General features: G+C 68.4%; 207 protein-coding genes and 1 other RNA gene (1 of these 208 running past the window's edge). 120 read left to right on the top strand and 88 right to left on the bottom strand.

Annotation, left to right across the window (positions count from 1 at the left end; translation table 11 throughout):
• Window positions 1–524 precede the first annotated feature (524 nt).
• Both BM345_RS05155 and BM345_RS05160 read right to left on the bottom strand, forming a co-directional pair.
• Window positions 525–1,046, bottom strand: a complete 522-nt coding sequence (locus BM345_RS05155; RefSeq protein ID WP_093376266.1) for a hypothetical protein — start codon at window positions 1,044–1,046, stop codon at window positions 525–527.
• A gap of 22 nt (window positions 1,047–1,068) precedes the next feature.
• Window positions 1,069–2,232: an ATP-binding protein gene (locus BM345_RS05160; protein ID WP_093376268.1), complete on the bottom strand. Its 1,164-nt coding sequence runs from the start codon at window positions 2,230–2,232 to the stop codon at window positions 1,069–1,071.
• Between the two features lie 671 nt (window positions 2,233–2,903).
• On the opposite strand from BM345_RS05160, the gene BM345_RS29625 reads away from it, so the two are divergent.
• Together BM345_RS29625 and BM345_RS05170 are read left to right on the top strand one after the other, a co-directional pair.
• Window positions 2,904–3,383, top strand: a complete 480-nt coding sequence (locus BM345_RS29625) for a lysozyme inhibitor LprI family protein (RefSeq protein ID WP_139237466.1) — start codon at window positions 2,904–2,906, stop codon at window positions 3,381–3,383.
• Window positions 3,384–3,894: 511 nt separating this feature from the next.
• Complete coding sequence (locus BM345_RS05170) at window positions 3,895–4,251, top strand: hypothetical protein (protein ID WP_093376272.1); 357 nt, start codon at window positions 3,895–3,897, stop codon at window positions 4,249–4,251.
• 40 nt (window positions 4,252–4,291) lie between these two features.
• Here BM345_RS05170 and BM345_RS05175 read toward each other — a convergent pair whose 3' ends face one another.
• From BM345_RS05175 to BM345_RS05200, 6 genes are all read right to left on the bottom strand, one after another.
• Complete coding sequence (locus BM345_RS05175; protein ID WP_093376274.1) at window positions 4,292–5,131, bottom strand: ProQ/FINO family protein; 840 nt, start codon at window positions 5,129–5,131, stop codon at window positions 4,292–4,294.
• 37 nt (window positions 5,132–5,168) lie between these two features.
• Entirely contained in the window at window positions 5,169–5,732 is a 564-nt protein-coding gene (locus tag BM345_RS05180; RefSeq protein WP_175544910.1) for a VUT family protein, read from the bottom strand.
• An 8-nt stretch (window positions 5,733–5,740) separates the two neighbouring features.
• Window positions 5,741–7,435, bottom strand: coding sequence for an NAD(P)/FAD-dependent oxidoreductase (locus BM345_RS05185; RefSeq protein WP_093376278.1), 1,695 nt, complete (start codon window positions 7,433–7,435; stop codon window positions 5,741–5,743).
• Window positions 7,436–7,509: 74 nt separating this feature from the next.
• On the bottom strand, window positions 7,510–8,430 hold the full coding sequence (gene cysK / locus BM345_RS05190) for a cysteine synthase A (RefSeq protein WP_093376280.1): 921 nt from the start codon (window positions 8,428–8,430) through the stop codon (window positions 7,510–7,512).
• An 89-nt stretch (window positions 8,431–8,519) separates the two neighbouring features.
• Complete coding sequence (locus BM345_RS05195; protein WP_093376283.1) at window positions 8,520–9,623, bottom strand: M48 family metallopeptidase; 1,104 nt, start codon at window positions 9,621–9,623, stop codon at window positions 8,520–8,522.
• A 5-nt stretch (window positions 9,624–9,628) separates the two neighbouring features.
• Window positions 9,629–10,783: a YjgN family protein gene (locus BM345_RS05200; RefSeq protein ID WP_175544911.1), complete on the bottom strand. Its 1,155-nt coding sequence runs from the start codon at window positions 10,781–10,783 to the stop codon at window positions 9,629–9,631.
• 129 nt (window positions 10,784–10,912) lie between these two features.
• Between BM345_RS05200 and rnpB the strand changes: the two genes are divergently transcribed.
• Window positions 10,913–11,242, top strand: an RNA gene (gene rnpB, locus BM345_RS05205) — RNase P RNA component class A.
• A 52-nt stretch (window positions 11,243–11,294) separates the two neighbouring features.
• On the opposite strand, the gene BM345_RS05210 is transcribed toward rnpB, so the two are convergent.
• From BM345_RS05210 to BM345_RS05230, 5 genes are all read right to left on the bottom strand, one after another.
• Window positions 11,295–12,449: a serine hydrolase domain-containing protein gene (locus BM345_RS05210; RefSeq protein WP_139237467.1), complete on the bottom strand. Its 1,155-nt coding sequence runs from the start codon at window positions 12,447–12,449 to the stop codon at window positions 11,295–11,297.
• 64 nt (window positions 12,450–12,513) lie between these two features.
• Window positions 12,514–13,452, bottom strand: a complete 939-nt coding sequence (locus tag BM345_RS05215) for a hypothetical protein (RefSeq protein ID WP_093376289.1) — start codon at window positions 13,450–13,452, stop codon at window positions 12,514–12,516.
• A gap of 32 nt (window positions 13,453–13,484) precedes the next feature.
• A complete protein-coding gene (locus BM345_RS05220; protein ID WP_139237468.1) occupies window positions 13,485–13,706 on the bottom strand; it encodes a hypothetical protein in 222 nt (73 codons plus the stop codon).
• Window positions 13,703–14,203 carry a hypothetical protein gene (locus BM345_RS05225; protein ID WP_139237469.1) on the bottom strand — a complete coding sequence of 167 codons (501 nt, stop codon included), beginning with the start codon at window positions 14,201–14,203 and terminating at the stop codon, window positions 13,703–13,705. The genes BM345_RS05220 and BM345_RS05225 overlap by 4 nt, the downstream gene beginning before the upstream one ends.
• 19 nt (window positions 14,204–14,222) lie before the next feature.
• Window positions 14,223–16,694 (bottom strand): CHAT domain-containing tetratricopeptide repeat protein, encoded by a 2,472-nt coding sequence (locus BM345_RS05230; RefSeq protein WP_175544912.1) that lies wholly within the window; start codon window positions 16,692–16,694, stop codon window positions 14,223–14,225.
• Window positions 16,695–16,926: 232 nt separating this feature from the next.
• On the opposite strand from BM345_RS05230, the gene BM345_RS05235 reads away from it, so the two are divergent.
• Genes BM345_RS05235 through BM345_RS05245 form a run of 3 tightly spaced genes read left to right on the top strand, consistent with a single transcriptional unit; the run spans window position 16,927 to window position 19,781 of the window.
• Window positions 16,927–17,919: a substrate-binding domain-containing protein gene (locus tag BM345_RS05235; RefSeq protein WP_093376297.1), complete on the top strand. Its 993-nt coding sequence runs from the start codon at window positions 16,927–16,929 to the stop codon at window positions 17,917–17,919.
• A gap of 36 nt (window positions 17,920–17,955) precedes the next feature.
• Window positions 17,956–18,696: an ATP-binding cassette domain-containing protein gene (locus BM345_RS05240; protein ID WP_093376299.1), complete on the top strand. Its 741-nt coding sequence runs from the start codon at window positions 17,956–17,958 to the stop codon at window positions 18,694–18,696.
• A complete protein-coding gene (locus BM345_RS05245) occupies window positions 18,693–19,781 on the top strand; it encodes an ABC transporter permease (RefSeq protein ID WP_254789572.1) in 1,089 nt (362 codons plus the stop codon). The genes BM345_RS05240 and BM345_RS05245 overlap by 4 nt, the downstream gene beginning before the upstream one ends.
• Before the next feature lie 27 nt (window positions 19,782–19,808).
• Here the strand turns inward: BM345_RS05245 and BM345_RS05250 are convergent, their stop codons facing one another.
• The 3 genes from BM345_RS05250 to BM345_RS05260 form a co-directional block, all read right to left on the bottom strand.
• Window positions 19,809–20,522 carry an RNA pseudouridine synthase gene (locus tag BM345_RS05250; RefSeq protein WP_093376303.1) on the bottom strand — a complete coding sequence of 238 codons (714 nt, stop codon included), beginning with the start codon at window positions 20,520–20,522 and terminating at the stop codon, window positions 19,809–19,811.
• 67 nt (window positions 20,523–20,589) lie between these two features.
• Window positions 20,590–22,284, bottom strand: a complete 1,695-nt coding sequence (locus tag BM345_RS05255) for an MBL fold metallo-hydrolase (RefSeq protein WP_093376305.1) — start codon at window positions 22,282–22,284, stop codon at window positions 20,590–20,592.
• 172 nt (window positions 22,285–22,456) lie between these two features.
• Window positions 22,457–22,888, bottom strand: a complete 432-nt coding sequence (locus BM345_RS05260) for a VOC family protein (RefSeq protein ID WP_093376307.1) — start codon at window positions 22,886–22,888, stop codon at window positions 22,457–22,459.
• A 110-nt stretch (window positions 22,889–22,998) separates the two neighbouring features.
• Between BM345_RS05260 and BM345_RS05265 the strand changes: the two genes are divergently transcribed.
• The 28 genes from BM345_RS05265 to BM345_RS30040 all read left to right on the top strand — a co-directional run bounded on the left by BM345_RS05265 (window position 22,999) and on the right by BM345_RS30040 (window position 53,574).
• Window positions 22,999–23,658, top strand: coding sequence for a TetR/AcrR family transcriptional regulator (locus BM345_RS05265; RefSeq protein WP_093376309.1), 660 nt, complete (start codon window positions 22,999–23,001; stop codon window positions 23,656–23,658).
• A gap of 37 nt (window positions 23,659–23,695) precedes the next feature.
• Complete coding sequence (dapF, locus tag BM345_RS05270) at window positions 23,696–24,571, top strand: diaminopimelate epimerase (RefSeq protein ID WP_093376310.1); 876 nt, start codon at window positions 23,696–23,698, stop codon at window positions 24,569–24,571.
• 50 nt (window positions 24,572–24,621) lie between these two features.
• A complete protein-coding gene (locus tag BM345_RS05275; RefSeq protein ID WP_254789574.1) occupies window positions 24,622–25,287 on the top strand; it encodes a DUF484 family protein in 666 nt (221 codons plus the stop codon).
• Window positions 25,287–25,898 (top strand): YdcF family protein, encoded by a 612-nt coding sequence (locus BM345_RS05280; protein ID WP_093376314.1) that lies wholly within the window; start codon window positions 25,287–25,289, stop codon window positions 25,896–25,898. The genes BM345_RS05275 and BM345_RS05280 overlap by 1 nt, the downstream gene beginning before the upstream one ends.
• Window positions 25,885–26,892 carry a tyrosine recombinase XerC gene (locus BM345_RS05285; RefSeq protein ID WP_093376316.1) on the top strand — a complete coding sequence of 336 codons (1,008 nt, stop codon included), beginning with the start codon at window positions 25,885–25,887 and terminating at the stop codon, window positions 26,890–26,892. Before BM345_RS05280 ends, BM345_RS05285 begins: the two co-directional genes overlap by 14 nt.
• Entirely contained in the window at window positions 26,889–28,100 is a 1,212-nt protein-coding gene (locus BM345_RS05290; protein ID WP_093376318.1) for a class I SAM-dependent rRNA methyltransferase, read from the top strand. Before BM345_RS05285 ends, BM345_RS05290 begins: the two co-directional genes overlap by 4 nt.
• Before the next feature lie 239 nt (window positions 28,101–28,339).
• On the top strand, window positions 28,340–29,392 hold the full coding sequence (locus BM345_RS05295; protein ID WP_093376320.1) for a CobW family GTP-binding protein: 1,053 nt from the start codon (window positions 28,340–28,342) through the stop codon (window positions 29,390–29,392).
• Window positions 29,393–29,672: 280 nt separating this feature from the next.
• A complete protein-coding gene (gene dksA, locus BM345_RS05300; protein WP_254789576.1) occupies window positions 29,673–30,455 on the top strand; it encodes an RNA polymerase-binding protein DksA in 783 nt (260 codons plus the stop codon).
• Between the two features lie 42 nt (window positions 30,456–30,497).
• Entirely contained in the window at window positions 30,498–32,057 is a 1,560-nt protein-coding gene (locus BM345_RS05305) for an STAS domain-containing protein (protein ID WP_093376322.1), read from the top strand.
• 64 nt (window positions 32,058–32,121) lie between these two features.
• A complete protein-coding gene (hslV, locus tag BM345_RS05310; protein WP_093376324.1) occupies window positions 32,122–32,667 on the top strand; it encodes an ATP-dependent protease subunit HslV in 546 nt (181 codons plus the stop codon).
• Window positions 32,668–32,752: 85 nt separating this feature from the next.
• Window positions 32,753–34,081, top strand: coding sequence for an ATP-dependent protease ATPase subunit HslU (gene hslU, locus BM345_RS05315; protein WP_093376325.1), 1,329 nt, complete (start codon window positions 32,753–32,755; stop codon window positions 34,079–34,081).
• 382 nt (window positions 34,082–34,463) lie between these two features.
• The gene (mraZ, locus tag BM345_RS05320) at window positions 34,464–34,895 is read left to right on the top strand and encodes a division/cell wall cluster transcriptional repressor MraZ (RefSeq protein ID WP_093376327.1); all 432 of its coding nucleotides are present in this window, start codon (window positions 34,464–34,466) and stop codon (window positions 34,893–34,895) included.
• A 14-nt stretch (window positions 34,896–34,909) separates the two neighbouring features.
• A complete protein-coding gene (rsmH, locus tag BM345_RS05325; protein WP_093376329.1) occupies window positions 34,910–35,830 on the top strand; it encodes a 16S rRNA (cytosine(1402)-N(4))-methyltransferase RsmH in 921 nt (306 codons plus the stop codon).
• 49 nt (window positions 35,831–35,879) lie between these two features.
• The gene (ftsL, locus tag BM345_RS05330; protein ID WP_093377263.1) at window positions 35,880–36,236 is read left to right on the top strand and encodes a cell division protein FtsL; all 357 of its coding nucleotides are present in this window, start codon (window positions 35,880–35,882) and stop codon (window positions 36,234–36,236) included.
• Window positions 36,233–37,981, top strand: coding sequence for a peptidoglycan D,D-transpeptidase FtsI family protein (locus tag BM345_RS05335; RefSeq protein ID WP_093376331.1), 1,749 nt, complete (start codon window positions 36,233–36,235; stop codon window positions 37,979–37,981). Before ftsL ends, BM345_RS05335 begins: the two co-directional genes overlap by 4 nt.
• Window positions 37,982–37,984: 3 nt before the next feature.
• Window positions 37,985–39,490 (top strand): UDP-N-acetylmuramoyl-L-alanyl-D-glutamate--2,6-diaminopimelate ligase, encoded by a 1,506-nt coding sequence (locus BM345_RS05340; RefSeq protein ID WP_093376333.1) that lies wholly within the window; start codon window positions 37,985–37,987, stop codon window positions 39,488–39,490.
• Window positions 39,487–40,941 (top strand): UDP-N-acetylmuramoyl-tripeptide--D-alanyl-D-alanine ligase, encoded by a 1,455-nt coding sequence (gene murF, locus BM345_RS05345; RefSeq protein ID WP_254789578.1) that lies wholly within the window; start codon window positions 39,487–39,489, stop codon window positions 40,939–40,941. Before BM345_RS05340 ends, murF begins: the two co-directional genes overlap by 4 nt.
• Before the next feature lie 18 nt (window positions 40,942–40,959).
• A complete protein-coding gene (gene mraY / locus BM345_RS05350) occupies window positions 40,960–42,138 on the top strand; it encodes a phospho-N-acetylmuramoyl-pentapeptide-transferase (protein ID WP_093376335.1) in 1,179 nt (392 codons plus the stop codon).
• Between the two features lie 13 nt (window positions 42,139–42,151).
• A complete protein-coding gene (murD, locus tag BM345_RS05355) occupies window positions 42,152–44,005 on the top strand; it encodes a UDP-N-acetylmuramoyl-L-alanine--D-glutamate ligase (protein WP_254789580.1) in 1,854 nt (617 codons plus the stop codon).
• Window positions 44,002–45,309, top strand: coding sequence for a putative lipid II flippase FtsW (gene ftsW / locus BM345_RS05360; RefSeq protein WP_093376336.1), 1,308 nt, complete (start codon window positions 44,002–44,004; stop codon window positions 45,307–45,309). Before murD ends, ftsW begins: the two co-directional genes overlap by 4 nt.
• Window positions 45,306–46,364 (top strand): undecaprenyldiphospho-muramoylpentapeptide beta-N-acetylglucosaminyltransferase, encoded by a 1,059-nt coding sequence (gene murG, locus BM345_RS05365; protein ID WP_093376338.1) that lies wholly within the window; start codon window positions 45,306–45,308, stop codon window positions 46,362–46,364. The genes ftsW and murG overlap by 4 nt, the downstream gene beginning before the upstream one ends.
• Window positions 46,361–47,800, top strand: a complete 1,440-nt coding sequence (murC, locus tag BM345_RS05370) for a UDP-N-acetylmuramate--L-alanine ligase (RefSeq protein WP_093376340.1) — start codon at window positions 46,361–46,363, stop codon at window positions 47,798–47,800. Before murG ends, murC begins: the two co-directional genes overlap by 4 nt.
• Complete coding sequence (locus BM345_RS05375; RefSeq protein ID WP_093376342.1) at window positions 47,797–48,780, top strand: D-alanine--D-alanine ligase; 984 nt, start codon at window positions 47,797–47,799, stop codon at window positions 48,778–48,780. The genes murC and BM345_RS05375 overlap by 4 nt, the downstream gene beginning before the upstream one ends.
• A 1-nt stretch (window position 48,781) precedes the next feature.
• On the top strand, window positions 48,782–49,576 hold the full coding sequence (locus tag BM345_RS05380) for a cell division protein FtsQ/DivIB (RefSeq protein WP_093376344.1): 795 nt from the start codon (window positions 48,782–48,784) through the stop codon (window positions 49,574–49,576).
• A gap of 26 nt (window positions 49,577–49,602) precedes the next feature.
• Window positions 49,603–50,832, top strand: coding sequence for a cell division protein FtsA (ftsA, locus tag BM345_RS05385; protein ID WP_093376346.1), 1,230 nt, complete (start codon window positions 49,603–49,605; stop codon window positions 50,830–50,832).
• A gap of 176 nt (window positions 50,833–51,008) precedes the next feature.
• A complete protein-coding gene (gene ftsZ, locus BM345_RS05390; protein WP_093376347.1) occupies window positions 51,009–52,223 on the top strand; it encodes a cell division protein FtsZ in 1,215 nt (404 codons plus the stop codon).
• Between the two features lie 235 nt (window positions 52,224–52,458).
• Window positions 52,459–53,382 carry a UDP-3-O-acyl-N-acetylglucosamine deacetylase gene (lpxC, locus tag BM345_RS05395; protein WP_093376349.1) on the top strand — a complete coding sequence of 308 codons (924 nt, stop codon included), beginning with the start codon at window positions 52,459–52,461 and terminating at the stop codon, window positions 53,380–53,382.
• Between the two features lie 15 nt (window positions 53,383–53,397).
• A complete protein-coding gene (locus BM345_RS30040) occupies window positions 53,398–53,574 on the top strand; it encodes a hypothetical protein (RefSeq protein ID WP_175544913.1) in 177 nt (58 codons plus the stop codon).
• On the opposite strand, the gene BM345_RS05400 is transcribed toward BM345_RS30040, so the two are convergent.
• The 12 genes from BM345_RS05400 to BM345_RS05455 form a co-directional block, all read right to left on the bottom strand.
• Complete coding sequence (locus BM345_RS05400; RefSeq protein ID WP_093376351.1) at window positions 53,571–54,470, bottom strand: LysR family transcriptional regulator; 900 nt, start codon at window positions 54,468–54,470, stop codon at window positions 53,571–53,573. The genes BM345_RS30040 and BM345_RS05400 overlap by 4 nt on opposite strands.
• 90 nt (window positions 54,471–54,560) lie before the next feature.
• Window positions 54,561–55,631: an NAD/NADP-dependent octopine/nopaline dehydrogenase family protein gene (locus BM345_RS05405; RefSeq protein ID WP_093376353.1), complete on the bottom strand. Its 1,071-nt coding sequence runs from the start codon at window positions 55,629–55,631 to the stop codon at window positions 54,561–54,563.
• Window positions 55,632–55,639: 8 nt separating this feature from the next.
• Entirely contained in the window at window positions 55,640–56,641 is a 1,002-nt protein-coding gene (locus tag BM345_RS05410) for a Bug family tripartite tricarboxylate transporter substrate binding protein (RefSeq protein ID WP_254789582.1), read from the bottom strand.
• 153 nt (window positions 56,642–56,794) lie between these two features.
• Window positions 56,795–57,064 carry a hypothetical protein gene (locus tag BM345_RS05415; protein ID WP_093376355.1) on the bottom strand — a complete coding sequence of 90 codons (270 nt, stop codon included), beginning with the start codon at window positions 57,062–57,064 and terminating at the stop codon, window positions 56,795–56,797.
• Between the two features lie 34 nt (window positions 57,065–57,098).
• On the bottom strand, window positions 57,099–57,641 hold the full coding sequence (ruvC, locus tag BM345_RS05420; protein ID WP_093376357.1) for a crossover junction endodeoxyribonuclease RuvC: 543 nt from the start codon (window positions 57,639–57,641) through the stop codon (window positions 57,099–57,101).
• A gap of 16 nt (window positions 57,642–57,657) precedes the next feature.
• A complete protein-coding gene (locus BM345_RS05425; protein ID WP_093376359.1) occupies window positions 57,658–58,647 on the bottom strand; it encodes a phosphatidate cytidylyltransferase in 990 nt (329 codons plus the stop codon).
• Between the two features lie 4 nt (window positions 58,648–58,651).
• Window positions 58,652–59,509, bottom strand: coding sequence for a lysophospholipid acyltransferase family protein (locus tag BM345_RS05430; RefSeq protein ID WP_093377275.1), 858 nt, complete (start codon window positions 59,507–59,509; stop codon window positions 58,652–58,654).
• A 24-nt stretch (window positions 59,510–59,533) separates the two neighbouring features.
• Window positions 59,534–60,283, bottom strand: a complete 750-nt coding sequence (gene mtgA, locus BM345_RS05435; RefSeq protein ID WP_093376361.1) for a monofunctional biosynthetic peptidoglycan transglycosylase — start codon at window positions 60,281–60,283, stop codon at window positions 59,534–59,536.
• A gap of 3 nt (window positions 60,284–60,286) precedes the next feature.
• Complete coding sequence (gene aroE, locus BM345_RS05440) at window positions 60,287–61,123, bottom strand: shikimate dehydrogenase (RefSeq protein WP_093376363.1); 837 nt, start codon at window positions 61,121–61,123, stop codon at window positions 60,287–60,289.
• Between the two features lie 27 nt (window positions 61,124–61,150).
• The gene (locus tag BM345_RS05445) at window positions 61,151–62,026 is read right to left on the bottom strand and encodes an energy transducer TonB (protein ID WP_093376364.1); all 876 of its coding nucleotides are present in this window, start codon (window positions 62,024–62,026) and stop codon (window positions 61,151–61,153) included.
• Complete coding sequence (locus BM345_RS05450) at window positions 62,023–64,092, bottom strand: ribonuclease catalytic domain-containing protein (RefSeq protein ID WP_093376366.1); 2,070 nt, start codon at window positions 64,090–64,092, stop codon at window positions 62,023–62,025. The genes BM345_RS05445 and BM345_RS05450 overlap by 4 nt, the downstream gene beginning before the upstream one ends.
• A gap of 14 nt (window positions 64,093–64,106) precedes the next feature.
• Complete coding sequence (locus BM345_RS05455) at window positions 64,107–64,703, bottom strand: YqiA/YcfP family alpha/beta fold hydrolase (protein WP_254789584.1); 597 nt, start codon at window positions 64,701–64,703, stop codon at window positions 64,107–64,109.
• A gap of 61 nt (window positions 64,704–64,764) precedes the next feature.
• On the opposite strand from BM345_RS05455, the gene rodA reads away from it, so the two are divergent.
• Complete coding sequence (gene rodA / locus BM345_RS05460; protein ID WP_093376368.1) at window positions 64,765–65,943, top strand: rod shape-determining protein RodA; 1,179 nt, start codon at window positions 64,765–64,767, stop codon at window positions 65,941–65,943.
• Between the two features lie 31 nt (window positions 65,944–65,974).
• On the opposite strand, the gene BM345_RS05465 is transcribed toward rodA, so the two are convergent.
• Window positions 65,975–66,640, bottom strand: a complete 666-nt coding sequence (locus BM345_RS05465) for an NAD(P)H-binding protein (protein WP_093376369.1) — start codon at window positions 66,638–66,640, stop codon at window positions 65,975–65,977.
• Window positions 66,630–67,412, bottom strand: coding sequence for an SDR family NAD(P)-dependent oxidoreductase (locus BM345_RS05470; RefSeq protein ID WP_093376371.1), 783 nt, complete (start codon window positions 67,410–67,412; stop codon window positions 66,630–66,632). The genes BM345_RS05465 and BM345_RS05470 overlap by 11 nt, the downstream gene beginning before the upstream one ends.
• A gap of 234 nt (window positions 67,413–67,646) precedes the next feature.
• Here BM345_RS05470 and tldD point away from each other — a divergent pair, with 234 nt between their 5' ends.
• On the top strand, window positions 67,647–69,107 hold the full coding sequence (gene tldD, locus BM345_RS05475; RefSeq protein WP_093377280.1) for a metalloprotease TldD: 1,461 nt from the start codon (window positions 67,647–67,649) through the stop codon (window positions 69,105–69,107).
• Between the two features lie 219 nt (window positions 69,108–69,326).
• Window positions 69,327–70,445, top strand: coding sequence for a 3-deoxy-7-phosphoheptulonate synthase (locus BM345_RS05480; protein ID WP_093376373.1), 1,119 nt, complete (start codon window positions 69,327–69,329; stop codon window positions 70,443–70,445).
• 3 nt (window positions 70,446–70,448) lie between these two features.
• Here BM345_RS05480 and BM345_RS05485 read toward each other — a convergent pair whose 3' ends face one another.
• The 3 genes from BM345_RS05485 to BM345_RS05495 are packed head-to-tail and all read right to left on the bottom strand — an operon-like array spanning window position 70,449 to window position 73,198.
• The gene (locus BM345_RS05485) at window positions 70,449–70,949 is read right to left on the bottom strand and encodes a cupin domain-containing protein (RefSeq protein ID WP_368086476.1); all 501 of its coding nucleotides are present in this window, start codon (window positions 70,947–70,949) and stop codon (window positions 70,449–70,451) included.
• Window positions 70,950–70,959: 10 nt separating this feature from the next.
• A complete protein-coding gene (gene mpl, locus BM345_RS05490) occupies window positions 70,960–72,360 on the bottom strand; it encodes a UDP-N-acetylmuramate:L-alanyl-gamma-D-glutamyl-meso-diaminopimelate ligase (RefSeq protein ID WP_093376376.1) in 1,401 nt (466 codons plus the stop codon).
• Window positions 72,361–72,403: 43 nt separating this feature from the next.
• The gene (locus BM345_RS05495; RefSeq protein ID WP_093376378.1) at window positions 72,404–73,198 is read right to left on the bottom strand and encodes an IclR family transcriptional regulator; all 795 of its coding nucleotides are present in this window, start codon (window positions 73,196–73,198) and stop codon (window positions 72,404–72,406) included.
• A 92-nt stretch (window positions 73,199–73,290) separates the two neighbouring features.
• Between BM345_RS05495 and BM345_RS05500 the strand changes: the two genes are divergently transcribed.
• The 11 genes from BM345_RS05500 (at window position 73,291) to BM345_RS05550 (ending at window position 83,972) form a co-directional block, all read left to right on the top strand.
• Entirely contained in the window at window positions 73,291–74,157 is an 867-nt protein-coding gene (locus BM345_RS05500; RefSeq protein WP_093376380.1) for an SDR family oxidoreductase, read from the top strand.
• Between the two features lie 40 nt (window positions 74,158–74,197).
• Complete coding sequence (locus BM345_RS05505; protein ID WP_217653961.1) at window positions 74,198–75,529, top strand: flavin-containing monooxygenase; 1,332 nt, start codon at window positions 74,198–74,200, stop codon at window positions 75,527–75,529.
• Window positions 75,530–75,569: 40 nt separating this feature from the next.
• Window positions 75,570–76,508: a bile acid:sodium symporter family protein gene (locus BM345_RS05510; protein ID WP_093376386.1), complete on the top strand. Its 939-nt coding sequence runs from the start codon at window positions 75,570–75,572 to the stop codon at window positions 76,506–76,508.
• A gap of 25 nt (window positions 76,509–76,533) precedes the next feature.
• Complete coding sequence (locus BM345_RS05515; RefSeq protein WP_093377283.1) at window positions 76,534–77,532, top strand: SDR family oxidoreductase; 999 nt, start codon at window positions 76,534–76,536, stop codon at window positions 77,530–77,532.
• Between the two features lie 85 nt (window positions 77,533–77,617).
• Entirely contained in the window at window positions 77,618–78,229 is a 612-nt protein-coding gene (locus tag BM345_RS05520; RefSeq protein ID WP_093376390.1) for a hypothetical protein, read from the top strand.
• Window positions 78,226–78,789, top strand: a complete 564-nt coding sequence (locus BM345_RS05525) for a TlpA family protein disulfide reductase (RefSeq protein ID WP_093376394.1) — start codon at window positions 78,226–78,228, stop codon at window positions 78,787–78,789. The genes BM345_RS05520 and BM345_RS05525 overlap by 4 nt, the downstream gene beginning before the upstream one ends.
• Window positions 78,790–78,895: 106 nt before the next feature.
• Complete coding sequence (gene accB / locus BM345_RS05530) at window positions 78,896–79,357, top strand: acetyl-CoA carboxylase biotin carboxyl carrier protein (protein WP_093376397.1); 462 nt, start codon at window positions 78,896–78,898, stop codon at window positions 79,355–79,357.
• Window positions 79,358–79,362: 5 nt separating this feature from the next.
• Window positions 79,363–80,712 carry an acetyl-CoA carboxylase biotin carboxylase subunit gene (accC, locus tag BM345_RS05535; protein WP_093376402.1) on the top strand — a complete coding sequence of 450 codons (1,350 nt, stop codon included), beginning with the start codon at window positions 79,363–79,365 and terminating at the stop codon, window positions 80,710–80,712.
• 10 nt (window positions 80,713–80,722) lie between these two features.
• A complete protein-coding gene (gene prmA / locus BM345_RS05540) occupies window positions 80,723–81,607 on the top strand; it encodes a 50S ribosomal protein L11 methyltransferase (protein WP_093376405.1) in 885 nt (294 codons plus the stop codon).
• A 58-nt stretch (window positions 81,608–81,665) separates the two neighbouring features.
• Window positions 81,666–83,006, top strand: coding sequence for a zinc-ribbon and DUF3426 domain-containing protein (locus BM345_RS05545; RefSeq protein ID WP_093376409.1), 1,341 nt, complete (start codon window positions 81,666–81,668; stop codon window positions 83,004–83,006).
• Window positions 83,007–83,069: 63 nt separating this feature from the next.
• Complete coding sequence (locus tag BM345_RS05550; RefSeq protein ID WP_093376412.1) at window positions 83,070–83,972, top strand: carbohydrate kinase family protein; 903 nt, start codon at window positions 83,070–83,072, stop codon at window positions 83,970–83,972.
• 79 nt (window positions 83,973–84,051) lie between these two features.
• Here the strand turns inward: BM345_RS05550 and BM345_RS05555 are convergent, their stop codons facing one another.
• The 8 genes from BM345_RS05555 to ccsA form a co-directional block, all read right to left on the bottom strand.
• On the bottom strand, window positions 84,052–84,552 hold the full coding sequence (locus BM345_RS05555; RefSeq protein WP_093376416.1) for a histone H1-like DNA-binding protein: 501 nt from the start codon (window positions 84,550–84,552) through the stop codon (window positions 84,052–84,054).
• 198 nt (window positions 84,553–84,750) lie between these two features.
• Window positions 84,751–85,974 (bottom strand): ribonucleotide-diphosphate reductase subunit beta, encoded by a 1,224-nt coding sequence (locus tag BM345_RS05560; protein WP_093376419.1) that lies wholly within the window; start codon window positions 85,972–85,974, stop codon window positions 84,751–84,753.
• 139 nt (window positions 85,975–86,113) lie between these two features.
• On the bottom strand, window positions 86,114–89,026 hold the full coding sequence (locus BM345_RS05565; protein WP_093376422.1) for a ribonucleoside-diphosphate reductase subunit alpha: 2,913 nt from the start codon (window positions 89,024–89,026) through the stop codon (window positions 86,114–86,116).
• Window positions 89,027–89,386: 360 nt separating this feature from the next.
• The gene (gene ampD / locus BM345_RS05570) at window positions 89,387–89,992 is read right to left on the bottom strand and encodes a 1,6-anhydro-N-acetylmuramyl-L-alanine amidase AmpD (protein WP_093376426.1); all 606 of its coding nucleotides are present in this window, start codon (window positions 89,990–89,992) and stop codon (window positions 89,387–89,389) included.
• Window positions 89,985–91,529 (bottom strand): sigma-54-dependent transcriptional regulator, encoded by a 1,545-nt coding sequence (locus BM345_RS05575; RefSeq protein WP_093376430.1) that lies wholly within the window; start codon window positions 91,527–91,529, stop codon window positions 89,985–89,987. The genes ampD and BM345_RS05575 overlap by 8 nt, the downstream gene beginning before the upstream one ends.
• Before the next feature lie 10 nt (window positions 91,530–91,539).
• A complete protein-coding gene (locus BM345_RS05580) occupies window positions 91,540–93,234 on the bottom strand; it encodes a two-component system sensor histidine kinase NtrB (protein WP_093376434.1) in 1,695 nt (564 codons plus the stop codon).
• A complete protein-coding gene (locus BM345_RS05585) occupies window positions 93,231–93,470 on the bottom strand; it encodes a PP0621 family protein (RefSeq protein ID WP_093377286.1) in 240 nt (79 codons plus the stop codon). Before BM345_RS05585 ends, BM345_RS05580 begins: the two co-directional genes overlap by 4 nt.
• 2 nt (window positions 93,471–93,472) lie before the next feature.
• Window positions 93,473–94,282: a cytochrome C assembly family protein gene (gene ccsA, locus BM345_RS05590; protein ID WP_093376437.1), complete on the bottom strand. Its 810-nt coding sequence runs from the start codon at window positions 94,280–94,282 to the stop codon at window positions 93,473–93,475.
• A gap of 91 nt (window positions 94,283–94,373) precedes the next feature.
• Between ccsA and ffh the strand changes: the two genes are divergently transcribed.
• Window positions 94,374–95,759, top strand: a complete 1,386-nt coding sequence (gene ffh / locus BM345_RS05595; RefSeq protein ID WP_093377288.1) for a signal recognition particle protein — start codon at window positions 94,374–94,376, stop codon at window positions 95,757–95,759.
• 73 nt (window positions 95,760–95,832) lie between these two features.
• Here the strand turns inward: ffh and rpoH are convergent, their stop codons facing one another.
• The 3 genes from rpoH to ftsY all read right to left on the bottom strand — a co-directional run bounded on the left by rpoH (window position 95,833) and on the right by ftsY (window position 98,833).
• Window positions 95,833–96,774: an RNA polymerase sigma factor RpoH gene (gene rpoH / locus BM345_RS05600; RefSeq protein WP_093376439.1), complete on the bottom strand. Its 942-nt coding sequence runs from the start codon at window positions 96,772–96,774 to the stop codon at window positions 95,833–95,835.
• A 101-nt stretch (window positions 96,775–96,875) separates the two neighbouring features.
• Window positions 96,876–97,343 carry an Mpo1 family 2-hydroxy fatty acid dioxygenase gene (locus tag BM345_RS05605; protein ID WP_093376443.1) on the bottom strand — a complete coding sequence of 156 codons (468 nt, stop codon included), beginning with the start codon at window positions 97,341–97,343 and terminating at the stop codon, window positions 96,876–96,878.
• Between the two features lie 35 nt (window positions 97,344–97,378).
• Window positions 97,379–98,833, bottom strand: a complete 1,455-nt coding sequence (gene ftsY / locus BM345_RS30045) for a signal recognition particle-docking protein FtsY (RefSeq protein ID WP_175544915.1) — start codon at window positions 98,831–98,833, stop codon at window positions 97,379–97,381.
• Window positions 98,834–98,955: 122 nt separating this feature from the next.
• Here ftsY and BM345_RS05615 point away from each other — a divergent pair, with 122 nt between their 5' ends.
• From BM345_RS05615 to BM345_RS05670, 12 genes are all read left to right on the top strand, one after another.
• The gene (locus BM345_RS05615; RefSeq protein ID WP_254789586.1) at window positions 98,956–100,383 is read left to right on the top strand and encodes a M16 family metallopeptidase; all 1,428 of its coding nucleotides are present in this window, start codon (window positions 98,956–98,958) and stop codon (window positions 100,381–100,383) included.
• Window positions 100,384–100,405: 22 nt separating this feature from the next.
• Entirely contained in the window at window positions 100,406–101,740 is a 1,335-nt protein-coding gene (locus BM345_RS05620; protein ID WP_093377295.1) for a M16 family metallopeptidase, read from the top strand.
• A gap of 89 nt (window positions 101,741–101,829) precedes the next feature.
• On the top strand, window positions 101,830–102,489 hold the full coding sequence (locus BM345_RS05625; RefSeq protein WP_093376447.1) for an RsmD family RNA methyltransferase: 660 nt from the start codon (window positions 101,830–101,832) through the stop codon (window positions 102,487–102,489).
• A 41-nt stretch (window positions 102,490–102,530) separates the two neighbouring features.
• The gene (coaD, locus tag BM345_RS05630; protein WP_093376450.1) at window positions 102,531–103,031 is read left to right on the top strand and encodes a pantetheine-phosphate adenylyltransferase; all 501 of its coding nucleotides are present in this window, start codon (window positions 102,531–102,533) and stop codon (window positions 103,029–103,031) included.
• Between the two features lie 10 nt (window positions 103,032–103,041).
• Window positions 103,042–103,701 carry a 5-oxoprolinase subunit PxpB gene (pxpB, locus tag BM345_RS05635; protein ID WP_175544916.1) on the top strand — a complete coding sequence of 220 codons (660 nt, stop codon included), beginning with the start codon at window positions 103,042–103,044 and terminating at the stop codon, window positions 103,699–103,701.
• Between the two features lie 259 nt (window positions 103,702–103,960).
• Window positions 103,961–104,968, top strand: coding sequence for a 5-oxoprolinase subunit C family protein (locus BM345_RS05640; RefSeq protein WP_093376452.1), 1,008 nt, complete (start codon window positions 103,961–103,963; stop codon window positions 104,966–104,968).
• On the top strand, window positions 104,958–105,698 hold the full coding sequence (gene pxpA / locus BM345_RS05645) for a 5-oxoprolinase subunit PxpA (protein ID WP_093376455.1): 741 nt from the start codon (window positions 104,958–104,960) through the stop codon (window positions 105,696–105,698). The genes BM345_RS05640 and pxpA overlap by 11 nt, the downstream gene beginning before the upstream one ends.
• Window positions 105,699–105,703: 5 nt before the next feature.
• Window positions 105,704–106,378, top strand: coding sequence for a pyroglutamyl-peptidase I (gene pcp, locus BM345_RS05650; protein ID WP_093376457.1), 675 nt, complete (start codon window positions 105,704–105,706; stop codon window positions 106,376–106,378).
• A 44-nt stretch (window positions 106,379–106,422) separates the two neighbouring features.
• Window positions 106,423–107,097, top strand: coding sequence for a response regulator (locus BM345_RS05655; protein WP_093376460.1), 675 nt, complete (start codon window positions 106,423–106,425; stop codon window positions 107,095–107,097).
• Entirely contained in the window at window positions 107,084–108,511 is a 1,428-nt protein-coding gene (locus BM345_RS05660) for a sensor histidine kinase (RefSeq protein WP_093376462.1), read from the top strand. The genes BM345_RS05655 and BM345_RS05660 overlap by 14 nt, the downstream gene beginning before the upstream one ends.
• A 124-nt stretch (window positions 108,512–108,635) precedes the next feature.
• Window positions 108,636–109,355 carry a TerC family protein gene (locus BM345_RS05665; protein WP_093376465.1) on the top strand — a complete coding sequence of 240 codons (720 nt, stop codon included), beginning with the start codon at window positions 108,636–108,638 and terminating at the stop codon, window positions 109,353–109,355.
• A gap of 16 nt (window positions 109,356–109,371) precedes the next feature.
• Window positions 109,372–109,809 carry a universal stress protein gene (locus tag BM345_RS05670; protein WP_093376467.1) on the top strand — a complete coding sequence of 146 codons (438 nt, stop codon included), beginning with the start codon at window positions 109,372–109,374 and terminating at the stop codon, window positions 109,807–109,809.
• A gap of 64 nt (window positions 109,810–109,873) precedes the next feature.
• On the opposite strand, the gene BM345_RS05675 is transcribed toward BM345_RS05670, so the two are convergent.
• Window positions 109,874–110,602 (bottom strand): alpha/beta fold hydrolase, encoded by a 729-nt coding sequence (locus BM345_RS05675; protein ID WP_175544917.1) that lies wholly within the window; start codon window positions 110,600–110,602, stop codon window positions 109,874–109,876.
• Window positions 110,603–110,753: 151 nt separating this feature from the next.
• Between BM345_RS05675 and BM345_RS05680 the strand changes: the two genes are divergently transcribed.
• Complete coding sequence (locus BM345_RS05680) at window positions 110,754–114,323, top strand: hypothetical protein (protein WP_093376469.1); 3,570 nt, start codon at window positions 110,754–110,756, stop codon at window positions 114,321–114,323.
• Window positions 114,324–114,332: 9 nt separating this feature from the next.
• Here the strand turns inward: BM345_RS05680 and BM345_RS05685 are convergent, their stop codons facing one another.
• The 5 genes from BM345_RS05685 to BM345_RS05705 form a co-directional block, all read right to left on the bottom strand.
• Window positions 114,333–115,256 (bottom strand): dihydrodipicolinate synthase family protein, encoded by a 924-nt coding sequence (locus tag BM345_RS05685; RefSeq protein WP_093376472.1) that lies wholly within the window; start codon window positions 115,254–115,256, stop codon window positions 114,333–114,335.
• A complete protein-coding gene (locus BM345_RS05690; protein WP_254789588.1) occupies window positions 115,253–116,383 on the bottom strand; it encodes an aldose epimerase family protein in 1,131 nt (376 codons plus the stop codon). Before BM345_RS05690 ends, BM345_RS05685 begins: the two co-directional genes overlap by 4 nt.
• A complete protein-coding gene (locus BM345_RS05695; RefSeq protein WP_093376473.1) occupies window positions 116,380–117,147 on the bottom strand; it encodes an SDR family NAD(P)-dependent oxidoreductase in 768 nt (255 codons plus the stop codon). Before BM345_RS05695 ends, BM345_RS05690 begins: the two co-directional genes overlap by 4 nt.
• A gap of 39 nt (window positions 117,148–117,186) precedes the next feature.
• Window positions 117,187–118,071, bottom strand: coding sequence for an SMP-30/gluconolactonase/LRE family protein (locus BM345_RS05700; protein ID WP_254789590.1), 885 nt, complete (start codon window positions 118,069–118,071; stop codon window positions 117,187–117,189).
• A gap of 148 nt (window positions 118,072–118,219) precedes the next feature.
• Window positions 118,220–119,179, bottom strand: a complete 960-nt coding sequence (locus tag BM345_RS05705; RefSeq protein ID WP_093376478.1) for a LysR family transcriptional regulator — start codon at window positions 119,177–119,179, stop codon at window positions 118,220–118,222.
• Between the two features lie 89 nt (window positions 119,180–119,268).
• Between BM345_RS05705 and BM345_RS05710 the strand changes: the two genes are divergently transcribed.
• The 8 genes from BM345_RS05710 to yjfF all read left to right on the top strand — a co-directional run bounded on the left by BM345_RS05710 (window position 119,269) and on the right by yjfF (window position 129,434).
• Window positions 119,269–120,723, top strand: a complete 1,455-nt coding sequence (locus tag BM345_RS05710; protein WP_093376480.1) for an aldehyde dehydrogenase family protein — start codon at window positions 119,269–119,271, stop codon at window positions 120,721–120,723.
• Between the two features lie 52 nt (window positions 120,724–120,775).
• Window positions 120,776–121,735, top strand: coding sequence for an ABC transporter substrate-binding protein (locus tag BM345_RS05715; protein WP_093376482.1), 960 nt, complete (start codon window positions 120,776–120,778; stop codon window positions 121,733–121,735).
• A gap of 128 nt (window positions 121,736–121,863) precedes the next feature.
• Entirely contained in the window at window positions 121,864–122,940 is a 1,077-nt protein-coding gene (gene chvE, locus BM345_RS05720; RefSeq protein ID WP_093376484.1) for a multiple monosaccharide ABC transporter substrate-binding protein, read from the top strand.
• The gene (gene mmsA, locus BM345_RS05725; protein ID WP_093376487.1) at window positions 122,937–124,499 is read left to right on the top strand and encodes a multiple monosaccharide ABC transporter ATP-binding protein; all 1,563 of its coding nucleotides are present in this window, start codon (window positions 122,937–122,939) and stop codon (window positions 124,497–124,499) included. The genes chvE and mmsA overlap by 4 nt, the downstream gene beginning before the upstream one ends.
• Window positions 124,489–125,718 carry a multiple monosaccharide ABC transporter permease gene (gene mmsB / locus BM345_RS05730; RefSeq protein ID WP_093376488.1) on the top strand — a complete coding sequence of 410 codons (1,230 nt, stop codon included), beginning with the start codon at window positions 124,489–124,491 and terminating at the stop codon, window positions 125,716–125,718. The genes mmsA and mmsB overlap by 11 nt, the downstream gene beginning before the upstream one ends.
• The gene (locus tag BM345_RS05735; protein ID WP_093376491.1) at window positions 125,715–127,271 is read left to right on the top strand and encodes a sugar ABC transporter ATP-binding protein; all 1,557 of its coding nucleotides are present in this window, start codon (window positions 125,715–125,717) and stop codon (window positions 127,269–127,271) included. Before mmsB ends, BM345_RS05735 begins: the two co-directional genes overlap by 4 nt.
• Window positions 127,268–128,335, top strand: a complete 1,068-nt coding sequence (locus BM345_RS05740; RefSeq protein WP_093376493.1) for an ABC transporter permease — start codon at window positions 127,268–127,270, stop codon at window positions 128,333–128,335. Before BM345_RS05735 ends, BM345_RS05740 begins: the two co-directional genes overlap by 4 nt.
• A 61-nt stretch (window positions 128,336–128,396) precedes the next feature.
• Window positions 128,397–129,434, top strand: coding sequence for a galactofuranose ABC transporter, permease protein YjfF (gene yjfF / locus BM345_RS05745; protein WP_093376495.1), 1,038 nt, complete (start codon window positions 128,397–128,399; stop codon window positions 129,432–129,434).
• 46 nt (window positions 129,435–129,480) lie between these two features.
• Here the strand turns inward: yjfF and BM345_RS05750 are convergent, their stop codons facing one another.
• The 3 genes from BM345_RS05750 to cphA (BM345_RS05760) all read right to left on the bottom strand — a co-directional run bounded on the left by BM345_RS05750 (window position 129,481) and on the right by cphA (BM345_RS05760) (window position 134,922).
• A complete protein-coding gene (locus BM345_RS05750) occupies window positions 129,481–129,882 on the bottom strand; it encodes a hypothetical protein (protein ID WP_093376497.1) in 402 nt (133 codons plus the stop codon).
• A gap of 152 nt (window positions 129,883–130,034) precedes the next feature.
• On the bottom strand, window positions 130,035–132,602 hold the full coding sequence (cphA, locus tag BM345_RS05755) for a cyanophycin synthetase (protein ID WP_093376500.1): 2,568 nt from the start codon (window positions 132,600–132,602) through the stop codon (window positions 130,035–130,037).
• Window positions 132,603–132,660: 58 nt separating this feature from the next.
• A complete protein-coding gene (gene cphA, locus BM345_RS05760) occupies window positions 132,661–134,922 on the bottom strand; it encodes a cyanophycin synthetase (protein ID WP_093376504.1) in 2,262 nt (753 codons plus the stop codon).
• Between the two features lie 146 nt (window positions 134,923–135,068).
• Between cphA (BM345_RS05760) and BM345_RS05765 the strand changes: the two genes are divergently transcribed.
• Genes BM345_RS05765 through queC form a run of 3 tightly spaced genes read left to right on the top strand, consistent with a single transcriptional unit; the run spans window position 135,069 to window position 138,516 of the window.
• Window positions 135,069–137,327 (top strand): cyanophycin metabolism-associated ABC transporter, encoded by a 2,259-nt coding sequence (locus BM345_RS05765; protein ID WP_093376505.1) that lies wholly within the window; start codon window positions 135,069–135,071, stop codon window positions 137,325–137,327.
• Window positions 137,327–137,803 carry a cyanophycin metabolism-associated DUF1854 family protein gene (locus BM345_RS05770; RefSeq protein ID WP_093376508.1) on the top strand — a complete coding sequence of 159 codons (477 nt, stop codon included), beginning with the start codon at window positions 137,327–137,329 and terminating at the stop codon, window positions 137,801–137,803. Before BM345_RS05765 ends, BM345_RS05770 begins: the two co-directional genes overlap by 1 nt.
• A 5-nt stretch (window positions 137,804–137,808) precedes the next feature.
• Window positions 137,809–138,516, top strand: coding sequence for a 7-cyano-7-deazaguanine synthase QueC (queC, locus tag BM345_RS05775; protein WP_093376510.1), 708 nt, complete (start codon window positions 137,809–137,811; stop codon window positions 138,514–138,516).
• A 6-nt stretch (window positions 138,517–138,522) separates the two neighbouring features.
• Here the strand turns inward: queC and BM345_RS05780 are convergent, their stop codons facing one another.
• The 3 genes from BM345_RS05780 to gspF all read right to left on the bottom strand — a co-directional run bounded on the left by BM345_RS05780 (window position 138,523) and on the right by gspF (window position 142,559).
• Window positions 138,523–140,310, bottom strand: coding sequence for an ABC transporter ATP-binding protein/permease (locus BM345_RS05780; protein WP_093376513.1), 1,788 nt, complete (start codon window positions 140,308–140,310; stop codon window positions 138,523–138,525).
• Window positions 140,311–140,423: 113 nt separating this feature from the next.
• Window positions 140,424–141,323: a 5'-nucleotidase gene (locus BM345_RS05785; RefSeq protein WP_093376514.1), complete on the bottom strand. Its 900-nt coding sequence runs from the start codon at window positions 141,321–141,323 to the stop codon at window positions 140,424–140,426.
• A gap of 15 nt (window positions 141,324–141,338) precedes the next feature.
• Window positions 141,339–142,559, bottom strand: a complete 1,221-nt coding sequence (gspF, locus tag BM345_RS05790; protein ID WP_093376517.1) for a type II secretion system inner membrane protein GspF — start codon at window positions 142,557–142,559, stop codon at window positions 141,339–141,341.
• Window positions 142,560–142,651: 92 nt separating this feature from the next.
• On the opposite strand from gspF, the gene BM345_RS05795 reads away from it, so the two are divergent.
• The gene (locus BM345_RS05795; RefSeq protein WP_093376520.1) at window positions 142,652–143,554 is read left to right on the top strand and encodes an SDR family oxidoreductase; all 903 of its coding nucleotides are present in this window, start codon (window positions 142,652–142,654) and stop codon (window positions 143,552–143,554) included.
• A gap of 440 nt (window positions 143,555–143,994) precedes the next feature.
• On the top strand, window positions 143,995–146,082 hold the full coding sequence (locus BM345_RS05800; RefSeq protein ID WP_093376522.1) for a beta strand repeat-containing protein: 2,088 nt from the start codon (window positions 143,995–143,997) through the stop codon (window positions 146,080–146,082).
• A gap of 102 nt (window positions 146,083–146,184) precedes the next feature.
• Here the strand turns inward: BM345_RS05800 and BM345_RS05805 are convergent, their stop codons facing one another.
• Window positions 146,185–146,475 carry a hypothetical protein gene (locus BM345_RS05805; protein WP_139237470.1) on the bottom strand — a complete coding sequence of 97 codons (291 nt, stop codon included), beginning with the start codon at window positions 146,473–146,475 and terminating at the stop codon, window positions 146,185–146,187.
• Between BM345_RS05805 and BM345_RS30490 the strand changes: the two genes are divergently transcribed.
• On the top strand, window positions 146,417–146,788 hold the full coding sequence (locus tag BM345_RS30490) for a hypothetical protein (RefSeq protein WP_254789633.1): 372 nt from the start codon (window positions 146,417–146,419) through the stop codon (window positions 146,786–146,788). The two genes, BM345_RS05805 and BM345_RS30490, sit on opposite strands and share 59 nt — an antisense overlap.
• Window positions 146,789–146,793: 5 nt before the next feature.
• The gene (locus BM345_RS05810) at window positions 146,794–149,397 is read left to right on the top strand and encodes a YadA family autotransporter adhesin (RefSeq protein ID WP_254789634.1); all 2,604 of its coding nucleotides are present in this window, start codon (window positions 146,794–146,796) and stop codon (window positions 149,395–149,397) included.
• Window positions 149,398–149,480: 83 nt separating this feature from the next.
• On the opposite strand, the gene BM345_RS05815 is transcribed toward BM345_RS05810, so the two are convergent.
• The 10 genes from BM345_RS05815 to gspG form a co-directional block, all read right to left on the bottom strand.
• The gene (locus tag BM345_RS05815) at window positions 149,481–150,872 is read right to left on the bottom strand and encodes a GspE/PulE family protein (RefSeq protein ID WP_093376533.1); all 1,392 of its coding nucleotides are present in this window, start codon (window positions 150,870–150,872) and stop codon (window positions 149,481–149,483) included.
• Between the two features lie 16 nt (window positions 150,873–150,888).
• The gene (gene gspD / locus BM345_RS05820; protein ID WP_093376535.1) at window positions 150,889–153,273 is read right to left on the bottom strand and encodes a type II secretion system secretin GspD; all 2,385 of its coding nucleotides are present in this window, start codon (window positions 153,271–153,273) and stop codon (window positions 150,889–150,891) included.
• A 3-nt stretch (window positions 153,274–153,276) separates the two neighbouring features.
• The gene (gene gspN / locus BM345_RS05825; RefSeq protein WP_093376539.1) at window positions 153,277–154,092 is read right to left on the bottom strand and encodes a type II secretion system protein N; all 816 of its coding nucleotides are present in this window, start codon (window positions 154,090–154,092) and stop codon (window positions 153,277–153,279) included.
• A gap of 11 nt (window positions 154,093–154,103) precedes the next feature.
• Window positions 154,104–154,661, bottom strand: a complete 558-nt coding sequence (gspM, locus tag BM345_RS05830) for a type II secretion system protein GspM (protein WP_093376544.1) — start codon at window positions 154,659–154,661, stop codon at window positions 154,104–154,106.
• Window positions 154,658–155,875, bottom strand: coding sequence for a type II secretion system protein GspL (gene gspL, locus BM345_RS05835; RefSeq protein WP_093376547.1), 1,218 nt, complete (start codon window positions 155,873–155,875; stop codon window positions 154,658–154,660). The genes gspM and gspL overlap by 4 nt, the downstream gene beginning before the upstream one ends.
• Before the next feature lie 134 nt (window positions 155,876–156,009).
• The gene (gene gspK, locus BM345_RS05840) at window positions 156,010–157,110 is read right to left on the bottom strand and encodes a type II secretion system minor pseudopilin GspK (RefSeq protein ID WP_093376549.1); all 1,101 of its coding nucleotides are present in this window, start codon (window positions 157,108–157,110) and stop codon (window positions 156,010–156,012) included.
• Between the two features lie 8 nt (window positions 157,111–157,118).
• Entirely contained in the window at window positions 157,119–157,811 is a 693-nt protein-coding gene (locus tag BM345_RS05845; RefSeq protein WP_093376553.1) for a PulJ/GspJ family protein, read from the bottom strand.
• Window positions 157,811–158,182, bottom strand: a complete 372-nt coding sequence (gene gspI / locus BM345_RS05850; RefSeq protein ID WP_093376557.1) for a type II secretion system minor pseudopilin GspI — start codon at window positions 158,180–158,182, stop codon at window positions 157,811–157,813. Before gspI ends, BM345_RS05845 begins: the two co-directional genes overlap by 1 nt.
• Window positions 158,179–158,685 carry a pilus assembly FimT family protein gene (locus tag BM345_RS05855; protein ID WP_093376560.1) on the bottom strand — a complete coding sequence of 169 codons (507 nt, stop codon included), beginning with the start codon at window positions 158,683–158,685 and terminating at the stop codon, window positions 158,179–158,181. The genes gspI and BM345_RS05855 overlap by 4 nt, the downstream gene beginning before the upstream one ends.
• Window positions 158,660–159,100, bottom strand: a complete 441-nt coding sequence (gspG, locus tag BM345_RS05860; RefSeq protein WP_093376562.1) for a type II secretion system major pseudopilin GspG — start codon at window positions 159,098–159,100, stop codon at window positions 158,660–158,662. Before gspG ends, BM345_RS05855 begins: the two co-directional genes overlap by 26 nt.
• A 79-nt stretch (window positions 159,101–159,179) precedes the next feature.
• Here gspG and BM345_RS05865 point away from each other — a divergent pair, with 79 nt between their 5' ends.
• Window positions 159,180–159,707 (top strand): general secretion pathway protein C, encoded by a 528-nt coding sequence (locus tag BM345_RS05865; RefSeq protein ID WP_175544918.1) that lies wholly within the window; start codon window positions 159,180–159,182, stop codon window positions 159,705–159,707.
• Window positions 159,708–159,729: 22 nt separating this feature from the next.
• Here BM345_RS05865 and ilvA read toward each other — a convergent pair whose 3' ends face one another.
• Entirely contained in the window at window positions 159,730–161,316 is a 1,587-nt protein-coding gene (ilvA, locus tag BM345_RS05870; RefSeq protein WP_093376564.1) for a threonine ammonia-lyase, biosynthetic, read from the bottom strand.
• Window positions 161,317–161,591: 275 nt separating this feature from the next.
• Here ilvA and BM345_RS05875 point away from each other — a divergent pair, with 275 nt between their 5' ends.
• Window positions 161,592–162,041: an OsmC family protein gene (locus BM345_RS05875; protein WP_093376566.1), complete on the top strand. Its 450-nt coding sequence runs from the start codon at window positions 161,592–161,594 to the stop codon at window positions 162,039–162,041.
• A gap of 16 nt (window positions 162,042–162,057) precedes the next feature.
• Here the strand turns inward: BM345_RS05875 and coq7 are convergent, their stop codons facing one another.
• The gene (gene coq7 / locus BM345_RS05880; RefSeq protein WP_093377306.1) at window positions 162,058–162,687 is read right to left on the bottom strand and encodes a 2-polyprenyl-3-methyl-6-methoxy-1,4-benzoquinone monooxygenase; all 630 of its coding nucleotides are present in this window, start codon (window positions 162,685–162,687) and stop codon (window positions 162,058–162,060) included.
• A 284-nt stretch (window positions 162,688–162,971) separates the two neighbouring features.
• Here coq7 and BM345_RS05885 point away from each other — a divergent pair, with 284 nt between their 5' ends.
• The 8 genes from BM345_RS05885 (at window position 162,972) to BM345_RS05920 (ending at window position 172,573) form a co-directional block, all read left to right on the top strand.
• A complete protein-coding gene (locus BM345_RS05885; RefSeq protein ID WP_093376569.1) occupies window positions 162,972–164,150 on the top strand; it encodes a porin in 1,179 nt (392 codons plus the stop codon).
• Between the two features lie 153 nt (window positions 164,151–164,303).
• Complete coding sequence (locus BM345_RS05890; RefSeq protein ID WP_093376570.1) at window positions 164,304–165,284, top strand: ABC transporter permease; 981 nt, start codon at window positions 164,304–164,306, stop codon at window positions 165,282–165,284.
• A 4-nt stretch (window positions 165,285–165,288) separates the two neighbouring features.
• The gene (locus tag BM345_RS05895) at window positions 165,289–166,563 is read left to right on the top strand and encodes a M20 aminoacylase family protein (RefSeq protein WP_093376573.1); all 1,275 of its coding nucleotides are present in this window, start codon (window positions 165,289–165,291) and stop codon (window positions 166,561–166,563) included.
• Between the two features lie 26 nt (window positions 166,564–166,589).
• Window positions 166,590–168,167, top strand: a complete 1,578-nt coding sequence (locus tag BM345_RS05900; protein ID WP_093376575.1) for an ABC transporter substrate-binding protein — start codon at window positions 166,590–166,592, stop codon at window positions 168,165–168,167.
• Between the two features lie 117 nt (window positions 168,168–168,284).
• Window positions 168,285–169,196 (top strand): ABC transporter permease, encoded by a 912-nt coding sequence (locus BM345_RS05905; RefSeq protein ID WP_093377309.1) that lies wholly within the window; start codon window positions 168,285–168,287, stop codon window positions 169,194–169,196.
• Window positions 169,197–169,201: 5 nt separating this feature from the next.
• The gene (locus tag BM345_RS05910) at window positions 169,202–170,191 is read left to right on the top strand and encodes an ABC transporter ATP-binding protein (protein WP_093376579.1); all 990 of its coding nucleotides are present in this window, start codon (window positions 169,202–169,204) and stop codon (window positions 170,189–170,191) included.
• Window positions 170,188–171,216, top strand: coding sequence for an ABC transporter ATP-binding protein (locus BM345_RS05915; RefSeq protein WP_093376581.1), 1,029 nt, complete (start codon window positions 170,188–170,190; stop codon window positions 171,214–171,216). The genes BM345_RS05910 and BM345_RS05915 overlap by 4 nt, the downstream gene beginning before the upstream one ends.
• Window positions 171,217–171,376: 160 nt before the next feature.
• Complete coding sequence (locus BM345_RS05920; RefSeq protein ID WP_093376583.1) at window positions 171,377–172,573, top strand: ABC transporter substrate-binding protein; 1,197 nt, start codon at window positions 171,377–171,379, stop codon at window positions 172,571–172,573.
• A gap of 126 nt (window positions 172,574–172,699) precedes the next feature.
• Here the strand turns inward: BM345_RS05920 and zwf are convergent, their stop codons facing one another.
• Both zwf and BM345_RS05930 read right to left on the bottom strand, forming a co-directional pair.
• On the bottom strand, window positions 172,700–174,166 hold the full coding sequence (gene zwf / locus BM345_RS05925; protein WP_093376586.1) for a glucose-6-phosphate dehydrogenase: 1,467 nt from the start codon (window positions 174,164–174,166) through the stop codon (window positions 172,700–172,702).
• Between the two features lie 54 nt (window positions 174,167–174,220).
• A complete protein-coding gene (locus BM345_RS05930; protein ID WP_093376589.1) occupies window positions 174,221–175,069 on the bottom strand; it encodes a MurR/RpiR family transcriptional regulator in 849 nt (282 codons plus the stop codon).
• A gap of 160 nt (window positions 175,070–175,229) precedes the next feature.
• Between BM345_RS05930 and BM345_RS05935 the strand changes: the two genes are divergently transcribed.
• Genes BM345_RS05935 through BM345_RS05945 form a run of 3 tightly spaced genes read left to right on the top strand, consistent with a single transcriptional unit; the run spans window position 175,230 to window position 179,564 of the window.
• A complete protein-coding gene (locus tag BM345_RS05935) occupies window positions 175,230–176,246 on the top strand; it encodes an ABC transporter substrate-binding protein (RefSeq protein WP_093376591.1) in 1,017 nt (338 codons plus the stop codon).
• 52 nt (window positions 176,247–176,298) lie between these two features.
• Window positions 176,299–178,518: an ABC transporter permease gene (locus tag BM345_RS05940; protein WP_093376593.1), complete on the top strand. Its 2,220-nt coding sequence runs from the start codon at window positions 176,299–176,301 to the stop codon at window positions 178,516–178,518.
• Window positions 178,515–179,564 (top strand): ABC transporter ATP-binding protein, encoded by a 1,050-nt coding sequence (locus BM345_RS05945; protein ID WP_093376596.1) that lies wholly within the window; start codon window positions 178,515–178,517, stop codon window positions 179,562–179,564. The genes BM345_RS05940 and BM345_RS05945 overlap by 4 nt, the downstream gene beginning before the upstream one ends.
• Window positions 179,565–179,571: 7 nt before the next feature.
• Here the strand turns inward: BM345_RS05945 and BM345_RS05950 are convergent, their stop codons facing one another.
• Entirely contained in the window at window positions 179,572–180,234 is a 663-nt protein-coding gene (locus tag BM345_RS05950; RefSeq protein ID WP_093376597.1) for a lipocalin family protein, read from the bottom strand.
• A gap of 111 nt (window positions 180,235–180,345) precedes the next feature.
• Here BM345_RS05950 and tal point away from each other — a divergent pair, with 111 nt between their 5' ends.
• The 3 genes from tal to BM345_RS05965 all read left to right on the top strand — a co-directional run bounded on the left by tal (window position 180,346) and on the right by BM345_RS05965 (window position 183,280).
• The gene (tal, locus tag BM345_RS05955; protein ID WP_093377311.1) at window positions 180,346–181,311 is read left to right on the top strand and encodes a transaldolase; all 966 of its coding nucleotides are present in this window, start codon (window positions 180,346–180,348) and stop codon (window positions 181,309–181,311) included.
• Window positions 181,308–182,849 (top strand): glucose-6-phosphate isomerase, encoded by a 1,542-nt coding sequence (pgi, locus tag BM345_RS05960; RefSeq protein ID WP_093376600.1) that lies wholly within the window; start codon window positions 181,308–181,310, stop codon window positions 182,847–182,849. Before tal ends, pgi begins: the two co-directional genes overlap by 4 nt.
• Window positions 182,850–182,947: 98 nt before the next feature.
• Window positions 182,948–183,280: a DUF805 domain-containing protein gene (locus tag BM345_RS05965; RefSeq protein WP_093376602.1), complete on the top strand. Its 333-nt coding sequence runs from the start codon at window positions 182,948–182,950 to the stop codon at window positions 183,278–183,280.
• A 258-nt stretch (window positions 183,281–183,538) separates the two neighbouring features.
• Here the strand turns inward: BM345_RS05965 and BM345_RS05970 are convergent, their stop codons facing one another.
• The 3 genes from BM345_RS05970 to BM345_RS29630 form a co-directional block, all read right to left on the bottom strand.
• Window positions 183,539–184,570, bottom strand: coding sequence for a phosphotransferase family protein (locus BM345_RS05970; protein WP_139237471.1), 1,032 nt, complete (start codon window positions 184,568–184,570; stop codon window positions 183,539–183,541).
• A gap of 47 nt (window positions 184,571–184,617) precedes the next feature.
• Window positions 184,618–184,842 carry a hypothetical protein gene (locus BM345_RS05975; protein ID WP_093376607.1) on the bottom strand — a complete coding sequence of 75 codons (225 nt, stop codon included), beginning with the start codon at window positions 184,840–184,842 and terminating at the stop codon, window positions 184,618–184,620.
• A 104-nt stretch (window positions 184,843–184,946) separates the two neighbouring features.
• Window positions 184,947–185,384, bottom strand: a complete 438-nt coding sequence (locus BM345_RS29630) for a hypothetical protein (protein WP_139237472.1) — start codon at window positions 185,382–185,384, stop codon at window positions 184,947–184,949.
• Window positions 185,385–185,828: 444 nt separating this feature from the next.
• On the opposite strand from BM345_RS29630, the gene BM345_RS05980 reads away from it, so the two are divergent.
• From BM345_RS05980 to cynS, 13 genes are all read left to right on the top strand, one after another.
• The gene (locus tag BM345_RS05980; RefSeq protein WP_093376611.1) at window positions 185,829–187,136 is read left to right on the top strand and encodes an ABC transporter substrate-binding protein; all 1,308 of its coding nucleotides are present in this window, start codon (window positions 185,829–185,831) and stop codon (window positions 187,134–187,136) included.
• 36 nt (window positions 187,137–187,172) lie between these two features.
• The gene (locus BM345_RS05985; RefSeq protein WP_093376613.1) at window positions 187,173–188,030 is read left to right on the top strand and encodes a carbohydrate ABC transporter permease; all 858 of its coding nucleotides are present in this window, start codon (window positions 187,173–187,175) and stop codon (window positions 188,028–188,030) included.
• A gap of 10 nt (window positions 188,031–188,040) precedes the next feature.
• The gene (locus BM345_RS05990; protein WP_093376616.1) at window positions 188,041–188,862 is read left to right on the top strand and encodes a carbohydrate ABC transporter permease; all 822 of its coding nucleotides are present in this window, start codon (window positions 188,041–188,043) and stop codon (window positions 188,860–188,862) included.
• A 21-nt stretch (window positions 188,863–188,883) separates the two neighbouring features.
• Window positions 188,884–189,918 (top strand): ABC transporter ATP-binding protein, encoded by a 1,035-nt coding sequence (locus BM345_RS05995; RefSeq protein WP_093376618.1) that lies wholly within the window; start codon window positions 188,884–188,886, stop codon window positions 189,916–189,918.
• Between the two features lie 72 nt (window positions 189,919–189,990).
• Window positions 189,991–191,379, top strand: coding sequence for a D-arabinitol 4-dehydrogenase (dalD, locus tag BM345_RS06000; RefSeq protein ID WP_093377314.1), 1,389 nt, complete (start codon window positions 189,991–189,993; stop codon window positions 191,377–191,379).
• Entirely contained in the window at window positions 191,376–192,167 is a 792-nt protein-coding gene (locus tag BM345_RS06005) for an L-iditol 2-dehydrogenase (RefSeq protein ID WP_093376622.1), read from the top strand. The genes dalD and BM345_RS06005 overlap by 4 nt, the downstream gene beginning before the upstream one ends.
• A gap of 27 nt (window positions 192,168–192,194) precedes the next feature.
• Window positions 192,195–193,148, top strand: coding sequence for an AraC family transcriptional regulator (locus BM345_RS06010; RefSeq protein WP_093376625.1), 954 nt, complete (start codon window positions 192,195–192,197; stop codon window positions 193,146–193,148).
• A gap of 68 nt (window positions 193,149–193,216) precedes the next feature.
• Window positions 193,217–194,416: a sensor histidine kinase gene (locus BM345_RS06015; RefSeq protein WP_093376628.1), complete on the top strand. Its 1,200-nt coding sequence runs from the start codon at window positions 193,217–193,219 to the stop codon at window positions 194,414–194,416.
• A complete protein-coding gene (locus BM345_RS06020; RefSeq protein WP_093376630.1) occupies window positions 194,413–195,066 on the top strand; it encodes a response regulator in 654 nt (217 codons plus the stop codon). Before BM345_RS06015 ends, BM345_RS06020 begins: the two co-directional genes overlap by 4 nt.
• 211 nt (window positions 195,067–195,277) lie before the next feature.
• Entirely contained in the window at window positions 195,278–196,603 is a 1,326-nt protein-coding gene (locus BM345_RS06025; protein ID WP_254789635.1) for a CmpA/NrtA family ABC transporter substrate-binding protein, read from the top strand.
• 10 nt (window positions 196,604–196,613) lie between these two features.
• Window positions 196,614–197,480 carry a nitrate ABC transporter permease gene (gene ntrB / locus BM345_RS06030; RefSeq protein ID WP_093376635.1) on the top strand — a complete coding sequence of 289 codons (867 nt, stop codon included), beginning with the start codon at window positions 196,614–196,616 and terminating at the stop codon, window positions 197,478–197,480.
• A 52-nt stretch (window positions 197,481–197,532) separates the two neighbouring features.
• The gene (locus tag BM345_RS06035) at window positions 197,533–198,330 is read left to right on the top strand and encodes an ABC transporter ATP-binding protein (protein ID WP_254789592.1); all 798 of its coding nucleotides are present in this window, start codon (window positions 197,533–197,535) and stop codon (window positions 198,328–198,330) included.
• 32 nt (window positions 198,331–198,362) lie between these two features.
• Window positions 198,363–198,806, top strand: coding sequence for a cyanase (gene cynS / locus BM345_RS06040; RefSeq protein WP_093376641.1), 444 nt, complete (start codon window positions 198,363–198,365; stop codon window positions 198,804–198,806).
• 7 nt (window positions 198,807–198,813) lie between these two features.
• On the opposite strand, the gene BM345_RS06045 is transcribed toward cynS, so the two are convergent.
• The 4 genes from BM345_RS06045 to BM345_RS06060 all read right to left on the bottom strand — a co-directional run bounded on the left by BM345_RS06045 (window position 198,814) and on the right by BM345_RS06060 (window position 202,515).
• Window positions 198,814–199,212: a GFA family protein gene (locus BM345_RS06045; RefSeq protein WP_093376643.1), complete on the bottom strand. Its 399-nt coding sequence runs from the start codon at window positions 199,210–199,212 to the stop codon at window positions 198,814–198,816.
• 197 nt (window positions 199,213–199,409) lie between these two features.
• Complete coding sequence (gene groL / locus BM345_RS06050) at window positions 199,410–201,062, bottom strand: chaperonin GroEL (RefSeq protein WP_093376646.1); 1,653 nt, start codon at window positions 201,060–201,062, stop codon at window positions 199,410–199,412.
• Window positions 201,063–201,093: 31 nt separating this feature from the next.
• Window positions 201,094–201,384 (bottom strand): co-chaperone GroES, encoded by a 291-nt coding sequence (groES, locus tag BM345_RS06055; protein ID WP_093376648.1) that lies wholly within the window; start codon window positions 201,382–201,384, stop codon window positions 201,094–201,096.
• A gap of 222 nt (window positions 201,385–201,606) precedes the next feature.
• Window positions 201,607–202,515: a LysR family transcriptional regulator gene (locus tag BM345_RS06060; RefSeq protein ID WP_093376650.1), complete on the bottom strand. Its 909-nt coding sequence runs from the start codon at window positions 202,513–202,515 to the stop codon at window positions 201,607–201,609.
• A 120-nt stretch (window positions 202,516–202,635) separates the two neighbouring features.
• Between BM345_RS06060 and BM345_RS06065 the strand changes: the two genes are divergently transcribed.
• The 4 genes from BM345_RS06065 (at window position 202,636) to BM345_RS06080 (ending at window position 206,706) form a co-directional block, all read left to right on the top strand.
• On the top strand, window positions 202,636–203,082 hold the full coding sequence (locus tag BM345_RS06065; protein WP_093376652.1) for a cupin domain-containing protein: 447 nt from the start codon (window positions 202,636–202,638) through the stop codon (window positions 203,080–203,082).
• 235 nt (window positions 203,083–203,317) lie between these two features.
• Window positions 203,318–204,346 (top strand): aromatic ring-hydroxylating dioxygenase subunit alpha, encoded by a 1,029-nt coding sequence (locus tag BM345_RS06070; protein WP_093376655.1) that lies wholly within the window; start codon window positions 203,318–203,320, stop codon window positions 204,344–204,346.
• A 45-nt stretch (window positions 204,347–204,391) separates the two neighbouring features.
• Window positions 204,392–205,603 carry an ABC transporter substrate-binding protein gene (locus BM345_RS06075; RefSeq protein WP_093376657.1) on the top strand — a complete coding sequence of 404 codons (1,212 nt, stop codon included), beginning with the start codon at window positions 204,392–204,394 and terminating at the stop codon, window positions 205,601–205,603.
• Window positions 205,600–206,706: a xylose isomerase gene (locus BM345_RS06080; RefSeq protein ID WP_254789594.1), complete on the top strand. Its 1,107-nt coding sequence runs from the start codon at window positions 205,600–205,602 to the stop codon at window positions 206,704–206,706. Before BM345_RS06075 ends, BM345_RS06080 begins: the two co-directional genes overlap by 4 nt.
• Here the strand turns inward: BM345_RS06080 and BM345_RS06085 are convergent.
• Window positions 206,703–207,470, bottom strand: a complete 768-nt coding sequence (locus BM345_RS06085; RefSeq protein ID WP_093376660.1) for a TetR/AcrR family transcriptional regulator — start codon at window positions 207,468–207,470, stop codon at window positions 206,703–206,705. The two genes, BM345_RS06080 and BM345_RS06085, sit on opposite strands and share 4 nt — an antisense overlap.
• A gap of 299 nt (window positions 207,471–207,769) precedes the next feature.
• On the opposite strand from BM345_RS06085, the gene BM345_RS06090 reads away from it, so the two are divergent.
• The 9 genes from BM345_RS06090 (at window position 207,770) to BM345_RS06130 (ending at window position 217,843) form a co-directional block, all read left to right on the top strand.
• On the top strand, window positions 207,770–209,416 hold the full coding sequence (locus BM345_RS06090; protein ID WP_175544919.1) for a phospholipid carrier-dependent glycosyltransferase: 1,647 nt from the start codon (window positions 207,770–207,772) through the stop codon (window positions 209,414–209,416).
• Window positions 209,417–209,477: 61 nt separating this feature from the next.
• Window positions 209,478–209,867: an SMR family transporter gene (locus BM345_RS06095; RefSeq protein WP_093376665.1), complete on the top strand. Its 390-nt coding sequence runs from the start codon at window positions 209,478–209,480 to the stop codon at window positions 209,865–209,867.
• Complete coding sequence (locus BM345_RS06100; RefSeq protein WP_093376667.1) at window positions 209,864–211,015, top strand: DegT/DnrJ/EryC1/StrS family aminotransferase; 1,152 nt, start codon at window positions 209,864–209,866, stop codon at window positions 211,013–211,015. Before BM345_RS06095 ends, BM345_RS06100 begins: the two co-directional genes overlap by 4 nt.
• A 2-nt stretch (window positions 211,016–211,017) precedes the next feature.
• A complete protein-coding gene (locus tag BM345_RS06105) occupies window positions 211,018–212,010 on the top strand; it encodes a glycosyltransferase (RefSeq protein ID WP_093376670.1) in 993 nt (330 codons plus the stop codon).
• A complete protein-coding gene (locus BM345_RS06110; protein WP_093376671.1) occupies window positions 212,007–212,942 on the top strand; it encodes a formyltransferase in 936 nt (311 codons plus the stop codon). The genes BM345_RS06105 and BM345_RS06110 overlap by 4 nt, the downstream gene beginning before the upstream one ends.
• A gap of 32 nt (window positions 212,943–212,974) precedes the next feature.
• Window positions 212,975–214,018, top strand: a complete 1,044-nt coding sequence (locus BM345_RS06115) for a bifunctional UDP-4-keto-pentose/UDP-xylose synthase (RefSeq protein ID WP_093376674.1) — start codon at window positions 212,975–212,977, stop codon at window positions 214,016–214,018.
• A 5-nt stretch (window positions 214,019–214,023) separates the two neighbouring features.
• On the top strand, window positions 214,024–214,947 hold the full coding sequence (locus tag BM345_RS06120) for a polysaccharide deacetylase family protein (RefSeq protein WP_093376675.1): 924 nt from the start codon (window positions 214,024–214,026) through the stop codon (window positions 214,945–214,947).
• Between the two features lie 351 nt (window positions 214,948–215,298).
• Window positions 215,299–216,291 (top strand): Bug family tripartite tricarboxylate transporter substrate binding protein, encoded by a 993-nt coding sequence (locus BM345_RS06125; RefSeq protein WP_093376677.1) that lies wholly within the window; start codon window positions 215,299–215,301, stop codon window positions 216,289–216,291.
• A gap of 13 nt (window positions 216,292–216,304) precedes the next feature.
• The gene (locus BM345_RS06130) at window positions 216,305–217,843 is read left to right on the top strand and encodes a class I adenylate-forming enzyme family protein (protein WP_093376679.1); all 1,539 of its coding nucleotides are present in this window, start codon (window positions 216,305–216,307) and stop codon (window positions 217,841–217,843) included.
• Window positions 217,844–217,849: 6 nt separating this feature from the next.
• Here BM345_RS06130 and BM345_RS06135 read toward each other — a convergent pair whose 3' ends face one another.
• The 8 genes from BM345_RS06135 to BM345_RS06170 form a co-directional block, all read right to left on the bottom strand.
• Complete coding sequence (locus tag BM345_RS06135) at window positions 217,850–218,923, bottom strand: ABC transporter ATP-binding protein (RefSeq protein WP_093376682.1); 1,074 nt, start codon at window positions 218,921–218,923, stop codon at window positions 217,850–217,852.
• A gap of 17 nt (window positions 218,924–218,940) precedes the next feature.
• Window positions 218,941–219,918, bottom strand: coding sequence for a carbohydrate ABC transporter permease (locus BM345_RS06140; protein ID WP_254789596.1), 978 nt, complete (start codon window positions 219,916–219,918; stop codon window positions 218,941–218,943).
• Entirely contained in the window at window positions 219,905–220,816 is a 912-nt protein-coding gene (locus tag BM345_RS06145) for a carbohydrate ABC transporter permease (RefSeq protein WP_093376684.1), read from the bottom strand. Before BM345_RS06145 ends, BM345_RS06140 begins: the two co-directional genes overlap by 14 nt.
• Window positions 220,817–220,828: 12 nt before the next feature.
• Complete coding sequence (locus BM345_RS06150; RefSeq protein WP_093376687.1) at window positions 220,829–222,169, bottom strand: ABC transporter substrate-binding protein; 1,341 nt, start codon at window positions 222,167–222,169, stop codon at window positions 220,829–220,831.
• Window positions 222,170–222,195: 26 nt separating this feature from the next.
• Window positions 222,196–223,182, bottom strand: coding sequence for a TauD/TfdA dioxygenase family protein (locus BM345_RS06155; RefSeq protein WP_093376690.1), 987 nt, complete (start codon window positions 223,180–223,182; stop codon window positions 222,196–222,198).
• A gap of 174 nt (window positions 223,183–223,356) precedes the next feature.
• A complete protein-coding gene (locus tag BM345_RS30050; RefSeq protein WP_175544920.1) occupies window positions 223,357–223,656 on the bottom strand; it encodes a hypothetical protein in 300 nt (99 codons plus the stop codon).
• A gap of 310 nt (window positions 223,657–223,966) precedes the next feature.
• Window positions 223,967–224,392 carry a DUF6691 family protein gene (locus BM345_RS06165; RefSeq protein WP_093376691.1) on the bottom strand — a complete coding sequence of 142 codons (426 nt, stop codon included), beginning with the start codon at window positions 224,390–224,392 and terminating at the stop codon, window positions 223,967–223,969.
• 11 nt (window positions 224,393–224,403) lie between these two features.
• On the bottom strand, window positions 224,404–224,838 hold the full coding sequence (locus BM345_RS06170) for a YeeE/YedE family protein (protein WP_093376694.1): 435 nt from the start codon (window positions 224,836–224,838) through the stop codon (window positions 224,404–224,406).
• A 155-nt stretch (window positions 224,839–224,993) separates the two neighbouring features.
• On the opposite strand from BM345_RS06170, the gene BM345_RS06175 reads away from it, so the two are divergent.
• On the top strand, window positions 224,994–226,256 hold the 5' portion of the coding sequence (locus BM345_RS06175) for an aldehyde dehydrogenase family protein (protein WP_093376696.1). The gene runs 180 nt beyond the window's last position; the window shows 1,263 of its 1,443 coding nt (coding positions 1–1,263); it begins with the start codon at window positions 224,994–224,996; its stop codon lies off the right edge, out of view.

The raw sequence follows: 226,256 nt of genomic DNA on the forward strand, positions 1-226,256 counted from the left end.
AGTGTTCACGTGTCCGCCAAGAAATAAGTGGAGTAGTGAACACGATGCTCCTAGGCCCGCCGGCGGGAATCAAGATGGGTTGGCCGGACGCTTACCTTTCCTGTCATTTCCGTCGCCCACTCCGGTTGGCAAGGTCAGAAGTCGAGTTAGGGTCCACCGCTGCGTTACGACGAGTCACGACGTATGTATGGTTAGTGGCCCGCGAAACGGCCCTCCACATGGACCATCGAAATGGACCGGCGGAAATCACGCCGTTCACGGGCGGATGTCAGGTGCCGGAATCGTCGGGACGCCCTGGGAACTGGCCGCGCTTTCCTGCACCGCCATGGCGGGTCTGGTAGGCGGGGCGGGCCTGCAGGCGTTCCCAATTTGTCGCCACTGCTGGCGTGAATCGCTTCTTTGGCTGACTCGGCCACGACAACTGCATCGTCATCCCGTAGAGTCCCGCCGTCTTCTACCACCGTCAAGGACCTACTGCATGCAATGCCGCAGCATGACCAAGGGGCGGCGGGTCGCGTAACAGATCACTCGGCGGGCCTGGGCCAGATGATGAAGCCTAGCCGCTCCTCGGGCGCCAAGATCACTGCGGACTTTTGGGCCAGCAACTTAGCGGAGTCCGTGGCGCCGCTTGAGAGCCATGAGCAAAGCACGTGCTCGAAGTCGTCCCCAGGTTGGGCGGGCAAGCCCCTGCTTAGTAGGTCCACCCGCCGGCCCACGAAGGCAGGACGACTCTGCGACTGCCCGAACTTTGCGTCTCCGAAGTCCCGCACAACTTTCCGCTTTGCGTACCACGTTTGCTCTGGGTGCTCGGCGAAGAAGGCGTAGACGTCGAAGTCTTGAATGCCATTTCGCTTGCCGCAGTAGTGATCAGCCGCACCTTGGCAAAGCGCGATCCCTAGCAGCCGGTCCCGATAGAAGTTGCCCCACTTCGCCGGGTATCGGCGGAAGTAGTCCGCAATGTCGTCACGGGCGATCTTGAGAAGACGCGCGAGGTCTTCCGGCGCGATCGACTTAAAGGAGCGGCCCTCCGGACCGATAGTGCTCATGCTCGACTTGCCCTTGCCCTGCCTACCTTGGCGTCCACTTCCCGCTGGCGTTGTACTCGCGGCACCGTTCGACATCGAAGCACTGCCAGAGAACGTCCAGAAGCGGCCGGAGCACCACATCGCAATCCGGCACGTCTTCGACGTTCTCAAGCAGGACATCGGGCAGGTGGAGTTCGGGTCTGTCAGCGACCGCCGCGTGCTGCATGTTGTAGGCGTCGCTCACCATCCAAGTGAAACCGCCTACCCGGTGAAGTGAGACTGCGAACACTGCAGGCCCCGTGGCGCCCTGGTTCTTCGCTGCAGCAATCAGCTTCTGAAACGCTTCTCGGATGTACGCGGTAACGCCGCCCGCCCATATCCATTTCTTGCCGTCCGGGACATTGATCGCCCTGGCGTAGCGCACGCACTCAAATGCTCCATTCCGAAATGCTTGGACATACGTCACACAACGGTCTCCGCCGGGAGCCACAAGGACACCATCGAGGTTCCGCGAAAAGCCCGCGCCTCCCCAGTCACTGAATCTCAGCGTTAGAAAATCCGACTCCATTTGTTGCAGGTTGAGCCCGCCGCGGCCGGTGAAACTCGACAAGGGCACTAGGTGGACCATGGTTGCCGGCTCACCCCGAAGGTCGGCCCGCGTCTGTCCTTGGTTGATCATCTCGCGCCGCTCAGCAATGAACGCCTTCACGCTGGTCTCAATGCTTGCGCGACGCCCGAACGCGCTGCGCAACTGGTCGTATGTTAGGTCCATGATGTGAGTTCCAGTCCGGGCAACAAAGCGCGATCCAAAGCGATGAGGACCATCGAAGGATGCGGGCACACGAATCACCAGTGCGTACCCGCCCGCAGCAATCGCAACCTCCTGCAACTGCAGTCCGTTGATGCGCGGCTCTACGCCGGCCAGAACTTGGCCAAGCCGGCGCTTCGCGCTGTCCGCCCCTTCGGCCGTTATCGGCACAAGAGCATCTGCAGCGCCGTTGTCCTCGGCGATTCCGTACACAATGTCGCCGCCATCGGCATTCGCCATCGCGCTGACGTCCTTGCACAGTTCTCCCTTTTCCTTGTCGCCTGTGCCGGGCAAATCTCGCTTGAATTCGAGCGTGAGCGTCTCCGGCCATCGATCGGCGCACGCTTGCGCGAGCAGTGCTTCGCTAAGGTTCTTGAGTTGCGCAGGCAGCATCGGCATCAACGAGGTTGATATTGTTGTGCGGCATCCTGCCACAGCGGCGCATCGAGGCCGGACGATAGGCAGCGCCACTGGATGAACGCACAGTTATCCATGGACCTCTCGGAATGGATCGCCGCATGTGCAAGAGAGCTATCCTCCGCCACAGAGACCCACAGCAAAATTTCACAATGACAACTCGACAACTCGACAACTCGACAACTCGACAACTTGGCAACGCGCATAACGAGATCGGGGAAATGCGGTCTCGAATCTTATGGGGCCAGTGGCGGCTGGCGCAGTCCGACGCCATGGATCGACTCCGCGTTGTGCGCGGATTCATCGGGAGTGGGAATAACGAGCTCCATAGGCACGCCATCGTTTCGGCCGTTGCAGCGCTTCAGACTTGGTATCGGGGCACCTTGGTCGAATTGGTCGATCACGATGAAGCGCTTAGAGGGCGGGCGGCAGAGTCGATCACAGAGCGGTTCACATTGAAAGAGGCCCTGGGTTGGATCAGTGGTAAGACGGCTACCTTCGGGGAACTCGTGGCTCATGCGGCGCCCTGCAATTCGGTCACAGACCTCATGTCATGGCTTACCAGAATCCTGGGCTTTGACCTAAAGGAGGCTCTCGCTCGCGCTGTCTCTCCATACCAGCGGGACGACCCGGATAACGCCCCACGACTAGTCGTGGACGTTGATGTACTCGCGACAAACATCGGTGAAGCGTTTCGCCTGCGTCACATCCTCGCGCATGAAGCAGCGCCCCGCTTAGTCGTGGACGCCGAGACATGCGCCCGTGCCCTGGACTCGGTACAGCAATGGATTGAAGCGGTGGCGGCCGTCATATGGGCCACCGTGTACAAGGACGTGCCCCTATCGACCTACGAGATGAACATGCACGCTCGGGGCAAGGTGCAATCGGCGAGGACCGAACTCGCGAAGCATCTGCGAAACGCTTTAGAGGCGGAGCGAAAGAACGGGTCTGCCAAATGGCTTCGGGAGAATCACCGCGACTGGCATCGAGTGGTCACTACTTGGGCACAGCAGACCTACGGCCGATTGGAAGGGACCATGTGGCCGTCAGTCGGTGGTTACGATTTGGCTGACGCAATTGCCGCACGCGCAAAGCAGATGGCAGCCTGGGTGAGGAGTACAGATCCCGGATGACGAGCAGCTCCGGGTTACTCTCCCTTCCGTCTGTCAACCCGGAGCCGCTAGCGCCAGTGACACAGTGCGATCTTCCCTGGGAAATCGTCCGAAACCTTGAGGCTCGTCACCTCCCGCGCGACCCGCGTTTTTACCCCAGATGCGCGGGGATGATATTGGCCTACGGGCAGTTTTTGCTCGCTGGTGCACGCAGCTCGCTTGAAATGACCGCCCTACTGCCCGAAGCAGTCTATTGGCTGCACTGCCGCGAACTTCCGCAGCCAGTCTGAAGCGGAGATTGGCTAGAAGGCGGTTAGCGGGTGCCGCGTCCACCATCCATCTGCTTTCATCGGCCTCTCTAGACGCTGGCATACTTCGCCGGTCGCGTCCTCAACGATGCGATCGGGATTGGAAGCCCGTGTGAACTTTGTACGGTGGAAACCTCAGCGATCTGTGGTTTCTTCGATTGCGCCGGTGCCCCTCGCAAGCGAGGTAGCCGGCTTGTGCAAACAGAAACACAGGGAGGCCCTATATGGCCAAGTCTTCTTCCGCGCTCAAGCGCAAGCCCGTCGGTTCAAAGTCCGCCAAACGCCAGGCCGTCGATCGCAGCAAGATGCAAGCAACTACAGCCGAGCCGCCCACGAACGACCGCAAGGCCCGAACCGCCTCCATCAACGCACTCGACAAACTGCAGCACCTGCGCGACACGCTCCTCGCCTTCGAATGCCTGCAAAGCTTCCTGTCGCCGCACTGCATCCACGCGCCCGAAGAGCTTCACGTCGAGCCCGCCGAGCTCCGGGCGCTGGTCACTTGCATCAATGCCGAGACCCAGCGCCGCATGTTGGCCGTGGACGAGGCGCTCGAATCAATGCGACGCGCGTTGCACTGACTGACTCACTCAAGCGACGCGCGTCACTGGCCGAGAAGCGTCAGCGCGCCGCGCGTGCGCGCTTGAGCGTGCGCGCCACCTCGCCAGGGTTCATGCCGTACATGTCGGCAAACTCCTGCTCGGTCTTGCCGCTGGCCTCGAAGGCGCGCAGCAAGGCTTCGGCCTTGGCGGTCTGCGCCGCCAGGCTGGCCAGCGCGTCGTCGACGATGGCGTTGATGTCGGCATCGCGCGAGCGCACCAGCACCGCGTAGTCCTCGCGCGGCAGCTCCGATGCCTCGATGGCGCGGGCGATGCGCGCTACGGTCTGCTCGCGCAGCGCCGGCTGCGCGTCCTCGGGCGTGCGCTGCAGACGGCGGCGGTGCAGTTCCAGGATGGCGTGGTGCACGTGCTCGGGCGCCATCGCCTCCACCACGTTTCCTTCCAGGTCGTGGCGCGGATGGCCGGCGGCCACCGACTCCAAATATCGGGTGGAGCGGGCATGCAGGCCCATGGCCAGCTTCAGTTCCTCGGGCTTGAAAGCGTCAGGGTGACGCTCCACCAGCTCTTCGTACACGCCGCGCTTGAGCGGCAAAAAGCGCGCGCCGAACAAACCGGGGTACAGCTCGAAGAGCTTCTCCAGCGCCGGGTGCGGCGGCTTGCGCTGTTGTTGCTGCTGCTTGTCGCCGCCGCCCTTGTTGGCAGCGGGCGCCTTGCTGTTGTCTTTGCCCTGGGCGGCTTGCGCCTGGCCTTCGGGCCTGCCGCCCCTGTTGTTGTTGTTCCGTCCGCCGCGGCGGCGCGGCTTGCGCGCGGCGCCGCCTTCGTGGGTCGCGGGCTCGGTGGCGGGCGCGGCTTCTTCAGGCGTCGTCGTGGTCACGGCGTTGTCGGTGGCGTCGGTCGTCATCTCGGTCCAGGGGTGTCAGGTCAGGAAATGGAAAGTCTCAGGCTTGCGCCGGATGGTGCTTGCCGGCCGCTGCAGTCGCAGCAGCGCGGCCGATGAAAAGGCGAAAGGGCAGCAGCATGAACACGCCCACGGCCAGCTTCACGCCCAGGTCGCCCAGCGCCCAGGTGATCCACGGGCCCTCGGTGCCCGCGAAGGCAATGCCCCAGAACACGATGCTGTCGAGCACCGCCGCGATCACCGTGGCCACCAGCGGCGCGCGCCACCAGGTGCCGCGGCGCAGGCGGTCGAAGATGCCGATGTCCAGCAGCTGCGAGGCGATGAAAGCCAGGCCGGAGGCAGCCGCGATGCGCGCCGGCGCCAGCGCCAGCGACGCTGCCACCGCGACGGCAAAGCCCAGCCACGCCACGCGGCGCGCCAGGCCGGGGCCGAAGCGCCGGTTGATGAGGTCGCTCACCAGGTAAGCCACCGGGTAGCTGAAGGCGCCCCAGGTGAGCCAGTCGTTGATGGGGAACTGCACCAGGTAGTTGGAAGCCAGCACCACCGCCACCATGGCGGCGATGCCCTGGGCGAACTGCGCCTTCGTGGGGCGCGGAAAGTTCATGGGCGCGTTCATGCCACGGCCTCCGCGCCGATGCCCAGCATCTGCCGCGCGACGGCTTCGGCCACCTTGATGCCGTCCACGCCGGCCGACAAGATGCCGCCCGCGTAGCCACCGCCTTCACCCGCCGGGTACAGGCCCGCGAGGCCGGGGCACTGCAGCGTCTGGCTGTCGCGCGCGATGCGGATGGGCGACGAGGTGCGCGTCTCCACGCCCGTCAGCACCGCGTCGTGCCGGTCGAAGCCGGGGATCTTGCGGCCAAAGGCCGGGAAGGCCTCGCGCATCGCCTCGATGGCGTAAGCGGGCAGGGCGCCGTGCAGGTCGCCCAGCAGCACGCCGGGCTTGTAGCTGGGCTGCACCTCGCCGAACTCCTTCGACGGGGTGCCGGCCACGAAGTCGCCCACCAGTTGGCCCGGCGCGCAGTAATCGCTGCCGCCCAGCACGAAGGCAGCGGATTCCAGCCGGCGCTGCAGCTCGATGCCCGCCAGCGGATGCGGCTTGCCCTGCGCCTGTTCCAGCAGGTCCGGCGGCAGGTCCAGGTGCTGGTATTCGGTCGGATAGTCGCCGACGTCGATGCCCACCACGATGCCGGCGTTGGCATTGCGCTCGTTGCGCGAGTACTGGCTCATGCCGTTGGTCACCACGCGGTTGGGCTCGCTGGTGGCGGCCACCACCGTGCCGCCGGGGCACATGCAGAAGCTGTAGACCGAGCGGCCGTTGCTCGCGTGGTGCACGAGGCGGTACTCGGCCGCGCCCAGCGCCGGATGCCCTGCATGCCGGCCCCAGCGGGCGCGGTCGATCAGGCCCTGCGGATGCTCGGCGCGGAAGCCGATGGAGAAGGGCTTGGCCTCGATGGGCGCGCCGCGCGAATGCAGCATGGTGAAGCTGTCGCGGGCGCTGTGGCCCAGCGCGATCACCGCGTGGTCGCAGCGCAGCTCGTAGGTCTCGCCGCTGGCCTGGTTGTGCACCGACAGGCCGCGCAGGTGGCCGTCCTCGACGTGGATGTCCGTCACCTTGTGCGAGAAGCGGATCTCGCCGCCCAGCGCCTCGATGTCGGCGCGCATGTTCTCCACCATCTTCACCAGGCGGAAGGTGCCGATGTGCGGATGGGCTTCCCAAAGAATCTCTTCGGGCGCGCCGGCCTTGACGAATTCCTCCAGCACCTTGCGGCTGAGGAATCGCGGGTCCTTGATCTGGCTGTAGAGCTTGCCGTCGGAGAATGTGCCGGCGCCGCCCTCGCCGAACTGCACGTTCGATTCGGGGTCCAGCACCTTCTTGCGCCACAGGTCCCAGGTGTCCTTGGTGCGTTCGCGCACCGCCTTGCCGCGCTCCAGCACGATGGGCTTCAGGCCCATCTGCGCCAGCAGCAGCGCGGCGAAGATGCCGCAGGGGCCGAAGCCCACCACCACGGGCCGGGACAGCTCCGCGCCGCCCGCGTGGCCAGGAAAGCGGTAGGCCATGTCGGGTGCGCTCTGCAGATGCGGCTTGTTCGCGGCCAGCACGGCGGCTTCGCGCGTCTCGTCGGCCAGTTGCACGTCGACGATGTAGACCTGCAGCAATTCGGCCTTGCGCGCATCGAAGCTGCGCTTGTAGACCTTGTGCGAGACGATGTCGGATGGGGCGACGCCCAGCTTTCCCGCCAGAGCCTGCAGCAGGGCCTCGGGCGCGTGGTCGAGCGGGAGCTTGAGTTCGGAGACGCGGATCATGGCGAAGCGGCCCGTTTCGATCGGGCAGTTCGTGAAAGAAGAATCCGCGATTTTACTTTTTCGGGCGGCGGGCCTCAGGCCGGCAGGAATCCGTCCACCGAGAGGTAGCGCTCGCCCGTGTCGTAGTTGAAGCCCAGCACCACCGCATCGGCGGGCAGCTCCGACAGTTTTTGCGCGATGGCCTGCAGCGTGGCCCCGGAGGAAATGCCCACCAGCACCCCTTCCTCGCGGGCGCAGCGGCGCGCCATTTCGCGGGCCGCCTCGGCCTCGACCTGGATCACGCCGTCGAGCAGCGCGGTGTCCAGGTTCTTGGGGATGAAGCCGGCGCCGATGCCCTGGATCGGGTGCGGCGAGGGCTGGCCGCCCGAGATCACCGGCGAGGCGGTGGGCTCCACCGCGAACACCTTCAGCCTGGGCCACTTCTTCTTGAGCACCTGCGCGCAGCCGGTGATGTGGCCGCCGGTGCCCACGCCGGTGATGAGCACGTCCACGCCCTCGGGGAAGTCGGCCGCGATTTCCTCGGCCGTGGTGCGCACGTGCACTTCGATGTTGGCCGGGTTGTTGAACTGCTGCGGCATCCAGGCGCCGGGTGTGGAGGCGACGATTTCCTCGGCGCGGGCGATGGAGGCCTTCATGCCCTTCTCGCGCGGCGTCAGCTCGAAGGTGGCGCCGTAGGCCAGCATCAGGCGGCGGCGCTCCACCGACATGCTGTCGGGCATCACCAGGATCAGCTTGTAGCCCTTCACCGCAGCCACCATGGCCAGTCCCACGCCGGTGTTGCCCGAGGTGGGCTCGACGATGGTGCCGCCAGGCTTCAGCGCGCCGCTGCGCTCGGCGTCTTCCACCATCGACAGCGCGATGCGGTCCTTGATGGAGCCGCCCGGGTTGGCCCGCTCGGACTTGATCCAGACCTGCTGCGTGGCGCCCTTGAACAGGCGCTGGTAGCGGATGTGCGGCGTGCCGCCGATGGTGTCGAGAACGTTCTGGGCTTTCATGGCCGGGTGCTCCTTGGGTTGCGCGTCGATTTGGGTCGTCGGAAGCCGGCATTGTGGCCAAGGCGGCGCCGCTTGTGGGCGCCGAATGGCTAGGGGCGCTTGCAGGCCGGTGCCTTGCCGGCCTTCATCGCCTCGGCGCGCACGGCAGTGTCGGGGTGGGTGCTGAGCCAGTCGATGCCCGGTCCGCCGCCCGCGGCCTTGGACTGGCTGCGCTCGGCCGCCAGCAGCAGGTCGGCCATCGGCGCCAGCGGACGGCCCGTGGCCTGCATCAGCGCGATGGCGAAGCAGTCGGCCTCGCGCTCGTGGTCGCGGCTGTAGGCCAGGCCCGCCACCAGCGTGCCGCCGGTGGTGACCACGCCCGAGACGTCGCCCAGCACCAGCGCCATGCCCACGTTGAGCACGCTCAGCTCGATCACCCGCCGGGTGCCGTGCCGGTGCAGCACATGGCCCAGCTCGTGGGCCAGCACGCCGATCAGCGCCTGGTCGTCCAGCCCCTGCTTGCCGGCCAGCGCCACCATGTCGTCGGTGATCACCAGGGTGCCGCCGGGCAGGGCGAAGGCGTTGGCGCCCAGGCCGCCGCGGAACTGCAGGCTGATCGGCGGCGCGTAGCGCGCATCCGGCTGCAGCGTGGGCGGCACCTGCGCCTGCAGGGCCTTGAACGCGGCCTGCAGCTGCGCCTGCCTTTCGCGCGGCAGCTTGCTGGGGCGCAGGGTGCCCTGGCTGTCGAGTTGGGCCAGGGCCTCGCGCGAGATTTGCAGTTCCCATTCCAGCGGCGCGTGGCGCGCCAGCTGGCCGGCGAGCCAGGGCGTGCCCCAGCGGCCGAAGGCCCAGACGATGAGCGCGGTGGCCAGCAGCGCGACCAGAATCAGCCGCCAGCGCCGCTGCAGCCGCTGGGCAATGCTGGCGCGCGTGCCGCAGGCGGCGAGTGCGTCATGCCAGGCGCGGCCTTCCACGTCCAGGCTGCCGTGCGTGCCCAGGTCCACCGTCAGCCGCGGCGAGGCACTGCCGGGCTCCCAGGTGTCGGGCCATTCGAAGCGGCCCGGCCCCAGTTGCAGAGTCGGCGCGCCCGAGACATCGAGCGGGTGCAGCCGGAGGCTGGCGCGTCCGCGGCCGTCGCCGGCCAGGCGAAGCAGCACGGGGCGCGCCTGGCTGCTGCGCCCGTCGAACCAGCGGCCGCGCAGGGTGGCGTCCATGGGCGTCAGGCGCCGACCATGTCCAGGCCCAGGCCGTCGGCCAGCGCGTCGGAGAAGCCGCCTTCGTCCTGCTGGCGCACCAGCTGGCCCACCAGTGCCTCGGTGCCGCCGCGCAGGTGCACCGTGACCGACTCGCACTTCATGCGGTAGACCTTCACCCGCGCAAAGGGCCGGTACAGCCCGAGCGTGACCAGGGTCAGGATGGCGTTGCGCACCCGCAGGCCCACGAAGGAGCCGATTCGCAGGTCGCAGCGAAAGCGCGCCAACTGGCTGATGCCGGTGTTGTTCCACACCAGCTGGAAGGTGCGTGCCTCGCGCCAGGCCATGGCGGGCACGATGCACATCAGCCAGCCCGAAGCGCCAATGGCCAGGCCGAGCATGATCGAGCCGCGCAGGTTGCGCATGCCCAGGGTGTAGCCGGCCAGGATGATCGCGGACACCGCGCCGATCACGCAGCCCAGCAGCACCGCGATGCCGATGGCCTGCAGCGCGATGCCGAGGTAGGGCCCGCGCTCCACCTTCCAGCGGCCGGCTTCGTTGCCGATGCGCGTTTCCAGCACCAGCAGGCGCGAATAGTTGAACTGCAGCAGCGCCAGGCACAAAAAGCCGAGCAGCAGGATGAGCAGCGGCAGCCCGATGACCGCGACGCGCCCGTAGCGCAGCGCGCTGGACGAGCTGAACACCAGGCAGACCGCCAGCACCGCCAGCGCCAGCAGCGGCCAGCTGGCCACGTAGAGCGCGGTGAGGCGCGGCGCGAACACCAGGCGCAGGCCGCGCCAGCGCGTGTGCCTGAACCGGAAGCGCATCGCGCTGGCCCACAGCCATGGGCTGGCCAGCACGATCACCGCCATGGCCAGGTTGCCCACCAGCCGCGCCGTGCGGTCGTCCGAGTGGCCCGCCAACTCCACCGCCAGGTACAGCCCGCCGAAGAGCAGGAAGCCCACCAGCATGCGCCGGATGGGCGCGGCGAACTCGAAGCTGCCCTCCGCCATCTCGGTGTTCTGGAAGAAGTACTGCACCGTGCGCCGCCGGGCCCAAGGGGTGTACAGCCCCAGGGTCAGGATGCTCAGCAGCACATTGACGATCCAGATGCGGAAATACTGGCCTTCCTGGCCATGAAAGCGCACGGGGTGCGCCACGATCTCTTGGCTCGCGTTCAATTTTTGTCCTCGCTCCATGTCGCACACCTCTTGGGTGTTTGCTTTTCTCTTCTCCGGGCGGGAGTGTAGGAGGGCCTTGGCCCCGGGCCAAACCCAGGTCTCCCCTTGATTGGGGATAATCCCTGCCGTGGAGCACGCCGGACCGCCGCTGGTGCAAGTCTCGAAAGAGCGCACTGGAGGAACGTCCGGACTGCATAGGACAGCGCAGGAGCTAACGGCTCTCCACCGTGAGGTGAGGATCAGAGCAACAGAGACGAGTCCCGGGGGCGCAAGCCATCGGGGGTGAAACGGGCAATCTCTGCGCGCAGCAACACCAAGTAGGCCAGTATCGAGGTGGTTCCGCTGAGCTGGCGGGTAGGTGGCATCGAGCCGTCCGGGCGACCGGCGGCCCAGAGTAATGGCGGTCACGCCGGGGGCAACCCCGGTGCACAGAATCCGGCGTACAGGCGCGCTCCACACTTTCTTCCTGCCCTTCCGGCCGACCGGGCCGGCAGGGCGCATGGCGCCGCCTTCAGGGCGCGGCGCGCACCGCCTTCAGCAACTGGTTCGCGACGGCAACTGCGGGGCCGTCGCCAGTCAGCGCGACGGCGACGATGGCGTTGTCGGCGGGCGAATAGGCAAGGACCGCGCTGGCACCCGGCGTCCCGCCCGCATGGCCGAGCCAGAGAAGCTGCCGGTCCTTGTCGGGCACATCGAAGGCCATGACGCCCAGGCCGTAGAAGGTGCCGGGGTCGAACATCGGATAGAGCGTGCCGAACATCGCCTCGACCGTCTTGCGCGGAACGAGGCGCCCCTCCATCAACGCGGCCCAGAAGCGAGCCATGTCGGCCGCGTCGGCAACGATGGCGCCCGCAGCCCCCGTCCAACTGGGATCGATCGGGCGTTCCCGGGCGCTTTGCAGCGGCGCCACGCCGTCTGCATCGCTACCTGGCACCAGGGCGCGCATCGAGCGAAGCGCGAGCGGCTGGATGATCCGCGCGGCAATCGACTGCTCGAACGGCCGGCCATCCAGCCTGGCGATGATCTCTCCGAGCAGGTCGTAGCCCGTGTTGGAGTAGCGCCAGTTGGCGCCCGGGCAGAACATCGCGCCATGCCGTCTGGCGATGGTCAATGTCTCCGATGGCGGGCGATAGCGAGGGTCCGCACGTGCCGGCAGGTCCTCGTTGGCGCTGAAGAGGCCCGAGGTATGGGCCAGCAGGTCGCGAACGGTGGCCACATCCCCATTGGGCACGTCACGGATCCAGCGCGACACCTTGTCGTCGAGCGACAGCTTGCCTTCCTCCGCAAGCTGCAGGACGACGACTGCGGTCATGGTCTTGCCGACGCTTGCCCAGAACCAGACGGGTGGCGTGCCCGCGGGTGCTGCGTTGCGCTGCCACTCGCCCTTGCCCGGAATGGCGACGGCTGCCGTCATCGTGGGCGCGCGTGCGGCGCCCTGGGTCAGCGTGAATGCGTCGTCCAGGCGTCGGGCGGTTCCCGGGTCCAGCGGGCTATCGGGAATGGCGGGCGTGGGAACGTCGATGTCCACCGCGGCCCGCAGTGGACGCCCCGCATAGGCTGCCCGCGCGTCGCATGTGACGGGTGGGTAGTCGCCGGCGAGCACCGGCCCGGTGCAAGCGGATGCCAGGGCGGTCAGCAGAATGGAAAACGCATTGCTTCTCGACAAGGTCGCTCCCGGATCTGCCGCAGTATCGCCGCGCCGGCGTCGCCGTCGGCCAAGCGTTCGCGTCTCACTTGCCCCACTGCACCCAGCGCGTCACGCCGGCCTGCACGTCGGGCAGGCCCAGGGCCAGGACGCCGATGACGGTGCGCATCCTCACGCCCACTTCCTGCAAGGTTTGTCCCTTGTCCCAGTCGCGCTCCTGCGCGGCCTGGTTGAGGAACAGCCGGTACCAGTCGCCCACCAGATGCGGCGGCACGGCCGACAGGTCCTGTCGGAGCATGGGACCGGCAAGGGGCGCACGGGATCCGGCCGGTGCACCCATCGAGACCAGGTAGGGGCCCTGGCGCAGCGAAGCGTCGATGCGGGCGAGGATGCTGCGGGCGCGGGCATGGTCGTAGTGTTCCAGCACCCATTGCGCGCTCGGCCTGGCCGAAGGCGGCGGCGCGTCCACCGGCATGTGGTTGGCGTTCAGCTGGCTGCGCTCGAGCAACTCGTCCAGGCTGGCCAGCGACGGCGACAGGGCCAGGAAGGCTTCGATGGCTGCGAGCACGCGTTCACGCGACTTGCCGTCCGGCGCCGAGCCGAGCAGGAAGTAGCTGTACAGCCCGTAGCCCGCGGGCTCCTGCTGCCCGCGCACCAGCCAGAGCGTGCCGGTTTCGCGCGCGGTGGTTGGCGGCGGGGCCGGGGCAGGCGAGGGCGTGCGCGCAGAGCCCACGACGAAGATGGACAGGGTGCAAGGCGCCTGGCCTGGGGCGGTGACACTGGCGCTCAGCTTTCCCGTGCTGTCTGGAAGATGCCATTGCGCGCGGGGTCCGCTGCCCTCGAGCCTGCCCGCCGACACCTCCCATGCAGGCGCCTTGTCCGAGCCGAACACTCTTAGCTCGACCGATTCGCCGACCTGTGCGACAGGCCGGTCGGCGTTGCACACCAGCGCCTGGGCGTGCGCCTGCGTCGCGGCGCACGCCAGCGCGATGGAGATCAACGGCGACAGCAGCAGCTTGTTCATGCGCAGCCCAATATGCCCTTGCGCCCGGTGCGTCACTTCTTCCGCTTCCGCGCGGGACGGGCCGGCTTCGCGGCGCCGTCCTTGACCTTGTGCAGCCGGCCCCAGGCCGCGCCGGCCAGCCAGGCCAGGAGGGCGCACAGCCCCACGACCACGACCGTCTCCGCAGCATTGAGCGGCGAGCCCGCGAAATAGCAGGCACTCCAGACAACCAGCGACAGCACGACGACCACGGCCAGCATCGGGCTCCAGTTCACTTGCGCGCTCCCGGGGTCGTCAGGCGAAAGCCGGCCTCGATCTTCTCGAGGTCCTGCTTGTACTTCGGGAAGTCGCTGCGGGGCGAGGAGATCATCATGGCGTAGCCCGACTCGCCGTCGACCGTGGCGACCAACTTCAGCACTGCTTCAATGCCGAGTGGATTGGTGCCGGTGAACCAGCCATAGGCGCCCGGCTTGCCGCCGAACTGCGTGTCGCCGGCGCTGCTGCCGGCAAAGCCCTGCCACTGCGACGGGAAGCGCTGGGCCAGTGCCTCGACCAGGCTCTTGGGCGCGCCGCGCCCGCTGACGCGGATGACGCTGGCGTAGGCCGGCCCGTTCACCAGGGACACGCCGCCGCCCTGCGGTTCGACCCGCCAGCCGGCGGGCACCTGCAAGGTGTAGCGCTGCTCCGGGTCGGTGTAGCTGGTCTGCGCATGGAGCGTCGTTGCGCAAGCGCCCAGCAGCGCCGCCGACAGCAACAAGGTGGGAGCTCTCATGCTGCGCCCTCCAGGGCCGTCAGGGGCCCAAAAGTATGAAGGCCGCCCACAGCTGCGGACGGTCGCGGCCCCAGTCCCGGATGACCTGCCGGCGCAGCTCGAGCTGCGCATCGCGCAAGGCCTGATGCTTGTCCACGCCTGCAAGCCACTTGCCGTAGAACAGGGTCATCAGGGAGCGTGTCTGCTCGTCAGGGACCTTCCACATGCTCATCATCACACTCTGGGCGCCCGCCTGCTCGAAGGCGCGCCGCAAGCCGAACACGCCTTCGCCCTGGTAGATCTGGCCGAGGCCGGTCTCGCAGGCGCTCAGCACAACCAGTTCGGTGCCGCGCAGGTCGAGCGCGGAGGCTTCCAGCGCCGTCAGGACGCCGTCCTCGTCCGCGCCGGCCTCGCCCGGGCCGCCATGGGTATTCGCGCCGGCCAGCGCCAGGCCGGAGCGCAGCATCGGGTCTTCGAGCGCGATAGTGCCCGTGCCGCGGCGCTCGAAGAAGCCGTGGCTGGCGACGTGCAGCACGCGCGGATGCCGCACGGCCTTGAGGCGGCGCTCGCTGGCGTGCGCTCCTTCCAGCGTCGTGACCTGCCACGATGCGTCGCCCAGCAGACGCGCCAGTGCCGCGACCTCGTCCCGCGTGCCCGGCAGTGGTGAGAACGCGTCGCGTCCGTCCTTCGAGGAGCCGAAGTCGATGTTGCCCGCCAGCACGGCCGTGCGGGCGGCCGCATCGGGCTGCCGTGGTGCCGCGAGCTCGCGCGTGCTGGAGAGCAGGCGCAGTTCCACTTGTTCGATCAGCAGCGCATCGCCGTCGCTGACCGCCGCCCAGGCAACCTGGTTGAGCACGTCGTCCGCGGCCAGGTAGACGCGCCGCGCGCCGCCCAAGGCCGGCAGCAGCGGCTTCCACATGGCTTCGGCGAAGCCTCGCGTGCTCGCGGCCGGCGGTGGTGGCTGGCGGTCCAGGCCGGCACGGCGGCGATAGTCCTGCAGCGCGGCGGACAGCACCTGCCCATCGCCGAGCTCGACCAGGCGCGGGAGCGTGTCGGCGCGCCGCAGCACCAGCGCCACGACGCTGCGGCTGCCGGCACGCGGCGCGGGCAGATCGAAGACCACGTATTCGACCGCCGCGTCGCCGGGGCCCAGGGCGTCGCGCACGGCCTGCCAGCGGCTTTGCGTGGCTTGCTGGCGCGATGCGAAGCTGGCGGAGCGGCGCGCCAGCTGTCGCTCCAGATCGGCCGACTCCGAGGCCAGGCGCTCGATCGCCTCGCCGGTGATGCCGCGCCGCTGCAGGTTGGACATCAGCGTGCGCCGTTCGCGAAGCTGCCGGGCCAGTTCGAGGGCCTGGGCATCTCCTTCGCGGGCGATGTCCTCCTGCAGGGCTCGGATGCTGATGGCGACCATTCCCTTGCGCAGCAGCACCAGGTCGTACATGGTGCCCACGGCGCCAGGCTGCTGCGGGGCGTTCTTGAGCACGAAGGCGAAGTACGCCGGGAAGGCGTAGCCGACGTCGTCCAGCAGGCGGAGCCGGTCGTCCTCGCTCATGAACCCGAAGTACTGCTGCAGGCGCGCGCGCAGGTTGACGAAGGCGCGCTCGAAATAGGCCTGCGCCTGTTGCGGCTTGCCCACCGCCTGGTAGTGAAGCGCCAGGTCGACCAGGCTCTGCCCGAGCTCCGGGTGATCGGCGGGCAGCCGCTCGCGGATCGCCAGCGCCCGCAGCAGCAGCGGCTCGGCCTGCGCGGGCTCGCCGCCCTTTTCCAGCACCATGCCGAGGTTGTGCAGCGAGGTCGCGGTGACCGGGTGCTGCTCGCCGTAGGCGCGGATGCGGATGTCCAGGGCCCACTGCAGCAGCTTGCGGGCGTCGGCGTACTGGCCCTCGCGCTCGCGCAGCGAGCCCATCAGGCTGAAGGTCTCGGCCACAGCCGGGTCGGCGCTGGTCCGCTCGGGCATGAGCACCAGGCTCTTCTCGGCCAGGGTCCAGGCGTCCTGGTAGCGCTGCTCACGGATGTAGAGCACCGCGAGGTTGTTCAGCCAGGTGGCGACGAACAGGTGCGGCGTGCCGATGCGATCCTCCAGCCCGAGCGCGCGCCGGTAGCTGGCCTCGGCGTCGCGCAGGCGGCCGAGCTTGGCATAGAGCGTTCCCAGGTTGTTGTACAGGGCGCCCAGGTCGGCCGGGCCCATTCCCCAGCTCGACTGGCCGATCTCGATGGCCCGCCGCATGGGCGCCTCGGCCTCGCTGTATTGGCCACCGGCAAGGTAGGCCTGGCCCAGGTTGGTGAGGGCCGCGGCCAGGCCCGGGTGGTCCGGCCCGAGCGTGCGCTCGGCCTGCTGCACCGCCTGCCGGGCGGTGGCGATGGCCTGCTCATAGCGGCCCTGCTCGAGCAGGCCGACCGCTTGGCGGTTGAGTGCGTAGATTTCCTGCAGGCCCGGCTGCTGCGCGCAGGCCAACCCCGCCAACGCGAGCGCCATGGCGAAGGACAGCGTTCGGATGCCCCAGCGGTGCATGTTCCGGATCCTCTCCAGGCCAGGCGACAAGCCCGGACAGCACGGCGAAATTCTAGGCTTGCAACACCGGCAGTTGGCACTTGCATCGGGAAGCGCGGGATCGACAGCGGCGAAGGCGAGCCGTATAGTCCCCGCGCCCTGACCTGTCGCCGAGCCAGGCGGGGCGGCACCGGCGAAGCCTGCGGTGATCGGGTTGCCAGCCCGGCTACTCGTCAATCGAAGGAGACACTCGATGAAAAAGTCACTTCTCGTGGTGGCCGGTGTCGTCATGGCCGCGCTCATGGCGGCCACGCCGGCCCTGGCCCAGAAGAAGACCCTCGCGGTGGTGGTCAAGGGCCTGGACAACCCCTTCTTCACGGTGCTCGGCGATGGCTGCGCGCGCTGGAACAAGGACAACCCGAGCTCCGAGTACACCTGCCTGTACACGGGCCCGGCCTCCAGCGCCGACGAGGCGGGCGAGGTGCAGATGGTCGAGGACCTGATCAACAAGGGCGTGGCCGGCATCGCCATCTCGCCGTCGAACGCGCCGGCCATGGCCAACATGCTCAAGGCCAAGGCGCCGAAGATGCCCATCATGACCATCGACGCCGACCTGGCCTCGGCCGACCGGTCGCTGCGCAAGACCTACCTGGGCACCAACAACTACGACATGGGCGTGCTGATGGCCAAGCACCTCAAGGAACTCAAGCCCAAGGGCGGCACGGTGTGCCTGCAGCTGGGCAACGTGGCGGCCGACAACATCAACGCCCGCGCGGCGGGCTTCCGCGACACCATCGGCGGCAAGAAGGGCGTGGCCAAGCTGGCCGGCGACGGCGGCTGGACCGAGATCGCCGGCTGCCCGCTGTTCACCAACGACCAGATCGACCTTGCCAACCAGCAGATGGCCGACGTGTTCACCAAGAACCCGAAGCTGGACGCCTTCATCCTGGTGGGCGGCTGGGCCCAGTTCGGCCCGCAGGCCTACGCCCAGGTGACCGATCAGGTGATGCCCCGGCTCAAGTCCAAGGACCTGATCATCATTGCAGGCGACACCCTGCCGCCGCAGCTCGATGCGCTCAAGGCCGGGCGCAGCCATGCGCAGATCGGCCAGCGCCCCTACGAGATGGGGCTGCGGGCGCCTGGCGTGCTGATCGACCTGATCGGCGGCAAGGCCGTGACCGACCCGATCTTCACCGGCCTGGACGAATGCACGCCCGCGAACCTGGGCAAGTGCCCGGCGAAGTAGGAAGCCGGCACGGCTGAACGACAAGAAGAAGACCCCGTGCCACTGCTCGAACTCAGCGGGGTCTCCAAGCACTTCGGTGCCATCCAGGCCCTGACCGGCGTCTCGCTCTCGCTCGAGCCCGGCGCCGTGGTCGGGCTCATGGGCGACAACGGCGCCGGCAAGTCGACGCTGGTGAAGATCATCGCGGGCAACTACCCGCAAAGCGCGGGCACGATCGCCATGGAAGGCCGGCCGGTGGCCTTCCACAAGCCCACCGATGCGCGGGCGGCGGGCATCGAGATCGTCTACCAGGACCTGGCGCTGTGCGACAACCTGAGCGCCGCCGACAACGTGTACCTGGGCCGCGAGCTGACGATAGGCCTGGGGCCGCTGCGCATCCTGAACTTCCGCGCCATGTCGCGGCGCGCGGGCGAGCTCTTCGCTGAACTGAAATCCGAGACCCGGCCGCGCGACCTGGTGCGGCACATGTCCGGCGGGCAGCGCCAGGCGGTGGCGATCGCACGCACGCGCCTGTCCGAGCCCCGGATCGTGCTGATGGACGAGCCTACCGCGGCCATCAGCGTGCGGCAGGTGGCCGAAGTGCTTAACCTCATCCGGCGGCTGCGCGAGCACGGCATTGCCGTCGTGCTGATCAGCCACCGCATGCCCGATGTCTTCGCGGTGGCCGACCGCATCGTCGTGCTGCGGCGCGGCACCAAGGTGGCCGACAAGCCCATCGCCCAGAGCTCGCCGCAGGAGGTGACGGGACTGATCACCGGCGCCATCGAGGCCGCATGATGCAGCGCACCGATCCGCCCGAGTTTCCGCCTCCCGCGGATGCCGCCTTGCGCGTGGAGCCGGACGCCGCGCTGCTGGAGTCGATAGCGCGCCGCGAGCACCGCCACTGGCTCGCCTGGCTGATGGGCCAGCAGACCTTCTGGGTGTCGGTCGCGGCGGTGGTGGCCTTCGTCGTCCTCGCCCTTTCCAGCGACGTCTTCGCGACCCAGCAGAACCTGTTCAACGTCACGCGCAACTTCGCCTTCGTGGCCATCATCGCGATCGGCATGACGGCGGTGATCGCCACCGGCGGCATCGACCTGTCGGTGGGCGCGGTGCTGGTGCTGTCGGGCATGGTGATCGGCATGACGATGCATGCCGGCACCTCGATCTGGATCGCGGTGCCGCTGGCGCTGGGCGCGTCGCTGCTGGTGGGGGCGATCAACGGCGTGCTGATCGCCTACCTGGGCGTTCCACCCTTCGTCGTGACGCTGGGCATGCTGTCGGTCGCGCGCAGCCTGGCGATGGTGCTGTCGGGCAACCGCATGGTCTATGAGTTCGGGCCCGACCAGCCGCGCCTGCTGGCGCTGGGCGGCGGCTTCCTCGACCTGCCGCTGCCCTTGCTGGCCGAGGCGGTGCGCATCCCCAACCCGGTGATCGTCCTGCTGGCGCTGCTGGTCTTCGCCGTACTGGCCTTTCGCTGGACCCGCTGGGGCCGCTACCTGTTCGCCATCGGCGGCAACGAGCGCGCGGCCACGCTGACGGGGGTGCCCGTCAACGCGATGAAGCTCAGCGTCTACATGTTCTGCAGCCTGTGCGCGGGCCTGGCCGGCATCCTCGAGGTGGGCTGGCTGGGCACCATCACGACGGGGCTGGGCCAGGGCATGGAACTGACGGTGATCGCCGCCGCCGTGATCGGCGGTGCCAACCTGGCCGGCGGCGCCGGCACTGCCTTCGGCGCGGTGATCGGCTCGGCCCTGATCGAGGTGATCCGCAACAGCCTCACGCTGCTGGGCATCAGCACCTTCTGGCAGGGCAGCTTCGTGGGCGGCTTCATCATCCTGGCCGCGCTGTTCGACCGCCTGCGCACGCGAAGCAGCAACTGAGCGGCCCGGGGCACCGGCCCGTGGCGGCTACACCCGTTCGTTGGGCTGCAGGAAGCGCCAATGGCCGGGAGGCAGTCCCGCCAGCGGCACGCGCCCGACGCGGATGCGCCGCACGGCGTCGATGGCCAGCCCCGCGGGCTCCAGCATGCGGGCGATCTGGCCTGGCAGCAGCCCCTTGACGGCAATGCGCAGGCCGGTGCTGCCGCCGCTCTGGCGGCCGATGCTCACGCGGACCGGCGCGCGATCGATCTGCCTGAGCTGCTGCGGCGTGACCTCGCCGGCCACGTCCACGTTCAGCTCGTGCTCGATGAAGTCGGCGTCTTCGGCGAACTTGCGCTCCACCCGCCACTCCTGCGTGAACACCACCAGGCCACTGGCCTGCGCGTCCAGCGGCGTCATGCAGCGCTGGCCGTTCAGGTGGCGGGGCAGCAGCGGCCGGCCGTGCGGCCCGGCATGCAGGTTGGCCGGCACCAGCAGGGCGGCGGCGTCTTCCATGCGCAGCCCGGCCGGCTTGTGCAGCAGCAGGGTGACGGGCGGCACGGCGACGGGGCGGGCGCCGGGCTCGATGCTCACCTGCTGCGCCGGCAGCACGCGCGACTGCGGTAGCAGCACGATGCCGCCGTCGACGCGCACGGCGCCGTTCTCGATCAGCAGCTCGGCCTCGCGCCGCGAGCAGCTCGCCAGCGCGGCCACGCGCTTGGCCAGGCGGATGCCTTCTTCCTGCGGCTCGTGGGGGGTCATGGGAAACGGGGCTCGTTGTTTCGCAGGCCGGCGCGGTCTCCCTGCGGGGAGGCGGCCGGGCCGCGGCTCATAGCGTGGAGAGGGCGGAGGGCAGGGCGCCCGGCCGCGAGGCCAGCTCGCGGATGCGTTCCACGTGCGCGGCCAGCGAGCGGGCCGCCACCGGCCAAAGCTGCTGGGGCACGTCGTCGTAGGCAATGGCCAGCCAGTCTTCCGGCGTGCCGGCGGGCATCTTGCGCATGGCCCGCGCGATCTTGGATTCGCGCTGCAGGCGGTGCGACTTGAGCTTGGCGATGGCGCCGCGCGCGTCGCCCAGCACGTGGCCGTGCGCGGGCAGGATGAATTCGATGTTGCCTTCGGCGCAGGCGTCGTCCAGCAGGTCCAGGGACTCGAGGTACTCGCTCATGTTGCCGTCCGGCGGATCGACCACCGTGGTGCTGCCATTGAGCACGTGGTCGCCCGAGAACATCAGGCCGTCTTCCTCCAGCACCAGGCACAGGTGGTTGGCGGCGTGGCCGGGCGTGTGGACCACGCGCAGGGTGTGGGTGACGGGCTCGCCGCTGGCGGCATCGGCGCCGAAGAGCACCAGGTGCTCGCCGTGCTCCAGCGCGCGGTCGGGCGTGAAGCGCGCCGGCGGACGGGCGGTGGGCGCCGAGGGCAGGCCCAGGATGGGCGGCTTGTGCGGGCACAGCGCCTGCAGCGGCTGCGCCCCGGGCGAATGATCGGAATGCGAGTGGGTGCACACGATCATGCGGATGTCGCCGTTCGTGGCGCGCCACAGGCGCCCCACGTGGTCGAAGTCGGCCGGGCCGGGGTCGATCACGATGTAGCCGGTGCTGGCATCGCCCACCACGTAGCTGTTGGTGCCCGGGCCGGTCATGGCCGAGGTATTGCCGGCCGTGAGGCGCTGCACGTTCTTCAGCAGGGGCACGGGTTCGGCGTGCTGCCAGTCCAGCGCATGCAGCAGCTGGCCGTCGGGGCTGACCAGGGCCAGCTCGCCGAAGGGCGCCTCGTGCTCCATGTAGCGCACTTCCTCGCCACCCAGGAAGCCGCCGCGCGGGCAGCTGGTCCACAGGGGCTTTTCCTGGGCGCACAGCGAGATCACCGCATCGACGCTGGAGAAAACCGTGAGCCGCTTGAGCGTGCGCAGGGTCGGGAAGATCATGTGGAAGCGGCCCTTGGCATGGCGCGCCAGGGCGTCCGACGGGCGGACCCACACCGGTTCGAACTGCTCGGCGTCGTCGGACACCGGCACCTGGTCGGCCGGCATGCGCGCCACCATGAAGGGCACGTCGAAGCGCTTGGGCAGGTCGCGGTCGGTGATCCAGTGGGCCAGGGTGTAGACCTGGTCGGTGTCCAGGCGCAGGCCGCGGGCGGCGCACTGCTCCACGAAGGAGAAGGCGTTGCCGCCGCTGCGGTCCATGGCCGCCACCTCGGCCGCGCTCACGGGCGTGCCGTCGGCATGGTGGGCGAGCAGCACGCCAAGTTCCTCGAAGGTCTCGCGCACCGCCGTGATGGCCTGGATGAGCTGCACCCGGCTCTGGGTGCGGCGGCGGGTGGAAATGGCGCGGGCATGGGCGTCCGCGTCGTCGATGGCCCCGCCGGGAAACACGTAGGCGCCGGGGGCGAAGCTGGCGCTTTCGGAGCGCCGGGTCATCAGGACCTCGACCCCATCGGGCCCGTCACGAAGCAGCAGTACCGTTGCCGCCGGGCGCGTGGGCGCCGGCTCCCGGAAGGTGTGTAGCTGTTGTGAAGGGCGGACCATGCGTGGATTATCGAACCGCGCAGCTTAAACCGCCGGGCGCCGCGCCCAAAGCGTCGCGTGCGGCGCGTCGCAATTGCCCAACGCGTCGCACGCTGTCATGAAAACGTTGGTTTGCACGGGCAGGCGCGGCGCGTCTTGGATTCCGCGACGCGCTCCATGCCGGTGCGCCTGCTCAGGCCTGGGGCTGGGTGCCCACCATCCAGCCGATGCCGAACTTGTCGGTCAGCATGCCGAAGCTGTCGGAGAAGAAGGTCTTGTCCAGCGGCATCTTCACCTCGCCGCCGTCAGCCGCCAGGGCCGCGAACACCTTGCGGGCAGTGGCTGCGTCGGCCACGTTGAGCGAGAGCGAGAAGCCCTTGAACTGGCCCACCTCGCTGGGGCGGCAGAAGCCGTCCGAGCCCATCAGGGTGGTCTGGCCGACCTTGAACTCGCAGTGCATCACCTTGTTCTCGGTGCCGGGCGGCAGCTGCATCTGGATGGATTCGGACTCGGGGTTGTCCTTGTTGCGCATGAGCAGGGTGACCTCGGCGCCGATGGCCTTCTTGTAGAACTCGAGCGCTTCCTCGCAGCGGCCTTCGAAGAAGAGATAGGGCTGAACCAGCATGGGAACTCCTTGGGTTGGACGAAGTGGAAATCGGGTTGTCACGGGTATTTGTGTACACCGTCCACAAACGATAGCAGCAATAATGGACACTGTCCACAATTGGAGGAACGATGCAGGACCGGAGCCCCGAAGCCGCCGTCCGCGCCCCGGCGCGCGACACCTACCGCCACGGCGACCTGCGCCGGGCGCTGCTCGACGCTGGCATCGAACTGGCCCGCAGCGGCGGCCCGCAGGCGGTGGTGCTGCGCGAGGCCACGCGGCGCGCGGGCGTGGCGCCCAACGCCGCCTACCGGCACTTCGCGAGCCGCCAGGACCTGCTGGAGGCGGTGCGCATGGCAGCGCTCTCGGCCATGGCCCAGGCCATGGAAAAGGAAGTGGCGGCCGTGCGCCGCGCCCGCAACTCGGCCGCCTATGCGCGCGACTGCCTGAGCGCGGTGGGCGTGGCCTACCTGCGCTTCGCCCAGGAGGAGACCGGCCTGTTCCGCGCCGGCTTCGCGCCGGCCGAGCCGGTGGAACTGGTGCGTCCCAATCCCGACAAGGCGGGGCCCGGCGGCCTGAACCCCTTCGAACTGCTGGGAACGGTGCTGGACCGCATGGTGGAGGCCGGCGTGCTCGCGGCATCGAGACGCCCCGGGGCCGAGTACCTCGCCTGGTCGGCGGTGCATGGCCTGGCCCTGCTGGTCATCGACGGGCCGCTGGCCCGCATGCCGCAAAAGGAGTTGCAGGCGATGGGCAAGCGCCTGCTGGACATGGTGGAAAAGGGCTTGTGAGCCTGGGGCCGGCCGGCGCGCACGGATAATCCCGTCCATGCGTGTTCACTTCACCAAGATGCAGGGCGCCGGCAACGATTTCGTCGTGCTGGACGAGACCGGCGCCGAGCTGGGCCTGAGCGTCGGGCAATACCGCTTCCTCGCCAACCGCCACTTCGGCGTGGGCGCCGACCAGGTGCTCAGCGTGCGGCCCTCGCCGGCCGCGGGCGTGGACTTCGAATACGTGATCCACAACGCCGACGGCGGCGAGGTGGAGCAGTGCGGCAACGGCGCGCGCTGCTTCATGCGCTTCGTGCGCGAGCGCGGCCTGACAGCCAAGGATGCGGTCAAGGTCCAGACGCTGTCGGGCGTGATCGAGCCGCGCATGAACGACGACGGCCGGGTCACGGTCGACATGGGCGCGCCCATTTTCGAGAACGAGCGCGTGCCTTTCGACGCGGCTGGCCTGAGTCCGCAGCCCCTGGGCGACTGGCACCAGTGGCACCTGGCCATGGGCACGCAGGCCAACAGCGCCATCGTGTCGGTGGCCGTGCTGTCCATGGGCAATCCGCATGCGGTGCAGCTGGTCGACGACGTCGACAGCGCGCCGGTGGCCGAGCAGGGCCCGCGCATCGAGAACCATCCGCGCTTTCCGCAGCGGGTCAACGCCGGCTTCATGCAGGTGCAGGACCGCAGCCACGTGCGCCTGCGGGTGTTCGAGCGCGGCGCCGGCGAAACGCTGGCATGCGGCACCGGTGCCTGCGCCGCCGTGGTGGCCGGCATCCGCCTGGGCCTGCTGGATTCGCGCGTGGACGTGCAGACCCGCGGCGGCCAGCTGACCATCGAATGGCAGGGCCTGGGCCATCCGGTGCTGATGACCGGCCCCGCCGTCACCGTCTTCGAAGGCGAGATCGAGGTGCCCGCCCAGCCATGAGCACGAACTCCATTCCTCCCCAGCAGCAGCATCCACTACAAAAACACGCCATGAATCCCATCACCGAGGACGACATCGCCAACTACCTGGCGAACACGCCGGACTTCTTCGAGCGCCACGCCCAGCTGCTGGCACAGGTGCAGCTCACCAGCCCGCACGGCAACCGCGCCGTCAGCCTGCAGGAGCGCCAGGCCGAGATGCTGCGCGAGAAGATCAAGGCGCTGGAGCACCGCATCATGGACATGGTCCGCCACGGCACCGAGAACGTGCTGACGGCCGACCGCCTGCAGCGCTGGACCACGGGCCTGTTGACCACCCGCGAGCCGCGCGGCCTGCCCTGGCAGATCGCGGCCGACCTGCAGACGCTGTTCCTGGTGCCGCAGGCGGCCATCAAGGTCTGGAGCGTGAGCCCCGACTACGAGCACGAAGGCTATGCCCAGGGCGTGGCCGACGACGTGAAGGCGCTGGCCACCTCGCTCACCACGCCCTACTGCGGCCTCAACGCCGGCTTCGACGCCGTCAACTGGCTGGGCGATGCGCGCGCCGCGGTGTCGGTGGCCATGATCCCGTTGCGCAACGAGCCCTCCGAGCCGGCCTTCGGCCTCTTGATCCTGGCCTCGCCGGATGCGCAGCGCTTCCATTCGGACATGGGCACGGACTTCCTCGAGCGCATCGCCAGCCTGTCCTCGGCCGCGCTCTCGCGACTGCGCCCCTGATGCGCCAGCTGCGGCGCGGCGCGGCCGCGCTCTTCCTCGTCCTGGCCGTGTCCCTCGCCGCGCTGGCGCTGTATGTGTGGCGCCATGCGCAGGAGCGCCTGGCGCAGCAGAATTTCCAGGCGGCCGATGCCGCCCTGGTGCTGGGCAACCGCGCCTACCTGAACGGCCAGCCCAACCCCTGCCTCACCAACCGGGTCGACCGCGGCCTGGCCCTGTGGCGCGAGGGGCAGGTGCAACTGCTCACCGTCACGGGCGGCGTGGACAAGGAAGACGGCCGCATCGAGGCGGAGGTGATGGCCGTGCATGCGCACGCCGAAGGCTTCGACGGCGTGCTGCTCAAGGAGTCGCTGTCTTCCTCCACGCGCGAGAACCTCGCCATGTCCTGGCCGGTGCTGGAGGCGGCGGGCGTGCACAAGGTGATCGTGGTGTCCGACGCCTACCACCTGTGGCGCGTGGAGCGCCTGGCCAAGGCCAGCGGCTTCGACGGCGCCTTCCAGGTGCAGTACGCCGCCGCGCCCGCCGACTGCGGCCGGCCGGCCTGGCAGGCCATGCGCAGCGCATTGCGCGAGCCCTTGGCCATCGTGAACAATGCGCTCAATGGCTACCTCTAGCGCCGCTTCCTCCAGCGACACGCCGCCCGCGACTTCCCCCTGGATCGACAAGTACCTGGAGTTCGTGCGCGTGGAGCGCCGGCTGGCGGCGCGCACGGTGGAGCTTTACTCGACCCACCTTGCCACCCTGGCCGACCAGGCCGCGGCGGCCGCGCTTCCGGTGGAGCGCGTCAGCACCGCCCACGTCCGCCGCTGGATGGCGCAGATGCATGGCGCTGGCCGCGAGCCCCGCGGCATCGCGCTGGTGCTTTCGTGCTGGCGCAGCTTCTACCGCTGGCTGGGCCAGCAGGGCCAGATCAGCGCCAACCCGGTGCAGGACGTGCACGCCCCCAAGGCCGCCCGCCCGCTGCCCAAGGCCCTGCCGGTGGACGACGCGGTGCGCCTGGCCGACCTGCACGACGCCGACGCCGACCCCTGGACCGAGGCGCGCGACCGCGCCATGGTCGAGTTGCTCTACGGCTGCGGCCTGCGGGTGAGCGAGCTCACCGGGTTGGACCTGCAGCCCGAGAAGGAGTCGCGCGGCTGGATCGACCTGGAAGGCGCCGAGGCCCACGTGCTGGGCAAGGGCGGCAAGCGCCGCAGCGTGCCGGTGGGCGCCAAGGCCATGGAGGCCCTGGGCATCTGGCTGGCGCTGCGCGGCGAGCGTGCGCTGCCGGGCACCGAGGCGGCGCTCTTCATCGGCCGCACCGGCCGGCGCCTGTCCGCGCAGGCCGTGTGGAAGCAGCTGCGCGAGCGCGGCGTCAAGGCCGGGCTGGGGGCGCCGGTGCATCCGCACATGCTGCGCCACTCCTTCGCCAGCCACGTGCTGCAGTCCAGCAGCGACCTGCGCGGCGTGCAGGAACTGCTGGGCCACGCCAGCATCGCCACCACGCAGGTCTACACGCGCCTGGACTTCCAGCACCTGGCGCGCGCCTACGACGCCGCGCATCCGCGCGCCCAGTTGCGCAGCGGCGAACAGGGCAAGCCCGCGCCGCCAGCGAAAATCCGCAAATGAAGACTTTGCGACTGCGCGCCGGCAAGGAGCGATCCCTGCTGCGGCGCCACCCCTGGATATTCGATTCGGCCATCGCCAAGGGCGGTGCCGACGCCGGCGAGACCGTGCGCGTGGAAGGCGAGGACGGCCACTTCCTCTGCTGGGCCGCCTTCAGCCCGGTTTCCAAGATCCGCGCGCGGGCCTGGAGCTTCAAGGAGGAGGATCGCATCGACGCCGCCTTCTTCCGCCAGCGCGTCGCCCTTGCGGTGCGGGCGCGCCAGCTGTTCTCGCTGCCCAGCGACGGCGTGCGCCTCGTCCATGGCGAGGCCGACGGCCTGCCGGGCCTCATCGTCGACCGCTACGGCGAGGTGCTGGTGGCGCAGTTCCTGTCGGCCGGGGTCGAGCGCTGGAAGAAGGTGCTGGTCGATGCCCTGCTGGCCGAAACCGGCCTGGTGCATTTCTACGAGCGCTCCGACGCCAGCGGCCGCGAGCGCGAGGGCCTGGCGCCCGTCACCGGCTGGCTGGCCGGCGGCGACGGGCAGGGCACCGAGCTGACCATCCAGGAGCATGGCTGGCGCCTGAGCCTGGACGTGGCCACCGGCCACAAGACCGGCTTCTACCTGGACCAGCGCGACAGCCGGCGCCGCTTTGCCGAACTGGCGCGCGAGCGGCGCTTCCGGCGCGTGCTCAACTGCTACTGCTACACCGGCGGCTTCACCGTGGCGGCCCTCTGGGGCCTGCGCGAGGCCGGCGCGCTGGAGGGCGCCGAGGTGGTGTCGGTGGATTCCTCCCTGCCGGCGCTGGAGCGCGCCCGGGCCCACGTGGCGCTCAACGGCTTCGAGGGCGCGGACTGCCAGTTCCTGGATGCGGACGTCAATGCCACTCTGCGCCGCTTCATCGACCAGGGCCAGGTCTTCGACGCCATCGTCCTCGATCCGCCGAAGTTTGCGCCCACCGTCGCGCATGCCGAGCGGGCCGCGCGGGCCTACAAGGACATCAACCGCCTGGCGCTCAAGCTGCTGGCCCCGGGCGGCATGCTGCTGACCTTTTCGTGCTCGGGCGGGATCGGCGCCGAGCTCTTCCACAAGATCGTGGCCTCGGCCGGCATCGACGCCGGGGTGGACGGCTACATCAGCGAGCGCCTGGGCGCGGCGCCCGACCACCCGATGACCATCGAGTTCCCGGAAGGCGAGTACCTGAAGGGCCTGGCGGTGGTGCGCAAGCTGTAGTGTGCTGTCGCGCAAATAGCTGCGCGGAAAAGCGCGCCTTTCAGGCCATGGCGGCGTTGCAAATCCTCGCGATACCACCGGGTATCGCTGCGGTTTGCGCCTTGCCCTGACCTGAAACGCATCGCTTTTCTCCGCGCAGCTATTTGCGCGACAGCACACCAAGCAGCCCCGGGAAAGCGGGCGAATGCACCGGAGGCTAGACTTTCGGGTTTTCCCGCTCACAGACCCCGGAGTACGCCATGGCCCTCATTCCCGCCACCATCCTCACCGGCTTCCTCGGCTCGGGCAAGACGACGCTGCTCAAGCGGGTGCTGACCGAGGCCCACGGCCAGAAGATCGCCGTCATCGAGAACGAATTCGGCGAAGAGAACATCGACAGCGACATCCTGGTGACCGAGTCCAAGGAGCAGATCGTGCAGATGAGCAACGGCTGCATCTGCTGCACGATCCGCGAAGACCTGCGCTCGGCCCTCCAATTGCTGGCCGCCAAGAAGCGCCAGGGCCTGCTGGACTTCGACCGCGTGGTGATCGAGACCACCGGCCTGGCCGACCCCGGCCCCGTCGCCCAGACCTTCTTCATGGACGACGAGATCGCCGAGAGCTACCTGCTGGACTCCATCCTGACCCTGGTGGACGCCAAGCACGCCGCCCAGCAGTTCAACGACCGCCAGGAGGCGCGCCGCCAGGTGGGCTTTGCCGACCAGCTCTTCATCAGCAAGACCGACCTGGTCCCGGCGGAAGAGACCGACGCGCTGATGCACCGCCTCAAGCACATGAACCCCCGTGCGCCGCAGCAGAAGGTGCACTTCGGGGAGGTGCCGCTGTCGCAGGTGTTCGACCTGCGCGGCTTCAACCTCAACGCCAAGCTCGACATCGACCCGGACTTCCTGAAGGAAGACGACCACGCGCACCACGACCACGACCACGAACACGGCGAGCACTGCGACCATCCCTCGCATGCCCACGAGGGGCATGGCCATCACCACCACGTGGACGACGACGTGAAGAGCTTCGTCTACAAGGCCGACCGCCCCTTCGACCCGGCCCGGCTCGAGGATTTCCTGGGCGCCATCGTGAACATCTACGGCCCGCGCATGCTGCGCTACAAGGGCGTGCTGCACATGCAAGGCACCGAGCGCAAGGTGATCTTCCAGGGCGTGCACCAGCTGATGGGCAGCGACCTGGGCCCGGCCTGGGCCGAGGGAGAAGCTCGCCAGAGCCGCATGGTGTTCATCGGCATCGACCTGCCGCGCGACATCCTGGAGCAGGGCCTGGAACAGTGCTTGGTGTAAGCCCGCGCTGAAACCGCCGCCCGGGCGTTCCAGTTCTCTATACAATCGCGCCCCGATCCGGAGGTGGACTCTGTCGCAAGTAAGGCAGAGTGTGACTTCCGGCATACACGAAGGCGCGTTTGCGGCCCGCATTCAGGGGTATAACCCCACGGATTGCCACCGGCGAGCACCCTATAACCGTGGGGTCGACGCATCTGCCTCAAAAAGCGTTGCGGAATCCGCGGATACAGGACGCCTGTGGATGCAGAGCGTCGTGAGTTCAACCAAGGAGCCCGTCACCGTGAATAAAGCCGTCGCCAAGGCCAAGCCTGCTGCCAAGCCGGACGTCAAGAAGACCCCGGCCGCCGCCAAGCAGCCTGCGCCCGCCGCGAAAAAGGCGACCGCGACCAAGAGCCCTGCCAAGGCCGCACCGGCCGCGCCTGCACCTGCCCCCGCGCCAGCGCCTGTGGCGCACGCCTCCGTGCCTGCGCGGGCCGGCCGGCCTTCGGCGCGACTGTCCTCCGTGACCGTTCCCTCCATGCCCCAAACGGTGGCCTCCACGGCCGCCAAGTCCAGTTTTACGCAGACCATGTCCACCGTCCTCGTCCCTCCGCCGCCGCTTTCGATCAAGAAAGACCCGAAGCTCGCCAACAACTGGAAGACCAAATCGGTCGAGGAACTCAGCGATGACGAAGTCATCGCCATGCCCGATTCCGAGTACATGAACGACAAGCAGATGGCTTTCTTCCGCCACAAGCTCGTTCTGCTCAAGAAGGGCATCCTCGACAACGCCGGCGAGACCACCGAGCACCTGCGCGAGGACACCGTGGTCGTTCCCGACCCGGCCGACCGCGCCACCATCGAGGAAGAGCACGCCCTGGAACTGCGCACCCGAGACCGCGAGCGCAAGCTGCTCAAGAAGATCGAGCAGTCCATCCAGCGCATCGACGCCGGCGACTACGGCTACTGCGACGAGACCGGCGAGCCCATCGGCGTCGGCCGCCTGCTGGCCCGTCCCACGGCCACGCTCTCGCTCGAGGCGCAGCAGCGCCGCGAGCTCAAGCAGAAGATGTTCGGGGATTGAAGCCCCCAGCCTCTCTTCTCCACGCGAACCGTCGCTGACACCATGGGCAAGGAAGATTCGGGCCGCCTCCTGTCCAAGGTGGCGAAGTTCGTCCGCAATCCGCTGAAGGACTGGTCCGAGCTGGACGCGCCAGAGTCACTGCCGGCGGACAACGGCTACAGCCGCGAGATGCTCAAGGAGATGATCGAGCGGCGCCAGCGCAACGACTTCGTGCGCCGGCGCGAGTTCGACATGCTGCGCAAGCTGCGCCAGCGCGAGGCCGCCGGCGGCACGCCCGAGAGCGCTGCCGCCATCTCGTCCTTCAACATGAGCACCTCGGGCAAGTCCGAGGGCCGCGCGCTCACGCTCAAGAAGATCGACGAGATCGAAGAGCAGATGTCCCAGCAGTGGTGGAAGGGGCGCGCCCCGGGCGGCGGCGACGCACCACCAGTGCCTCCCGCCACGCCCGAGGCAGCACCCAGTACCGAGGAGGCGGCCCGTCGCGCCCAAGCCTACGCCGACACCGAGCCCGGCATGGCGCCGCCCGGCGAGCACGCCGCGGCCGCCATGGCTGCGGGGCGCGAAGGTGCCCATCCCTCCGGGCTGGAAGACGCCGCCATCCGTTTTGCCCAGGGCGACGACGCCGGCGCCGAGGCGGTGCTGCTGCAGATGACGGCGCCCGAGAGCCCGCACGCGGACCAGAACGAGATCTGGCGCGCGCTGCTCGACTTGTACCGAGCTACGGGCGACGCCGAGAAGTTCGGCGCCGCCAGCACCCGCTACGCACAGCGCTTCAAGCGTCCCGGTCCGGAATGGGTGTCGCTGCGCAGCCTGGCGCGGGATGCCCAGGCCGGCATCGATGCCATGCCGGCGCCCGAGGCCCCTCCCGAAGGCCTGGAGCAGGAGGCCGACTGGGCCTGTCCCGAAGTCCTCACGCGTGAAGGCCTGGCCGAGCTCACCCGTGCGCTGGCCGCAGCCGGCCCCGTGTGGCACATGGACTGGCGCCGGTTGTCGGTCGTCGAGCACGATGCCGCGGGCCCGTTGCGCGCCCTGTTCAACCACTGGGCCGATTCCCCGGTCCAGCTGCGCTTTGACGGCGCCCATCAGTTGCTGGCGGTGCTCGAGAAGGCCGCGCCCACGGGCGACCGCAGCGTCGACGTGGTCTGGTGGCAGCTTCGCTTGGCGGTGCTGCGCACCGTCCATGAAGCCGACGCCTACGAGCTGGCGGCGCTCAACTACTGCATCACTTTCGAGGTGTCGCCGCCGCCGTGGATCGATCCGCGCGGCAGCTATACCGCCATGGATGTCGGCGTCGCGCCGGCGCCCGCTGTCTATTCCGCGGAGCCCAGCCGCGCCGTTCTGATGGGCCATCTGGGCGGCGATTGCCAGCAATTGCTGCTGCGCCTGGACGCCGACCTGAAGAACGCCTTGATGCCCACCGTCTCCTGCGCCGCACTGCTGCGCGTGGACCTGGAAGGCGCCCGCGCCCTGATCGACTGGGTTGCGGGGCACGAGGAGCAGGGCCGGCGCATCGAGTTTGTCGACGCGCACCGGCTGGTCGCCTCCTTCTTCCACGTCGTCGGCGTCACCGACCACGCCAGCGTCAGCACTCGCAGCAAATAGTTTCAGCAAGCAAGCTGGAGCAAGTGGCCTTGCAATTCGCGCGGGCCGCCCCCAAATTGTTCCAATGGAACAATTTCACGGAACCACCATCGTCAGCGTGCGGCGCAAGACGCCAACCGGTGACCAGGTTGCCATCGGCGGGGACGGCCAGGTGACGCTGGGCAATGTCGTCATCAAGGGCACCGCGCGCAAGGTCCGGCGCCTGTACAACGGCAAGGTGCTGGCGGGCTTTGCCGGCGCCACGGCGGATGCCTTCACGCTCTTCGAGCGCTTCGAGGGCAAGCTGGAAAAGCACCAGGGCCAGCTCGCCCGCGCGGCCATCGAGCTGACCAAGGACTGGCGCACCGACCGCGTGCTGCGCCGCCTGGAGGCCATGCTGGCGGTGGCCGATTCCAGCGTCTCGCTCATCATCACCGGCAACGGCGACGTGCTGGAGCCCGAGCAGGGCATCGTGGCCATCGGATCGGGCGGCGTGTATGCCCAGTCGGCCGCCAAGGCCCTGCTGGAGAACACCGAGCTGAGCGCCGAGGAGATCGTGCGCAAGTCGCTGGCCATCGCCGGCGAACTGTGCATTTATACGAACATGAACCACACCATCGAGGTCCTGTGATGCCCCCACGCTCAGCACTTCGTGTCTTCGCTGCCCCCCGAGGGGGCGCTGGCCTTTCTAGGGGCGGCCCGTCGAAAGGCCGGACATGACGATGACCCCCCAGGAGATCGTCTCCGAACTCGACAACCACATCGTCGGCCAGTTCGACGCCAAGCGCGCGGTGGCCATCGCCCTGCGCAACCGCTGGCGCCGCCAGCAGGTGGATCCCAAGCTGCGCAGCGAGATCACGCCCAAGAACATCCTCATGATCGGCCCCACTGGCGTGGGCAAGACCGAGATTGCTCGGCGCCTGGCCCGCCTCGCCGACGCGCCCTTCATCAAGGTCGAGGCCACCAAGTTCACCGAGGTGGGTTACGTGGGCAAGGATGTGGATTCCATCATCCGCGACCTCGCCGAAGTGGCCGTCAAGCAGACCCGCGAATCCGAGAGCGCCAAGGTGCGCATGCGCGCCGAGGACGCGGCCGAGGAGCGCATCCTCGACGTGCTGCTGCCGCAGGCCCGCGCGGCCGACGGCACCTCGGCCACGGGCGACAGCAGCAACGCCACCCGCCAGGCCTTCCGCAAGAAGCTGCGCGAGAAGCAGCTGGACGACAAGGAAATCGAGATCGACCTGGCCGAGACCCGCGCGCCCCTGGAGATCATGGGCCCGGCCGGCATGGAAGAGATGGCCGAGCAGCTGCGCGGCATGTTCGGCCAGCTCGGCCAGGCCAAGCGCAAGACGCGCAAGCTTCGCATCGGCGAGGCCATGGGCCTGCTGATCGACGAGGAGGCCGCCAAGCTGGTCAACGAGGACGAGATCCGCGCCCAGGCGATCTCCAACGCCGAGCAGAACGGCATCGTCTTCATCGACGAGATCGACAAGGTGGCCACCCGCAGCGACACGCAGGGTTCCGACGTCTCGCGCCAGGGCGTGCAGCGCGACCTGCTGCCGCTGGTGGAGGGCACGGCCGTCAGCACCAAGTACGGCGTGGTGCGCACCGACCACATCCTGTTCGTGGCCAGCGGCGCCTTCCACCTGAGCAAGCCCAGCGACCTGATCCCCGAACTGCAGGGGCGCTTTCCGATCCGCGTGGAACTTCAGTCGCTCTCGGTGGCGGACTTCGAGAGCATCCTCACCCAGACCCGGGCCTCGCTGGTCAAGCAGTACCAGGCGCTGCTGGCGACCGAGGGCGTCACGCTCGACTTCACCGCCGACGGCATCACCCGCCTGGCGAGCATCGCCTACGAGGTGAACGAGCGCACCGAGAACATCGGGGCACGGCGACTGTCCACCGTGATGGAGCGGCTGCTGGACGAAGCCAGCTTCGACGCCACCCGTTTTTCGGGCCAGACCATCCGCATCGATGCCGCCTACGTGGACGATCGCCTCAAGGCACTCAGCCACGACGAGGACCTGTCCCGCTTCATCTTGTGACAAGGGGGCCGCAGGCCGGCCTGACAATCGAGTGTTGGACTTTCACGCGGCGCCCATGAGGCGCCGCGTGCTTTTTGCGCGCTTTGCGGCGGTAGTTTTCACCTTTGTGGACTGCCTGCGTTGCACCCTGTGCGCGTCAATGTTTCACAAACCACATGCAGTGCCCTTTCTAAGTGCTTACTTCTAAAGGACTTTTCTCGTCGAAACCGATTCTTGAAAACCGCGCTAAGTCCTTGATTCCATTACAAAAAATACAGCTCACCCCTTGTTGTGCGGTAGGTGATTCCTGCTACAGTGCAAAAAAGTGCATTTAAGTGGGAAAAAGTGTCGGTACTTCCCGTTTTGGGGCGTGTTCCGGCAGCAGTCATAGGGTTTCAAGTTCGTGTTTCAGGGCGCTTCATCGCTGAGTCTGGATGCCAAGGGGCGGCTTTCGGTGCCGACCCGGCATCGTGACGTCCTGTCCGCGACCGCGGCGGGCCAGCTCACGGTCACGCGCCATCCCCACGGCTGCCTGATGATCTTCCCGCGCCCTGCCTGGGAACAGTTCCGCGAGCGCATCGCCGCCATGCCGCTGAAGGACCAATGGCTCAAGCGCCTGTTCCTGGGCAACGCCATGGACGTGGACATGGATTCCACTGGCCGCATCCTCATCTCGCCCGAACTGCGCGCCGCGACCGGCATTTCGCGCGAGACGCTGCTGCTGGGCATGGGCAGCCACTTCGAGCTGTGGGACAAGGCCACGCACGACGCCAAGGAGGCCGAGGCCCTGGCGGCCGGCCTGGCGAGCGAGTCCCTCCAGGACCTGGCCTTCTGACACGAGAGACGGCGTTGGACAACCCATGGACCCACACCACTGTCCTCCTGGAAGAAGCGGCCGCCGCTCTCCAGGCGGAAGGCTCGCGCGACACCTTCGTGGACGCGACCTTCGGGCGCGGCGGTCACTCGCGAGCGATCCTGGCCCGGCTGGCGCCCGAGGGGCGGCTCATCGCATACGACAAGGATGCGGAAGCGGTGGCGGAAGCAGCGCGCATCGAGGATGCGCGTTTTTCCATCCGCCACGAAGGATTCAGGCACCTGGGGGAGTTGGCGCCGGCCAGCGTCGCCGGCCTCCTGATGGATCTCGGCATCAGCTCTCCCCAGATCGACAACCCCGCACGGGGTTTTTCTTTTCGTTTCGACGGGCCGCTCGACATGCGCATGGACACCACGCGCGGGGAGAGCGTTGCAGAGTGGCTGGCAACGGCCGAAACCCAACAGATTGCAGAGGTCATCCGTGACTATGGCGAAGAACGGTTTGCTGTTCAGATTGCAAAGGCGATTGCAGCTCGCCGACAGGAACGGGGCCCAATTTCAACCACCACCGAACTGGCCGAGCTCGTGGCTGGCACGGTCAAAACCCGCGAGCCGGGCCAGAACCCTGCAACGCGCACATTTCAGGCTCTTCGGATTTTCATCAACGCCGAGCTTGAAGAGCTGCAACAGGCGCTAGAGGCCAGTCTTTCCGTGCTCAAGCCCCAGGGTCGGCTCGCGGTGATCAGCTTCCATTCGCTGGAAGATCGCATCGTCAAGCAGTTCATCGCCAAGCATTCGCGCGAGGTCTTCGACCGCCGCGCGCCCTTTGCCGAGCCCCGGGAAATGAAGCTTCGCTCCATCGGCCGCATCAAGCCGAGCGAGGCGGAGGTGCGGGGCAACCCGCGCTCGCGCAGCGCCATCCTGCGCGTGGCAGAACGCACGGGGGCGCCGGCGTGAGGCATCTGCTCGTCATCGCCGCAAACCACCAGGCGGGAGGCAGCGCATGCTGACCCGCTTGAACCTGCTCCTGCTGTTTGCCGTGATCGGCTCGGCGCTGTATCTGGTGCACATCGAGTACACCGCGCGCCAGCTCTACACGCAGATGCACAAGGCCGAGCAGGAGACGCGCCGCATCGAGCTGGACTTCGATCGCCTGCAGCTGGAAAAGCGCGCCCAGGCCACGCCGCTGCGCGTGGAAAAGCTCGCGCGCGAGCAGCTCAAGATGCGCACCGCCACGCCGGCCATCACGCAGTACGTGCGCCCCGACGGCACGGTGATTCCCGCGGTGGCACCGCTGCCGCCGACCACGCCGCCCACCGGCAAGCCGGCCCCCGCCGGCGCCGCTGCAAGGAGCCAGCGATGAGCCGGCGCAGCGTCCGCTACACCACCAGCCCCCTGCTGGCCAGCAAGACGCCGGTGTGGCGCAGCAAGTTCATCGTGGCCGGCATCGCGCTGGGCTTCGTGGTGCTGGCCGGCCGCGCGGCCTACGTGCAGGTGTTCGGCAACGCCTTCTTCCAGCGCCAGGGCGAGGTGCGCTATGCGCGCAACCTCGAGCTGCCGGCCAACCGCGGCCGCATCATGGACCGCAACGGGCTGCTGCTGGCCTCCAGCGTGGTGGCGCCCAGCATCTGGGCCATCCCCGAGGACATCGAGCGCAACGACCCGGACACGCGCGCCAGGCTCAAGCAGGTCGCCAAGCTGCTGGAGATGCCGCAGAAGGACTTCGACAAGAAGCTGGAGGACGAGGACAAGAGCTTCGTCTGGATCAAGCGCCAGGTCGACGAACCCATCGCCAAGCAGATCGCCGCGCTCAACGTCAAGGGCATCTACCAGCGCCGCGAGTACAAGCGCGAGTACCCCGAAGGCGAGTCGGCCGCGCACGTGGTGGGGTTCACCAACGTGGAGGACAGCGGCCAGGAAGGCATCGAGCTCTTCTTCGACAAGCAGCTGTCCGGCAAGGCCGGCACCCGCCGCGTCATCAAGGACCGCCTCGGCCGCGTGGTCGAGGGCGTCGGCGAGACGGTGCCCCCGACGGACGGCAAGGACATCCAGCTGTCCATCGACAGCAAGGTGCAGTTCTTCGCCTACCAGAAGCTGCGCGACGCCGTCACCGCCAACAAGGCCAAAGCCGGCAGCGTGGTGGTGCTCGATGCCGTCACCGGCGAGGTGCTGGCGCTGGCCAACTACCCCAGCTACGTGCCCGACAAGCGGCAGAACCTCACGGGCGAGCAGCTGCGCAATCGCGCGCTCACCGACTCCTTCGAGCCCGGCTCGACCATGAAGCCGATCACCGTGGCCGCCGCGCTGGAAGCCGGCCGTATCCAGCCGCAGACCGTGATCGACACCAGCCCCGGGCGCATGAGCCTGGGCGGCTTCACCATCAGCGACACGCACAACTACGGCGCGCTGACGGTGGAAGGCGTGATCCAGAAGTCCAGCAACATCGGCGCGCTCAAGATCTCGCAGCGCATGTCGCCGCAGGAGATGTGGAACACCTACACCGCGCTGGGCTACGGCCACAAGCCGCAGCTGCAGTTCCCCGGCGCGGTCACCGGGCGCCTGCGCCCGTGGAAGAGCTGGAAGCCGGTGGAGCAGGCGACCATGGCCTACGGCTACGGCCTGTCGGCCTCGCTTTTGCAAATGGCGCACTCGTACACCGCACTGGCGCATGACGGCGAGGTGCTGCCGCTGACCATCATCAAGAACAACGAGCCCGCCGTCGGCGTGAAGGTGTTTTCCGCGCAGACGGCCTCGTCGGTGCGCAAGATGCTGCAGATGGCCGCGGGCCCCGGCGGCACCGGCCCGCTGGCGCAGACCATCGGCTACTCGGTGGGCGGCAAGTCGGGCACCGCGCACAAGCAGGTGGGCAAGGGCTACGCGAGCAACAAGTACCGCGCCTGGTTCACCGGCATGGCACCCATCGGCAAGCCGCGCATCATCGTCGCGGTGATGGTGGACGAGCCCAGTGCCGGCAAGTACTTCGGCGGCCTGGTGGCCGCGCCCATCTTCAGCGAAGTGGTGCAGCAGACGCTGCGCATGATGAACGTGCCGCCCGACCTGGCGGTCAAGCCGCTGGTGGTGACCACGGGCGTGGACGAGAGCTTCTAGGCCATGGTCCAGCAACTCCACACCCCCGTCGAAGCTGCGCAGTGGCTGCGTGCGCGCGTGCGCGGCGCCCTGCACGCGGACAGCCGCCGCGTGGGTGCGGGCGACGGCTTCGTGGCCTGGCCCGGCGCCGCCACCGACGGCCGCGGCCATGTGCCCGATGCGCTGGCCAAGGGCGCGAGCGCCTGCCTGGTCGAGCGCGAGGGCGCCGAGGCCTTCGGCTTCAGCGGCGATGCGGTGGGCAGCTACGCCGGCCTGAAGGCCGCCACCGGCCCGATCGCGGCGCACTACTACGGGCATCCGTCCGAACAGATCGAGCTGCTGGCCGTGACAGGCACCAACGGCAAGACCTCCACCGCGTGGTGGCTGGCCGAGGCCATCTCCGGCCTGGGCGGCCGCGGACCCTGCGCCGTGGTCGGCACGCTGGGCATCGGCAAGCCGCCGGAGCTGAGCTACACGGGCCTGACCACGCCCGACCCGGTGAGGCTGCAGCGTGCGCTGCGCGACTTCGTGGACCAGGGCTACTCGGCCTGCGCCATCGAGGCCTCGTCCATCGGCATCGTCGAGCGGCGCCTGGATGGCACGCGCATCGCGGTGGCCGTGTTCACCAACTTCACGCAGGACCACCTGGACTACCACGGCAGCATGGACGCCTACTGGCGGGCCAAGGCGGAACTGTTCAACTGGCCGGGCCTCGAGGCCGCGGTGATCAACATCGATGACGTGCAGGGCGCAAGCCTCGCGGCCGGCATGGCTGCGCGCGGCGCAGGCGCGGGCGTCGATCTCTGGACCCTCTCGACCGCCGGCAAGCCGGCGCGCCTTTCGGCGCGTGACATCGGCTACGACGCGCAGGGTTTGCGTTTCACCGTGGTCGAGAGCGGTGCGACGCCCATTTCCATGGCCACCGGCCTGATCGGCCAGTACAACGTCGCCAACCTACTGGGCGTGCTGGGCACGCTGCGCTCGCTGGGGCTGACGCTGGCCGAGGCGGTGGCCGCCTGCGGCGTGCTCACGCCGGTGCCCGGCCGCATGGAGCGGGTGCCCGGCGAAGCCGGCTCGCCCATGGTGGTGGTCGACTATGCCCACACGCCCGACGCGCTGGACAAGGCGCTGGCCGGCCTCAAGCCGCTGGCGCAGCAGCGCGGCGGCCGGCTGTGGTGCCTGTTCGGCTGCGGCGGCGACCGCGACCCGATCAAGCGCCCCATGATGGGCGCCGTGGCCGAGGCGCAGGCCGACCGCGTGCTGGTCACCAGCGACAACCCGCGCAGCGAGAAGCCCGACGCCATCATCAGCCAGATCCTGCTGGGCCTTTCCAGCCCCGAGCGGGCCGAGGTCGAGGTGGACCGCGCCCGCGCCATCGCGCAGATCGTGGCCCAGGCCGGTGCGAAGGACGTGGTGCTGCTGGCTGGCCGCGGCCACGAGGCCTGGCAGGAAGTGGCGGGCGGCGAGCGCATCGCCTTCTCCGACCGCGCCCATGCCGCCGAGGCACTGGCCGCAAGGAGCGCCGCATGACGACGACGCCCCGCATGATGACGCTCGCCCAGGCCCAGGCCTGGATTCCCGGCGCCCGCCTGGTGGGCAGCGCCGACACCGCCATTTCGCGCGTGCACACCGACACCCGCACGCTCGCGGCCGGCGACCTGTTCGTCGCGCTGAAGGGCGAGCGCTTCGACGCCAACGAATTCCTGGGCCAGGCCAGGGCGGCCGGCGCGGTGGCCGCGCTGGCGCACGGCGGCCTGGAAGCCGCCGGCCTGGCCGGGCTGGAAGTGCCCGACACGCTGGCCGCGCTGGGCGCCCTGGCCAACGGCTGGCGCCGCCAGTTCGACATGCCGCTGATCGCGGTCACCGGCAGCAATGGCAAGACCACGGTCACGCAGATGATCGCGTCCATCCTCGCCGCCGGCGCGGGGCCCGATCACTCGCTGGCCACGCGCGGCAACTTCAACAACGAGGTGGGCCTGCCGCTCACGCTGCTGCGCATGAACGCGCAGCACCAGCTGGGCGTGGTCGAGCTGGGCATGAACCACCCGGGCGAGATCTCGCGCCTGGCGGCCATCGCGCAGCCCACCATCGCGCTGGTCAACAACGCTCAGCGCGAGCACCAGGAATTCATGGCCACGGTGGAAGCCGTGGCGCGCGAGAACGGTGCCGTGTTCGAGGCCCTGCCGGCCGACGGCACCGCGGTGTTCCCGCATGGCGACGCCTTCAGCGCGCTGTGGGAAGAGATGGCGCGCGAAGGCCCCGGCCGCCGCACGATCAGCTTCGGCGAGCAGGCCGATGCCGACGTGTCGCTGGGCGATGCGGTCTGGCGCGGCGAGCATTGGGACGTGCAGATGCGCACGCCGCTGGGCCCGCTGCAGTGCCGCTTGCGCATTGCCGGCCGGCACAACGTGGTCAACGCCATGGCGGCCGCCGCCTGCGCGCTGGCCGCCGGCGTGTCGCTGGAAAAAATCGCGCAGGGCCTGGCCGCCTTCCAGCCGGTGGGCGGGCGCTCGAACGCGCGCGTGCTCATGCGCGCCGGCGGCCAGCCGCTCACGCTGGTGGACGACACCTACAACGCCAACCCCGACTCCATGCGCGCCGCCATCGACGTGCTGGCCGCGCTGCCGGCCCCGCACCTGCTGGTGATCGGCGACATGGGCGAGGTGGGCGACCAGGGGCCGCAGTTCCACGCCGAGATCGGCGCGTGGGCGGCCACCCGCGGCATCGAATGCGTGTACGCGCTGGGCACCGAGTCGGCGCACAGCATCGACGCCTACGATGCCGAGGCCACAGGCGCCGGCGAAAGCCGGCATTTCGACAACCAGTCGATCGAGTCGCTCAACGACGCCGTGAGGGCCAAGCTGCCCCAGGTGTCCAGCGTGCTCGTGAAGGGATCGCGCTTCATGAAGATGGAGCGCGTGGTGCAGGCGATTGCCGCACATGTCCAGACCAACGATTCCCAGGAGGCCGGACATGACTGACGTTCCGGACGCATCCCCATGCTGATGAGCCTGGCCCAATGGCTGCAGACCCTGTCGCCCGAGTTCGGGTTCCTGCGCGTCTTCCAGTACCTGACCTTCCGCGCGCTGATGGCGGCGCTGACCGCGCTGCTGGTCGGCCTCCTCGCCGGCCCGGCCGTGATCCGGCGCCTGACGGCGCTGAAGATCGGCCAGCCGGTGCGCGGCTACGCCATGGAAACCCACCTGGTGAAGAGCGGCACGCCCACCATGGGCGGCGTGCTGGTGCTCTTTGCCATCGCACTGGCCACGCTGCTGTGGTTCGACCTGAGCAACCGCTTCGTCTGGATCGTGCTGTGGGTCACGCTGGGCTTCGGCGCCATCGGCTGGGTGGACGACTGGCGCAAGGTGGTCAAGAAGGACCCGGAGGGCATGCGCTCGCGCGAGAAGTACTTCTGGCAGTCGCTGATCGGCCTGATGGCCGCCTTCTATCTTCTGTTCAGCATCTCCGAAGTGTCGAACTGGCGCGTGCTGGAGCTGTTCTACGCCTGGGTGCGCTCGGGCTTCGACCTGGATTTCCCGCCCAAGACCAACCTGCTGGTGCCCTTCTTCAAGGAGATCAGCTACCCGCTGGGCGGCGTGGGCTTCGTGGTGCTGACCTACCTGGTGATCGTGGGCGCGAGCAACGCGGTGAACCTCACCGACGGCCTGGACGGCCTGGCGATCATGCCGGTGGTGATGGTGGGCTCTGCCCTGGGCGTGTTCGCCTACGTCACCGGCAGCGCGGTGTATTCCAAGTACCTCTTGTTCCCGAACATTCCGGGCTCGGGCGAGCTGCTGGTGTTCTGCTCGGCGATGGCGGGCGCGGGCCTGGCCTTCCTGTGGTTCAACACGCACCCGGCGCAGGTCTTCATGGGCGACGTGGGCGCGCTGGCGCTGGGCGGCGCGCTGGGCACCATCGCGGTGATCGTCCGCCAGGAAATCGTGTTCTTCATCATGGGCGGCATCTTCGTGGTCGAGGCCATCTCGGTGATGGCCCAGGTGAGCTACTTCAAGTACACCAAGCGCCGCTTCGGCGAAGGCCGCCGCGTGTTGAAGATGGCGCCGCTGCACCACCACTTCGAGAAGAGCGGCTGGCGCGAGACGCAGGTCGTGGTGCGCTTCTGGATCATCACGATGCTGCTGTGCCTCGTGGGCCTGTCCACCCTCAAGCTGCGATAGAGGGACGACAGAAGTGAAGCATCTCGACCAACTCCACGTGCTGATCCTGGGCCTGGGCGCCTCGGGTCTGGCCATGGCGCGCTGGTGCGTTCGCCACGGCGCCGTGGTGACCGTGGCCGACACGCGCGAGGCGCCGCCGCAGCTGGCGACGCTGAAGTCGGAGTTGCCGTCTGCGACCTTCGTCGGCGGGCCCTTCAGCGCCGCCCTGGTGGAAGGCACCGCGATCCGCGCGGTCTACTGCTCGCCCGGGCTGTCGCCGCAGGTGATGGCGCCGGTGGTGTCGGTTGCGCGTTCGATCGGGCTGCCGGTGGGCGGCGAGCTCGACCTGTTTGCGCAGGCGCTGGCCGACCTGGCGGTGCCGCCGGTGGTCGAGACGGCTGAAGATGAAGCGACGGAAGGCGAGGCGTCCGAGGCAGCGACGCCTGACGCAGATACGGTCACTGCCCCTGAAGATCAGGCCTCGGAACGGCAGGCGGCGCCGGCCGAAGCGGCCGTCGAAGCCGGCACTGACGCTGTCGCCCGGACCGAGATCGAAGCGGAAGCCGAAGCCGAAGCCGAAGCAACCGAGTCCCCACTTGAAGATGAGCAGCCCGCGCCGCCTGCGAGCGACGAGTCCGTCGCCCCCGCAGATGAGGAAGGCGATGCCCCGGTGCCCGTGGTCGAGCCCCCCAAGCCGCGCGGCTACGAGCCCGCGGTGCTGGCCATCACCGGTACCAACGGCAAGACGACGGTCACCTCGCTCACCGGCCAACTGGTGGAGCGGGCGGGCAAGCGCGTGGCGGTGGCCGGCAACATCGGCCCCACGCTGCTGGACACGCTGGCCGCGCGCATGGACGCGCAGGACCTGCCCGAGGTGTGGGTGCTGGAACTCTCCAGCTTCCAGCTCGACGGCGTGCAGGGCTTCGAGCCCACCGCCGCCGTCGTGCTCAACGTCACGCAGGACCACCTCGACTGGCATGGCGACATGGACGCCTACGCCAAGGCCAAGGCGCGCATCTTCGGCAAGAAGGGCCTGATGGTGCTCAACCGCGACGACGCGATCGTGATGGCCATGCTGCCGCCGCCGGTGAAGGTGAAGCTGCAGCGACCGCAGATCCGCGCGCACATCACCTTCGGCGCCGACCTGCCACGCCGGCCGGGCGACTTCGGCATCGAGCGCGTCAACGGCATGGCCTGGCTGGTGCGGGCCCACGAGGCGGATGAGACCATCAAGCGCAAGCGCGGCGCGGTGGTGGAGGAAGAGATCCACCTGCAGCGCCTGATGCCCGCCGACGCCCTGCGCATCCGCGGCCAGCACAACGCGCTGAACGCGCTGGCTGCGCTGGCGCTGGCGGTGTCCGCCGGCTGCAGCCTGGCACCCATGCTCTACGGCCTGCGCGAGTACAGCGGCGAGCCGCATCGTGTGGAACCAGTGGCGATCATCGACGAGGTCGAGTACTTCGACGACAGCAAGGGCACCAACGTCGGTGCCACCGTGGCCGCGCTCACCGGCCTGGGCGTGGACCGCCGCGTGGTGCTGATCCTGGGCGGCGAAGGCAAGGGGCAGGACTTCTCGCCGCTGGCCGAACCGGTGTCGCGCCATGCGCGAGCCGTGATCCTGATCGGCCGCGACGCACCCATCATCGAAGAGGCGCTGGCCGGCACCGGCGTCAGCCTGCAGCACGCGGCTTCGATGGAAGAGGCGGTGAACGCCGCGTCGCGCCGCGCGAATCCGGGTGATGCGGTACTGCTTTCCCCGGCCTGTGCCAGCTTCGACATGTTCAAGGACTATGCGCACCGAGCCGCCGTGTTCTGCGAGGCGGTGCAGGTGCTGGTCGACTCGCCCCGCACCGCGGGCCTGGACGACGACGAAGGAGCCCCCGCGTGAACAGCGCAGCCGCCGCCGCCAGCCAGAGCACGTCCGCACGCACGGGCGGCTTCCTGCGCCGCCTTTTCGGCCGCGCGCGAGAAGGCATGGACGCGATGCCCATGCACCTGCCGGTGCACCTGGGCGGCGCCGGCGTCACGCAGACGCGCGCCGAGCCGGTGCGGGTGCTGGGCTTCGACCAGGCGCTGCTGTGGGTCACGGTGGCGCTGCTGGCCTGGGGGCTGGTGATGGTCTATTCGGCCTCGATCGCCATCGGCGACAACCCGCGCTTCGCCCGGGCCAACTACCAGGAGACCTACTTCCTGGCGCGCCATGCGGTGTCGCTGGTGGTGGCCATGGTCGCGGCGCTGCTGGCCTTCCAGGTGCCCATGCGCAACTGGGAGCGCGCAGCGCCCTGGCTCTTCATTGCCGCGCTGCTGCTGCTGGTGGCGGTGCTCATTCCGCACGTGGGCCGCAGCGTGAACGGCGCGCGCCGCTGGATCCCGCTGGGCATCACCAATTTCCAGCCCTCCGAACTGGCCAAGCTGGCCATGGTCATGTATGCGGCCAGCTACATGGTGCGCAAGATGGAGATCAAGGAGCGCTTCTTCCGCGCCGTGCTGCCGATGGGCGTCGCGGTGGTGGTGGTGGGCATGCTGCTGCTGGCCGAGCCCGACATGGGCGCCTTCATGGTGATCGCCGTGATCGCCATGGGCATCCTGTTCCTGGGCGGCGTGAATGCGCGCATGTTCTTCGTCATCGCCACGCTGGTGGTGGTGGCCTTCGGGATGATCGTGGCGTCCTCGCCCTGGCGGCGCGAGCGCATCTTTGCCTACCTGGACCCGTGGAGCGAGACCAACGCGCTGGGCAAGGGCTACCAGCTGTCGCACTCGCTCATCGCCATCGGTCGCGGCGAGATCTTCGGCGTGGGCCTGGGCGGCAGCGTCGAGAAGCTGCACTGGTTGCCCGAGGCGCATACCGACTTCCTGATGGCCGTGATCGGCGAGGAGTTCGGCCTGGTGGGCGTGTTGACCGCCATCGTGCTGTTCCTGTGGATGACGCGCCGCATCATGCACATCGGCCGCCAGGCGATCGCGCTGGACCGCGTGTTCTCCGGCCTGGTGGCGCAGGGCGTGGGCGTGTGGATGGGCTTCCAGACCTTCATCAACATGGGCGTGAACCTGGGCGCGCTGCCCACCAAGGGCCTCACGCTGCCGCTGATGAGCTATGGGGGCTCGGCCATCATCATGAACCTCATCGCGCTCGCGGTCGTGCTTCGCATCGACTACGAGAATCGCGTGCTGATGCGAGGGGGCCGCGTATGAGGACGGCGCTGATCATGGCCGGCGGCACCGGTGGCCACATCTTCCCCGGCCTGGCCGTGGCCGAGGCACTGCGCTCGCGCGGCTGGCGCGTGCACTGGCTGGGCGCGCCCACCGGCATGGAGAAGCAGCTGGTGCCGCCGCGCGGCTTCGCCTTCGAGCCGGTGGAGTTCGGCGGCGTGCGCGGCAAGGGCCTGGTCACGCTGGCCTTCCTGCCGCTCAAGCTGCTGCGCGCCTTCTGGCAGAGCATCGGCGTGGTGCGCCGCGTGAAGCCCGACGTGGTCGTCGGCCTGGGCGGCTACATCACCTTCCCGGGCGGCATGATGAGCGTGCTGCTGGGCAAGCCGCTGGTGCTGCACGAGCAGAACTCGGTCGCCGGCATGGCCAACAAGGTGCTGGCCGGCGTGGCCGACCGCATCTTCTCCGCCTTTCCCAACGTGCTGAAGAAGGCCAAGTGGGTGGGCAATCCGCTGCGCGAGGCCTTCCTCGAGCAGCCCGACCCGGCCACGCGCTTCGCCGGGCGCACCGGCCCGCTGAAACTGCTGGTGGTGGGCGGCAGCCTGGGCGCCAAGGCGCTCAACAGCATCGTGCCGCAGGCGCTGGCCCGCATCGCCGAAGTCGAGCGGCCCATCGTGCTGCACCAGAGCGGCGCAAAGCAGATCGACGAACTGCGCGCCAACTACACCGCGGCCGGCGTCGAAGCCGAGCTGACGCCGTTCATCGACGAGACCGCGCAGGCGTACGCCGCGGCCGATCTCGTCATCGCGCGCGCCGGCGCCAGCACCGTGACCGAGATCGCGGCGGTGGGTGCGGCGGCGCTCTTCGTTCCATTTCCTTCGGCGGTGGACGACCACCAGACCACCAACGCGCGCTTCCTTGTCGACGCGGGAGGCGGCTGGCTCGTTCAACAGTCCGAGCTCACACCTGAATTGCTTTCCGATTTGCTGCAGAAAACCACACGCGGCGCGCTGCTCGAGCGCGCCATCAAGGCCAAGAGCCTGCAAAAGACCGAAGCGGTCATCGAAGTCGTCCGTGCCTGCGAGGAGCTCGCCAAATGAAGCACGCGGTTCGTCAAATCCATTTCGTGGGACTGGGCGGCGCGGGCATGAGCGGCATTGCCGAGGTGCTGCTAAACCTGGGCTACCAGATCTCCGGCTCCGACCTGTCCGACAGCGCCACGCTGCGCCGCCTGGCGGACCTGGGCATCCGCACGCACGTCGGCCATGACGCGGCCAACATCGCCGGCGCCGATGCGGTGGTGACCTCCACCGCGGTGAAGGCCGACAACCCCGAGGTGGTGGCCGCCCGCGAGAAGAAGATCCCGGTGGTGCCGCGCGCCCTGATGCTGGCCGAACTGATGCGCCTGAAGCAGGGCATCGCCATCGCCGGCACACACGGCAAGACCACCACCACCAGCCTGGCCGCCAGCGTGCTCGCGGCCGCCGGCCTCGACCCCACCTTCGTGATCGGCGGGCGCCTGAACAGCGCGGGCACCAACGCGCGCCTGGGCAGCGGCGACTACATCGTGGTGGAGGCGGACGAGTCGGATGCGTCCTTCCTCAACCTGCTGCCCGTCATGGCGGTGGTCACCAACATCGACGCCGACCACATGGAGACCTACGGCCACGACTTCAAGCGCCTGAAGGGCGCCTTCGTGGACTTCCTGCACCGCATGCCCTTCTACGGCGTGGCGATCCTGTGCACCGACGATGCGGCGGTGCGTGACATCGTCACGCAGGTGTCCTGCCCCGTGACCAGCTACGGCTTCAACGAGGACGCCCAGGTGCGGGCGGTGGACGTGCGCGCCGACGGCGGCCAGATGCACTTCACCGTGCAGCGCCGCAACGGCGTGACGCTGCCCGACCTGCCCATCACGCTGAACCTGCCGGGCGAACACAACGTGCGCAACGCGCTGTCGGTGATCGCGATGGCGGTGGAACTCAACATTCCCGACGAGGCGGTGCAGCGCGGCCTGGCCGACTTCAAGGGCGTGGGCCGGCGCTTCCAGCGCTATGGCGACGTCGCGGTGCCGACTGGCGCGGGCAGCTTCGCCGTCATCGACGACTATGGCCACCACCCGGTGGAGATGGCCGCGACCATCGCCGCGGCCCGCGGCGCCTTCCCGGGCCGCCGTCTGGTGCTGGCCTTCCAGCCGCACCGCTACACCCGCACGCGCGACTGCTTCGAGGATTTCGTCAAGGTCATCGGCCAGGCCGACGCCGTGCTGCTGGGCGAAGTCTATGCCGCCGGCGAGGCGCCCATCGTGGCGGCCGATGGCCGCTCGCTGACGCGCGCGCTGCGCGTGGCCGGCAAGGTCGAGCCTGTATTCGTCGACGAGATTGCCGATATGCCCCAGGCCATCCTGAACAACGCGCGCGACGGCGACGTGGTGATCTGCATGGGCGCAGGTTCCATCGGTGCCGTGCCCGCCAAGGTGGTCGAGCTGGGCAACGCCCCGGCCACCCCATCCACCGAAAAGGAAACCAAGCAGTGAGCGCCCCGCAAGCCAACAACCTGGGCAAGGTGGCCGTCCTGATGGGCGGCAGTTCCGCCGAGCGCGACGTGTCGATCATGTCGGGCACCGGCGTGCTGGGCGCGCTGCGCTCGCGCGGCGTCGACGCGCACGAGTTCGACCCCGCCCAGCGCCCGCTCACCGACCTGCAGCGCGAAGGCTTCCAGCGCTGCTTCATTGCACTGCACGGCCGCCACGGCGAGGACGGCACGGTGCAGGGCGCGCTCGAGCTGCTTGGCATTCCCTACACCGGCTCGGGCGTGATGGCCTCCAGCGTGGCCATGGACAAGGTCATGACCAAGCGCATCTGGGTGGCCGACGACCTCCCTACGCCGCGCTACGCCCGCCTGGCCTTCGACCAGCAGAGCCTGGAGCAGGTGCGGGCAGTGCCCGACGTGCTGGGCCTGCCGCTCATCGTCAAGCCGCCGCGTGAGGGCTCGTCCATCGGCGTGACCAAGGTGCAGGGCTACTCGGAGATGCAGGAGGCGGTGAAGCTGGCCGCGCGCTACGACGCCGACGTGCTGTGCGAGGAATTCATCGAGGGCATGGAAGTGACCTGCGCGGTGCTCGGCAGCGGCCAGTACGCGCGCGCACTGCCGGTCATCCGCATCGCCGCGCCCGACGGTGCCTACGACTACCAGAACAAGTACTTCACCGACGACGTGAAGTACCACTGTCCGAGCGGCCTGCCGCCCGAGCTGGAAAGCGAGATCCAGCACCTCTCGCTGGCCGCCTACCGCACGCTGGGCTGCCGCGGCTGGGGCCGGGCCGACCTGATGGTGCGTGCCAGCGACGGCAAGCCCTTCCTGCTGGAGATGAATACCTCGCCGGGCATGACCAGCCATTCGCTGGTGCCGATGTCGGCGCGCGCGGCGGGCATCAGCTACGAGGACCTGTGCCTGCAGGTGCTGGCCTCGGCCACGCTGGATTCCGCCAAGCCGGTGGGGGAAGGACAGCCCTGACATGGCCGACAGCATCCCCGTCCCCTTCGACGTCAAGCTCATGAACATCGTCGCATCGCTGATCTTCGCGCTGTGCGGTGTCATGCTGCTGGCCGCGGCCGGGTGGTGGGTGCTGCGCCAACCCTTCTTCCCGCTGTCGGGCATCAAGGTGGATGGCGACCTGACGCACACCAACGCGGTCACGCTGCGTGCCAACGTGACGCCGCAGCTGGCGGGCAACTTCTTCACCGTGGACCTGGCCAAGGCGCGCAGCGCCTTCGAGTCGGTGCCCTGGGTGCGCAAGGCGGTGGTGCGGCGCGAGTTTCCCAACAAGCTGCGCGCCACGCTCGTCGAGCAGGTGCCCGTGGCCTTCTGGGGCACGGACGACGAGTCCAAGCTGATCAACAACTACGGCGAGGTCTTCGATGCCAACGTGGCCGAGGTCGACCAGCCGCTGCCGCGCCTGTCGGGCCCGCTGGACCATGCCGGCCAGGTGCTGGGCATGTACCGGGTGCTGCAGCCGCTGTTCGCGCCCCACGACCTGAGCATCGACGAGCTGACGCTGTCGGCCCGCGGCAGCTGGGAAGCCCGGCTGGACTCCGGCGCCGTCATCGAACTGGGCCGGGGCCAGGCCGAGGAGGTGGCCGCCCGGGCGCAGCGCTTCCTGACCTCGGTGCGGCAGGTGGCCGGCCAGTACGGACGCACGCTGGACTCGCTGGAAAGCGCGGACCTGCGCCACAAGGATGCGTATGCGCTGCGGTTGCGCGGGGTCACGACCGTGACCGACGGCACTGCACTGCCTGCCAAGAAGAAATAGCGACGAAGAGAAGCAACGAGGATTTCATGCCTAAAGACTACAAAGACCTGGTCGTCGGCCTCGACATCGGCACCGCCAAGGTGATGGCGGTGGTGGCCGAGGTGCTGCCCAGCGGAGAACTGAAGCTGGCAGGGCTGGGCGTGGCGCCAAGCAATGGCCTCAAGCGCGGCGTGGTGGTGAACATCGACGCCACGGTGCAGAGCATCCAGCAGGCGCTCAAGGAAGCCGAGCTGATGGCCGACTGCAAGATCAGCCGCGTCTACACCGGCATCACCGGCAGCCACATCCGCGGCATCAACTCCAGCGGCATGGTGGCGGTGAAGGACAAGGAAGTGACGCCCGCCGACGTGGCCCGCGTGGTGGAGACGGCGCGCGCCATCAACATCTCCAGCGACCAGCGCCTCTTGCTGGTGGAGCCGCAGGAATTCGTCATCGACGGCCAGGACGTCAAGGAGCCGATCGGCATGAGCGGGATGCGCCTGGAGGCCAAGGTGCACATCGTGACCGGCGCGCAGAGCGCGGCCGAGAACATCATCAAGTGCGTGCGCCGCTGCGGCCTGGAGGTGGACCAGCTCATGCTGAACCCGCTGGCCTCCAGCCAGGCGGTGCTGACCGAGGACGAGCGCGAGCTGGGCGTGGTGCTGGTGGACATCGGCGCCGGCACCACCGACGTGGCGATCTTCACCAACGGCGCGATCCGCCACACCGCGGTGATCCCGATCGCGGGCGACCTGGTCACCAGCGACATCGCGATGGCCCTGCGCACGCCCACCAAGGACGCCGAGGACATCAAGGTCGAGAACGGCTTTGCCAAGCAGCTTCTGGCCGACCCCGACACGCAGGTGGAAGTGCCGGGCCTGGGCGACCGCGGCCCGCGCCTGTTGAGCAAGCAGGCGCTGGCCGGCGTGATCGAGCCGCGCATCGAGGAAATCTTCTCGCTGGTGCAGCAGGTGGTGCGCGAGTCGGGCTACGAGGAAGTGCTCTCGTCCGGCGTGGTGCTCACCGGCGGCAGCGCGGTGATGCCCGGGATGATCGAGCTGGGCGAGGACATCTTCCTCAAGCCCGTGCGCCGCGGCATCCCCAAGTATTCGAGCGCGTTGTCGGACATGGTGGCGCAGCCTCGTGCCGCCACCGTGATGGGCCTGCTGGAAGAGGCCCGCTTCGCCCGCATGCGCGGCTACAAGGTCGCGCAGAAGAGCGGCTCGGTGAAGACCGCCTTCGGCCGCTTCAAGGACTTCATCGTGGGGAACTTCTGACGATGTTTGCCACCACCTATCGACTTTGGCTGGCACGCGGAAGTCCTCCGCGCCACTTTAATGAGCGATGGCGGCGCACGGGCCCGCCCGCCTGAGTCTCACAGGCAAGAAGCAAGAACAAGCAAACGCGAAACCGAACAAGACAGACGGCAACTGCAATTTCAAGGAGTTAGGACATGAGCATCGAAATGATCGAAGTCGAAGAATTCAACCAGGGCACGCAGATCAAGGTGATCGGTGTCGGCGGCGGCGGCGGCAACGCCGTGGACCACATGATGGAACACGGCGTGCAGGGCGTGCAGTTCGTCTGCGCGAACACCGACGCGCAGGCGCTCACCCGCAGCAGCGCGCACAAGGTGATCCAGCTGGGCACCAGCGGCCTGGGCGCAGGCAGCAAGCCCGCCAAGGGCCGTGACGCGGCCGAGGCGGCCGTGGAAGAGATCCGCGAAGCCATCGACGGCGCGCACATGCTCTTCATCACCGCCGGCATGGGCGGCGGCACCGGCACCGGCGCGGCCCCCGTGATCGCGCGCGTGGCCAAGGAGATGGGCATCCTGACGGTGGGCGTGGTGACCAAGCCCTTCGACTGGGAAGGCGGCCGCCGCATGACCAATGCGGAACAGGGCCTGCAGGAGCTCGAGGCCAATGTCGATTCCCTCATCGTGGTGCTGAACGAGAAGCTGCTCGACGTGCTGGGCGAAGAGGTCACGCAGGAAGAGGCCTTTGCCCATGCCAACGACGTGCTGAAGAACGCCGTGGGCGGCATCTCGGAAATCATCAACGAGTACGGCGGCGTGAACGTCGACTTCGAGGACGTGCGCACCGTGATGGGCGAGCCCGGCAAGGCCATGATGGGCACGGCCGCGGCCAGCGGCCCGGACCGCGCCCGCATCGCCGCCGAGCAGGCCGTGGCCTGCCCGCTGCTGGAAGGCATCGACCTGTCCGGCGCCAAGGGCGTGCTGGTGCTGGTGACGGCATCGAAGCAGTCGCTCAAGCTGTCGGAATCGAAGCTGGCGATGAACACCATCCGCGCCTACGCCTCGCCGGACGCGCACGTCATCTACGGCGCCGCCTACGACGAGCGCCTGGGCGACGAGATGCGCGTGACGGTGGTGGCCACGGGCCTGTCGCGCCAGGCGGTCAAGCCGCAGCTGGAAGTGATCCGCAGCACCGGCACGGACGGCGCCTTCGCGGTGCCCACGCTGAACGCGAACGCGGCCATGTCGGGTGGACTGGGTGGCCAGCCGCAGCAGCACAACTACGACGGCATGACCGTGCCCAGCGTGTGGCGCACCAACCGCACCATGGCCGCGGCCAAGGTGGATGCGCTGTCGTCGGGTGGCATGGACGATTTCGAGATCCCCGCCTTCCTCCGCCGCCAAGCCGACTGATGGCGCATAAGGCTACTGCGCGCCCCGATCTTGCATCTGCGCTTCTCGCCGTACCGGAGTACGGCTGCGATGCTCGATGCAAGCTCGGGGCGCTCGCTACGCCTTCTGCACCATCAGTCGACGCCGTCGGCGATCACTGAACCTCGAAGTTCCCGGGAGGGACGACTTGTCGGCTATCACCCTGATAGCGAGGGGTGCGGGGCGCCTGCGGGCGCGGGCGCCTAAAATCGAGGCTGTGCTACAGCAACGAACCCTCAAATCCATCAGCCGCGCCGTGGGCGTGGGGCTGCATAGCGGGCAACGGGTCGAGCTGACCCTGCGGCCGGCGCCACCGGACACGGGCATCGTGTTCCGGCGCGTGGACCTGCCCGAGCCGGTGGAGATTCCCATGGAGGCGCAGTTCGTCACCGATACGCGCCTGGCTTCGACCATCTCGCGCGGCGGTGCCAAGGTGCAGACGGTGGAGCACATCATGTCGGCCTGCGCGGGATTGGGGCTGGACAACCTGTACATCGACATCACGGCCGACGAGGTGCCCATCCTCGACGGCTCGGCCTCCTCCTTCGTCTTCCTTCTGCAGAGCGCGGGCATCGTGCAGCAGAAGGCGCCGCGCCGCTTCATCCGCGTGACCCGCATGGTCGAGGTGCGCGAGGGCGAAGGCGCCAACGAGAAGTGGGCCCGCCTGGAGCCTTATCACGGCTTCAAGCTGGCCTTCGAGATCGACTTCAGCCACAAGGTGGTGAATTCGACCGGACAACGGGTGGAGTTCGACATGGGCAGCGGCTCCTACAGCCGCGACATTGCGCGCGCCCGCACCTTCGGCTTCACCAAGGAAGTGGAGTACATGCGCTCCAAGGGCCTGGCCCTGGGCGGTGGCCTGGACAACGCCATCGTCATGGACGACACCAAGGTGCTCAACACCGACGGCCTTCGCTACGACGACGAGTTCGTCAAGCACAAGATCCTGGACGCCATCGGCGACCTCTACATCATCGGCAAGCCGCTGCTGGCCGCCTACACCGCCTTCCGCTCGGGGCACGCGCTCAACAACAAGCTGCTGCGTGAACTGCTGACCCAGCGCGACGCCTACGAGATCGTCACCTTCGAGAACGAAGCCCAGGCACCGCGCGGCTTCGCCGAAGTGGCGCGCGCCTGGTAGCGGGGCGCCAGGCGCATGCTGGTCTTCCGCTGGGCGATCCTTCTCCTGCTGCTGGTGGCGGGCGTGTCCTTCGCCTTCTATGCCGGCACCGGACAGATGAAATACCGGCGCTTCGGCTGGATCGTCCTCAAGTGGACGCTGCTGGCGGCACTGGGCTTCTTCGCCGTGCTGATCGCCGAGCGCGTGGCTTAGCCGGCCTCGGCAAAAAGCTGCGCGGACACGGACTTCAGGGTCTGGATGGTGGCCTTCATGGCCGGCGTGACGGGCCGGTTGCGCGCGGTGGCCAGCACCGTCCTCGCCTTCAGTTCTTCTCCCAGGGGGCGTTCCACGAAGGTCCCGTCCGCCAGTTCGCGATAGATCGACAGGCGCGACACGATGGCGGCCGCGCGCCGGGTGGCGATGATTTCCCGGGTCATGTCCGGATCGTCGATCTCGTAGGCCACGTTGAGGTCGACACCGTGCCTGGCTGCCCAGATGTCGATGTGGCGTCGCAAGCCCTGGCCCGGGCTGGGCAGGCGCAGCGGCACGCCTGAGAGACCCGCAGGGGCAGCGCCGACGTCCGGCAGCGCGAAGTCCGGATGCGCCACCAGCACCACCCGCGCCGTGCCCAGTTCCTCCAGCAGCAGTTGTGAGGACATGCCGATGTCGCTGAGCACGCCGATGTCGACCTGCGCGTGAAGCACCCACTCGTAGACATAGCGCGAATTGCCGCTCACCAGCCGCACGCGCACCTCGGGGTAGTCGGCGGCCATCGCGTCGAGCAGACGCAGGCCGGCGGCGCGCATGAAGGCCGGCGACAGCGCCACGTCCACCGGCCCCGCGGGCTTGCGATCCTGGGCGGCAACGTTCGCGAGGGTCTCCTGCAACTGCGCGAGCAGCGGCCGCAACTGCTCGCGCAGCCGCTCCCCCGCCAGCGTCAGGCTCACGCCGCGGCCGTGCCGGTAGAGCAGGGGCGCGCCGCAGCTTTCCTCGAGTTCCTTCACGTGCCGGCTGACCTGCGACTGGGGTACGCCGAGGATGCTTGCCGCACTCGACAGGCCGCCGGATTCGGCCACCAGCAGGAAGGTTTCAAGGATGCGGGTGTCCATCGTGCGAGTAGGGTGCGGGGCGGGCCAGCCGCCGATGCTAACGGCCCGCCCGCAGCGGCGGCCGCTTCCCGGCTGCGCGCAGCCCGAGCACTAGCGCCTGGCGTTCACCCGCATCAGCAGGCCATTGACGGTCTCGGCAGGAAGCCGAAGCGCGAAGATGAAGTGGTTGGCCGCCGCGAAGTCCTCGCCGGCGACCAGCCCGGCCATCGCGGCCGTGGCTTCGGTGGCGGGCACCGGCACCTGGGTCACGTGGCTCAGCGCCAGGGTGAAGATCAGGCCGTAGGGCACGTCCTCGGAGATGAAGCGCGTGTTCACGTCCGTCGGCCCGGGCGGGCCGCCCCGCTTGTCGTGCAGCTCGGCGGCGATGTCGGCCAGGTGCTCGGACCTCGTGTCGAAGGACTGCGCGAAATGCCGCTCGATGGTCCGCAGGCGGCGCAGGCCGAAAGCGCTCGCGACCGCGATACGCTCCGCGTCGAGCTGCTCGATGACCGCGGCCACCCGTGGCGTCATGAAGTGGTACTGCGGCCAGTTCTCGCCGCGCTCGATGCGTGTCCAGTTGAACAAGGCCAGCGGCCCGTGGGCGACCGGGTTGATGTTGGTCAGCGCCGTGGCGAGCGCGTTCTCGTCGCTGGTGAAGCCGGAGCCGAACAGCATCTCGCAGGTCTTCAGCGCCAGTGCCTGCTCGGAGCAGGGCAGGCAGGAAACGCCCAGGGTCGTGCGCCGCGTCATGATGCGCACCTGCGTGGGCCCCAGGCGGCGTGCGGTCAGCACCGTGGTGCCGAAGCTCGCGACCGAGATCGACACGCCGCGCGTCGTCGCCGCCTCGTACAGGTACAGCGCCGAGAGCGACCCCATCGAGCTCACGATCACCATCTGGCCCGTCCGCAGGTGCGGCAGCAGCGCGTCCATGGTGCCTCGGTGGCCGTTGAGGGGAATGGCGAGCAGCAGCACGTCGGCGAAGCGCGCCAGTTCGGCCACGCTGTCTGCCACCTGCAGGCGAACCGTCGACGCCAGCACGCCGGTCGAACTCAGTGCCTCGTGCCGCAGCGCATCCGCACCGCCGCCGCGTGGCGACCAGAGCATGACTTCGTGGTCGCGGTGTGCCATCCAGGCCGCGCTGGCCAGCGCGATGCCGCCAGTGCCGAGAATGCCGACTTTCATGCGTGGCCTCACTCGCCCTTGATGTTGCCGCGCTGGACCACGCGTTCCCAGCGCTTCGAGTCCTCGGCAATCAGCCGGCCGAATTCGGCACTGCCGCCGCAGGTGGACTGCGCGCCGGCAGCCTGCAGCCGCGCACGCGTCTCGGGCAGGCGGCAGATGGCGAGGACCTCCGCGCCCAGCCGCTCCAGGATCGAGGACGGAACCTTGGCAGGCGCCATCAGGCCCACCCACACCGGGACGGCGAGCCCGGACAGGCCCATGGCCTGCTGCACCGTCGGCACGCCGGGCAGGGTGGAGATGGGCGCGGCCGTGAAGGTGGCGAGCACGCGCGCCTTGCCGCCCTCGACCATGGGCTCGATCGAGGCCGCGCTGGTGACGATGGAGGCGACCTGCCCGCCCAGGAGGTCGACCGTCGCGGGTGAAGCGCCGCGGTAGGGCACGTGCGTCAGCTTCACGCCGGCCGCCTGCGCGAACAGCTCGCCGGTCAGGTGCGAGACGGTGCCGTTGCCGGTCGATGCGTAGGAGACCTGGCCCGGCTGTGCGCTCGCGGCCTTCACCAGGTCCGGCAGCGTGCGGTAGCTGCTGTCGCTGCGCACGGCCAGCACCATGGGCGTGTCGGCTACCAACGCGATCGGCGCGAAGTCCTGCTGAACCTTGTAGGGGAGCTTGGCCAGCAGCTGCGGGGCGATCGAAATGGCGCCGCCCGTTGCCAGCAGCAGCGTGCCGCCGTCCGCGGGTGCCTTGGCGACGGCGTCCGCGGCGATCACGCCGCCGGCACCGGCCTTGTTGTCCACCACGACCGGCGTGCCCAGGCGGCTTGCGAGTTGCGATGCCAGGTAGCGGCCGATGACGTCCTGCGCGCCGCCCGGCGCGAAGGGCACCACCAGCTTGATAGTCTTGGGCAGCTCCTGCGCGGCCGCGGCCGCGCCAGACATCAGGGCCGGGGCGACGAGGCCCAGGACGAGGGCGCAGCGGGCAAGTCGGCGGGGAAGGGCGGGAAAGCGATCCATGGACGGCGCGGGTTGGTTGCGGACGAACCCAGTGTTCACCGCCCCGCCATCGCGAGCTAGGCCGAAAACCGGATGACAGCTATCCACGAAAAACCCAAGCGCGATCTCGGTGGCCGGCGCGCGTCGCCCGAAGTCCTGCGCAACGCCCCTGGTTCAGCCGCGTGACAGCTGCCAGGCCGCGATGCCCGCCACGATGGCCGGCACCAGGAAGTTGGCGAAGAAGATGGGCAACTCTTCCTTCGCGCTGTAGCCCGCGTGCGCCACGCCCACCCACATGTTCACGCCAGCCATCACCAGCCAGGCCGGCAGGAAGGCCTTGGCACCCATCGCCATGCCGGCGGCGCTGGCGCCCCAGAGCCAGCCGAAGAGCACGAACACCCCGAGCAGCACCACGCCACCCACCATCACCAGAACGATGTGCATCGCTTCTACCTCCTTGATGTGCGCGAGCGCGCGCTCAGCGCGTGCGCCCCTGCCGGTATGCGGCCCCCGCGCCCTTCTTCACGGCATCGCCCAGGCGCGAAAGCGAGTGTCCGACGTGGGCATGCGTGATGGCGATGCCCAGCGCATCCGCCGCATCGGCACCCGGCAGGCCGGGCAGCTGCAGCAGGCGCTTGACCATCTCCTGCACCTGGGCCTTGGCCGCGTTGCCGTGGCCGGCCACGGCCTGCTTCATCTGCAGCGCGGTGTACTCGGCCACCTCCAGGCGGTTGGTCACCAGCGCCGTCAGGCAGGCCCCGCGGGCCTGGCCCAGCATCAGCGTCGACTGCGGGTTGACGTTGACGAAGATGATCTCGACCGCGGCCGCGTCGGGCTGGTAGCGCTGGCTGATCTCGCCGATGCCGTCGAAAAGCACCTTCAGCCGCAGCGCCAGCGGCTCGCCCACCATGTGCCTGGTGCTGATGGTCCCGCTGGCCACGTAGGCCAGTTGCTGCCCATGCGCATCCACCACGCCGAAGCCGGTGGTCTGCAGGCCGGGGTCGATGCCGAGGATGCGCATGCCGGAAGCTCTTGCCCTAGACGCCGAAGTACCAGCGCACCGAATGGAAGAAGATGGGCGCCGCGAAGCACAGCGCGTCGATGCGGTCCAGCAGGCCGTTGGCGCCGGTCACGCCCACGCCGCGCGGGCCCCAGTTGGGAATGCCGCGGTCGCGCTTGAGCGCCTTCATCACCAGGTGCCCCATGGAGCCGGCCACGCAGGCGATCAGCGCCATGGCCATCGACTGCCCGAACTTGAAGGGCGTGATGAAGGAGAACAGGCCGCCCAGCACCACCGCCGGCGCCAGGCCGATGCCCCAGCTGGCCCAGTTGAAGCTGCGGCTCACGTTGGGCGCGAAGGGCGTGCGCTCCAGGCGGCGGGCGAGCAGGTGCTGCACCAGCATGCAGGTCTGCACCACGCCCACCAGGAAGAAGACCAGGAAGGCGCTCTTGCCGCCGTAGCCCGGAAACTCCAGCAGCAGCAGCGCCGGCACGTGGCTCAGGCCGTAGACGCAGACCATGATGCCCCACTGCAGCTTGGCGTTGCGCTCCAGGAAGTGGCTGGGGTCGTCGGCCAGCGCGCTGGCCACCGGGATGGCCAGGAAAACGTAGACCGGGATGAACACGGTGAAGAGGTCGAACTTGGCCGTGGCCACCAGCCAGAACTGGATGGGCAGCACCACGAAGAAGGCCAGGATCAGGCTGCGGTGGTCGCCGCGCCGCGTCGGCGAAAGCGTGATGAACTCGCGCAGCGCGAAGAAGGACAGCATCGCGAACAGGAAAGTGGCCACCTTCTCGCCCAGCGCCCAGCCGATCCAGAACACCACCACCATGAACCAGCTGGTGCGCAGCAGGCCGCGCCAGTGGTCGAGCTCGCGCTGCCACTGCTCGTCGTGCACCGGATGGCGCTTCTCGCGCATCGAGAGCAGCAAGGTGGTGACGCTCACCAGCGTGAGCACGCCGAAGACGAAGAGAAAGAGCGCCGCGACCTGCTGGGTCGGCGTGAGCTGGCGAAGGAACTGGTTCATGCGGCTACACGTCCCGCAGGGCGATCACGGCTTCGCGGGCGCGGTCGAGGAAGGGGCGGCGCTCCTCGCCTTCCTCCACCTTGATCGGCTCGCCGAAGGTCACCGAGCACAGGATGGGCACCGGCACGACCTCGCCCTTGGGCATGACCCGCTGCACGTTGTCGATCCAGGCGGGCACCAGCACCACGTCGGGGAACATCTGGGCCAGGGTGTACAGGCCCGACTTGAACTTCTGCGGCACGCCGGTGTGGCCGCGCGTGCCTTCGGGGAAGATGATGATCGAGTCGCCGCTTTGCAGGGCTTCGATGAGGGGCTGCAGCGGCAGCAGGGCCTCGGGCGTGCCGGGCGTGAGCTGCTCCGGCGCGGGCTCGGGTTGGGGCACCGGCTCGGCGCCTGCCGCGTCCAGCGCAAGCTGCCCTTGCATCGATTCGGCGGTGTCGAACGCCGATGGCCCGGGAGAGGGTGGCGGCTCGGCCGCATCGAAGGACGGCTCCACGCGCTCCCGTGGCGCCTGCGCCTGCGGCTGCCGGGGCGGCGTCGCCGGCGGCGACGGCGGCACCAGGTCGGCCGGCAGCGGCGCGCTGCCGCCGCGCTCCACGTAGATGGCGTTGAACACCTCGGTGGTGATCCAGCGCTTGAGCGGCGAATTGGTCCAGTAGTCGCGCGCCGCGATCGGTCGGGTAATGGAGCGCAACTCTTCCGGCAACGCGGCCCAGATCATCACCAGGTCGATGTGGCTCTGGTGGTTGGCGAAGTAGATGCGTTGTTCCGCCTTGGGCGGGCAGCCCCACCATCGGGCCTGGGCGCCCGTGAGCAGCCGGACCACGGCCAGCAGCGTCCATCCGGTCAACTTGGCAAGCAGCATGGCGGCGATGATACGGGCCGCTCAGGGAAGTTCTGCTGCGGACATTCGCGCAACGATGGTGGATGTGCGGCTGGCCAGGTAGCCTGAGCCCTGCCGGTCCTCGAAGAACTTGGGGCTGGGCAGCATCACCGCCAGGCGCGCCGCCTCATAGGCCGTGAGGCGCGCGGCCGGCTTCCTGAAGTAATGCTGCGCGGCGGCCTCGGCGCCGAAGATGCCTTCGCCCCATTCGACGTTGTTGAGGTAGATCTCCAGGATGCGACGCTTGCTCAGCAACAGCTCCAGCGTGGTCGCCAGCATCAGCTCCTGGCCCTTGCGCAACAGCGTGCGCTCGCCCGAGAGGAAGAGGTTCTTCGCCAGCTGCTGCGTGATGGTGGAGCCGCCGCGCAGCTTGGGCGGGCGCACCGTCTTGCCGCTGCGCGCGGCCTGCGCGGCGCGGCGCGCGGCGATCTCCTCGGCGCGTTCGTTGCGTTTGCGTGCGGCCTCGATGGCATCCCACTCCACGCCGTTGTGGTGGATGAATTCACCGTCCTCGCTGGCGATCACCGCGCGCTTGAGGTTGTCGGAGATCTGCGAGTAGGGCACCCAGCGGTGCGACCACTCCTTGTTGCCGTTGGCGCGGCCCCGGCTGGCGATCTGCCAGGCCTCGGAGCGCTGGAAGGCGGTGGACTGCGGATCGACCACTGCCATGGCGGCGATGCGCACGATGAAGAAAAGCTGCAGGGCCAGCCCCGCGAGCAGCAGGCACGCCACCAGTCGAAGAAGGGCGCGCATCGCTCAGCCGAGGATGGCGCGCAACTCGGCCAGCACCTGGGCCGAGGGCGGTCGCACGCCGCGCCAGATATGGAAGGCCTCGGCCGCCTGCTCCACCAGCATGCCCAGGCCGTCGCGCGGCGTGGCGCCGTGCTGACGCGCCCATGCGAGGAAACCCGCCGCGGCGGGGCCATACATCATGTCCACCGCCAGGGCGCCTGGCTTGAGCACGCTGGCCGCCACCGGCACCTCGGCACCGGCCAGGCTGGAGGCGCTGGCGTTGACCACCACATCGAAGCTGCCCGTCACCTCCTTCAGTGACCGGGCCTCGACGTCTGCGTGATGCGGCAATGCCACCGCCGCGTGCCGCTGCACCAGCGTGATGGCCTTGGCCAGCGTCCGGTTGGCCACCACCACGCGGTGCGCGCCGGATTCCAGCAGCGGTCCCAGCACGCCGGCCGAGGCGCCGCCGGCGCCGATCAGCAGCACCTCGGCGCCTTCCAGCGAGACGCCGGCGTTGCGCGTGATGTCGTTGACCAGGCCCACGCCGTCGGTGTTGTCGCCGTGGATGCCGTCTTCACGAAAGCTCAGGCAGTTGACGGCCTGCGCCAGCTTGGCCCGTTCGCTGAGGTGGTCGGCCGCCTCGGCCGCGTCGAACTTGAAGGGCACGGTGATGTTGCAGCCGCGCGCGGTGCCCGAAGGCTCGGCGCGGAAAGCGGCCAGGCCCTGGGCGAACTCGCCCAGCGGGACCAGGCGCCGGCCGTAGTCCAGCTGCTGGTCGCACAGTTCGGCAAAGCGGGCGTGGATCCAGGGCGAGCGGCTGTGCTCGACCGGGTTGCCCATCACGCAATAGAGGTCCATGGCCTCTGCTCCCTCGATGTTGGTGCGCTATCTGGCGGCGGCTGCCGCCGCGCCGGTGGACACCTGGGTCTCCAGCGTCTCGTCGCGCGTGAACTTGAAGCGCGAGGGCAGCACGATCTGGTCGGTCTGGCGGCGCATGGCGTCGGAGAACTTGCCGAAGTTGCCGATGCTCCGCACGATGGCCTGGGCGCGCCGGTCCAGCAACTGGTTGCCCGAACTTTCCACCACCTCGGTGCCCAGCACGCTGCCGTCGAAGTTCACCGTGACCAGCATGGTGAGCTCGCCATAGAGCTTCTTGCCGGCGGCGGTGGGGAAGTTCTCGGTGCCGCGCGCCTCGATGCGGCGGCGCAGCGCATCGACGTAGACCGCGTAGGCGGCCTCGCGGGTGGCGGGGCTCACGTAGCGCTTGCGGGGGCGCGCGTTTTCCTCGTTCACGCGGCGTTCGATCTCGGCCAGCAGGTCCACCAGCTGCTTGCGCTTTTCTTCCTGCGCGGGGTTGTCGTTGGGCGCGCCGGCGTTGCGCGGGTCGGGCAAGGGCATGGTCGCCAGCTGCTGCCGGACCTGTGCCAGCAGCAGCATCTGCTGGGCCTGCAAGGCCTCGATCTGGCGCTGCGCGTCGTCCAGCGAGTCGCCCACGGCCGTGAAGGCCGATGGCGGCAGCGGGCTGGTGGCGCGGCCCTTGTCCAGGTCGCCGCCGCCGGCCAGCGAGGTCTGGGCGATGGCGCGCGCCTTGTCGGGCTTCTCGTTGGTCTTGGCATTGACCAGGATGACTTCCAGTGCGTTGTCCTCGAACACCCGGTTGAAGGCTTGCGGATCGACGAATCGAACCGCGAGCAGGGCGGCGTGCGCCAGCACCGAGACGGCGAGGGCGATTTGCAGGGTGTTGAGGTCGCGCAGGTTCATGCGGTAGCCGTGGGGGCAGGGGTGTTGGGTTCGGCGCCCTCGGCATCGTCGAGGTCGACCGCGATGGCGAGCGGCCCGGCGACTTCCTCGTCCTCGCCGCCTTCATCTTCCGGGGCTGCTTCGCCAGGCACGTCGAGGCGCTCGATCACGCTGCCATGCACGTCCAGCGAGATCTCGTCGATGTCGGTGAGGCGCGCGCGCACCCGGGCACCGCGTGGCAGCCCTTGCGTGCCGGTGAGGCCGAAGACCAGCGGCAGGTTGTCGGCGCGGGCCAGGGCGCCGTTGGGCATGTCCTTGATGAGCGTGGCCTCGACCTCGCTGATGCCTTCCTGCTCCAGGTACTTGAGCGTCCAGAAGCGCTCCATGGCGCCCTGGTAGCCGTTGTAGGTGCTGTAGGCAGCATCGAAGCCCGAGAGGATGGAGAACAGGTCGGCGTCCTTGGGCTTGAAGGGCGCGGCCAGCGCGGCGGTCTTGCCGTGCCGGGCCGCGGCGATGATCTGCCACTGGTTGACCAGGTCGGTGTAGCGGCGCAGCGGCGAGGTGCTCCAGGCGTAGCTCTTCACACCCAGGCCCGCGTGCGGCAGCGACCGGGTGCCCATGCGCACCTTCACGCCCGGCGCCAGGCTGGCCTGGCTGCGGTAGAGCGCGGGCACGCCCAGCTCGCCCAGCCAGCCGCCCCAGCTGCTGTTGGCCAGGATCATGGCCTCGGCCACGATCAGGTCCAGCGGCGCGCCGCGCGAGCGCGTGCCGATCTGCACCTGTTCATTGCCCTGGGGCTCGCCTTCGTTGCCGACCAGGCGGAAGGTGTAGTCGGGCCGGTTGAAGCTCTCAGGCTTGCCGCGCGCCACTTCGCGCTGCGCCTTCAGGTGCCTGGCAATGCGGAAGAGAAAGGACAGCGGCTCGCGCAGGCCGGCCGCCGGTTGCGGCACGTCGCCCACGGGCACGGCGGGGTCTTCCAGCCAGGCCTGGGTGATGAAGGCGTCGAGCTTGTCGTGGCGCAGGTTGGCGGTGATCGGCACGCGCTCCAGCCGCGTTTCGGTGCCCTGCAGCTCGAGCGTGGCCTCGTCGAAGCGCGCATAGAGCGACACGGCCGGGCAGTCGCGGCCTTCTTCCAGCGTGTAGGCGGCCACCACCTCGTCGGGCAGCATGGTGATCTTGTGGCCCGGCATGTAGACGGTGGACATGCGCGCACGCGCCACCTGGTCGATGGCGCCGCCGGGCGCCAGCGCCAGGCCCGGGGCGGCAATGTGCACGCCCACCGTGACCATGCCGGTGCCCAGGCCCTGCACCGACAGGGCATCGTCGATCTCGGTGGTGTGCGAGTCGTCGATGGAGAAGGCCTGCACCGCCGCCAGCGGCAGCTCGTCCTCGATGGCCGGCGCCGAGAGCGCCGGAAAGGCCGTGCCCTTGGGGAAGTTCTCGAAGAGGAAGCGCTTCCAGTGGAACTGGTAGGGCGAGTCGATGGCGCCGGCCGATTCCAGCAGCGCCAGCGGCGCCTTCTGCGTGGCGCGCGAAGCCTCGACCACGGCCTTGTATTCGGGTGCGTTCTTGTCGGGCTTGAAAAGGATCTTGTAGAGCTGCTCGCGCACCGGCGCCGGGCAGGTACCCGCCGCCAGCTCGCCGGCCCATTCGGCGATCTGCGCCTGGACCTGCTTCTTCTTCTCGATGCCCGCCAGGGCCTGCTGCACGATCTCGGCCGGCGCCTTCTTGAAGCGGCCCTTGCCGGCGCGGCGGAAATAGTGGGGCGCGTCGAACAGGCCCAGCAGCGCCGCGGCCTGCTGTACCAGCGTGGGCTGAGTACTGAAGTAGTCAGAGGCTAGGTCGGCAAAGCCGAACTCGCCCTCGGGCGCGAATTCCCAGGCCAGGTCCAGGTCCATGCCGGCGGCCATCTCGCGGGCCTCGGCCAGCAGTTGCGCGGGGGTGGGCTTGTCGAAGCGCAGCACGATGTTGGCCGCCTTCACCTTGACACGCTTGCCGGTGTCCAGCTCCACCTGCGCCGAGGCTTCCGCCTCCGACAGCACGCGGCCGCCCAGGTATTTCCCGGCTTCTTCAAACAATACGAACATCCGGCGATTGTCCCTCAGGCGAGCTGCAGGAAATCCAGGACGTCGCGCAGATGCGCCACTTCGAAATCCGACAGCGCATGGTCGCCGCCTTCGAGCAGCTTGATGCGGCTTGCGGGGTAGCGGGCGACCATTTCGGTCCACTTCAGCACCTCGTCGCCCTTGGCGATGACCGCGAAGCAGCGTTCCGGGCGGGGCAGGGCGCCCATTTCCAGAGCGCGCAGCTCGTCGATGTACTCTGCCTTGAAATAGAAGTGCTCTTCAGGCGCGTGCCACTGGGTCTGGTCTCCGATGTACCTGGCCAGGTCGCGGGCCGGGTCCACCGCCGGATTCAGCAGCACCGCGCGGCAGCCGGTCGCGGCGGCGACATGCGTCGCGTAGAAGCCGCCCAGCGAGGAGCCCACCACCGCCATCGCCTCGCGCGGCCAGTCCCGGACGCCCTCCATGACCATCTCCATGGCCTCCCGCGGCGAGGGCGGCAATTGCGGCGCCCACCAGTGCACGGCCGGGTGTTCGGCGGCCACCTGGCGGGCCATGATCCGGGCCTTGGCCGAAAGGGGCGAGGAGCGGAAGCCGTGCAGGTAGAGAAGGTGGGTGGCGGGTGGGGTCGGCATGGCGGCCATGCTATCCGTACGCCGCCCTGCGGCATGCGGCTGCTGGGATAATCGCGCACCCATGTCCGCCGTCTTCAACAAGCCCTCTCTCGCGCGTCGTGTCGCGCCCGTTTTCCAGGGCTATGACGGCTTCCTGGCCTTTGCCGTGTTCCTGCTGGCCTGCGCCGGCATGGTCACCATGTATTCGTCCGGGTACGACCACGGCTCCCGCTTCGTGGACCATGGCCGCAACATGATCCTGGCCGGCTTCATCATGTTCGTGGTGGCGCAGGTACCCCCCCAGCGGCTGATGAGCTTTGCGGTCCCGCTCTACACCCTGGGCGTGGCCCTGCTCATCGCGGTCGCCATGTTCGGCCTGGTGAAGAAGGGGGCCAAGCGCTGGCTCTACGTGGGCGTGGTCATCCAGCCCAGCGAGATCCTGAAGATCGCCATGCCGCTGATGCTGGCCTGGTGGTTCCAGCGCCGCGAGGGGCAGCTGCGCGCGCTCGACTTCGTCATGGCCACGGTGCTGCTGGCGGTGCCGGTGGGCCTGATCATGAAGCAGCCCGACCTGGGCACCTCGCTGCTGGTGCTGGCGGCGGGGCTGTCGGTGATCTTCTTCGCCGGCCTGTCGTGGAAGCTGATCATTCCGCCAGTGATCATCGGGGTGGTGGCGGTGGTGCTGATCGTCAGCTTCGAGCCCACCTTGTGCGCCGACGGCTTCGACTGGCGGGTGCTGCACGACTACCAGAAGCAGCGCGTGTGCACGCTGCTCGACCCCACCAAGGACCCGCTGGGCAAGGGCTTCCACATCATCCAGGGGATGATCGCCATCGGCTCGGGCGGCATCGGCGGCAAGGGCTTCATGCAGGGCACGCAGACGCACCTGGAGTTCATTCCCGAGCGAACCACCGACTTCATCTTCGCCGCCTACTCCGAAGAGTTCGGCCTGGCCGGCAACCTGTTCCTGATCTGCGCCTTCCTGTTCCTGATCGGCCGCGGCCTGATCATCGCCATCGACGCGCCCACCCTGTTCTCGCGCCTCATGGCCGGGGCGGTGACCATGATCTTCTTCACCTATGCCTTCGTGAACATGGGCATGGTCAGCGGCATCCTGCCCGTGGTGGGCGTGCCGCTGCCCTTCATCAGCTACGGCGGCACGGCCATGGTCACGCTGGGGTTGGGGCTGGGCATCCTGATGTCGATCTCGCGGGCCAAGAAGCTCGCCGCCAAGAGCACGGACCGGCTCGAGATCGGCTAGCCGGGGCGGCGCCGGGAACGCCTTTACGCGGTCAGGGCCGGCGGTCGGCCCCCAGCCTGATCAGCTCGTCCGAGGAAAGCACGACCAGTCCCTTGGCTGCGGGCAGCGTCCTTACCAGCGCCTTCGCCACGGCCTCGCCCCGGACCGGGCGGTAGCGCCGGGGCAGCAACGGTGAAATCAGCGTCATGAGCGGCGCCGCGAAACCCTCGCCGAAGCGGGGCGGCTGCTTCAGGGCCTTGCGGTCTCCCAGCAGCAGCGACGGCTGGGCGATCACCAGGGCGTCCAGTTGCAGCGCCTTCAGCGCGTCTTCCAGTTCGCCCTTGACGCGGTTGTAGAACACCGCGGATTTCGCGTCGGCGCCCACTGCGCTCACCAGCGCCATCCGCTTCGCGCCTGCCGCGAGCGCGGCATTGGCCACGGCCAGGTTCGCGTCCAGGTCCACGGCGCGAAAAGCTTCCTGGCTGCCCGCGATCTTGATGGTCGTGCCCAATGCCAGGTAGGCCTCGTCCACCGGCTCCAACGCAGGCAGCTTGCGGAAATCCACGACGTGGACCTGCAGCTTGGGGTGGCTTGTCGCCAGCGGCCGACGGGCCAGAACCTGGACCTTGGCAACGCCCGGGTCCAGGAGCAGGTCCTTCAGGACGAGGTCTCCGATGAGGCCGGTCGCGCCGGCCAGGACGACGGATCTAGAAGGCACTCTTGGTGCACCCGCCATCCACCCGAAGCGCCGCACCCGTCGTGCCGGACGACAGGGGGCTGGCCAGGTAGGCGACCATGGCCGCGATCTCTGCGGGCTCTTCGAAGCGCTTGATGAGCGACGTGGGGCGCACCTTCTCGAAGAACTCTCGCTCGAACTCGTCGAAGGACTTGCCGTCCGACTTGGCCAGTGCGTCCACGAAATCGCCGACCCCGCGGGAGCGCGTGGGCCCCGGCAGCACGCTGTTGACCGTGATCCGGGTGCCGGCCAGGCTTTCCGCCAGGCCCCTGGCGACGGCCAGCTGCGCCGTCTTGGTCATGCCGTAGTGGATCATCTCGGCGGGAATCTGGATCGCGCTTTCGCTCGAGATGAAGATGATGCGCCCCCAGTCCGCGCGCTTCATCGCAGGCAGGCACAGCCGGGCGAGCCGAACGCCGCTCAGCACGTTGACCTCGAAGAAGCGCCGCCAGTCCTCGTCGGGGATGTCCTCGAAGGCCTTCGGCTCGAAGATGCCCAGGTTGTTGACCAGGATCTCGATGCCCGGAAAGCGCTCGACGACGGCCTGTGCCGCCTCGGGCGTGCCCAGGTCCCCCGCGAAGCCCAGCGCCTCGCCCCCCTGGATCTGTGCGACCGCCTTGTCGACCGCCTCCTGCGATCGCCCGTTGACGATGACCCGAGCCCCCTCCGCCGCCAGCTGGCTGGCGATCGCGAAGCCGATACCGGCCGTGCTCCCCGAGACGAGTGCCAGCTTTCCCTTGATCTTCAGGTCCATGCATCCTCCGAAGTGGGCGACGGCCAAACGGCCGCCGAGAATTGTGCAGGGATTCCCCGGCCGTACCAAACCCCAAGCCAGTCCCGCACCGCGGAACCGGCTTCGCCGGGCCGCAGGTGGGGTCCCCTCCTCGGGAGGTGGCGAACTACACGCAGCGAAGCGGAGTGAGAAGCCGGGAGGCTCAATTTCCGCAGCGAAGCGAAGTGAAAAGCCGGGGGGCTGATAATGCTTTTCATGATCTCCCGCGAACCCACCATCGAGCGCCTGGCCACGGCGCAGCAACTCCTGCTCACCCCCTTCGGGCTGGACGAATCGCACCTGTCGCGCGCGCTGGCCGAGATCCGCGCCCACAAGGTCGATGACGCCGACCTGTACTTCCAGTACACCCGCAGCGAAGGCTGGAGCCTGGAAGAGGGCATCGTCAAGACCGGCAGCTTCAGCATCGACCAGGGCGTGGGCGTGCGGGCCGTGAGCGGCGAGAAGACCGCTTTCGCGTACTCCGACGACATCTCCGAGGCCTCGCTGCTGGACGCCGCGCGCACCGTGCGCGCCATCGCGAGCGCCGGCAAGTCGGCCAAGGTGAAGGCCGCCACCCGCAAGGTGGCGCCCAGCCGCGCGCTCTACGGCGGGATCGACCCGATCTCCACCCTGGACAGCACCGCCAAGGTCAAGCTGCTGGAAAAGACGGAAAAGCTGGCCCGCTCGCGCGACCCGCGCATCGTGCAGGTCATGGCCGGCCTGGCCAGCGAATACGACGTGGTGCTGGTGGCGCGCGCCGACGGCACCCTCGCCGCCGACGTGCGACCGCTCGTGCGCCTGTCGGTGACGGTGATCGCCGAGCAGAACGGCCGGCGCGAAGTGGGCTCCGGCGGCGGCGGTGGCCGCTTCGGCCTGGCCTATTTCGACGACGAGCACATCGCCAGCTACGTCGACCAGGCGGTGAGCGCTGCCCTGGTCAACCTCGAGTCGCGTCCCGCCCCGGCCGGCGAGATGACCGTGGTGCTCGGCCCCGGCTGGCCCGGCATCCTGCTGCACGAGGCGGTGGGCCACGGGCTGGAAGGCGACTTCAACCGCAAGGGCTCCAGCGCCTTCTCCGGCCTCATCGGCCAGCGCGTGGCGGCCAAGGGCGTGACGGTGCTGGACGACGGCACCATTTCCGACCGCCGCGGCTCGCTCAACGTGGACGACGAAGGCCACGCCAGCCAGCGCAACGTGCTGATCGAGGACGGCATCCTCAAGGGCTACATCCAGGACTCGCTCAACGCCCGCCTGATGGGCGTGCCGCCCACCGGCAACGGCCGGCGCGAGAGCTACGCCCACGTGCCCATGCCGCGCATGACCAACACCTACATGCTCAGCGGCGACAAGGACCCCAAGGAAATCGTCGCCAGCATCAAGAAGGGCCTGTACGCCACCAATTTCGGCGGCGGCCAGGTCGACATCACCAGCGGCAAGTTCGTGTTCTCGGCCAGCGAGGCCTACTGGGTGGAGAACGGCAAGGTGCTCTACCCGGTGAAGGGCGCGACCATCGTGGGCAACGGCCCGGATGCGCTCAAGCGCGTGGGCCTGATCGGCAACGACATGGCGCTGGACAGCGGCGTGGGCACCTGCGGCAAGGAAGGTCAGAGCGTGCCCGTGGGCGTGGGACAGCCGACGCTTCGCATCGACGGGCTGACCGTCGGCGGCACGGCCTGATACAGGTTGCCGCGAAAAGCTGTGCTAGAGTCGCCGCACATGTCCGCCCTCCGCGCTTACTTTTTTGCCTACTTTTGGTTCCCGGTTTCCGGCGGACGAGAGGCGCGCGCGTAAAGCAGACAGACAAGACCTCCCAAGACCGCCGGTGCCAAAAGCCCCGGCGGTTTTTTTTTGCCCCTCTCAAATCCCACTGCAACAACTCCGAAGAAGGACAGCCCGATGAGCACGAACACCGCCACCGCCAGCGACGCCTGGTATGCGCACGTCGAGAAAACCAGCGAGACCGACGACGAACGCATCAAGGACATCAACGTGCTGCCCCCTCCGGAACACCTGATCCGCTTCTTCCCGATCCGCGGGACGCAGGTGGAAACGCTCATCTCCCACACGCGAAAGTCCATCCACAGGATCATGGGTGGCAAGGACGACCGGCTGCTGGTGGTGATGGGCCCGTGCTCCATCCACGATCCGGCCGCGGCGCTGGACTACGCCCGGCGCCTGAAGGCCGAGCGCGACAAGTACGCCGACACGCTGGAGATCGTGATGCGGGTGTACTTCGAGAAGCCGCGCACCACGGTGGGCTGGAAGGGCCTCATCAACGACCCCTACCTCGACGAGAGCTACCGCATCGACGAGGGCCTGCGCATCGCGCGCCAGCTGCTCATCGACATCAACCGCCTGGGGCTGCCGGCGGGCAGCGAGTTCCTGGACGTGATCTCGCCGCAGTACATCGGCGATCTCATCTCCTGGGGCGCGATCGGAGCGCGCACCACCGAGAGCCAGGTGCACCGCGAGCTGGCCTCGGGCCTGTCGGCGCCCATCGGCTTCAAGAACGGCACCGACGGCAACATCCGCATCGCCACCGACGCCATCCAGGCAGCGGCACGCGGTCACCACTTCCTGTCGGTGCACAAGAACGGCCAGGTCGCCATCGTGCAGACCCAGGGCAACCCCGACTGCCACGTGATCCTGCGCGGTGGCAAGGCGCCCAACTACGATGCCGTGAGCGTGGCCGCGGCCTGCACGGACCTCAGCGCCGCCAAGCTGCCGCCCAAGCTGATGGTGGACTGCAGCCATGCCAATAGCTCCAAGCAGCACCAGAAGCAGATCGAGGTGGTGGCCGACGTGGCGCGCCAGATCGAAGGCGGCGCCACCAGCGTGTTCGGCGTGATGGTGGAAAGCCACCTGCAGGCCGGCGCACAGAAGTTCTCGCCCGGCAAGGACACGGTCGCAGCGCTGGAATACGGCAAGAGCATCACCGATGCCTGCATCGGCTGGGACGATTCGGCCGCGGTGCTGGACACGCTCTCGCGCGCCGTGAAGAAGCGCCGCGGCTGATCTTCAGATCAGCGCCGCCAGCTCCGGCCAGTGGTGGCGCATGGCGGCGGCTTCGTCGCCGTCGGGCGCCATGAACGAGAAGTCGTCGAAGTCGAAGCCCGGGCCGACGGTGCAGGTGACCAGGGTGAAGCCCGCTTCGCCCGGCGCCAGGATCGGCCGCGCCGCCTGCCACTGCCCGGCCGGCACCACGTGCTGCGGATGCGTGCCGCGCAGGCCCACCGGCCCCAGCTTCACGTGGGCGGGGGCGATGCGCAGTTGGGAGTCGCAGGTGTAGAGCGCCAGCGGCACGCCGCCCAGGTGCACCCACACCTCGTCGGACAGCACCCGGTGCCAGCGCGAATGCTGGTGCGACTCCAGCAAAAAGTAGATGGTGGTCAGCGCGTCGCGCGCCGGCCGCCCGTCGGCCGGGGCCACGCTGCTGTTCGAGCGGAACACCTCGCGGTACCAGCCGCCCTCGGGGTGCGGCTTCAGGCCCAGGGTCTCGATGAGTTCGCGCGCCTGCATGGGCGCCACTCTAGGCCCCGGAAGCCAGCGCGTCGAGCAGCTTCTGGTGGATGCCGCCGAAGCCGCCGTTGCTCATGCACACGACGTGGTCGCCTGGCCGTGCAGCTGCCACGACCTGGTTCACCAGCGGCTCGATGCCGTCGGCCACCAGTGCGCGTTCACCCATCGGCGCCAGCGCGGCGGCCGCGTCCCAGCCCAGGCCGGCGCTGTGGCAGAAGGCCAGGTCGGCCGCTTCCAGGCTCCAGGGCAACTGGGCCGCCATGGCGCCCAGCTTCATGGTGTTGCTGCGCGGCTCGAACACGGCCAGGATGCGTTCGGCCTTTTGTCCGGCATCGTCCAGCTTGCGGCGCAGGCCATCGAGCGTGGTGCGGATGGCGGTGGGGTGGTGCGCGAAGTCGTCGTACACGCGGATGGCGCCGCCGGCATGCTCCACCGTGCCGCGCAGTTCCATGCGCCGCCGAACGTTGCGAAAGCTCCCCAGCGCCTGCGCCGCCTCGGCCGGCGAAACACCGACGTGCTCGGCCGCGGCAATGGCGGCCAGCGCGTTCATCTGGTTGTGCAGGCCCGACAGTTCCCACTTCACGCGACCGACGGACGCGCCTTTGCGCAGCACCTCGAAGTCGTCGTGCGTGCCGCGCGCCTGCCAGTCGCCGCGCTCGCCGCCGAAGCCGGCGACCTCGCTCCAGCAGCCCTGGGCCAGCACCCGCTGCAGGCTGTCCTCGGTGGCGTTGACCACCAGCCGGCCGGTGGAGGGCACGGTGCGCACCAGGTGATGGAACTGGCGCTCGATGGCGGCCAGGTCGTCGAAGATGTCCGCGTGGTCGAACTCGAGGTTGTTCAGGATCGCGGTGCGCGGCCGGTAGTGCACGAACTTGCTGCGCTTGTCGAAGAAGGCGGTGTCGTATTCGTCCGCCTCGATCACGAAGGCATCGCCCTGGCCCAGCCGGGCCGACACGCCGAAGTCCAGCGGCACGCCGCCCACCAGGAAGCCCGGCGCGCGCCCGCAGCGTTCCAGGACCCAGGCCAGCATCGAGGTGGTGGTGGTCTTGCCGTGCGTGCCGGCCACCGCCATGACGTGGCGTCCCTGCAGCACGTGCTCGGCCAGCCATTGCGGGCCGCTGGTGTAGCGCGCGCCAGCGTCGAGGATGGCCTCCATCAACGGGAACTTGGGCGCGCCGTCGTCCAGGCGCGCGCGCGAGACCACGTTGCCGATGACGAAGACGTCGGGCGCGAGCGCCATCTGGTCGGCGCCGAAGCCCTCGATGAGTTCGATGCCCAGGGCGCGCAGCTGGTCGCTCATGGGCGGATAGACGCCCGCGTCGCAGCCGGTGACGCGGTGGCCGGCCTCGCGGGCCAGGGCGGCAAGGCCGCCCATGAAGGTGCCGCAGATGCCGAGGATGTGAATATGCATCGGCCGATTCTAGGAGTCGCGCCGGGCCGCCCCCGGCGCGGCCTCAGCCCATGGCCCGGGCGATGTGGCCGGCGGCGCTGCGCAGCTTGTCCAGCTGCTGCAGCGCGGAGGACAGGGGCATGCGGATGGCCGGCGCCTGCAGGGCCACGGCGCAGCGCACCGGGCCGTGCGGCTCGTCGCGCACCGGCACGGCCACGCAGACCATGCCTTCGATGAACTCCTCGGCGTCCACCGAGTGGCCTTCGCGGCGGATGCGGTCCAGCTCGGCTTCCAGGCGGTCGCGCGTGTCCAGCGTGTGGGCGGTGTAGCGCTCCAGCGGCAGGCCGTCGAGCAGGCGGTCGCGCTGCGAGCGGGGCAGGTGCGCCAGGAAGAGCTTGCCGCTGGCCGAGCAGTGCAGGGGAACCCGCGAGCCCGGACGAAGGTCCATCCGCAGCGGGAAGGCAGTTTCCACGCGGTCGATGTAGAAAACTTCCGAGCCCGACAGCGCGGTGAGGTTGCAGGTCTCGCCCACATCCGACACCAGTTGGCGCAGCAGCGCATGGCGGATGCCGGTGCTGCCGCTGGCGCGCAGCACGGTTTCGCCGAAGCGGATCAGCCGGGGCGTGACGGCATAGCGGCGGCCGTCGGAGCCGCGCGCGAGCAGGCCGCCGGCTTCCAGTTGCTGCAGCATGCGGTGGACCGAGGGCTTGGGCTGGCCGCTCAGGCGGACCACGTCTGCGAGCGATTGCGGCTCGCCGGTGGCGGCCACGAGTTCCAGCATCTGAAGAAGGCGCAATCCGGGCGTATGGGCCTGCTCGTTGTCTTCACGAGCTTCGGCGAAAGATTCTGTCATTTCCATGGGGCGTATCGAAAACAGAGACTTATCGTAATTGATTTCGAGATTGTCGCCGATCTTTTGCTAAGATGCGTGACTTCTGAAGCTTTTTACCTATGGATCGAGCACTCCGTCACGTGGTGATTACCGGGGCCTGCGGTGGCCTGGGCCGCGCCATGGCGTCGGCTGCGCTCGCGCGCGGCGCCCGGGTGGCGCTGGTGGGACTCGAGCGTGAAAAGCTCGATTCGCTGGCCGCCACCGCGCCGGACCGTTGCGCGGTGTACACACCCGACGTGAGCGACAGCGAGGCCATGCAGGCCATGGCGCGCGACTGCATGGCGCGCTTCGGCGTGCCCGACGCGGTCATCGCCAATGCCGGCGTGGCTGGCGGCTTCGACACGGCCGAGGCCTCGGACCTGGCCGTGTTCAGGCGCATGCTCGAGATCAACCTGCTGGGCGCCGCCGTCACCTTCCAGCCCTTCCTCAAGCCGATGCGCGAGCGCGGGCAGGGCGTGCTGGCCGGCATCGCCAGCATCGCGGGCCGCCGCGGCATGCCGGGCAACGGCGCTTACTGCGCGAGCAAGGGTGGGCTGATTCGCTACCTGCAGAGCCTGCGCGCCGAGCTGCGCGGCAGCGGCATCGCCGTGTGCACCGTGAGCCCGGGCTACCTGCGCACCCAGCTCACCGCCGGCAACCGCTTCGCGATGCCGGGCCTGATGGAGCCCGAGGTGGCGGCCCGCCTGATCCTGCAGGCGCTGGCCGAAGGCCGCGAGCAGCTGGTGCTGCCGCGCCGCGTCGGCTGGCTTTCAAATCTTCTGGACCTGCTGCCCGACGCATGGCATGACGCCGTGCTATTGAAGCAGCCCCGCAAACCCCGTGCGGGTGAAGCGGGCGCCACGGCCATACCCGGCCTGGGTGCCTCGCCGGTCGGCGGCGCCACCCGCGCCGTGTCCGAACCGCCATCCGAACCCGCCTCGCGCTAGACCAGCGCCTGGCCTGCCAAGTCCTTCCTGGAGTCTGTCCGTGTCCGTTCCTGCGTCCGCACTCGTGCCCACCCACCAGCAGATCGCCCTGATCGGCGCCGGCCCCTCGGGCCTGGCCGGCGCGCGCAACCTTCAGAAGCTGGGCGTTACCTTCCAGGGCTTCGAGGCGCACAGCGACGTCGGCGGGCTGTGGAACATCGGCAATCCGCGCAGCACGGTCTACCAGTCGGCGCACCTCATCTCATCCAAGCGCACCACGGAGTTCAGGGAATTCCCGATGCCCGAGCACGTGGCCGACTACCCCAGCCACACCGAGCTGTCGCGCTACTTCAGCGATTTCGCCGACCACTTCGGCCTGCGCCAGCACTTCCGCTTCAACACCAAGGTGCTGCGCGTGGAGCCGGTGACCGAGTGCGCCTCCACCCTGTGGCGCGTGAGCGTCGACGCAGGCGGCGGCCGCATCGAGACGGCCGACTACAAGGGCGTGGTGATTGCCAACGGCACGCTGTCCGAGCCCTCGATGCCGCGCTTTCCCGGCTTCTTCGACGGCGAACTGCTCCACACCAGTGCCTACAAGAAGGCGAGCCTGTTCACCGACAAGCGCGTGCTGGTGGTGGGCGCCGGCAACAGCGGCTGCGACATTGCGGTGGACGCGGTGCACTACGCGAAGAGCGTGGACATCTCGGTGCGCCGCGGCTACTACTTCGTGCCCAAGTACGTCTTCGGCAAGCCGGCGGACACGCTGGGCGGCAAGCGCCCGCTGCCGGCCTGGATCAAGCAGCGGGTGGACGCGCTGGTGCTCAAGTGGTTCACCGGCGACCCGGTGCGCTTCGGCTTTCCCAAGCCGGCCTACCGCATGTACGAGTCGCATCCGGTGGTCAATTCGCTGATCCTGCACCACATCGGCCACGGCGACATCGGAGTGCGCGCCGACATCGAGCGCATGGAAGGCCACACGGTGCACTTCAAGGACGGCAGCGCGCGCGACTACGACCTGGTGCTGTGCGCTACCGGCTACAAGCTGCACTACCCCTTCATCGACCGCACCTGGCTGAACTGGCAGGGCATGGCGCCCAACCTGTACCTGAACATCTTCGCGCCGGGCTTCGACAACCTGGCGGTGCTGGGGATGATCGAGGCCAGCGGCATCGGCTGGCAGGGCCGCTACGAGCAGGCCGAGCTGCTGGCGCGCTACTTCAAGGCGCAGGCCGACGGCAAGCCGCAGGCGGCGGTGCTGAAGGCGGCCAAGACCGGGCCTGCGCCCGACCTCTCGGGTGGCTACCGATACCTGAAGCTCGAACGCATGGCCTACTACGTCAACAAGGACGCCTACCGCCAGGCCGTGCGCGAAGCCGCTGCCAAGCTGGCCTGAGCGGCGCGGCTTCACTCTCGACCCTCCATCCGGACGCGCCATGCTGCCTGTCGACGAAATACGCCTGAACTTCAACCCGGCCTCGCTGGTGCTGCTGAATGCGGTGCTGGGCTTCCTCATGTTCGGCATCGCGCTGGACACCCGGGTCGCCGACTTCAAGCGCGTGGCACGCATGCCCTTGGCCATGGGCGTGGGCATTGCCGCGCAGTTCATCGTGTTGCCGGCCGTCACCTTCTGCCTGACGCTGCTGCTCAAGCCGGCGCCCAGCATCGCGCTGGGCATGATCCTGGTGGCCTGCTGCCCGCCGGGCAACATCTCCAACATCCTCACGCACCGCGCCGGCGGCAACGTGGCGCTGTCGGTGTCGATGACGGCCATCTCGAACCTGATCGCCATCGTGGTGATGCCGCTGAACTTCGCCTTCTGGGGCGGCATCCATCCCACGGCGTCGGCGCTGCTCAAGACCATCGCGCTGAATCCGGCCGAGATGGTGGTGCACATCATCACCATCATCGGCGCGCCCTTCGTGCTGGGCATCGCGGTGGCGCACTTCTTCCCGCGCTTCACCGAGAAGGCGAAGAAGCCCATCCGCATCCTCAGCTTCCTGTGCCTGATCGGCTTCATCGTCGGCGCCATCGCCGGCAACTGGCGTTATTTCCTGGACTACGTGGGCCTGGTGCTGCTGGCCGTGGCGCTGCACGACGCGCTGGCCTTCGCCACCGGCTACTTCTGCGCCTCGGCCACGCGCCTGTCGGAGTACGACCGGCGTGCCGTGAGCTTCGAGGTCGGCATCCGCAACGCGGGGCTGGGCCTGGTGCTGATCTTCAGTTTCTTCGGCGGCCTGGGCGGCATGGCGGTGGTCGCCGGCGTCTGGGGCTTCTGGGACATCGTCGCCGGCATGCTGCTGGCCAGCTGGTGGGCGCGCCGCCCGCTGTCTTCCTCTTCCACATCCCCCGCGGCCACCCGGCGCTCCGCCTGATTCGTCTTCTTTCTCTCCCATGGTCATGAATACGCCCCAACAGGCGCGGCGGGTGCTGGTCACCGGCGCCGACGGTTTCCTGGGCCGCACCGTCGTGGCCCAGCTGGCGCAACTGCCGGACATCGACAGCGTGGTCGCGCTCGACGTGCGCGATGTGCCCGAGGGCCGGCGCGTGCCCGGCGTCACCTACATCGCGCAGGACATCCGCGCGCCCGAACTGAAGGAAACGCTGGCCGAGCACCTGGTCGATGCCGTGGTGCACCTGGCGGCCATCGTCACGCCTGGCGCCGGCAGCAACCGCGAGTTCGAGTATTCGGTGGACGTGCTGGGCACGAAGAACGTGCTGGAAGCCTGCGTGGCCAGCGGCGTGTCGCACCTGGTGGTGTCCTCCAGCGGCGCGGCCTACGGCTACCACGCCGACAACCCGGCCTGGATCGACGAGGACCAGGCGCTGCGCGGCAACGAGAGCTTTGCCTATTCGCACCACAAGCGCCTGGTGGAGGAGATGCTGGCCGACTACCGCCAGCGCTTTCCCAGGCTGCACCAGACGGTGCTGCGCATCGGCACCATCCTGGGCGAGCAGGTCAACAACCAGATCACGGCCCTGTTCGACAAGCCGCGCATCCTGGCGATCCAGGGCAGCGACAGCCCCTTCGTGTTCATCTGGGACGAGGACGTCACGGCCTGCATCGTGCACGCCATCAAGACCGGCCGCACCGGCTGCTTCAACGTGGCGGGCGATGGCGCGCTCACGCTGCAGCAGATCGCGGCGCTGCTGCGCAAGCCGCTGTTGTCGCTGCCCGCGCCGCTGCTCAAGCTGGCGCTGACGGTGGGCACGCACCTGCGCATCAGCCGCTACGGTCCCGAGCAGCTGGACTTCCTGCGCTACCGGCCGGTGCTGTCGAACTACCGGCTCAAGACCGACTTCGGCTACGTGCCGCGCAAGACCAGCCTGGAGGCTTTCCTGGCGTTCAAGGCGGCGCGGCAGGCGCGCTCGCGCCAGGGCCTGATGATGATCGCCTGATCCGCGCGCGCCAAGCCACGGCTTGCGGCTGGGCATTGCGCGGGCGCGGCTTCTGCCTGACCGGCAGCACGGGCACAATGGGCCGATGGACAGCTCTTCATCGTCTTCCAAACGGGAAATCGCCGCCTTTGCCGCGCGCATGGTGGTCGAAGAAGGGCTGGAGTACGGCCCCGCCAAACGCCGGGCCGTGCGCGAGATGGGCCTGTCTTCACGCACCGCCTTGCCCAACAACGACGAGGTCGAGGCCGAAGTGCGCGACTACATCCAGATCTTCTGCGCCGATACGCAGCCCGCCGAATTGCGCGCGCTGCGCCAGTTGGCGCTGGAATGGATGGAGCACATGGCGGCCTTCAGGCCCTATGTGGGCGGCTCGGTGTGGCACGGCACCGCCACGCGGCTGTCGGACATCTACATCCAGATGTTCTGCGATGACCCCAAATCGGCGGAGATCACCCTCATCGACCACCACGTGGACTACGAGCCGCGCATGGTCACCGGTTTCCATGGCGAGCAGGTGGAGGCGTTGAGCCTGCACGTGTTCAGCAAGGAACTGAACGAGGAGATCGGCGTGCACCTCATGGTCTACGACCTGGACGACCTGCGAGGCGCGCTCAAGCCCGACTCGCAAGGGCGCCCCCCTCGCGGCAACCTGGCAGCGTTGCGCCGCCTGCTGGAAAAGGACAGTTCCCCTTCATGAGCGACACGACTTCCGCCTCTCCTGGCGCTGCTTCCCGGCGTACCTGGCTCTTTGGCGCTGCCGCCGTCCTGGCTGCCAGCGCCGGTGCCGGCGCGGCCTGGTGGAAGCAGCGGCCAGCCAGCGGCCACGAGGCCCTGGGCACGGACTTTTGGGGCCGCAGTTTCGAGCGGCCCGAGGGCGGTGAGCTGACCATGGCTTCCTTGCGCGGCAAGCCGGTGCTGCTCAATTTCTGGGCCACCTGGTGCGCACCCTGCGTCGAAGAGATGCCAATGCTTGACCGCTTCTTCCGTGAACATGCTGCGAACGGTGTGCAAGTGGTCGGGTTGGCCATTGATCAACCCAGCTCCGTGCGCAAGTTCCTGCAGCGCACGGCGGTCACCTACCCCATCGGCCTGGCGGGCCTGGACGGTACCGACCTGATCCGCCAACTGGGCAACACCGCAGGGGGACTGCCCTTCACCCTGGCCGTGACGGCCGAAGGGGCCGTGGCGGAACGTAAAATGGGCAAGCTCGAGCAGACCGACCTCGACGCCTGGCGCCGCGACTTTTTTCGCGGTTAGAATCCGACGCCCCGCACTTCAAACATTTGGCGCAAGTACGCCGAAGTTTGCTGATTTTCCGGCGATTTAATTCAAATAATCGGCACTCTGCCGGCGATGGAGTCCCATGGATCTGCGCAAACTCAAGACACTGATCGACCTGGTGTCTGAATCCAATATTTCCGAACTGGAAATCACCGAAGCCGAAGGCAAGGTCCGTATCGTCAAGGGTGGCACCGCCCCCGCGGCAGTCCAGTACGTGCAGGCCCTGCCTGCCGCCGCCGCCCCTGTCGCGGGCGCCGCGCCAGCCGCTGCAGCCGCCCCGGCCGCCGCCGCGGCGCCGGCGGCGCCTTCGGGCCACGTGGTCAAGTCGCCCATGGTGGGCACCTTCTACCGTTCCTCCAGCCCCGGTGCCGCCCCCTTCGTCGAATTGGGCGCGCAGGTCAAGGAAGGCGACACCATCTGCATCATCGAGGCCATGAAGATCCTCAACGAGATCGAGGCCGACAAGTCCGGCACGATCACCCAGATCCTCGGCGAAAACGGCCAGGCGGTCGAATACGGCCAGCCGCTGTTCATCATCGAGTGAACTAGATGTTCAAGAAGATCCTGGTTGCGAACCGTGGGGAAATCGCCCTGCGGATCCAGCGCGCTTGCAGCGAGCTGGGCATCAAGGCGGTGATGGTCTATTCCGAGGCCGACCGCGACGCCAAGTATGTGAAGCTGGCGCAGGAGGCGGTGTGCATCGGCCCAGCGCCGTCCTCGCAGAGCTACCTCAACATGCCGGCCATCATCTCGGCCGCCGAGGTGACCGATTCCGAGGCCATCCACCCCGGCTACGGCTTCCTGAGCGAGAACGCCAACTTCGCCGAGCGGGTGGAGCAGAGCGGCTTCCAGTTCATCGGCCCGACGCCCGACAACATCCGCACCATGGGCGACAAGGTCTCGGCCAAGCAGGCCATGATCAAGGCCGGCGTGCCCTGCGTGCCGGGCTCAGAAGGTGAGCTGTCGGACGACGCGGCCACCAACAAGCGCATCGCGCGGGCCATCGGCTACCCGGTGATCATCAAGGCCGCCGGCGGCGGCGGTGGCCGCGGCATGCGGGTGGTGCACACCGAGGCTGCGCTGATCAACGCGATCCAGATGACCAAGGCGGAGGCGCAGGCGGCCTTCAACAACGCGGCGGTGTACATGGAGAAGTTCCTCCAGAACCCGCGCCACGTCGAGATCCAGATCCTGGCCGACAAGCACAAGAACGCGGTCTACCTGGGCGAGCGCGACTGCTCCATGCAGCGGCGCCACCAGAAGGTGATCGAGGAATCGCCCGCCCCGGGCATCCCGCGCAAGCTGATCGAGCGCATCGGCGAGCGCTGCGCGAACGCCTGCAAGAAGATCGGCTACCGCGGCGCCGGCACCTTCGAGTTCCTCTATGAAGACGGCGAGTTCTACTTCATCGAGATGAACACGCGGGTGCAGGTGGAGCATCCGGTGACCGAACTGGTCACCGGCATCGACATCGTCAAGACGCAGATCATGGTGGCGGCCGGCGAGAAGCTGCCGTTCACGCAGCGCCAGATCGAGATCCGCGGCCATTCCATCGAATGCCGCGTCAACGCCGAAGACCCGTACAAGTTCACGCCTTCGCCGGGCCGTATCACCATGTGGCATCCGCCGGGCGGTCCTGGCGTGCGGGTGGATTCGCACGTCTACACCAACTACTTCGTGCCGCCGAACTACGACTCGATGATCGGCAAGATCATCGTGCACGGCGACACCCGCGAGCAGGCGCTGGCGCGCATGCGCACGGCGCTGAACGAGACGGTGGTCGAGGGCATCCATACCAACATCCCGCTGCACCGCGAGCTGATGGTGGATTCGAAGTTCATGGCCGGTGGCACCAACATCCACTATCTCGAAGAGTGGCTGGCTGCCCACAAGCGATAGGACGTTTCACGTGTTCGAGCTGCGCCTGCTGGCCCCCGAGGAAAAGATCGAGATCGTCGGCGAGGCGCTGGACGCGCTCGACGCGCTGAGCGTGTCGGTGGAAGACGCCGACGCGCAGACGGACGCCGAGCAGGCCCTGTTCGGCGAGCCGGGCATGCCGCCGCCCAAGGATGGCTGGCAGCGCTCGCGCGTGATTGCGCTCTTTCCGGACGAGGCCGCCGCGCGCGGTGCCGGCCAGGTGCTCTCGGTGCAGGACTTCTTCGACGGATGCGAGTTGATCGGCGTGGCCGAGGTGCCCGAGCAGGACTGGGTGCGCCTCACGCAGTCGCAGTTCGCGCCGGTGTACATCACGCCCGAGTTCTGGATCGTGCCGACCTGGCACGAGCCCCCGGCCGCGGCGAAGCAGGTGATCCGGCTGGATCCGGGCCTGGCCTTCGGCACCGGCACGCATCCCACCACGCGCATGTGCCTGCGCTGGATCGCTCGCCAGGGTTCACTCGCCGGCCAGCGCGTGCTGGACTACGGCTGTGGCTCGGGCATCCTGGCCATCGGTGCCGCCAAGTTCGGTGCCACAGAGATCGATGCGGTGGACATCGATCCGGCCGCGGTCGACTCGACGCGGCTCAATGCGGACGCCAACGGTGTCGTGCTGCAGGCCGGTCTTCCGGAAGCGGCCACGGGCCGCTACGGCGTGGTGCTGGCGAACATCCTGGCCACGCCGCTGAAGGTGCTCGCACCGCTGTTGTGCCAGCACGTGGCACCTGGTGGTGCACTGGTGCTGGCCGGCATCCTGGAGCGGCAGGCGCAGGAACTCAAGGACGCCTACGCGCCCTATGTCCAGCTGGAAGTCAGCGACGCCGAGGACGGCTGGATCCTGATGACGGCCCGGCGTTGAGCCCGGCATCCTTTTCGCAACGCTGGGGGCGCAGACCCGCCTCTACAATTTGCGACACATGAGACTCGTCACCCGCTGTCCCGCCTGCGCGACCACCTTCAAGGTCGTCCGGGACCAGCTTCGCATTTCCGAAGGCTGGGTGCGTTGCGGCCGTTGCAGCGAGGTGTTCGACGCCACGCTGGACCTGCTTGAAACCGACGACGACGGCGTGCTGCTCGAATCTTCCAAGGCGGCACCGCCTGCTCCGGTTGCGGCACCGCAGCCGACGCGAGCTGCGCAGGAGAACCTGCTGCCGGCATCGGCGGGGCTGCCGGCCATCCACTGGCCCGCCGCCGACATGCTCGACCTGGGTGCCAGGACGCCGGCGCCGCAGCCGGCGCCTGAATCTTCTCTGCCATCGCGCACCTCGACGCCGTACGACGCGGCGCAAGACCCGGTGCCCGTCCCTTCGCTGGACGACGACGAAGAAGAATTCAACGACAGCGACGGCGAGCAGAAGGAGCCCTGGCTCGACGAGATGATGGCTTCCACGCAGGCGCTGCAGGAGGCCCTGCAATCGATGCCGGCTTCGCTCGACACCGGGGCTACGCCTCTCGCCGAGACGCAGCGCCGCGAGCCCGAGTTCACGCCCTCGCTCACCGCCGCCTCGCCGATCGAGGAGGCCGTCAACGCACAGGTGCAGAAGGCACTGCGGCGCGAGCGGCTCAAGGCGTTGCGCAAGGAGCGGGCCGAGCAGAAGGAGCGCGAGCGCGCCGCGCGCATCGAGCCGCTCGGCGAGGACTTCGTCGCAGCACGCGCAGCTGCGCCCGCGGCGGTGTCCGAATCCCCGGACCTCGCCGAGACCGTGCTGCTCGAAGCGCCATCGGCAAGCTCCGGCATGGCGGTCGACGTGGACATCACGCAGCCGGAACGGCCTGGCCTCGCGCGCCGCATGCTCTGGGCGCTGGCCTGCGTGCTGGCGCTGGCCGTGCTCGTGCTGCAGGTGGCGTATCAGGAGCGCGACACCCTGGTGGCGCGCGAGCCGCGGCTGCGCCCCGCCTTACAGGCCCTGTGCGATGTGACCGGCTGCCAGTTGTCGGCCTTGCGCCAGATCGGCTCCATCACCATCGACGGCGCTTCCTTCTCACGCGAGAAGGAGGGCGAGGGCTATCGCCTGGTCTTTGCCTTGCGCAATGGCGCGCGCATGCCGCTGGCCATGCCCTCCATCGAGCTCACGCTGCTGGACACACAGGAGCGTGCGCTGGTGCGGCGCGTGATGTCCCCTGCCCAGTTCGGCGCCGGCACGGTGCTGGGCGCCGGCGCAGAGCACAATGCCTCCTTGCCGCTACAGTTGGCAGGCAGCGACGCCGTGGGTCTCCCGCCGGTGGCCGGCTACCGCCTGATCGCCTTCTACCCCTGAGCGCCTGGACGCACCGTCGCTCGATTTCGTCGCCATCGCGACCTATCCAAACATCTTTCATTCATGGCAACCGTCATCTGCGGCTCCCTCGCCTTCGACACCATCATGACTTTCGAAGGGCGGTTCGCGGACCAGATCCTTCCGGACCAGCTGCACATCCTGAACGTGTCCTTCCTGGTGCCCAGCCTTCGGCGCGACTTCGGCGGCTGCGCGGGCAACGTGGCCTACAGCCTGAACGCGCTGGGTGGCCGCGCCCTGCCGATGGCCACCGTGGGCGTGGATGGCGCGGACTACATCGAGCGCCTGCGCAGCCTGGGCATCTCGACCGAGTTCGTGCGCGAGGTGGCCGACACCTACACCGCGCAGGCCATGATCATGACCGACCGGGACAACAACCAGATCACCGCCTTCCACCCCGGCGCGATGCAGCAGGCGCACATCACGAAGATCCAGCCGCGTGACGACATCCGCCTGGGCATCGTCGCGCCGGACGGCCGCGACGCCATGCTCTCGCATGCCGAGCAGTTCAAGGCGGCCGGCATTCCCTTCGTGTTCGATCCGGGCCAGGGCCTGCCCATGTTCAACGGCGACGAACTGGGCCACTTCATCGAGCAGGCCGACTGGGTCACGGTGAACGACTACGAGGGCCGCATGCTCAGCGAGCGCACCGGCTGGGACAGCGCCGAGATCTCGCGCCGCGTGCGCGGCCTGGTCGTCACGCTGGGGGCCGAAGGCTGCGAGGTGTGGGAAGGCGGGCAGATGACGCGCGTGCAAGCGGTCAAGCCCAAGGCGGTGGTCGACCCGACCGGATGCGGGGACGCATGGCGTGGCGCGCTGCTCTACGGCCTGGAGCAGGGCTGGCCGCTGGAGCGCTGCGCTGCGCTGGGCAACAAGCTGGGTGCGCTGAAGATCGCGCAGCGCGGGCCGCAGAACTACGAAGTGAATCGCGCCGACCTGGGTCTCTGAGCGGCCCGGCACACCGGAAAAAAAGAAGCCCGGCACCTTGCGGTGCCGGGCTTCTGCCTTTCAGCTAGGACGCGCCGACTCAGGGCTTGCCAGCCGTGGGGAACGGCCAGGCAGCTTGCGGGTTCAGCGTGGTCTGTGCAGCAGGGGCAGGCGCGGGTGCGGCCTTGGGGGCAGCAGGCGCTTTGGCCGCCTTTTTGGCAGCAGGCTTTTTCGCGGCCTTCTTGGCAGCAGGCTTCTTGGCAGCAGCCTTTTTCGCAGGGGCCTTCTTCGCAGCAGCCTTCTTCGCAGGCGCCTTCTTGGCAGCGGCCTTCTTAGCAGGCGCCTTCTTGGCTACGGCCTTCTTCGCCGGGGCCTTCTTGGCCGCCGCCTTCTTGGCGGGGGCCTTCTTCGCTGCGGCCTTCTTCGCCGGCGCCTTCTTGGCGACGACCTTCTTGGCGGCGACCTTCTTCGCCGGCGCCTTCTTGGCAGCGGCCTTCTTCGCCGGAGCCTTCTTCGCTGCGGCCTTCTTAGCCGGTGCCTTCTTGGCCGGAGCCTTCTTTGCAGCGGCCTTCTTCGCCGGCGCTTTCTTTGCAGTTGCCATTTCTTTCTCCTAGTTCAAGTTGAAAAATCAACCTTCGAAGCACTTCACGTCTTTCTTGTGAGCTCGTGAAGCGATCCATGGGGTTGGGGCAATCCCCAGCACCATGAACACCTGAGCCCCGGGCGCCGCACTCTGACCGGTGCATGGGCGCCAAGGGCGATTCCTGAATTCTCGTTCTCTCCGATTCGAATGCGAAACTCAATCCCAAGAAAGAGCGCCGCCCGACTGGTATTCGATCACGCGGGTCTCGAAGAAATTGCGCTCTTTCTTCAGGTCAATCATTTCGCTCATCCAGGGGAACGGGTTTTCCTCGTTCGGGAAGAGCGCTTCGAGGCCGATCTGCGTGGCGCGACGGTTCGCGATGTAGCGCAGGTAGCCCTTGAACATGGAGGCATTCATGCCGAGCACGCCGCGCGGCATGGTGTCTTCGGCATAGCGGTATTCGAGCTCGACCGCCTTGAGGAACAGCGCCTTGATCTCGGCCTTGAATTCGGCCGTCCACAGGTGCGGGTTCTCGAGCTTGAGCTGGTTGATCAGGTCGATGCCGAAATTGCAGTGCATCGATTCGTCGCGCAGGATGTACTGGTACTGCTCGGCGGCACCGGTCATCTTGTTCTGGCGGCCAAGCGCCAGGATCTGCGTGAAGCCCACGTAGAAGAACAGGCCTTCCATCAGGCAGGCGAAGACGATCAGGCTCTTGAGCAGCGTCTGGTCGTTCTCGGGCGTGCCGGTGTGGAACTCCGGGTCCATGATCGCGCCGATGAAGGGGATCAGGAACTCGTCCTTGTCGCGGATCGACTGCACCTCGTTGTAGGCGTTGAAGATCTCGGCCTCGTCCAGGCCGAGCGACTCGACGATGTACTGGTAGGCGTGCGTGTGGATCGCTTCCTCGAAGGCCTGGCGCAGCAGGAACTGGCGGCACTCGGGGGCCGTGATGTGGCGGTAGGTGCCCAGCACGATGTTGTTGGCGGCCAGCGAGTCGGCCGTCACGAAGAAGCCGAGGTTGCGCTTGACGATGCGGCGCTCATCCTCGGTCAGACCGTTCGGGTCTTTCCAGAGGGCGATGTCGCGGTTCATGTTCACTTCCTGCGGCATCCAGTGGTTGGCGCAGGTGGCGAGATACTTTTCCCAGGCCCACTTGTACTTGAAGGGCACCAGCTGGTTGACGTCGGTCTGGCCGTTGATGATGCGCTTGTCGGCCGCGTTGACGCGGCGATGCGATGCGGCCGGCTGTGCAGCCGAGTGCGCGGCCGAAGTGGCGAGGGAAGCGGGGGTGCTGCGCGGCGCGAAGGCGGCGGGGGCAAGTTGCGAAGTCGGCAACTCCATCGAACGGCTGATCGCGTCGCTGTTCGATGAGTGCTGCAGTCCTTGTTGCATGTCCTTTGACAAGGAGGGCTTGACTTCTTCGTCCCAGGTCAACATAGAAAAATCCAATGCTCAAATTATGTGAGCAACGATGTGAGTTGAAAAGTGCTCCTTCACATCGAGCTCGATTATCTCGTCGCGATGTTGTTCGCATGCATCGCGCTTTGTCAGGCGATGCCGCGAATTCACGTCGTGTTTACTGGCAGGCCTCGCAGGTCGGGTCGTCGATGGCGCAGAACTTGATGTCGGTGGCGGGCACCGAATTCATCTGCGCTTGCGCAGCCGCTGCTGCTGCTTCGAGCGCGCTCATCTGCGGCGCATCGTTCGCACCCGAGGACACCGCGTTGAGCCGGCCCGACTGCACCGTCGACTTCTCGGCGTGCGTCGCGCTGATGGTGCGCAGGTAGTAGGTGGTCTTCAGGCCGCGCAGCCACGCGAGCTTGTAGGTGTCGTCCAGCTTCTTGCCCGAGGCGCCGGACATGTAGATGTTCAGCGACTGCGCCTGGTCGATCCACTTCTGGCGGCGTGCAGCGGCTTCCACCAGCCAGGTGGTTTCCACTTCGAAGGCGGTGGCGTAGAGCGACTTGATGTCCTGCGGCACGCGGTCGATGGGGCGCAGCGAGCCGTCGAAGTGCTTCAGGTCCATCACCATCACGTCATCCCACAGGCCCAGGCGCTTGAGGTCGCGGACCAGGTAGTGGTTGATCACGGTGAACTCGCCCGACAGGTTGGACTTCACCGACAGGTTGCCGAAGCAGGGCTCGATGGAGGCATCGACGCCGATGATGTTGGAGATGGTCGCGGTCGGCGCGATGGCCACGCAGTTGGAGTTGCGCATGCCGTCCTGGCGGATCTTCTGGCGCAGCTGCTCCCAGTCCAGCGAGGCGGAGCGGTCCACCTCGACGTAGCCGCCGCGGGCCTTTTCCAGCAGGTCCAGCGAGTCCAGCGGCAGGATGCCCTTGTCCCACAGCGAGCCCTTGTAACTGGAGTAGCGGCCGCGCTCGCGGGCCAGCTCGGTCGACGCCCAGTAGGCGTGATAGCAGATGGCTTCCATCGAGCGGTCGGCGAATTCCACCGCTTCCTGGCTGGCGTAGGGAATGCGCAACTCGTACAGCGCGTCCTGGAAGCCCATCAGGCCCAGGCCCACCGGGCGGTGGCGCAGGTTGGAGTCGCGCGCCTTCTTGACCGCGTAGTAGTTGATGTCGATCACGTTGTCGAGCATGCGCATCGCCGTGGAGATCGTCTTCTTCAGCTTCTCGTGGTCGACCGCGCCGTCCTTGAGGTGCTGCAGCAGGTTGACCGAGCCCAGGTTGCAGACGGCCGTTTCGGTGTCGCTGGTGTTGAGCGTGATCTCGGTGCACAGGTTGGACGAGTGCACCACGCCGGCGTGCTGCTGCGGCGAGCGCACGTTGCAGGCATCCTTGAAGGTGATCCAGGGATGGCCGGTCTCGAACAGCATCGAGAGCATCTTGCGCCACAGGTCGGTGGCGGGCACCGTCTTGCTGGGCTTGATCTCGCCGCGGGCGGCCTTGTCTTCATAGGCGACGTAGGCCTTCTCGAACTCGGCGCCGAACAGGTCGTGCAGGTCCGGAACGTTGGACGGCGAGAACAGCGTCCAGTTTCCCTTTTCCATCACGCGGCGCATGAACAGGTCGGGGATCCAGTTGGCCGTGTTCATGTCGTGCGTGCGGCGGCGGTCGTCGCCGGTGTTCTTGCGCAGTTCCAGGAACTCCTCGATGTCCAGGTGCCAGGTTTCCAGGTACGTGCAGACCGCGCCCTTGCGCTTGCCGCCCTGGTTCACCGCCACGGCGGTGTCGTTGACCACCTTCAGGAAGGGCACCACGCCCTGCGATTCGCCGTTGGTGCCCTTGATGTGGCTGCCCAGCGCACGGACGCGGGTCCAGTCGTTGCCCAGGCCGCCGGCGAACTTCGACAGCAGCGCGTTTTCCTTGATCGACTCGTAGATGCCGTCCAGGTCGTCCGGCACGGTGGTCAGGTAGCAGCTGGACAGCTGCGAGCGCAGCGTGCCGCTGTTGAACAGCGTGGGCGTCGAGGACATGAAGTCGAAGGAGGACAGCACCTCGTAGAACTCGATGGCGCGCGCCTCGCGGTCGATCTCGTTCAGCGCCAGGCCCATGGCCACGCGCATGAAGAAGGCCTGCGGCAGCTCGATGCGGGTCTTGCGCACGTGCAGGAAGTAGCGGTCGTACAGGGTCTGCAGGCCCAGGTAGTCGAACTTCAGGTCGCGGTCGGCCTTGAGGGCGGCGCCCAGGCGCGCCAGGTCGTACTGCAGCAGCTTCTCGTCGAGCAGGTCGTTGTCCACGCCCTTCTTGATGAACTGCGGGAAGTAGTCGGCGTAGGCTTGTGCACGCTCGGCCGGGGCGATTTCGCGGCCCAGGATCTCCTTGAAGATCGTGTGCAGCAGCAGGCGCGCGGTGGCGAAGGTGTAGTCGGGGTCCTTCTCGATCAGCGTGCGGGCGGCCAGGATCGAGGCCTTGTAGACCTCGTCCAGCGGCACGCCGTCGTACAGGTTGCGCATCGTCTCGGCGACGATGGGATCGGCGCTGATGGATCCGCCCAGGCCGGTGCATGCGGATTCGATGAGTGCCTTGAGCTCGCCCAGGTCGAGTGCGACGCGCTCGCCGCGGTCCAGCACGTGCAGCACCGGGTGCTGCGCCGCTTCCGGCTCCGCCTGGCGCGTGCGCTCCTGCGCGCGGCGCTCGCGGTAGAGCACGTAGGCGCGGGCGATCTCGTGGTGGCCGCCGCGCATCAGGCCCAGTTCGGCCTGGTCCTGCACGTCCTCGATGTGGAAGGTGCCGCCGCCCGGGCGCGAGCGCATCAGCGCGCGCACCACCACCTGCGTGAGGCCGTCGACCGTCTCGCGCACGCTGGCCGAAGCCGCGCCCTGCGTGCCGTGCACCGCCAGGAAGGCCTTCATCATCGCGATCGCGATCTTGTTAGGCTCGAAGGGGACCACCGCCCCGTTGCGCCGGATGATCTGGTAGTTCGCAAGGGCGGCGCCATTGGGCGAGCCGGCCACATCGCGCGCCGGGGTGCTGGCGGGCACGGGGCGGGGCATGGCGGATGAAGGGTTCTGGGCAGTCTGCATTCGATGTCCTTTTGAGCGACTTTTGTTGTTCAGGGGGTGCCTCCGGCACCGGCTTCGCAAGGCGGCGTAGATGCCGATGGCTTGCGGTGGACACACTATATATGGGGTCCAGGGGGGTCGCAATCTACTACAGATAGTGTTTTTCACTGTCTTTGACGCTGCACTGCAACAGTGTCCCGATGCCGGTTGCCCTCGCATGCGCGTCCCGGCTTGAATCGTCTTGCCGGGCCCAGCAACGGCGCGGTTTTTCGAGGCTTTTTCTCTCGCAAGCCGCATGGCTGCTGGAATCGGCCGCTGACGCTTTCGCCTGACAGTGCTGCACCGAACATGCATCGGCGCAACAGTTGCGATAGGGAGAATTCAGCGCTGCGTGACCGCGAGGGGAAAGAAGGTGTCGGGCCAGCCCAGCGCGCCGCGCAGCCGGGCCCAGTCGAAGCCCGGCCCCGGGTCGAGCTTGCGCTCTGGCGCGATGTGCTCGTGGCCGGCTACGTGCGCGATGGGATAGCGCTGCGCGAGTGCAGGAAGCAGGCTGGCCAGGGTCTCGTACTGCGGCGCCTCGAAGACATCGCCTTCCAGGCCTTCGAGCTCGATGCCGATCGAATCGTCGTTGCAGTTGTCGCGCCCGCGCCAGTTCGAGGCGCCGGCGTGCCAGGCGCGCGCATCCGCATCCACGAACTGCCACAGCTCACCGTCGCGCCGCACATAGAAGTGCGCCGAGACCTCCATGCCACGGATGCTCTGGAAATAGGGATGCGCCTCCCAGTCCAGCGTGTTGGTGAACAGCCGCTGCACTTCGTCCCCACCGTACTCGCCGGGCGGCAGGCTGATGGAATGCAGCACCACCAGGTCGATCTGCGCGCCCTCGGGGCGGGGGCCGAAATTGGGCGAAGGCAGGCGGCGCGCAAAGCGGTACCAGCCGCCGTCTTGCCAGAGGAGCGGCGCCAGGGGCGCGCGCGTTTCACTCATCGCTGGCGCCGCCGCCTGCCGCGTCGTCGTTCGGCGTGCTGATGCCCAGGCGGGCGATGCGGTAGCGGATCTGGCGCAGGCTCAGGCCCAGGCGCGTCGCCGCGGCCGTTCGATTGAAGCCGCTCTCCTGCAGTGCGCGCACCAGGATGTCGCGCTCATGCCGATCGAGATAAGACTGCAGGTCGGCGGGCAGGGCGTCGGGGCGCGGCACCGCTGAATCTGCCGGGGTGGCTCGGCCCATCTGGGGCGGCGGCTCCGACACCACGGGCGGCGAAGGCAGCTCGAAATCGACCGGGCCGGGCTCGGTGGCCTCGAAGTCCAGGTGCAGCTCGTCGCCGTCGGTGAGCGCCACCGCGCGGTGCAGCAGGTTCTCCAGCTCGCGCACGTTGCCGCGCATGGGATGCGAAGCCAGCTGTGCCAGCACCGAGGGCGAGAGCTGCGGCACCGGCATCCCGCTGTCGCGGGCGATGCGTGCCAGCAGCGCCGTGCTCAGCGCCGGCAGGTCGCCGCGGCGCTCGCGCAGCGCGGGCACCGCGATCTCGATCACGTTCAGGCGATAGAACAGGTCCTGCCGGAAGCGGCCCGCCGCCACCTCGGCCTGCAGGTCCTTGTGGGTGGCGCTGACGATGCGCACGTCCACGGTGTCTTCCTGCGTGGAGCCGATCGGGCGCACGCTGCGCTCCTGGATGGCTCGCAGCAGCTTGGACTGCATCGGCAGCGGCAGGTCGCCGATCTCGTCCAGGAACAGCGTGCCGCCGCGCGCGGCCTGGAAGTAGCCGTCGCGGTCGGCGGCCGAGCCAGTGTAGGAGCCCTTGCGCGCCCCGAAGAACTCGGCCTCGAGCAGGTTCTCGGGAATGGCGCCGCAGTTGACCGCGACGAAGGGGCCGTCGCCGCGCTGGCTGCAGGCGTGCACCGCCCGGGCCACCAGTTCCTTGCCGGTGCCCGATTCGCCGCGCACCAGCACCGGTGCCATGCCGCGTGCCACCTTGGCGATGCGCGCCTTGACCAGGCGCATGGCTTCCGAATCGCCCACCAGCCTTGCGAGCGCGGCGTCGCCCGATCCAGCTGCGGGGGCGGTCTTGTCGATGCCGCCGCCCTGCGGGTCGGCGGCCGCACTCGAGGGCGCCTTGACCGGCGCCGGCGCGGGCTGGTCGTGCACGGCGGATGCCACCACCGCGCGGAACTGCTTCAGGTCCACCGGCTTGGTGAGGTAGTCGAAGGCACCGGCCTTGAGGGCCTCCACCGCGTTCTCGGCGGAGCCGTAGGCCGTCATGACCACGCAGCGCTCGGTGCGCTGGTTCTGCTGGATGCGGTGCAGCAGCTCCATGCCCAGGCCATCGGGCAGGCGCATGTCGGTGATGACCGCGTCGAAGCGCCGCGCCTGCAGGTATTCCCAGGCCTCGGCCACCGAACCGGCGGCCTCCACGCGGTAGCCCTCGCGCAGCAGGGTGAGTTCATAGAGGGTGCGCAGGTCCGGCTCGTCGTCGACGACCAGGATCTGGACGGGGCGGGCGGTGTTGGGTTGGGTGCTGCTCACGGTGGCTACTTTATTGCGAGATGCGCATTTCGGCAGGGGCGAACATCACGTAGAACTCGTTGCCCTCCGGTCCGTTGGCCGCCAGCGCGCGCCGTTCGTAGCCGATGCTGGCGCCGTGGCGCTCGCACAGTTCGCGGCAGATGAACAGGCCCAGGCCGGAAGAGCGGCTTTCGGATGAGAAGAAGGGTTCGAACAGGTGGCGCTGCACGGCGGCCTCCAGCGGCGCGCCGTCGCTCCACACCTGCAGCACCGGCCGGCCGTTGGGCGCTTCTCGCGTGGCCACCTGGATGGCGCCTTCGCGATCGCCCGCATAGCGCGCCGCATTGTCCAGCAGGTTGACCAGGATTCGGCGCAGGTGCTCGGCATCGAAGCGCACGGCGCTGCCGGCGGTGTCCAGCTGCACCAGCACGCCCTGGCGCTGGCTCTGGCGCACCCATTCCTCGGCCAGCGTGCGCACGGTGACGTCGAGCACCAGCTGCTCGCCCAGCGGCAGCATGCGCTGCTGCCGGGCCCGCGAGACGTCCAGCACGTCGTCCACGATGCGCGCCAGGCGCTGCGCGTTGTGCTGCACCATCTCGGTCAGCTTGCGCTGGCCCGGTTCCTCGAGGTCTTCGTAAAGCAGGGCGCTGGCCTGGGTGATGGCCGCCAGCGGATTGCGGATCTCGTGCGCCACCGCGGCCGACATTCGGCCCATGGCGGCCAGCTTCTCGGTGCGGATGCGCGCTTCCAGTTCGCGCAGGTCCTGCAGGAACATCACGCACAGGCCGTCGATGCGGTGGTCGATCGAGGGCGTGAGCCGCGTGCGCACCCGCACTTCGCGCGCCTTGCCTTGGGACTGTGCGACCGGGATCTCCTGGGACAGGCCCTTGGAGCGCGCGAAGGTCTGGCGCGCCAGCAGGGCCAGGGCCTGCCAGGCCGGATGCGTGTCCAGCGCGAAGGGCAGGTCCATGCGCGACAGGTCCTGCCCCAGGATGTTCTCGGCGGCCGGATTGGCGGCATGCACCAGGCCCTTGGCGTCGATCACCAGCACGCCTTCGCTCAGGGTCTCGATCACCAGGTCGCTCACCAGCGCGTGCAGCCGCGCAGTGCTTCGGCTGCGCAGCGCCATGGATTCCTCTCGCGCCAGGCGCAAGGCGAGTTCGTGCGCCAGCAGCGCCACGACGAAGAGGCCGGTGCCCGTGAGCGCGGCCTGCACGAAGCGCACCGTGGAGTCGCCGCCCCCGTTCACCCAGTGCCACGTCGCATCGGCCAGCAGCAGCAAGGTGGCAATCGCCGTGGTGCCCAGGCCCACGGTGACGGTGCCCAGCACCGCCGCCATCAGAACCGGCAGGGCAAAGAGCGGTGCATAGTTGATGTTGCCCACCTGGATGAACTGCAGCAGCGCGAAGGCCAGCAGGTCGACGGCGATGGTGGTGAACCAGGCACTGCTGAAGCTGCGGATGGGCGGCACCACCCGCGCGAAGCGCCAGCCCACGAGCGTGGCGGCCAGGTAGCTCGCCGCCAGCACCAGCAGAAGCACCGGCGGCGTCGCGGTGCCGATCCACCAGCTGAAGACCTGCAGGGCGACCAGCACCACTGCAACGAAGCAGCGCGCCGTCATGAAGCCGCGCAGCAGGCGCAGCAGCGCAGTGCTTCGCAGGTTGTGCGGATCCAGACCGCCCCAGTCGGTCGCAGACTCGCTGCGCGACCAGAGCGTGGTCGTCATTGGTCGGCCTGCCGGTGCGCGGCGCTGCAGTAGACCTTGTCGTCCTTGCCCGGCAGCGCATCGGTGGCCGGCAGGTGCAGCCCGCAATGCGCACAGCGCACCATGGCCTGCGGCGCGCCCAGCGTCTTGCCGGCGGCCGGTGGCGGCGCCGGCCGCTGCTCGACCTCGCGCCGGCGGTTGTTGCGCCAGATGATGAAGGCCAGCCACACCACGACGATGACGAGGAGGTATTTCATGGTCATGCGCTGCCTCGATGCAGAACCACCTCGAGCACGAAGCGCGAGCCCACGTAGGCCAGCAGCAGCAGCACGCTGCCCGCGTACAGCACGCGCGTGGCGGCCCGCCCGCGCCAGCCGAAGCGCGCCCGGCCGATCAGCAGCACGCCGAAGGTCACCCAGGCCAGCAGGGAGAAGACGGTCTTGTGGTCCCATTTCCAGGACCGCACCGAGGTGCCGTAGAGCATCTCGCTGAACAGAAAGCCGGCCAGAAGCGTCGCCGTGAGCAGCACGAAGCCGCCGGCGACGAAACGGAAGGTCAGGCGCTCCAGCGTGAGCAGCGGCACGCCGCCCGCGGGCGCACTGGCCTGGCGGATCTGCTTCTCGGCATGGCCCATGAGGCCCGCATGGACCACGGCCGCGCCGAACAGGCCATAGGAAGCGATGCCCAGCGCCAGGTGCAGCGGCAGCCATGGCGAGGCCGACACATGCAGCAGGGTGCCTGGAAAGAGCACGGCCAGCAGCACGGCCACCGCGCCAAGCCCGGCCAGCACCCGCCGCACGTTGAGGGCCGGGTACATGCGGCTTTCGATGGCATACACGGTCAGCACCAGCCAGGCGGTGACCGAGAGGGCGGGCCCGAAGCCGAAGCGCGCCTGTCCGCCCACCAGCCCGCATGCCAGCGTGGCCGCATGCAGCAGCCAGGCCAGGCCCAGCAGCCACTGGGTGGCGGACCGGTTCAGGCGGGAGGCGGTGACGGCGGTGAGGCCGTAGGCCGCCGCGGTGGCGATGCCCAGTGCCACGCCGAGTGGGGAGGGGCTCGCTAAAATCATCAACCGGAGTTTAGCCTTACACCTGCGCGCCCCGTCCCTGGCGGCGCGCCCCCAGCGTCCCCCTCACCTCGCCCTGTTGTCGGGCAGCATCATGGCCAACGCCCTCACTGATAAATTTTCCCGCCTCGTCAAGCAGATGAGCGGGCAGGCCCGCATCACCGAAGCCAACGTGCAGGACATGCTGCGCGAAGTGCGCATGGCCCTGCTCGAAGCCGACGTCGCCCTGCCAGTGGTGCGCGACTTCGTGGCGCGCGTCAAGGACAAGGCCCTGGGCCAGGAAGTGCTGGGCTCGCTCAAGCCGGGCCAGGCGCTGGTGGGCATCGTCAACCGCGAACTGGCGGTGACCATGGGCGAGGGCGTGGCCGACATCAACCTCGCGGCGCAGCCGCCGGCGGTGATCCTCATGGCCGGCCTGCAGGGCGCGGGCAAGACCACCACCACCGCCAAGCTGGCCAAGCACCTGATCGAGAAGCGCAAGAAGAAGGTGCTGACGGTGTCGGGCGACGTGTATCGCCCCGCCGCCATCGAGCAGCTCAAGACCGTGACGAAGCAGGCCGGCGCCGAGTGGTTCCCCAGCACGCCCGAGCAGAAGCCGCTGGACATCGCCCGCGCCGCACTGGACCACGCGCGCCGCCACTTCTTCGACGTGTTGCTGGTCGACACGGCGGGCCGCCTGGCCATCGACGAAGTGCTGATGCAGGAAATCCAGCAGCTGCACGGCGCGCTCAACCCGGTCGAGACGCTGTTCGTGGTCGATGCGATGCAGGGCCAGGACGCGATCAACACCGCCAAGGCCTTCAAGGAAGCGCTGCCGCTGACCGGCATCATCCTGACCAAGCTGGACGGCGACTCGCGCGGCGGCGCCGCGCTGTCGGTGCGGCAGGTGACAGGCGTGCCCATCAAGTTCGCCGGCACCAGCGAGAAGATCGACGGCCTGGAAGTGTTCGACGCCGAGCGCCACGCCGGCCGCATCCTGGGCATGGGCGACATCGTGGCGCTGGTGGAGCAGGTCACCTCCAACGTGGACGTGGCCGCGGCGCAGAAGCTGGCCGCCAAGGTCAAGAGCGGCGGCTTCGACCTCAACGACTTCCTCTCGCAACTGCAGCAGATGAAGCAGATGGGCGGACTGTCCAGCCTCATGGACAAGCTGCCCGCGCAGCTCGCGGCCAAGGCCAGCGAGGCCGACATGACGCGCGCCGAGCGCGACATCCGGCGCAAGGAAGGCATCATCAACAGCATGACGCCGCTGGAGCGCCGCAAGCCCGAGCTGCTCAAGGCCACGCGCAAGCGCCGCATCGCCGCCGGTGCCGGCGTGCAGGTTCAGGAAGTGAACCGCCTGCTCAACGAGTTCGAGCAGATGCAGGGCATGATGAAGAAGATGAAGGGCGGCGGCCTCATGAAGATGATGAAGAAGATGGGCGGCATGAAGGGTGGCCTGCCGGGCATGGGTGGCGGCGGCGGCATGCCCAGGTTCTGAGCTCCAGGAGCGCGCAGACAAAGAAAAACCCGGCCATGGCCGGGTTTGTTCATTGGGCGTTGCCGCTGCGCGCTCAGGCGAATTCGGCCAGCGCCTTCTTCATCTTCTTCATCGCCGCGGCCTCGATCTGGCGGATGCGCTCGGCGCTCACGCCGTAGACGGCCGCCAGGTCGTGCAGCGTCATGCCGCCCGAGCCGTCGTCGTTCACCTTCAGCCAGCGCTCTTCCACGATGCGGCGGCTGCGCGGGTCCAGCGCCTCCAGGGCAGTGCTGATGCCGTCGGTCGACAGGCGGTCACGCTCGCGCGATTCGATCTGCGAGGTGGGCTCCTGCGAGGCGTCGGCCAGGTAGGCGATGGGGCCGAAGGCCTCGTCGCTGTCGTCCGAGGGACCCGGGTCGAGCACCACGTCGCCGCCCGACAGGCGGGTTTCCATCTCCAGCACGTCCTCGCGCTTCACATTGAGCTTCGTGGCCATCTGCGCCACTTGCGACTCGCTCAGCGTCTCGCGGTGCGTGCCGGCGTCCTGGGCGGCCGCCTCGGCCTTGAAACCCTGCTTCATGGAACGCAGATTGAAGAACAGCTTGCGCTGGGCCTTGGTCGTCGCGACCTTGACCATGCGCCAGTTCTTCAGGATGTACTCGTGAATCTCGGCCTTGATCCAGTGGATGGCATAGCTCACCAGGCGCACGCCCTGGTCGGGGTCGAAGCGCTTCACGGCCTTCATCAGGCCGACGTTGCCTTCCTGGATCAGGTCGCCGTGCGGCAGCCCGTAGCCCAGGTATTGGCGGGAGATGGAGATCACCAGGCGCAGGTGCGAGAGCACCAGGGCGCCGGCGGCTTCCAGGTCGTTGTTATCGCGCAGCCGGCGGGCAAAGCCCTGCTCTTCCTCTTGCGTGAGCAGGGGAAGCCGGTTGGCGGCAGAAATGTAGGCGTCCAGGTTGCCCAGCGAGGGCACCATCGACCACGGATTGGCGACGGCCAGCTGGTTGGCGGCAGGAGCTCCAGACAGAGTCATAAAGGGGGAACCTCCTAGTTGGCTATTCATGTTAGCACTCGGTTAGAGGGAGTGCTAAGCAAAGGGTTCCCGATGGCGACTATCTATGTGATAGCAATTGCCTACCAGCGCGCGCCCAGGCGGTTGAGGAACCAGACGACCACGAAAAGCGGCCCGACGTAGAGGTATTGGAGATCTTCGAAGAAGGAAGGTTTCCGTCCTTCCAGCTTGTGGCCGATGAACTGGAAGATCCAGCCGACGATGAAAACCCCGGCTGAAATGGGCAGCACCTTGTCGCCCATGGCGAAGACCAGGCCGAACATGACCGCCGTCCAGGCCACCATGATCGCCATCAGCACCGGGGCCTTCAGGCGCAGGTAATAGACCATGCTCGCCGCGACGAAGGCATAGGCGACCCAGGGGTGCAGGGCGTAGAGCAGCCCCACGATGCTGACCATGATGGCCGGGATGGCCACGATGTGGATCAGCTCGTTGGTCGGATGGCGATGGCTTTCGCCGTAGTGGGCCAGCAGGCGATCGACCTTGCGGCCCTTGTCCGCCTCGAAGCCGTGGAATGCGGTGTCGCTCATCGTCTCGTCTCCTCTTTGTATTTGGGGGCGCCGACTCAGCCCAGGAGCGCCTGCGCGAACTCGCGGGCGTCGAAGGTCTCCAGGTCCTCCAGTTTCTCACCCACGCCCACGAAGTAGACCGGAATCGGCTTCTCGCGGGCGATGGCGCACAGCACGCCACCCTTGGCAGTGCCGTCCAGCTTGGTGACGATCAGGCCCGTCAGGCCCAGCGCGTCGTCGAAGGCGCGTACCTGGGCCAGGGCGTTCTGGCCGGTGTTGCCGTCGATCACCAGCAGAACCTCGTGCGGCGCCGTGGCGTCGGCCTTGCCGATCACGCGCTTGATCTTCCGCAACTCGTCCATCAGATGCAACTGGGTCGGCAGTCGGCCGGCGGTGTCCACCAGCACAACGTCGCGGCCGCGGGCCTTGCCGGCGTTCACTGCGTCGAAGCTCACGGCGGAGGGGTCGCCGCCTTCCTGGCTGACGATTTCCACCAGGTTGCGGTCGGCCCAGACGCCCAGTTGCTCGCGCGCTGCCGCCCGGAAGGTGTCGGCTGCTGCCAGCAGCACCGAGCAGCCTTCGTTGGCCAGGTGCTTGGTCAGCTTGCCGATGGAGGTGGTCTTGCCGGCCCCGTTGACGCCGGCCACCATGATCACGGTTGGCGTGAATTCACCGATGACCAGCGGCTTTTCCAGCGGGCGGAGCAGGTCGGCAACGGCAGCGGCGAGCAGCACTTTGACCTGAGCGGCATCGGTCGCCATGCTGGCCTTGACCCGTCCGCGCAGGTCTTCGAGCAGGAATTCCGTCGCCTTTATGCCGGTATCTGCCATCAAAAGTGCCGATTCCAGTTCTTCGTACAGATCCTCGTCGATCTGGGCGTTCACGAAGGCGGCCTGGATGCTGGTGCCGGTCTTGCGCAAGCCGGTCTTCAGGCGGTTGAGCCAGCCGCTGCGCGCAGCGGCTTCGGACGGCGCGGCGGGCGCAATCACCGATGCGGGGGAAGGCGCGGGAACAGGCGTTGGAGCAGGAGCGGGAGCCGTCCAGGCTGGCGCCGGAGCCGCGGTGGCTGGAGGCGGAGCGACGGGGGTGGCAGTCGGCTTCGGTGTTGCCAGGGGCGCGGAAGAGGGCGTCGAAACCGGGATCGAATCAGGCGCCGGAGTCGAGGGAGGTGTTGAAACTGGAGCCGCCAGCGGCGGCGGGGCGCGAACTGCGGGCGGCGCCGGCGTCGCCCAAGAGGGCGGCGAAACTGCGGGTTCGAGCGCAACGGGCGCCGGGGAGGCCGCCGGCGCCGGGGCGACCGCAGGTGCGGGCGCAGGCTCGACGGGCGCTGCGACCGGCTCGGCCGCCTTGTTCCCCCCGAACCAGGTGGAAGGGGAGAAGACCGAGCGGCCAGCGGCCGGCGCCGGTGCCGGCGCTGGCGCAGCTTCCGGGGCAGCCGCCGGCGCCTGTGCAGGCTCGTCGGCAGGCGCCGGAGACTCGGCGGGCGATTTTTTCTTGAAGAAACTGAACATCGGGCGCTTTTTACAATCCGATCGATTCTATGAAACAGCCCTTCCATCAGCCCCCGTCCTTGTGCCAGCGGCCCCTTGCGGCCGCTTTTTTGCGGCCTCGCCGCGCGGCGCCCGCCCTGCTGGTGGCAACGGCAGCCCTTTTTTCCGGCCTGGCGCTGGCGCAGACCGGCCCGGACACACCGCCCCCCAGCCCGGCCGCCGGCACCCGCCAGCCGGCGGGCCCGGCCGCCGACAGCCGCGCCCAGCAATTTGCCCTGGCCAATGGCATGACCCTGATCGTGCAGCCCGACCGCCGCGCGCCGGTAGCGGTGCAGATGCTGTGGGTGCGCGCCGGCTCGGTGGAGGAGGTGGACGGCACCTCCGGCGTGGCGCACGCGCTGGAGCACATGATGTTCAAGGGCACCACCTCCACCAAGCCGGGCGAGTTCTCCCGCCGCGTGGCCGCCCTGGGCGGGCGTGACAACGCCTTCACCACCCGCGACTACACCGGCTACTACCAGCAGATCCCGGTGGCGCGCCTGGAAGACGTGATGAAGCTGGAATCCGACCGCTTCGCCCACAACCAGTGGCCGGACGACGAGTTCAAGCGCGAGATCGAGGTGGTGAAGGAGGAGCGCCGCATGCGCACCGAGGACCAGCCGCGCTCCCTGCTCATCGAGCAGCAGAACGCCGCCACCTACGTCGCCTCGCCCTACCACCGCCCGGTGGTCGGCTGGATGAGCGACCTGGACGCCATGACGCCCGAGGACGTGCGCGACTTCCACCGGCGCTGGTACGTGCCCGCCAATGCGGCGCTGGTGGTGGCCGGCGACGTGGACGTGGCCGAGGTACGCCGCCTGGCCGAGAAGTACTACGGCGTGATTTCCGCCCGCGCGGTGCCTGCCCGCAAGCCCCGCACCGAGCCCGAGCAGCGCGGCATCCGCCGCATCGAGTTCAAGGCGCCGGCCGAGCAGGCCTATGTCTCGCTGGCCTTCCGCATGCCGCAGATCCAGGGCGTGGACGAGGACAGCGACGCCTGGGCCCTGGTGGTGCTGTCGGCGGTGCTCGACGGCTATGCCGGCGCGCGCCTGGACCGTGCCCTCACGCAGGGCCCCGATCGCGTGGCCGACGGCGTGGGCGCCTATGCCGGCTTCGTCGGCCGCGGCCCGCAGCTCTTCGGCCTGGACGGTGTGCCCGCCGCGGGCAAGACGCCCGAGCAGGTCGAGGCGGGGCTGCGCGCGCAGGTGGCGCGCATCGCCAAGGAAGGCGTCTCGCCCACCGAACTGGCGCGGGTCAAGACCCAGTGGGTGTCCAGCCAGACCTACAAGCTCGACTCGGTCATGGCCCAGGCGCGCGAGCTGGGTGCCAACTGGGTGCAGGGCCTGCCGCTGGACGCGAGCGAGCGCATCCTGGCGCGCCTCTCGGCCGTCACGCCGCAACAGGTGCAGGCGGTGGCCGGCAAGTACTTCGGCGATGACCAGCTCACCGTCGCCACGCTGCGGCCGCTGCCGCCCGATCCGAACAAGAAGCCGCGTGCCCCCGCCGCCGGCCGCGATGGGGAGCTGCACTGACATGACCAGCCTGAAGACGAACATGGAGAAGCGCACCCTGCGCGGCCTGCTGGCCGCCGCTGCCGCCCTGGCCAGCCTGGCCGCCCAGGCCGCGCTGCCCATCCAGCACTGGACCCAGCCCAGCGGCGCCAAGGTCTATTTCGTGGCGGTGGACACGCTGCCCATCGTCGACGTGCAGATCGACTTCGACGCCGGCAGCCGGCGCGACCCGGCCGCGCAGGCCGGCCTGGCCGACGTGACGGCCGGCATGCTGGAAAAGGGCGTGGCCGCCAGGGGCACCGACCCGGCGCTGGACGAGAACGCGCTGGGCGAGGCCTGGGCCGACCTGGGCGCCAGCTTCGGCGCCGGCGCCGGCGGCGACCGCATGAGCTTCAGCCTGCGCACGCTTTCGCGCCCCGACCTGCTGGACAAGGCCGTGGCCCTGGCCGCGCGCGAGATCGGCGAGCCCTCCTTCCCGCCCGAGGTGTGGCGCCGCGAGCGCGAGCGCATCGTCGCCGGCATCAAGGAAGCCAACACCAAGCCCGGCACCATCGCCGGCCGCACCTTCGCCAAGGACGTGTACGGCAGCCAGCCCTACGGCTACGAGACCACCGAGCAGACGCTGGCGCGCGTCGAAGTGGCCGACATGCGCAGCTTCTATGCGCGCCACATTGCGCCCTGCCGCGCGAAGATCAGCATCGTGGGCGCGCTGGACCGCGCGCAGGCCGACCGTGTCGCGACCGCGATGCTGTCGCGACTGCCCGCCGGCAGCGACTGCCAGCCGCTGCCGCCGGTGCCCGAGGTCGAGCCGCTGAAGGCCGCCAAGGTGGACCGCATTCCCTTCGCCTCGGCGCAGGCCCATGTGCTGATCGGCCAGCCCGGCTATGCGCGCAGCGACCCGGACCACTTCGCCCTCACGCTGGGCAACTACGTGCTGGGCGGCGGCGGCTTCGTCTCGCGCCTGACCGAGGAAGTGCGCGAGAAGCGCGGCCTGGCCTACAGCGTCTACAGCGGCTTCTCGCCGGGGCTCAACGCCGGCGCGTTCAGCATGGGATTCCAGACGCGGCCCGACCAGGCCGACGAGGCCGTGAAGGTGGCGCGCGCTGTACTGGAGAAATATGTAGCCGACGGCCCCACCGCCACCGAACTGCAGGCCGCCAAGGACAACCTGATCGGCGGGTTCCCGCTGCTGCTGGACAGCAACCGCAAGCTGGTGGGCAACGTGGCCAACATCGCATGGAACGACCTGCCGTTGGACTACCTGGACACCTGGACCGCGCGCATGAACGCCATCACCGCGGCCGATGTGAAGGCCGCCTTCCAGCGCAAGCTGCAGCCCGAGCGCATGGTGACGGTGACCGTGGGCGCCAGGCCTTGAGATCGGTGCGCTGGGAGCCTGCTGCCGTGAGGATGCAGGCTGCAGCCGGGACACCGTGAGCACCCCGGCGACTCGGGTGTAATCGAGGCATGAGCAGCAAGAGCAACAAGAGCAACGGCAAGAAGACGCCGCATGACAGCACCGACCGCCCTGCGCGGCCGGCCCAGCGCCCGGTCCATGCGCGCGAGGTGCGGATCATCGGCGGCGACTGGAAGCGCACGCGCCTTCCCGTAGCCGACAAGCCGGGGCTGCGTCCCACGCCCGACCGGGTCCGCGAGACCCTGTTCAACTGGCTCGCCAGCCTCGCCGGCGCCGGCGGCGGGGATCTTCCGGGCTGGCATTGCGTGGACGTCTTCGCCGGCACCGGCGCCCTGGGCTTCGAAGCCGCCTCTCGCGGCGCCGCCTCGGTACTGATGTGCGAGCAGGATGCGGCACTCGTCGCCCAGCTCAAGTTGATCCAGACGAAGCTGGATGCGAAAACGGTGCGCGTGGAGCGCGGCAACGGCACCGGCCTGCTGGGTCGTTGCGCGCCGCGCAGCCTCCAGGCGGTGTTCATCGATCCGCCCTTCGAGCAGGCCGGGCTCTACGCCGAGGCACTGCGCGCAGCGGTTCCCGTGCTGGCCGAAGGCGGCGTGGTCTACCTCGAGGCCGCGCGCCGCTGGGACGATGCCGAGCTGGCGGTCTTCGGGCTCACGGTGTTCCGCCACCTGAAGGCGGGGGCGGTGCATGCACACCTCCTGCGTACATAATCCGCCGAAATGACGCATACCCCGCTTTGAGGAGGAACACCATGTCTGGCGTGATCGCGGTCTATCCCGGTACCTTCGACCCCATGACGCTCGGGCATGAGGATGTCGTGCGGCGTGCGACGCAGCTCTTCTCGAAGGTCATCGTCGCGGTGGCGGCCGGCCATCACAAGAAGACGCTGTTCACTTTGCAGGAACGCATCGAGATGGCGCGCACCGTCGTCGCGCCCTTCAGCGACCAGGTGACGGTCGAGAGCTTCTCGGGCCTCTTGCGCGACTTCGTCGTGGCACGCGGCGGCAAGGCCATGGTGCGCGGCCTGCGCGCCGTGACCGACTTCGACTACGAATTCCAGCTGGCGGGCATGAACCGCTCGCTCATGCCGGAAGTCGAGACGGTGTTCCTCACGCCCAGCGACAAGTTCCAGTTCATCTCCAGCACCTTCGTGCGTGAGATCGCGGTGCTGGGCGGCGAGATCGACAAGTTCGTCTCGCCCCACGTGCAGGACCGGCTCGCCGCCAAGGTGCGCAGCCTCGGGCGCGAATGAGCGCCGCTCGATGAGCGACCAGCTGCCACGCCTGCATTCCCTGGGCGACGCGGCCCTGCTGTGCGAGCTGCCGCCGCCGGCCACGCTGGAGGCGCAGCAGAAGATCTGGGCCCTGGGCGCGCAGGCCTCGCATTGGACCGGCGTGCTGGAGCTTCTGCCCGGCATGAACAACCTCACCTTGAGTTTCGATCCGGATGCGACCGATCGCCAGACCCTGGAAGACCAGGTGCGCGAGGTCTGGCCACAGCTGGCCGCCGTCGGCATCGCCGGCCGCGACATCGAGATCCCGGTGGCCTACGGCGGCGAGGACGGCCCCGACCTGGCCGACGTCGCGCAGCACTGCGGCCTGACGCCGCAGGAGGTGGTGCGGCGCCACAGCCAGGCCGAGTACACGGTCTATTTCCTGGGCTTCCTGCCCGGCTTCGCCTTCATGGGCGGCCTGCCGCCGGAGCTGGCCACGCCGCGCCGGGCCGAGCCGCGCGTCGCGGTGCCGGCGCGCTCGGTGGGCATCGGCGGTGCGCAGACCGGCGTCTACCCGCTGGTCTCGCCGGGCGGCTGGCAGCTCATCGGTCGCACGCCGCTGGAACTCTTCGACCCGCGGGCCGAGTCGCCCACGCTGCTGCGGCCCGGCGACAAGGTTCGCTTTGTCGCCACGAGCGTCGAGGCATGAGCGCCGCGCCGGGCCGCCCCAAGCAAGCTCGCACCGCAGTGCGAAGCACGAAGGTGTTGCGAATGAGCGCCGCGCCGGGCCGCCCCAAGCAAGCTCGCACCGCAGTGCGAAGCACGAAGGTGTTGCGAATGAGCGCCGCGCCGGGCCGCCCCAAGCAAGCTCGCACCGCAGTGCGAAGCACGAAGGTGTTGCGAATGAACGCCGTGCCGGTCCGCCCCAGCCAAGCTCGCACCGCAGTGCGAAGCACGAAGGTCTTCCGATGAGCCTGCTGATCGTCAAGCCGGGGCTGCTGGCCTCGGTGCAGGATCTTGGCCGCTACGGCCGTCGCCAATTGGGCATTTGCCCCGGCGGCGCGCTCGACACCCTGGCACTCACGCTGGCCAACCGGCTGGTCGGCAACCTCGATGCGGCCGCGGCCCTCGAACTGACGATGGGCGGCTGCGAGATCCGTTTCGAGCAGGACACCCGCATCGCGCTGGCCGGCGAGGCCTTCGGCGCCACGCTCGACGGCGCGCCGGTCGCGCCTTGCTGGAGCGTGCCCGTGCGCGCGGGCCAGTCGCTGCGCCTGGGCGGCGCCGCCACCGGCGCGCGACCGGGCCTGCGCACCTGGCTGGCTGTCGCCGGGGGCGTCGACGTCTCGCCGATGCTGGGCTCGCGCAGCACCGACCTGAAAGCCGGCTTCGGCGGGCTGGAAGGCCGCGCGCTGCGCAAGGGCGATCGCCTTCCGGTCGGCAATTCGCGCCTCGATGAGGCGCAGCGTGCGCGCAAGCCCTTTGGTGTGCGCGCACTGGACGGCGGCGATGCGCCTGGTGAGCCGATCAGTTTGCGCGCGCTGCCCGGCCCCGAGGCCGAACAGTTCCTGCAAGCCTCCATCAAGCAGCTGTACACCGAGGACTGGCGCATCACGCCGCAGAGCAACCGCATGGGCAGCCGCCTGGCCGGCGCCGAGCTCAAGCGCCTCAAGGGCAGCAGCGACATGCTCTCGGCCGGCGTGGTGCCCGGCACGGTGCAGGTCCCGCCCTCGGGCCAGCCGATCATCCTGATGGGCGATGCCCAGACAACGGGCGGCTATGCGCGCATCGCGGTGGTGATCCGCGCCGACCTGTGGAAGCTGGCGCAGGCACCGCTGGGCAGCCTGCTGCGGCTGGTGGAAGTGGACGAACAGTCCGCACGCCAAGCATGGAATGCGCGCCAGCGCTATCTTGCGCAGGTGGCGCAGGGGCTGGCGCTCATCAACTGGCCTGGAGAACTCGATCATGGAAATTGACCTGAACGCCGACCTGGGCGAGGGCGCCGGCAGCGACGAGGCGCTGCTGGGCCTGGTGAGCTCGGCCAACATCGCCTGCGGCTGGCACGCCGGCGACGCCAAGACCATGCAGCAGTGCGTGCGCTGGGCGCTGGAGCACGGCGTGGCCATCGGCGCGCATCCCAGCTTTCCGGACCGCGAGAATTTCGGCCGCAGCACCATGCACCTGCCGCCCGAGGAGATCACTGCCAACGTGCTCTACCAGATCGGCGCGCTGGCGGCCATCGTGAAGGCCGAGGGCGGCACCCTCTCGCATGTGAAGCCGCACGGCCAGCTCTACAACCAGGCCGTCAAGGAGCCCGAGCTGGCCGAGGCCATCGTGGACGCGGTGCGCCGCTTCGACCCCTCGCTCAAGTTCTTCGGCCTGGCCGGCAGCGGCATGATCGACGCGGCCGTGCGCGCGGGGCTCACGCCCGTCGAGGAGGTGTTCGCCGACCGCGGCTACATGCCCGACGGCAGCCTGGTGCCGCGCAGCCAGCCGGGCGCACTGATCGAGGACGAGGAAGACTCGCTGGCCCAGACCCTCTCGCTGGTGCGCGACCACCAGGTGCGTGCCATCGACGGCAGCACCGTGTCGGTGAATGCGCAGTCGGTGTGCCTGCATGGCGACGGCGCGCATGCGCTGGCCTTTGCGCGGCGCATCCGCGACCGGCTCACCGCCGAGGGCATCGCCATCCGGCCGCGCGGCTGATTCCGATGAAGCCACGCGTCCTGCTCACCGGCTTCGAACCCTTCGATCGCGACAGCATCAACCCCTCGTGGGAGGCGGTGCGCGCGCTCGACGGCTGGCGCTTCGAGACGCCGGCGGGCGAGGGCGTGGAGGTGCAGGCCCGCCGCATGCCCTGTGCCTTCGGCGCCGCGCTGCAGTCCCTGGACGCGGCCATCGATGAAGTGCAGCCGCAGCTGGTGCTGGCCATCGGCCAGGCTGGCGGGCGCAGCGAGATCACGCCCGAGCGCGTGGCCATCAACCTGGACGACGGCCGCATCTGCGACAACGCCGGCTGCCAGCCCATCGACCTTCCGGTGATCGAGGGCGCGCCGGCTGCCTACTTCTCCACCCTGCCGATCAAAGCCATGGTGCGCGAGTTGCGCGCGGCGGGCATCCCGGCGGCGGTGTCCAACAGCGCCGGCACCTTCGTGTGCAACCACCTGTTCTTCGGCCTCATGCATCGCATCGCCGTCCGGCCGCTGGCGCACGGGCTGCGTGGCGGCTTCATCCACATCCCGCTGCTGCCCGAGCAGGCGGCGCGGCTGCCGGGCGGGCTGCCCAGCCTGTCGCTGGACACCATCGTCGAGGCCCTTCGCATCTCGGTGCGCACCGCCTGGCAGGTGCGCCAGGATTTGCGCGAGACCGGCGGCACGCTCAATTGAAAGCGGCAGGGTGCGCGCCGCTTCGCAGGGTTTAGCATCCCGCCATGCGGATACTGCTTGTCGAGGATGACCGGGTGCTGGCGGACGCGCTTTCGCGCGCGCTGGTGCAGTCCGCCCACGCGGTGGACGTGGTTCATACCGGCGAAGAAGCCGACCATGCGCTGGCGCTGGGCATCTACGACCTGGCCGTGATGGACATCGGGCTGCCGGGCCTGAGCGGGCTGGAGGTGCTGCAGCGCCTGCGCGCCCGCAAGGCCACCACGCCGGTGCTGATGCTCACCGCCTTCGACACCCTGGCCGACCGCGTGAAGGGCCTGGACCTGGGCGCCGACGACTACCTGGCCAAGCCCTTCGACCTGCCCGAGCTGGAGGCGCGCGTGCGTGCGCTCCTGCGCCGCAGCACGCAGTCCACCCCCTTCCTGGAGCATGGCCTGCTGCGCTTCGACACCGTCGGCCGGCGCGTGTACTTCGACAAGAAGCCGCTGGACCTGTCGCCCCGCGAACTGGCCGTGCTGGAGCTGCTGCTGATGCGCGCCGGCCGCGTGGTCAGCAAGGAGCACATGGTCAACCACCTCTACGGCTGGGGCGACGAGGTGGGCGACAACGCCATCGAGGTCAACGTCTACCGCCTGCGCAAGAAGCTGGAGCCGCTGGGCTGCGAGATCCGCACCGTGCGCGGCATGGGCTATCTGATCGACACGCACGATGTGGAGGCCTGACAAGCCGGCGCCCGTGCCCCGGCTGCAGAGAAAGCTGCTGGCCTGGCTGCTCGGGCCGCTGGCGGTGCTGCTGGTGCTCGACAGTGCACTGGCCTACTGGCATTCGCTGCGCTTTTCCAACCTGGCCTACGACCGCGCGCTGCACGAGATCGCGAGAGAGATCGTGCTGCACGTCAAGCTCGACGACGGCGCGCCGAAACTGGAGATGTCCGAGGCCGCCGCCAACGTGCTGCTGCTGGACCAGGAGGACCAGCTCTTCTACCGCGTCCAGGCCGAGGATGGCCGCCTGCTGGGCGGCAATGCCGAGATGCCCGCGCCGCGCATGGACAAGAGCGCCAAGCCCTACTTCTACCCCGGCGAGGTGCGCGGCGAGCCGGTGCGCATGATGGTGGCCTGGATGCCGGTGAGCGACGACGCCGGCCCGCCGCTGGTGCTGGTGCAGGTGGCCGAGACGCTGCACAAGCGTTCGCGCTTCACCTGGGAGATGGTGGCCAGCGTGGTGCTGCCGCAGCTGGCGCTCATCGTGATGGCGCTGCTGGTGGTGTGGTTCGGCGTCTCGCGCGGGCTGGCGCCGCTGCAGCGGCTGCGCCGCGCCGTGTCCGACCGCTCGCACCTGGACCTCAGCCCCATCGACACCCACGACGTCCCCGGCGAGGTGCGCCCGCTGGTCGACGAAGTGAACGAGCTGATGGCCCGCCTGGGCCGCACCTTCGACTTCCAGAACCGCTTCGTGGCCGACGCCGCGCACCAGCTCAAGACGCCGGTGAGCGGCCTGAAGGCGCAGATCGAGCTGGCCTTGCGCGAGAACGACCTGCCGCGGGTGCGCCATTCGCTGGCGCAGCTCTACATCAGCGCCGACCGGCTCTCGCGCCTGGTGCGCCAGCTGCTCTCGCTGGCGCGCAACGAGCCGGGCGCGCTCGACTCCATGCAGCTGCAGCCGCTGGACCTGAACGCGCATGCGCTGGAGGTGAGCATGGACTGGGTGCCGCAGGCGCTCAAGCGCGACATCGACCTGGGTTTCGAGGGCGCGGAGCATCCGCTGATGATCGACGCCGACCCCGACCGCCTGCGCGAGCTGGTCAACAACCTGATCGACAACGCCATCCGCTACAGCCAGCACGGCGGCCGCGTCACGGTTCGCACCAGCCAGACGGCTGACGGCCAGTGCCGGCTGGCGATCAGCGACGACGGGCTGAGCATCCCGGTGGAAGAGCGGGCGCGGATCTTCGAGCGTTTCCACCGGCTTCTCGGCACGCAGGAAGACGGCAGCGGCCTGGGCCTGGCGATCGTCAGCGAGATCGCCACCCTGCACGGCGCGCGCATCACGCTGGAAGAAGACACCGACGGCGTGGGCAACACCTTCAGCGTGTTCTTCCCCTTGCGCGTGACCATGCCGGCCCCGGCTGTAAGCTGATTGACAGCTTCCTGAAAGCCGGCTGACAGCCGGCCGGCAGAAAGATGACAGGGCAGGTCCCTAAGCTCGAACGAGGCGGAGCCGACCGGTTCCGAAGCATTCGTTCGAACTTCAAGGAGACACCGTGTCGTTTCTATCCAGCCCGGAATTCTGGCTCGCGCTTTCGCAGATCATCCTGATCAACATCGTCCTGTCGGGCGACAACGCCGTGGTGATCGCGATGGCCTCGCGCTCGCTGCCGCCCGCCCAGCAGAAGAAGGCGATCATCTTCGGTAGCGTCGGCGCCATCGTGCTGCGCGTGGTGCTGACCTTCTTCGCCGTCTACCTGCTCACGCTGCCCTACCTCAAGCTGATCGGCGCGGCGCTGCTGCTGTGGATCGGCGTGGGCCTGCTGACCAGCGACGAGGGCGACGAGGGGATCGAGGGCCACTCGGGCCTGTTCGCCGCGGTCAAGACCATCGTCATCGCCGACCTGGTGATGAGCCTGGACAACGTCGTGGGCGTCGCCGCCGCGGCCAAGGGCAACGTGCCGCTGCTGGTGTTCGGCCTGGTGATCAGCATCCCGCTCATCATCTTCGGCAGCACCATCATCCTGAAGCTCATGACCCGCTTCCCGGTCATCATCACCCTGGGCGCCGCGCTGCTGGGCTGGGTCGCCGGCGAGATGGCCATGGGCGATCCGGCCATCCACCACTGGGCCGAGCAGCAGCACGTGCTGCACAAGGTCGTGCCGGCCCTGGGCGCCGTGCTGGTGGTGGTGGTGGGCAAGTGGCTCGCCAGCCGCGCCGCCAAGCCGCAAGCAGCGGTCGAGGGCGAGCACCAGCCTGCCGACCAGGCAGCCTGATCGGCGCGCAACCGGCATGAGCCGCGTTCTGCTGCCCGTGGATCCGGACCAGCCGGGGCGCACGCGCTCGGCGGTCGAGGAGGTGGTGCGCATGCGCCAGCGCGGCCCGGTCACGGTCCGCCTGCTGCGGGTGCAGCCGAAGGTGTCGGGCCACGTGGCGATGCTCTTCGGCAGCACCGAACTGCGCGAACTTCAGCTGCAGGCTGGCGCCGAGGACCTTCAGTACGCGAAGAAGCTGCTGGACCTGGCCGGCGTGACCTACAAGAGCACCGTGCTCGTGGGCCGCAGCGCCGAGACCATCGTCGAGGCCGCGCGCGACTACCACTGCGACCGCATCGTCTTCGGCAGCGACGCGGCCAGCCTGGCCGGCAAGATCTTCGGCTCCCTGGCGCAGCAGGTGCGCCAGATGCTCGACGCGGGTGGCGACGGCCATCCCCAGGTCATCGGCTCCTGACAGATCATCACTGGAGCTTGCGCGGCAGTCCCTGGGCTGCCGCTTTTTTTTGCCGGCCGCCTTTTCAGGCGGCGAGCACGAACTGCTGCAGCCAGTCGCCCAGCACCGCGTTGACGAAGCGGGGCTTCTCCATGGTGAGCATGTGGCCGCACTCCGGCACCCAGCACAGCACCGCGCCGGGCACCAGCGAGGCGATCTCGCGCGACAGGGGCGGCGGCGTGAGCAGGTCCTTCTCGCCGCACATCACCAGCACCGGGCAGCGCAGCTGCGGCAGGTGCGGCCGCTGGTCGGGCCGCTGCATCAGCGCGCGGTTCTGGCGGATGAGCTGCTGCGCACCCGCGTCCAGGATGATGGTGAGGTAGCGCTGCACCAGCGCCTCGTCGTCCGCCTGCTTCGGATGGAAGGCGAAGGCGACGTTGGGCTCCAGCACCTCGCGCAGTTCGCCACGCTCGAACAGCTCGAACAGCTCGATGGCATCGGCGCGCAGCTGGTAGGTCTCGGGCGACTCGGGCTGGGCGTTGGTGCCCAGCAGGGCCATGCCGGCGACCCGTTCCGGTGCCTGGCGCGATACCTCCATGGCGATCATCCCGCCCATCGAAGCGCCGCACAGCACCAGCGGTCCGTCGTTCTCGCGCAGCACGGCGGCGGCCATGTCCTCGATGCGCGCGTGGCGCGAATGCGCGTCGGTCACGCGGGGCGAAAGGGCAGGGGGAAGAACCGGCATCTGGGCCTGCCAGAGCCGTTCGTCGCAGGCGAGGCCGGGGAGGAGAACGAGGGTGGGAAGGGCGGGCATGCGCCCGATTCTGCGCGAGGGCGGCCTGCCCCGCCCCGCACTGCCACCCGCCATAAGCCATAGCGCCGGGGGCTTCCACTCTTTGGTGGATGCGCCATGCCTGCCTCGTGGCTAGAGTGAGCGCCTGCCTACCTGGCGTGCCGGAGGTGTCATGGACAAGGAATCCAAGTCGGGCGGCGGGCCTTCGTCGAGCGGCATCATCGCCGTCGTGATGCTCACGGCTGGCGTCCTGTTCATCCGGGAGGTCCCGCTCGAAACTACGCGCCTGCCGGTGAACGAGCCGCGCATCCAGCAGGGTGTGGCACAGGACGTCGACGCCCGGCTGTGGCAGGACCCCTTCGGCGCCGTGGCCAAGGCGCGCGAGGAAGCCCGCAAGCGCGACGCGGAGCAGGCCGCGCAGGCCGATGCGAAGCGCAGTCCCGAAGCACTGGCCAACGAGATCGGCCAGCAGATCGCGCGCTCCGGCCGCCTGGTGGAGGTGCTGGCAGTGATGCTGCCTGGCGGCCCTTACTCGGACAACCTGGAGACGCGCCGGCGCGTGCGCTACGCGGTCCTGGCGGGACTCAATGCCAGCCGCCTCGCGCCCGTGGACGCCGAGCACCTGGCCTATTTCTTCCCCGAACCGAAGCCGTCCAAGGAACCGGCGAAGGAGAAGCCTGTGGGCAAGGGCGCCACCGCGACGGCGGCGGCAACCAGGGCCTCCAGGGCGGCTGCCGCGCCAGAGCCCAGGCCTGGCCCTCCCGCGCAACTCGTCGGCCGCCTGCCGGAAATCGTTCCCTACGAATGGTTCGAGCCCACCCCAAGCGGCCGCGGCCGGCTTGGCGCCGAGACGCAGCCGCTGGTGCTCGTGATGTGGGTGGATGGCGACGCCATGGCCAGTCGTCCGCTGGCCAGCATGTATTCCCTGATCGGCAAGCTGGGTGCCCTCAAGCCGGTGCTGAGCTGGCGCGTGCTGGGCCCCGGCGGCTCGGACGGCCTTCGCGACATGGTCGAGGAGGTCCGAAGGCAAGGCCCCGAGCAGCCGGTGAGCAACGGCTACGACCAGTTGCCGATCCGCTTCTACTCGGCCATTGCGACCGCGCCGGACGACCGCATCTTCGACGCGCCGCTGCCGCCACCGGGCGAGAGCCTGTCCGCTTTCCTGGGCCGGCACCACGTCCAGCTGGTGCGCACGATCGGCGACGACGACCGCCTGGCCAAGGCACTCATGGCAGAGCTGGGCTTGCGCGGCCTGAAGTCGGCCCCGCTGCCCGAGAAAAGCCTCTACAGCAGCATCTGCGACTGGCACGACAAGGCCGACCCCAGGCAGCCCAGCCACGTGGCCGTGATCTCCGAATGGGACACCCTCTACGGCCGGACCCTGCGCGGCGAGTTCCGCGCCAGGGAAAAAGAGGAGGGCTACTGCGTCCATTCCTTCGCCTACGTTCGCGGGCTGGACGGCCAGTTGCCCGGCAGCAACGCCGACGCCGGTGCGCCCAAGTCCGGAGGCGCCAAGCCTGCCGACGCCAAGGACGAAGGCCGGCGGCGCGACGGCACCTACGTGGAGATCGCCGAGGGCCAGAGCCAGTTCGACTACCTGCGGCGCCTGGCCTTGCGCATGGCCGAGCGCGACCGCGAGCTGCGCGACTCCAGCCCGGACGGCAAGGGCCTTCGTGCCATCGGGGTGCTCGGCTCGGACGTGCACGACAAGCTGCTCGTGCTGCAGGCGCTCCAGCCGGAATTTCCCAATGCCATCTTCTTCACCACCGACCTGGATGCGCGCTTCCTGCACCCGCGCGAGAAGTCCTGGACGCGCAACCTGATCGTCGGCTCCAACTTCGGATTGCGCCTGAGCGACCGCATGCAGTCGACCGCACCGCCTTTCCGCGACAGCTACCAGGCCGCGACCTTCCTGTCGACGCGCCTGGCCATGGACGACGCGCGCCGGGCGGTGATGAAGCAATACCCCGACATCGCCGGCAACCTGACACCAGAGGCATTCGAGCCGACCCGGCAAGCGCTCATCGACAGCTGGTTCGACGAGCCGCGCCTGTTCGAGATCGGCCGCACCCAGGCCTTCGACTTCAGTCCGCGAGCAGGCGCGCCGGCCGCAGGCGGCGGCGGGCCGTCCTCGCCGCGACCGCCGGCCGAAGGCAGCTCGGCCTCGGCACTGTTCATGCTGCCGGCCTCGGTGCACCTGACGGCCACGGCGATGCCCGGCGCACCGGCGTCATCGGTTCGCACCTATTGCGAAGGCCCGATGTGGAGCGAGTGCGGCGGTGTCCATCCGCCGCCCAGCGCGCTCTATCCCAAGCTGCATTTCGCCACGCTGGTGCTGGTGTTGGTCCTGCTGATCGTGCCGCTTTGGCTCGCGCCCCTGCTGGCCAGCCGTGCATTACGCAGGCAGCTGGTGCACTACCTGGGCGGCAGGGGCCGCCAGCGCCTGGCGTACTGGCGGCGCCTCGGGCTCGGCGTGGCGTTGCTCCTGTTGAGCGTGGGTTTGCCCTTGTGGCTGGCCGGGCACTGGGAGCCCTTTGCCGCCTGGCTCACCCTGAATGGCAAGCCCATCTCCGGCTCGGATGGCATCAGCATCTGGCCGACCGAGGCCATCCGCCTGCTGACCTGGGTGCTTTGCCTCTACCTGATCTTCATCGGCTGGACCACGCTCTCGCAGAACCTGGACGACATCATCGCGCGCTTCCGCCTGGGCCGCACCCGCCAGCAACTGGTGGCCGAGCAGCGCGAAGCCGAGCGCAAGCTGCCGCGCTGGCAGAAGTTGGTGAACATGTTCTCCATGCGCTTCGCAGCCAGGTCCCAAGGCGCCAGCGCGACCGGCCTGCCGGTCGAGGCCGTGGATTTCTGGCGGCGCTACATCGTGCAGAACCGCATCGGCGCGCGCGCTTTCAGAACCGTCACCTATGTGGTCGTCGGGCTGGGCGTGAGCGCGTTCCTGTGGGCAGCCATGCATGACGCCTGGGTCGTGCCGCAGCGTGGCGAACTGTCGGCGAGGGTTCACCTGGGGCTGCATTTCCTGATGTTCGCCGCGATGTACTTCCTGGTCTTCTTCGTCGTGGACGCGACGGCCTTCTGCGTGAGCTTCGTGCGCGGGCTGCGCGAGTACGGCGCCAACTGGCCGGTGGCCACGCTGGCGAAGTTCGAGAACGAGCTGCGGATTCCGCGCGGATACCTCGACAACTGGATCGACCTCGAGTTCATCGCCATGCGCACCAAGTGCGTGACGCGGCTGATCTATTTCCCGTTCATCGTGTTGTCGCTTTTCCTGGTCTCGCGCAGCGCGGCCTTCGACGATTGGTACATGCCGATGACGGGCATCGTGCTGGCGGTGCTGGGCGCCGGCGTGGCGCTGGCCTGCGCCGTGGCGTTGCGCTACGCCGCGGAGGCCTCGCGGCGATTCGCGATGGAGCGGCTGCGCGACGAGATCACGCAAGTGAGCGGCGAGGCGCGGGCGGCCGCTTCTCCTGCGGCGGCCGCAGGCTCATCCTCAGCCGCTGGGAATCAAGCCACCGCAGCGCCGGAGCCGGCCGACCCGCCCGGCCACGTGCGCCCTGCAGATCCGCCCAAAGCGGCGCAGCTCACGCTGCTGCTGCAGCGCATGGACAACCTGCACGAAGGCGCCTTCGCGCCCTTCTGGCAGCAGCCCCTGCTGAAGGCGGTGCTGCTGCCATTCGCCACCCTGGGCGGGACCAGCCTGCTGGACTACCTGGCCCTGGTCAACGTCTGAACGGCCGCTTCAGCGCCCCCAGCGCAGCACCAGCGGGTCCAGCCGCCGTGCCGTCTCCAGCAGGCCGGCGCGCACGGCCGGATGCAGGGCAGGGAAGGGATGCCGCGGCGCCTCGCAGTCGATGATGCCGCCGGCCTTCATCAGCGCCTTGGCCGCCAGGAAGCCGGCCTGCCGGTTCTCGTAGTTGATGAGCGGCAGCCAGCGCTGGTAGGCCGCTGCGGCCGCCTCGCGGTCGCCGGCGCGGAAGGGGTCGACGATCTGGCGGATGCCGTCGGCAAAGCCGCCGCCGGTCATCGCGCCGGTGGCGCCGGCCTCCAGGTCGGGCAGCAGCGTGATGCCTTCCTCCCCGTCCCACGGGCCCTCGATGGCGTCGCCGCCCCGGCGGATCAGCTCGCGCAGCTTGCTGGCCGCGCCGGCGGTCTCGATCTTGAAGTAGCTCACCTGCTCGATCTCGCGTGCCATGCGGGCCAGGAAGGCAGCCGGCAACGGCGTGCCGGCCACCGGCGCGTCCTGGATCATGATCGGGATGCCGATCGCATCCGACACGCCGGCATAGAACTCGAAGACCTGTTGCTCCGACACCCGCAGCGTCGCGCCGTGATAGGGCGGCATCACCATCACCATCGACGCGCCGGCGTCCTGTGCACGGCGGCTGCGCTGCGCGCACACCGCGGTGCCGAAGTGGGTGGTGGTGACGATCACCGGCACGCGGCCGGCCACGTGCTCGAGGATGGTGGTGGTGAGCACCTCGCGTTCCTCGTCGGACAGCGCGAACTGCTCGGAGAAGTTGGCCAGGATGCACAGCCCGTCGGAGCCGGCATCGATCATGAAGTCGACGCAGCGCTTCTGGCTGGCCAGGTCCAGCGCACCGTTTTCGGCGAAGGTGGTGGGCACCACGGGAAAGACGCCCTGGTAGCGGGGAGTGGTGCTCATGCTCGGTGGTCCTCGGAAAGGGAGGCGAAGGGGTCGTCCCCGGCGCCGAAGGTGGAAAAGCGCATCACGGTGCTGCTCTTGAACAGTTCGCCAGCCGCCAGCCGCGTGGAGGCGAACTCGGGATGGTTGGGCGCGTCCGGGAAGTGCTGCGTCTCCAGGCACAGCCCGTCGCCCTGGCGGATCAGCGATCCGCCCGATCCCTCCAGGCTGCCGTCGAGGTAGTTGCCGGAATAGAACTGCAGGCCCGGCTCGGTGCTTTGGATGTCCATGGCGCGGCCCGACGACGGATCGGCCAGCCGGGCAATGAAGCGCATGCCGTCGCCCGGTGCCTGCGCCGAGTCGATGGCGAAGTTGTGGTCGTAGCCCTTGCCGCGCTGGATCTGCTCGTGCGGCTCGCGGATGCGCTCGCCGATGCGCGGCCCTTCGCGAAAGTCGAAGGGCGTGCCCTCCACCGGCGCCAGGCCGGTGGGAATTCGCTCGGCATCGATGGGGCAGTAGCGGCTGGCGGGGATGAGCAGGCGGTGGTCCATCACGTCGCCGTGGCCGCGCAGGTTGAAGTAGTCGTGGTGGCTCAGGTTGACCACGGTGGTCTTGTCGCTGCGCGCCTCGTAGTCGATGCGCCATTCAAAGCCCGGCCCTAGCGTGTAGCGCACCTGCACGTCCATCGTGCCCGGAAAGCCGCCTTCGCCATCGGCGCTGGTGTAGCGCAGCGCAATGGCCGCGCTGCCGTCGCCGGCCAGGGGCAGGGGCTCGATGTCCCACCAGACCTTGCCGAAGCCGCGGGCGCCGCCATGCAGGATGTTCGCGCCTTCGTTGGGTTCCAGCTTCACCTCGCGCCCATCGAGCGCGAAGCGCGCGCCGCCGATGCGATTGGCATGCCGGCCGACGATGGTGCCCATGTGCGGGTTGCGCGCCTCATAGTCGCGCAGCTTGGGCAGGCCCAGCACCACGCTGGCCAGTTGGCCCTCCCGGTCCGGCACTTCCAGCGCGCTGACGATGCCGCCGTAGTTGATGGCGCGCAGCACCAGCCCGGAGGCCGCGCGCAGCGTGAATTCGCGCACCGCCCGGCCGTCGGACAGCTCGCCCCAGGCGCGCTGCTCGATGCCCGCGGGCAGGGCCTGGCTCAAACCCAGCCCCCATCCACGATGAAGTCCTGCGCGGTGCACATGGCGCTGTCGTCGGCTGCCAGGAACAGCGCCATCGAGGCGATGTCGTCGGGCATCAGCAGTTCGTTGATGCACTGGCCGCGGGCGATCTCCTCGCGCGAGGCCTCGGTGACCCACAGGCGCACCTGCCGCTCGGTCATCACCCAGCCGGGCACCAGCGTGTTGACGCGGATCTTCGCCGGCCCCAGGTCGCGCGCCAGGCTGCGCGTGAGGCCTTGCACCGCCGACTTGGAGGTGGTGTAGACCGGCATGCCGCCCTGCTTGAGCTTCCAGCTCACCGAGCCGAAGTTGACGATGGAGCCGCCGCCGGCCGCGCGCATGTCCGGCGCCACGGCCTGGGCCGCGAAGAACTGGTGCTTCAGGTTGACGGCCACGCCGGCGTCCCACGACTCGGGCGTGGTGTCCTCGATGCGGTGGCGGGTGTCGTTGGCCGCGTTGTTTAGCAGCACGGTGATCGGGCCGTTGGCGGCGCGGGCCTGGTCGATGGCAGCGCGCAGCGCGGCGATGTCGGTCACGTCGGTTCTCTGGAAAAGCGGCGCGTGGCGGGCATCGGGTGCGAGCCTGGCGGCCAGGGCCTTGCCTGCAGCTTCGTCGAGGTCCACGAAGCCGACGCGCGCGCCCTGGGCGACGAAGCGCTTGACCAGGGTGGCGCCGATGCCGGAGGCGCCACCGGTGATGAACACGCTGCGGTCTGCAAGGCTGGGGTATTGGGCGGAGGCGGTCATTTCAGGAGGTCCAGGTGTCGGGAGAAGAAAAGTGGAAGGTCAGCCGGCAAACAGGCCGGCCGGCAGGCCGGTGCTGTCCAGCCGCACGGCGAAGAGCGCGCCGGCCAGCGGCTGCGCCTGGCGCTGCGCGGCATCGAGGCCGCTCCAGGCGCTGGTGATGAAGAGGGTCTGCAGATCGGGGCCGCCGAAGGCACAGTCGGTGATGTGCGCGGCCGGCAGCGCGATGCGGGTGATCTCCGCGCCGCTCACCGGGTCGTGGCAGCTCACGCAGGCGCCGCCCCAGTGGCAGATCCACAGGCGCCCGGCGGCGTCGGTCGTCATGCCGTCGGGGTAGCCCTCGCCCGGTGCCAGGCGCAGCCAGGTGCGGCGCCCTGACAGGGTTCCGGATTCGGTGTCGAAGTCGTAGGCCAGGATGCGGTTGGGCGCGGTGTCGTTGAAGTGCATGGTGCGGCCGTCCGCCGACCAGGTGGGGCCGTTGCTGACCGTGATGCCGCTCTCGTGCCTGGTGCAATTTCCGTCGCCGTCGAAGCGGTACAGCGTGCCGGCGGGCTCGCGGCAATCCATGTCCATGGTGCCGCCCCAGAAGCGGCCCTGCGCGTCGCACTTGCCGTCGTTGAAGCGGTTGCCCGCGGGCTCTTCGGGCTGGTGGAGGTAGCTTGGTGGCTCGCCCGGATGCGCGGGATCGAAGCGCGCGAAGCCGCGGCGCAGGGTGACGAGCAGGCCCGGGCCATTGGCGCGCTCGGCCACGGCGGAGATTTCCTCGTCGAAGGGCCAGCTGGCCTGGGCGCCGTCGGCCGGCCGGAAGCGGTGCAGCTGCCGGCCCAGGATGTCGACCCAGTACAGGGCCTGCTCGCGAGAGGACCACAGGGTGCCCTCGCCCAGCTCGGCGCCGGCGTTCCAGACGCAGCGCGGTGCTTCCAGCACCCGGGGGATGGGCAGGGGGTTGGCTTGGCTCAGGGTATGTCTCCTGGCAGCTGCGGGCTGCTTGGGGCGCCGATGCTAACAACGGCGAGGCATGCCGAAAAGAGCGAAAAACGGCATGGAAGGATGCAAGCCTTGCAATGTCAACCGGTCAGACAGGCTCCAGGCGCTTGCCATACACGTCCTGGCACACCGCCTTGAGCGACCGCATCATCACCTGCGCGGCCGGGGAAAGCAGCCGGTCGGTGCGGGTGATGAGGCCGAAGTTGTCCATCTGGCAGTTCATGGTCACCGGCAGGATGGACACGATGCCGTGCGCCGCGTAGTAGCGCGCCACGTCGTTGGCGACGATGGCCACCATGTCGCTCTGCTGCAGCATTCGGGTCATGAAGAGCAGCGCCGAAGTCTCGATCAGGTCGATGGGCGGGGCCATGCCTTCTTCCTGGAAGGTCAGGTCGAAGCGGTGCCGCAGCACGCTGCCGGCTGGCGGCACGATCCAGCCGGTGGCCAGCAGGTCGCGCAGGGTGATGCCGGTCATGCCCAGCATCGGATGGTTGGGACGCACGATGGCGCTGATGGGCTCTTCCACCAGCGCCTCGTAGCGCAGCTGCGACTTGTCGTGCTCGGCAAAGAGCCGCGCCACCAGGATGTCCAGCTTCCCCTGGGCCAGGCGCTCCAGCAGCACCGGGCTCGTCTCGATTTCCAGCGAGACGCGCAGGCTCGGATGCTCCTTCTTGACCCGCGCGATCGCCGGTGGCAGCAGCGTGAGGCCGGGCGCCGTGATGCAGCCCACCGCCACCTGGCCGAAGCGCCCGGCCTTGAGGCCGGCCAGCTCGTCGTGCGCCTGGTTGAGGCTGGCCAGCGCCACCCGCGCATGGCGGATCATGGTCTCGCCGTACCAGGTGGGGCGCATGCCGCGCGGCAGCCGCTCGAACAGCGGCACCTCCAGCACGTCTTCCAGGTCCTTGAGCAGCTTAGAAGCGGCCGGCTGTGTCATGTTGAGCACCTGCGCGGCGCGGTGGATGTTGCCTTCCTCGGCCAGCGCAACGATCAACAGGAGCTGCCGCGTCTTGAGCCGCGCGCGGATGAACCAGTGGGTGTAATGGGTCACAGGGTTTCCATGAATCCTAATTCGGGTATCGATTCAGCCCAAATATCTATTGGAAAGCTATCGGTGAGATTCCTACACTGCCCGGCACCTTGAAGCGAAGCGATCCTCATCAGCACAGCGCCAGGCAGTACATCAACGGTCGTTGGGAGACGGGTGCCACTACGGGCATTCGCCGCAACCCTTCCGACACCGGCGAGGTCGTGGCCGAGTACGCGCGGGCCGATCGGCGGCAGGCGGAGCGGGCCATCCGTGCCGCTGCCGATGCGTTTTCCGCCTGGGGCCACAGCACGCCGCAGCGACGCGCCGATGCGCTGGATGCCATCGGCACCGAACTGATGGCACGCAAGGACGAGCTGGGCCTGCTGCTGGCGCGCGAGCAGGGAAAGCCCCTGCCCGAGGCCGTGGCCGAGGCGCTGCGGGCCGCCCAGATCTTCAAGTACTTCGCCGGCGAGGCCCTGCGCGGCGGCGGCGAGACGCTGGACTCGGTGCGTCCCGGCGTGCAGGTCGACGTCACGCGCGAGCCGGTCGGCGTGGTGGCGCTCATCAGCTCGTGGAGCGCGCCCTTCTCCATCGCCGCCCGCAAGATCGCGCCGGCGCTGGCCTTCGGCAACAGCGTGGTGTTCAAGCCCTCCGAACTGGTACCGGCCTGCGGCTGGATGCTGGCCGAGATCATCAGCCGCGCTGCGCTGCCGGCCGGCGCCTTCAACCTGCTCATGGGCAGCGGGCGGGAGCTGGGCGCCACGCTGGTCGACAACCCGGCGGTGGATGCCATCAGCTTCACCGGCTCGGCTGCCGTGGGAGCGCGCGTGCTGCTAGGCGCGGCCAAGCGGCGTGCGCGCGTGCAGCTGGAAATGGGCGGCAAGAACGCGCTGGTGGTGCTGGCCGATGCCGACCTGGAGCGCGCGGTGGAATGCGCGCTGGGTGGAGCCTATGGCTGCGCCGGCCAGCGCTGCACGGCATCGAGCCGGCTGATCGTCGAGGCGCCGGTGCACGACGCCTTCGTGGCGCGCCTGCGCAAGCGCGTGGCCGCGCTCAAGGTGGGCCATGCGCTGGAAAAAGGCATCGAGCTGGGCCCGGTGGTGGATGCGCCCCACCTGGCCCGACTGCTCGAATGGGTGCGCAGCGCCCGCGAGGAGGGCGCCGAGCTGGTCACCGGCGGCGAGGCGCTGGAGCGCCCCAGCCGCGGCCACTACATGAGCCCCGCGCTGTTCCTGGCCAAGCCGGAGCACCGGGTGGCCAGCGAGGACATCTTCGGCCCGCTGGCCTGCGTGCTGCGCGCCGACGACTACGAGCATGCGCTCAGCCTGGCCAACGACACGCCCTGGGGCCTGTGCGCCGGCATATGCACCCGCTCGCTGGCGCATGCCACGCACTTCCGTCGCCATGCCAAGGTGGGCATGACCATGGTCAACCTGCCCACCACCAGCGAGGACCACCACGTGCCCTTCGGCGGGCGCAAGGCTTCGGGCTACGGGCCGCGTGCGCAGGGGCGGCAGGCGATCGATTTCTACACCAGCCTCAAGACCGGCTACATGCTGGCGTGATCCCAGGGAGTTTCTCTCTCAAACTCAACCCAAGGAAGAACAGGAGACAACCATGAGCATGCAACGTCGTACTTTCACAGCCGCACTCGCGGCGGCATCCGTCGTCGGCGCCGTGCCGGCTTTTGCGCAGAAGAAGATCGTGCTGGGCTTCGCCCAGGTCGGCGCCGAGAGCGAGTGGCGCACGGCCAACACCGAGTCGATCAAGTCCTCGGCGGCCGAGGCCGGCATCGACCTGAAGTTCTCCGATGCACAGCAGAAGCAGGAGAACCAGATCAAGGCCATCCGCTCCTACATCGCGCAGAAGGTGGACGTGATCGCCTTCTCGCCGGTGGTGGAAACCGGCTGGGACACCGTGCTGGTCGAGGCCAAGAACGCCAAGATCCCGGTGGTGCTCACCGACCGCTCGGTCAAGGTCAAGGACGACAGCCTCTACGTCACCTTCATGGGCTCGGACTTCACCGAGGAAGGCCGCAAGGCCGGCCGCTGGCTGGTGGAGAAGATGAAGGGCAACGCCGGCCCCATCAACATCGTGGAACTGCAGGGCACGGTGGGCTCGGCCCCGGCCATCGACCGCAAGAAGGGCTTCGAGGAAATCATCAAGGCCGACCCGAAGTTCAAGATCATCCGCTCGCAGACCGGCGACTTCACCCGCGCCAAGGGCAAGGAAGTGATGGAAGCCTTCCTCAAGGCCGAGGGCAAGAAGATCAACGTGCTGTACGCGCACAACGACGACATGGCCATCGGCGCCATCCAGGCCATCGAGGAAGCGGGCATGAAGCCGGCCAAGGACATCACCATCATCTCCATCGATGCGGTCAAGGGCGCCTTCGAGGCCATGATGGCCGGCAAGCTCAACGTCAGCGTGGAATGCAGCCCGCTGCTGGGCCCGCAGCTGATGAGCGCCGTGAAGGACATCAAGGCCGGCAAGCCGGTGCCCAAGCGGATCATCACCGAGGAGGGCATCTTCCCCATGGAAGTGGCCGCCGCCGAGTTCCCCAAACGCAAGTACTGAACACGGGCGCTGCTGCCCGTTGCGCGCCGCCGGGAGGTCTGGCGGGCGCATCCAGGCGGGCCGGCCCTGCCGGCTCGTTCAGTCCCTTCCCGCATAAATCACACAACACGCCCAAGGAGATCGCACTCATGAAACGCAGCACCTTCCTCAAGACCCTGGCCGCCGGCCTGGCCACCGCCGGACTCGTCGGCTTCTCGTCGCTCGCGCAGGCACAGGACAAGGGGCTGGTGGCGGTCTCCATGCCCACCAAGTCCTCGGCCCGCTGGATCGCCGACGGCGACAACATGGTCAAGCAGCTCAAGGACAAGGGCTACAAGGCCGACCTGCAGTACGCGGACGACGACATCCCGAACCAGCTGGCACAGATCGAGAACATGCTGACCAAGAACCCCAAGGTCCTGGTCATCGCCGCCATCGACGGCACCACGCTGTCGGACGTGCTGCAGAAGGCGGCGGACAAGGGCGTGAAGGTCATCGCCTACGACCGCCTGATCCGCGGCTCGAAGAACGTGGACTACTACGCCACCTTCGACAACTTCCAGGTCGGCGTGCTGCAGGCGCAGTCGATCGAGAAGTCGCTCGACCTCAAGGGCGGCAAGGGTCCGTTCAACATCGAGCTGTTCGGCGGCTCGCCGGACGACAACAACGCCTTCTTCTTCTACAACGGCGCGATGTCCGTGCTCAAGCCCTACATCGACAGCGGCAAGCTGGTGGTGCGCAGCAAGCAGATGGGCATGGACAAGGTCGGCACGCTGCGCTGGGACGGCGCGGTGGCCCAGGCGCGCATGGACAACCTGCTGTCGGCCTACTACAGCAAGGACCACGTCGACGCGGTGCTGTCGCCCTACGACGGCCTGTCGATCGGCATCCTGTCCTCGCTCAAGGGCGTGGGCTACGGCTCCGGCTCGCTGAAGATGCCCGTGGTCACCGGCCAGGACGCCGAGGTGCCTTCGGTCAAGTCGATGCTGCGCAAGGAGCAGACCTCCACCATCTTCAAGGACACGCGTGAACTCGCCAAGGTCACGGTCGCCATGGTCGACGCGATGATGTCGGGCAAGGCGCCCGAGGTGAACGACACCAAGACCTACAACAACGGCGTGAAGGTGGTGCCCTCCTACCTGCTCAAGCCGGTGAGCGTGGATGCGTCCAACTGGAAGCAGGTGCTGGTGGACAGCGGCTACTACAAGGAATCGCAAATCAAATGACGGCTTCGCAGGGAGGCGAGGTGATCCTGGAGATGCGCGGGATCACCAAGACATTTCCAGGCGTCAACGCACTGGACAACGTGAACCTCGCCGTGCGCGCCGGCGAGATCCATGCGCTGGTGGGCGAGAACGGCGCGGGCAAGTCGACGCTGATGAAGGTGCTCAGCGGCGTCTACCCCGCCGGCTCGTATGCCGGCGACATTCATTTCGGCGGCGAGGTGCGGCGCTTCCGCGGCATCGACGACAGCGAGAAGCTGGGCATCATCATCATCCACCAGGAGCTGGCGCTGGTGCCGCTGCTCTCGATTGCCGAGAACATCTTCCTGGGCAACGAGCGCGCCACCCGCGGCGTCATCGACTGGATCGAGGCCTACCAGCAGACCCGCGCGCTGCTGGCCAAGGTGGGCCTGAAGGAAGCGCCCACCACCCTGGTCACGCACCTGGGCGTGGGCAAGCAGCAGCTGGTGGAGATCGCCAAGGCGCTGTCCAAGGACGTGAAGCTGCTGATCCTCGACGAGCCTACCGCCAGCCTGAACGAGAGCGACAGCGACGCCCTGCTCGAGCTGCTGCTGGAGCTGAAGTCGCACGGCATCACTTCCATCCTCATCTCGCACAAGCTCAACGAGATCTCCAAGGTGGCCGACTCCATCACCGTGCTGCGCGACGGCGCCACGGTGGAGACGCTGGACTGCCACGGCGAGGCGATCAGCGAGGACCGCATCATCCGCGGCATGGTCGGGCGTGACATGGCGCACCGCTATCCGCAGCGCGATCCGCAGGTCGGCGAGGTGGTCTTCGAGGTGCGCGACTGGCGCGTGCACCACGCGGTGCACGCCGAGCGCGAGGTGGTCAAGGGCGTGAACCTGAACGTGCGGCGCGGCGAGATCGTCGGCATCGCCGGCCTCATGGGGGCCGGGCGCACCGAGTTCGCCATGAGCGTGTTCGGCCGCTCCTACGGCCAGCGCATCAGCGGCAGCGCCTTCCTGCACGGCAAGGAGGTGGACCTGGGGACGGTCAGCAAGGCCATCGCCCATGGCGTCGCCTACGTCACTGAAGACCGCAAGGCCCTGGGCCTGGTGCTGGACGAGGAGATCCGCACGAACATCAGCCTGGCCAACCTCAAGGACGTGTCCGAGGCCGGCGTGCTGGACACCGGCCGCGAGTTCAAGGTGGCCAACGACTACCGCAAGGCGCTGAAGATCCGCTGCTCGGGCGTGGCCCAGCACGCGGTGCAGCTCTCGGGGGGCAACCAGCAGAAGGTGGTGCTGAGCAAGTGGCTCTTCACCAAGCCCGAGCTGCTGATCCTGGACGAGCCCACGCGCGGCATCGACGTGGGCGCCAAGTACGAGATATACACCATCGTCGACGAGCTGGCGCGCGAGGGGAAGAGCATCCTCATGATCTCTTCCGAGCTGCCGGAGCTTTTGGGCATGTGCGACCGCATCTATGTCATGAACGAAGGCCGGCTCGTGGCGGAAATGCCGGTGGCCGAAGCCTCGCAGGAGCGCATCATGCGCGTCATCGTCAATTCTTCCGGAGGCGGCGATCATGTCCAATGACGCAGCAAAGGCCGCGGACGCGGTGCATGCAGTGGTGACCGCCGCGGGTGCCGCGCCGGCACCGGCCGACAACAAGGGCTTCTGGCAGAGCAACCTGCGCGAGTACGGCATGCTCATCTCGCTGGTGGCCATCATGGTGCTGTTCCAGGTGCTCACCGACGGCACGCTGATGCGGCCGCTGAACCTCACCAACCTGGTCCTGCAGAACAGCTACATCGTCATCATGGCGCTGGGCATGCTGCTGGTGATCGTGGCCGGCCACATCGACTTGTCGGTGGGCTCGGTGTGCGGCTTCATCGGCGCGCTGGCGGCGGTGCTGATGGTGGAGTACGACTGGCCCTACCTGGTCACCGGCGTGGTGTGCATCGCGGCCGGCGCGGTCATCGGCGCGGCGCAGGGCTGGTTCGTGGCCTTCTGGCGCATTCCCTCCTTCATCGTCACGCTGGCGGGCATGCTGGTGTTCAAGGGGCTCACGCTGGCGCTGCTGGCGGGGCAGTCAGTGGGGCCCTTCCCGGTGCAGTTCCAGCGCCTGAGCTCGGGCTTCATTCCCGACCCCTTGGGCGGGGAGTCGCTGCGCCTGTTCTCCATCCTGTTGGGCATCGCCGCGGCGGTGGCGCTGGTGTTCTTCAAGCTGCGCGGCCGGGCCCGGCTGGCGCGCTACGGCATGGAGGAAGAGCCGCTGGCCTTCTCGCTGATCAAGAACCTGGCCTTCGCGGCGATCATCGTCTACTTCTGCTACCTGCTGGCCACCTACAAGGGCCTGCCCAACGTGCTGATCGTGATGGCGCTCCTGATCGTGGTGTACGACTTCGTCACCAAGCGCACCACCGTCGGCCGGCGCATCTACGCGCTGGGCGGCAACGAGAAGGCGGCGCGGCTCTCGGGCGTGCACACGCAGCGCCTGGCCTTCCTCACCTTCGTGAACATGGGGGCACTGGCGGCGCTGGCGGGCCTGGTGTTCGCGGCGCGCCTGAACACCGCCACGCCCAAGGCCGGCCTGGGCTTCGAGCTGGACGTGATCGCGGCCTGCTTCATCGGCGGCGCCTCGGCTTCGGGCGGCGTGGGCAAGGTCATGGGCGCGGTTATCGGCGCCTTCATCATGGGTGTGATGAACAACGGCATGTCCATCATGGGCATCGGCATCGACTACCAGCAGGTGATCAAGGGGCTGGTGCTGCTGGCGGCGGTGTTCATCGACGTCTACAACAAGAACAAATGACGAGCGAATCCACCCCGATCGAACCCGCGCCGGGCGCCGAGGGCGGCGGGGTGGTGCTGAGCCTGCAGGACATCCGCAAGAGCTTCGTGGGCGTGGCCGCGCTCAAGGGCGTGCAGTTGCAGCTGCGCGCCGGCGAGATCCACACGCTGATGGGCCAGAACGGCGCGGGCAAGTCCACGCTCATCAAGGTGCTGACGGGCGTGCACCGCATCGACGGCGGGCAGATGGTGCTGGATGGCCAGCCCATCCGCCCGGCCTCGCCGCTGCAGGCGCAGCAGCTGGGCATCAGCACCGTCTACCAGGAAGTGAACCTCTGCGGCAATCTCTCGGTGGCTGAGAACGTCTTCGCCGGCCGCTACCCGCGGCGCGGCTGGCTGCAGGGGCGGCGTATCGACTGGGCCGCGGTGCACCGGCGCACGCGCGAGCTGCTGGCGCGGCTGGACGTGGACATCGACGTCACGCGCCTCCTGTCCAGCTACCCGGTGGCGGTGCAGCAGATGGTGGCCATCGCGCGGGCGCTGTCGGTGTCGTCCAAGGTGCTGATCCTGGACGAGCCCACCTCCAGCCTGGACGACGACGAGGTGCAGAAGCTCTTCGAGGTGCTGCGGCGCCTGCGCGACCAGGGCCTGGCCATTCTTTTCGTGACGCACTTCCTGAACCAGGTCTGTGCCGTGTCCGACCGCATCACCGTGCTGCGCAACGGCAGCTGGGTGGGCGAGTGGAAGGCCTCGGAGCTGGGCCCGCAGGCCCTCATCTCGGCCATGGTCGGGCGCGAGTGGGACATGAGCGCCGCCGATGCCGCGCAGCGTCCGCCGCTGCCCGCCGACGCGCCGGTGCTGCTGACGGCCGAGCAGCTGGGCCAGCGCGGCCAGCTGCAGCCCGTCGACCTGCAGATGCGCGCCGGCGAGGTGGTCGGGCTGGCCGGCCTGCTCGGCTCCGGCCGCACCGAGCTCGCGCGCCTGTTCTTCGGCCTGGCCAGGCCCGACAGCGGCGAACTGCGCATCGGCGGCGAGGCGGTCCAGTGGAGCGCCCCAGCCGATGCGGTGAGGAAGGGCCTGGCCATGTGCCCCGAGGAGCGCAAGAGCGAGGGCATCGTGGCCGAGCTGTCGCTGCGCGAGAACATCGCGCTGGCGCTCCAGGCCAGCCTGGGGCTGAAGAAGAACCTCTCGCGTGCCGAGCAGACACAGCTGGCCGAGCGATTCGTGAAGGCGCTGGGCATCAAGACGCCCAGCGTGGACACGCCCATCGGCCTGCTCTCTGGCGGCAACCAGCAAAAAGCCATGCTGGCCCGCTGGCTGGCCACCAACCCGCGCCTGCTGCTGCTGGACGAACCCACGCGCGGCATCGACGTGGCGGCCAAGCAGGAGATCATGGACGAGATCCTTCGCCTGGCCGCATCGGGCATGTCGGTGCTCTTCATCTCCTCGGAGATGAACGAGGTGACGCGCGTATCGCACCGCATCGCGGTGCTGCGCGACCGGCGCAAGGTGGGCGAGTTGCCCGGCGGCAGCAAGGAAGACGCCGTGTACGACCTCATCGCGGCACAGACATGAGCGAACCATCCTCCACCCTCCTGGGCAAGGTGCTGCAGCACCGCCTGGCCTGGCCGGTGGCCACGCTGGTGCTGCTTCTGGCCCTCAACGCGGCCTTCAATCCGAGCTTCCTGCACATCGAGTGGCGCGACGGCCACCTGTACGGCAGCCTGATCGACATCCTCAACCGCGCGGCGCCGCTGGTGCTGGTGGCGCTGGGCATGACGCTGGTGATCGCCACGCGCGGCATCGATATCTCGGTGGGCGCGGTGGTGGCCATCGCGGCGGCGCTGGCGGCCGCGATGATCGGCGGCTCGCTGGTGGTGAAGGACGGCGCGGCGGCGGACGTGAGCCGCTTCCCGATGAGCGTGGCCATCGTGGCCGCGCTGGCGGTGGCACTGGTGTGCGGGCTGTGGAACGGCCTGCTGGTGGCGCGCATCGGCATGCAGCCCATCATCGCGACCCTGATTCTGATGGTGGCCGGGCGCGGCATCGCGCAGCTGATCACCGGCGGGCAGATCATCACCATCTACTACGCGCCCTATTTCTTCATCGGCGGGGGCTACCTGCTGGGGCTGCCCTTCGCGCTCTTCATCGCGGCCGGCGTGGCGCTGCTGCTGTACCTGGCGGTGACGCGCACGGCGCTGGGGTTGTTCATCCAGTCGGTGGGCATCAACCCGGACGCGGCCTATCTCGCCGGCGTGCGGGCGCGGCGGCTGATCGTGGGCGTCTACATGTTCTGCGCCTTCTGCGCGGGGCTGGCCGGGCTCATCATCAGCTCCAATGTGAAGAGCGCCGACGGCAACAACGCCGGGCTGCTGCTGGAACTGGATGCGATCCTCGCCGTGACGCTGGGCGGCACCTCGCTCACCGGCGGGCGCTTCAGCCTGGTGGGCAGCGTGATCGGCGCGCTGATCATCCAGACGCTGACCTATGCCATCTACTCCATGGGCGTGCCGCCCGAGATCAACCTGGTGGTGAAGGCGGTGGTGGTGTTCCTGGTGATGCTGCTGCAGTCCGCGGAATTCCGTGGGCAGTTGCGCAGCCTGGTGTTCCGGCCGTCCACCAGGGAGGCGCGGTCATGATCGCCGCGCTGGGCCGCCCCGAGCACGCTCGCACCGCAGTGCGAAGCACGAAGGTATTCCGATGAGCGCGGTTGCACCAGTGAAGGCGCCGGCCGTGGCGCCAGGCGCAGAAGGTTCGTCGCATGCCGGGCCGCCGCTGCGCCTGCGCGGGCGCATGCTGCCGCTGGCGGTGACGGTCTCCCTCTTCGTGCTGATGGCCACCGTGGGCTCGATCGCCTATCCGGGCTTCTTCTCGCTGCAGGTCTTCCTCAACCTGCTGATCGACAACGCCTTCCTGTGCGTGGTCGCGGTGGGCATGACCTTCGTCATCCTCTCGGGCGGCATCGACCTCTCGGTGGGCGCGGTGATCGCGTTCACCACCATGGTGTCGGCTTCGCTGGTCGAGAAGCACGGCTGGAGTCCCTTCCAGGTGATTCCGCTGGTGCTGGCCATCGGCACGCTGTTCGGCGCCTTCATGGGCTTTCTCATCGAGCGCTTCCGGCTGCAGCCCTTCATCGTGACGCTGGCGGGCATGTTCCTGGCGCGCGGTCTCTGTTGTGTGATCAGCATCGATTCGATCAGCATCACCAACGACGTCTACTCCGAGCTGTCCCAGCTGCGGCTGCCGGTGTGGGGCGATGCGTCCATCTCGCTCAGCGCCCTGATCGCGCTGATCGTCGTGGCGCTGGGCGTGTTCGTGGCGCACTGGACGCCCTTCGGCCGCGCGGTGTATGCCGTGGGCGGCAACGAGCAGTCGGCGCTGCTGATGGGGCTGCCGGTGCGCGGCACCATCATCGGCGTGTACACGCTCTCGGGCTTCTGCTCGGCGCTGGGCGGCGTGCTTTTCACCTTCTACATGCTCTCGGGCTACGGACTGCATGCCCTGGGGCTGGAACTGGATGCCATCGCCGCCGTGGTCATCGGCGGCACATTGCTCACCGGTGGCGTGGGCTACATCGTCGGCACGCTCTTCGGCGTGATGATGCTGGGCATCATCCAGACGCTGATCTCCTTCGACGGCACGCTCAGTTCCTGGTGGACGCGCATCGTGGTGGGCGCCTTGCTCTTCGTGTTCTGCCTGATGCAGCGCCTGCTGGGTGCGCGGGCCCAGAGGCACTAGGACAAAGGGGCGCCGCGGCGCCCCTTCTCTCTCTCATCGACCGCGATCAGTAGGTGCTGGTGGGCGCGGCCGGCACGGTGGTCACGGTCTCGCGGATCGCACCGCCACCCAGCACGCTGCCGTCGATGGTGGTGGCACCGGTGCCCAGCACACGCTGTTCGCAAGCCTGGCGGTCCTGGGCCGGCTGTGCATTGCAACGCGCCAGCGCGTTTTGGCGATAGGTCTCGGGCGAGGCGGAACTCAAGGTGCCCTGGCGCGAGGCCTGGGCGGCAGCGCCGGCTTCGCGCACGCAGGCGGCGGTGTCCTGGTTGATGTGGCCGCACATCGCGCGTTCGGTCTGATACGTGCTGCTTGTGCCGCTGGAGCCGGCGGCCCATGCAGCGGGCAGGGCGATCAGGCTGCCGGCGGCCAGCACGGCGGCGGCACAGGTTTGGCGAAAGGCATTCATGGCTTCACTCCTTGTGGAACGTGGCAATCCGCATTGCTGCGAATCGCATTCACGATTCCCGAAGTTTGGCCGGTTGATGCCTGGCGCCCTGTGAGACACCGGAAGCGGATCTTTGTCGGCCAGGCCGCAACGATCCCTGTGGGACGTGTCCGTCAGGCCTCGGCGATGCGCTTCTTCAGGTGCGCCAGTGCCTCTTCCACCTGGTCCACCAAAATCAGGGAGAGGTCGCCCGGCTCCAGGCGCGCCAGCGCCTTGTCGATGGCGATGAATTCGCCCCGGATCTCGTCCACGAAGCTGGTGCGGGTGGCGCCCTGCAGGCCCTGGCGCAGCAGGCCCATGACCTCGCCGTCGGCGCGCCCGCGCTGGGCCGCGTCCTGGTAGAGGATGACGTCGTCGAAGGCCCGGCCGAGGATCGCGGTCTGGTCGCGGATGTCCTCGTCGCGCCGGTCGCCGGCGCCGCTGATGACCACCGAGCGGCGCTTGGCCGGCATGGTGTCCACGGCGGCCACCAGGGCGCGCATGGCGTCGGTGTTGTGGCCGTAGTCGGCGATCACGGTGGCGCCGCGGTAGTCCATGACGTTGAAGCGGCCCGGCACCCCGGCCGAGTCGCTCAGGAAGCTGGCCAGGCCGCTGCGGATGGTGTCCCAGTCCAGGCCTACGGCCCAGGCCGCGGCCACCGCCGCCATCACGTTGTCAACCTGGAAGCCGATGGTGCCGTTGCGGGTGATCGGCACGCCCAGCAGCGGCACGCGCTCGCGCCACGAGCCTTCGGATGCCACCACCGCGTCCTGGTCGACGAACACGGTGCGCTTGCCTTGCGCGCGATGCGTGGCCATCACCGGATGGGTGCGGTCGGCCGCGAAGAAGATGACGCTGCCGGGGCAGCCGGCGGCCATCGCCGCCACGTTGGGGTCGGCCGCATTCAGCACGCCGTAGCCGTCGTGCGCCACGTTGCGCACGATCACGCGCTTGAGCACCGCCAGCTCTTCCACCGAGGTGATGTAGTTCAGGCCCAGGTGGTCGCCGCTGCCCAGGTTGGTGACCACCGCCACCTGGCAGCGGTCGAAGCCCAGGCCCTCGCGCAGGATGCCGCCGCGCGCCACCTCGAACACCGCCGCATCCACGTCGGGATGCATCAGCACGTTGCGGGCGCTCTTGGGGCCGCTGCAGTCGCCGCTGTCGGTCTGCCGGCCATCGACGTACACGCCGTCGGTGTTGGTCATGCCGGTGCGCAGGCCGCTGGAGGCCAGCAGGTGGTTGATCAGGCGCGCGGTGGTGGTCTTGCCGTTGGTGCCGGTGACGGCGACCACGGGGATGCGGCCGTCGTCGCCGGGCGCGAACATCGTGTCCATCACCGCCTCGCCCACCGGCCGGCCGCGGCCGAAGGAGGGCGAGATGTGCATGCGCAGCCCCGGGGCAGCGTTGACTTCGACCACGCCGCCGCTCTGCTCTTCCAGCGGCACCAGCATGTTCTCGCACACCATGTCCACGCCGCAGATGTGCAGGCCCACCATCTGTGCGGCATCGACAGCGCGCGCGGCGATCTCGGGGTGCACCGTGTCGGTCACGTCGGTGGCGGTGCCGCCGGTGGACAGGTTGGCGTTGTTGCGCAGCACCACGCGCTGGCCGAGGCCGGGCACGCTGTCGGGCTTGAGGCCCTGCGACTCCAGGCGGCCGATGGCGATGTCGTCCAGGCGGATCTTGGTGAGCGAGGTGGAGTGGCCCTCGCCGCGGCGCGGGTCGAGGTTGACGGTGTCCACCAGCTGGCGGACGGTGGACATGCCATCGCCGATGACCTGCGGCGGATCGCGTCGTGCGGCAGCCACCAGCCGGTCGCCCACCACCAGCAGGCGGAAGTCGAAGCCGGGCAGGAATTTCTCGACCATCACCTCGCCGTATTCGGCAGCGGCGACGTAAGCCGCCGCGAGCTGCTCGCGGCCGACGATGTTGACCGTCACGCCTTTGCCCTGGTTGCCGTCCTGCGGCTTGACCACCACGGGCAGGCCGATCTCCAGCGCGGCGACCCAGGCGTCGTCCACGTCGGTGACGGGGCGGCCCAGCGGCACCGGCACGCCGGCGGCGTTGAGCAGCTGCTTGGTGAGTTCCTTGTCCTGCGCGATCGACTCGGCCACGCCGGAGGTGGCGTCCACCTCTGCGGCCTGGATGCGGCGTTGCTTGGAGCCCCAGCCGAACTGCACCAGGCTGCCGCGCGTGAGGCGGCGGTAGGGAATGTTGCGGGCGACCGCCGCATCGACGATGGAGCCGGTGCTCGGGCCCAGGCGCTCGTCCTCGTCCAGCTCGTGCAGTTGCGCGATGGCGGCATGGGCGTCGAAGGCGGTGTCGTTCAGCGCAGCCTCGATCACCTGCTGCGCGAGCTTCACGGCCAGGCGGCCCACCGCTTCCTCGCAGTACTGCACCACCACCTGGTAGATGCCTTCATCGGTGGTGGCCGTGGTGTGGCCGAAGTTGACCGAGGAGCCGGCCTGCGTCTGCAGCGCCAGCGCGGCGTTCTCCAGCACGTGGGCCAGGGCCAGCGGCTGGCCCAGCACGATGGGGTGCAGCTCGCCGATGTTGGGGAAGAGGGCGCGCAGGCGCTGCTCGAAGCCGGGAAGGTCGCTGATGGCGTTCTCGGCGCCATCGCACTTCACGACGGCTTCGATGGAGGTGTGGCGGCTCCAGAGGTTGGGCCCGCGCAGGGCTCGGATGCGGATGACTTCCATGGCGATCGGTCTTGTCGTTGTCTTGTCCGGGGCGTCTGGCTCGGATGCGGGGTATGGATCAGGCGAGTTGCTGTTGCTGCGAATCGACGAAGGGCACGCTCTGCGACAGCTGCAGCGAGGCGAGCGCGGCCTGCAGGTCGGCCTCGAAGGCCTCCACGCCGGCGCCAATGAGGTTCAGCGGAATGCCCATGGCCCAGGCGCCGGCCACGGCGGCCAGCAGGCTCTCCAGGCTCACGCCGGCATGCGTGGCGCGCCAGGCCGTGAGGCGGCCCAGGCCGGGCAGGAAGGATTCGCTGCTGCCGTTGGCCAGCACGATGCGGTCCTGGCGCACCAGCACGGCCTTGCCGCCCTTGGCCTGGTGCTCGGCGAGCGGCGCGGCCTGCGGGTTGGCGGCATACAGGATGACGTCGCCGTCGCACAGGGGCGCGAGGCCGGCCACGCGCTCGTCGGCGGCGTTGAGCACGGCGGTGCCTTCGGGCAGCACCACGTCGACCTGGGTGCGCAGCACCTTGACCATCTGGTCGCTTTCGCCGATGTCGAATTCCTTCAACTCCTCGAAGCCGTCGAGGTCGGTGACGATGCCCACCTGGCAGCGGTCGTAGGGCAGGCCGTCGGCCAGGATGGTGCGGGCGCCGTTCTCGATGACGACGGCCTGCACCGAGCGGTTGACCAGCAGCCGGTGGCCCGCGGCCCAGTTGGCGCTGTCTCGCGCGTCGACGCGGCGGCGCTCCAGGAACAGGCCGTCGCGGCAGGCCAGGCCGGTGTGCTGGCCGCTCAGGCCGACCAGCCAGGCCACCAGGCGGGCCAGCACGGCGGTGTCTCGCGAGCCGGCTACGCCCACCACGGGGATGCGGCCGGGCAGGTTGTCGTCGCCGTCCATGGGGAAGAGGTGGTCGCAGATCGCGCGGCCCACCGGGCGCGGCGAGCCCACGGCGGGCTTGAGGTGCATCAGCAGGCCGGGGCCGGCATTGACCTCGACGATGGCACCGCCCTGGGCCTGCAGCGGCCTGGAGACGTCCTGCACCACCATGTCGATGCCCGCGATGTCCAGGCCCACCACGCGGGCGGCCAGCACGGCGGCATGCGCCACTTCGGGATGGACCTGGTCGGTGCAGTCCACGCCCAGGTTGCCGTTGCGCTGGATCACGACCACGCGGCCGGCGGCCGGCACCGAGCCGCCGTCCAGCTTCTGGCGCTTGAGCTCCAGTTGCAGCTTGGCGTCGGTCTCCAGCACGATCACGTCCAGCGGGTATTCCTCTTCCACGCCGCGGCGCGGGTCGCTGTTGAGCTGGCTGTCGATGAGCTGGGCCACGGTCTGGCGGCCGTCGCCGGTGACGGTGATGACCTCGCCGCGCGCGGCCGCCACCACCTGGCCGCCCACAACCAGCAGGCGGTGCTCGAAGCCGCGCACGAAGCGCTCGACCATCACGTCGCTGCCCTCGGGCTCGGCCACGGCGAAGGCGGCCATGACCTCCTCGCGGGTCGTCAGCTCCAGCGAGACGCCGCGGCCGTGGTTGGCGTCGGAGGGCTTCACGGCCACCGGCAGGCCGATGTCTTGCGCGGCTTCCCAGGCCTCTTCGGCGCTGCCGACCACCTGGCCTTCGGGCACGGGCACGCCACAGCTTTGCAGCAGCGACTTGGTCAGTTCCTTGTCGCTGGCGATGGACTCGGCAATGGCGCTGGTGTAGTCGGTCTCGGCGGTCCAGATGCGCTGCTGCGTGGCGCCGTAGCCCAGCTGGACCAGGTTGCCGGAATTGAGGCGAAGGTGCGGGATGTTGCGGTCGGTGGCGGCGCCCACGATGCTGGCGGTGCTGGGGCCCAGGTAGCAGTCGTCCAGCTTGGCCTTGACGGCGGTCACGGCGGCCTGCACCTCGGCCGCGCCGAAGGGCGCGTCGTTGATGGCGGCCATCAGCAGGCGATGGCCCTGGCCGAGGGCTTCGCGGGCCACCTGCTCGTCGCGGGCGCGGAACACCATGCGGTAGACCCCGTGCCTGGAGGTGCTGCGCGTCTGGCCGAAGCCGGTGGGCATGCCCGCCAGGTTGAGCAGCTCGATGACCACATGCTCCAGCACGTGGCCGGCCCAGGTGCCTTCCTGCAGCCGCTGGATGAAGCCGCCGCGCTCGCCCACGCCGCAGTGGTGCTCGATCAGCGCCGGCAGCAGGGTCGTCAGGCGGTCGGTGAAGCCGTCGATCTTGTTGGAGGGAAAGTCCTCCAGCGCGCCGAGATCGAGCCAGACCTCGAGGACCGGACGGTAGGTCCAGATGTTGGGACCGCGCAAATAGTTGACGCGAAGCAGTTGGATGTCGTCGAAACGGGTCATGGAAACGTTCGTATGGCGTTCTGGGCCGCTTTTCATGGACGGCGGCGAGGAGAAGAACGCCCTTGGGTATCGGTCAAAATCGGCGCCCTCGGGCCACCTGAGAAAGGGCCCCGAGCCATCGCTCGCGCCCTGCCAACCAAAATTACATGCAACATCTTGATTCACAGGCCGCCCGTGAGGGCGAGGCCGGCAAGGCCACGGAAGCGCTGAAAAACCAGCTCGTTGCTGGGGAAAACGTTCTGGCCACGCTGGTGGTTGACCTCGACGCCGACCTGCGTTTCGGCGCCGGCCTGCTCGCCCTGACCGACCGGCGCGTGCTGGCCCTGGACGCGGGCGGGGGGGAGTGGCGTGAGTGGTCGCTCGCTACGCCGCAAATGGCCGTACAACTGAGCGATCACGGTGGGGTAGGCACGCTGGACCTGGTTGGCGACCAGCATCTTCTGGGCCGCTGGTACTACACGCTGGCCGGCCAGGCCGCCGCCCTGCGCCTGCTCAAGCTGTTCGAACAACGAGGCAGCCGCCCGACAAGCGTCCCGGAAGACGAAACGGCCGGCGCCGAGCCCGAGGCGGACACCGAACTCCAGACCCCGCCGTCCACCTGGGTGCTGCTGCGCCTGGGCCGCTTCGCCAGGCCCTACCGCAAGCAGCTGCTCACCGGCTTCGTCCTGACCCTGATCTCCACCGCAGCCACGCTGGTGCCGCCCTACCTGACCATCCCGCTGATGGACGACATCCTGATCCCTTTCCAGAACGGCAAGGCGATCGACCCCTGGCTGGTCGTGATGTACCTGGGTGGCCTCCTGGCCGCCGCGCTCGTGGGCTGGGGGCTGGGCTGGGCGCGCACCTACCTGCTGGCGCTGGTGTCCGAGCGCATGGGCGCCGACCTGCGCACCGCCACCTACGAGCACCTGCTGACCCTGCCGCTGGACTACTTCGGCGGCAAGCGAACCGGCGACCTGATGGCGCGCATCGGCTCGGAGACCGACCGCATCAACGTCTTCCTGTCGCTGCACGCGCTGGATTTCGCCAACGACGTGCTGATGATCGTGATGACGGCGGTCATCCTCTTTTCCATCAACCCGCTGCTGGCGGTGGTCACGCTGGTCCCCTTGCCCTTCATCGCCTGGATGATCCACGTGGTGCGCGACCGGCTTCGCACCGGCTTCGAGAAGATCGACCGGGTCTGGGGCGAGGTCACCAACGTGCTGGCCGACACCATTCCCGGCATCCGCGTGGTGAAGGCCTTCGCCCAGGAAAAGCGCGAGGCCGAGCGCTTCCGAGCCGCCAACGCCCACAACCTCAAGGTGAACGACCGGCTCAACAAGACCTGGTCGCTGTTCACGCCCAGCGTGTCGCTGCTCACCGAGATCGGCCTGCTGGTGGTGTGGGGCTTTGGCATCTGGCAGGTGGCGCGCGGCAGCATCACCGTGGGCGTGCTGACTGCCTTCATCGCCTACATCGGGCGCTTCTATACCCGGCTCGATTCCATGAGCCGCATCGTGTCGGTGACGCAGAAGGCCGCCGCCGGCGCCAAGCGCATCTTCGACATCCTGGACCACGTGAGCAACGTGCCCGAGCCGGCCAACCCGGTGAAGCTGCCTTCTGTGCAGGGGCGCATCGAGCTGAAGGACCTGGGCTTCCGCTACGGCAGCCGTGCCGTCATCCGCGACCTGGACCTGGTCATCGAGCCGGGCGAGATGATCGGCCTGGTGGGCCACAGCGGATCGGGCAAGAGCACCCTGGTCAACCTGATCTGCCGCTTCTACGACGTGACCGACGGCGCCATCAAGGTGGACGGCACCGACATCCGCCGCTTCGCCGTGGCCGACTACCGGCGCCACGTGGGGCTGGTGCTGCAGGAGCCCTTCCTCTTCTTCGGCACCATTGCGCAGAACATCGCCTACGGCAAGCCCGACGCCACCCGCGAGGAGATCGTTGCCGCAGCGCGCGCCGCGCACGCGCACGACTTCATCCTGCGCCTGCCGCAGGGCTACGACTCGCTCGTGGGCGAGCGCGGCCAGGGCCTGTCGGGCGGGGAGCGCCAGCGCATCTCGATCGCCCGCGCGCTGCTGATCGACCCGCGCATCCTGATCCTGGACGAGGCCACCTCGGCGGTGGACACCGAGACCGAGAAGGAAATCCAGAAGGCGCTGGACAACCTGGTGCAGGGCCGCACCACCATCGCCATCGCGCACCGCCTGTCGACGCTGCGCAAGGCCGACCGCCTGGTGGTCATGGACCGCGGCGAGATCGTCGAGGTGGGGCCGCACGACGAACTCATGGAGCGCCAGGGTGCGTACTGGCGCCTCTACCAGGCGCAGGCGCGCCAGGTCGACGACGACGGCGAGACGCCGGCCAGCGCGCCCGCGCCGACCCATGCCGCACACCCTGCGGGAGACGCCTGATGAGCACGGCGATGCAAAGCCTGAAACTGGAACGCGACCCGCTGGGTCGCCTGGTATTGGTCGGCGAGGCCGGCGCCGCGCCCGAGCCGTTGGTGCCGGTGCGCGCCTTCCCGCTGACCGACCCGGACCACGGCATCTCGCTGGTGGGCAGCGACGGGCGCGAGCGCGTGTGGATCCACGACCTGGGCGTGCTGCCCGAGGCATCGCGGCGCGCCCTGCATGAGGTGCTGGCCGTGCGCGACTTCGCGCCCACGCTGCTGGTGCTGCACAAGGTGTCCAGCTTCGGCGTGCCCAGCATCTGGAGCGTGAGCACCGACCGCGGGGAGACCAGCTTCGTGCTCAAGGCCGAGGAAGACATCCGCCGGCTGGAAGACGGCGCGCTGCTGATCGCGAGCGCGGCCGGGGTGCAGTTCCGCGTGCCCAAGCCCTCGGCGCTGGACCGGCAGTCGCGCAAGCTCCTGGAACGCTTTCTCTAAAAGCCATGCACAACTCGGCCCTCGTTCTCTTCTCCGGCGGGCAGGATTCCACCACCTGCCTGGCCGATGCCCTGACGCGCTTCGAGCGTGTCGAGACGCTGGGCTTCGACTATGGCCAGCGCCATCGCATCGAGCTCGACGTGCGACTGCAGGTGCTGGACCGATTGCGCGCGGAGTTCCCGCAGTGGGCCGGCAGGCTGGGCGAAGACCACCTGCTCGAGCTCGACGTGCTGGCGCGGGTGAGCGAGTCGTCCCTCACGCAGGACATCGCCTTCGCGATGCAGGCCGATGGCCTGCCCAATACCTTCGTGCCGGGGCGCAACCTGCTGTTTCTCACGCTGGCCGGCGCGCTGGCCTACCGGCGCGGGCTGCAGGTGATCGTCACCGGCGTGTGCGAGACCGACTACTCCGGCTACCCCGACTGCCGCGACGACACCATGAAGGCGATGCAGCTGGCGCTGTCCCTGGGCATGGACCGGCGCCTGGTGATCGACACGCCGCTCATGTGGCTGGACAAGGCCCAGACCTGGGCCATGGCCGAGCGCCTGGGCGGCGCGGCGCTGGTGCAGCTGATCGTGGAGGCTACCCACACCTGCTACGAGGGCGAGCGCGGGCAGCTGCATGCCTGGGGCTACGGCTGCGGGCGCTGCCCGGCCTGCGAGCTGCGTGCGCGCGGCTGGGAGCGCTATGCGGCAGGCCGGCCGCCAGCCTGAAAAAGCTCAGCGCTCCGAGACCGCCAGGCGGAATCGCGCAGAACCGTCGGGAACCTGCGGATCGAGGGTCCAGCGCTTGGTGTGGTGCTCGGCCACCGAGGCGCGGTGCGCGATCGACACCATCGCCCCACCGGCCGCCTGCACTTGCGCCACCAGTCGCTGGTAGAGCGTGCGTTCCGATTCGGCATCCAGCGCGCTGGTGGCCTCGTCGGCGAACAGCCAGGCCGGCTTCTTAAGCAGCACCCGCGCGATCGCCAGGCGCTGCTGTTCGCCGCCGGACAGCTTCTGGCTCCAGGCGTCGCTGTCGTCCAGGCGGTCGACGAGATCGGGCAGCAGCGCATCGCGCAGCGCCTGCCGCAGCGCCTCGTCGCTGTAGTCGCCCGCGGGTTGCGGGTAGGCCAGCGCATCGCGCAGCTTGCCGTCGGGCACATAGGGCCGCTGCGGGATGAACATGACGTTCTGCGGCACCTGCGCGCGTCCGCGCGCGAAGGGCCAGATGCCCGCCAGCGTGCGGAACAGCGTCGACTTGCCGCTGCCCGATGGGCCCTGCAGCAGCACGGTGTCGCCTGGATTGACCGCCAGCGAGGTGTTGGCCAAAAGGGGCGTGCCATCGGGCAGCGCCACCGACAGCGCCTCGGCCGTCAGCGCGGGCAGCGCACCGGCAGCGGGCGCGCTGCGCGCCACTTCGCCCGCATCGTTGGCATGGGCCTGCATGGCGGCTTCGAAGCTGGTCAGGCGGTCTGCGGTCGCACGCCAGACGGCGACGCGGTCGTAGTTGTCGACGAACCAGCTCAGCGAATCCTGCACCTTGCCGAAGGCCGAGGAGATCTGCATCAGCGCGCCCAGCTGGATGGCGCCCGAGAAGAAGCGCGGCGCCGACACCAGGAAGGGGAAGATCACCGCCGCCTGGCCGAAGAAGGAAGTGAAGCCCACCAGGTTCTTCTGCTGCTTGATCAGGTTCAGGTAGTTCTTCAAGACGCTGCCGAAGCGCGTGTCGAGCTGGGTGCGCTCGACCGTTTCGCCGTTGTCCAGGGCGATGGCCTCGCTGTACTCGCGCACGCGCACCAGGTGGTGGCGGAAGTCGGCCTCGAAGCGCTGCTGGCGGAAGTTCAGCCCGATCAGCGGCCGCCCGATGAAGTGCGTGATGACCGTGCCGACCACGCAGTAGACGAGCGCCAGCCAGACCATCGAGCCGGCGATCTGGTAGGTGCTGCCGCCGACGCTGAAGTCGACCGTGCCGGACAGCCCCCACAGGATGCCCACGAAGCTCACCAGCGTCACGACCGCGTTCAGCAGGCCCATCGACAGCGTCATGGAGTAGTCGGTGAACATCTGCATGTCTTCCTGCAGGCGCTGGTCGGGGTTGTCGGGCGACTGGCCATCCTGCGCCTGGTAGCGCGCGAGCTCGAGGCGGTAGAAGGTCTTGTTCGCCATCCAGCGGCCGAGGTAGCTGCGCGTCATCCAGGCGCGCCAGCGCAGTTGCAGCAGCTGCGTCACGTAGAACTTGACGATCTGCACGGCGATGTTGGCGAAGGCGATCCAGCCGAACACGCCGATCTCGCGCCAGAACACGACGGAGTCCTTGTTCTGCAGGGCGTCATAGAAGCGGCCGTACCACTGGTTGCCCAGCACCGCGACGTAGACGTAGCCGAGATTGAGGGCAACGATGGCCAGGAGCATCGCTCGGGCGATCCAGCGCTCCTCGCTGCGGCCGAAGTACGGAGCGGCCAGCGCGCCGATGCGGCGCAAGGCGGTCCACAGGGAAGTGCGTGACGGGGGTGGGGAGGTGGCCATGGCTTTCTCGTGGGAAATGCGGAGCAATGCGCGGCGCGGGCGCGAGGCTGCATCCTAGCGTTCACCGCGCCAGATCCCTTAAGCCGCACTGAAAAGACGGCAGCGCGCCCGCTTCAGTCCGGGTTGCTGATGCCGCTGGCCACGTGGCCCGCAGGCACGTGCCGGGCGGCCGAGTCCACGTGCCCCGTCTGGTCGTCGAAGAAGAAGTCGGGCTCGAACTCGCGCAGGAACTCCCCCTTGTTCAAGCCGCCCAGGAACATGGCCTCGTCCACGCGGATGTTCCAGTTCATCAGCGTCTGGATGGCGCGGCGGTGCGCGGGCGCGCCGCGCGCCGTGACAAGCGCGGTGCGCACGCGCATGCCGGTGGAAGACGCCTGCTGCAGCCGGTGCAGCGCCACCAGGAAAGGCTTGAAGGGCCCGGCGCCCAGCGGGATGGCGGCCTTGCTGCTCTCATGCGCCTGGAATGCGTCCAGGCCCTGGCTCTGGTAGATGCGCTCGGCCTCGTCGGAGAAGATCACCGCATCCCCGTCGAAGGCGATGCGCACCTCGTCGGGATGCAGTGCGCTCGCCTGCGCGCCATCCACCCGCACGTGCGCCGCCGGAAAGCCCGCGGCCAGTGCCTCGCGCACGTCGGCCGCGTTGGCCGAGAGGAAGATGTCGGCGTTGAGCGGCCGCAGGTAGCGGAAGGGCGGGCGCCCTTGAGTGAACACGCCGCGCTGCACGCGCAGCTCGGCCGTGGCGCCGGAATTGAAGATGCGCATGCCCGACACCGGGTCGTTGCGCGAGAGGATCACCACCTCCACCCGCTGCACGCCGTCGTCGTTGAAGCGCAGCAGCTTGCGGATCATCGAGTAGGCAATGCCGGGCGCGGCCGGCACGTCCATACGCTCCAGCTGCAGCCGCATGTAGGCGTCGGGGTCGCCGGCGTCGAAGAGGCGGTTCTCCTCTTCCAGATTGAACAGGGCCCGCGACGAGATCGCGACCACCAGCTTGTCGTCCAGGGTGACCGGCACGCCTTGCTCCTTGCCTTACTTGACGAACTGGTTGAGCTGGATGATGGGCAGCAGCACCGCCAGCACGATCATCATCACCACGCCGCCCATGGCCACGATCAGCAGCGGCTCCAGGATGGTGGCCAGCTGCATGGCGCGGCGCTGCACCTCGGCACCGAGCTGGTTGGCCGCGCGCTGCAGCATGGTGGGCAGCTGGCCGGTCTGTTCGCCCAGGCGCGCGAACATCGACACCAGCGGTGGGAAGCGCTTCTTCTGCGCCAGGGCCGAGGCCAGGGGCGCGCCTTCGCGCACCAGCACCAGGGCGTCGAGCGCGTCGGTGCGCATGGCGCGGTTGCTCAGCGTCTCGGAGGCGGCCTGCAGCGCGCGCAGGATCGGCACGCCCGCGGTCGCCAGCATGGCCAGCGTGCTGGCGAAGCGTGCCGCGTTGTAGCCGCGCGCCAGGCGCCCGACCATGGGCAGGCGCAGCCAGAAGGCATCGAAGCGCTCGGCCAGCGCGGGCTGCGCCAGCGCGACGCGCGCCGCGACGACCGCGGCCACGACCCCGCCCAGCATCAGCCAGCCGTAGTTGCGCACCATGTCGCTCAGCGCCAGCATGGCCACCGTGAGGAAGGGCAGGGCCCGCTTGGTGCCGGCGAACACGTTGGCCACCTGCGGCACCACGTAGCTCACCAGGAAGATCACGATGGCGATGGCCACCAGCGTGACGATGGCGGGGTACAGCGCCGCGCCCACCAGCTTCTGCGTCAGCGCCTGGCTCTGCTCCAGGTCGTCGGCCAGGCGCTCGAGCACCAGCGCCAGGTTGCCGCTCTGCTCGCCGGCGCCGATCACCGCCACGTAGATGGGCGAGAAGTCGCGCGGATGACTGGACAGTGCCCGCGCGAAGGGCGAGCCCGCATTGACCTCGGCGCGCAGCGAGGCCACCAGGTTGCGCTGCTTCTCGGTCTCGGACTCCTCCATCAGCGCCGTGAGCGCGCGTTCGATCGGCAGGCCCGCGGTCATCAGGCCGGCCAGCTGGCGCGTCCACACCGCCAGGCTGGTGGTGCTGAACACCCGGCCGCCCAGCAGGCGCCGCAGTCCGCCGCCTGCCTTCTGGTCGCCGGCCACCGGCGTGATCTCCAGCGGGATGAGCGACTGCGCCCGCAGCAGGCCCCGCGCCGCGCGGGCGGTGTCGGCCTCCAGCACGCCCTTGCGGGGCTGGCCCTGCGGGTCTATGGCTTCAAAGGAGTAGGCGGGCATCGGTTATGGAGTCAGAATGATTCTTGCCAATTGTCAACGCAGCAGATGTCGAGCTGCGTCACGCTTTCCATAACTGTATTGGAGGCAAGCCCATGTTCCAGAACGACCTGCTCAAGGGACAACGCTACCTGGTGACCGGCGGCGGCACCGGCCTCGGCAAGGCGATGGCTGAGGGCTTCATGGCCCTGGGTGCCGACGTCGCCATCTGCGGCCGGCGCCAGGCAGTGCTGGAAGAGACCGCGGCGCAGTGGCGAACGCAGTTTCCGCAGCGCCGCATAGACACCTACGGCCTGGACATCCGCGACGCCCAGGGCGTGGAGGACATGGTCGAGCAGCTGTGGGCCAGCGGCGGCCTGACCGGGTTGGTGAACAACGCGGCCGGCAACTTCGTCTCGCCCACCGAGGCGCTGTCTCCACGCGGCTTCGACGCGGTGGCCAACATCGTCTTCCACGGCACCTTCTACGTGACGCAGGCGGTGGGCAAGCGCTGGATCGCCGAGACGCGCGCCGGGAAGTGGAAGCAGGGCGACCCCTACCGCAGCGTGATGAGCATCATCGTCACCTGGGTCGACAACGGCGGGCCCTTCGTCGTGCCCTCGGCCATGAGCAAGGCGGGCATCGAGGTGATGACCAAGTCGCTCGCGGTGGAATGGGCCCGCTGGGGCATCCGCCTCAACGCCGTGGGCCCCGGCGAGATTCCCACCGAAGGCATGAGCAAGCGCCTGAACCCGGGCGAGGAACCCGGCGACCGCAGCCGCCAACTCAACCCCATGGCCCGGCCCGGCCAGATGAGCGAGCTGCAGAAGCTCGCCACCTTCCTGATGTCGCCCGGGCAGTGCGACTGGCTCACGGGACAGTCCATCTTCATGGACGGCGGCAATGCGCTGGCCACCGGCGGCACTTTCTATGCACTGCGTGAATGGGGTGATGCAGATTGGCATAGGGCGCGGGAGCAGATCGAGGCGCAGAACGCCAAGGACCGGTCGCAGCGCTGACGCAGTCGCCAAAAAGTACTCATTTCACGCCGCAACGGGAGGTCTGAACAGATTTCCTGCGGAGAGAGGAGGCGGACAATTTTGCTCAGGGCGTTTCGTTGAGCAATCGAGGCGCCTGGAAATTGGCAGGCGCCTCGATCACGGTCATCACAAGAAGCGAGCAGGGAGAGGCTCGACGAACCGAGAAGAGGCGGTGGGCAGGCAGATCGGGTTGGCCACAAGCAGGACAACAACTCGCTGACTTGATCTGGCCATTTGCTGATGGAGCGGTTGCGGCGTCAGGGTCGCCGCGACCGCTCCACATTGCCCGGCACCGCGCGGATGGTGCCGTACGCCTTCCCGAAGGCGGATCGATCCGCACATTTTCTTCCTGCCGCGTTGGCCTTGGCCCATGCGTCAGCCGCTGCATGGGTTGTCGTTTATCTTGCTAGGAGAGGTTCATGGAGTTCAAGAGTCACAAGATTCGTTCGTGGAGCGCGCAAGCGCAGGCAGAGTCATCGGCCTTCAAGGTTCCGCACCGGCGCACCAGGCTGGCCATGGGCATTCAGGCGTCGATCATGGCGCTCGGAATCGTCGCCATGGCCGACGATGCGCTGGCAGGTCCGGCAGGCGGCTACAGCGTGGGTGCGTTCGACTCAGGCGTGAATGGCGCCAACACCGATACGGGTTCATGCCTGTATTCGGGCAGCCCCGGTATTGTCTCCACGGTGACGTCTTCCACTGGCCCATGCACTTCCGGTGGAGGAGGACGCCAGGCGGGGCTCGTGGCTTGGACGCCGACAGGCGGCTTTGGCGCCTACATGCTTGTCCGAAGCACCGATCAGATCGCGTTCGGAGCAGGCGGTGTGGAGAAGTTCAGGATCATGAACACCGGCCTGGTCGCCCTCGATGCAATGAACATGAGTTCGAACAAGATCACCAGCCTGGCGGCCGGCACGGTGTCCAGCAGCAGCACAGATGCCATCAACGGGAGCCAGCTTCATGGCGTGGCTAGCAACACGGCAGCAGCTTTGGGCGGCGGTGCGAGTGTCGATCCCACCACCGGAGCGTGGACGGCGCCCAGCTATCCGGTGGGTGGCACTTCGGTGAACAACGTCGGCGCGGCGCTCACCAATCTCGACGGCCGCGTTGCGGGCAACACCGCAGGCGTCGCGTCGAACAGCACCGCCATCAGCAACCTGGTCAATGGGAGTTCCGGGCTCGTGCAGCAGAACGCAGCGACCCGCAACATCACGGTGGGCGCGGCTACCGATGGGACGCAGGTGAGCATCGCCGGCACCGGTGGCAACCGCGTGCTGACGGGCGTGGCCGCGGGCGCCGTGTCGGCGACCAGCGTCGACGCCATCAACGGCAGCCAACTCCAGGGCAGCGCGGCTTCGGTGGCCAGCGCCTTGGGCGGCGGCTCGGCGATCCAGCCCAACGGCACTGTAAGCGCACCCACCTACACGGTGGGCGGCAGCACGGTGAACAGCGTGGGCGCCGCCATCAGCAATGTTGATGGCCGCGTCACGCAGAACACGAGCAACATCGCGGGCAACACGAGCGCGATCAACAACCTCGCGAACGGCACCACGGGCCTGGTGCAGCAGAACGCCACGACCCGCAACATCACCGTGGGCGCGGCCACCGACGGCACGCAGGTCAGCCTCGCTGGCACTGCCGGCAACCGCGTGCTCACGGGCGTTGCCGCCGGCGCGGTCTCCGCGACCAGCGTCGACGCCATCAACGGCAGCCAGCTCCAAGGCACCGCCGCTTCGGTCGCCAACGCCCTGGGCGGCGGATCGGCGGTCCAGCCCAACGGCACGGTCAGCGCCCCCAGTTACTCGGTGGGCGGCAGCACGGTCAACAACGTGGGCGCCGCGGTCAGCAACCTGGATGGTCGCACCAGCACCAACAGCAGCAACATCGCGCAGAACACCAGTGACATCGCCGGCAACACCAGTGCCATCAGCAACCTGACCAATGGCACGACCGGCCTGGTGCAGCAGAACGCCACGACCCGCAACATCACCGTGGGCGCCGCCACCGATGGCACGCAGGTCAGCCTCGCCGGCACGGCCGGGAACCGCGTGCTCACGGGCGTGGCGGCGGGCGCCGTTTCCACGACCAGCGTCGACGCCATCAACGGCAGCCAGCTTCAAGGCAGCGCCGCTTCGGTCGCCAGCGCGCTCGGTGGCGGATCGGCGGTACAGCCCAACGGTACCGTGAGCCCACCCAGCTATTCGGTCGGCGGCAGCACGGTCACCAATGTGGGTGCTGCGGTCACCAACCTGGATGGCCGCACCACCACCAACAGCAGCAATATTCGCGCAGAACACCAGCGACATCGCCGGCAACACCAGTGCGATCAGCAATCTGAGCACGGCCATCGGCAACGGCACGACCGGCCTGGTGCAGCAGGACGCAACGACCCGCAACATCGCCGTGGGCGCGGCCACCGATGGCACGCAGGTCAGCCTCGCCGGCACCGCCGGCAACCGCGTGCTCACTGGCGTGGCGGCAGGCGCGGTCTCCGCGACCAGCGTTGACGCCATCAATGGCAGCCAGCTCCAAGGCAGCGCGGCGTCAGTCGCCAACGCCCTGGGTGGCGGATCGGCGGTCCAACCGAATGGCACCGTCAGCGCACCCAGCTACACAGTGGGCGGCAGCACGGTCAACAACGTGGGCGCGGCCGTCAGCAACATCGATGGCCGTACGACCCAGAACAGCACCGACATCAGCGACCTCGGCACGGCCATCGGCAGCGGCACCACCGGCCTGGTTCGCCAGGACGCGACGAGCCGCAACATCACTGTCGGCGCTGCAACGGACGGCTCGCTCGTCAGCATCGCCGGCACGGCCGGCAACCGCGTGCTGACAGGCGTGGCCGCGGGCGCGGTCTCCGCTACCAGCGTCGACGCCATCAACGGCAGCCAGTTCAAGGCAGCGCGGCTTCGGTCGCCAACGCCCTGGGTGGCGGGTCGGCAGTCCAGCCGAATGGCACCGTCAGCGCACCCAGCTACGCGGTGGGTGGCACGACGGTCAACAACGTCGGTGCAGCCATCAGCAACGTGGATGGACGGACCACGCAGAACACGAATGACATCGCCGGCAACACGAGTGCGATCAACAACCTCGCCAATGGCAGCACGGGCCTGGTGCAGCAGGACGCTACGACCCGCAACATCACAGTGGGCGCGGCCACTGATGGAACGCAGCTCAGCATCGCCGGCAACGCCGGCAACCGCGTGTTGACGGGCGTGGCGGCGGGCGCGGTCTCGGCGACCAGCGTCGATGCGATCAACGGCAGCCAGCTTCAAGGCAGCGCGGCTTCCGTCGCCAGCGCCCTGGGTGGCGGATCGGCGGTGCAGCCCGACGGCACCGTCAGCGCCCCCAGCTACAGCGTGGGCGGAAGCACGGTGAACAGCATTGGGGCTGCCGTCAGCAACATCGACGGCCGCACCACCACCAATTCCACGAACATCGCCCAGAACACCAGCGACATCGCGGGCAACACCAGCGCCATCAGCAACCTGGCGAACGGCACGGCCGGCCTGGTGCAGCAGGACGCCACGACGCGCAACATCACGGTGGGCTCGGCGACCGACGGCACGCTGGTGAACATCGCCGGCACGGCGGGCAACCGCGTGCTGACGGGTGTGGCCGCCGGTGTGGTCTCCGCCACCAGCGTCGACGCGATCAACGGAAGCCAGCTCCAGGGCACAGCCGCTTCCGTGGCCTCGGCCCTGGGTGGCGGCGCCGCCGTCCAGCCCAACGGCACGCTGAGCGCGCCCAGCTACGCGGTGGGTGGCACGACGGTCAACAACGTGGGGGCGGCGGTGTCCAACGTGGACGGACGCACGACGCAGAACAGCAGCGACATCGCGCAGAACACGTCGAGCATCAACAGCCTGAGCACCGCCATCGGCAACGGCACGACCGGGCTGGTGCAGCAGGACCCGGCGAGCCGCAACATCACCGTGGGTGCCGCCACCGACGGCACGCAGGTGAGCCTTGCCGGTACCGCCGGCAACCGCGTGCTGACCGGCGTGGCAGCCGGCGCCGTGTCCGCCACCAGCGTGGACGCGGTCAACGGCAGCCAGCTGTTCGGCACGGCCAGCTCGACGGCTTCGGCCCTGGGCGCCGGCTCGACGGTGGTGAACGGTGCCGTCACCGCACCCAGCTACGCCGTGGGCGGCACCACGGTCAACAACGTGGGCGCAGCCGTGACCAACCTGGACGGACGCACCACTGCCAACACGGGCAACATCGTCCAGAACACCAGCGATATCGCCGGCAACACCACGGCCATCGGCAACCTGAGCACCGCCATCAGCAACGGCACGACCGGCCTGGTGCAGCAGAGCGGCCCCGCTGTCGACGTCACCGTGGCGGCGGCCACCGGCGGCTCGCGGGTCGACTTCACGGGCACGGCAGGCAGCCGCGTGCTGACCGGCGTGGCCGCCGGCACGGTGTCGGCGACCAGTGCCGACGCCGTCAACGGCAGCCAGCTCCACGGCACGGCCAGCTCGGTGGCCTCGGCCCTGGGCGGCGGCGCCGGGGTGAACCCGGACGGCAGCGTCAGCGCGCCCAGCTACTCGGTGGGCGGTACCACGGTCAACTCGGTGGCCGGCGCGGTGAGCAACCTCGACGGTCGCGTGACGCAGAACACCAGCGGCATCGCGGCCAACACGACGGCGATCAACAACCTAACCAACGGCACGGCGGGCCTGGTCCAGCAGGATGCGGCCTCGCGCAACATCACCGTGGGCCAGAGCACGGATGGTTCGGTCGTGAACTTCGCCGGCACGGCCGGCAACCGCGTGCTGACCGGCGTGGCCGCAGGCAGCATCAGCGCCACCAGCGTGGATGCCATCAACGGCAGCCAGCTCTTCGCCACGGCCAACTCGATGGCCATGGCCCTCGGCGGTGGCGCCGGCGTGGGGCCGAATGGCGCTCTGATTCCGCCCAGCTACTCGGTGGGCGGCACGACGGTCAACAACGTGGGCGCTGCGGTGAGCAACCTGGACGGACGAGTGAGCAACATCACCAACTCCGTCACCAACATCAGCAACCAGATCAACAACGCCGGCCTTGGCATGGTGCAGCAGGCACCGGGCTCCAACACCATCAGCGTAGGCGCCAACACGGGCGGCACCACGGTCAACGTGAGCGGCACCGACGGCAGCCGCGTGGTCACCGGCGTGGCCAACGGCAGCATCGGCCAGGGCAGCACCGACGCGGTCAACGGCGGCCAGATCTACGCCATGCAGCAGCAGCTGGGACAGGTGAACGCCGCCACCACGGCGCTGGCCACGGACACCGCCGCCACCAGCGGTGGCAGCAGCCCGGGCCCGGCCACCGTCAAGCCCGCCACCAACGGCGTGGCCGTCGGCAACGGCGCCACCGTGCAGGCCAGCAACAGCGCGGCCGTCGGTGCCAACTCCGTGGCTGACCGTCCCAACACGGTGTCGGTGGGCTCGGCCGGCAACGAACGCGTGATCGCCAACGTGGCCGACCCGGTGATCGACACCGATGCGGTCAACCAGCGCACCTTGAACAGCGGGCTGCAGTCGGCCAACAACTACACCGACCAGCGCGTGAACCAGCTGCAGAACGCGATGGGCGACACCAACCGCAAGGCCTACTCCGGCGTGGCCGCGGCCACGGCGCTGACCATGATTCCGGACGTGGACATGGGCAAGACCATCGCGATCGGCATCGGCGCGAGCTCCTACCAGGGCTATGGCGCCACGGCGATCGGGGTGAGCGTGCGCGTCAACGAGCGCGTGAAGGTCAAGGCCGGCGCCGGCCTGTCATCCGCCGGCACGACTGCGGGCGTGGGTGCGGCCTTCCAGTGGTGATCGACTGAAATCAACTTGCTGTCACACAAGTGCAAAGGAGGCCCTCGGGCCTCCTTTTTTTCGACTGTCGGGCCTCTGCCCGCTCAGTCGCGCGTGACGCGAAGCAGTTCGGCGCGCGAGGTGATGCCTTCCTGCACCAGCCGCTCCCCGTCCTCCCGCATCGAGCGCAGGCCGGCCTTTTCTGCCGCCACGAAGAGCTGGCTTTCCGGCGCCCGCGAGTGGATGAGCGCCTGCACCGCGTCGTCGCACACCAGCAGCTCGAAGATGCCGGTGCGGCCCTGGTAGCCGGTGGTGCCGCAGTGGTCGCAGCCGCTGCCGTGGCACACCGGGCACAGCTTGCGCACCAGTCGCTGGGCCAGCACGCCCAGCAGCGAGGAGCTGAGCAGGAAGGGCTCCACGCCCATGTCGGTCAGGCGGGTGACCGCGCTGACGGAATCGTTGGTGTGCAGCGTGGCCAGCACCAGGTGGCCGGTGAGCGAGGCCTGGATGGCGATCTGCGCGGTCTCGAAGTCGCGGATCTCGCCGATCATGATCACGTCCGGGTCCTGGCGCAGGATGGCGCGCAGGGCCTTGGCGAAGGTGAGGTCGATCTTGGCGTTGACCTGCGTCTGGCCGACGCCGGCGAGCTCGTACTCGACCGGGTCTTCCACCGTCATGATGTTGTTGCGCGCGGCGTCCATGCGCTGCAGCGCTGCATAGAGAGTCGTGCTCTTGCCCGAGCCGGTGGGGCCGGTCACCAGGATGATGCCGTGCGGCTGGCCGATGAGCTGCTCGAAGCGCGCCAGCGTGTCGCCCTGCATGCCCACGGCTTCCAGCGTGAGCCGGCTCTCGTTCTTATCCAAGAGGCGCAGCACCGCGCGCTCGCCGTGCGCGCTGGGCAGGGTGGAGACGCGCACGTCCACCGCGCGCGTGCCGATGCGCAGCGAGATGCGGCCGTCCTGCGGCAGGCGCTTTTCGGCGATGTCCAGGTCGGCCATGATCTTCAGGCGCGAGATCAGGGCCGCATGCAGTGCGCGGTTGGGCTGCACCACCTCGCGCAGTGTGCCGTCGATGCGAAAGCGCACCGACGACGTGCGCTCGTAGGGCTCGATGTGGATGTCGGAGGCGCCGTCGCGCGCGGCCTGCGTCAGCAGCGCATTGAGCATGCGGATGATGGGCGCGTCGCCGGCCGATTCCAGCAGGTCTTCCACCGCGGGCAGCTCCTGCATCATGCGCGAGAGGTCGGCGTCGCTCTGCACCTCGCTCACCACGGCGGCCGCATTCGACTCGCCCTGGGCGTAGGCAGCGCTGATGCGCTGTGCCAGCTCGGGCCCGGGCAGCGGCTCGAAGGCGCTGACCTTGTACTTGCGCATCACCTCGCCGAGCGCGCCCTTGGCCGGCGAGGGCGGCATCCACAGGGTCAGCGTGTCGTCGTCGGCCTGCTCCAGCAGCAGCTGCTGGCTGCGGGCAAAGGCGTAGGGCAGGGGATAGCGCATGGACCTGCTCTGCGACTCAGGGCAGCTCGCGCTGGCTTGCCGGGTCGGCCGTCGGCGGCAGCGTGCCGCGCAGCGTGCTGGGCGGCGGCGGGTTCAGCGGCGCCAGGGGTTCCGGCGGAATCAGGCGCGTGCCTTGCACGGGCGTGGACCTGCTGGCGGGCGGCGTGAGCGAGAGGGGGGCGGGCACCGCGCCGGCCGGCGCCTGGGGAGCCGCCAGCGGAGGAATCTGCGAAGCCGCCGGCACGTTGCCCAGGAAGATGTTCGACTCCGGCTGCACGCGCGACAGGCTCGAGCGCATGGCGTCGTAGCGGTCGAAGGTCAGGACGTCGCTGGTGAAGTTGTCGCGCACCACCACCGGCCGCAGGAACACCATCAGGTTGATCTTCTTGCGGGTGCGCGAGTCGTTGCGGAACAGGTAGCCCAGCACCGGCACGTCGCCGGCCAGCGGCACCTTGTCGGTCGAGTTGCCGTACTCGTCCTGCAGCAGGCCGCCCAGCGCGATGAGGTTGCCGTTGTCGACCACCACGTTCGACTCGATCGAACGCTTGTTCGTCGTCGGGCCGTTGATGTTGTTCAGGGTGGTCGGCACGACGGTCGACACCTCCTGGAACACCTGCAGCCGGACCGTGTTGTCCTCGTTGATGGTCGGGCGCACGCGCAGGGTCAGGCCCACGTCCTTGCGCTCGATGGTCTGGAAGGGGTTGACCGTGTTGGTAGAGCTGCCGGTGTTGGTGTACTGGCCGGTGACGAAGGGCAGGTTCTGGCCCACCACGATCTTGGCTTCCTCGTTGTCCAGCGTCAGCAGGTTGGGCGTGGCCAGGATGTTGCCGTCGGCGTTGCTCTCCAGGAAGTTGGCCAGGAAGCCCAGCACGGTCTGGCCGGCGATGGTCACGGAACTGGCGAGGTTCAGGCCCGTGGGTGGCGGCACGCCGGCCGCGCCGCTTCCGGGAACGGCAATGTTCAGGATGTTCGCCAGGACGTTCGAGCTGTTGCCGATGTAGCGGTTGTTGTTGCCGCCCAGCAGGCCCTGCCACTGCACGCCGAACTGGGCCGCCTTGTCGGCGTTGACCTCGGCGATGAGCGCCTCGACCATCACCTGAGCCCGCTTGCTGTCCAGCCGGTCGATCACCGCGCGCAGCTGCCGGTACTGCGGCTCGGAGGCCGTGATGATCAGCGAGTTGGTCGACGGGTCGGCCTGCACCTGGCCGCCGGTGGAAGGTTGGTTGGCGTTGTTCAGCGGCGCCGTGGACTGCGGGCTGCTGGAGCCGCCCTGCATGCCGAAGGTGCCGGCCTGCTGGGCAGCGACCGGCTGGCTGGACGACAGGCCGCCCGAGGCGCCGCCCGTCCCGCCCGCGGCACCCGTCAGGCCGGTGCCCTGCGAGCGCGGATCGGCCGCGATGGCGGCGCGCAGGCTGGCGGCCAGGCGCACGGCATCGGCGTTCTTCAGGTAGACCACGTAGATGTTGCCCGCCGCACCGTTGCCGTTGTCCACCGGCGCCTTGTCGAGCTTCTCGATCAGCGTGCGCACCAGCTGCGCACGCGCCGGATTGGCCGCGCGCATGATGATCGCGTTGCTGCGCGGCTCGGCCAGCAGCGTGGTGCGGAACGAAGCGTCTCCCTGGCCGCCGGGCGCGGCCGCCACGGCAGGCTGGCCTGGCGCGCCGGTGCTGCCGCCGCTGCCGTCCACCAGGCGCTGTACCAGCGGCACCAGGTCGGTGGCGATGGAGTGGCGCAGCTGGATCACTTCCACGTCCGAGGCATTGGGCACGTCCAGCGCCGCGATGATGCGGCCCAGGCGGCGCATGTTCTCCGCATAGTCGGTAACCACCAGCGTGTTGTTGCCGGGGTTCACGTTGATCGTGTTGTTGGGTGCGATGAGCGGGCGCAGCACCGGCAGCAGGTTGTTCGCCGATTCGTAGTTGAGCTTGAAGACCTGCGTGACGATCTGGTTGCCGGCCACGCGCTGGGCCGCGCCCACCGAGGTGGTGACGGTGTTGGTCTGCAGCTTGGCATCGGCCTCGGGCACGATCTTGTACAGGCCTTCCGACTCGACGATGGCAAAGCCCTGCAGGCGCAGCGCGGCAGCGAACTGGTTGAAGGCCGAACCCGGCGGCACCGGGCGGTCGGTCACCAGGTTGATGGTGCCTTTCACGCGCGGGTCCACCACCACGTCACGGCCGGTCACCACCGCCATGGTGCGGGCCACCGATTCGATCTCGGCGTTGGTGAAGTTCAGCGTGATGGGCTCGCCCGGGGTCGGCGCGCCGGCGTTGTTGTTCTGCTGTTGCGCCGGCACGGGCGCCACCGCCAGGCCGGCGGTGACCGCCAGGATCACTTGCGCGGCGGCCAGTGCGAGTGCACCGATGCGAAAGCGCTGTGGCGTGGTCGATGGAGGCTTCATGGGTCAACCCAGGTTGATGATCGAGCGCGCGCCGTCGCGCCGCCCGATGATGTTCAAGAGATTCGACAGCGCATCCTCGCGCCCCGGCGCCGCACTGGCCTCGCCGGAGAAGCGCAGGCGGGTGCCGGTCCAGCGGCCGCTGCCCGACAGGCGCAGGGCGCCTTCGCGCGTGGTCAGCAGCAGGCTGGGCGCACTGCCGCCCTCGAGCACGACGCGGTAGCTGCCCATCGGCTTGAGCGTCGACAGGCTGGAGGAGATGTCGGTGGCGTCCAGCGTGGCCCGGCCCTGGAAGGCCAGTTGCTGCTGCCGGTCCACGCGAAGCTCCAGCCCCTGCGTGCTGAGGTCCAGCACGCCATCGGGCTTGAGCGTATTGAAAGGGGCGCCGAAGCCGGCCAGCAGCGCGGCAGGCCAGCGCGATTGCCCGTCTTCCACGCGCACCTGCAGGCCCTGCACGCCGGGGCGCGCCTGCACGCCCAGCGGCTGCTTCGTGCAGCAGCTCAGGTCGAGCGCGGCGCGGATGCCGCTCCAGGAGGGGCGCAGCTTCCAGTTCAGCGAGCCAGGCAGCGAGATGGCATCGGCACCGCCAGCGCCGCTGGCGAACACCACGCCGGCGTTTCCGTTCCAGACCGTGCCGCGCGGGTTGACGAGCAGAAGCCGCCCGGCCGATTGATCGCGCAGCACCGAGGCCAGCCAGCGCGCGGGCGCGTAGAGCGTGAAGGTAATGGCCGCACCCAGCAGGCCGCCCAGCAGCGCCCAGCGCCAGCCGCGCCCGCGGGGGACGGCGGCACCGGGGCGGAAGTGGGAGCTGCGCGTGACCATGGCAGTGGCGCTCAGCGTGCAGCCGGCAGGGTCATGCCGAGCGTGCCATCCCAGTTGGCCTTGCTGCCGTCGTTCGCGGCGGCAGCCGGGTTGGAAGGCGCGGGACCGCCGCCGGGTGCGGCAGCGCCGGCGCGGGTGAGGTGCACTTCGCGCGGCACGGCGCGGGCGTTGCCGCGCGCCTGGGCGAGCCACTGGGCCAGTGCTTCGGCCGGCACGGCGCGGACGACGACATTGACCGCCTCGCCACCGCCTTGCTGCTGGATCTGCGCCGTGGGGCCCAGGCTCGACTTGACGCTGGCTTCCAGCGCCTTCATGGATTCGTCGCGGTTGGCGCGCGGCTGCGACTGCAGCGCCTTGGCCTGCGCCTGCAGCGTGGTCATCTGCTGCAGCTGCGCGTCGAGCCTGGCGTGTTCGGCGGGCGCATCGCGCAGGGTCTTGATGGCCGGCGCAAAGGCGATCCACCACAGCAGCGCCACGCCGATGAGGGCGGCGGCGATGCCGACAAGGCGTCGCTCGCGTGCGTCGAGAGCGGCCCAGCGGGCGCGCAGTTGGGCGAGTTGTTCTCTCATCGCGCGGTCTCCGCCTGTACCAGGAGCAGGTCGCCCTCGCCACGGGCCTGGTAGCCGCGCGGCGCGAGCTGGCCGGACACGCGGGAGAGTTCCTCGGCCGACAGGTTCAACCCGCGCAGGCGCAACTGGCCGGCGCTGTAGTCGATGGCGCTCGGAATGCGTCCGGGCGGCAGCACGCCACCCAACGCGCCCAGCATGGGCTCCAGGTCCAGCCGCGCGACGCCGCCGGTCGACTGCTGGAGCGCAGCCACCTCGCGCTGCATCTGCACCGGCGCGTCGACCACCAGCTTCACCGATGGGAAGGTCTGGGTGAGGATGGACTGCACGGCGGTGCGCTTGGCTTCCAGGCTGCGGCGCTCCTTCCAGGCCCAGGCATTCAGGCCGATCAGCTGGGCCAGCACCAGCACCACGGCGCCCCAGCGGGCTGCGCGCCAGCGCGGCTCGTGACGCAGTTCCTGCCACCAGGAGGCCAGCTTCTTGCCGGCGCGAACGCGGTGGCTGCTGGCCAGGTCGAACTGCGCCAGGTCCCAGGGGCCGCGCGCGGCCTGCAGCCAGCGCTCGGCTTGCTGCAGGAGTGGCAGGCGCACGCCCAGCAGCTGCTCGGCCTGCGCCGCCACCGCGGGTTCGCCGCTGGCCACGATGGTGTCGATGGGCGCATGCACGGCAGCCGCGAGGTTGGACGGATTCAGCGGCAGGGTGAGCACGCCGTTGGCATCGCAGGTGGTGACCAGTGGCGCCTGCGACTCGCCGGTGACATAGAGCAGGGCTGGTGCGCCGTCGGGCTGGGGTGCGAACTCGGGCACGATGCGCGTCACGCGGCGGCCGCTGTTTTCCAGCGCCTGCACGGCATCGCGCAGCGCGGGGCGGTTGCACACCGCCACCCAGATCGGCTCGCCGGCCTTGGCGCCGGGCTCCAGCGCGAAATGCACGGTGTCGGTATCGTCGAGCAGGCGCTCTTCCAGCAAGCCTTCGAGTACGGAGCGCAGGCGTGCGCCGCTGCTCTGGCTGCCGGGCGGCAGCGTCAGGCTGTGCCAGGAAAGCGCGGTGCCCGGCACCAGCAGGGTGACTTCGTTGCCCGAGGGCAGCAGCGCCAGCGGCGCGCTGCCGTGTTCGGCCACGGCGATGCCGTCTTCGCTGGCTCGCACCCAGCCGTATTCAGCCCCGGCAGCGGCTGCGGCCGGATTGAACGGGGGCGAGACAATCAGCAGGGGCATTTGGAGACGGCGACAGGGCCGGCCATTGTAGGTGGCGCGTATGCAACACGCTACAGAATTGATAGCTAGTTCGGTAGCTACCGTCAGGGTTCTCGCGCAACTATGTCAGCCTTGTATGACCAGGGAGCCCCGACTCAGGGTTTGTTGGGGGGAGGCGTGGCGCCGACGCCACGGTCGCGCCACACGATCGTGAGCTGGGCGCCGTCGCGCTTGAGCAGCGAATGCTCCTGCACCCAGATGCGGTCCAGCCGCAGGCGAGCGATCACTTCGAAGTAGCTCGTGCTGACATTGAGCTGTGTCAGATCCAGTGAGGCGTTGCTCTCCGGGATGAAGCGCTTGGCCTCGTCCAGGGTGGGGAAGAAGCGGGCAGTGCGTTGCAGCACCAGTCGCTTGGCGCTGGCCAGGTCCAGCGAAGGAACGGCGGCCGCCAGCACTTCTGCGCTGGCGGTGTTGATGTTGACCGTGGTGGGCACAGGGAGGATGACGACGTAGGGTTCGAGTGCCGCCACCGTCTGCGGCGACAGGCCCAGCCACACCAGTTGCGACACCTGCTGCGGCATGAACGGGGCATTGCTGCTTTCGCTGCCCGTGGCGTCGCCGTCGCTGGCGCCGGTGCCGGTGCCGGTGCCGGAGCCACTGCCGGAGGAGGCGCCGCCGGTCGTCGTCCCGCCCGTCCCGGTGCCCGTGCCCGTGCCCGTGCCGGGCGCCGCAGCCGGTGTCAGCCCCGCCCCGGCACGCTGCAGGTTGGCCATGAGCAGGGCCACCTCCTGCCCAGGCAGGTTGAGCAGCTGGAACAACTTGGTGAAGGAGGCCACGGCCGTCTCCACTTGTTTGCCGCCCACCACCAGGTTGCTCACGTTGAGCTTGGACTGGGCATCGACGATGCGCCCCGACATGAAGGCATCGGGCAGGCCCTCGATGGCATCGGAGGCAATGTTCTTCTCGGCCGCCAGGAAGGTGGTCAGGCGCGCTTCCTCCAGCGGAATCGCCCATGGCTCGGCGAGGTGGTCGGCGCCGCCGGCGCGGCTGTCTTCGCGCAGGATCAGCCGGGCCCAGTCGAGCGCACCGGCCAGTACCCACTCGGATTGCACGCGGGTGCGCTCTGCGGCCTCGACCTCGACCGAGCGCCACTGCCGCCACATCGCCGCCGCCGCCAGCGTGGCGACCAGCGTGACGGTGAGCATCGCCGCCAGCAGTGCCGCGCCGCGTTCACCGCGGCCAGGGATGGAAGACATCCGGCGCCTCATGACTTGGCCTGCGTGAGGGTGGGGCGCACCCAGTCGATGGACAGCGTCCCCGACAGCGCCGGGCCGGGCGCCAGATCCAGCAGCAGGCGCACGCCGGCCGGCAGCGACTCGTTGGCACCCAGTGCTTCGGCCGGCACCGCGGGGGTCCACAGGTCGTTGCGGAAGTACAGCAACTGCCAATTGGTGACCGGCATCAGCACGACCTCGCTGCCCGCCTGGCTCGCGCCGCCCGGTGCGCTGGAGCCGCCACCGCCGTCGCCCGCCCACGCGGCCGCCTGCTGCCAGGCCTGCTGCCAGTCCGAGCGCAGGAACAAGGGCGGCGATTGCCAGCGGTACCAGCGGATGACGCCGTCCGCGCCGGTGCGCAAGGTCCAGGCCACCACCGTGATCGAGGGGAGGTCCCCGGCGGTGCTCTTGCGCGTCAGCCGCAGCGAGCGGCCGGTCCAGTCGATGGCGCGGGTGGGCTGCATCGAGACCGCGTTGTCCAGGTCGCTGTTCCATTGGGCCAGCGCGCTTTGCAGCGTCAGCACCGCGTCGGCCCGGTCGCGCATCTGCTCCTGCGCGCGTGCCATGCCGTCGATGCCGCGCCAGCTGACCACCGCCAGCACGGCCAGGATGGCGATCGCCACCAGCAACTCGATCAGCGTGAAGCCGCGAGAGGCGGCTTGGGCGTGACGGGCGCTGCGCATCAGTAGCGCCCCACCACGGTCGACAGGCGCAGGATGGGCGCCTCTTCTAGAGTGCGCACCTGCACGTCCACGCGCCGGAAGTTGGGGTTGAGCGTGGCCGTGGTCGAGACCGTGACGTTGAAGGAGATGTTGGCCTGCACGCAGACCATGCCCGCGTCGCCCACGGGCGGCATCTGGCGCGCCAGGCGGGCCTTGATCAGTTCGTTCTCGGCGCAGATCTGGCCCAGCAGCAGGTCGGTCTCGCGCTGCGAATTGCGCACCAGCGCCGTCGTGGCCTGTGTGCCCGCTGCCAGCGCAATGGCCACGATGCCCAGCGCGACCAGCACCTCGATCAGCGTGAAGCCGCGCGCGCGGCCCGGCCGGCGCCTCATGGCGTGCTCACGGCGAAGGGGCGCAGGCCGTCGGTGGAGACCAGCAGGCTGCGCCCGGGCACGCTCTCGGCGGCAATGGCGACCTGCTGCGCGGCGATGATGGGCTCGGGCCCCAGCTGGATGGCGTTCACCTGCACGCCGTTGGCCACCATGCCCTGCACGTGGATGCCGGCGGCCATCCATTGCGTGGGCAACGCCCCCGGGTCGGTGCCGTCGAAGACGAATCCGCCTTGCTCGCTGAGGTGCCAGCGCACCGGCACCCCGCTGGCCCGCGACTGGGCGCGTGCCGATTCGAACAGGGCCGCCAGGCGCTCGGCCTCGCGGTCCAGCACCGCCTGGCCCGTGTCGCGGATGGCGAAGCTCACGCCGGCCATCGCCATGCCGATGATGGCGAGCACCACCAGCAGTTCGACCAGCGTGAAGCCGGGGGCGCGCGCGGCACGGCGGCCGCGCAGGAAATGCTGCTGCAACCCTCGCTTATTGCCAGCTGCCGACGTCGGCATTCTTGCCTTCACCGCCCGGCTGGCCGTCCGCGCCGAACGAAAACACGTCGATCTCGCCCTTCACGCCGGGGTTGAGGTACTGGTAGGGCTGGCCCCAGGGGTCCTTGGGCAGCTTCTCGACGTAAGGCTTCCAGTTGGGAGCGGCCGGGCCCGTGGTGGGCCGCGTGAGCAGTGCCTGCAGGCCTTGCTCCGAGGTGGGGTAGCGCTGGTTGTCCAGGCGGTAGAGCTTGAGCGCCTGCATGAGGTTGTTGACGTCGGTGCGGGCCGCGGTGACGCGGGCATCGTCGGCGCGCTCGATCACGTTGGGCACGATCAGCGCGGCCAGCACGCCGATGATCACCAGCACCACCATCAGTTCGATCAGGGTGAAGGCGCGCTGCAGGTGTTGACGCGAACGGGTGGCAAATCGCTTCATGGGGTGGGGGAGGAGGGAACGAGGAAATGGCGCCGCCGTTCGTTCGGCAGGCCGGTTCGCTGAATCATAATCCCGCCTCATGTCAGCAATTCTTGACACTTCGCCGCGCTGGCCCGCGGCCCTGGGGACCACCGTCGTGTGGGCGCTGGCCGCTGCCAGCGTGATCTTCTGGGGCCTCCGCCTGGCGGCGCCGCCCGAGTCGGCCGCGCCCCCGGCGCTGGTCGCGCCGCCCGTGGCGGTGGACCCGGCGGAAGTGGCCAAGGCCTTCGGTGCCACCACGGTCCAGGCAACCCTGACGCCCGACGCCGGCAATCGCTTCGTGCTGATGGGCGTGATTGCCGATGGCGACCAGCGTGGCGCTGCCCTGGTGGCGGTGGACGGCAAGCCGCCGCGGCCGTACCGCGTGGGCCAGCAGGTGGGCGACGGCTACGTGCTGCAGTCGGTGGACGTGCGTGCGGCCCGGCTGGGCGCCGGCCCCGACACCCCGACCCTGCTGACCATTCAGATGCCCAAGCCGGCGTCCGCGACCGGTGTCATGACCGCATCGCAGCGCGCCGCAGCCGCCGGCGGCAGCCCGCGCTTCGCGCCGGTGACGGCGCCGCGCTGAAGCGCGGCTCGCCGGCCTCTCTTCAGGCCTGCAGGAAGAGGCGATAGGCCGGGTTGGCCGTCTCTTCCACGTACGGATAGCCCAGGGTTTGGAGGAAGGCGCCGAAAGCCTGGTCGTCCGCCGCGGGCACCTGCACCCCCACCAGGATGCGGCCGTAGTCGGCGCCCTGGTTGCGGTAGTGGAAGAGGCTGATGTTCCAGTTGGGCTTGAGCAGGCTCAGGAACTTGAGCAGCGCGCCTGGACGTTCGGGGAACACGAAGCGCAGCAGCCGCTCGTCGTGGGCCAGGCCCGTGCGCCCGCCCACCAGGTGCCGCAGATGCTCCTTGGCGAGTTCGTCGTGCGTCAGGTCGAGCGCGGCAAAGCCGTGCGAACCGAAGGTGTCCGCGATGGTCCTGGATTCGCCGCGGGTGCTCGTCGTCAGGCCGACGAACACGTGCGCCTTTTGCGCGTCGCTGATGCGGTAGTTGAACTCGGTGACGTTGCGAGAGGCGCCCGGCAGGCGGCCGACGAGCTCGCAGAAGCGCCGGAAGCTGCCGCGCTCCTCGGGGATGGTCACGGCGAACAGCGCTTCGCGCTCCTCGCCCACCTCGGCACGCTCGGCCACGAAGCGCAGCCGGTCGAAGTTCATGTTGGCGCCGCACAGGATGGCCGCATAGGTCTCGCCGCGCGTGCCGCGCTCTTCCACGTACTGCTTGATGGCCGCCACCGCCAGCGCGCCGGCCGGCTCCACGATGCTGCGCGTGTCGATGAACACGTCCTTGATGGCCGCGCAGACCGCGTCGGTGTCCACCGAGACGAACTCGTCCACGAGCTTGCTGGCGACACGGAAGGTTTCGGCGCCCACCAGCTTGACGGCGGTGCCGTCGGAGAACAGGCCGACATCGGGCAGCGAGACCCGCTCGTGCGCGGCGACCGACTGCATCATCGCGTCCGAGTCGTTCATCTGGACGCCGATCACGCGGATCTCGGGGCGCAGCGCCTTGATGTAGTTGGCCACGCCCGAGATGAGGCCACCGCCGCCGATGGCGACGAAGACCGCATCGAGCGGACCCTGGTGCTGGCGCAGGATCTCCATGGCGATGGTGCCCTGGCCGGCGATGACGTCCGGGTCGTCGAAGGGGTGCACGAAGGTCAGGCCGTGCTGCTGCTCGAGTTCGACCGCGTGTCCGTAGGCGTCGGAATAGCTTTCGCCGTGCAGGTGGACTTCGCCCCCCAGCGCGCGCACCGCATCGACCTTGAGTTGTGGCGTGGTCACCGGCATCACCACGACCGCCCGCACGCCCAGCTTGCGTGCGCTCAGCGCCACGCCCTGGGCGTGGTTGCCGGCCGAGGCGCAGATCACGCCGCGATCCAGTTGCTCCTGCGAGAGGTGGGCCATCTTGTTGAAGGCGCCGCGCAGCTTGAAGCTGAACACCGGCTGCTGGTCCTCGCGCTTGAGCAGCACCGTGTTGCCCAGGCGGGCACTCAGGGCGCGTGCCGGCTCCAGCGGCGATTCGACCGCCACGTCGTAGACGCGTGCGGTGAGGATCTTCTTCAGGTAGTCGGCGGGCGTGAGGTCGGCGGCACCAGGGGCGGGTGCGGACGCGGTGGTCTTCTTGGAGGTGTTCATGATGGCAGAGCGCCATGATACGAGCGCGCCAGTGCACGACCTGGCAGGGATGCGCTGCAAAGAAAAAAGCCCCGAGTCTTGCGACTCGGGGCTAAATCCACCAATTGGGAGGGTGGAGGAGACAACTGGTGCACGTCCAAACGTGCGATGAAATAAAGTATACCCCTACCTTGTTGCAATGCAACAAGCCTCTCGATCTTTTTGCCACATCCATCACCTTTTTCGGGCCTTTGCGCGAATGTGAAGCGCCCGTGTTCAACGGAAGTTTTCAAGACATGGAATGCACTGTCAGCTGGACCGGCGCAGCAGGAACCAATTCGCCCATGGGCTTCGTGGCGGAAACGGGTAGCGGGCACGTGCTGGTCATGGACGGCGCCCCGGATCCGGCGCGTCCTGAAAACGGTGGCCGCAACCTGGCGCCGCGTCCGATGGAAACCGTGCTGGCAGGCGCCGGCGGGTGCACGGCCTATGACGTGGTCCTGATCCTCAAGCGCGGCCGTCATCAAGTGGAGCGCTGCAGTGTCAAGGTGACCAGCGAACGGGCGGAAAAGGATCCGAAGGTCTTCACCAAGATCCACCTTCACTTCACAGTCGCGGGCAAGGGCGTGCCGGCCCCGGCCGTGGAGCGGGCCATTCAGCTGAGCCACGAAACCTATTGCTCGGCGACCATCATGTTGGCCAAGACGGCCGAAATCACGACAAGTTACGAGCTGATCGAAGCCTGATCGTCTTCATTGCCGGCTAGATGCGATGGGCGACGGTGGTCATCACCCGTGCGGCCATGCGCATCAGCGCCTTGGCCGGCGGGGGTAATTCGGCAGCGCCGGCATGCACCGCGTCGGCCGCATGGCGGGCCTCGTCCAGCTTCATTTGCTCGACGATCGCCCGGGAAGAATGATCCGGCGGCGGCAACCGGTCCAGGTGGCTGTCCAGGTGGGCTTCCACCTGTCGCTCGGTCTCGGCGACGAAACCCAGGCTCAAGGGGTCGCCCAGGCGCCCGGCTACGAGACCCAGCCCGAAGGCGCCCGCGTACCACAGCGGGTTCAGCAAGGAGGGGCTGGAGCCGAGTTCCTTCAGGCGCAAGCGCGTCCAGGCCAGGTGGTCCGTCTCCTCGCGGGAGGCTTCCAGGAAATGCTCCCGCAGGGCGGGATCCCGTGTCGTCACTGCCTGCGCGGCATAGAGCGCCTGCGCGCACACCTCCCCCACGTGATTGACCCGCATCAGCGCGCCGGCCTGTCGGCGCTGGGCCTCGCTCATGGGGCCGTCCAGCGCCGCAGGCCTCGGGGTCTCGCGGGTCGCGGCCGGATGGGCGAAGACGGTGCGCAACGCGTCGTCCGCGAGCGCAATATAGGAATCGATCGACCGTGTCATCACCCAATTGGACTCCAAGTGCGCAAGGATGGGATTGGCAACGGCCTGGATTTCACATCGTGGCACTCCGGCGACCTTCGTTTCTCTGTTGCACCACTGCAACGAATCGACCCGCCACATAGATATTTCGGCTGAATTCTTTTGCCCTTGCCCAGTTGCTCTGGTGCAATAGCGTCAACTTCCCAAAAGGAGGTTGGCCCGGGGTCCGGTGGGAGCACTAAGTGCCAGTCACAGTGTGAGCCCTCTGCACCGGAGCCCTATGTTTAACCTTGGAGAAACTTGCAATGAAAAAATCTCTAGTTGCTCTGGCTGCTCTGGCTGCCGCCGGTGCCGCCTCTGCGCAGTCGTCTGTCACGCTGTTCGGTATCGTTGACGCTGGCGTCAGCTACTACGAAAACAAGACCGTGAACGGCGTGAAGCTCTCGCGTACCGACCTGTCGAACTCGGGCTACAACTCCAGCCGTATCGGCTTCCGTGGCACGGAAGACCTGGGTGGCGGCCTGGCAGCTAGCTTCTGGCTCGAAGCTGCTCTGGGCAACGACGTCGGCACCGCCGGCGCCGGCAACCTGACCACGGCCAGCAGCCAGCTCTTCAACCGTCGTTCGACCGTCAGCCTGTCGGGTCGCTTCGGTGAAGTCCGTCTGGGCCGCGACTACGTGCCGACCTTCTGGAACGACACCGTGTTCGATCCGTTCGGCACCAACGGCGTCGGCACCAATGCTGTGTCCACCTCGGGTGGCGGCACGGTCCTGGGCCAAGCCCTGGGTCTGTCGAACAGCAACTACGTTCGCGCCAACAACACGGTCGGCTACTTCCTGCCCGCCAACCTGGGTGGTTTCTACGGTCAGATCATGTACGGCCTGCCCGAGCGCGTGGAATACGATCCGTCGGTGAACACGCCCGCTGGCCTGGCTGCTGACGGCCAGTACATCGGTGGCCGCTTCGGCTACGCCAATGGTCCCCTGGACGTCGCTGGTGCTTACGGCGAGACCGTCATCACCCGCAACTTCCAAGGCGGTGGCCGTGCTGAGTCCAAGATCGGCAACATCGGCGCTTCGTGGGACTTCGGTTTCCTGAAGCTGATGGGCGAATGGAACCAGACCAAGGTTGAGTCCGACCTGGCTGCCCTGACCGGCGACCTGAAGAGCAACGGCTACCTGATCGGCGGCACCATTCCCGTCGGCCCCGGCCTGATCCGCCTGTCGTACTCGTACACCGACTTCGACCTGTCGACCACTGCTACCAAGCAGAAGTCGCAGAAGTTCGCTCTCGGCTACGTGCACAACCTGTCGAAGCGCACCGCTCTGTACGCCACCGCGGCTTACCTGAAGAACGACGACATCTCGAACAACGGCCTGGCAATGACCGTGGGTGGCCCGACCCCCACCGCCGCACAGTCCGCGACCTGGGGTGGTGTCGAGAAGTCGATGGGTTACGACTTCGGTATCCGTCACTCGTTCTAATCCGATGCTGGCCTAGTGCCAGCTTGGATCAAACGATCGAAGCCACACGATGCAAGTCGTGTGGCTTTTTTCTTTGCTGATCCGTGCATGCCTGAGTGCAGAACCGGGCATATGGCTTGCTCTCCAAGAACAAGATAGATACAAACCGAAACGATGCTTGCTTTCGTTCTTCGCCGCCTGGTTCAGGCCGTCATCGTCATGGTGGTCGTGGCCTTCGTGGCCTTCCTGCTGTTCCAGTACGTCGGCGATCCGGTGGTCTTCCTGCTGGGCCAGGATGCCAAGCCGGAGCAGATTCGCCAATTGAGGGCGGACCTGGGGCTGGACCGTCCCTTCTTCGTGCAGTTCTGGCACTTCCTGATCAATGCGGCGCAGGGCGAGTTCGGCCTCAGCCTGCGCCAGGGTGCCAAGGTCTCGCGCCTCATTCTGGAGCGCCTGCCGGCCACGCTGGAGCTCTCGATCGTGGCGGCCATCCTGGCGCTGGTCATCGGCCTGCCGATGGGTGTCTACGCGGCGTTGCGCCGCGGGTCCTTCATGAGCCAGTCGCTGATGGCGCTCTCGCTGCTCGGCGTGTCGCTGCCCACCTTCCTGATCGGCATCCTGCTGATCCTGGTGTTCTCGGTCTGGCTGGGCTGGTTTCCAAGTTTCGGACGGGGCGACACGGTGAACCTGTGGGGCTGGAGCACCGGCCTCCTGACGCGCGACGGCTGGGTGCACATGGTGCTGCCGGCGATCACGCTGGCCGTCTTCCAGCTCACGCTGATCATGCGGCTGGTGCGCTCCGAGATGCTCGAAGTGCTGCGCACCGACTACATCAAGTTCGCGCGGGCGCGCGGCCTGTCGGACCGCGCCATCCATTTCGGCCATGCATTGCGAAATACGCTGGTGCCGGTGATCACCATCACGGGCCTGCAATTGGGTTCGCTGATCGCCTTTGCCATCATTACCGAGACCGTATTCCAATGGCCGGGCATGGGGCTGCTATTCATCCAGGCCGTGACCTATGCGGATATTCCGGTGATGGCGGCCTACCTGTGCCTTATTGCGCTGATTTTCGTGACCATCAACCTGATCGTCGATCTGCTGTATTTCGCCGTCGATCCCCGCCTGCGTGTTTCGGTGCGGGGAGGCCATTGAACAGATGAGTTTCCACCGATACCAGGCCTCCGGGCGCGCCTTTGCGCACATCGCCCGCTTCCATCCCGAGATTTCCGCGCTGAGACGCGACCTGCATGCCCACCCCGAACTGGGCTTCGAGGAGGTCTACACCTCTGCGCGCGTGCAGGAATCGCTCAAAGCCTGCGGCGTGGACGAGATCCACACCGGCATCGGCAAGACCGGCCTCGTGGCCGTGGTCCGCGGCCGCTCCACTGCCAGCGGCCGCATGATCGGCCTGCGCGCCGACATGGACGCGCTGCCCATGCACGAGGACAACGACTTCGCCTGGCGCTCCGGCAAGAGCGGCCTGATGCACGGCTGCGGCCACGACGGCCACACAGCCATGCTGGTGGGGGCCGCGCGCTATCTCGCAGAGACGCGCAACTTCGACGGCACCGCGGTGCTGATCTTCCAGCCCGGCGAGGAGGGCTTCGCCGGTGCGCGCGTGATGATCGAGGACGGCCTCTTCGATCGCTTCCCCGTCGAGTCCGTCTACGCGATGCACAACTGGCCCGGCATGGCGCCGGGCACGGTGGGCCTCAATTCCGGCCCGATGATGGCCGCCGCCGATCGCATCACCATCGAGGTGGTGGGCAAGGGTGGCCACGGTGCGCACGCTTACCTCACGGTCGATCCGGTGGTGGTGTCGGCACACCTCATCACCGCCATCCAGACCATCGTGTCGCGCAACGTGCGGCCCATCGACGCCGCCGTGATCAGCATCTGCGCGGTGCAGGCCGGCGACCTGGGCGCGATGAGCGTGGTGCCTGGCCGGGCCACGCTGGTGGGCACGGTGCGCACCTTCAGTGCCAAGGTGCAGGCCGATGTGGAGCGCCGCCTGACCGAGATGTGCAGCGCAGTGGCCTCCGGCTTCGGCGCCAGCGCCACGGTGAAGTTCGAGCGCATCTACCCTGCCACCATCAACACGCCCGCCGAGGCCCTTTTTGCCGGCGACGTGGCGCAGGCCCTGGTGGGCGCACGCAACGTCGAGCGCAACATGGAGCCCAGCATGGGCGCAGAGGACTTCTCCTTCATGCTGCAGAAGAAGCCCGGCGCCTACCTGCGCATCGGCCAGGGCGTGAAGGACGGTGCCTTCCTGCACAACAGCCGCTACGACTTCAACGACGAGATCCTGCCGCTGGGCGCCGCCATGCACGCCAGCCTGGTCGAGCAGGGCCTGCCCCTGGCCGAGCCGAGTCCAATGGAAAACGCCAAGGCTCAGGCATCAAAAATGCACGCATCATCCGCCGCACATTAATCAATCTTGTTTTCGAGGAGTTCCCTATGCGTTTCAAGCGACAGATCATTGCGGCGTCCGCGCTGGCCCTGGTGTCCGCGCTGGCCGGTGCACAGACGATCCGCATCGCCAACCAGGGCGACGCGCTCTCGCTCGATCCGCACTCGCTCAACGAGTCGCTGCAGCTGAGCGTGACGCAGAACGTGTACGAGACGCTCACCGGCCGCAACAAGGACCTGAGCCTGGCGCCGCTGCTGGCCACCAGCTGGAAGCAGACCAGCCCCACCGTGTGGCGCTTCGAGCTGCGCAAGGGCGTGACCTTCCATGACGGCACCCCCTTCACGGCCGATGACGTGCTGTTCAGCTTGGCCCGCGCTGGCGGCGAAGGCTCGGACATGAACAGCTACACCAACGACATCAAGGAAACGCGCAAGGTCAACGACCACACGATCGACATCGAGACCAAGGCGCCGTTCCCCATCCTGCCCGACGTGCTCTCGCAAGTGGCGATCATGAGCAAGAAGTGGTGCGAGGCGAACAACGCCACCAAGCCGGTGGACCGCCGCAAGGGCATCGAGAACACTGCGTCCTTCAAGGCCAACGGCACCGGCCCGTACCGCGTGCGCGAGCGCCAGCCCGACGTGCGCACCACCTTCGTTCGCAACGGCACCTACTGGGGCAAGATCGAAGGCAACGTGCAGGAAGTCATCTTCACCAAGATCGGCAATCCCTCCACGCGCGTCGCCGCGCTGCTGTCCGGCGAAGTGGACGTGATGGAGCCGGTGCCGGTGCAGGACGTGGCCCGCGTCAACGCGAGCCCCAATGCCAAGGTGATCGTCGGCCCCGAGCTGCGCACCATCTTCCTGGGCATGGACCAGAAGCGCGACGAGCTGCTCTACTCCAGCGTGAAGGGCAAGAACCCCTTCAAGGACAAGCGCGTGCGCCAGGCCTTCTACCAGTCGATCGACATCGAGGGCATCAAGCGCACCGTGATGCGCGGCGCCTCGCGTCCCACCGGCCTCATGGTGGGCCCCGGCATCACCGGCTTCAGCGAAGCCCAGGACAAGCGCCTGCCCTACGACCTCGAGGCCGCCAAGAAGCTGCTGGCCGACGCCGGCTATCCGCAGGGCTTCGAGGTCTCGATGAACTGCCCCAACGACCGCTACGTGAACGACGCGCAGATCTGCCAGGCCGTGGCCGCAGGCCTGGCCAAGATCAACGTGAAGGTGAACCTGGTGGCCGAGACCAAGGGCACCTACTTCCCCAAGATCCTGCGCCGCGACACCAGCTTCTACCTGCTGGGCTGGACGCCCTCCACCTACGACGCGCACAACGCACTCAATGCGCTGATGGCCACGCCCGACCCCTCGGGCACCGGCCAGTTCAACCTGGGTTCCTACAGCAACCCGAAGGTGGACGAACTCACCAAGCAGATCCAGTCGGAGACCGACAAGGCCAAGCGCGACGCGATGATCAAGGAAGTCTTCACCATCCACGCCGACGACGTGGGCCACCTGCCGCTGCACCAGCAGTCGCTGGCCTGGGGCGTGAGCAAGAAGGTCACGCTCACGCAGCTGGCCGACAACTTCATGTTCTTCAAGTGGATGAGCGTGAAGGGCGACTGATCGCCACCACCACCGCCTGACTGTCGACAAGGCCCAAGGCGGCCGGCATGCCCGCACGTCCTGCGCCTGCGGGCATGCCATTTGCACGAAGACAAGAAGTTTCCCGGCTCCCACTTGATGATCAAGCAACTCACGCGCTGGTTCGACAGCGACATCGGCTACAGCTTCCGGACCTCGCCGGTGGCCATCGGCGCGGCCATCGTGGGCGCCATCTGCCTGTTCTGCGCGGTGTTCGCGCCCTGGATCGCGCCGCACAACCCCTACGACCTGTCGACGCTCGAACTGTCCGACGCGCGCCTGCCGCCGGCCTGGATGCCCGAGGGCAGCACCAAGTACCTGCTGGGCACCGACGAGCAGGGCCGCGACATCGTCTCCACGCTCATGTACGGTGCGCGCATCTCGCTGGTGGTGGGCGTGGTGTCGGTGATCCTGTCGATGCTGGTGGGCGTCACGCTGGGGCTCATCGCGGGCTTTCGGGGCGGCTGGGTCGACGCCTTCCTGATGCGCCTGTGCGACGTGGTGCTGTCCTTCCCGGCCATCCTGGTGGCACTGCTCATCGCCGGCGTGGGGCGTGCGCTCTTTCCGAATGCGCACACCACCGTGGCCTTCGGTGTGCTGATCCTCGCCATCTCGCTGACCAAGTGGGTCGACTATGCGCGCACCGTGCGCGGCTCCACGCTGGTGGAGCGCAACAAGGAATACGTGCAGGCGGCGCGCGTCACCGGCGTCTCGCCGATGCGCATCATGGTCAAGCACGTGCTGCCCAACGTGCTCGGCCCCGTGTTCGTGATTTCCACCATCCAGGTGGCCACGGCCATCATCACGGAGGCCACACTGTCCTTCCTGGGCGTGGGGGTGCCGCCCACTTCGCCGTCGCTGGGCACGCTCATCAGCAACGGCAACCAGTTCCTTTTCTCGGGCGAGTGGTGGATGACGGTGTTCCCCGGTCTCACGCTCGTCCTCATCGCCCTGAGCGTGAACCTGCTGGGCGATTGGCTGCGCGACGCGCTCAACCCCCGACTGCGCTGAACGACATGCCCCTGCTCGAAGTCCGCAACCTCGTCGTCGAGATTCCCGGCCGCCGCGGCACGCTGCGCGCCCTCGACGACATCTCCTTCTCGATCGAGCCCGGCGAAGTGCTGGGCGTGGTGGGCGAATCCGGTGCCGGCAAGTCGCTCACCGGTGCGGCCATCATCGGCCTGCTGGAGCCGCCGGCCCACGTGGCGGGCGGCGAGATCCTGCTGGAAGGCCAGCGCATCGACCAACTGCCGCACGAGAAGATGCGGCACATCCGCGGCAAGCGCATTGGCGCCATCTTCCAGGACCCGCTCACCTCGCTGAACCCGCTGTACACGGTGGGCCGGCAGCTGGAAGAGACCATCCGCGCGCACCTGCCGGTGACGCAGGCCGAGGCGCGCCGACGCGCCATCGGGCTGCTGGAAGACACTGGCATTCCCGCTGCCGCGCAGCGCATCGACCACTACCCGCACCAGTTCTCGGGCGGCATGCGCCAGCGCGTGGTGATCGCGCTGGCCCTGGCGGCCGAGCCCACGCTGATCGTGGCCGACGAACCCACCACCGCGCTGGACGTGTCGATCCAGGCGCAGATCATCAGCCTGCTCAAGCGCCTGTGCCGCGATCGCGGCGCGGCCGTGATGCTCATCACGCACGACATGGGCGTGATCGCCGAGACCTGCGACCGCGTGGCCGTGATGTACGCCGGCCGCATCGCCGAGGTCGGCCCGGTGCACAACGTGATCCATGAAGCCGCGCACCCTTACACCGCGGGACTGATGGCGGCCATACCCGACATGAGCCAGGAGCGCGAGCGCCTGAACCAGATCGACGGGGCCATGCCGCGCCTGAATGCCATTCCCAGCGGCTGCGCCTACCACCCGCGCTGCCCGCGAGCCTTCGAGCGCTGTTCGGTCGAGCGGCCCGAGTTGATGCCGGCCGGCGCCACCCGCGCGGCCTGCTGGCTGCACGACCCTGCGGTCGCCAGGAAGAAGGAGGTGGCCGCATGAACGCCGTCGCCGCCGCCGTCGCCCACGTCGACACGAAGGCCCTGGTGCAGGTCGAGGACCTGGCCAAGACCTTCGACGTGTCGCTGCCCTGGCTCAACCGCGTGATCGAGCGCCAGCCGCGCACGCTGCTGCATGCCGTGGACGGCGTCAGCTTCTCCATCGAGCGCGGCAAGACGCTGGCGCTGGTGGGCGAATCGGGCTGCGGCAAGAGCACGGTGGCGCGCCTGCTCACCGGCCTGTACACGCCCACGCGCGGCCGGGTCGAGTTCGACGGGCAGGACGCGCATGCGGCCTTCAATTCCAGCCGCGGCCGCGCGCTGCGCAAGCGCGTGCAGATGATCTTCCAGGACCCCTACGCCAGCCTGAACCCGCGCTGGACGGTGGAGGCCATCGTCGGCGAGCCGCTGCAGGAGCACGGCCTGGTGACCGAGCGTGCCGCCCTGAAGGCGCGCGTGGGCGAACTGCTCAAGTCGGTGGGACTGAGCCCGCTGGACATGGTGAAGTATCCGCACCAGTTCTCCGGCGGCCAGCGCCAGCGCATCTCCATCGCGCGTGCCCTGGCCACCGCGCCCGAATTCCTGGTGTGCGACGAGCCCACCTCGGCACTGGACGTGAGCGTGCAGGCGCAAGTGCTCAACATCATGAAGGACCTGCAGCGCGAGCGCGGCCTGACCTACCTGTTCATCTCGCACAACCTCGCCGTGGTGCGCCACGTGAGCGATTCGGTGGGCGTGATGTACCTGGGCCGCCTGGTGGAGATTGCCGACAAGGCGAGCCTCTTCAGCGCGCCGCGTCATCCCTACACGCGCATGCTGCTGGACGCGATTCCGCAGATGCATGCCGTGGGCCGTGCGCGCACGCCGGTGCAGGGCGAGGTGCCCAACCCGCTCAATCCGCCCACCGGCTGCAGCTTCCATCCGCGCTGCCCGCATGCCAACGCGCGCTGCAAGGCCGAGCGGCCGGCGCTGCTGTCCATCGCCGGCATCCAGGTGGCCTGCCACGCGGTGGAAGAAGGCCGCATCTAGCGGCTTTGCCCGCAATGGCACGGGCCGCGGCCCGTGCATCAATTCACAGATCGCCTCTGTTCCTGGTCGTCCGTGTCACGGAGCGGACAAGTCGCGCCTTGGCGCCGATCGGAAGATCGCGCCCGCATCGCGATACCCACAACAAACCAGGAGACAAGCCATGCAGGAAGAGAAGAAGCGGGCGCTCACGCGCCGCAAGCTCATGGGCGGCATCGCTGCCGCCGGCGCAACCATCGCCCTGCCTGCGCTCGCGCAGGACAGGGCCGCCAAGGCCCCCGCGTCAGCCGGGGCCACCGAAGCCAAGGCGCCTGCGGGCGACATCGTCATCGGGCAGAGCGCGCACCTGACGGGTCCGCTCGCACCCACCTTCCAGGCGGTACTGCGCGGCCAGGACATGGCGATCAAGGAGTTCAACCGCAAGGGCGGCGTGGGCGGCCGCAACGTGCGCCTGGTGACGCTGGACGACGCCTACGACCCCGCGAAGACGGTGGCCAACGTCACGCAGTTGATCGAGCGCGAGGAAGCGACGGCGCTCTACGGTTTTGCCAACACGGCCGGCGTGGCGGCGGCGCTGCCCATCGTTGCCGAGAAGAAGGTGCCGCTGGTGAGCGTGTACACCGGCTCGCCGGTGCTGCGCGCCAGGCACAACCCCTTCTTCTTTACCACCATGGCGAGCTACGGCGACGAGGTCGATCAGATGGTGCGCAACCTGGTCACGCTGCACCGCGGCGAGATCGCGCTGGTCTACCAGAACAGCCCTTTCGGCCAATTGATGGCGCCAGTGGTGGAGCAGACCTGCAAGGCGCAGGGCGCCAACCTGGTGGCCAAGGCGCCGCTGGAGGTGAACGGCAGCGACGCCGCAGCGGCCGTAGCCACGCTGGCCGCGGCCAAGCCGCAGGCGATCATCTTCATGTCCTTCGGGCCGTCGCTGATCCCCTTCGTGAAAATTGCCCGCCAGAAGATCGCGGCGCCCATCTACTGCGTGAGCATCGCCAACTCGCGCCAGCTCATCGATGCGCTGGGCGACGAGGCGCGCGGCCTGGCCATCGCGCAGATCGTGCCCTATCCCTTCCGCCCGATCACGCCGCTCACGCGCAGCTACCACGCGGCCATGGAGGCGGCCGAGCTGCCGGTCGACTACGACCATTTCTTCGGCTACATCAACCTGCAGGTGCTGCTCGAAGGCATGCGCCGCGCCGGCAAGGGCATCACGCCGCAGAAGCTGGTCACGGCGATGGAAGGCATGCGCAGCACCGACCTGGGCGGCTACACAGTGGACTTCAGCCCCACCAACCACCACGGCTCGCGATTCGTCGAACTGGTGATGGTCGGCCCGGGTGGCCGCTACCTGCGCTGAAGAACGCCGCTCCTCTCACCAGTCCCGCACCGCGGAACCGGCGTTGCCGGGCCGCAGGTGGGGTCGCCCCCTCGGGGGGGTGGCGAACTACACGCAGCGAAGCGGAGTGAGAAGCCGGGGGGCTTTTTATTGTTCCTCGCCCCAGGCAAAGCCGTCGCGCGCGATCATCGCGCTGGATGCACTCGGGCCCCAGGTGCCGGCGGCGTAGATGCGCGGGCCGCCGTCTGCACCCCAAGTGTCCAGCAGCGGCTCGACCCAGCGCCAGGCCTCTTCCTGCTCGTCGCGGCGCACGAACAGGTTCAGGCGGCCGTCGATCACGTCCAGCAGCAGGCGCTCGTAGGCGCCCACGCGCTCGGAGCCGAAGCGCTTGTCGAAATCCAGGTCCAACTGCACCGGCGCCAGCGGCGGCGCCACATGGATGCCGCTGCGCTGGCGCTTGTCCTGTGCCTGCGCCAGCAGATGCAGTTCCATTCCGTCCTTGGGCTGCAGGTTGATCACCAGCTTGTTGGCGTTGCCGGCGGGCACGCGGAAGATGGCATGCGGCGCCGCGCGGAAGTTGATCTCGATGCGCGCATCGCGCGAGGCCAGCCGCTTGCCGGTGCGGATGTAGATGGGCACGCCGGCCCAGCGCCAGTTGGCGATCTCGGTGCGCAGGGCGACGAAGGTCTCGGTCTTGCTCTCCGGGTCCACGCCGGGTTCCTCGCGGTAGGCCACCACGCGCTCGCCATAGGCCGTGCCGGCGCCGTACTGGCCGCGGATGGCGTGCAGGCCGATCTCCTCGGCCGTCCAGGGCTTGAGCGAGCGCAGCACCTTGAGCTTCTCGTCCCGGATGGCGTCGGCATGCGAGTTGATGGGCGGTTCCATGCCGATCGCGCACACCAGTTGCAGTGCGTGGTTCTGCACCATGTCGCGCAGCGCGCCGGTCTGGTCGTAGAAGCTGCCGCGCTTTTCGACGCCCAGGTCCTCGGCGATGGTGATCTGGATGTTGGCCACGTGCTCGCGCCGCCAGATGGGCTCGAACAGCGCATTGCCGAAGCGCATGGCGAACAGGTTCTGCACCGAGGGCTTGCCCAGGTAGTGGTCGATGCGGAAGATCTGGTTCTCGTGCAGCACCTTCTGCACCGCGTCGTTGATGCTGCGGTTGCTCTTGAGGTCGTGGCCCAGGGGCTTTTCCAGCACCATCCGCGTGGCCGGCGTGTTCAGGCCCGCGGCGGCGATCTGTTCCACCACCGAGGTGAACAGGCCCGGCGCCGTCGCCAGGTACATCACCACCGTGTCCGCATTGCGCGTGCGCAGCAGGTCGGCCAGGCGCGCATAGTCGGCCGGCTTGGACAGGTCCATGCGCAGGTAGTGCAGCATGGAGGCGAAGTCCTTGAACTCCTCCGGCGTGGGGCGCTTGGCGCCTTCCACCGCCTTGAAGCGCGACTGGATCAGCTCGCGGTAGGCGTCGTCCGAAAGATCGTCGCGCGCCACGCCGATGATGCGGCCGCCTTCGGGCAGGCTGCCGTGGCGGAAGGCCTGGAACAGGGCGGGCATCAGCTTGCGCCAGGCGAGGTCGCCGGTGCCGCCGAAAAGTACGAGGTCGAAGCTCATGGTGTGCTCGTGTCGGTAAGCGGGTTACATACAAAAGGTGCAGGCCTTGCAGCGTCATGCATAGCGCTTGGCCTGCAGGTTCTTCTTCATCTCGTCCAGCATCGGCTGCAGGGTCTCGTTGCCGATGCGCAAGGCCACGCAGGTGCACAGCACGTCGATGATCATGAGGTGCAGCAGGCGCGAGACCATGGGGCTGTACTGGTCGTAGCCCTCGGGGTGGTCGGCCGCCAGGTGGATGTGCCCGGCCGCCGCCAGCGGCGCGCCACTGGCCGTGATGGTGATGGTGGTGGCGCCCGCCTTGCGAGCGATCTCGCAGGCGTTCATCAGGTCGCGCGTGCGGCCCGAGTTGGAGATGAGCACCGCGCAGTCGCCGGGGCGCAGCATCGAGGCGCTCATCACCTGCATGTGGCCGTCGCTGTGCGCGATGGCGGTGATGCCCAGGCGGAAGAACTTGTGCTGCGCGTCCTGCGCCACGATGCCCGAGTTGCCGGCGCCGAAGAATTCGACGCGCCGGCCGGCCTGCTGCGCGGCGGCCAGCGCCGCGGCGGCCTTGTCGATGGGCGCGGTGCTGGCGTCGTTGCGGTAGCGCAGAAAGGCCGCGACCGCGTTGTCGATCAGCTTGCCGAAGACCTTGCCGGTATCGTCCTCGGGCTGCACGCTGCGGTGCAGGTGCGGCACGCCGCTGCCCACGCTGCCGGCCAGCTTGCGCTTGAATTCGCTCAGGCCTTCATAGCCCATGCTGCGGCAGAAGCGCACCACGGTCGGGTTGCTGACGCGAGCCCGCAGCGCGAGTTCGCGCACCGGCAGGAGGATGAAGGCGTTGGCATCGGCCAGTGCCAGCCGGGCCACGCGGCGTTCCGCGGGCGGCAGGTTCGGCAGGGCGGCTTGGATGCGGTCGAGCATGGTCGGGTGGCGCGATCGATGTAATTATGTTCCATGCTTGGGGCCTCGAGCTGTACTTCTTTGCTCCCCCGTTGGATTCTTCGGGCTTTTCCCCACTGTCACATTTGTCATATTTGTGTCATGGTCTTGAGTAATCGAATTACAACTGGAGACCGCACGCATGCGCACGACCCTGCTGCCCCTGGCCCTGGCGGCCACCTTCTTCTCGGCCGCGGCCTCGGCCCAGCAGGTCAACGTGATCTGCTCGGTGCAGGCCGACTGGTGCAACCTCATCGCCACCACCTATGCGCGCACCACCGGGGTCAAGATCAACCTCGCGCTGAAGGGCTCCGGCGAGGCGCTGGCGCAACTGGTCGCGGAGAAGGACAACCCCAAGACCGACGTGTGGTTCGGCGGCACGGGCGACCCGCACCTGCAGGCGGCCGAGATGGGCCTCACGCAGGAATACAAGAGCGCGAGCCTGCCGCAGCTCTACGACTGGGCGCAGCAGCAGGCCGCGCAGTCGGGCTACAAGACCGTGGGCATCTACATGGGCCCGCTGGGCTTCGGCTACAACACCGAGCTGATCGCCAAGAAGAAGCTGGGCGTGCCGCGCAGCTGGGCCGACCTGCTCAAGCCCGAGTACAAGGGCGAGATCCAGGTGGCCAACCCCGCATCGAGCGGCACCGCCTACACCATGATCGCCACGCTGGTGCAGCTCATGGGCGAGGACAAGGCCTTCGACTACCTCAAGGCGCTGCACAAGAACGTGGGGCAGTACACCCGCTCGGGCACCGGCCCGATCAAGGCGGTGGCTCGCGGCGAGACGGCGGTGTCGATCAGCTTCGTGCACGACGCGCCGCAGGAGAAGATGGCGGGCTTCCCGGTGGAGACCACCACGCCTTCGGAGGGCACCGGCGCGGAGATCGGCTCAATGAGCATCGTGAAGGGCGCGCGCAACCTGGAGCAGGCCAAGAAGTTCTACGAATGGGCGCTCACGCCCGGCGCGCAAGGCTTCGGCGCGGCGTCCAAGCAGTTCCAGCTGCCGTCCAACAAGGCGACGCCGGTCGATGCTAACGTGCCGGACTTCAAGAAGATCAAGCTCATCAACTACGACTACAAGAAGTACGGCGCCAGCGACGAGCGGCGCCGCCTGATCGCGCGCTGGGAAAAGGAAGTCAACTCGCTGCCGCGCTGATGCGCAGCGGATCGCGGCCCGCAGGGCCGCTCGTTCCTGCAACCGCCTACCCATGACTTCGCGCCACCCCAACCGCGCAGCACGGATCTGCATCGCCATCGGCGCGCTGGCCTACCTGCTGCTGCCCTGGTACGCCATCCAGGACACCGCCTGGTACGCGGTGCTGCCCCAGGTGTTCAGCCAGGGCGACGCAGCCAATGGCGTCTTGCAGGCGCTGGGGCAGGGCCGATGGTGGCTGCTGTCCGGCGTGGCGGGCCTGCTCCTCTGCGCGGTGGGTGCCATGCAGCCGCCGGGCCGCGCGCAGGGTCGCTGGCTGCTGGCCGGCGGCATCGTCGGCGTGCTGGGCCTGGCGCTTGCGGGCTTTGCCATCGGGGCGCGCGGCTGGAGCGCCGGCTGGCTCAACGCGGCCTTCGGCGAACTGGCGGTGAACCAGTTCGGCCTGGGCGCGGGCGGCTTCGTGGCGATCACGATGCTGCTGATGCTGGGTGCCTTCGGCCTGGCTCGGCTGGGCTTCTTCCGTGGCGATCTGTTCGTGGCGGCCGCGGTGGTGGGCTGTGCGGCGCTGCTGCTGCTCTTCATTGCCTACCCGGTGGGCAAGGCGCTTTCAGGCGCCTTCTTCAACGAGGACGGCCGCTTCTCGATCGCGTCCTTTGCGGCGCGCGTCTTCACCGAGCGTATCTGGGGGCTGGGCTGCGTGCAGGGCGGCGGCAGCTGCGGCGTCGCCTGGCACACGCTGGTGCTGGCGCTGCTCACGGCGGCGGGCACCACCTTCCTGGGCACGGCGCTGGCACTGATGGCCGAGCGCGGCAACCGGCGCCTGCAGGGGCCGCTGCGGGTGCTCGCGCTGCTGCCCATCATCACGCCGCCCTTCGTCGTCGGGCTCGGGCTGATCCTGCTGTTCGGCCGGGCCGGCGTGGTCAACCAGGCGCTGGAGAGCTGGTTCGGCCTGCAGCCCACGCGCTGGTTCTACGGCCTGCCGGGCATCCTGGTGGCGCAGCTCTTCGCCTTCACGCCCATCGCCTTCATGATCATGCGCGGCGTGGTGCAGGGCATCGCGCCCAGCCTGGAGGAGGCGGCGCAGATGCTGCGCGCCGACCGGCGCCGCGCCTTCTTCACCGTCACGCTGCCGCTGCTCAAACCGGGGCTGGCCAATGCCTTCCTGGTGGGCTTCATCGAGAGCATCGCGGACTTCGGCAACCCGATCGTCGTGGGCGGGCAGTACGCGGTGCTGTCCACCGACATCTTCTTCGCCATCGTGGGCGCGCAGTACGACCAGGGCCGGGCCGCCTCGCTGGCCTGGGTGCTGACGCTGTTCGCACTGGGCGTGTTCGCGATGCAGCGCGCGCTGCTGGGCAGCCGCAGCTACACCACCGTCAGCGGCAAGGGCGACGCGGGCATTCCCATGGCACTGCCGGACGGCGTGCGGCGGGTCATCCACGGCGTCGCGCTGCCGTGGGTCGCGTTCACCGTGGTGGTGTACCTCTTCGCCTTCGCCGGCGGCTTCGTGCAGACCTGGGGCCGCGACTACACGCCCACGCTGAAGCACTTCGTCACCGCCTTCTCGCTGGAGTGGGGGCAGTTCGGCCTGGTGTGGTCGGGCACCGCCTGGAACTCGCTATGGACCACGCTCAAGCTGGCGGGCCTCTCGGCGCCCATCACCGCTTCCGTCGGCCTGCTGATCGCCTGGCTGCTGGCACGCAACCAGTTCCGCGGGCAGGGCGCCTTCGAGTTCGCGGCGCTGCTGGCCTTCGCCATTCCGGGCACGGTGCTGGGCGTGAGCTACATCCTGGCCTTCAACGTGCCGCCGCTGGAGCTCACCGGCACCGGGCTCATCATCGTGCTGTGCTTCATGTTCCGGAACCTGCCGGTGGGCGTGCGCGCGGGCACCGCGGCCTTCAAGCAGCTGGACCGCTCGCTGGACGAAGCCTCGATGATGCTGCGCGCCTCCACCGCGCAGACCCTGTGGCACGTGGTGCTGCCGCTGCTCAAGCCGGCGCTGGTGGCGGCGTTGGTCTACAGCTTCGTGCGCGCCATGACCACGGTGAGCGCGGTGATCTTCCTGGTGACGGCGGAGAACGAACTGGCCACCACCTACATCATCGGCCGCGTGGGCAACGGCGACTACGGCGTGGCGCTGGCCTACTGCACGGTGCTGATCGCGCTGATGTCCGTGGCCATCGCGCTCATCCAGATGCTGGTGGGCGAGCGGCGGCTGGGCCGCCGCAAGACGCCCACGCACCAGGGCCACCACAAGATGGAACGACTCGCATGAACGGCATCGAACTGCGCAACGTGACCAAGCGCTACGGCAGCGACCCCTCCGCGCCGCTGGCGGTCAAGGGCATCAGCTTCGAGGTGCCGCAGGGCACGCTGACCACCATCCTGGGCCCCTCGGGCTGCGGCAAGACGACCACGCTGCGCATGATCGCGGGGCTGGAGTCGCCCAGCTCGGGCCAGATCCTGATGGACGGGCGCGACGTCACCACGCTGGGCCCGGCCGAGCGCAACGTGTCGATGATGTTCCAGAGCTACGCGCTCTTCCCGCACATGAACGTGATCGAGAACGTGGCCTACGGGCTGCGCATGGGCGGGGTCGCCAAGGCCGCCGCGCACACGCGTGCGGCCGATGCGCTGCGCGGCGTGGGCCTGGTGGGCTTCGACGAGCGGCTGCCCAGCGAACTCTCGGGCGGCCAGCAGCAGCGCGTGGCCCTGGCGCGCGCGCTGGTGCTGGAGCCGGCGGTGCTGCTCTTCGACGAGCCGCTGTCGAACCTGGACGCCCGCCTGCGCCGCGAGATGCGCGAGGAGATCCGCGCCATCCAGCAGCGCCTGAAGCTCACCGTGGCCTACGTCACCCACGACCAGAGCGAGGCGCTGGCGGTGTCCGACCAGATAATCGTGATGGACCATGGCGTGATCGCGCAACTGGGTGCGCCGCAGGCGCTCTACGGGCGTCCGCAAAGCGAGTTCGTTGCGGGCTTCATGGGCGAGGCCATGGTCTTCGCCGCGGTGGCGCGCGAAGGCGGCAGCGTGGCCCTGGGTCCCTTGCAGTTCATGCCACGCCATCCGGTGGCGCCGGGCGCGGTGAAGGTCGCCGTGCGCCCCGAGGCCTGGCGCATCGGCGAGGGCGAGGCGTTGCCCGCCACGCTGCGCAAGGCTTCGTACCTGGGAAGCTACTACGAGTACAGCTTCGAGACGGCGCTCGGGCCGGTGTTCGTCGTCTCCGGCGACCTGGCCCGCCCGCTGGCCGCGGGGGCGAGTACCGCGCTCGGCCTGGGCGAGCACGGCGTCTCCGTCGTGGCGCAGGCGCCGGGCGGCTGAGGGCGCTTCAGGCCGCGACCGGCCGCACCACCCGATCCACGTCGAAGCCCAGGCTGCGCGCGTATTCCAGCTCGCCGGCGAGCGTCCCTTCGTCCAGTTGCTGTGCGCGCGAAAGCACCCACAGGTACTGCCGGTCGGGCGTGCCGACCAGGGCGACCTCGTAGTCGCGGTCCAGCTTCAGGATCCAGTAGTCGCCCCAGGCAAAGGGCAGCCAGCCCAGCCAGCTCGGCAGGAAGCGCACCTTCAGCCGGCCGGCACCCGGCAGGCCCGGCACGCGCACGGCGCGGGCGATGCCCAGGGCCTCGTCCGTGCGGCCGTCCTCGCGCAGGCAGCGGTTCTGCACCCGCACCGTGCCGTCCTGCAGCAGGGTGTAGTGCGCGGTCACCGGGCCGTCGCAGCTTTTCTCGAAGCGGTTGGGCAGGCGCGCTTGCTCGTACCACAGGCCCGAATAGCGCTTCAGGTCCACCGGCGCCACCACCTGCAGGGGCGCACGCATCAGCGGCGCACCGTCCGCCGGCCCCGCGGGCGGCCCGGCGCGCAGCGCCTGGGAGCGGTTGAGTGCGACCAGCGCCAGCGCGCCGCCGATGGCAAAGGCCGTCGCGAGGGTGCCCGTCGACGGACCGCGCGGTGCGGGGGGCGCGGTCGGCGCGGGCGGGAGTCTTCTGGTCATGCTTCGAACCTCCGTACGTATCAGAGTGTTCGAAGCTAACCGGGGCGCAGAGTATCGGCCGTCGGACTCGGAGCACAGCTTCTGTAGTTTCCCGGCGGGATAATGGACCGCATGAACCAGCTCGAAGCCCTTCGCCAATGGACCACCGTCGTTGCTGACACCGGTGACTTCCGTCAACTCGACGCCTTCAAGCCGCAGGACGCGACCACCAACCCGTCGCTGATCCTCAAGGCGGTGCAGAAGAGCGACTACCGCCCGCTGCTGGACGAGGTGCTCGCGAAGCACCGCGGCGAGCCGCTGGACGAGCAGATCGACCGCCTGCTGGTGCGCTTCGGCTGCGAGATCCTCTCGATCATCCCGGGCCGCGTCTCCACCGAGGTCGATGCCCGCCTGAGCTTCGATGCCAAGGCCACCATCGCCCGCGCCGAGCGCATCGTGGCGCTGTACCGCGCCGAAGGCATCGACACGCAGAAGCGCCTGCTGATCAAGGTCGCCTCCACCTGGGAAGGCATCCAGGCCGCCCGCGTGCTGGAAGGCCAGGGCGTCCACACCAACCTCACGCTGCTCTTCTCCTTTGCACAGGCGGTGGCCTGCGGCGAGGCCGGCGTGAAGCTCATCTCGCCCTTCGTCGGCCGCATCTACGACTGGTACAAGAAGTCCGCGGGCAGCAACTGGAACGAGGCGGCAAGCGCCGGCGCCAACGACCCCGGCGTGAAGTCGGTGCGCCAGATCTACGACTACTACAAGCACCACGGCATCGCCACCGAGGTGATGGGCGCGAGCTTCCGCAACACGGGCCAGATCGCCGCGCTGGCCGGCTGCGACCTGCTCACCATCAGCCCCGAGCTGCTGGCCGAAATGGCCAACCGGCCCGACAGCGACGCGCCCCTGTCGCGCCAGCTCGACCCGCAGGCGGCCAGGTCGCGAGAGATCGCCAAGCTGAGCTACGACGAGGCCGGCTTCCGCTTCGCGCTCAACGAGGACGCGATGGCCACCGAGAAGCTGGCCGAGGGCATCCGCGCGTTCGCCGCCGACGCGGTGAAGCTGGACAAGCTGATGACGGAGGCCACCTCATGACCGTCCGCTGCGACCGCACCCCCGCCTGGCAGGAACTGCGCAAGCACTTCGACGCCACGGCGCCGCGCTTCGATCTGCGCGAGGCCTTCGAGGGCGACGCCCAGCGCTTCGAGCACTTCAGCCAGGAGGCGCCGCAGGTCTTCGCAGATTTGTCGAAGAACCTGATCGATGCCAAGGCCGAACAGCTTCTGTTCACGCTGGCGCGCGAGTGCGGCCTGCAGGCGCGCATCGAGGCCATGTTCGGCGGCGAGCACATCAACGCCACCGAGGACCGCGCCGTCATGCACTACCTGCTGCGCGCGAAGACGGCGGCGCGCGGCCTGGCGACCGAGTTGGCGCAGGTGCATTCCACCCTGGACGCGATGCTGGCCTATGCCGACGCCGTGCGCGCCGACCACACCATCACCGACGTGGTGAACATCGGCATCGGCGGCTCCGACCTGGGCCCGCAGATGGCGGTGCTGGCGCTCGACGAGTTCGTGGCGCCGGGCAAGCGCTTCCATTTCGTCTCCAACGTCGACGGGCACGAGCTCGATGGCGTGCTCGAGGGGCTGGCGCCGGAACACACGCTCTTCCTCATCGCCTCCAAGACCTTCACCACCGCCGAGACCATGGCCAACGCGCACTCGGCCAAGCGCTGGTACGAGCAGTCCGGCGGCACCGACATCGCGCGGCACTTCGCGGCCCTCACGACCAACGTCGAGGCGGCGCGCGCCTTCAGCATCGACACCACCTTCGGCTTCTGGGACTGGGTGGGCGGGCGCTACTCGATGTGGTCGGCCATCGGCCTGCCGCTGGCGCTGGCGACCGGCTCGCAGGGCTTCCGTGCCTTCCTGGAAGGTGCCCGCGCCATGGACGAGCACTTCCGCAGCGCGCCACTGGAGCAGAACCTGCCGGTGCGCCTGGGCCTGCTGGATGTCTGGTACCGCAACTTCCACCGCTTCACCAGCCGCAGCATCGCGCCCTATCACAGCGGCCTCAAGCGCCTGCCGGCCTACCTGCAGCAATTGGAGATGGAGAGCAACGGCAAGCAGGTCGACCTGGACGGTCAACCGCTTCCCTACGGCACCTCGCCGGTGCTGTGGGGCGAGCCGGGCACCAACGGCCAGCACGCCTACTTCCAGATGCTGCACCAGGGCACGGACGTGGTGCCGCTGGAGTTCCTGGCGGTGCGCGACGCGGCGCACGACCTGCCGGGCCACCACCCCAAGCTGCTGGCCAACGCGCTGGCGCAGGCCCAGGCGCTGATGCAGGGCAAGAGGGACCAGGACGGCCACCGCAACTTCCCGGGCAACCGGCCCAGCACCTTCTTCGTGCTGGAGCGGCTCACGCCCGAATCGCTGGGCGCCTTCGTCGCCCTCTACGAGCACCGCGTGTTCACCAGTGGCGCCCTGTGGGGCATCAACAGCTTCGACCAGTGGGGCGTGGAGCTGGGCAAGGTGCTGGCAAGGGACATCGAGCCGCGCCTGGCCTCGGGCGACACGGCCGGGCTGGACGCCTCCACGGCCGGCCTGCTGGCCCGGTTGCGGCAGCGCTGAACGGCTTTCGCCACCATCAACAACGATGGTGGTCGTTTGCGTCTTCGTCGATATGATGCGCCGGGGAATCGTCCTGGGATCACAAGAGGAGAAGACACATGGGCTTCGTTCAAGCCGTTCAGGTCTGCCTGCGCAAGTACGTCGCTTTCGAGGGCCGCGCCGCGCGCTCCGAATTCTGGTGGTTCGCGCTCTTCCAGCTCATCGTGATGATCGTGGCCTCGATGCTGGGCCGCACCGTCTACACCGTCGTGGTGCTGGCGCTGGTTCTGCCCTCGCTGGCCGTGGGTGCGCGGCGGCTGCATGACATCGGCAAGAGCGGCTGGTACCTGCTGCTGCACCTGCTGCCTTTCATCGGCTTCCTGGTGCTGCTCTTCTTCTGGGTTCAGCCCAGCCAGACCGAGAGCAACACCTACGGCGTGCAGGCCATCTGAGGCCTGCGCCGACCCCGCCCAGGGCCGCTTCTTTGCGGAGTCGCAGTTGATGAGCGCGCCGCGCTGACACGCCAAGCGCTTGCGCATCAACTGTTATCGCTGAGCTGCCCGGCCCAGTCAAAGTTGTTGCGCGCGGACGCGCGCATGGTCAAAGTTGCTGAGCGTCCGCTTTGTGCCGCCCGGAACGCCGGCTTGGTCCCATTCCGGACATTGCACCCAGCCGAAAGCGGTCGTTGGTCCCTACAGGTTGCGAACGATTCAAGCCAACAAGTCAAGGCAGCGAAGGTCTTCCACCGCGTGTTGAATTCGTGTGAGTTGCGGCCACCAGACGTAGGCCGACATGTTCCTGGCAAAACGCGCGATTGGCGTGCGCATATGTAGAAGCACCGCGAGCCGGTAGTCTTCCTGAAGTGCCTCCCGTGAATAGTCCGTCACTCCAGAATCAGTGAGTGCCGAATGGTAGCGGTCCAGCAGGGGCATCTCGAAGCGGTAGCGCACTCCCCGGTCCCATTGAATGGCCATCATGTAAGCGAGGTCCCAGACGCCAACTCCCCAGTGCCAGCCGTCCCAATCGATAAGCTTTGGCGTCTCACTCGCGCCGTCACGAGGCAGCATCCAGTTCCAAACGTGAGCATCTCCGTGTATGAGAGTCCTCCCCTTGAGTCGCTCCGCCCGCTCGATGAGCGCTGGAAAGCCGAGCAGGAATCGCGCATAGGCATCGCGTACGCAGGCGTCCAGCGCATCGCCCGCCTGGGCGAACAGGCGCTCGCAAGCCGCGTCCAGCCATTCTGACGACCGAAGGCGTTCCCATAGAGATTGACCAGCGTCGCTCCAGTCCTGGTTTGTGCCGGCAGCATGAAACCGCGCCAGTGCTTCTACGATGAGCGCGCTTCGCTCGAACGTCGGCGGCAATGGCGCACTGCTGGGGCGCTCGTGTGAGCCTGAAAGGTCCTCCATGAGCAGCCACGTCCGTCCGGTGGAATCGTCCACTCCGCCGCAGTAGAACTTGGGGACGACGGAACAGTTCAGGCGCCTTGCGATGTGCTCGTAGAACGGCAATTCCGGCTGCCCAAATCCAACGTGCGACACCTTTAGCACGGCACTGGTCGGTGCGTCGGTCTGGTCGTCCCATGCCATCGTGACGCCGACCAAATCGGACAGATACCCGGAAGCTTCGATTTCTCGAGGAGTCACCGACAGTAGCACCGCGCCCTGTAGTTTCAAGCGCGGTGAAACTTGTTCGGACAAAAATGCAGGCGTAAGCAGTCGCTCCAAAATCAAGCTATCCAATGTAATTCCTCGATTCGTTTGAATGGCTGCTCATGGCCGAGTGCAGCCTAGCCATACAGAATGATTGCTCCGGCAAAGTAGGTGGCAATCAGCAGTGCGGCGAGAAACTTGGCGACGTGCAGGAGTCTGTCCGACGACAATTTGCTCCTCGCCGGATGCTCGTCGGGCAGGACCTTCCGAAGGAACCAAACGCCCAAATACAACACCGCGAATAGCGTCGTGCAAGCGACGAAGAACGCGCCTTCGATGATGGCTTTCCCGCTCAATTCCATAGCTGCTGAAGTTCAGGTTGCAGTGATTGTGCAGACTCAGCGATGCGAACGTCGGCTTTACGGGAGCGTGACCGAGGAACGGCTGCTACTGGCCGATACCACGCTTACGGCTTGGACCGAGCCAGTATTCCGCTGCCAAGAATCAATGGCGAATCGCCTTCCGGGCTACCAGCGCGAATTTCCTCAATCTGCCGCCACTTCAGCTTTCCGTTGGACAAAGTGGCTGTACCCATCGCAATCGCATCGTTTCGTCCGCTCGTCACAACAAGCACCGCAGTGCGTCCGACGACAACACCTCTGACGGGTCCGCCCTCATTCATGCGACCGCAACTTGCTGTTGCCATTCCATGGGAGCCTGCAATGTCGTCGCCAGTCTGGCGTAGCTCGAAGTACGCTCTGCCGCATTTCACACCGCTCTTCTTCTCAGCCGCCGTGCGCAGGTCGATGTACCAGGATCCGGTGAATTGTTCTCCAGCGACAGACCAGCCAGCACAACCTGCCGCACAAAGGACGACGGCAGCGCGCGCGAAGTAGCGACTCATTGACCGGATTTGGAGGTGGTGTTGCCTGATTCTCACTTGGAGGCCCGTCAGTGCGCACGCGCTCACCGTGGTGTCGTTGTCAGATGGCGACGAACTTCCGCTATGGGCAGGGACTCTCCAACGTCTCCTTCTGGCCGACTGCGGCCGGCTGGCCAGCATGCCATAGCCGGGCATCGGGAATGCCCGCATGCGCCGCGCGTCAGGAATTTTGACTAACGCGCAGGAATTCTGACTCCCTACAGCTTCTGCGGCCCTTTTTCATGGGCAGCCGCGTCGGCCACTGACGCCCGCTTACATCCTGAATTGCGCAATTCAGGGAAATCACTAGTCCATCGGTGCAAAGAAGTATCGGCGTTGACCATGTAAGTACCAAATCGCGAAGCCCGACTCTCCAGAATCCGGCCACGGCATGACCTCAATTGCCGACCCCAAGGAGACAAGACCATGAAGGCATTTCTGAAGGCGGGCATCACGCTCGCGATCACCGGCGCGGGCCTGGCCCACGCCGCCACCGAACTCGTCGTGGCCACCGTCAACAACGGCCACATGATCGAGATGCAGAAGCTCACGCCCTTCTTCGAGAAGGCGAACCCCGACATCAAGCTCAAGTGGGTCACGCTGGAAGAGGGCACCCTGCGCCAGCGCGTCACCACCGACATCGCCACCAAGGGCGGCCAGTTCGACGTGATGACCATCGGGCTGTACGAGACGCCCATCTGGTCGAAGAAGGGCTGGCTCAAGCCCATCGCCACCGACGCCGCCTACGACGTGGACGACCTGCTGCCAGCCATCCGCGACGGCCTGTCCAGCGACGGCAAGCTCTACGCCGCGCCCTTCTATGGCGAAAGCTCCATGCTCATGTACCGCAAGGACCTGGCCGACAAGGTGGGCATCAAGTTCCCCGACCAGCCCACCTGGGCGCAGGTCAAGGAGTTCGCCGACAAGGCCAACGATCCGAAGGCCGGCGTCTACGGCATGTGCCTGCGCGGCAAGCCCGGCTGGGGTGACAACATGGCCTTCCTGACCACGCTGGTCAACACCAACGGCGGCCAGTGGTTCGACATGCAGTGGAAGCCGCAGATCGACACCCAGCCCTGGAAGGACGCGATCGGCTTCTATGTCGACCTGATGAAGAAGGACGGCCCGCCCGGTGCCTCGGCCAACAGCTTCAACGAGAACCTGGCGCTCTTCAACGAAGGCAAGTGCGCGGCCTGGGTGGACGCGACCATCGCGGCATCCTTCATCAGCGACCCCAAGCAGTCGAAGGTGGCCGACAAGGTGGCTTTCGCGCAGGCGCCCACGGCCGCCACGCCCAAGGGCGCCAACTGGCTGTGGTCGTGGAACCTCGCCATTCCGGCCAGCTCGACCAAGGACGAGGCGGCGCAGAAGTTCATCAAGTGGGCCACGTCCAAGGACTACATCGCCCTGGTGGCCAAGGAAACCGGCTGGGCCACGGTGCCCACCGGCACGCGCAAGTCGACCTACGCCAACCCCGAGTTCCAGAAGGTCGCCAAGTTCGCCGCCGCCGAGAAGAAGGCCATCGATAGCGCCAACCTCACCGACAGCACGCTTCCCAAGTCGCCCTACGTCGGCGTGCAGTACGCGGCCATCCCCGAGTTCCAGGCCATCGGCGTGGCGGTGGGCCAGCAGATGAGCGCGGCGCTGTCGGGCAAGGTTACGGTCGATCAGGCGCTCAAGACCTCGCAGACCACGGCCGAGCGCGAGATGCGCAAGGCGGGCTACTACAAGTAAGCCGGCGGTGGCGGCAATGACCAGGGAGGCGTCGAGATGAACCGCCTGCTGCCACGCGCGCTCATGATGCCGGCGGTGTTCGCACTGCTGGCATGGATGATCGTGCCGCTGTGCATGACCCTCTACTTCTCGACGGTCAACTACAACCTGATGCAGCCGGGCGAGCGCAACTTCATCGGGCTGGAGAACTTCCACTACTTCATCACCGACCCGGACTTCTGGCCGGCGGTGTGGAACACGCTGATGCTGATCGGCAGCGTCATCGTCATCACCGTGGTGCTGGGCATCGGCCTGGCGCTGCTGGTGAACGAGCCCTTCCCGGGGCGCGGCATCGTGCGCGTGCTGCTGATCTCGCCCTTCTTCGTCATGCCCACGGTGAACGCGCTGCTGTGGAAGCACATGATGATGAACCCCATCTACGGCGTGCTGGCCAACCTGTGGAAGTTCTTCGGCGCCACGCCGGTGGACTGGCTCACCGAGATGCCGCTGTTCTCCGTGATCCTGATGGTGGCCTGGCAATGGCTGCCCTTCGCCTGCCTGATCTTCATCACCTCGCTGCAGTCGCTGGACCGCGAGCAGATGGAGGCGGCGCGCATGGACGGCGCCAACGCCGTGCAGCGCTTCTTCTACCTCACGCTGCGGCACCTGGCGCGGCCGATGGCGGTGGTGATCATGATCGAGATGATCTTCCTGCTCTCGGTCTTTGCCGAGATCGCCATCACCACCAACGGCGGCCCGGGCAACGAGAGCACCAACCTCACCTACATGATCTTCAAGCAGTCGCTGATGAACTTCGACGTGGGCGTGGCCTCGGCCGGTGCGCTGTTCGCGGTGATCCTGGCCAACATCGTGGCGGCCTTCCTGATCCGCATCATCGGCAAGAGCCTGGACTAGGAGCGGCCCCATGAAGGAAACCTCCCTGGCCATGACCGTGCGGGCGCTGGCCGCCTGGATCTGCACGCTGCTGGTCTTCTTCCCGCTGGGCTGGCTGGTGCTCACGGCCTTCAAGACCGAATTGCAGGCCATCCACGTGCCGCCGCTGTTCGTCTTCGAGCCCACGCTGGACAACTTCAGCGAAGTGCAGCGCCGCAGCGACTACCTGCTGTACGCGCGCAACTCGCTCATCACCAGCCTGGGCTCCACCGTGCTGGGCATGCTGATCGCGGCGCCCGCGGCCTACTCGATGGCCTTCTTTCGCACCAAGTGGACGCGCGACATCCTCATGTGGATGCTCTCGACCAAGATGATGCCGGCGGTGGGCGCGCTGGTGCCCATCTACGTGCTGGCGCAGACGGCCGGCATGCTGGACACGCTGACCGCGCTGACCATCGTGTTCACGCTGTCGAACCTGCCGATCATGGTGTGGATGCTCTACACCAGCTTCAAGGACATACCCAACGAGATCCTGGAAGCCTCGCGCATGGACGGCGCCACGCTGTGGACCGAGTTCCGCCACGTGGTGCTGCCGCTGGCGGTGGGCGGCTTCGCCTCGACGGGCCTCCTGTGCCTGGTGCTGAGCTGGAACGAGGCCTTCTGGGCGCTCAACCTCAGCTCGGCCAAGTCGGGCACGCTGGCCACGCTCATCGCGTCCTATTCGAGCCCCGAGGGCCTGTTCTGGGCGAAGCTTTCGGCCGCCTCGCTGCTGGCCATTGCGCCCATCGTGGTGTTCGGCTGGTTCTCGCAGAAGCAGCTCGTGCAGGGCCTCACTTTCGGTGCCGTCAAGTAGCCGGCCAGGGAGACACAACACATGGCTTACCTCGAACTCCAGAACATCACCAAGAGCTTCGGCGACGCGCACATCATCAAGGGCGTCAACCTCACCATCGACAAGGGCGAGTTCATCGTCTTCGTCGGACCCTCGGGCTGCGGCAAGTCCACGCTGCTGCGCCTCATCGCCGGGCTGGAGCCCATCAGCAGCGGCCGGCTCATGCTGGACGGGCAGGACATCACCCACGTGGCCTCCGGCAAGCGCGGCCTGGCGATGGTGTTCCAGAGCTACGCCCTCTATCCGCACATGAGCGTGTTCGACAACATGTCCTTCGCGCTCAAGCTGGCCAACGTCGACAAGGGCACCATCCGCGAGAAGGTGGGGCAGGCGGCCAAGTCGCTCAACCTCGCGCAGTACCTGGAGCGCACGCCCAAGGAGCTGTCGGGCGGGCAGCGCCAGCGCGTGGCCATCGGCCGGGCCATCGTGCGCTCGCCCAAGGTCTTCCTTTTCGACGAGCCGCTGTCCAACCTCGACGCCGCGCTGCGCGGCAACACGCGGGTGGAGATCCACAAGCTGCACAAGTCGCTGGGCGCCACCACCATCTACGTCACGCACGACCAGGTGGAGGCCATGACGCTGGCCGACCGCGTGGTGGTGCTCAAGGACGGCCTCATCGAGCAGGTGGGCTCGCCGCTGGATCTGTACGACCGGCCGGCCAACCGCTTCGTCGCGCAGTTCATCGGCATGCCCTCGATGAACATGGTGTCGGCCAGCGCGGTGCCTCCCTTCTCGGAACTGAGCGGCGGCCGGCTGCCCACCGACGGCTTCCTGGGCGTGCGGCCCGAGGGCGTGCGTGTGTACCCGCAAGGGCAGGGCACCGGCGTGCCGGGGCGGGTGGACCTGGTGGAGGCGCTGGGCGCCGACACCCTGATCCACGTGGACGTCAACGGCATACCGCTCATCGCGCGCCAGAACGAGCGCACGCCGCTGCGGGCCGGCGAGGGCGTGCAGGTGGAGATCGACCCCACCGTGCTGCACCTCTTCAATCACGAAGGCCGTGCGCTGCACGCCTGATCGCTTCTTCGCCGTCCCACTTCTTTCTGCGGAACCTTTCCCATGTCCTATTCGGCTGCATCCGAATTCGTGATGCTGCACCTCGGCCTCGGCTCCTTCCACCGCGCGCACCAGGCCGTCTACCTGCAAGCCCTGGTCGACGCCGGCGACGCGCGCTGGTCGCTGGTGGGCACCAACATCCGGCCCGACATGGCCGATCTGCTCACGGCATTGCAGAAGCAGGGCGGTGCCTATACGCTGGAGACCGTCTCGCCGGCGGGCGAGTACCGCTACCAGCGCATCGAATCGATCCGACAGGTCTTGCCCTACGAGTCATCGCTGGCGGGCGCCGTCGAAGTGGCTTCGCAGGCCTCCACCCGCATCATCTCCTTCACCGTGACCGAGGCGGGCTACTACCTCGATCCCTCGGCCCAGCTCGACACGCAGGCGCCCGACATCCTGGACGACGTGCGCAAGCTCGGCCGGGGCGAAGCGGGCAGCACCATCTTCGGTGCCGTGGCGGCCATGCTGCGCGCGCGCATGAAGTCCGACGCCGGCCCGGTGACGCTGCTCAGCTGCGACAACCTGCGCCACAACGGCGACCGCTTCCGCGCCATGCTGCGCAGCTTCCTCGAACTGCTGGGCGACGCGCCACTGTTGGCCTGGATGGAGGTGCACACGCGCTGTCCCAACAGCATGGTCGACCGCATCACGCCGCGGCCGCCGCCCGAGCTGCGCGAGCGCGTGCGGCAGGCCACCGGCCAGGACGACGCCGCGCCCGTCAGCGGCGAAAGCTTCATCCAGTGGGTGATCGAGGACGACTTCGCCAACGGCCGGCCCGAGTGGGAGCGCGTTGGCGTGCAGATGGTGGCTTCCGTGTCGCCCTACGAGGAAGCGAAGATCCGCATCCTCAACGCCAGCCACAGCTGCATCGCCTGGGCCGGAACGCTGGCGGGCATGCGCTTCATCCACGAAGGCGCGCTGACGCCGGCCATCCGGCGCCTGGCCTATGCCTATGTCACCGACGACGTCATTCCCTGCCTGGACCGGCCCGGCGCGCCCAGCCCGGTGGACCTGCCCAGCTACCGCGACGTGGTGCTGGAGCGCTTCGGCAATGCCGCCGTGCGCGACACCAACCAGCGCGTGGCGATGGACGGCTTCTCGAAGATCCCCGGCTTCATCGCACCGACGGTGCGCGAGCGGCTCGCGGCCGGGCAGTCCATAGCCAGCGTGTCTGTGCTGCCGGCCTTGTTCCTGGGCTTCCTGCAGCGCTGGCACACGGGCCAACTGCCCTACGAGTACCAGGACCAGGCGATGGACCCGGCGGTGGCCCACGTCATCTGCAGCGCGGCCGATCCGGTCGCGGCCTTCTGTGCCGACGCTTCGTTGTGGAACGAACTCGCCGGCGACCCACGGCTGACCGACGCCGTGCGTGCGGCCACGCGCCGCAATGCCGCGCTGATCGAAGGGACCGCGCCGTGAGCAGCGGCAGGCTGGCGCAACGCCATGTGCTGGTGACCGGCGGCGGTGGCGGCATCGGCCTGGCGATTGCCAAAGCCTGCCTGGAAGAGGGCGCTCGCGTCAGCGTGGTAGATCGTGCCGCCCAGGCGTCAGCGGGCGTGGGCGAACTGCAGGCAGGCAAGGCCGACACGCTGCACTACCTGAGCGCCGACGTCACGCGGCAGCAGGACATCGACCGCCTGCTGCGCGATTCCGTCCAGCGCTTCGGCCCTGTCCACACCCTGGTGAACAACGCCGCCGTCTTCGAGCTGGCTCCGCTGCTGGAGGCGGATGCGGACTCCTTCGACCGCCTCTTCGCGGTCAACGTGAAGGGCATGTTCTTCGTCATGCAGGCGGTGCTTCGCCACATGCGCGATGCAGGCAGCGAAGGCGCCAGCGTCATCAACCTGGCCTCGCAGGCGGGCCGGCGTGGCGAGGCGCTGGTGGCGCACTACTGCGCGACGAAGGCGGCCGTCATCAGCTACACCCAAAGCGCCGCACTGGCGATGGCGCCGCACGGCATCCGCGTGAATGCCATCTCGCCAGGTGTGGTCGACACCCCCATGTGGTCGCAGGTGGACGCGCAATTCGCCCGCTACGAGGGGTTGGTCCTGGGCGAAAAGAAGCGCCAGGTTGGCCTGGCGGTGCCCCTGGGCCGCATGGGCACGCCGCAGGACATCGCCGGCGCCGCCGTATTCCTGGCCAGCGACGAGGCCCGGTACATCACCGCGCAGACGCTCAACGTCGACGGTGGTAACGTGATGAGCTAATTCCGCCGAACCGAGCGAGCGAGCCTCATGTCCGCCACCGCAGCGCCACAACAACCTGCACGCCGCCTGCCGCGCCAGCGTCAGCCCGAGCTGGAACGCGACTGCTCGCGCTCGCCCGAGCTGGGCTACGAGACGCCCGAGGAAGCCGGCCTGGTGCGATGCCTGCAGCACGGCTACCCCACGCCGCTGGCGCGCTGGCACTTCCACGACGAATACGAACTTCATCTCATCACCCAGACCGCGGGCAAGGCCTTCGTGGGCGACTGGATCGGCCCCTTCCAGCCGGGGCACCTGGTGCTGTGCGGGCCGCGGCTGCCGCACAACTGGGTTTCGTTCGACGTGCCGCAGACCGGCGTGGAGGAGCGCGACCTGGTGATCCAGTTCATGCACCAGCCCTTCGAACGCGCGGCCGAGACCATTCCCGAACTGCGCGAGGTGATGCAGTTGCTGGCGCGCGCCGGCCACGGCATCGAGTTCTTCGGCATGTCGCAGGTCGCGCGCGCGCACTGGGACAAGGTCAAGGCCACGCGCGGCCTGCGCCGCTTCGGCCTGTTCTGCGAGTTCCTGGCCGACCTGGCGCAATGCACCGACTACCGGTTGCTGTCCACCGTGCAGATGCAGGGCGCCGAGGGCGATGCGCAGGTCGAGCAGATCAACGGCGTGGTCAACCGCATCATCGCCAACGTGGGCGAGCCGCTCAGCCTCTCGGAGGTGGCGCAGGAACTGGGCATGAGCGAGAGCCGCTTCTCGCGCTTCTTCCGCCGCTCCACCGGCAACAGCTTCACCGACTTCGTCAACCACGTGCGCATCAACAGCGCCTGCCACCTGCTGATGCAGACCGACCACCTGGTCACCGACATCTGCTACCAGGTCGGCTTCAACAACGTGGCCAACTTCAACCGGCGCTTCCTGGAGATCAAGGGGATGACGCCCACGGAGTTCAGGCGGCAATCCGAATCTCGCTTCTCGGGCAGCCGCTGAGCAAGGCGTGGGCGCCGCGTTGCCGGGCGGCCTCGCGATCAGGCACGGGGGTTGCATGCACCAAAGGCATGCACCCATTGCCCGTGCTCGATGCTGCGCCGATCGCCGCCGACCCCTTGTGGCAGCAACAGCTCGGCCTGCTGCTCGAATCCACCGGCGAAGGCATCTTCGGCATCGACCTGGCCGGGCACTGCATGTTCATCAACCGGGCCGGCGCGCGCATGCTGGGTTGGGAGCCGGCCGAGGTGCTGGGCCGCAACATGCACGAACTGACGCACCATTCGCATGCGGACGGCAGCGCCTATCCCGACACCGACTGTCCCATCTTCAACGCCTTCCGCCAGGGCCTGCCCTGCCGCATCGACACCGAGGTGTTCTGGCGGCGCGAGGGCACGGCCTTCGCGGTGGAGTACTCCAGCCACCCCATCATGGACGGCGCACAGGTGCGCGGCGCGGTCATCACCTTCCTGGACATCACCGAGCGCAAGCGCGCCGCCCAGGCCCTGCAAAAGGCCAAGGCCGAGCTGGAGTTGCGCGTGGCCGAACGCACCCGCGAACTCTCGGCCGCGCTGGTGCAGCTGCGCGAACTATCGGCCTACTCCGAGTCCGTGCGCGAGGAGGAGCGCACCCGCATAGCCCGCGAGGTGCACGACGAACTGGGCAGCCTGCTGGTGGCCCTGAAGATGGACGTGGGCTGGCTGGACAAGCGCCTGGGCGAGCAGCAGGCGCGCGACCCCGACGCCGCGCAGGACATGCGCGAGCGCATGCGCTGCAAGTGCCGCAACATGGGCCGCCTGATCGAGAGCGCCGTGGGCAACGTGGGCCGCATCATCACCGACCTGCGCCCCAGCATCCTGGACCACCAGGGCCTGTGGGCCGCGCTGGAATGGCAGGCGCAGGACTTCGTGCAATCGGCCGAGCTGGCGCTGGACTGGGACATGAATCTCTCGGCCGCCGCGCCCGAGCTGCCCGAGCCGGCGGCCATGGCGGTGTTCCGCATCTTCCAGGAGATGCTCTCCAACGTGGGCCGGCATGCGCAGGCGCGGCGGGTGCGCATCCGCATCGCCACCGACGCGAAGGCACTGCGCCTCTCGGTGCGCGACGACGGCCGGGGCGCGCCGCCCGAGGCCTTCGAGGCGCCGACCGCCTATGGCGTGATGGGCATGCGCGAACGGGCACGCCGGCTGGGGGGCAGCATCCACATCGCCAGCTTTCCTGGCGAGGGCTCGTTCTTCGAACTCATGCTGCCCCTGGCGAGCCGGCCATGACCGATGCCATCCGCGTTCTCCTGGCCGACGACCACCGCATCGTGCGCGAGGGCCTCAAGCAGGTGCTGGCCGACGCGCCGGAAATCGAGGTGGCGGCTGAGGCCATCAGCGGCGCCGAGGCGCTGGCTGCCGTGCGCCTGCACGGCGGACCGCCGGCGCTGCAGGTGGTGCTGCTGGACATCGCCATGCCCGACGGCGACGGCATGGACGTGCTGCAGCAGTTGCGCAAGGACTGGCCCGGCCTGCCGGTGCTGATGCTCAGCACCTACCCCGAGCGCCAGTACGCGGTGCGCTGCATCAAGCTGGGTGCGGCGGGCTACCTCAACAAGGGCGCCGACCCCGACGACATGATCGCCGCCGTGCGCAAGGTGGCGGCGGGCGGCCGCTACGTCACGCCGGCCACCGCGGAGGCGCTGGCCAGTGCCGTCGGCTCGGCCTCGGCCGGCGTGGGGCACGAGGCGCTCTCGCACCGCGAGTACCAGGTGTTCCGGCTGCTCACCGCCGGCCACAACGTGAGCGAGATTGGTGCGCGGCTCCAGCTGGCACCCAACACGGTCAGCACCTACCGGGCCCGCATCCTGGAGAAGACCGGCACCAAGAACGACGTGGAGCTGGCCCTGTATGCCGAGCGGCATGCCCGTGGCGGCTGATTTGTAGGGCTGGCACTACAAGGCCTCGAAGCTGCGGCCACGAATTGCATGGCCAGGGCCGCAGGCATGCCGGCATGGCCCGGCCCTTGCGAAGCGCAACGCATTGCTTCAACAAGGTGCCTCCATGTCCAAGCTGCTTTCCGACGACGCCCAGGTCCTGGCTTCGAGCCCGGCCACCTACGACGCGTACGACGCCGACCGCCCGCTGCTGATGCGCTGCGCCTGCGGCCAGGACCATGCGCCGTCGGAGCATGGCGCCGCCGCGGCGGTGCAGGGCCCGGAGGGCTTGTCGAACGACTTCATCGAGGCCTCGCTGGTCAAGGCCATCTTCCCGCAAGACAGCGTGCGCCGGCGCTTCCTCAAGGCGGTGGGCGCCAACACGGCACGCGCTGCCATTGCCTCGCTGCTGCCCGTGGGCTCGCTGCAGGCCATGGCGCAGGAGCGGGGCCCGCTGGAAAGGAAGGACCTCAAGATCGGCTTCATCGCCATCACCTGCGCCAGCCCGCTGATCATGGCCGACCCGCTGGGCTTCTACCGCAAGGAAGGGCTCAACGTTCAGCTCAACAAGACGGCGGGCTGGGCGCTGATCCGCGACAAGATCCTGAACAAGGAATACGACGCCACGCACTTCCTGTCGCCCATGCCGCTGGCGATCTCGATGGGCCTGGGCTCCAACCAGGCGCCGATGAAGGTGGCGAGCATCCAGAACACCAACGGCCAGGCGATCACGCTGCACCTCAAGCACAAGGACAGGCGCGACCCCAAGCAGTGGAAGGGCTTCAAGTTCGCGGTGCCCTTCGAGTACAGCATGCACAACTTCCTGCTGCGCTACTACCTGGCGGAGAACGGCCTGAACCCCGACACCGACGTGCAGATCCGCGTGACGCCGCCGCCCGAGATGGTGGCCAACCTGCGCGCCGGCAACATCGACGGCTTCCTCGGCCCCGACCCCTTCAACCAGCGCGCGGTGTACGACGAGGTGGGCTTCATCCACATCCTGTCGAAGGAGATCTGGGACGGCCACCCCTGCTGTGCCTTCGGCGTGCCCGAGGCCTTCATCAAGGAGAACCCCAACACCTACGCGGCCCTGTACCGCGCGGTGCTCACCGCCAGCTACATGGCCAGCCTGCCCAAGGACCGCTCGCTGATCGCCAAGGTGATCGCGCCCACGCAGTACCTCAACCAGCCCGAGACGGTGCTGGAGCAGGTGCTCACCGGCAAGTTCGCCGACGGCCTGGGCAACATCCGCAACGTGCCCGACCGCGCCAACTTCGACCCCATGCCCTGGCAGAGCATGGCGGTGTGGATGCTCACGCAGATGAAGCGCTGGGGCTACATCAAGGGCGAGGTCGACTACCGGCAGATCGCCGAGCAGGTCTTCCTCATCACCGACGCGAAGAAGTACATGTCGCAGGTGGGCTTCAAGCCGCCCGAAGGCGCTTACCGCAAGTTCAAGGTGATGGGCAAGGAGTTCGATCCGTCGAAGCCCGACGAATACCTGCAGGGCTTCGCGATCCAGAAGGCACCGGCCGCCTGAAGGCTTGGACATGAAGCTGCTGAACCTCAAGGCCGCGCTGGTGTCGGCGCTGCTGCTCGTCCTGTTCCTGGGCATCTGGTATGCGGCCACGCTGCCTTCGGGTGGCAACGCCAGCACCGGCGGCGCCCTGACGCCCGAGCAGATCGAGTACGCCAGGATGATGGGCAAGGACCCGGGCGGCGCGCAGCAAAAAAGCAGCGGCTTTCCGACACCGGGCCAGTTCTTCGCCACGGCGGCGCAGCAGCTGGCCAACCCTTTCTACGACAACGGTCCCAACGACAAGGGCATCGCCATCCAGCTCGCGCATTCGCTGGGCAGGGTGGCGCTGGGCTTCCTGCTGGCCTGCCTCGTCGCGGTGCCGCTGGGCTTCGTGATCGGCATGAGCCCGCTGCTGCAGCGCGCCTTCGACCCCTTCATCCAGGTGCTCAAGCCCATCAGTCCGCTGGCCTGGATGCCGCTGGCGCTCTACACCATCAAGGACAGCTCGGTTTCGGGGGTGTTCGTGATCTTCATCTGCTCGGTGTGGCCGATGCTGCTCAACACCGCCTTCGGCGTGGCCTCGGTCAAGCGCGAATGGCTCAACGTGGCGCGCACGCTGGAGGTCGCGCCGCTGCGCAAGGCCTTCCGCGTGATCCTGCCGGCGGCCGCGCCCACCATCTTCACCGGCATGCGCATCAGCATGGGCATCGCCTGGCTGGTGATCGTGGCGGCCGAGATGCTCGTGGGGGGCACCGGCATCGGCTACTTCGTGTGGAACGAGTGGAACAACCTCTCGCTGACCAACGTGATCTTCGCGATCCTCGTGATCGGCGTGGTGGGCATGCTGCTCGACCTCCTGTTCGCTCGGCTCCAAAGGCTGGTGACCTATGTGGAGTGAAGTCCAGCAACGCCGCGCCGCCGCTGCGGACGCCAGAAACGGGAAACGCCAGATGAGCCCCAGCGCCTTCCTCAAGGTCGAGAACCTCGCCAAGGCCTTCATGCTGGAGCGCCCGGTGTTCGCCGACGTGAACTTCGCGCTGGACCAGGGCGAGTTCGTCTGCATCATCGGCCACTCGGGCTGCGGCAAGACCACCATCCTCAACGTGCTGGCGGGGCTGGACACGGCCAGCGAAGGCCACGTGTTCATGGACGGGCGCGAGCTGAACGGGCCCGGCCTGGAGCGCGGCGTGGTGTTCCAGAGCCATGCGCTCATGCCCTGGCTCTCGGTGCGCCGCAACATTGCCTTCGCGGTCGAGTCGCGCTGGCCCGAATGGAAACGCGCGCAGGTGGATGCGCATGTGCGCACCTTCGTCGACATGGTGGGCCTGACCGCGGCCCTCGACAGGAAGCCCTCGGAACTGTCGGGCGGCATGAAGCAGCGCGTGGGCATCGCCCGGGCCTTCGCCATCCAGCCGCGCATGCTGCTGCTGGACGAACCCTTCGGCGCGCTGGATGCGCTCACCCGCGGCACCATCCAGGACGAGCTGATGGGCATCGTGCGCGAGACGCGCCAGACCGTCTTCATGATCACGCACGACGTGGACGAGGCCATCCTGCTGGCCGACCGCATCCTGCTGATGAGCAACGGCCAGGACACGGCCGAGGGCTACGTGCCCGGCCGCATCGCCGAGGTGGTGGCCAACCCGCTGCCGCGCGAGCGCACCCGCGCCGGCCTGCATCACCTGGGCGGCTACTACGAGCTGCGCAACCACATCGTCGATTTCCTCGTCAGCCGCGCCCGCGCCTGATCCACCCTCGCATCCCAAGAAGGAGCCACGCCATGAACCGCAACGACATCACCGAGAAGATCATCACCGTGAAGGTGGCCCAGGGACTCACCTGGGAAGCCGTCGCGAAGAAGGTCGGCCAATCGAAGGAATGGACCACGGCCCTGTGCTTGGGCCAGATGACGGCCACCGCCGAGCAGGCGGGCGTGCTGGGAGAGATCTTCGGCCTCACGGGCGAGGAGCAGAAGTGGCTGCAGGTGGTTCCCTACAAGGGCTCGCTGCCCACATCCGTGCCCACCGATCCGCTGATCTACCGCTGGTACGAGATCGTGAATGTCTACGGAAGCACCATCAAGGAACTGATCCACGAGGAGTTCGGCGACGGCATCATGAGCGCCATCGACTTCAAGATGGACATCACGCGCGAGGAAGACCCGAAGGGCGACCGCGTGAACGTAGTGCTGTCGGGCAAGTTCCTGCCGTACAAGACCTACTGAGCAGCGCTCAGCCGTCGGCGCGGGCACCGGCGTAGGCCGGCAAGCCATCCGCCAGCTGCACCCACGAAAGCCGCGTGGCGGCAAAGGTGTGGTCCCTGGGCGGCACGCGCTCAGGATCGTCCAGCGAGCAGGTGCTGACGTCGATCTCCTCGGGCAGCCGCGAAGACTCGAAGGTGAGCTGCGTGCCGCAGGTGGGACAGAAACTGCGCGTGCCGTGCTCCGACGACCTGAAGCGTGAGGTCGTGCCCTGCGTGAACCGGAAGCTCGCCCGCGGCACAGTGAACCAGGCGACCAGGGGCGCGCCGCTGCAGCGCCGGCAGACGGAGCAATGGCAGGCCGTCTCATGCGTGGGAAGCGCGTCGGCCTCCCAGCGCAGTTGGCCGCATTGACAGTGACCTGTGAGCATGTGCGATCTCCAGCCATAGGGATAAGGAGTTCAGCGTAGCGCACCAAGAGAAATTCACGACAGGCAAGCGCGCAGCGCGCAGACGCGCGGCGGAGCAACGCGTGAGCCGCGCGCCCATGAAAAAAGCCGGGCTTCGCCCGGCTTTTTGATCTGGCTGTACTAGCCACTCGAAGAGCGAAGCTCTTCGAGTGAACCCTTTACATGCCCATGCCGCCCATGCCACCCATGCCGCCCATGTCGGGCATGCCGCCGCCGGCAGGAGCGTCGTCCTTCGGAGCGTCAGCCACCATGGCTTCGGTCGTCAGCAGCAGCGAGGACACCGAAGCGGCGTTCTGCAGTGCGGTGCGGGTCACCTTGGTCGGGTCCAGAATGCCCAGTTCGAGCATGTCGCCGTAGGTGTCGTTGGCGGCGTTGAAGCCGTAGTTGCCCTTGCCGGCCAGAACCGCGTTCACCACCACCGAGGCTTCGCCGCCGGCGTTGTTCACGATTTCGCGCAGAGGGGCTTCGATGGCCTTGAGCACCAGCTTGATGCCGGCGTCCTGGTCAGCGTTGTCGCCCTTGACCTTGTCGCCCACGGCTTGCTTGGCGCGCAGCAGAGCCACGCCACCGCCGGCAACCACGCCTTCTTCCACTGCAGCGCGGGTGGCGTGCAGGGCGTCTTCGACGCGGGCCTTCTTTTCCTTCATTTCGACTTCGGTGGCAGCGCCGACCTTGATCACGGCAACACCGCCGGCCAGCTTGGCCACGCGCTCTTGCAGCTTTTCACGGTCGTAGTCGCTGGTCGCTTCTTCGATCTGCACGCGCACTTGCTTCACGCGGGCTTCGATGTCGGCAGCGGCGCCGGCGCCGTCGATGATGATGGTGTTTTCCTTGCCCACTTCGATGCGCTTGGCTTGGCCCAGGTCGGCCAGCGTCACCTTCTCGAGCGTCAGGCCCACTTCTTCAGCGATGACCTTGCCGCCCGTCAGGATGGCGATGTCTTCGAGCATGGCCTTGCGGCGGTCGCCGAAGCCAGGCGCCTTGACGGCCACGACCTTCAGGATGCCGCGGATCGTGTTCACGACCAGGGTCGCCAGGGCTTCGCCCTCGACTTCTTCGGCAATGATCAGCAGGGGACGGCCAGCCTTGGCGACTTGTTCCAGCGTGGGGAGCAGGTCACGGATGTTGCTGATCTTCTTGTCGAACAGCAGCACGAAGGGGTTGTCGAGCAGCGCCGATTGCTTCTCGGGGTTGTTGATGAAGTAGGGCGACAGGTAGCCGCGGTCGAACTGCATGCCTTCGACGACGTCCAGTTCGCTTTCCAGCGACTTGCCGTCTTCGACGGTGATCACGCCTTCCTTGCCGACCTTGTCCATCGCGTCGGCGATGAGCTTGCCGATGGTTTCGTCGCTGTTGGCCGAGATCGAGCCGACTTGAGCGATTTCCTTCGAGGTGGTGGTGGGCTTGGAAGCCTTCTTCAGCTCTTCGACCAGGGCCGTCACGGCCTTGTCGATGCCGCGCTTGAGGTCCATCGGGTTGATGCCGGCGGCCACGTACTTGAAGCCTTCGCGGACGATGGCTTGAGCCAGCACGGTCGCGGTGGTGGTGCCGTCACCGGCGTTGTCCGAAGTCTTGGAGGCCACTTCCTTCACGAGCTGGGCGCCCATGTTCTGCAGCTTGTCCTTGAGTTCGATTTCCTTGGCGACGGACACGCCGTCCTTGGTCACGGTGGGGGCGCCGAAGGAGCGCTCGAGCACCACGTTGCGGCCCTTGGGGCCCAGGGTGACCTTCACTGCGTTGGCGAGGATGTTCACACCCTCGACCATGCGGGCGCGGGCTTCGCCGCCGAAGACTACGTCTTTTGCTGCCATGTTCTATGACTCCAGAATTTCTGTGAACTGATTACTTCTCGACCACGGCGAAGAGGTCGTCTTCCTTCATGACCAGCAGCTCGTCGCCGTCGACCTTGACGGTCTGGCCCGAGTACTTGCCGAACAGGACGCGGTCGCCGACCTTGACGTTCAGGCCGATGATGTCGCCCTTGTCGGTCTTCTTGCCTGGGCCCACGGCCAGAACTTCGCCTTGATCCGGCTTTTCGGCGGCGTTGTCGGGGATGACGATGCCCGAGGCGGTCTTGGTTTCGCTTTCAATGCGCTTGACGATCACGCGATCGTGCAAAGGACGAAGTTTCAATTGCATCTCCTTGAATGAGGAAGAAAGTAGGGGGCCGACCGGACGCCAGGCGTTTCGATCGGCGAGACGAAGGGGGTGATTGCTAGCACTCGACCCCAACGAGTGCTAATGATAAGGGCTTTTGTGACGCTTTCAAGGCGGCGGGTTTGGCCGATGGGAATCCTGGCGCCTGAACCCGTTCGTCGGGGTAAACCCGATATCTGCCGGGGTGTGTGCCGCTGACTATCCCGCTTCCCAAGGCGCAGTCTCGAATCGCTGCACCAGGAAATCGATCAGCGTGCGTACCCGCAGAGGCAGCGTCCGGTTGGGCAGGTACACCATCTGGATGCCGATCTCCGGCAGCACCTGGCAGTCCCGCAGCAACTGCACCAGGCGGCCGAGCCGCAGGTCTGCGGCGGCCACGTAGGCGGGCAGCACGCCCAGACCCAGGCCCGCGAGCACGGCGGCATGCGCGGCGTCCATGTCGTCGGTCTCGAAGCGCGCGTTCACCGGCACGTGGTGGGTGTGGCCGTCGCGGCTGAATCCCCACGCGCCCTTGGGCGCCAACGGTGGAAAGAGCACGCCCTCGTGACCGGCGAGTTCCTCGAGCCGGCGCGGCGTTCCCCGCTGCGCCAGGTAGGCGGGCGAGGCGCACAGCAGCTTGCGGTTGACCGCCAGCTGCCGCGCCACCAGGCCGGGGTCGGGCGAGAGCGATGCGCGCACGCCGATGTCGTAGCCTTCCTTGCCCAGGTCGATGGTGCGGTTGCTGCACGAAAGCCGGATGCGGATCTCCGGATAGCGCGTCTGGAACTCCGCCAGCGCCGGCATCAGGTGGCGCAGCGCGAAAGCCTGCACGCAGGTGATGCGGATGAGGCCGGCCAGCTCGGTCTGGGTCTGCGTCACGCGCCGCTCGGCGAACTCGGCTTCCTGCACGATGCGCAGGCAATGCTCGTGGTACACCGCGCCGGCTTCGGTCAGGCTCAGCTTGCGGGTGGAACGGTTGAGCAGCTTGACCGACAGCGCCTGCTCCAGCGCGCTCACCTCGCGGCTCACCAGCGACTTGGACAGGCCCAGCCGGGTGGCAGCGGCCGAGAAGCTCTTGGCCTCCACCACCTGGGCAAATACGCTCATCGCGGCCAGTCGCTCTCTCATCGATCGCTTTGATTGGTCATGCTGCTGCAACAATGAGTTGAAGATATCCCAATTTATCTTCTGTGCGCAACGATCTAAGGTGTGCGCTGCCAATCCATCAACAAGGAAAGAGCAGCCCCCATGACCACCGAAAGCACCAAGAGTAGCAGCCCCATCCAGGTCGGCCAGCTGGAAATCCGCTACCTGATCGACGGCTCCAAAACCGGCGGCCTGGGTGTGTTCGAACTCACCGTGCCGCCTGGCGCCAACGTGCCGCCGGCGCACAGCCACCGCGACAACGAGGAGTTCTTCTACGTCGTCGAAGGGGCGATCAGCTACTCGGTCGACGCAGACGCCCGCGAACTGAAGGCGGGTGAGTGGATGTCCACGCCACGCGGGTCGGTGCACGGCTTTCGCAACGGCGGAACGCAGACGGCACGTGCGCTGGTGGTGCTCACGCCCGACATCGGCGCCCAGTATTTCCAGGACGTCGCGGCGGTGGTCAATGCCGGCGGTCCGCCCGACAAGGCGCGGTTGGTGGAGGTGATGACCCGCTACGGCCTCTCTCTGCCAGGGCCAGCGGCCTGAGCGACTTTTCTTCAAGGCGTCCGGGCCCGCGGCGGCCCGGGCCTTCGGGTGCTTCCGGGTGCATGGCCGCACCACGGCGGAGACATCCTGCAACCACCTCGCACCAAAGTTAAGTGTTTACTCCAATTTAATGGAGAAAATACTTACTTAACATTTGGCACGAGTCCTGCAAGACCTCCCCCATGGTGAACTTCGGATGCATCGGCGTCCGGGGCCTCGAGAAGGAACCCACACGATGAATGCCGCCTTTGCGTACGACGCCTGGTATCCCCTGGCCTGGTCGCGCGACGTCGGACGCGAGCTGGCCACGCGCCGCGTCCTCGAGGAAGACCTGGTCATCTACCGCACCGAGGACGGCAGCGTCGCCGCGCTGGACGATGCCTGCCCGCACCGCCTGGCGCCGCTCTCGCTGGGCACCTTGCGCGGCGATGCGGTCGAATGCGGCTACCACGGCCTGACCTTCGACTGCAGCGGCAAGTGCGTGTCCGCGCCGGGCATGCCGCGCCCGCCGCAGAGCGCGCAGGTGCGCAGCTATCCCACCGCCGAGAGCATGGGCATGGTGTGGGTGTGGATGGGCGAGCCCGCGCGCGCGGACCGCTCGCAGGTCTTCCACCTGCCCGAGTACGACGATCCGGCCTACAGCGTGGTCGAGGGCGACGCCCTGCCGGTGCAGGCCAACTACCTCAGCCTGGCCGACAACCTGTGCGACCCCACCCACGTGGTCTATGTGCACAAGACCACCCTGGCCAGCGCCGGCCGCGAGGAGACCCGCGTGCAGCACGAGCGCCAGGGCAACAAGGTCGTGACCTGGCGCTGGGTGATCGACGGGCCGCTGATCCCGGTCTTCCAGGGCCTGAAGGACTACGGCGGCGCCAACGTGGACCGCTGGCACTACTACCACTACCACGCACCCTGCATCGCGGTGATCGACTTCGGCTCCGCCCCCACCGGCACCGGCGCGCCCGAGGGCAACCGGGAAAACTGCATCCAGATGTTCGCCTGCCACTTCATCACGCCCATCGACCAGCGCAGCTGCATGCAGCACTGGCTGGTGCTGAAGAACTCGCCCGCCGACCCCGGCGTGGACACGCGCCTGCGCGACAACCTGCGCATGGCCTTCAACGAGGACAAGCGCGTGCTGGAAGCCATCCAGCGCAACGAGGACAAGCCGCGCGAATGGAAGCGCATCAACCTCGCGCTGGACGGCTCGTCGATCAAGATGCGGCGCATCGTCGAAGAGATGGCCGCCGCCTCCAACTCCTGATCGCCCAGCGAAGCTACGAACGAACCACCCACGAGGAACCCGCCCATGACCGCCAGCCCCATCGCCGCCGTCCGCCTCATCGCGGCCGGCCTCGCCTTCGCTTTCGCCGGCGCCGCCAGCGCGCAGGACACGCTCAAGATCGGCGAGATCAACAGCTACAAGGCCCTGCCGCAGAACCTGGTGCCCTACCGCCAGGGCTGGCTGCTGGCGCAGGAGGAGATCAACGCGGCCGGTGGCGTGAACGGCCGCAAGATGGAGACCATCTTCCGCGACGACAACGCGAACCCCGGCGACGCGGTGCGCGTGGCCGAGGAACTCATCACGCGCGAGAAGGTCGAGATGATCAGCGGCGTGACGCTCTCGCACGTGGGCGTGGCCCTCTCCGACTTCGCGCGCCAGCGCAAGGTCTTCTTCATGGCCTCCGGCCCGCTGAGCGACAAGGTGGTGTGGGACAACGGCAACCGCTACACCTACCGCCTGCGTTCGGGTACCTATGCGCTGGCCGCTTCGGTGGTGCCCGAGGCGGCCAGGCTGAAGAAGAAGCGCTGGGCCGTGATCTACCCCAACTACGAGTACGGCCAGGCCGCGGTCGCCGCCTTCAAGGAGAACCTGAAGAAGCTGCAGCCCGACGTGGAATTCGTGGCCGAGCAGTCGCCGCCGCTGGGCAAGGTGGATGCGGGCGCGGTGGCGCAGGCCATCGCGGACGCCAAGCCCGACGCGATCTTCAATGTGCTCTTCGGCAGCGACCTGACCAAGCTGGCGCGCGAGGGCAAGACGCGCGGCCTGTTCGAAGGGCGCGAGGTGGTGAGCCTGCTCACCGGCGAGCCCGAGTACCTGGACCCGCTCAAGGACGACGCGCCCAACGGCTGGGTCGTCACCGGCTACCCCTACGCGAACATCGACACGCCCGAGCACAAGGCCTTCCTGGCGGCCTACCAGAAGAAATACAACGACTACCCGCGCCTGAACTCGGTGGTGGGCTATTCCGCGGCCAAGGCGATCGCGGCCGGCATCCAGAAGGCGGGCTCGACCGACACGGAGAAGCTGATCGCCGCATTCAAGGGCCTGGAGTTCAGCTCGCCCTTCGGTCCGGTCGTCTTCCGGCCCCAGGACAACCAGTCGACCCTTGGCATCTTCGTGGGCCGCACGGCGGTCAAGGACGGCAAGGGCGTGATGCCCTCGGGCACCTACGTGGACGGCAGCAAGCTGCAGCCTTCGGAAGAGCAGATCCGCAAGCTGCGCGCCAACGCATCGTGAGCGGCGCGCCAGATTTCCAGGGGCCGGCGCTGCCGCCCATCGGCTGCAATGGCCGTGGCGCGCAGGCGTCCTCGATGCAGGCGCCGGTGTCGCTGGCCGAAGCATCCGTCGAGGAGCAGTTCCGCCTGGTGAGCGAGGCCGGCGTGTTCGACAGCTTCGACCGCCTGCCGATGGAGGGCCAGGTGGACACCTACATCCGCTGCATCGAGCGCTACTCGCTGCCGGTGCGCACCGCCAGCTGGTTCTATGCGCTGGAGCGGGACGAGGCGCTGCTTTCGCAGAAGCTGCGCCTGGCGGGCGAGGTGGGTGCGAGCCTGCACAACATCATGGTCCACTGGCATGACGCGAGCGGCCGGCCGGTGAGCGATGAAGAGGTGGCTGGCTTCTACCTGCGCGCCTACGACCTGGGCATGCCGCGCGGCGTCGAGCCCACGCTGGAGCTGCACGTCAACATGTGGAGCGAAGACCCGCGCCGCGTCGCGCCGGTGGCCGAGGCGGTGCGCCGGCGCGGCGTGCCCTTCAACTTCACGCTGGACTACAGCCACGTGATCTTCAAGATGGGCAACGTGGAAGAGCAGCGCATCTGCGGCATCGACCAGGACGTGGCGGCCGGCCGCATCGAGCTCGACCCGCGCAAGCCCGGCAGCCTGGTGGACCAGTGGCTGGACATGGGCATCGTGCGCTGGATGCAGGTGCGATCGGTCGCGCCCAACGGGCCGCGCAACGTCTGGTCGATCCTCGACCCCACGCAGCCGGTGGCGGCGGTGCCCACGCATTCGATCTTCGACTACCGCGCCGGCGAGCCCGGCCGCGGCATCCTGTACCCCTTCGAGAAGCCGGCGCCCGGCGAATGGCATTCGGACTGGAACGATTCCGCGCTGGACTGCACCCGCGCGATGGTTCGCAAGGTGCTGGCCCACCATGCGTGCACGCCCGGCTCGCGTCTGGCGGCCATCACCACCGAGATGATCAACCTGCCCGACTACGCGCACAACGCGCGCTTCTCGCTCATCGGGCAGAACGCGGCCATCGCGCGGCACGTGCGCGCGGTGTGGGCCGAGGAAGCCGGCGCGGCGCAAGGCGCCGGCCTGAAAGGCGCCTAGCTCGCGCGCCGGCGCGCCGGCGCCTTGCGGGGCGCGGGGGCCGCGTCCTTCTCCGCCACCGGCGAAAGCGAACTCAGCACCACCTCGCAGATGTGCTCGCGCCAGGCCTTGCGGCGCGCGGGCGACATCAGGTCGCTGCCCATCCAGGTCGAGCAGGTGTGCTGGTTCGAGATGTAGAAGAAGCCCAGCGACATGATGGTCATCAGCACGTGCTCGGCCGACACGTCGCGGCGGAACAGGCCCTGCGCCTGGCCCGCCTCCAGCAGGCTGGTGACGGTCTCCACCAGCGGGAAGGAGGTGCGCGTCACCTGCTGCGACTGGCGGATGTGCTTGCCGCGCAGCAGGTTCTCGTTCATCAGCACGCGCACCAGGTGCGGGTGCGACTCGTAGTGGTCCCAGGAATGCTGCACCAGCCGGCGCATGCCTTCCACCGGATCGTCGGGCGTCACGAAGGCGCGCTGCTCGCCGATCATGTCGGCGTAGATCTTCTCCAGCACCGCCTGGTACAGCCGCTCCTTGTTGCCGTAGTAGTAGTACAGCATGCGGTCAACCGTGCCGGCGCGCTGGCTGATGCGCTCGATGCGCGCGCCGGCGAAACCGTACTCGGAGAACTCCTCGATGGCGGCGGCCAGGATGCGCGCCTCCATCTGCTCCGAACGCTCGCGTTGCGCACCGCGGCGGGTGGGGCCGCCCTCGCTGGGCGGGACGGCGCTGCGCTCGGGTCGGGCAGCGGCACGGCGGGTGGTTGGCGATCGGTCGGACAAAGACTGGCAGTTCCTTGGTGGAGGACGGTGGCCGCAAGGCGGCCCGTACGGGGGCGCGACGGTCGTTGGACATTGTCTTTCATTCCCGTGCCAGCCGGCGTGATCTGTCCTGCAAACGTTCAGTGTTCGTTAATCCCCCCTTCCTAGACTGCCGGCCACGAGGCGAATGGCGCCGAGGGAGTCGTGATGGCGCGTGCTTTTTCTCCGCTGCCTGCTCGGGGAGTTCGATGATCGTCTTGCCGGAAACAAGCGCGCCGGGCGTCGCGCATTGGCCGCGCGCCAGGCGCGCGGGACAGAGCATGCCGTGGCTGCTGCCCGCCGCCTGTATCGGCCTGCTGGCCCTGGTGTGGTTCTCGACCATCGGCATGCGTGCCCTGGTCAGCCCCGACGAAGGGCGCTACGCCAGCCTGTCGCTGGGCATGCTGCACAGCGGCGACTGGATCACCCCGCGCCTGAACGGCATTCTCTATTTCGAGAAGCCGGTGCTGCAGTACTGGCTGGGCGCATTGGCCTTCAAGCTCTTCGGCGTCTCCGAATTCGCTGCGCGCTTGTGGCCCGCGCTGGCCGGCTTCCTGACGGTGCTGGCCGTCGGCTTCACCGCCGGCCGGCTCTGGGGGCGCGAGACCGGCCTGCGGGCGCTGGCGATCTGCGCGTCCATGACCTGGGTGCTGGGCAACAGCCTCTACCTCACGCTGGACGCCGGGCTCACGCTGTGGCTCACGCTGGCCCTGTGCACGATGCTGCTGGCGCGCGACCCGGCCACCGATGCCGCGGCGAGCCGGCATTGGGTGCTGGCGGCCTGGGTGGCGATGGCGCTCGCGGTGCTGACCAAGGGGCTGGTGGGCCTGCTGATTCCTGGTGCCACCCTGGTCATCCTGAGCCTGTGGGAGCGCGACCTCTCGTGGTGGCGCGGCATGCGCTGGCTGCCGGGCAGCCTGCTCTTCCTGGCGATCACCGCGCCCTGGTTCGTGGCGGTGTCGATGCGCAACCCCGACTTCGCGCGCTTCTTCTTCATCCACGAGCATTTCACCCGCTTCCTCACCCACTCCCACCACCGGGAGGGCGCGTGGTGGTATTACGTGCCGCTGCTGCTGGCCGGTGCCTTGCCGTGGACCGGCGCGCTCGCGCTGCCGGTCTTCCGCCCCGCGCAGCCGGAAGCCGACGACGTGCGTGCGGTGGCGCTTCGGTCGCAGCGCCGCGCGCTGCTGGCCTGGGCGGGCTTCGTGTTCCTCTTTTTCAGCGTGTCGGGCTCCAAGCTGCCCTCGTACATCCTGCCCATGTTCCCCGCGCTGGCCCTGCTGGTGGCCGAACGCCTTCGCACGGCCCGCAGCCAGGTGGTGCGCGGCGCGTTGCTGGTGCCCATCGCGATGTGGCTGCTGGCGCTGCTCGCGTCCACGCAGGCGAGCCGGTTCACCAGCGCCAACAGCCCCCTGGACGTGATCATGCCGATGGCGCATGCCGTGCGCGCCGGTGCCGGCCTGTTCCTGCTGGGCGCGGTCGCCGCCTGGCTGCTGCTGCGCCGCGAACGGACAACCTCGGCCATCTGGAGCCTCGCGCTGTGCCACATCGTGGCCACGCTGGTGGTGCTGCAATCGCACGACAGCTTCGGCCAGCTCAAGAGCGGCGAAAGGCCGGCCCACGCGCTGGCGTCCTACCTCGACGCGAACACTCCCGTGTTCGCGGTGCGCAGCTACGACCAGACCCTGCCTTTCTACCTTCGCCGCGACATCGTCCTGGCCGACTACGAGGACGAGTTCGAACTGGGCCAGGGCATCGAGCCGGGCAAGTCGCTGCAGCGCATCGAGGACTTCGTCGCGCGCTGGGCCCAGGCGCCCAAGGCCGCGGCGTACATGTCGCAGGCCACCTGGCAGGAACTGGCGCAGCGTGGCGTGCCGATGCGCGTCGTCTACCGCGACACGCGCCGCGTCGTGGTGGTGAAACCATGAGCACCCGCCCGGCCGTTCCGAAGGGCGCTCGCACCGCAGCCCGCAGGGCGGAGGTCTTTCGATGAACGCCTCGACCTTCGGCCTGCTGATGACCGGCGTGCTGCTCAACGCCGCCGCCCAGCTCATGCTCAAGGCCGGCGCCGCCAGCGTGGGCGCGATCTCGCTGACGGCTGGTGCATCGGCCCTGTGGCGCACCGGGCTGCAGCTGTCGTTGCACCCCGGCATCCTCGGCGGCCTGGCCTGCTACGTGCTGAGCGTGGTGGTGTGGATCGTCGCGCTCTCGCGCGTGGACGTGAGCATGGCCTACCCGATGCTCTCCATCGGCTACGTGGTCAACGCGCTGCTGGCCTGGTGGCTCTTCGGCGAGGCGGTCAACGCGCAGCGCTGGGCAGGCATCGCCATCATCATCCTCGGCGTGGTCGTGATCGCCCGCAGCGGGAGCGCCGCATGAGCACGCCGCCGGACTTCCTGCCCTTCACCCGGCCCATGATCGACGAGCAGACCATCGCCGAGGTGGGCGAGGTGCTGCGCTCGGGCTGGATCACCACCGGCCCCAAGTGCCAGGCGCTGGAAGCCGCGCTCGGCGAGCGCTTCGGTGGCCGGCCGGTGCGCCTGCTCAACTCGGGCACCGCCGCGCTGGAACTGGCCCTGCGCGTGTGCGGCATCGGCCCGGGCGACGAGGTCATCACCACGCCGCTGAGCTGGGTGGCCACCGCCAACGTGGTGCTGGCAGTGGGTGCCATGCCGGTGTTCGTCGACGTCGACCCGGCCACGCGCAACATCGACCTGTCGCGCATCGAGGCGGCCATCACGCCGCGCACGCGGGCGCTGATACCGGTCGACCTGGCGGGCCTGCCGGTGGACCGCGATGCGCTCGCGGCGATCGCGAGCCGGCACCGGTTGCGTGTGATCGAGGACGCTGCCCAGTCCTTCGGCGCGCGCTGGAACGGCCGCGAGATCGGCAGCTTCGGCGACCTGGTGTGCTTCAGCTTCCACGCCAACAAGAACATCACCACCACCGAGGGCGGCTGCATCGTGCTGAACGACGCGCAGGAAGCCACGCAACTGGAGCGGCTGCGCCTGCAGGGCGTGGAGCGGCTGGCCGGCGGCGAGCTGGAGGTGCAGGCCTGGGGCGCCAAGGCCAACCTCACCGACGTGGCCGCTGCCATCGGCCTGGGGCAGCTGCGGCAGGTGAAGGACTTCGCCTTTGCCAGGCGACTGCTGGCCGATCGCTACTACCGGCGCTGGGACGCCAGCCTGGGCTTCGAGCTGCCGCCGCGCCAGGTGGCGCCGGCCGAGGGCAACTGGCACATGTTCCAGCCCTTGCTGCCCCGCTGGCTGGCCGGGCGGCGCGGCGAATTCATCGCCGGCATGCGCGAGCAGGGCATCGGCGTGGGCGTGCACTACCCGGCCATGCACCTGTTCCAGCTGTTCCGCGCGCGCGGCCACGGCCCGGGTGACTTTCCGGTGGCCGAGGACATCGGCGCGCGGATTCTCACGCTGCCGCTCTTTCCCGAAATGCGTCCCACCGATGTGGACCGGGTGTGCCAGGCCGTCGCGGCGGTGACGCATGCGCTGCGCCAGAGGACAACGCCATGAACATGAACGACACCCCGCAGGTCGACGACGGCTGGCACCCGCTGGCGGATCCCCAGGCGAGCCCGACCGAGCTGAGCGTGGTCATCCCCGTGTACAACGAGGAGGCAGTGCTGGCCGCCCTGTTCGAGCGCCTGTACCCGGCGCTCGATGCGCTGGGGCTTCGCTACGAGATCGTCTTCATCGACGACGGCAGCCGCGACCGCTCCACCGCCATCCTGGGCACGCAGTTCGAGCTGCGACCCGACGTGACGCGGGTGATCCTGCTCAACGGCAACTTCGGCCAGCACCGCGCAATCCTGGCCGGCTTCGCCCATTGCCGCGGCGAGCGCGTGCTGACGCTGGACGCCGACCTGCAGAACCCCCCTGAAGAGATCCCGCGCCTGCTGGCCGCCATGGACCAGGGCCACGACTGCGTGGGCACGGTGCGGCGCGACCGGCAGGACTCGGCCTGGCGCCGCTGGGCCTCGCGCGCCATGAACCGGCTGCGCCACAGACTGACCGGCATCGAGATGAACGACCAGGGTTCGATGATGCGTGCCTACAGCCGCCGGGTGGTCGGCCTCATCAACCAGTGCAACGAGATGAACACCTTCATCCCGGCCCTGGCGCACCAGTTCGCCGAGAGCCCGACCGAAGTGGAGATCGCGCACGAGGCGCGCCATGCCGGCGAATCCAAGTACTCCTTCTACCGCCTGGTGCGCCTGAACTTCGACCTGGTCACCGGCTTCTCGCTGGTGCCGCTGCAGGCTTTCTCCATGCTGGGCATCGTGGTGTCGATGCTGTCGGGCGCGCTCTTCGTGCTGCTGGCGGGGCGCCGCCTGCTGCTCGGTCCCGAGGAAGGTGGCACCTTCACCCTGTTCGCGCTGCTGTTCCTGCTGATGGGCCTGGCCCTCTTCGGCATCGGCCTGCTGGGCGAGTACATCGGCCGCATCTACCAGGAAGTGCGCTCGCGGCCGCGCTACCTCATCAGCGCCATCCTGGAGCGCAAGCCGTGAAGGCACCCAGCGCCATCGTCTTCGCCTACCACGACGTGGGCGTGCGCTGCCTGCGCGTGCTGCTCGACGCCGGCGTGCAGGTGCCGCTGGTGGTGACGCATGCGGACGCACCGGGCGAGACCATCTGGTTCCAGAGCGTGGAGCGCCTCGCCCGCGAGCACGGCCTGAAGGTGGCGACGCCGGGCGATCCGCACGACGCGGACCTGCTGCGCCAGGCGGCCCAGGCGCAGCCGGACTTCGTCTTCTCCTTCTACTACCGCCACATGCTGCGCACCGAGTGGCTGACTCTTGCGGGCCGCGGCGCGTTCAACATGCACGGCTCGCTGCTGCCGCGCTACCGGGGGCGCGCGCCGGTCAACTGGGCCATCATCCACGGCGAGCGCGAGACCGGTGCCACCTTGCACCGCATGAACGAGAAGCCCGACAACGGGGCCATCGTCGACCAGTGCGCGGTGCCCATCCTGGGCGACGACACCGCCGTCGACGTGTTCGCCAAGGTCACGGTGGCGGCGGAGATCGTGCTGGCGCGCAGCCTGCCACGCCTGGTCGAGGGCACCGCCGCCGAGCGGCCGCAGGACCTGTCGCAGGGCGGCTATTTCGGCGGACGCAAGCCCGAGGACGGGCGCATCCCCGCAGGCGCCACCGCGGCGCAGATCCACGACCTGGTGCGCGCGCTGGCGCCGCCTTATCCCTGCGCGTTCATCGACGTCGCCGGGCGGCGCGTGTTCATCGAGCGCAGCTCGCTGCGCCACGCGCATGCGCCCTGGCCGCCGGGCGAGCTGCGGCTGTGCGCGGACCAGGGCCAGCTGTGGCTGGCGGCCGCCGACGGCGCGGCCGTGCACGTCCTGGCGGCACGCACCGGCTCGCAAGCGCTTTTCGCCGGCAACTTCGAAACGCTCTTCGGCGCGAGCACGGCTCGCGTCCATGCCTGAGCCACAACTACTCCAAGACACAAGGCCTTCCCATGCTCAAAGTCCTGATCCTCGGCGTCAACGGCTTCATCGGCCACCACCTCACGCGCCACATCATCGAACACACCGACTGGGAGGTGTACGGCATGGACATGCTGCGCGACCGCGTCGAGCCCTGGCTGGACAACCCGCGCTTCCACTACTTCGAGGGTGACATCACCATCAACAAGGAGTGGATCGAATACCACGTGAGGAAGTGCGACGTGGTGCTGCCGCTGGTGGCCATTGCCACGCCGGCCACCTATGTGCGCGAGCCGCTGCGGGTGTTCGAGCTGGACTTCGAGGCCAACCTGCCCATCGTGCGGCACTGCCTGCGCTACAACAAGCGCGTGGTGTTCCCGTCCACCAGCGAGGTCTACGGCATGTGCGAGGACGAGAGCTTCGACCCAGAGAACTCCAACCTCGTCTACGGACCGATCAACAAACCGCGCTGGATCTATGCCTGCGCCAAGCAGCTGATGGACCGCGTGATCCATGCCTACGGCCAGGAGCAGGGGCTGCGCTTCACGCTGTTCCGCCCCTTCAACTGGATCGGCCCGGGCCTGGACAGCCTGCATGCGCCCAAGGAAGGATCGAGCCGCGTCATCACCCAGTTCCTCGGCCACATCGTGCGCGGCGAGCCGATCCGGCTGGTGGACGGCGGCCGCCAGCAGCGCACCTTCACCTACATCGACGACGGCATCGAGGCGCTGGTGAAGATCATCGCCAACAAGAACGGCGTGGCCGACGGGAAGATCTACAACATCGGCAACCCCGGCAACAACTTCTCCATCGTCGCGCTGGCCGAGATGATGCTGGCCCATGCGAAGAAGCTGCCTGAATACCGCGATGCGGCCGAGCGCGTGGAGCTGATCCAGGTGCCGGCGCAGGCCTACTACGGCCAGGGCTACCAGGACGTGCTGCACCGCGTGCCGCACATCCACAACACCATGACGGACCTGGACTGGTCGCCGCGCGTGGACATGCGCGACGCGCTGGCCGCGGTGTTCGAGTACTACCGGGACCACGCGGCGGAAATCGCCGACCTGGAAGCCTGAGCGGCATGGCGCGCATTGCGCTCAAGGTCGACGTCGACACCTGGCGCGGCACCCGCGAGGGCGTGCCGACGCTGCTGCGCATGCTGGCCGATGCAGGGGCGGGCGCGAGCTTTCTCTTCAGCCTGGGGCCGGACCACACCGGCCGCGCGATCTTCCGCGCGCTGCGCCCGGGCTTCCTGCAAAAGGTCAGCCGCACCTCGGTGCTGTCGCACTACGGCTGGCGCACGCTGCTGTACGGCACGCTGCTGCCCGGCCCCGACATCGGCCGGCGCGAGGCCGCGACCCTGCGTGCCGTGCGCGATGCCGGCTTCGAGGTCGGCGTTCATTGCTGGGACCATGTGCGCTGGCAGGACCGCCTGCTGGCCGAGGGCGAGAAGGACCCGGACTGGGCGCTGCGCGAGATGCGGCGTGCGACCGACGCCTTCGCCGACGCGTTCGGGATGCCGGCGCGGCTGCACGGCGCCGCCGGCTGGCAGTTCGACGCGCACGCGGCGCGGGCGCAGGCCGAGCTGGGCATCGAGTACGCCTCGGACACGCGCGGCGAGCACGCCTTCCTGCCGGTGGACGAGAGCGGGACGGTGCTCGGGCCTCCGCAGCTGCCCACGACGCTGCCCACGCTGGACGAGCTGATCGGCGTGGGCGAGCTCACCGAAGCGAATGTGCACCGCCACCTGCTGGCCTTCACCGACGAGGAGGAGGCGGACCAGGTCTACACGCTGCACGCCGAGCTCGAAGGCATGCGGCTGGCCCCGGTGCTTGCGCGCCTGCTGGCGGGCTGGCGGGCGCAGGGCCACACGCTGGTCGCGCTGCGTGACCAGTACGCCGCGCTGATGCCCGGCGATCTGCCGCGGCACCGGCTGGCTCAGGGCAGCGTGGAAGGGCGCAGCGGCACGCTGGCGGTGCAGGGGCGGGCCTTCAAGCGGGCGTAGCGGCCGCGCCCACCGCCGACCTCTGCGACCGCCTGGGCGAGCAGGTGCAGGTGTGCCATGCGGCGCTGCGCCGTTATGGCGGACGCATCGCTGCCGCCGGTCCATTGCCTGCGTGCAGGTCTTCGAGGACGCCGGCCTGATTCGCGAGATGCTGGAGATGGCAGGCGGGGCCGTATCCTGGTGGCGGACGGCGGCGGCTCCACGCGCCGCGCGCTGCCCCCTGGACGACGCCACCCGATTCAGGTAGTTGCCCGGCGCACTTGCGCTGCTCTACTGGAAGGGCCGAGGCAGCAGGGCCGTTCATCGTCGACGTGCTGGCCTGCCTGGGCGCAACACCAGGAGACAGCCAGGATGACATCCCCCACCGGCCTGCGCGCCTCGCGGCGGCGCGCGCTGCTGCTTGCGCTCGCCATGGCCGCGGGCAGCGGCACGGCATTCGCGCAAAACAACTCATCGCCCATGGGGCCGGTCAGGTTGGTCGTGGGCTACAGCGCCGGCGGCCCGGTGGATGCAGCCGCGCGCCTCGTCGCGCCCATCCTGCAGCGCGAGCTGGGCGTGCCGGTGCTGGTGGACAACAGGCCCGGTGCCAGCGGCTCGCTGGGCGGCGACGCGGTGGCGCGTGCTGCGCCGGACGGCAACACGCTGTTCTTCGCCGGCAGCCCCACCATCGTCATCAACCCCAACGTGCAGCGGCGCATGGCCTTCGACCCGATGAAGGACCTGCAGCCCGTCGCCTCGCTGGTGCAGACCACCAACGTGCTGGTGGTCGGCAAGGACCGGCCCTGGCGCAGCATGAACGAACTGCTGGCCTTCGCGCGCCAGCATCCGGGTGAGCTGACCTACGGCTCCGCCGGCACCGGCGGCACCAACCACCTGAGCGCGGCGCTGCTGGAGAAGATGAGCGGCACGCAGTTCACGCACGTGCCTTACAAGGGCAACGCGCCAGCCATGACCGACCTCATCGGCGGGCAGATCGCCATGATGTTCGACGTGGTGGCCGGTGCACGGCCCTTCATCGCCAGCGGCAAGGTGCGGCCGCTGGCCGTCACCTCGCGCGATCGAAACCCGATGCTCCCGGACGTGCCGACCCTCATCGAGTCCGGCGTGAGCGGCTACGAGGTGCAGGGCTGGATGGGGCTGTACGCCCCGGCGGCCACGCCCAAGGCGATGGTCACCCGCCTGAACTTGGCGGTGCGCAAGGCGCTGGCCGACGAGGCGCTGCGCGCCAGGCTGGTGGAGCAGGGCTACGAGATCTGGGACATCGGCCCCGAGCTGCTCGCCGAGAAGGCGCGCAAGGAGCGCGCCATGTGGGCGACGGTCTCCAAGGGCATCGAAACCGACTGAACACGAAGCAAGCATGACCGCATCCGCGCAAGCCCACCTGCCGCCGCCCGCCGGCACTGTCCGAACCCTGCACGAGGCCTTCGACCACTGGCGAGCCATCGACCCCGGGCGTGCCTTCCTGCACCTGCCGCAAGGCGACATCAGCTACGCGCAGCTGGGCGACATGGTCGACCTGCTGGCGCAGGAACTGCGCGACATCGGCGTGCAGCCTCGCGACCGCGTGCTGGCGGTGGCCGAGAACTGCGCCGAGCACATCGCCCTCATCCTGGCCTGCAGCCGCGTGGGCGCCTGGTCCTGCGGCGTGAACGCACGCATGGCGCCGGCCGAGATCGAGCGCTTCGCCCGCACCAGCGACGCGCGCCTGGTCTACTTCAGCACCGCCGTGTCGGAAGACGCGCAGGCTCTTGCACGGCGCCACGATGCGCGTCCATCCGCGCTGCCCGGCCTGCAGCGCAGCGCGCCGCGCGCCGATGCACGGCCCGAGCCCGGTCCGCACGCGCAAGGCGTGATCGCCATGACCTTCAGCTCCGGCACCACCGGCCAGCCCAAGGCCGTGCTGATCCGGCACGGCGCGCTGCTGGACTTCGCCGAGGTCTCGCTGGACGTGCGCGCGCTGGGCCGCGACGACCGCTACTACGCCTTCGTGCCCATGACCCATGTGTTCGGCCTGGGCACGCTGTCGGCCGCGCTGCTCTCGGGCTGCAGCCTGGTGATGCGCTGGCGCTTCTCGGCCGAGGACCTGGTCGATGCGCTGGCCCACCAGCGCGTGTCGCTGCTGCAGGGTCCGGCCACGCTCTTCGCGCGCCTGCTCGACCATTTCGAGCGCCAGGGCGTGCGCCGGCTGGAAGCACCGCAGCTGCGCTACCTCTATGCCGGCGCCGAGCCGCTGGACCGGGCGCTCAAGCAGCGCATCGAGGCCTTCTTCGGCCAGCCCGTGCACCACGGCTACGGCAGCTCCGAGTCGCTGCTGGTGAGCCTGTCGCCGCTGGGCGAGTACCGCGAGGACGTGTCTGCCGGCCCGCTGATGAAGGGCATTGAATTGCGCGTGGTCGATGCCAAGGGCCAGGACGTGGCCCCCGGCCGGACCGGCGAGCTGTGGGTGCGCGGCCCCGGCGTGTCGCCCGGCTACTTCCGCGACGAGGAAGGCACGCGCAAGGCCTTCCTGCCGGGCGGCTGGTACGCCAGCGGCGACCTGGGCCGCATGGGCGAGGACGGCGAGCTGCGCATCGTCGGGCGCCTGAAGGAGATGATCATCCGATCGGGCTTCAACGTGTACCCCGCGGAGGTCGAGGCCGTGCTGAACGCCTTCGACGGCGTGGCGCATGCCGCGGTGGTCGGCCGGCCCGAGCCGGGCGGCAACGAGGAGGTGCTGGCCTTCGTGGTGCCGGGCCACGGCGTAGAGCTGCATGTGCCCGACATCCATGCCTTCATGCGCGAACAGCTTGCGCCCTACAAGCAGCCCTCGCGCATCTTCGTGGTCGACAGCCTGCCGACCACGGCCAGCGGCAAGGTCATGCGACAGGAGTTGCTCAAGGCGGTGCCGGCCGGCTGAGGCGGCTCAGTTCAGCCGCAGCCCGCTCCCCGCATCGAACACATGCGCCAGCGCCGCCTGCGGCTGCAGCCGCAGCAGTTCGCCGGGCCGCGCGGCGATGCGCTCGCGCAACTGCGCCACCACCTCGTGGCCGGCCACGCGCAGTGCCACCTGCGTGTCAGAGCCGGTGGGCTCCACCACGCGCACCTCGGCGGCCACGCCTTCGTCGCTGTCGCCCACCAGCGCGAAGTGCTCGGGCCGCGCGCCGTAGACCACGCGCGCGCCGTGCTTGGCACGCGGCGCATGCGGCAGCGGCAGCTTCAGGCCGTCGTCGGTCAGCACATGCGGCGCGCCTTCGAGCTGCAGCCGGCCCGGGATGAAGTTCATGGACGGCGAGCCGATGAAGCCGGCCACGAAGGCGTTGCCCGGCCGGTCGTACAGATCCAGCGGCGTGCCCACCTGCTCGATGCGCCCGTCCTTGAGCACCACGATGCGGTCGGCCAGCGTCATCGCCTCCACCTGGTCGTGCGTGACATAGACGGTGGTGGTGCCCAGTCGCTGGTGCAGCGCCTTGATCTCGGTGCGCACCTGCACGCGCAGCTTGGCGTCCAGGTTGGACAGCGGCTCGTCGAACAGGAAGGCCTGCGGCCGGCGCAGGATGGCGCGGCCCATGGCCACGCGCTGGCGCTGGCCGCCCGAGAGCTGGCCGGGCTTGCGCTCCAGCAACGGCGACAGCCCCAGGATGCCCGCCACCTCGGCCACGCGCGAACGGATCTCGGCCGGTTTGATCTTCTGCAGCCGCAGCGAGAAGCCCAGGTTGTCGGCCACCGTCATGTGCGGATAGAGCGCGTAGTTCTGGAACACCATCGCGATGTCGCGGTCGCGCGGCGCCACCGAGTCGATGCGGCGGTCGCCCAGCAGGATCTCGCCGCCGCTGGTTTCCTCCAGCCCCGCGATCATGCGCAGCAGCGTGGACTTGCCGCAGCCCGAAGGCCCGACCAGGGCGACGAACTCGCCGTCCCCGATGTGCAGGTCGATGCCGTGCACCACCGTGTTCTTCGCATAACGCTTGCTGAGTTGTCGCAGTTCGATGCTTGCCATGTCTTTTCTCTCTCGTTTCAGTCCTTGAGTCCGCCGGCGGTGAGACCCTGCACCAGCCACTTGCGCACCACCAGCGTGAACACCACCACCGGCGCCATCACCAGCGTGCCGGCGGCGGCGATGCGGCCCCACTCCCATCCTTCGTACTGCAGGAAATTGACGATGGCGACCGGTGCGGTGATGGCCTCGGTGCGCGTGAGGATCAGCGCGTAGAAGAAGTCGTTCCACGAGAACACGAAGCACAGCACCGCCGTGGCCGCCAGGCCCGGCGCGGCCAGCGGCAGGGTTACGCGCCAGAAGGCTTCCCACACGCCGCAGCCGTCGATGTAGGCCGCTTCTTCCAGCGCGGGCGGCACGGCCTCGAAGAAGGTCTGCATCAGCCAGATGACGATGGCCAGGTTGAAGGTGAGGTAGACGATGGCCAGGCCGATCACCGTGTCCTGCAGCCCCAGCCAGCGGTAGGCCAGGAAGAAGGGAATGGTGAAGGCGATGGGCGGCGCCATGCGCGTCACCAGGATCCACAGCGCCACCTGCGAGCGCGCCTTGAAGTTCCAGCGCGCGAGTGCGTAGGCCGCCGGCACGCCGATGGCCAGCGAGAGCCCGGTGGACAGCAGGCTCACCAGCAGGCTGTTGCCGAAGGAGCGCAGGAAGTTGCCCTGGAGCAGCCCGGCGAAGGAAGCGAGCGTGGGGGTGAACCACAGCGAGTCGCTGAAGATGTCGTTCTCCGGCCGCAGCGCGAGCTGCACCAGCCACAGGAAGGGGAACATCAGCACCAGCAGCAGCGCGACGGCGGCCGCGCTGCGCGCATGCCGGCGAGCGAAGCGCGCGATGCTTCTTCCAGTTGCACCGATCCATGCCGGCGGCGCGAAACGCCAGGGCGTGCCCGGTGCCACGGGTTCGGACGTGCCACCAGCGGGCAGGGCGCTGGTGAGCGGGCTCCACGCCAGGGCCTGCGCGCGTTCCAGGTCGTCGAAGCGTGGGTTAGCTGTGTTCATGGTGGCGGTTCCATCCCAGGCGGCTCACCAGCGCGGCCAGCGCAAACACGCCGGCCAGGATCACCATGGCGATCGCGCTGGCGTAGCCCCAGTAGGAGAAGTTGAAGGCCTGGATGAAGCCGTAGTAGTTGGTGACCTCGGTCACGGTGCCTGGCCCGCCGTTGGTCAGCACGTAGATCAGCGGAAAGGCCTTGAAGCTGTCGATCAATCGGAACAGCGCGCAGACCACCAGCACCGGGCGCAGGTGCGGCAGCACGATGAAGCGGAACAGCTGCCAGCGGTTGGCGCCGTCCAGGCGCGCTGCCTCGATGGGGCTTTGCGGCACCATCTGCAGGGCCGCCAGCACCATCAGCATGGTGAAGGGGAACCATTGCCAGGTGTCGGCCACGCTGAGCGCCCACAAGGCCGTGTCCGGGTTGGCGATGAGCGAGGAGAAGGGCGCGCCCAGCGCCTCGGCCGCGCGGTGCAGCGGGCTGATGTCGGGCGTGTACAGGATCTTCCAGATCAGCGCCACCACGATGGGCGGCAGCACCATCGGGATGAGGAAGGCCGCCCGCGTGGCCGCGAGGATGCGCGAGGGCCCGTGCAGGAGCAGCGCAATGCCCAGGCCCAGGGCGACCTGCAGCGTCACGCTCGATACGGACAGCTTGAGCTGCGTACCGATCGAGTCGAGGAAGCGCTTGTCCTCCAGCAGGTGGCGGTAGTTCACGAGCGGATCGTCGAAGCGGAAGCTGGCCAGCGGATCGGTGAGGCTCAGCGGCGTGAGGCTGGCCACGAGTAGCGCCACGGCCGGCACCAGCGTGATGGCGACCAGCACCACCAGCGATGGCGCCAGGCCGACGAGGAAGGCGCGGCGGCGCTCGGCCTGCCAGCTGGCGGCCGCAAGGGGCGGGGACATCGCGGCCTCCCGCTACAGGCTCAGGCCCGAACGCTTGAGCTCGGCGATGGAGGCCGCCTGCGCCTGCTGCATGGCCTGCTTCGCCGACAGCTGCTTCGTGGCCACCAGCTCGATCGCCTTGTTGATCTGCTGGTCCACCTGCGGATAGACCGACACGGTGCGGTACTTCATGTGGCCGGTCTTCGATGCCAGCTCGATGGAGTCCTGCGCGAGCTTGGCCAGGTCGGTGCCGTTGATGTTCTGGCGCGCGCGGAACTCGGGCAGCTCCAGGTCCGACTTGCGCGCCGGCGATCCGTAGCCCGCCAGCACGGCCCTGTGCGTGGTCTGCTTGGACAGCGCCCAGGCGATGAAAGCCCAGGCCGCCTCCTTGTTCTTCGAGCCGGCCGGAATGCCCAGGCCGTGCACGGCGGTGCCGGGAAAGCGCCCCGCCGGGCCCTTGGGCACCAGGCCGAACTTGACCGTCTTGATGGTCTTGCTTGTGGCCGGGTCGCCCAGCTGCGCCAGGTAGAGCTGGCCCTGGTCGGTGAAGTTGACGCGGCCCTGCTTGAGCGACTGGATCACCTGGTCGGGTGTGTAGGTGACCGCGCCATCGGGGCCGAACTCGCGCAGCAGGTTGCCGTAGTAGTCGGCCGCGGCGATGGCCTCGGGCGTGTCGAGAGTGGGAAAGAGGTCGTCCGGCGCCTTGCGGAACACGTCGCCGCCGAAGGCATGCAGGTAGGGCACGAAGGTCCAGCCGTAGTGGTTGTCGGCCACGAAGCCGGCCACGCGCTCTTTCTTGTTCACCGCGCGCAGCACCTTGAGCAGGTCGTCGGTGCTGTCCGGAAACTCCAGGCCCGCGGCCTGCACCAGGTCGAAGCGAGACGATGCGGTGAGCAGCGCCTCGGCCGTCCATGGCACGCCGTAGAGCTTGCCGTCGCGGCCCGTCTCCGGTGCGCGTGCGCCGGGCAGGAAGTCGTTCAGATCGAAGTCGGCCGGCGTGAGGTTGGGGTTGCGCAGGTAGTCGTCCAGCGGCGTGAGCCAGCCCGAGTTGATCCAGCGGCTTGAGTAGATGAAGGTGATGTTCACCACGTCGTAGGCCGAGCCGCGGGTGGAGAGTTCCAGGTCCACGCGCTGGTTGTAGACCGGGAAGGAGGGCGCGTCGAAATTCACCTTGGCGCCGGTGAGCGCCTCGAACTCCGGCAGCACCTGCTGCAGGAACTTGGGGTAGGCGGCGCTGAAGGTCGACACGTTGAGCGTGACCCCGGCGAACTTCTTGGCACCACCGCCTTGCGCGAAGGCGCGCGAGGCGGGTAGCAGGGCACCGGCGCCCAGGGCGGCCCCGGCGGCAAGGAACTGGCGGCGTTGTTGCGTCATGGCAGGCGTCTCTTCCTTCGATGGATTCAGGCGCTCTGCGCGATCACCTGGCGGATCTGCTCGTCGTTCACCGCCTCGGGCCGCGTGCGGGTGCGGCTGCGGGTGCCGTCCACCGACACGGCCGCGACGCCCTCCACCGTGACGCGGCGCACGACGCGTGGCTGGTTGCCGTAGTCGTTGATGGCGTAGTGCTGCGTGGCGCGGTTGTCCCAGATGGCGACGTCGTCCTGGCGCCAGCTCCAGCGCACCGTGTTCTCCAGGCGGATCACGCGGTTCTGCAGGATCTCGAAGATGCGCGCCGACTCGGCGCTCGACAGGCCCGAGATGCGCTTGATGAAGTGGCCCAGCAGCAGCGCACGTTCGCCGGTCTCGGGGTGCACGTGCACGATGGGGTGCTCGGCCTCGAACACCGCGGAGACGAACACCTTCTGGTGGTGCGCGATGCGGCTGGGGTCGATGTCGGCGCGCTGGGCCCCGTAGTCGTAGTCGTTGCTGTGCACCGCCCACAGGCGTTCGGCCAGTTGCTTCAGGTGCTCGGGCAGGCCTTCGTAGGCGGCGGCGGTATTGGCCCACACGGTGTCGCCGCCGTAGGCCGGAATGGTCACGCCGCGCAGGATCGAGACCTTCGGGAAGGCATCGATGAAGGTCACGTCGGTGTGCCACGAGTCGGCGCGTCCACCGCCCTTGGAGGCATCGAGCTCGAAGATGCGCGTGCCTTCGCGCGCCGGCACCGTGGGGTGCGCCACCGTCTTGCCGAAGCGCGCGCCGAAGGCCTGGTGTTCGGCGTCGTCCAGGTGGCCCTGGCCGCGCAGGAAGACCACCTTGTGCTTGAGCAGGGCCGCGTTCAATTCAGCGAAGACCGCGTCGTCGAGCGAGCCCGAGAGCTTCAGGTCATGGATCTCCGCGCCGATGCGCCCGGCAATGCGGCGCACGCCGATCTTCGTGAAGTCGCTGTCGAAGGCGGCTTCGTCGAAAAGATGTTGCGGGGTGCTTTGTTGTGCGGTGGTGGTCAAGGTGCGCTCCGAGGAAATGGGTTCGAAGCGACGGACTCTAGGCAAGGGGCCTTATCCAGGGAACGAATGAATTTCGATTAGCAAAGGACGGAATCATCCAATGGCGCCAAGGACATTTGGGTTCTTAGCTTCTGCCAATGGCATGGACGCCGGTCCACATCCTTTACGCCACCTTCACATGCCGGACAAACTTCGGGCGGCGTTCGATAGTGCAATCCCCTGCATGTCCGATGCAACCGTCTTCCTGCAGCTGCGCTTCTGGGCCCTGGTGCTGTTCTCGGTGGTGTTGCCCGCGGCCATCTTCGTCACGCTGTTCGTGAGGCGCGAGTTCTCGAAGACGACCGTGCTCGTCTTCGGGCTGCTGCTCGTCGGGCTGGCGGCCGTGGACATCTTCCTGCTGCACGCGCTGTCGGTCTCCGCGCGCAGAACGCCTTCGCTCGCCGACGACATTGCGTTCGCGTCGGAGCTTTCCATTGCGCTGTACATCCTGCCGGCGGCCTTCGGAACCCTGGGCCTGAACATGGTGTCGCACGTGCTGATGCACTACCTGAAGCAGAAGGAGCAGCGCTTCGATGCGCACCTTCCGTCTCCGGCAACTGCGGACCTGCCACTCTTGAGTGCCCCGGCGAAGCGGGGATTGCGCATGCACACGCCCAGGCGCGTGCACCGGGCGCGAAGCCGTTCCTGGTCTTCTCGAAGCAGATGGCGCAGCAGCGGCAGGACTGATCGACCTATGCCGCCGCCTACGACGACAAGGCCTTGTCCGGCTGATCAGTCCATACGCTCACGTCGCCATTCGCCTGCGACGCTCGAGCAACTCGAACATGCCCATGCCTGCCAGCATTGCGGCCACGAAGACCAGGGCCTTGGCTTCACCCATCCCCACCGATACGAGCGCCGGGCCGGGACAGAAACCCGCGACGCCCCAGCCCATCCCGAAGAGCGCGCTTCCGCCAAGCAGGCGGCGGTCGATATTGCGCGCCGAGGGAAGCCGCATGGGCGCGCCCAGCAGGGACACGGTGCGCCGGGCGGCCACCGCGAAGGCGACCAGGCCGACGGCGATGGCGCCGCCCATGACGAATGCCAGTGATGGATCCCAGCGGCCGGCCACGTCCAGGAAGCCGAGCACCTTCGCCGGATTGGCCATGCCCGAGACGATGAGCCCCAGGCCGAAGACCAAGCCGGCGAGCAGCGAAGCAAGAAGCGCCATGGCCGAAGTCCTCAGGTGCCCAGCAGGTGGCGCGCGACGAACACGGTGGCGAAGCCCGCGCCCATGAAGACGAGCGTGGCCACGAGCGAGCGCGGCGAAAGCCGGGAGAGCCCGCAGACACCATGGCCGCTGGTGCAGCCGGCGCCGTAGCGCGTGCCGATGCCCACCAGCAGCCCGGCCAGGACCAGCGCGCCGCAGCCCGCATCGATCTGTGGCTCCGGCGGCGCTGCGAAGAGCGCATAGGCCAGCGGCGCGCCGACCAGCCCGAGCAGGAAGGCGACGCGCCAGGCGACATCGCCGCCGGATGGCCTGAGCAGTCCGCCGAGCACGCCGCTGATGCCCGCGACGCGGCCGTTGAGCAGCACGAACATGGCAGCGGCAGTTCCGATGAGCACGCCGCCGGCCAGGGCGGCCCAGGGCGTGAAGTGTTCCCAGTCGATGGTCATCCATCATCCTTTTGCCAGACAAGGCCGCAAGGATATCGGCCGTTGGCGGGGCCGGAGGTGCGACGGCGCACCTCCACCCGCCACGGGGGGAGCCCGGCGCGGGGCGGGTCGCCATGATGGTCCGCATCTCCAGACCGCAGACAAGGACCTCCCGCATGCTCCCCGCCAACGCATCCCCGGCCGTGCTCGACGGCGACGCGCCCTACCGGCTCCTGTCCGACGGCCGCCTTCTGCAGACTGCCGGCACGCTCGCCGTCCTGGACCCCGCCACCGAGCAGCCCGTGGGCCAAGCGCCCGACTGCCCGCCCGAACTGCTCGATGCCACGGTGCTTGCGGGGCAGGCCGCATTCCCCGCCTGGGCCGCGCGCCCGCTGGCCGAGCGCGCCGCCTGCCTCGTGGCACTCGGCAAGGCCGTCGAGGCGAATGCCGACCCGCTCGCGCGGCTGCTCACGGCCGAGCAGGGCCGCCCCTTGGCGATGGCGCGGCAGGAAGTCCTGACCTGCGTGCACTGGTGCCGCCAGGTGGCGCGCATGGAGCAGCCGGTGGCCGAGCACACCGACCCCGCCGGCGTGCGCTGGGAGACGCGCCGCGTGCCACTGGGCGTGGTGGCGGCGGTGGTGCCGTGGAACTTCCCGCTGATGATCGCGGTGATCAAGCTGGCGCCGGCGCTGCTTGCCGGCAACACGGTCATCGTCAAGCCCTCGCCCTTCACGCCGCTGGCCACGCTGCGCCTGGGCGAGCTGGCCGCCGGCATCTTCCCGGCCGGCGTGCTCAACGTGCTGTCGGGCGGCGATGCGCTGGGGCCGCAGCTCACGGCGCACGCCGGCATTGCCAAGGTGAGCTTCACCGGCTCCACCGCCACCGGCCGCCGCGTGATGGCCTCGGCCGCTTCCACGCTCAAGCGGCTGACGCTGGAGCTGGGCGGCAACGACGCGGCCATCGTGCTGCCCGACGTGGACGTGCCCAGGGTGGCGAAGAAGCTCTTCATGGGTGCCTTCCTCAACTCGGGCCAGATCTGCATCGCGGCCAAGCGCATCTACGTGCACGAGTCCGTCTACGAGGCCTTCGCGCAGGCCTTCGCGGCCATCGCCGGCGCGGCGAAGGTGGGCCCCGGCGCGGACGAGCGCAGCCTGATCGGCCCGGTGCAGAACCGACCGCAGTACGAGCGGGTGAAGGAACTGGTGGAGGCCACGCGCGCCGCCGGCCACCGCTTCATCGCCGGTGGCGAGCTGCCGGCCGGGCCCGGCTACTTCATCCCGCCCACGGTGGTGGACAACCCGCCCGACGATGCGCGCGTGGTGGTGGAGGAACCCTTCGGCCCCATCGTGCCGCTGCTGCGCTACGCCGACGTGGACGAGGCGGTGCGCCGCGCCAATGCCAGCGAGTGGGGCCTGGGCGCCTCGGTCTGGAGCCAGGAC

The organism is Variovorax sp. OV329 (genome assembly GCF_900114785.1).
In the GTDB taxonomy this organism is placed as follows: Bacteria; Pseudomonadota; Gammaproteobacteria; order Burkholderiales; family Burkholderiaceae_C; genus Variovorax.

What these genes read in the sequence shown, in the direction of transcription:
- BM345_RS06070 (WP_093376655.1), top strand. Translation starts at nt 203,318, where the DNA reads ATGAATGCCGCCTTTGCGTACGACGCCTGGTATCCCCTGGCCTGGTCG.
- BM345_RS05495 (WP_093376378.1), bottom strand. Translation starts at nt 73,198, where the DNA reads ATGGAAATGACAGAATCTTTCGCCGAAGCTCGTGAAGACAACGAGCAG.
- BM345_RS05900 (WP_093376575.1), top strand. Translation starts at nt 166,590, where the DNA reads ATGCGTTTCAAGCGACAGATCATTGCGGCGTCCGCGCTGGCCCTGGTG.
- BM345_RS05815 (WP_093376533.1), bottom strand. Translation starts at nt 150,872, where the DNA reads ATGCGCTATCCCCTGCCCTACGCCTTTGCCCGCAGCCAGCAGCTGCTG.
- BM345_RS05445 (WP_093376364.1), bottom strand. Translation starts at nt 62,026, where the DNA reads ATGAACCTGCGCGACCTCAACACCCTGCAAATCGCCCTCGCCGTCTCG.
- gspD (WP_093376535.1), bottom strand. Translation starts at nt 153,273, where the DNA reads ATGAAGCCTCCATCGACCACGCCACAGCGCTTTCGCATCGGTGCACTC.
- ntrB (WP_093376635.1), top strand. Translation starts at nt 196,614, where the DNA reads ATGAAGCTGCTGAACCTCAAGGCCGCGCTGGTGTCGGCGCTGCTGCTC.
- BM345_RS05290 (WP_093376318.1), top strand. Translation starts at nt 26,889, where the DNA reads ATGAAGACTTTGCGACTGCGCGCCGGCAAGGAGCGATCCCTGCTGCGG.
- BM345_RS06075 (WP_093376657.1), top strand. Translation starts at nt 204,392, where the DNA reads ATGACCGCCAGCCCCATCGCCGCCGTCCGCCTCATCGCGGCCGGCCTC.
- BM345_RS05520 (WP_093376390.1), top strand. Translation starts at nt 77,618, where the DNA reads ATGGACAGCTCTTCATCGTCTTCCAAACGGGAAATCGCCGCCTTTGCC.
- BM345_RS05485 (WP_368086476.1), bottom strand. Translation starts at nt 70,949, where the DNA reads ATGCAGGCGCGCGAACTCATCGAGACCCTGGGCCTGAAGCCGCACCCC.
- BM345_RS05945 (WP_093376596.1), top strand. Translation starts at nt 178,515, where the DNA reads ATGAACGGCATCGAACTGCGCAACGTGACCAAGCGCTACGGCAGCGAC.
- rpoH (WP_093376439.1), bottom strand. Translation starts at nt 96,774, where the DNA reads ATGACTCTGTCTGGAGCTCCTGCCGCCAACCAGCTGGCCGTCGCCAAT.
- BM345_RS05675 (WP_175544917.1), bottom strand. Translation starts at nt 110,602, where the DNA reads ATGCCCGCCCTTCCCACCCTCGTTCTCCTCCCCGGCCTCGCCTGCGAC.
- BM345_RS05995 (WP_093376618.1), top strand. Translation starts at nt 188,884, where the DNA reads ATGGCTTACCTCGAACTCCAGAACATCACCAAGAGCTTCGGCGACGCG.
- murG (WP_093376338.1), top strand. Translation starts at nt 45,306, where the DNA reads ATGAGGACGGCGCTGATCATGGCCGGCGGCACCGGTGGCCACATCTTC.
- mpl (WP_093376376.1), bottom strand. Translation starts at nt 72,360, where the DNA reads ATGCATATTCACATCCTCGGCATCTGCGGCACCTTCATGGGCGGCCTT.
- BM345_RS05410 (WP_254789582.1), bottom strand. Translation starts at nt 56,641, where the DNA reads ATGGATCGCTTTCCCGCCCTTCCCCGCCGACTTGCCCGCTGCGCCCTC.
- BM345_RS05765 (WP_093376505.1), top strand. Translation starts at nt 135,069, where the DNA reads ATGCAACATCTTGATTCACAGGCCGCCCGTGAGGGCGAGGCCGGCAAG.
- BM345_RS06035 (WP_254789592.1), top strand. Translation starts at nt 197,533, where the DNA reads ATGAGCCCCAGCGCCTTCCTCAAGGTCGAGAACCTCGCCAAGGCCTTC.
- BM345_RS05335 (WP_093376331.1), top strand. Translation starts at nt 36,233, where the DNA reads ATGAGCCGGCGCAGCGTCCGCTACACCACCAGCCCCCTGCTGGCCAGC.
- BM345_RS05260 (WP_093376307.1), bottom strand. Translation starts at nt 22,888, where the DNA reads ATGCTGGTTCAGCCCTATCTCTTCTTCGAAGGCCGCTGCGAGGAAGCG.
- BM345_RS06105 (WP_093376670.1), top strand. Translation starts at nt 211,018, where the DNA reads ATGAACGACACCCCGCAGGTCGACGACGGCTGGCACCCGCTGGCGGAT.
- BM345_RS05620 (WP_093377295.1), top strand. Translation starts at nt 100,406, where the DNA reads ATGGAGAAGCGCACCCTGCGCGGCCTGCTGGCCGCCGCTGCCGCCCTG.
- BM345_RS05605 (WP_093376443.1), bottom strand. Translation starts at nt 97,343, where the DNA reads ATGAGCGACACCGCATTCCACGGCTTCGAGGCGGACAAGGGCCGCAAG.
- BM345_RS05195 (WP_093376283.1), bottom strand. Translation starts at nt 9,623, where the DNA reads ATGGACGCCACCCTGCGCGGCCGCTGGTTCGACGGGCGCAGCAGCCAG.
- ampD (WP_093376426.1), bottom strand. Translation starts at nt 89,992, where the DNA reads ATGAGTGAAACGCGCGCGCCCCTGGCGCCGCTCCTCTGGCAAGACGGC.
- ftsZ (WP_093376347.1), top strand. Translation starts at nt 51,009, where the DNA reads ATGAGCATCGAAATGATCGAAGTCGAAGAATTCAACCAGGGCACGCAG.
- BM345_RS05480 (WP_093376373.1), top strand. Translation starts at nt 69,327, where the DNA reads ATGAGCACGAACACCGCCACCGCCAGCGACGCCTGGTATGCGCACGTC.
- BM345_RS30050 (WP_175544920.1), bottom strand. Translation starts at nt 223,656, where the DNA reads ATGGAAAGCTCCGACGCGAACGCAATGTCGTCGGCGAGCGAAGGCGTT.
- BM345_RS05885 (WP_093376569.1), top strand. Translation starts at nt 162,972, where the DNA reads ATGAAAAAATCTCTAGTTGCTCTGGCTGCTCTGGCTGCCGCCGGTGCC.
- mtgA (WP_093376361.1), bottom strand. Translation starts at nt 60,283, where the DNA reads ATGCGCGCCCTTCTTCGACTGGTGGCGTGCCTGCTGCTCGCGGGGCTG.
- BM345_RS06010 (WP_093376625.1), top strand. Translation starts at nt 192,195, where the DNA reads ATGTCCGCCACCGCAGCGCCACAACAACCTGCACGCCGCCTGCCGCGC.
- gspF (WP_093376517.1), bottom strand. Translation starts at nt 142,559, where the DNA reads ATGCCCGCCTACTCCTTTGAAGCCATAGACCCGCAGGGCCAGCCCCGC.
- cysK (WP_093376280.1), bottom strand. Translation starts at nt 8,430, where the DNA reads ATGAAAGCCCAGAACGTTCTCGACACCATCGGCGGCACGCCGCACATC.
- pxpA (WP_093376455.1), top strand. Translation starts at nt 104,958, where the DNA reads ATGGAAATTGACCTGAACGCCGACCTGGGCGAGGGCGCCGGCAGCGAC.
- gspM (WP_093376544.1), bottom strand. Translation starts at nt 154,661, where the DNA reads ATGAGAGAACAACTCGCCCAACTGCGCGCCCGCTGGGCCGCTCTCGAC.
- BM345_RS05155 (WP_093376266.1), bottom strand. Translation starts at nt 1,046, where the DNA reads ATGAGCACTATCGGTCCGGAGGGCCGCTCCTTTAAGTCGATCGCGCCG.
- BM345_RS05550 (WP_093376412.1), top strand. Translation starts at nt 83,070, where the DNA reads ATGGCAACCGTCATCTGCGGCTCCCTCGCCTTCGACACCATCATGACT.
- BM345_RS05255 (WP_093376305.1), bottom strand. Translation starts at nt 22,284, where the DNA reads ATGGTCCGCCCTTCACAACAGCTACACACCTTCCGGGAGCCGGCGCCC.
- gspI (WP_093376557.1), bottom strand. Translation starts at nt 158,182, where the DNA reads ATGAGGCGCCGGCCGGGCCGCGCGCGCGGCTTCACGCTGATCGAGGTG.
- tal (WP_093377311.1), top strand. Translation starts at nt 180,346, where the DNA reads ATGAACCAGCTCGAAGCCCTTCGCCAATGGACCACCGTCGTTGCTGAC.
- zwf (WP_093376586.1), bottom strand. Translation starts at nt 174,166, where the DNA reads ATGAGCTTCGACCTCGTACTTTTCGGCGGCACCGGCGACCTCGCCTGG.
- BM345_RS05545 (WP_093376409.1), top strand. Translation starts at nt 81,666, where the DNA reads ATGAGACTCGTCACCCGCTGTCCCGCCTGCGCGACCACCTTCAAGGTC.
- ftsY (WP_175544915.1), bottom strand. Translation starts at nt 98,833, where the DNA reads ATGTTCAGTTTCTTCAAGAAAAAATCGCCCGCCGAGTCTCCGGCGCCT.
- BM345_RS05225 (WP_139237469.1), bottom strand. Translation starts at nt 14,203, where the DNA reads ATGAGAGCTCCCACCTTGTTGCTGTCGGCGGCGCTGCTGGGCGCTTGC.
- coq7 (WP_093377306.1), bottom strand. Translation starts at nt 162,687, where the DNA reads ATGACACGGTCGATCGATTCCTATATTGCGCTCGCGGACGACGCGTTG.
- murC (WP_093376340.1), top strand. Translation starts at nt 46,361, where the DNA reads ATGAAGCACGCGGTTCGTCAAATCCATTTCGTGGGACTGGGCGGCGCG.
- BM345_RS05560 (WP_093376419.1), bottom strand. Translation starts at nt 85,974, where the DNA reads ATGTTGACCTGGGACGAAGAAGTCAAGCCCTCCTTGTCAAAGGACATG.
- BM345_RS05865 (WP_175544918.1), top strand. Translation starts at nt 159,180, where the DNA reads ATGTCAGCAATTCTTGACACTTCGCCGCGCTGGCCCGCGGCCCTGGGG.
- BM345_RS05455 (WP_254789584.1), bottom strand. Translation starts at nt 64,703, where the DNA reads ATGCCGACCCCACCCGCCACCCACCTTCTCTACCTGCACGGCTTCCGC.
- pxpB (WP_175544916.1), top strand. Translation starts at nt 103,042, where the DNA reads ATGAGCGACCAGCTGCCACGCCTGCATTCCCTGGGCGACGCGGCCCTG.
- BM345_RS05215 (WP_093376289.1), bottom strand. Translation starts at nt 13,452, where the DNA reads ATGAACAAGCTGCTGCTGTCGCCGTTGATCTCCATCGCGCTGGCGTGC.
- murF (WP_254789578.1), top strand. Translation starts at nt 39,487, where the DNA reads ATGACGACGACGCCCCGCATGATGACGCTCGCCCAGGCCCAGGCCTGG.
- BM345_RS05875 (WP_093376566.1), top strand. Translation starts at nt 161,592, where the DNA reads ATGGAATGCACTGTCAGCTGGACCGGCGCAGCAGGAACCAATTCGCCC.
- BM345_RS06090 (WP_175544919.1), top strand. Translation starts at nt 207,770, where the DNA reads ATGCCGTGGCTGCTGCCCGCCGCCTGTATCGGCCTGCTGGCCCTGGTG.
- BM345_RS05245 (WP_254789572.1), top strand. Translation starts at nt 18,693, where the DNA reads ATGATGCAGCGCACCGATCCGCCCGAGTTTCCGCCTCCCGCGGATGCC.
- BM345_RS05740 (WP_093376493.1), top strand. Translation starts at nt 127,268, where the DNA reads ATGAGCGAACCATCCTCCACCCTCCTGGGCAAGGTGCTGCAGCACCGC.
- BM345_RS05380 (WP_093376344.1), top strand. Translation starts at nt 48,782, where the DNA reads ATGGCCGACAGCATCCCCGTCCCCTTCGACGTCAAGCTCATGAACATC.
- BM345_RS05890 (WP_093376570.1), top strand. Translation starts at nt 164,304, where the DNA reads ATGCTTGCTTTCGTTCTTCGCCGCCTGGTTCAGGCCGTCATCGTCATG.
- queC (WP_093376510.1), top strand. Translation starts at nt 137,809, where the DNA reads ATGCACAACTCGGCCCTCGTTCTCTTCTCCGGCGGGCAGGATTCCACC.
- BM345_RS06060 (WP_093376650.1), bottom strand. Translation starts at nt 202,515, where the DNA reads ATGAGAGAGCGACTGGCCGCGATGAGCGTATTTGCCCAGGTGGTGGAG.
- BM345_RS06095 (WP_093376665.1), top strand. Translation starts at nt 209,478, where the DNA reads ATGAACGCCTCGACCTTCGGCCTGCTGATGACCGGCGTGCTGCTCAAC.
- BM345_RS06135 (WP_093376682.1), bottom strand. Translation starts at nt 218,923, where the DNA reads ATGGCAAGCATCGAACTGCGACAACTCAGCAAGCGTTATGCGAAGAAC.
- cynS (WP_093376641.1), top strand. Translation starts at nt 198,363, where the DNA reads ATGAACCGCAACGACATCACCGAGAAGATCATCACCGTGAAGGTGGCC.
- chvE (WP_093376484.1), top strand. Translation starts at nt 121,864, where the DNA reads ATGAAACGCAGCACCTTCCTCAAGACCCTGGCCGCCGGCCTGGCCACC.
- BM345_RS05975 (WP_093376607.1), bottom strand. Translation starts at nt 184,842, where the DNA reads ATGGAATTGAGCGGGAAAGCCATCATCGAAGGCGCGTTCTTCGTCGCT.
- hslV (WP_093376324.1), top strand. Translation starts at nt 32,122, where the DNA reads ATGGAACAATTTCACGGAACCACCATCGTCAGCGTGCGGCGCAAGACG.
- BM345_RS05905 (WP_093377309.1), top strand. Translation starts at nt 168,285, where the DNA reads ATGATCAAGCAACTCACGCGCTGGTTCGACAGCGACATCGGCTACAGC.
- accB (WP_093376397.1), top strand. Translation starts at nt 78,896, where the DNA reads ATGGATCTGCGCAAACTCAAGACACTGATCGACCTGGTGTCTGAATCC.
- ruvC (WP_093376357.1), bottom strand. Translation starts at nt 57,641, where the DNA reads ATGCGCATCCTCGGCATCGACCCCGGCCTGCAGACCACCGGCTTCGGC.
- BM345_RS05915 (WP_093376581.1), top strand. Translation starts at nt 170,188, where the DNA reads ATGAACGCCGTCGCCGCCGCCGTCGCCCACGTCGACACGAAGGCCCTG.
- BM345_RS05655 (WP_093376460.1), top strand. Translation starts at nt 106,423, where the DNA reads ATGCGGATACTGCTTGTCGAGGATGACCGGGTGCTGGCGGACGCGCTT.
- BM345_RS05845 (WP_093376553.1), bottom strand. Translation starts at nt 157,811, where the DNA reads ATGCGCAGCGCCCGTCACGCCCAAGCCGCCTCTCGCGGCTTCACGCTG.
- cphA (WP_093376504.1), bottom strand. Translation starts at nt 134,922, where the DNA reads ATGACCCGTTTCGACGACATCCAACTGCTTCGCGTCAACTATTTGCGC.
- BM345_RS05510 (WP_093376386.1), top strand. Translation starts at nt 75,570, where the DNA reads ATGCTGCCTGTCGACGAAATACGCCTGAACTTCAACCCGGCCTCGCTG.
- BM345_RS06045 (WP_093376643.1), bottom strand. Translation starts at nt 199,212, where the DNA reads ATGCTCACAGGTCACTGTCAATGCGGCCAACTGCGCTGGGAGGCCGAC.
- BM345_RS05275 (WP_254789574.1), top strand. Translation starts at nt 24,622, where the DNA reads ATGAATCCCATCACCGAGGACGACATCGCCAACTACCTGGCGAACACG.
- BM345_RS05750 (WP_093376497.1), bottom strand. Translation starts at nt 129,882, where the DNA reads ATGAATGCCTTTCGCCAAACCTGTGCCGCCGCCGTGCTGGCCGCCGGC.
- pgi (WP_093376600.1), top strand. Translation starts at nt 181,308, where the DNA reads ATGACCGTCCGCTGCGACCGCACCCCCGCCTGGCAGGAACTGCGCAAG.
- BM345_RS05800 (WP_093376522.1), top strand. Translation starts at nt 143,995, where the DNA reads ATGGAGTTCAAGAGTCACAAGATTCGTTCGTGGAGCGCGCAAGCGCAG.
- BM345_RS29630 (WP_139237472.1), bottom strand. Translation starts at nt 185,384, where the DNA reads ATGAGTCGCTACTTCGCGCGCGCTGCCGTCGTCCTTTGTGCGGCAGGT.
- BM345_RS06100 (WP_093376667.1), top strand. Translation starts at nt 209,864, where the DNA reads ATGAGCACGCCGCCGGACTTCCTGCCCTTCACCCGGCCCATGATCGAC.
- ftsA (WP_093376346.1), top strand. Translation starts at nt 49,603, where the DNA reads ATGCCTAAAGACTACAAAGACCTGGTCGTCGGCCTCGACATCGGCACC.
- BM345_RS05585 (WP_093377286.1), bottom strand. Translation starts at nt 93,470, where the DNA reads ATGAAATACCTCCTCGTCATCGTCGTGGTGTGGCTGGCCTTCATCATC.
- BM345_RS05920 (WP_093376583.1), top strand. Translation starts at nt 171,377, where the DNA reads ATGCAGGAAGAGAAGAAGCGGGCGCTCACGCGCCGCAAGCTCATGGGC.
- gspN (WP_093376539.1), bottom strand. Translation starts at nt 154,092, where the DNA reads ATGGTCACGCGCAGCTCCCACTTCCGCCCCGGTGCCGCCGTCCCCCGC.
- BM345_RS05450 (WP_093376366.1), bottom strand. Translation starts at nt 64,092, where the DNA reads ATGTTCGTATTGTTTGAAGAAGCCGGGAAATACCTGGGCGGCCGCGTG.
- BM345_RS05405 (WP_093376353.1), bottom strand. Translation starts at nt 55,631, where the DNA reads ATGAAAGTCGGCATTCTCGGCACTGGCGGCATCGCGCTGGCCAGCGCG.
- gspG (WP_093376562.1), bottom strand. Translation starts at nt 159,100, where the DNA reads ATGAAGCGATTTGCCACCCGTTCGCGTCAACACCTGCAGCGCGCCTTC.
- BM345_RS06170 (WP_093376694.1), bottom strand. Translation starts at nt 224,838, where the DNA reads ATGACCATCGACTGGGAACACTTCACGCCCTGGGCCGCCCTGGCCGGC.
- groL (WP_093376646.1), bottom strand. Translation starts at nt 201,062, where the DNA reads ATGGCAGCAAAAGACGTAGTCTTCGGCGGCGAAGCCCGCGCCCGCATG.
- BM345_RS05660 (WP_093376462.1), top strand. Translation starts at nt 107,084, where the DNA reads ATGTGGAGGCCTGACAAGCCGGCGCCCGTGCCCCGGCTGCAGAGAAAG.
- BM345_RS30040 (WP_175544913.1), top strand. Translation starts at nt 53,398, where the DNA reads ATGCTGGTCTTCCGCTGGGCGATCCTTCTCCTGCTGCTGGTGGCGGGC.
- BM345_RS06120 (WP_093376675.1), top strand. Translation starts at nt 214,024, where the DNA reads ATGGCGCGCATTGCGCTCAAGGTCGACGTCGACACCTGGCGCGGCACC.
- mraY (WP_093376335.1), top strand. Translation starts at nt 40,960, where the DNA reads ATGCTGATGAGCCTGGCCCAATGGCTGCAGACCCTGTCGCCCGAGTTC.
- BM345_RS05340 (WP_093376333.1), top strand. Translation starts at nt 37,985, where the DNA reads ATGGTCCAGCAACTCCACACCCCCGTCGAAGCTGCGCAGTGGCTGCGT.
- BM345_RS05250 (WP_093376303.1), bottom strand. Translation starts at nt 20,522, where the DNA reads ATGACCCCCCACGAGCCGCAGGAAGAAGGCATCCGCCTGGCCAAGCGC.
- BM345_RS05990 (WP_093376616.1), top strand. Translation starts at nt 188,041, where the DNA reads ATGAAGGAAACCTCCCTGGCCATGACCGTGCGGGCGCTGGCCGCCTGG.
- BM345_RS05305 (WP_093376322.1), top strand. Translation starts at nt 30,498, where the DNA reads ATGGGCAAGGAAGATTCGGGCCGCCTCCTGTCCAAGGTGGCGAAGTTC.
- dapF (WP_093376310.1), top strand. Translation starts at nt 23,696, where the DNA reads ATGCGTGTTCACTTCACCAAGATGCAGGGCGCCGGCAACGATTTCGTC.
- accC (WP_093376402.1), top strand. Translation starts at nt 79,363, where the DNA reads ATGTTCAAGAAGATCCTGGTTGCGAACCGTGGGGAAATCGCCCTGCGG.
- gspL (WP_093376547.1), bottom strand. Translation starts at nt 155,875, where the DNA reads ATGCCCCTGCTGATTGTCTCGCCCCCGTTCAATCCGGCCGCAGCCGCT.
- BM345_RS06125 (WP_093376677.1), top strand. Translation starts at nt 215,299, where the DNA reads ATGACATCCCCCACCGGCCTGCGCGCCTCGCGGCGGCGCGCGCTGCTG.
- BM345_RS06140 (WP_254789596.1), bottom strand. Translation starts at nt 219,918, where the DNA reads ATGAACACAGCTAACCCACGCTTCGACGACCTGGAACGCGCGCAGGCC.
- BM345_RS05935 (WP_093376591.1), top strand. Translation starts at nt 175,230, where the DNA reads ATGCGCACGACCCTGCTGCCCCTGGCCCTGGCGGCCACCTTCTTCTCG.
- BM345_RS05980 (WP_093376611.1), top strand. Translation starts at nt 185,829, where the DNA reads ATGAAGGCATTTCTGAAGGCGGGCATCACGCTCGCGATCACCGGCGCG.
- BM345_RS05160 (WP_093376268.1), bottom strand. Translation starts at nt 2,232, where the DNA reads ATGCCGATGCTGCCTGCGCAACTCAAGAACCTTAGCGAAGCACTGCTC.
- ilvA (WP_093376564.1), bottom strand. Translation starts at nt 161,316, where the DNA reads ATGAACACCTCCAAGAAGACCACCGCGTCCGCACCCGCCCCTGGTGCC.
- BM345_RS06115 (WP_093376674.1), top strand. Translation starts at nt 212,975, where the DNA reads ATGCTCAAAGTCCTGATCCTCGGCGTCAACGGCTTCATCGGCCACCAC.
- mmsB (WP_093376488.1), top strand. Translation starts at nt 124,489, where the DNA reads ATGTCCAATGACGCAGCAAAGGCCGCGGACGCGGTGCATGCAGTGGTG.
- BM345_RS05895 (WP_093376573.1), top strand. Translation starts at nt 165,289, where the DNA reads ATGAGTTTCCACCGATACCAGGCCTCCGGGCGCGCCTTTGCGCACATC.
- cphA (WP_093376500.1), bottom strand. Translation starts at nt 132,602, where the DNA reads ATGGAAGTCATCCGCATCCGAGCCCTGCGCGGGCCCAACCTCTGGAGC.
- pcp (WP_093376457.1), top strand. Translation starts at nt 105,704, where the DNA reads ATGAAGCCACGCGTCCTGCTCACCGGCTTCGAACCCTTCGATCGCGAC.
- BM345_RS05230 (WP_175544912.1), bottom strand. Translation starts at nt 16,694, where the DNA reads ATGCACCGCTGGGGCATCCGAACGCTGTCCTTCGCCATGGCGCTCGCG.
- aroE (WP_093376363.1), bottom strand. Translation starts at nt 61,123, where the DNA reads ATGGACCTCTATTGCGTGATGGGCAACCCGGTCGAGCACAGCCGCTCG.
- BM345_RS05415 (WP_093376355.1), bottom strand. Translation starts at nt 57,064, where the DNA reads ATGCACATCGTTCTGGTGATGGTGGGTGGCGTGGTGCTGCTCGGGGTG.
- BM345_RS05930 (WP_093376589.1), bottom strand. Translation starts at nt 175,069, where the DNA reads ATGCTCGACCGCATCCAAGCCGCCCTGCCGAACCTGCCGCCCGCGGAA.
- yjfF (WP_093376495.1), top strand. Translation starts at nt 128,397, where the DNA reads ATGAGCGCGGTTGCACCAGTGAAGGCGCCGGCCGTGGCGCCAGGCGCA.
- ffh (WP_093377288.1), top strand. Translation starts at nt 94,374, where the DNA reads ATGGCCAACGCCCTCACTGATAAATTTTCCCGCCTCGTCAAGCAGATG.
- BM345_RS05580 (WP_093376434.1), bottom strand. Translation starts at nt 93,234, where the DNA reads ATGACGACCACGCTCTGGTCGCGCAGCGAGTCTGCGACCGACTGGGGC.
- BM345_RS05180 (WP_175544910.1), bottom strand. Translation starts at nt 5,732, where the DNA reads ATGAACTTTCCGCGCCCCACGAAGGCGCAGTTCGCCCAGGGCATCGCC.
- BM345_RS05985 (WP_093376613.1), top strand. Translation starts at nt 187,173, where the DNA reads ATGAACCGCCTGCTGCCACGCGCGCTCATGATGCCGGCGGTGTTCGCA.
- BM345_RS05855 (WP_093376560.1), bottom strand. Translation starts at nt 158,685, where the DNA reads ATGCCGACGTCGGCAGCTGGCAATAAGCGAGGGTTGCAGCAGCATTTC.
- rodA (WP_093376368.1), top strand. Translation starts at nt 64,765, where the DNA reads ATGTCCGCCGTCTTCAACAAGCCCTCTCTCGCGCGTCGTGTCGCGCCC.
- BM345_RS06025 (WP_254789635.1), top strand. Translation starts at nt 195,278, where the DNA reads ATGCGCTGCGCCTGCGGCCAGGACCATGCGCCGTCGGAGCATGGCGCC.
- BM345_RS05780 (WP_093376513.1), bottom strand. Translation starts at nt 140,310, where the DNA reads ATGGCCACCTCCCCACCCCCGTCACGCACTTCCCTGTGGACCGCCTTG.
- BM345_RS05685 (WP_093376472.1), bottom strand. Translation starts at nt 115,256, where the DNA reads ATGAGCACCACTCCCCGCTACCAGGGCGTCTTTCCCGTGGTGCCCACC.
- BM345_RS05515 (WP_093377283.1), top strand. Translation starts at nt 76,534, where the DNA reads ATGAATACGCCCCAACAGGCGCGGCGGGTGCTGGTCACCGGCGCCGAC.
- BM345_RS05770 (WP_093376508.1), top strand. Translation starts at nt 137,327, where the DNA reads ATGAGCACGGCGATGCAAAGCCTGAAACTGGAACGCGACCCGCTGGGT.
- BM345_RS05285 (WP_093376316.1), top strand. Translation starts at nt 25,885, where the DNA reads ATGGCTACCTCTAGCGCCGCTTCCTCCAGCGACACGCCGCCCGCGACT.
- BM345_RS05680 (WP_093376469.1), top strand. Translation starts at nt 110,754, where the DNA reads ATGGACAAGGAATCCAAGTCGGGCGGCGGGCCTTCGTCGAGCGGCATC.
- BM345_RS05500 (WP_093376380.1), top strand. Translation starts at nt 73,291, where the DNA reads ATGGATCGAGCACTCCGTCACGTGGTGATTACCGGGGCCTGCGGTGGC.
- BM345_RS05670 (WP_093376467.1), top strand. Translation starts at nt 109,372, where the DNA reads ATGAGCCGCGTTCTGCTGCCCGTGGATCCGGACCAGCCGGGGCGCACG.
- coaD (WP_093376450.1), top strand. Translation starts at nt 102,531, where the DNA reads ATGTCTGGCGTGATCGCGGTCTATCCCGGTACCTTCGACCCCATGACG.
- BM345_RS05525 (WP_093376394.1), top strand. Translation starts at nt 78,226, where the DNA reads ATGAGCGACACGACTTCCGCCTCTCCTGGCGCTGCTTCCCGGCGTACC.
- BM345_RS05280 (WP_093376314.1), top strand. Translation starts at nt 25,287, where the DNA reads ATGCGCCAGCTGCGGCGCGGCGCGGCCGCGCTCTTCCTCGTCCTGGCC.
- BM345_RS05565 (WP_093376422.1), bottom strand. Translation starts at nt 89,026, where the DNA reads ATGCAGACTGCCCAGAACCCTTCATCCGCCATGCCCCGCCCCGTGCCC.
- BM345_RS05185 (WP_093376278.1), bottom strand. Translation starts at nt 7,435, where the DNA reads ATGATCCGCGTCTCCGAACTCAAGCTCCCGCTCGACCACGCGCCCGAG.
- tldD (WP_093377280.1), top strand. Translation starts at nt 67,647, where the DNA reads ATGATCTCCCGCGAACCCACCATCGAGCGCCTGGCCACGGCGCAGCAA.
- BM345_RS05235 (WP_093376297.1), top strand. Translation starts at nt 16,927, where the DNA reads ATGAAAAAGTCACTTCTCGTGGTGGCCGGTGTCGTCATGGCCGCGCTC.
- BM345_RS05265 (WP_093376309.1), top strand. Translation starts at nt 22,999, where the DNA reads ATGCAGGACCGGAGCCCCGAAGCCGCCGTCCGCGCCCCGGCGCGCGAC.
- ccsA (WP_093376437.1), bottom strand. Translation starts at nt 94,282, where the DNA reads ATGATTTTAGCGAGCCCCTCCCCACTCGGCGTGGCACTGGGCATCGCC.
- BM345_RS05715 (WP_093376482.1), top strand. Translation starts at nt 120,776, where the DNA reads ATGAGCATGCAACGTCGTACTTTCACAGCCGCACTCGCGGCGGCATCC.
- dalD (WP_093377314.1), top strand. Translation starts at nt 189,991, where the DNA reads ATGCTGCACCTCGGCCTCGGCTCCTTCCACCGCGCGCACCAGGCCGTC.
- BM345_RS05695 (WP_093376473.1), bottom strand. Translation starts at nt 117,147, where the DNA reads ATGACCGCCTCCGCCCAATACCCCAGCCTTGCAGACCGCAGCGTGTTC.
- BM345_RS06020 (WP_093376630.1), top strand. Translation starts at nt 194,413, where the DNA reads ATGACCGATGCCATCCGCGTTCTCCTGGCCGACGACCACCGCATCGTG.
- hslU (WP_093376325.1), top strand. Translation starts at nt 32,753, where the DNA reads ATGACGATGACCCCCCAGGAGATCGTCTCCGAACTCGACAACCACATC.
- BM345_RS05470 (WP_093376371.1), bottom strand. Translation starts at nt 67,412, where the DNA reads ATGGACCTGAAGATCAAGGGAAAGCTGGCACTCGTCTCGGGGAGCACG.
- BM345_RS05175 (WP_093376274.1), bottom strand. Translation starts at nt 5,131, where the DNA reads ATGACGACCGACGCCACCGACAACGCCGTGACCACGACGACGCCTGAA.
- BM345_RS06130 (WP_093376679.1), top strand. Translation starts at nt 216,305, where the DNA reads ATGACCGCATCCGCGCAAGCCCACCTGCCGCCGCCCGCCGGCACTGTC.
- BM345_RS05950 (WP_093376597.1), bottom strand. Translation starts at nt 180,234, where the DNA reads ATGACCAGAAGACTCCCGCCCGCGCCGACCGCGCCCCCCGCACCGCGC.
- BM345_RS05625 (WP_093376447.1), top strand. Translation starts at nt 101,830, where the DNA reads ATGAGCAGCAAGAGCAACAAGAGCAACGGCAAGAAGACGCCGCATGAC.
- BM345_RS05795 (WP_093376520.1), top strand. Translation starts at nt 142,652, where the DNA reads ATGTTCCAGAACGACCTGCTCAAGGGACAACGCTACCTGGTGACCGGC.
- BM345_RS05170 (WP_093376272.1), top strand. Translation starts at nt 3,895, where the DNA reads ATGGCCAAGTCTTCTTCCGCGCTCAAGCGCAAGCCCGTCGGTTCAAAG.
- BM345_RS05965 (WP_093376602.1), top strand. Translation starts at nt 182,948, where the DNA reads ATGGGCTTCGTTCAAGCCGTTCAGGTCTGCCTGCGCAAGTACGTCGCT.
- BM345_RS06150 (WP_093376687.1), bottom strand. Translation starts at nt 222,169, where the DNA reads ATGACGCAACAACGCCGCCAGTTCCTTGCCGCCGGGGCCGCCCTGGGC.
- BM345_RS06015 (WP_093376628.1), top strand. Translation starts at nt 193,217, where the DNA reads ATGCACCCATTGCCCGTGCTCGATGCTGCGCCGATCGCCGCCGACCCC.
- BM345_RS06065 (WP_093376652.1), top strand. Translation starts at nt 202,636, where the DNA reads ATGACCACCGAAAGCACCAAGAGTAGCAGCCCCATCCAGGTCGGCCAG.
- BM345_RS05735 (WP_093376491.1), top strand. Translation starts at nt 125,715, where the DNA reads ATGACGAGCGAATCCACCCCGATCGAACCCGCGCCGGGCGCCGAGGGC.
- BM345_RS05910 (WP_093376579.1), top strand. Translation starts at nt 169,202, where the DNA reads ATGCCCCTGCTCGAAGTCCGCAACCTCGTCGTCGAGATTCCCGGCCGC.
- BM345_RS06145 (WP_093376684.1), bottom strand. Translation starts at nt 220,816, where the DNA reads ATGTCCCCGCCCCTTGCGGCCGCCAGCTGGCAGGCCGAGCGCCGCCGC.
- mmsA (WP_093376487.1), top strand. Translation starts at nt 122,937, where the DNA reads ATGACGGCTTCGCAGGGAGGCGAGGTGATCCTGGAGATGCGCGGGATC.
- BM345_RS05640 (WP_093376452.1), top strand. Translation starts at nt 103,961, where the DNA reads ATGAGCCTGCTGATCGTCAAGCCGGGGCTGCTGGCCTCGGTGCAGGAT.
- BM345_RS05400 (WP_093376351.1), bottom strand. Translation starts at nt 54,470, where the DNA reads ATGGACACCCGCATCCTTGAAACCTTCCTGCTGGTGGCCGAATCCGGC.
- BM345_RS05425 (WP_093376359.1), bottom strand. Translation starts at nt 58,647, where the DNA reads ATGAACCAGTTCCTTCGCCAGCTCACGCCGACCCAGCAGGTCGCGGCG.
- gspK (WP_093376549.1), bottom strand. Translation starts at nt 157,110, where the DNA reads ATGTCTTCCATCCCTGGCCGCGGTGAACGCGGCGCGGCACTGCTGGCG.
- BM345_RS06165 (WP_093376691.1), bottom strand. Translation starts at nt 224,392, where the DNA reads ATGGCGCTTCTTGCTTCGCTGCTCGCCGGCTTGGTCTTCGGCCTGGGG.
- BM345_RS05555 (WP_093376416.1), bottom strand. Translation starts at nt 84,552, where the DNA reads ATGGCAACTGCAAAGAAAGCGCCGGCGAAGAAGGCCGCTGCAAAGAAG.
- BM345_RS05295 (WP_093376320.1), top strand. Translation starts at nt 28,340, where the DNA reads ATGGCCCTCATTCCCGCCACCATCCTCACCGGCTTCCTCGGCTCGGGC.
- BM345_RS05940 (WP_093376593.1), top strand. Translation starts at nt 176,299, where the DNA reads ATGACTTCGCGCCACCCCAACCGCGCAGCACGGATCTGCATCGCCATC.